This is a genomic window from Paraburkholderia sp. SUR17 (assembly GCF_029536165.1).
GTDB lineage: Bacteria > Pseudomonadota > Gammaproteobacteria > Burkholderiales > Burkholderiaceae > Paraburkholderia > Paraburkholderia kururiensis.
In genome coordinates this window covers 2,006,134-2,235,049 of record NZ_CP120508.1, presented here as the reverse complement: position 1 = coordinate 2,235,049, position 228,916 = coordinate 2,006,134, and the positions used below count along the sequence as shown (strand labels likewise).

Below are 228,916 nucleotides of genomic sequence, written 5' to 3'. Positions count from 1 at the left end.
GCGACTCGGCTGGATCGTCGCGCCGCGCGCGTTGATGGACGACCTCGGCAAGCTGGTGGAGTACAACACGTCGTGCGCGCCCGAATTCGTGCAGCGTGCCGGGATCGCGGCGATCGAGCAGGGCGCGGACTTCACGCTCGAACTCGTCGCCAGCCTGCGTGCCTCGCGCGATCACCTGGCGCGCCTCCTTCGCGAGCGTGCCGGTATCGAGGTGAAAGTGCCGGCCGGCGCCATGTATCTGTTCTTTCCGTTACCGGGCGGCCAGAACAGTCTAGATCTGTGCAAGGCGCTGGTGCGCGAGGCTCATCTCGGGCTCGCGCCGGGCAGTGCGTTCGGCCCTGAGGGCGAGGGATTCGTGCGGTGGTGCTATGCGTGCGATCCGGCGCGGCTCGATGTCGGCGTCGAGCGACTGGCGCGGTTTCTCGCGGAACACGGTCTGCGCTGAACGCGGCGCGACGCGCGGATCAGCCGCGCGATAGCGCGGCGGGCCGTGGCGCGTGTACCGGGTCCGGCGCCTGAAATGGCCTGCCCGCATGGCCTGCATGCTGCGCGCATAGGTCTCGACTCATCCGTGCCGATGCGGCCGCGGCGCCTTTCTGAACGCGGCTGAACACCATTGCGGTGCGCCAGGGATTTCGTCTTTACGCACCAGAGGTTTTTGCGTAATATGGCGCTCAGTCACGCGATTCCTGCCTAAGGAATTTCGCTGCTCCGTCCGGCTGGGTCTGGCTACAATGCCCGCTTCATGGCCCCCCGGCGCGTGCTCCCATCAATATGACCGATCAGAAATCGGGCGAGCGCGTCTCCAGTTCCATTTCGTCTGTCTGATCCGGTTTCCTGAACCTGACATAAGGTCTGACCTGGCTGCATGAATACCCAAGAGGCGAAGATCGTCCTCGAGACTGCTTTGATTTGCGCGCAGGAGCCGCTCAAGCTCGGTGATTTGCGCAAGCTGTTTGCCGACGGCGTTTCTGCCGACGCGGTACGCACATTGCTCGAAGATCTCAGGAGTGACTGGTCGGGACGCGGCGTCGAACTGGTCGGGCTCGCTTCGGGCTGGCGCTTTCAGAGCAAGCCGGCGATGCGCACGTATCTCGATCGGCTGCATCCGGAGAAGCCGCCCAAATACTCGCGTGCCGTGCTGGAAACGCTCGCGATCATTGCTTACCGGCAGCCGGTCACGCGGGGCGATATCGAGGAAATTCGCGGCGTCACGGTCAATACGCAGGTCGTGAAGCAACTCGAAGACCGTGGCTGGATCGAGGTGATCGGGCATCGCGACGTGCCGGGCCGTCCGGCGTTGTACGCCACGACGCGCCAATTTCTCGACGACCTCGGATTGAAGTCGCTCGACGAATTGCCGCCGCTCGACGACCCGTCCGCGCAGCTCAATGTCGAGATGCTCGGCCAGAGTGCGATCGACTTTGCCGATGAGGCGGAAGCGGCGGCTCAGTCTGGCGGCGAGCACGAAGCGCAGAACGATAGCGGCGTTGAGACCGCGCACGAGACGAACGAGGAGTCGCAGGTTCTGTCCGCAGCCCACAACGGCTTCGACAACGCGGTCGCTGAGCATCAAGCGGACGACGGAAGTCGGGCAGTGTCCGGAAACGAAGATGAAGCGCCGGCGGCGAGTGGGTCCGGATACGACGGCAGCGAAAGAGACGAAAGCGTCGTGGCTGGGGGCGCGAGCCAACTGGCGCAAGCCGACGAGATTCCGTCCGCAGATGCGGCTAGCACGCCGTTGCAAGCGCCGCAGGCCGGGAACGGCAGCAGTACCGAAACACAAGAATCGATCGCCGGCAGCGCGTCTGCCGGGGATGAACCGCCTCTGGCCGGCAACGGGCCGGCGGACGGCGAGAACGTTGACGCTGCGCAGGGCGAACCCGCCATGCGCGAGGCCAACGGCGAACACGGCGAGGCGACTGTGTCCGGACACCGTCCGGAGCAGAACGCCGACGAAGCGCCGGAAGACGGCCGCGACGCGGAGCAGGACCGGGAAATGCCGGCCAGCCCCGAAGCCGCGTCCCGTAACGCCTGACCTGAACAAACACCTGTGCCGCGCCCGCAAGGGGCGCGCGCGACCTGACATTTCGAGGTTGTTTTGACACATACCCATGACACCGATTCGACCGGGGCGTCCGAGTCCGGGCATGCCGCACAACCGGCGCAGGCCGGTGAGCCGAACGTGACGACCGGCGCCGCCGACGGCGCGCAGCCGGGCGCTCAAGGCCAGGGCGGGCAGGCAGAGGATCGTCCCCGCCGGGGACTGCGCCGCGGTCCGCGCAGTCTGATTGCTCGCCGCCGCGCGGGTTCGAAGACAAAGAACGCCGAAGGCTCGACCGAGCAGGCCGCGCCTGCGCCCGCCGTTACGGAAGCGCCGCCCGACGGCGTGGTGGTCGCGCAGGTACGCACCCCGCGCAAGGAGAAGGGGCCGAAGCCCGAAGGCGGGCGTCGCAATGCGGCGGGCGGCAAGCGCCAGAAAGGTCAAGGAGGTCAGGGCCGCAGCCAGGGTGACGCCCCGCAAGGCCGGCAGGGCCAGGCAGGCGCGAGCACGGAGGGTGCAGCCCAGGACGACCTGTTCCTTTACGTGACCTCCCCGGCCTTCGACGCCGACAACAGCGCTCCGGGCTCGGGCGTGCGCGCGCCGATGTTGCGCCGCGGCCGTCCTCAGGCGCCCAAGCGCGTGCTTTCGCCGGACGACGACGCACCCAAGCTCCATAAGGTTCTCGCCGAGGCCGGCATGGGTTCGCGCCGCGAGATGGAAGAGCTGATCGTCGCCGGCCGCGTGTCTGTGAACGGCGAGCCCGCACACATCGGTCAGCGCATCCTGCCCACCGATCAGGTTCGCATCAACGGCAAGCCCGTCAAGCGCAAGCTGCAGAGCAAGCCGCCGCGCGTGCTGCTCTATCACAAGCCCACGGGCGAGATCGTGAGTCATGCCGATCCCGAGGGGCGTCCGTCCGTGTTCGACAAGCTGCCGCCCATGAAGACGGCCAAATGGCTCGCGGTGGGGCGCCTCGACTTCAACACCGAAGGCCTGCTGATGCTGACGACGTCCGGCGACCTCGCCAACCGGTTCATGCATCCGCGCTATAGCGTGGAGCGCGAGTACGCGGTGCGGGTAGTGGGAGAGCTGACCGAAGGCTCGCGCCAGAAGCTGCTGCGCGGCGTCGAACTCGACGACGGTCCCGCGAACTTCCTGCGCATTCGCGACGGCGGCGGCGAAGGCACGAATCACTGGTATCACGTTGCGCTTGCCGAAGGCCGTAACCGCGAGGTGCGGCGCATGTTCGAGGCGGTCGGCCTGATGGTGAGCCGCCTCATCCGCACGCGGCACGGTCCGATCTCGTTGCCGCGCGGCCTGAAGCGCGGCCGCTGGGAAGAGCTCGAGGACAACCAGGTGCGCAGCTTGATGTCGTCGGTCGGCCTCAAGGCGCCTGTCGAGGAGAAGGGCGGTCGCAACGGTGCACCGGAGCGCCGCCAGCCGGACCCGATGGAGACATCGATGGGCTTCATCCACAAGGAGCCCGTATTGACCGCGCACGGCAACTTCAACCAGCCGCGTCAAGGCCGTCGAGGCGGCGCGGGCGGGATGGGTGGCGGTATGGGCGGCTTCGGCAATAACGCCGGCTCGGGTTATGGCGGCCGCGGTGGCCAGGCGGGCGGTCACACGGGTGGCCGGGGCGGCGTGGGCGGTCAGGGTGGCCGCGGCGGACGCGACGTCGACGGCAACCGGGCGCCGGCTCCTGCCAAGCGTGGCTCGGGCAAGGCCAATCCCAATCCGAACGCCAATGCCAACGGCAATGGCAACGGCAATGGCAACCGCCGTTCGGGCAACAACAACGGTACGGGCGGGCAGCGCGGTGGCCAGCGCGGGCCGCAGCGCAACCGCTCCCGCGGTCACTGAAGCCCGAGGGCGGCGCGAAACCCGAGGTGAAAAGCCTTGAGAATCAAGGCGCGCCGCCCCATATGACAAAGCATCGGGAAGCCTTGCCGGTTTGCGTTCATATCGGAAAAAGGCTACAATTGCGAAGTCGCTGGGCGCGCGGTTTCACAATGTGCGGCTCAGATGCGACCACCGGTTAGAAGAAGATGGGCGTTCAGCCCATTTTTTTTTGGTCGAAACGGTTGCGCATCTCGGGTCGGGCGGGAACGGAACGGGCACGCCCACCTGGTGCGCAGCCCGCGCGAGATGTTCGCAGGCTTGTCGCGCGAACATCTGGAGTGGGCATTGTGCAACTGACGGAACTGATAGAAACCACGGTCTCGGGCCTCGGCTACGAACTGGTCGATCTCGAACGCACCGGGCGCGGCATGTTGACCGTGTATATCGACCAGCCCCAGGGCATTGCGATCGAAGATTGCGAGAAGGTCACGCGTCAGTTGCAGCACGTCCTGACGGTCGAGAACATCGACTACGAACGGCTCGAGGTGTCGTCGCCGGGCCTCGATCGCCCGCTCAAGAAGCTGGCGGACTTCGAACGCTTCGCGGGAAGCGAAGTGGTGATCACGCTGAAAAAGCCATTGGACGGACGGAAATCGTACCGGGGCATCCTGCATGCTCCCGAGGGCGAAACGATCGGTCTGGAATTCGAAGGGAAACAAGGCGCTGCAATGCTCGATTTCACGCTCGCGGACATCGATCGCGCGCGCCTTGTGCCCAAAGTTGACTTTAGGAGCCGCAAATAATGAGTCGCGAAGTGTTGATGCTGGTGGATGCGCTGGCACGCGAGAAGAATGTCGACAAGGACGTGGTCTTTGCCGCCCTTGAAGCGGCGCTTGCATCGGCATCGAAGAAACTCTTCGACGAAAACGCGGACATCCGCGTCCATATCGACCGGGAAAGCGGCGAGCACGAAACGTATCGCCGCTGGCGTGTCGTGCCGGACGAGGCGGGCCTCCAGGAGCCGGATCAGGAAATCCTGCTGTTCGAAGCGCGCGAGCAGAAGCCCGATGCGCAGGTGGACGACTACATCGAGGAACCGGTGCCGTCCATCGAGTTCGGCCGCATCGGCGCGCAGGCCGCCAAGCAGGTGATCTTGCAGAAGGTGCGCGACGCGGAGCGCGAGCAGATTCTGAACGACTTCCTCGAACGCGGCGAAAGCATCATGACGGGATCCGTCAAGCGTCTCGACAAGGGCAACTTCATCGTCGAATCGGGTCGTGTGGAAGCGCTGCTGCGCCGCGATCAGCTGATTCCGAAGGAGAACCTGCGCGTGGGCGACCGCGTGCGCGCGTGGATCGCGAAGGTCGACCGCACGGCGCGTGGTCCGCAGATCGAGCTTTCGCGCACCGCGCCCGAATTCCTCGTGAAGCTCTTCGAAATGGAAGTGCCGGAAATCGAACAGGGCCTGCTGGAAATCAAGGCTGCCGCACGCGATCCGGGCGTTCGCGCGAAAATCGGCGTGGTGGCGTACGACAAGCGTATCGATCCGATCGGCACCTGCGTCGGCATTCGCGGCTCGCGCGTGCAGGCCGTGCGCAATGAGCTCGGTGGCGAAAACGTCGACATCGTGCTATGGTCGGAAGATCCCGCCCAGTTCGTTATCGGCGCGCTCGCGCCGGCTGCTGTCCAGTCGATCGTCGTCGACGAGGAAAAGCATTCGATGGACGTCGTCGTCGACGAAAGCGAACTGGCTGTCGCGATTGGCCGCAGCGGCCAGAACGTGCGGCTTGCCAGCGAGCTCACCGGCTGGCAGATCAACATCATGACGCCGGACGAATCTGCGCAGAAGCAGAACCAGGAACGTACGGTCCTGCGCGATCTGTTCATGGCGCGGCTCGATGTGGACGAGGAAGTCGCCGACATCCTGATCGACGAAGGCTTTACGAGCCTCGAAGAGATCGCCTACGTGCCGCTCAACGAGATGCTCGAAATCGAGGCGTTCGACGAGGACACGGTGCACGAGCTGCGCAACCGCGCACGCGACGCGCTGCTCACGATGGCGATCGCCAACGAGGAGAAGGTGGAGAGCGCCGTGCTCGACCTGAAGAGCCTTGACGGCATGGACGCGGACCTTCTCGCGAAGCTTGCCGAGCAACAGATCCATACGCGCGACGATCTCGCGGAGCTGGCAGTCGACGAACTGGTCGAGATGACAGGAATGGAAGAGGACGCCGCCAAGGCGTTGATCATGAAAGCACGTGAACACTGGTTCCAGTGAAAGATGACCAGGACCTGAACGGGACCCGACCATGAAGCACTGAACCTGACGCGGCCGGATGTCGAAGGGCCGCACGATCCGATGTCAACCGCAAGGAATGGATCCTTGCATCAAGAGGAATGAATGGCGAGTAACAACGTAGCCCAATTTGCCGCGGAACTGAAAATGCCTGCTGGCGTGCTGCTCGAGCAGTTGCAGGCGGCAGGCGTCCAGAAAGCGAGCGAAGACGATGCCCTGTCCGAGACGGACAAAGCGCGTCTGCTCGACCACTTGCGCAAGTCCCACGGTTCCACCGACGGCGACAAGCGCAAGATCACGCTGACGCGCCGGCATACGTCGGAGATCAAGCAGTCCGACGCGACGGGTAAGGCTCGTACCATTCAGGTCGAAGTGCGCAAGAAGCGCACGTTCGTTCGCCGCGACGAGTCGGCCGAACAGGCCGAGGCATCGAATCATGCGACCGCCGACGACGAGCTCGAGCTTCAGCGCCGCGAGGAGCAGGCACGCCGTGAGGCGGAACTGCTCGAGAAGCAGGCGCAGGAGCTGAGGGAACGCCAGGAACGGCTCGAACGCGAAGAAGCGGAGCGCCGCGCACGCGAAGAAGCGGCTGAAGCCGAGCGTCGCCGTGCCGAAGAGGACGCGGCGAAGAAGCGCGCGGCGGCCGAAGCCGCGGCACGCGAGCTGGCTGCCCAGACGGTCGAGGCCGAACGTACGGCCACAACCGAGCAGGACGAAGCACGCGCAGCAGCCGAGCGAGCGGCTCAGCGTGAAGCGGCGAAGAAAGCCGAAGACGCCGCCCGCGAAGCATCCGAAAAGGCACGCGCCGAGCAGGAAGAGATCGCTCGCCGCCGCGCTGCTGCGGAAGCCGAAGCACGCGCCATCCGCGAAATGATGAACACGCCGCGCAAGGCCCAGGTGAAGGCGCCCGAACCAGCGAAGCCGGTCGAGGCACCGAAGGCCGCCGAGGCGAAGGGTACGCTGCACAAGCCCGCGCGTCCGGCCGGCGAAGTCGCTCGCCCGGCAGTCAAGAAGGCCGGCGCGCCGGCACCGGCCGCAACGCCCGCTTCGCCGGCGGCGCCGGCAGGCGATCGCGCCAAGAAGCCCGGCGGCAAGGGTGGCTGGCAGGACGACGCCGCGAAGCGTCGCGGCATCAAGACGCGCGGCGACACGAGCGGCGGTGTGGATCGCGGCTGGCGCGGCGGCCCGAAGGGCCGGGGCAAGCATCAGGATGCGGGTTCAGCGTTCCAGGCACCTACCGAGCCGATCGTGCGCGAAGTGCACGTGCCGGAAACCATCACGGTGGCCGACCTGGCTCACAAGATGTCGGTGAAGGCATCCGAGGTCATCAAGGTCATGATGAAGCTCGGCCAGATGGTCACGATCAACCAGATGCTCGACCAGGAAACGGCGATGATCGTCGTCGAAGAACTGGGCCACCGTGCGGTTGCGGCCAAGCTCGACGACCCGGAAGCGTTGCTCGTGGAAGGCGAGGCCTCCGACGCGGAAATGCTGCCGCGTCCGCCGGTCGTCACGGTGATGGGTCACGTGGACCACGGCAAGACCTCGCTGCTCGACTACATCCGCCGCGCGAAGGTGGCGGCGGGCGAAGCGGGCGGCATTACGCAGCACATCGGCGCTTACCACGTCGAAACGCCGCGCGGCGTGATCACGTTCCTCGACACGCCGGGTCACGAGGCCTTCACGGCCATGCGTGCCCGCGGCGCGAAGGCGACGGACATCGTGATTCTCGTGGTGGCGGCCGACGACGGCGTGATGCCGCAGACGAAGGAAGCCATCGCGCACGCGAAGGCAGCGGGCGTGCCACTCGTCGTGGCGATCAACAAGATCGACAAGCCGGACGCGAATCCCGAGCGTGTGAAGCAGGAGCTCGTCGCCGAAGGCGTCGTGCCGGAAGAATACGGTGGCGATTCGCCGTTCGTGCCGGTGTCCGCGAAGACGGGTGCCGGCATCGACGACCTGCTCGAAAACGTGTTGCTGCAGGCCGAAGTGCTGGAACTTACGGCACCGGTCGATGCGCCGGCCAAGGGCCTCGTGATCGAAGCGAAGCTCGACAAGGGCAAGGGTCCGGTTGCAACGGTGCTCGTGCAGTCGGGCACGCTGAGCCGCGGCGACGTTGTGCTCGCAGGCAGCGCCTACGGCCGCGTGCGCGCGATGCTCGACGAAACCGGCAAGCCGGCGAAGGAAGCCGGCCCGTCGATTCCGGTCGAAATTCAGGGTCTTTCGGAAGTGCCGGCTGCGGGCGAGGAAGTCATCGTGCTGCCGGACGAGCGCAAGGCCCGCGAAATCGCGCTGTTCCGTCAAGGCAAGTTCCGCGACGTGAAGCTGGCGAAGCAGCAGGCCGCGAAGCTCGAAAGCATGCTGGAGCAGATGGGCGAAGGCGAAGTCCAGAACCTGCCGCTCATCGTCAAGGCGGACGTGCAGGGCTCGCAGGAAGCGCTGGTGCACGCGCTGCTCAAGCTCTCCACCGACGAGGTGCGCGTACAGATCGTGCATGGCGCAGTGGGTGGCATCACCGAAAGCGACGTCAACCTGGCCACGGCTTCGAAGGCGGTCATCATCGGCTTCAACACGCGCGCGGATGCTCAGGCGCGCAAGCTGGCCGAAACCAACGGCGTGGATATCCGCTACTACAACATCATCTACGACGCTGTGGATGAGGTGAAGGCGGCGATGTCCGGCATGTTGGCACCGGAGAAGCGCGAGATCGTTACCGGCATGGTCGAAGTCCGTCAGGTCTTCAAGGTGCCGAAGGTCGGCACGGTGGCGGGCTGTATGGTCACGGACGGCGTGGTCAAGCGTACGTCGTCGGTGCGCGTGCTGCGCAACAACGTGGTCATCCACACCGGCGAGCTCGATTCGCTCAAGCGCTTCAAGGACGACGTCAAGGAAGTGAAGCAGGGCTTCGAGTGCGGTATGTCGATCAAGAACTTCAACGACATCGTCGAAGGCGATCAGTTCGAAGTCTTCGAGATTACCGAAGTGGCGCGTACGCTGTAATACCCGGCGCTACGCATCCGGGCGGGGCGGGCGCAAGCCGGCTCCGCCCTTTGTTTTTGGGCGCCGCGCGCCGTGCCTCAGCGGCATGGCGCGCCGGCCCCTCAGCCGATGAACGGCTTACGGATTCACCATGGCGAAGAAACGCACTTCCCCCAATCGCAACGTGCAGATTGCTGACCAGATTCAGCGCGACCTTTCCGAACTCGTGAGTCGCGAGGTCAAGGACCCGCGCATCGGTCTCGTCACGATCCAGAGCGTGGAGCTCACGCCCGACTACGCGCACGCGAAGGTCTATTTCACGACGCTCACGGGCGACCCCGAGCAAACGCGGCAGGCGCTCAACCACGCGGCGGGTCACCTGCACAACCTGCTTTTCAAGCGCCTGCACATCCATACCGTGCCCACGCTGCACTTCTTCTACGACAAGACGATCGAGCAGGCCGTCGAAATGTCGCGTCTCATCGACGAGGCGAACGCGACGCGCGCGAAGGACGACTGAGCCGCGCCCGCATGACTGCATCTTCCGGAACTCCGCGGCCGAAGCTGCCGCGCCGCGCGCTCGATGGCGTGTTGCTGCTCGACAAGCCCGTGGGTCTGTCCAGCAACGACGCGCTGATTCGCGCCAAACGTCTTTTCCTCGCGAAGAAGGCGGGGCACACGGGCACGCTGGATCCGCTCGCATCGGGCCTGCTGCCGCTGTGCTTCGGCGAGGCCACCAAGTTTTCGCAAGACCTGCTCGATGCGGACAAGACCTATGAGGCCACGATGCGCCTTGGCATTCGCACGGCGACGGGCGATGCCGAAGGCGAGGTGATTGCCACGCGCGAAGTCCATTGCGACGAGGCCGCCGTGCGGCGCGCGCTCGACGGCTTTCGTGGCGAGATCGTCCAGGTGCCGCCCATGTATTCGGCGCTCAAGCGCGACGGCAAGCCACTCTACGAATACGCGCGGGCAGGGCAGGTCGTGGAGCGCGAAGGCCGGCGCGTGACGATTCATGCGCTCGACCTGATCGCCTGCGCGCTGCCCGACGTCACGTTTCGCGTGACATGCAGCAAGGGCACCTACGTGCGCACGCTGGCTGAGGATATCGGCGAAGCGCTCGGTTGCGGAGCACATCTGGTCGCGTTGCGCCGCACAGGTGTCGGCGCGTTGACACTGAAGCATGCGATCACATTGGACGCGCTCTCCGATGCACCCGAAGCTACGCGCGACGCCTGGCTGCAGCCCGTGGACGCCCTGCTCAGCACGTTCCCGGCAGTGCATCTCGATGCCGTGGCAACGAAGCGCTTTCTGCATGGCCAGCGTTTGCGCCTGGACGAACTGACGATCGACGCTGCGCTTACCGAAGCTCCCGAGACCCCGCGCGTGCGCGTATATGGCGACGACGGCCGGCTGTTGGGTGTCGCGAAGGCGCGCGACGGCGTGCTGGCGCCGGAGCGCCTCGTCGTGACGGCGGCGTCATAGGAATCGACAAAGCGAGGCGCGCAGAGCAGGAGCAAAACAAAAGGCGTTGCTGCCCACAGACCAAAGGGCAGCAACGCCTTTTTTGTTTGCCTGCGCCGCGGCGCTCAATGCGCTGCCGAAGCCGCCGCACCCGCATCGCCGCCGCCTGCACGTTCGGGCCGCGTGATCCAGATCAGCGCGATCAGCGCTACGAAAATGCCCGCCGACACGTAAAACAGATCGTTGACGCCGAGCTGCGCGGCCTGCTGCGTCACCATGTTGTTGAAGAGGCCATGCGCCTGCGGTTCGGTGAAGCCCGCGCCCTGCATTTGCCGCATCGACTGGTCGAAGACGGGATTGAACGCGTTGGCCTGCTCGGTGAGCTGGGCGTGGTGAAGGATCGTGCGATGGTCCCACGCCGTCTGGAAGATCGATGTGCCGATGCCGCCGCACATGATCCGCACGAAGTTGGAGAGGCCCGACGCCGCCGGAATGCGGTGGCCTGGCAGCCCCGACAACGTGATCGAGACGAGCGGAATGAAGAAGCCGGCCATGCCGATGCCCTGGATCAGCGTCGGCAGCGTGAGCGACCACGTGTCCACACCGGTCGTGTAGAGCGAGCGCATCCAGAAGATCAACGCGAAGATCAGGAACGACGCGGTCGCGATGTAACGCGGGTCCGTGCGCGGCAGGATCTTGCCGGTCACCGGCGAGAGCAGGATCGCGAACAGCCCCACGGGCGCCATCACGAGGCCGGCGTCCGTCGCGGTGTAGCCGATGTCCGTTTGCAGCCACAGCGGCAGCAGCACGAGGTTGCCGAAGTAGAGCCCGTAGCCCACCGAGAGCGCCACCGTGCCGCCCGTGAAATTGCGCAGGCTGAAGAGCGAGAGGTCCACCACGGGGTGATCGGCGGTCAGTTCCCACACCACGAAGAACGCGAACGCGATCACGGCGACGAGCGCAAGCACGACGATGGTCGCCGACGAAAACCAGTCGAGGTCCTTGCCCTTATCCAGCATGACCTGCAGCGAGCCCACCCACGTGACGAGCAGCGCGAGGCCGACCATGTCGATGGGCGCTTTCTTCACGATCGAATCGCGGTTGCGGAAGATCGCCCACGTCGCGAGCGCCGCCACCGTGCCCACGGGAATATTCACGTAGAAGATCCACGGCCACGAGATGTTGTCGGAGATCCAGCCGCCGAGAATCGGACCGGCCACGGGCGCGATCAGCGTCGTCATGGCCCACATCGAGAGCGCCATCGGTGCTTTCGCGCGCGGGTAGCTGGCGAGCAGGAGCGTTTGCGAGAGCGGGATCATCGGACCGGCCACGGCGCCCTGGAGCACGCGCGAAGCGAGCAGGAACGGCAGCGTGGGCGCGAGGCCGCACATCCACGACGAGATCACGAACAGCACGATCGACGCCATGAAAAGGCGCACCTGGCCGATGCGGTCCGTGAGCCAGCCCGTGAGCGGCACCGAAATGGCGTTCGCCACGGCGAAGGAGGTGATAACCCACGTGCCCTGGTCGGAGGACACGCCGAGGTCGCCGGAAATAGACGGAATCGAGACGTTCGCGATCGACGTGTCGAGCACGTTCATGAACACCGCGAGCGAGACCGCGATCGTACCGATCACGAGTTGCGCGCCGGAAAGCGGCGGGTGGGCAGCTTGTGGCTGGGACATGAGAGCATGAAGGGGCGCTTGCGCGCCCCTTTCCGATGTATGCGGGTAGGAAGTTGCCGTGCGGGCGGCTTGCCCTTACATCAGCTTCGCGGTGCGCGAGGCCATCGCCTTTTGCGCCGTGCTGGCCGTCTTGCTGTTCGCGTTCGAGCCTGCGTTTTCGGCGATGATCCGTGCGATCTCGGCATCGGCATCCGCACCGTAGTGATCGAACACGTTGGTCTGGTAGACCGTGTTCTGCGCGTTGCCGAGCTGGCCGCCGCTCTCGTCCTTGACCGTCACGTCGACCTGCATCGAGAGACCGATGCGCAGCGGATGCTTCGCGAGGTCGGCCGGATCGATTTCCACGCGCACCGGCAGGCGTTGAACCACCTTGATCCAGTTGCCCGTGGCGTTCTGCGCCGGCAGCAGCGAGAAGGCCGAGCCGGTGCCGGCCGAGAAACCCACCACCTTGCCGTGATACACCACCGACGAACCGTAGACGTCAGCCGTCATTTCCACGGGCTGGCCGATGCGCATGTGGTTCAGCTGCACTTCCTTGAAGTTCGCATCGACCCACACTGCGTTCAGCGGCACCACGGACATCAGCGGCGTGCCCGGCGACACGCGCTGGCCCACCTGCACCGAGCGCTTCGCGACGTAGCCGTCCACCGGCGCGGGCAGCACGTTGCGCGCGTTGGCGAGATACGCGTCGCGGACCTTCGCGGCCGCGGACATCACGTTCGGATGCGTCGAGATCGTGGTGTTCGCAGTGAGCGCGCGGTTCGCGGCGAGCTGCTGCTCGGCTGCGTTCAGCGCGGCCTGGGCGCTCGCGACGGCATCGCGTGCGTGCGAGATTTCTTCCTGCGAGACAGCGCCCGTCTGCGCCACCTGCATGCGGCGGTGCAGGTCGTCCTGGGCGCGCTTCAGGTCCGATTCGCGCTGCGCCACCTGGGCTTCGTACTGGCTGTCGTCGGCGAAGAGGCCGCGCACCTGGCGCACGGTCTGCGCGAGATTGGCTTCGGCCTGTTCCAGCGCGACGCGCGCATCGGCGGGGTCGAGCACGACGAGCGGGTCGCCGGCCTTCACGGTCTGCGTGTCGTCGGCCTTCACCGCGACTACGGTACCGGTCACCTGCGGCGTGATCTGCACGACGTTGCCGTTCACGTAGGCGTCGTCGGTGCTTTCGTGAAAGCGCGCGTCGAGGAAGTAGTAAAGACCGTAGGCAACTGCCGCGATCAGAATCACGACGACGAGCAGCGCCATCAGGCGCTTGCGTTTGCCGTTGGCATTGGCGGGCTGCGGGTTGGCCGCCGGTTGTTGCGGGGTGCTCATGACAGGGCTCTCCAGTGCTTTCGTGCTGTTCGTTCGATTGTTCTTTGTGGCTGTTCTTTAATTCGAGGCGGTCGCGGTTGTGCTCGCGGTGACCTTCGCTGCTGATGTTGCTGCGGGGCTTGCTGCCAATGTTGCCGGCGTTGCCGTCGCGCCTTGCTGGCCAGCCGCGGGTGTGACGGGTGGCGCGGGCGGTGCGGGCTCGGGGCTCCACGGTGCGCCGTTCGTGTTCACCGCGACGGGCGGTACGAGCCCGGCGTCCTTCGCATCGAAGCCGCCGCCCAGCGCCGTAATGAGCGCCATCTGCATGTCGCGGCGGCGCATGTTGAGGTTCGTCACCGTCTGCTCCGCGGCGAGGCGGTTCTGGTCGGCGCTCAGCACCTGCAACTGCGGCGACAACCCGGCGCGGTAGCGCACGACCGCAAGCTGCCACGCCTTCGTCGAGGCATCCAGCGCGTGCTGCGCGTCGACGAGCTGCTGGTCGGCCGAACGGATCGACGCGACCTGCGTGGCGACGTCGTTGAGCGCGTTGATGAGCGTCTGGTCGTAGTTGGCGACGTCCAGATCGAAGTCGGCATAGCGGCCTTTCAGCTGGGCACGCAGGGCGCCCGCGTCGAAGATCGGCAGATGGATCGCCGGGCCCGCCTGGATCTGGCGGCTCGAAGCGTGCAGAAAGCGGCCCCAGCCGAACGCATCGAAGCCGAAGCCGGCAGCGAGGTTGATGTCCGGGAAGAACTCGGCCTTCGCTTCCTTCACGTCGTGCGTGGCGGCTTCCACTTGCCAGCGCGCGGCGACGATGTCGGGCCGGCGCGCGATCAGATCGGCGGGCAGGTTGTCGGGCAGCGTGATGTTGGCGAGCGGATTCAGCGTGGGCTGCGCGATCTGCAGGCCGCGGTCCGGCCCCTTGCCGAGCAGGGCGCCCAACTGGTAGCGCACGGCCTGGATCTGGCCGTCGAGGTCGCTCAGGTTGGCCCGACTCGTCGCGATATTGCCGTTCGCCGTCTCGCGCTCCACGTTGGTGTCGAGCCCGGCCGTCACGCGCTGGTTCGTGATCGTGCCGATGGTCTTGCGGTTGTCGATCTCGCGTGCCGCGATGTCGCGCAACGCGTAGAGCTGGGCAAGCTGGTTGTAGGTGCGCGCGACGGAGGAGGCGAGCGTGATGCGCGTCTGCTGCATATCGGCTTCAGCCGCCTTTTCCTGCGAGACGGCCTGACCGAGCCGCTGGCGGTTCTTGCCCCAGACGTCGAGTTCCCACGAGGCGCTGGCGAGCACGTTGTTCTCGCTATACCAGTTGCCGCCGTACGGAGGCGGGTAGAGCCCGTTGCCGGAAAGCAGCTCGCGCGTCCACGAATAGCTGCCTTCCACCTTGGGGTAGAGATTCGACTTCGAGCTTTCGATGTACGACTGCGCCTTCGCGAGCCGCGCCTGCGCCTGCGCGATGGTGGGGTTGCCCGCCAGCGCTTCGTCGATCAGCGCAGACAGTTGCGGGTCGCCGAACTGCCTCGCCCAGTCGAGCGTGGGCCATTGCCCGCCCTGAGCCGGGATGCTTTGCGAGGACTCGTACTGCGTGGAATCGGCGATCGCCTTGTCGCTCTTGATGCCGAAGTAGTTCGCGCAGCCGGAGAAGGCGAGCGCCGTCGCCGCGGCCGCCACGGCAAGGGCGATGCGCCGGTACGACGGCGTGGGCGCAGACAGGGATGAGGGTTTCATTGCGCGTCTCGTTGCCTGAAAGGTGTCGGTGTGTGTGTCCGTAATGCTGGACGGTGCAGCTAATTTGATCAGCTGTTCTTCTTCAACTGCTTGCCAGGTCACGCATTGTCGGCGGCGTTGCAACTGCAGGCATTGCCGAGAATGCGCCGCAACATGCTCTTCAGAAAACCGATTTCCTCCGGCGAGAGGCCGGCGGTAAGCCGGTCGATCACACCCGAGAAGATGGCCGGCATGCGCCGCGCGAGCGCGAGACCTTCCGGCGTGAGCGCGAGCCGCACGGCACGCCGGTCTTCGGAGCTGCGCACCCGCTCGAGCAGCCCGCGCTTCTCCAGCCGGTCCACGAGGCGCGTGACCGCGCTCGCGTCGATGCCGTACTCGCGTGCGAGTTCAGCCGCCAGCACGCACTTGCCGCTTGCCACCATGAACAGCACGCTCGCCTGCTGGCTCGTGATACCCAGCTCCGCCATGGTGCGCTGATTGACCAGGTTCGACATGCTCGATTTCACCCGGGCGAGCAGATAGCCGACGCTCTCGCCGAACTGGTAGTTGAGCAGGTCCGATGAAGCGGCGGCGGCCTGCGGCGGCTGTGAAGCTGGAGTGGGATCGGCCATGATTCTCGTGCGACTGCAATGGTTGACCAGGCAGGCATTATAGGGGCGGTTAATTGACGCGGCAAGTGTTTTCTCAGCTTAGGCAGGGAATCGATGGATTGCTAGCGGATTACTCCCTGCGGGCTTGCCGTGTCGTCCGTCCGTAGTCGTTGAATTGCCTGTGGAATTGCGGCTTGCGCGTCGTTCGAGGCGTTCTCCTTATGACCCTTATCAATTTGTTCACGTGAACGTGCTAGAATTTTGGGTTCCCAAGAGTGCGCTCTGTGCCGGTTCGGATTCGCCGAGCCGGTTTTGCCTCGCCCGTCGCCCCGCGGCCTTCCCGGTCCCGGCTTTTTGCGACAGCAGGCGTCGGTAGTCGGCATTGCCGCAAGGAATCGTCTGGCGCACTCCAACTGTTCCCAGGTTTCTATGTCCCGCGCCCTTCGCAATATCGCCATCATCGCCCACGTCGACCACGGCAAGACCACGCTCGTCGACCAGCTGCTCCGCCAGTCCGGCACGTTCCGCGAAAACCAGCAGATCGCCGAACGCGTGATGGACTCCAATGACATCGAGCGGGAGCGCGGCATCACGATTCTCGCCAAGAACTGCGCCGTCGAATACGAAGGCACGCACATCAACATCGTCGACACGCCGGGCCACGCGGACTTCGGCGGCGAAGTGGAGCGCGTGCTCTCGATGGTGGATTCGGTGCTGCTGCTCGTGGACGCCGTGGAAGGCCCGATGCCGCAGACGCGCTTCGTCACGAAGAAGGCACTCGCGCTGGGCCTCAAGCCCATCGTCGTGGTGAACAAGATCGACCGGCCGGGCGCGCGCATCGACTGGGTGATCAACCAGACTTTCGAACTCTTCGACAAGCTCGGCGCCACCGAAGAGCAGCTCGACTTCCCGGTGGTCTACGCATCGGGCCTGAACGGCTATGCCGGGCTCGATCCGAGCGTGCGCGAAGGCGATATGCGACCGCTCTTCGACGCCATTCTCGAACACGTGCCGGTGCGCCCGGCCGATCCGGATGCGCCGCTGCAGCTCCAGATCACGTCGCTCGACTACTCGACCTACGTTGGCCGTATCGGCGTGGGCCGTATCAGCCGCGGTCGCATCAAGCCGGGCCAGCAGGTCGCGCTGCGCTTCGGCCCGGAAGGCGAGGTGCTCACGCGCAAGATCAACCAGGTGCTGTCGTTCAGCGGCCTCGAGCGCGTGCAGGTGGAGTCGGCCGAAGCCGGCGACATCGTGCTGATCAACGGTATTGAAGACATCGGCATCGGCGCCACGATCTGCGCGCTCGATACGCCCGAAGCGCTGCCCATGATCACCGTGGACGAGCCGACGCTCACCATGAACTTCCTCGTCAATTCCTCGCCGCTCGCGGGCAAGGAAGGCAAGTTCGTGACGAGCCGCCAGATTCGCGACCGCCTGATGAAGGAGCTGAACCACAATGTGGCGCTGCGCGTGAAGGACACCGGCGACGAAACCGTGTTCGAAGTCTCCGGCCGCGGCGAGCTGCACCTCACGATCCTGATCGAAAACATGCGCCGCGAAGGCTACGAGCTGGCCGTTTCGCGCCCGCGCGTGGTGCTGCACGAAGTGGACGGCGTGAAGCACGAGCCGTACGAGCTCCTCACGGTGGACGTGGAAGATTCGCATCAGGGCGGCGTGATGGAAGAGCTGGGCCGCCGCAAGGGTGAAATGCTCGACATGGCGTCGGACGGCCGCGGCCGCACGCGTCTGGAGTACCGCATTCCGGCGCGGGGCCTGATCGGCTTCCAGAGCGAATTCATGACGCTCACGCGCGGCACGGGCCTGATGAGCCACGTGTTCGACGAGTACGCCCCCGTGAAGGAAGGCTCGCTCGGCGAGCGCCGCAACGGCGTGCTGATCTCGCAGGACGACGGCGCGGCCGTCGCCTATGCGCTGTGGAAGCTCCAGGATCGCGGCCGCATGTTCGTGAAGCCCGGCGACGCGCTCTACGAGGGCATGATCATCGGCATCCATAGCCGCGACAACGATCTCGTCGTGAACCCGATCAAGGGCAAGCAGCTCACGAACGTGCGCGCCTCGGGCACGGACGAAGCGGTGCGCCTCGTGCCGCCCATCCAGATGTCGCTCGAGTACGCGGTCGAATTCATCGACGACGATGAACTCGTGGAAGTGACGCCGCAGTCCATCCGCCTGCGCAAGCGCCACCTGAAGGAGCACGAGCGCCGCCGCGCGAGCCGCGAAGCCGCGGTCGACTGAAGCGCCGCACCGCTTTCGGTGATTCGCTGGAAACAAACGGCAAAGCCGCCTTCGGGCGGCTTTTTTTCATGGTTCAGAAAGCGTCGGCCGATGCCGTTAATTGGACGTCGACGAGATGTCGATGGGATGTTGAGGAACATTGCTTTGCATTGCACCACGCGCTGCAAAGCAATGTTGCGAATACCGAAAAGTGCTGATGCGACAGGCGTTTGCGGCGTATCTCGCGGCTATTGGACGCATCCGATCTGTGCTATGCTCCGCGGATGCCAGTTTTAGGTCCTTCCAAGCAAGACTTGATTCGCGCAATCCGCTAAACGGTCAGGCCGTGTCGCGGAAGGTTGAGTAACCCGCTATTTCTCGAGAAACTCGAAGAAAGGTGAGCGTAAAAATGATGAAGCAATTCCAGCTGAACTCGTATCTGTTCGGCGGCAATGCTCCGTACGTCGAAGAATTGTACGAAGCATATCTCGATAATCCGGCGTCAGTGCCCGAGAACTGGCGTGAATACTTCGATGCGCTACAGAACGTTCCCGCATCGGATGGCACATCGGCAAGCGACGTCGCCCACGGTCCCATCGTCGAGTCGTTTGCGCAGCGCGCGAAGGCCAATGCCTTCATCCCGCGCGAAGGCGGCGAAAACCTCGCCACGGCCCGCAAGCAGGTCCACGTCCAGACCCTCATCAGCGCCTATCGCTTCCTCGGCTCGCAATGGGCCAATCTCGATCCCCTGAAGCGTCGCGAGCGTCCCTCCATTCCCGAGCTCGAACCCGCGTTCTACGACTTCACCGAAGCGGACCTCGATCAGACCTACAGCGCAAGCAATCTGTACTTCGGCTTCGAGCAGGCGTCGCTGCGCGAGATCGTCAAGGGTCTGCGCGACACGTACTGCGGCACGATCGGCGCTGAGTTCATGTACATCAGCGACCCGGAACAGAAGCGCTGGTGGCAGGAGCGCCTCGAATCGATCCGCGCTACGCCGAATTTCACCGCCGACAAGAAGAAGCACATCCTGCAGCGCCTGACGGCCGGCGAAGGCCTCGAGCGCTATCTGCACACCAAGTACGTCGGCCAGAAGCGCTTCTCGCTGGAAGGCGGCGAGAGCTTCATCGCCTCGATGGACGAAGTGGTGCGCCACGGGGGCGCCAAGGGCGTGCAGGAAATCGTGATCGGCATGGCCCACCGCGGCCGTCTGAACGTGCTCGTGAACACGCTCGGCAAGATGCCGGCTGACCTCTTCGCCGAATTCGAAGGCAAGCACGTCGACGACCTGCCGGCAGGCGACGTCAAGTACCACAAGGGCTTCTCGTCGGACGTCGCCACCGAAGGCGGCCCGGTCCACCTGTCGCTCGCGTTCAACCCGTCGCACCTCGAAATCGTCAACCCGGTGGTGGAAGGCTCGGCCAAGGCCCGCATGGACCGCCGCGGCGACGACGCCGGCCTCCAGGTGCTGCCGGTGCAGATCCACGGCGACGCGGCCTTCGCGGGCCAGGGCGTCGTGATGGAAACGCTGAACCTCGCGCAAACGCGCGGCTACGGCACGCACGGCACGCTGCACATCGTCATCAACAACCAGATCGGCTTCACGACGTCGGACCCGCGCGATGCGCGCTCCACGCTGTATTGCACCGACGTGGTGAAGATGATCGAGGCGCCGGTGCTCCACGTGAACGGCGACGACCCGGAAGCGGTCGTGCTCGCCACGCAGATCGCCATCGACTACCGCATGCAGTTCCACAAGGATGTCGTGATCGACATCGTGTGCTTCCGCAAGCTGGGTCACAACGAGCAGGACACGCCGGCTGTCACGCAGCCGCTGATGTACAAGAAGATCGCGCAGCACCCGGGCACCCGTGCGCTGTACGCCGAGAAGCTCGTGCAGCAGGGCGTGATTGGCGCCGACGACGCGGACGCCTACGTGAAGGCCTACCGCAAGGCCATGGACGACGGCCACCACACGGTCGACCCCGTGCTCTCGAACTACAAGAGCAAGTACGCGGTGGACTGGGTGCCGTTCCTGAACCGCAAGTGGACCGACGCGGCCGACACGGCTGTGCCGCTCGCCGAACTGAAGCGCCTCGGCGAACGCATCACGACGATTCCGGAGAACTTCAAGGTTCACCCGCTCGTCGAGCGCGTGATCAACGACCGTCGCGCCATGGGCCGCGGCGAAGCAGCGCTCGACTGGGGCATGGGCGAACACCTCGCATACGCGTCGCTCGTCGCTTCGGGCTACGCCGTGCGCCTCACGGGCCAGGACTCGGGCCGCGGCACGTTCACACACCGCCATGCCGTGCTGCATGACCAGAACCGCGAACGCTGGAACGACGGCACGTACATCCCGCTGCAGAACATCGCCGAAGGCCAGGCGAAGTTCACGGTGATCGACTCGGTGCTTTCCGAAGAAGCGGTGCTCGGCTTCGAGTACGGCTATTCGACTGCCGAGCCGAACACGCTCGTGGCATGGGAAGGCCAGTTCGGCGACTTCGCCAACGGCGCGCAGGTCGTGATCGACCAGTTCATCTCGTCGGGCGAAGTGAAGTGGGGCCGCGTGTCGGGTCTCACGATGCTGCTGCCGCACGGCTATGAAGGCCAGGGTCCGGAGCACTCGTCGGCGCGTATCGAGCGCTATCTGCAACTGTGCGCCGAGCACAACATGCAGGTCGTGCAGCCCACCACGCCGGCGCAGATCTTCCACCTGCTGCGCCGCCAGATGATCCGCCTCTTCCGCAAGCCGCTCATCGTCTTCACGCCGAAGTCGCTGCTGCGCCACAAGGAAGCCGTGTCGGACCTGTCCGAACTCGCGAAGGGCACGTTCCAGCCCGTGATCGGCGAAACCGATGCCTCCATCGATGCGAAGAAGGTCAAGCGCGTCGTGGTCTGCTCGGGCCGCGTGTACTACGACCTCGTCGCGCATCGCCGCGAAGCGAAGGCGGGTGACGTCGCGATCGTCCGTATCGAGCAGCTCTATCCGTTCGCGCACAAGCAGTTCGAAGCGGAAATCAAGAAGTACGACAACGCGACGGAAGTGGTGTGGGTGCAGGACGAGCCGCAGAATCAGGGCCCGTGGTTCTACATCGAGCACCACCTCAAGGAAGGCATGAGGGACGGCATGAAGCTCGCGTACAGCGGCCGTCCGGCTTCGGCTTCGCCGGCTGTGGGCTACTACGCGAAGCACTACGAGCAGCAGAAGGCGCTCATCGAAGGCGCCTTCGGCCGGCTCAAGAGCGCGTCCATCGCGAAATAAAGATTGAGCGGACCGGGAAAGCGTGCAGGCGCTTTCCCGCGCTTCGTTGCGCGCTTCATCCCGCGCATTGCCCGCCCGGTCCGCCGTACACGACATACACGTATTCAGGAAAATCACATGGCTATTGTTGAAGTCAAGGTTCCCCAGCTTTCCGAGTCGGTTTCGGAAGCCACCATGCTGCAGTGGAAGAAGAAGCCGGGCGAAGCCGTTGCCCAGGACGAAATCCTCATCGAGCTCGAAACCGACAAGGTCGTGCTCGAAGTGCCGGCGCCCGCTGCCGGCGTGCTCGCGCAGATCGTCAAGAACGACGGCGACACCGTGGTGGCCGATGAAGTCATCGCGAAGATCGACACCGAAGGCAAGGCAGGCGCCGCGGCAGTGGAAGCCGAAGTGAAACCGGCACCGGCCGCTACGGCTGCCGCTCCGGCCGCCGCGCAACCCGCGGCTGCTGCCACGGCATCGTCGAGCGCTGTTGCCTCGCCCGCCGCGGCGAAGTTGATGGCCGAGAAGAGCCTCGCCGCAGGCGACGTGGCCGGTACCGGCCGCGACGGCCGCATCACGAAGGGCGACGTGCTTGGCGCGGGCGCGCCGGCCGCCAAGGCGGCACCGGCTGCCGCACCCGCTGCGCCCGCAGCGCGTCAGGCGAAGCCCTCGCTGCCCGACGTCAAGTCGCCGGCATCGGCCGAAACGTGGCTCAACAACCGTCCGGAGCAGCGCGTGCCGATGTCGCGCCTGCGCGCGCGTATTGCGGAGCGTCTGCTCGAGTCGCAGCAAACCAACGCCATCCTGACCACGTTCAACGAGGTCAACATGGCGCCGGTCATGGACCTGCGCAACAAGTACAAGGACAAGTTCGAGAAGGAACACGGCGTGAAGCTGGGCTTCATGTCGTTCTTCGTGAAGGCGGCTGTGCACGCGCTCAAGAAGTTCCCGCTCGTGAACGCGTCGATCGACGGTAACGACATCGTCTATCACGGCTACTTCGACATCGGTATCGCCGTGGGCTCGCCGCGCGGTCTCGTGGTGCCTATCCTGCGCAACGCCGACCAGATGAGCCTTGCCGACATCGAGAAGAAGATTGCCGAGTTCGGCCAGAAGGCGAAGGACGGCAAGCTCTCCATCGAGGAAATGACGGGCGGTACGTTCTCGATCTCGAACGGCGGCGTGTTCGGTTCGATGCTCTCCACCCCGATCATCAACCCGCCGCAATCGGCGATTCTCGGCGTGCACGCCACCAAGGAACGGGCGGTGGTGGAGAACGGCCAGATCGTGATCCGTCCGATGAACTATCTGGCGCTCTCGTACGACCACCGGATCATCGACGGCCGCGAAGCGGTGCTCTCGCTCGTCGCCATGAAGGATGCGCTGGAAGATCCGGCTCGCCTGCTGCTCGACCTGTAATCGCCTGCATTGACTGCATCGAAGCGCCCGGTGCGCCGCAAGGCGCCGCGGGCGCGTCCATGACGCACCGAACGGACGTGATGGGCGCGCCCCGCGCAAGGCGCTTCATATCGAAAGGATTCTTATGTCCAAGGAATTTGACGTCGTCGTGATCGGTGCCGGTCCCGGCGGCTATATCGCCGCGATTCGCGCCGCCCAGCTCGGCAAGACGGTTGCGTGCATCGAGAAGTGGAAGAACCCCGCCGGCGCGTTGAAGCTCGGCGGTACGTGCCTGAACGTGGGCTGCATTCCGTCGAAGGCGCTGCTCGCGTCGTCGGAAGAATTCGAGAACGCCCAGCATCACCTTGTCGACCACGGCATCAGCGTGTCGGACGTCAAGATCGACGTCACGAAGATGATGGCCCGCAAGGAAGGCATCGTCGAAAAGATGACGAAGGGCATCGAGTTCCTGTTCCGCAAGAACAAGATCACGTGGCTCAAGGGCCACGGCAAGTTCACGGGCCGCACCGACGCCGGCGTGCAGATCGAAGTGAGCGGCGAAGGCGAAACCGAAGTGGTCACGGCGAAGAACGTGATCATCGCCACGGGTTCGAAGGCGCGCCACCTGCCGAACGTGCCGGTGGACAACAAGATCGTGGCCGACAACGAAGGCGCGCTCTCGTTCGAGGCCGTGCCGAAGAAGCTCGCCGTGATCGGCGCGGGCGTGATCGGCCTCGAACTGGGTTCGGTGTGGCGGCGTCTGGGCGCGGAAGTGACTGTGCTCGAAGCGCTGCCCGAATTCCTCGCGGCTGCCGACCAGGCGCTCGCCAAGGAAGCGGCCAAGCAGTTCAAGAAGCAGGGTCTCGACATTCATCTCAGCGTGAAGATCGGCGAAGTGAAGGCGACGGCCAAGGGCGTCACCATCGCCTACGCGGACAAGGACGGCAACGCGCAGACGCTCGAAGCCGACCGCCTGATCGTCTCGATCGGCCGCGTGCCGAACACGGACAACCTCGGTCTCGAAGCCATCGGCCTCAAGACGAACGAGCGCGGCTTCATCGACGTGGATGCGCACTGCGCGACGTCCGTGCCGAACGTGTACGCGATCGGCGACGTGGTGCGCGGCCCGATGCTCGCGCACAAGGCCGAAGACGAAGGCGTGCTGGTGGCCGAAGTGATCGACGGCCAGAAGCCGCACATCGACTACAACTGCATTCCGTGGGTGATCTACACCGAGCCGGAGATCGCGTGGGTCGGCAAGACGGAGCAGCAGCTGAAGGCCGAAGGCCGCGAGATCAAGACGGGCCAGTTCCCGTTCCTCGCCAACGGCCGCGCGCTCGGCATCAACAAGGCGGACGGTTTCGTCAAGATGATCGCCGACGCGAAGACCGACGAGCTGCTCGGCGTGCACATCATCTCGGCCAACGCGTCGGACCTGATCGCCGAAGCCGTGGTCGCGATGGAGTTCAAGGCGGCGTCCGAAGATATCGGCCGCATCTGCCATCCGCACCCGTCGCTCTCCGAAGTGATGCGCGAAGCGGCGCTCGCCGTCGACAAGCGCGCGCTGAACATGTAATGACGCCGGCCGCTTCAAACCGGCTTCAAGCCGGCCGCTTGAAGTCGGCTGCATGAAACCGGTCTCATAAAGCAGGCTACGAAGGCGGGCAGGGTGCGAATCCCTCCCGCCTTCTTTCTTACCGTTGCACGATGAACGTCACCGAGTACTACGAAAACGAACTGCGGACGCGCGGTTACCAGTCGGACGCTGCCCAGCGTGCCGCCGTGGACCGTCTGCAGCGGTGCTATGAAGAGTGGGTCGCCTACAAGGCGCGCCGCTCGAACGCTTTCAAGAAGCTCATCATCCATCCGGACTTGCCGCGCGGCGTGTACATGTGGGGCGGCGTGGGGCGGGGCAAGAGCTTTCTCATGGACAGCTTCTATGCCGTGGTGCCCGTGCAGCGCAAGACGCGTCTGCATTTTCACGAGTTCATGCGCGAAGTGCACCGCGAACTCGAAGAACTGAAGGGCCAGGCCGATCCGCTCGATGAACTCGCGCGTCGTATCGCGCGGCGCTACCGGCTCATCTGCTTCGACGAATTTCACGTCTCCGACATCGCGGACGCGATGATCCTGTACCGTCTGCTCGACCGGCTCTTCACGAACGGCGTGCAGTTCGTGATGACCTCCAACTACGCACCCGATACGCTGTACCCCGACGGATTGCATCGCGACCGCATGCTGCCCGCCATCGAGCTCATCAAGGCGAAGCTCGACGTGATCAACGTGGATGCGGGCGTGGACTACCGGCAGCGCACGCTCGCCCAGGTGCAGGTCTATCACACGCCGCTCGGTGCGGCGGCAGACCGCGCGTTGCGCCACGCTTACGGCGAACTCGCTGCGGTGCCTGACGAAAGCCCGATCCTGCACATCGAAAAGCGCGAGCTCAAGGCGCTGCGCCGCGCGGACGGCGTCGTATGGTTCGACTTCGCGACGCTATGCGGCGGCCCGCGCTCGCAGAACGACTACCTCGAACTGGCGAGCCGCTTTCATGCGGTGATTCTTTCCGACGTGCCGCAGATGACGCCGCGCATGGCCTCCGAAGCACGCCGCTTCACGTGGCTCATCGACGTGTTCTACGACCACAAGGTGAAGCTCTTGATGTCGGCCGCCGTGAGGGCCGAGGAACTCTACATCGAAGGCCCGATGGCCAACGAATTTACGCGCACCGTGTCGCGTATCGTGGAGATGCAATCGAAGGAATATCTCGACACGCCGCGCCGGCTTGTCGATACGTCGCTCACCTGAACGCGTGAACTCGCGAGTTCACGCTGAGCGCAGTCAGGCATTACGCGAAGAAGGTTGCGGGCCTTGCACCCGCAACCTTGCGTGACGCGATCCCTTCCAGCTTATTGCTGCCGGACCCACGTCTGCGAGCGCCCGAGCAGCGACACGCCGATATAGCCGCGCACCACGAGCTTCTGCCCACCGTCCTCGAGGTGCATCTTGCACTTGTAGACTTTGCCGTTCTCGGGGTCCAGGATACGGCCGCCGTCCCACTTGTCACCGTCCTTCTTCAGGTCGTTGAGGATCGTCATGCCGAGAATCAGCTGGTTCTTGCGCGAGTCAGTGCATTCGGTGCAGCGGCGGTCGGGCGAATCGGCGGGGTTGAGTCCCTTGATCACCTTGCCCGACAGCGTGCCGTCGCCGTCCTGCGTAATCTGCACGAGCGCCTTGGGCTGACCCGTGTGATCGTCGATGGTTTGCCAGACACCGACGGGGGTGTCGGTCTGCGCCATGGCGGTGATGGCGCCGGTAAGCAAAACGCCTGCAAGCGCGGCCTGCCGGATGGTGTTGAGCGCGACGGAGCGCGCACGTTGGGTCATGCGGATCATTGTCTTCCTCCTGAGTAAGAGTCGTCGCGAATGCCCGCCATGAGAGGTGTTTGAGGGTGCTTCGGGCGGCGGGTTTCGCGCGGCGTCGTATGCATCGACAGGCGACGCCTTGCCTGTTTCCAGCGACCGGTTATCGATCGTTCGATCGCAAACCGAAAGGGCAGGATACGTGAAAGCGCGCCGCGCGTTTGCGAGTAAAACCTCTAGTCGCAGGCACTCGCGGCGCGCATTCAGTTGAGCTGATAAGAGAACGTCGCGTTGATGCGCGGGCTGCGCGAAGCGCTTTCCACGGGCGCGTCGCCCACGGCTTTCGCGACCGAAAGATCGAGGCTGTAGTACTTCGCGTCGGAGATGCGAAAGCCGAATGCAACCGAGGCAAGCCGCGACGGCTGCGGCGTGCCCGCATGCAGGTAGACGCGCGCCGTGTCGACCGACACGTACGGCGTGATCGTGCGCAGATACGTGAAGCCTGGCGTGAACGCACGATTGATCTCGAACGAAACGGCCCAGCCCGAATCGCCCGATGCCTCGCCCGGTTCATAGCCCTGCGCGAAACGCTGCGCGCCGAACGAGATCTGCTCGGAGGTGGGCAACGTGTCGGGGCTGTACTGTCCCGTCGCGGAAATGGCGGTGCCGATCTTGAACGGCCACTCGTTGGTCTGCGAAAAGCTCGCACCGGTCCGCACGAACTGCAGCGACACGGGGTTCTGCTGCACGAGACCCGGCAGGTTCGTATCGACGGACTTCGACGCGCCCAATATGTCGAACGCCTTCGCCACGTTGATGCTCGCCTTGCGCACCTGGCCCGTCTGCACGCCCGTGTAGTCGGCCTGGAGCTGCAGCACGCGCACCTGCGAGCGCAGCCCGTACTGCGCGCCGTTGAGGGTGTTGTGATAACGGTCTTCGTCGTGCGAGGCGTAGGCGCTTACGGTGCCCACCACGCTGCGCGTATTGCTCAGCAGCAGCGGATACGCAAGCGAGCCGCCCAGCTTTTCGTTGATCACCGTGCGCTCCACATACGACGGCAGCCCCGGATTGTCGACGGGATTGCCGCGATAGTGCGAGGCATCGATCTTCGCGATGAGCCCGTCGCTGCCCACCGGCACCGCACCGTGCGCGGCGATGTAGGTCTGGTGATCGCGGCCCTTGGGCAGCAGCGCGGACACGCTCAACTGCTCGCCGAGCGAAGTGAGCCCGTTCTCCGTGGCCGTGACGAGGCCTTGCACGCCGGGATGATTGAAGTCGATGCCCGTGCTCAGATCGACAGGCTTGCGGTCCACCTTCAATTCGAGCGCCGTGGCGCCATCGGTGTTCTGCGGCGGCGGCACGTTGGCCGCCACCTTCACGCCGGGCAACAGACCGAGCACGTTGATGTAGCGTTCGAAGGTGGCAAGGCGCAGCGGCCGGTCGGCGCGGATGTGCTCCGCGATTGCGCGGATCTTGCCTTCCACGTTGCCAGGCTTGCCCGTGACCTTCACCTCGGACACATAGCCCTCCACGACGGTCACGCGCACCACGCCGTTCTCGAACGTCTGCGCGGGCACGAACGCGAACGAGAGCGCATAGCCGCGTTCCTGATAGAGCTTCGTGACGCCGTTGGCTACCTCGATCAACTCGCCGATCGTGATGTCGTGATTCACGAGCGGCGTGAAGCGCTTTGCCACATCGTCGAATGGAATCGACTTCACGCCTTCCACCTGGAAGCGCGTGGGCGTGAGATGCCGCGCGAGCAGCTGCTGCAATTGCGGCGCCTGCGGCTGAACCTGCACGGTGACGTTGGGCGCCTTCTGCGGTGCATTGATCTGCGGCAGGGCGTCAAGCGGATTGCCGCCAGCAGCGGCGGGGCGGCTCTGCGCGTGGGCGACACTGGTGGCAAGCGCCGTCAGCGCGATCGTCCAGATCGCGTACCGGTTGCAGGGGTTGCAGGGGTTGCAGCGGTTGTATCCGTTGTTCATCGGATTGTCCTCGTAGGCCATTGTTGTTGTGCGCGCGTTGTGTGCAACGCTGCTGTTCGATGTGTGCTGCTTGCTGCGTGATCTGTGAAGCGCTGAAGCATTGCGGCGTGCGATGTTGCCGGGCAGCGCGATCGCCAGGACTCTCGCTCGCCTTGATCGCGTGCCGTGCGGGTTGTCGCTCTAGTCGCTCTGGTCGCTCTAGTCGGTCTGGTCGGTCTGGTCGGTCCGCGCGGCGACATAGGCGTCGACGGACGCCGCATTCACGCGGCGCCGTCACGCACGTTCAGCTCATTGCTTGTGCAGAATGCCGCCGAGCGCCGAGAGGCCGCCCGTCGTGGAGCCCGTGCCCGCACTCGAGCCCGCCGCTGTCCCGAGCGTGCCCGTCACCTGACTCACGATTGCCGTGAGCGGCGCGAGCAACTGAGCGCTGCCGCCCGTGCCGCCTGCGCTACCCACGCTACCCACGCCACCCAGGGCGCCCGTAACCGCGGAAAGCGGGTTCGAAGCGCCGCTCGTCCCGCTGCCGAGCGTCGACGTGAGCCCCGCGAGCGGACTGGCTGCGCCCCTGCCCGTGAGCGACGAGGTCAGCGTGGAAAGCGGATTCGATCCCGCCACGGAACCGAGCGGCGCGAGCGGCGTGCCGGTGAGCAGCGACGTCGCCGAGCCGAGCGGGTTCGTGCCGAGCCCGAGGCTTGCGAGCAGGTTCGAGAGCGGCGTGAGCGGGTTGTAGCCGCCGGCGGGCGGACCATTTGCGACCCCCACGTTGGAGCTGCCCACGAGGCTCGTGATGAGGCCCGGAATGGGCGCCGCACCGTTCGGTCCGTTCGGGTTCACGAGACCGCCCGCATTGGTCACCGTGTTGCCGAGCGAGCCCACGAGGCTGCCCACGTCCGCGCCGAGCGGATTCTGGGTCGTGCCGCCCACCGTCGAGCCCGCTTGCTTCAACGCGCCGCCCACCTGCGCGAGCGCGCCCGAGAGCGGGGCACCGAGGCCCGTCGTCACGCCAGCCGTCTGCGTTACATCGCTTACCGTCTGCAAGAGCGGCGTGATCGCCGTGCTCACGGGCTGCGTGATCTGCTGGACCGGCGCCGAGCCCAGGGCATTGCCGAGCGTCGCGCCTCCCGCGTTGACCGCGTTCGCCGTGTTGGCGAGCAGGCCCGCGACGGGCGTCGTGACCGGCGAGAGCGGGGCGAGGTTGCCCGTGCCCACGCCACCCACGGCCGTGGAAAGTCCCTGCACGACGCCGCTCGTTGTGCTGACAACCGAGCCGAGTCCCGCGACCGTGGTGCCCACCGGATTGGCCGTCGACCCCGTCTGGCCGATGCCGTTGCTCACCGCATCGGAGAGCGCACCCACCACGCCGCCCGTGCTCGATACCGCGTTGCCCAGACCCTGCGTGACCTGTGGGCTCACGCCCGGAATCGTCGTGGAAGCGATCGTGCTGCCCAGGTCGCCCGCCGTCTTCGCGACGGTGGTCAGCGCGCCGGATGTGCCGGTTGACGCCGCGGTCGTCTGGCCGCCGCTGCCGGACCCGCTGGTGCCGCCGCTCGAAGCCGCGGCCGGCGGCGCGTTGACGCTGCTGCCGCCGCAGGCCGCCACGAGGCAGGCCACGGCAAGCGTGATGGCAGGCACGCGCAGCGATGCGACGACCGCCCGTGCGTGGCCCGACGTGAAGGTTGAGTGGTGGGTCATGGTTGCTCCTCAGTCTCTCTCGGTTTCTTTGGGATGCGGGTGGTCTGCCTCGCGTGATGCCCGTGCCCTCACGCGTCTTTTCTTGCCGTCATTCATCGATGTCGTTTCGCGTCGTCGCTTCGCGTCGTCGTTTCACGTCGTCGCTTCACATCATCATTTCGCGCCGTCATTTCTTCGCGATGCCGCCGAGCAGTCCGCCCACGAGCGACGTCACGCCCGAAAGCGGGTTCGACGCGCTGTTGGTGCCGCCGCTCGACGAGGTCAGCGAAATGCCCGGCGTGCCGGACGTGGCCGCCGGTGCCGCGCCCGACGTAGCGCTCGTTGCCGCGCCGGCAAGCGTCGAAACGATGCCGGTGACCGGGGCGAGCGGATTGCTGCTGCCTGTGCCGCCCGCGGCGCCTGTCAATGCGCCGGTGAGCGTGCCGAGCAGTCCCGTGACGGGAGCGAGCGGGTTGCCGCTGCCCGTGCCGCCGGCCGCGCCGCTCAGCGTCCCGGTGACCGTGCTCACGAGGCCGGTCACAGGCGCGAGCGGACTGCTCGCGCCACCGGCCGCGCCGCTGAGCGCGCCCGTCACCGACGAGAGCACGCCCGTGAGCGGCGCGAGTGGTCCGCTGCCGGTGCCGCCCGTCAATCCACCCGTGGCGCCGCTGAGCCCACCCAGGCCGCCAAGTGCCGTGGTGAGCGGCGCAAGCGGATTGCCACCCGTGCCGCCGGTCACGAGACCGCCCACCGACGCCACGGTCTTGCCGGTGTCGGAGACGACGTTGCCGAGGCTCGCTGCCACCGGATTGCCGCCCGCCGACGACGCGACGAGCGCGCCGCCTTTCTCCAGTCCGCCGCCGAGCGTGCCGAGCAGGCCGGCCACGGGCGCCCCGAGGCCCGTCGTCGTGCCAACGGTCTGCGTGGTCGCGGCCACCATCGACGTGATTGGCGTGATGGCGGTGCTGACCTGTTGCGTGATCTGCTGCACGGGGCCCGTGGAGAGGGCGTTGGTGAGCGTGGCGCCGCCGTTCGTCACGGCGCCGCCGAGCGTATCGATTGCGCCGCCGAGCGGCGACGTCACGGCGCCGAGTGGCGCCAGCGGTCCGCTGCCGAGGCTCGTGACGAGATTGCCGGCGCTCGTTACCGCGCCGCCCACGTTGCTCACGGCGCCGCCGACGCTCGCGAGCGTGGTGCCCACGGAATTGCCGCCCGTGCCGAGCTGGCCGAGTCCCTGCGTGACGCCGTTGCCGAGCGTGGAAACCGCCGCGCCCACGTTCTGCACGATGCCGCCTGCGGCCTGGGTGGTCTGCGTGCTTACGCCGGGCAGCGTTTGCGAGCCGATCACGCTGCCGATGCTCGATACCGTCGACCCCACGTCGCTCACGACGTTGCCGGCATTGCCCACCACCTGGCCCGCTGCATTGGCGGTGGGCGTGGTGCCGTTGTTATTGTTGTTGTTATTGTTGTTATCGCCGCCCCCCGGCTTTTGCGTTCCCCCCGAGCCCGTGCCTCCCGTAGAAATCGCTCCGTTGCTGCCGCTCCCCGCGCCGCCCCCGGTGCCCGAACTCAACGTTCCCGAGCCGCCGCAAGCAGCCAGAGAAAGAACGACGACTACAGTGGCCGCAATCGTCGTTGTACGCAGTCCGGTCTCTATTGTTTGAATCTGCATTTCGCCCTCGCATGAGCATGTTGTTGGAAGTCTTGCGCGAAGACTCTCTGCAACAGCTATGCCATTTCAGTCGCGAACGCGGCGCCTGATTCGCCACGCAAGACGCAGAGCGAGAACCCGCGCGGCTTTGCGGCTATTGGCGTGATGTCGTGTATCGATCCGATGGGGGTGAAGAAGCGGCGAATTAATGCGTTTTCAATGGCCGCGTAACGTAACGAGCCCGATCCCCCGTTACGCGTGCATGCGTAACGGGGGTTACACGACGCTTGAAACGTGCGTTCAACGGTGAATTAGTGAAACGCGTCTAACGTATGGTTAGCCCTACCTGTTTCGCATCTGATCTGCCGCTACGCTTCTCTGGCGCTTGAACCGCCGCCTCGACGGTGGGCCGGAAAAAAGAAGTCGCAGGGAAGGGCGAGGCAACAAGCAGACAATAATCAGACCACGGCCAGACCACGGCCAGACAAGACCGCAGCAAAGCGGCACGAAAGCCTTACCTCAAACATTAGGGAAAGGTCGCTGGGAAAAACCGAAAAAAGTCGGAAAAAATTCGGTGGGAAATTGCTTCTTGCCGATTGATCGGTTATAACGCCTGGGAATACGGAGTTTGACGAGGGAGGTGCATTATCGGACCGGATATCCTATCCTCTGTGCGCGGCTGATTTCAGCTGCTAATGTAGCGACGCGCTCCTAGAAGAAGAATCGGCAAACCCGGCTGCAAAGAACAGCCGTGAATGGCCGTCATATGCGCGCGCGTACGAATTTCAATTCGCATACAAAGATCAAACGCAGTTTCGAGGGCTAAAATGAAAAAGTTCGCCGGGCGTTTCCTGAGAGATAACAGGGGTGTAACCGCACTTGAATACGGGCTGATTGCGGGGTTGATTGCATTGCTGATCGTGGGCGGGGTCACGACGATCGGCACAAACCTTAAAACGGTTTTCGATAACATCGCGTCGTCGATCAATACGGCGAAGGGCACCTGACGCGTAGCCGTCAACGATCCTGATTGAAAGCAGCAGCGCAATTCGCGCGGGCCGTCTATTGGCTCGTGCGAAGGGTGCTGTCTGCCGGATCCGACATGAACCCGCTCGTCAGCAGCCTCGTGTTCGCCGCGTGGGCCGCGGTCGTCGCCGTGTGCGACTGCCGCAGCCGGCGTGTGCCGAATGTCCTCGTCGCAGCCGGCCTGATCGCCGCGCTGACGTTCGCGCTCGTCCACGGTAGTCCCTTCGGCATGACGCCTGTGCGCGCGCTGGCAGGCGCCGCGGTGGGGCTCGTGGCGCTGATGCCGTTCTTTGCGCTCGGCGTGATGGGCGCCGCCGACGTCAAGGTCTTCGCCGTGCTGGGCGCCTGGTGCGGGGTCGATGCGCTGCTGGGCCTGTGGGTGGCGGCGAGTCTCGCGGCCGGCGTGCATGCCGTCGTGCTGCTTTTTACGACGCGAGTCGCGATGCGCGGAAGCACGGCTTCATCGGGGTCACACGCGGGGCCACAGGCGGGGCCGCAAGCATCGTCGGACTTTGTTCCGCGCACGCCGCGCGGAACGCCTTACGCCGCGTGTCTCACGGTGCCTGCCATCGCATGGCTTGTGCTGCGCGCGTTGCACCTGTCGGCGGGAGTGGCCGGATGAACGCGCTGCGGCGTACGCGCTCCATCAAACTGCGCTCGACGCGGACCGCCCACTTTCCTGTTCGTTCCACCGAGGCGAGTTCAGACAGCAGCACGCCGCGTCGCGCGCCCCTCGGCACGCGCACACACACGCGTCTGCGCGAGCGAGGCAGCACCGCCGTCGAATTCGCGCTGCTGTTTCCCGTGTTCTTCGCCATCGCGTATGCGGTTGTCTCGTACAGCCTCGTGTTCGTCGCGCAGCAGAGCCTCACGCTTGCCTCCGAGGAAGGCGCGCGCGCCGCGTTGCGCTACCAGAAGGCCACCGATATGACCGCGGCGCTCGCGGCCCGCACGAGTGCCGCTTGTCTTGCCGCCACCAACGCCGCGAGCTGGCTCGGCAGCAGCGCCTTGACCTGTTCCCCGCAGGCGCAGAACTGCAGCTACGACAGCACCATGACCTGCGTTCAGGTTCAGCTCTCGTACGACTACAAGAACCATCCGCTCGTCCCCAGCCTGCCGCTCGTCGATTTCAAGATACCGGACGCCATCGTCACGCAGTCCACCGTGCAGCTCAATCCGGAGAACATCCTGTGAGGAACGCCATGCCTGCCATGAACGACCGCTCCCAGAGGAGGCGCGCATGGCCAACCTGACCCGTATCACCGCAGGCGTGCTGCTCGTGCTCGCGCTGCTGCTCGCCGGGTTCGCCTGGATGCTGGCGCGTCGTCCTGCTACGCCGCCGCAGACGGCGGCTGTGGCGCATGCGACGTTCCCGGTCGTGGTCGCCACGCAGACGCTCGTCGCCGGCAAGCCGGTTTCCGCCGAGGCGCTGCGCGTGCAGATGCTGCCCATTCATCCGGGCGGCGCGTTCAGCGACCCCACGCTCGTCGCCGGCCGCGTGCCCACCGCGGACATCGCCCCGGATGCTCCGGTGCTCGAAACGCAGCTCTCTTCGGGCATGGCCGACAGCATCGCGCCCGGCCAGCGCGCGGTGGCCGTGCGCGTGGACGAATCGAACGCGGTGGGCAACCGGGTGCGCGCCGGCAACGTGGTGGACGTGTTTTTCACGTTGAAGCGCGACGGCGGCATGGGTGCGGGCGGCGAGATCGGCCGTACACAGGCGCGCCTCCTGATGTCGAAGGTGCGCGTGCTCGCGTTCGGCAATCCGGCGCAGAACGCGGGGGGCAGTAACACCAGCTTCGGCGCGGACCCGAATGGCGTTGCACGCACCGCGGTGCTCGCGGTGCCCGTGGCCGACGTCGACAAGCTCACGCTCGCCGAAAGCGCGGGCCGGCTCGTGCTCGCGCTGCGTAATCCGAAGGACGACGAGGTGGCGGACCCGTCCGCGTTCGCGCCTTATGCGGGCGTGGTGAAGACGGTGTCGCGCGAGCCGTTGCAAGGCTCCACGCAGGCCGCCGCGGGCGTCGCGCTCGACGAACTCGCGGGCGGCGCCGGTTCCGGCAGCCGCGCGCCTGCCGCGCCGCGCCCGGCGCCGGTGCTGACAGCCGCCGCACGCGGCGCGGCGGCTACGGGCAGCGGGCGCGGCAGCAGCATCGAAGTCGTTCGGGGAGGGCACGCCGAAACGGTGGCGTGGTAGCAGCGGCATCAGGCAGGGGAGGCAGACAGAAGCCCCGTGGGACGCCTTCGAAGATGAAAAGGGCGCCGGTTGAGCAACAGGGAGCGGATGCGGACGCGCACGTCCACACATCCACGACAACATGACAAAACGCATCGTTAAAGTTGCAATGGCACTCTGCCTCGCGGGCATGGCGCTCGCCACGCAGGCGAACGACGCACGCGCGGCGCCGGCCTCGGGCCTCGCCGCCGCGAGCACGCAGCACCAGACCCTCGATCTCACCGTAGGCGCGCAACAGACGCTCGCAGCCGGTCACGCGCTCACGCGCGTGGCGGTGGGCGATCCATCGGTGGCCGACGTGCTGATCGTGAAGGGTGCGGGCGGCGGCGTGCTGCTCGTCGGCAAGGCTGCGGGCACGACGAGCGTGATGCTCTGGGAGCGCAACCGCGAGGCGCCCGTCACCTACACCGTGAACGTCACGACGAACGCGGCACGCGCGCTGCTTTCGGACGACACGCCGAGCGTCAAGGTGCTGGGCGGCACGGCGCTCATCGGCGGCTCGACACCCACGCTCGAGAAGCACCAGCGCGCCGTGGTGGCGGCCAACGGCTCCATCGGCAAAGACGGCACGGTGTTCGACACGTCGACCATCGCCACGCGCGCCGTCGTGCAGGTGGACGTGCGCGTGGTCGAATTCAGCCGCCAGGTGTTGAAGCAGGTGGGCTTCAACTTCTTCCGCCAGAACAACGGCTTCTCGTTCGGCACGTTTTCGCCGACTTCTTCGACAGCCGTTTCCAACAACCAGCTCTCTGTATTGCAGACGCCGATTTCGTCCGCGTTCAACCTCGTGTTCCAGTCGGCCTCGCACGGCATCTTCTCGGACCTGAGCCTCATGGAGAGCAACAACCTCGCGCGCATCCTCGCCGAGCCCACGCTCGTCGCGCTCTCGGGCCAGAGCGCGAACTTCCTCGCGGGCGGCGAGATTCCGGTGCCGGTGCCGCAGGCGCTCGGCACCACGTCGATCGAATACAAGCCCTATGGCGTGGGCCTCACGCTCACGCCGACCGTGCTTTCGCCGCAGCGCATCGCGCTCAAGGTCGCGCCCGAAGCGAGCCAACTCGATTTCGTGCACGCCGTCACGATCAACGGCATCGCGGTGCCGGCCATCACGACGCGGCGCGCCGACACCACCGTGGAACTGGGCGACGGCGAGAGCTTCGTGATTGGCGGGCTGATCGACCGCGAGACCGCGTCGAACGTGGACAAGGTGCCGGTGCTCGGCGACCTGCCCGTGATCGGCGCGTTCTTCAAGCAGCTCAACTATCAGCAGAACGACAAGGAACTGGTGATCATCGTGACGCCGCATCTCGTTTCGCCGCTCGCAAAAGGCGCGGCCTTGCCCGCGACGCCGGGCGAGCAGGCCGAACAGCGCGATGGTCCCGTGTGGCGCTCATTCATTGGCGGCGCGTTGTCGCGCGATGCCGCGCCGGGGTTCTCGCGATGAACGCCCCGGTACGACGACGGCTCACGACTCAATGGTCATGGTCATGGTCGACACCATGGCCCCAGCAACCGATCACGCCGCGCACGACAACCCGGCCGCAGGGAGAAGTCCAACATGAACGCGAGAACGCAGGCTTTGACTGAGCGCGCCGTCGCCGACTATTTCGTGTTCGCATCGCTGGCCGGCGCGCACGTGGAATGGCTGGCCGGCACGCTCGTGGCAGTAGGCGCCGTGGACGCGGTCACGCTCGACCCGACGCTCCTCACGCAGCGCATCGCGGCGCTCAACCCGTCGCTCGTGTTCGTCGATTTTTCGGGCGGCCACGTGGCCGCGGCCAGTGCCGCCGTGGCCGCCGCGCGCGCCGCGTATCCCGGCTTGCAGATCGTCGCGGTGGGCTCGCTTGCCGAACCCGAAAGCGCGCTCGCCGCGCTGCGCGCCGGCGTGCGCGATTTCGTCGATCTGGCCGCGCCGGCCGACGACGCGCGTCGAATCGCGCGCCAAGTGCTCGACAACCTCGTGGAGCCCGTGAGTCGCCACGGCCGGCTCGCGGTGCTGCTCGGCGCGCGCATCGGCATGGGCGTGAGCACGCTCGCCGCGAACCTCGCCGTCACGCTGGCACGACGCGACGCGGCGCTCGGCCGCCAGGCGGCGCTGCTCGATCTCGGCCTGCCCGCGGGCGACGGCACCTTGCTGCTCAATACGCGCAGCGAATTCCATTTCGTCGAGGCCGTGCGCAACGTGCGCCGCTTCGATCAGACCTTCGTGCACACGGCGCTGTCGCGCCATACGAGCGGCCTTGCGCTCACCACGCTGCCGCCGAACCTCGCGGAGATGCGCGAGGTTTCGTACGCGTCGTCGCTCGCGTTGCTCGCGCGGCTGCGCGCGTTTTTCGACCAGCAGATCGTGGATCTGGGCGGCTTCACCAACAGCGAGTTCATCGCGCAGGTCGTGCAGGCCGCCGACGAAACCTGGCTTGTGTGCGACCAGGGCGTGGCGTCGATCGTCTCGGCGGTGGGCGTGCTCGATGCGTTGCGCGCCGAGGACGTGGATACGAGCGGCGTGCGGCTCGTCGTGAACCGCTTCGAGCCGCAACTCGATCTCACCGCCGCGCAGATCGCAGAGCGTCTCGACGTGGAGCTGCTTGCCGTGCTGCCCGAGCGGCGCGTGGCGCTCGGGCAGGCGGCGAACCGCGGCCAGCTGCTGGCCGACGCGGCGCCGCGCGACCCGTACGTGCGCGCGCTCGAACCGCTGATCGAACGGCTGGGCGGGCCTGCTGCGAGCGCGGGGCTGCCGGCCCGCGCCACGCGCGCATACCCGGCGCTCGCGGCGCTGCGGCGTCTTCTTCCAACCTCAACGAAGCGGTCATAGACGATGGCAAAAGACATCGAGTTCGCCGACGACACGCCGATGTTCGCGCAGAGCCAGCAGTTCCAGGACATCAAGAACGCGGCGCACGAACATCTGCTCACGCGTATCGAAGAGCTGGGCGCGGAGTTCGGCCGCTGGTCGCGCAATGCGATCGGCCAGTTCGTGGATCTGGAGATGGACAGCTTTGTGAGGCTGCGCCGCATTCCGATCAACGAGGCCGAGGTGCGCCAGATTGCCGAAGCGCTCACCAAGGAGCTGGCGGGCTTCGGGCCGATCGAAGACCTGCTCAACGACCCGGCCGTGGAAGACATCCTCGTGAACGGCTACAGCGACGTGTACGTGTCGCGCCACGGCATGCTCACGAAGATTCCGGTGCGCTTCGCCGACAACGCGCATCTTTTGCGCATCGTGCGGCGCATTCTCGCGCCCATCGGGCGGCGTCTGGACGAATCGAACCCGATGGTGGATGCGCGCCTGCCCGACGGCGGGCGCATCAACGTGGTGATCGAACCGCTTTCCATCGACGGCCCCGTCGTCTCCATCCGCAAGTTCCGCAAAGACCCGCTGCGCCCCGACGACCTGCTCGGCAACGGCACCTACAACGCCGAGATCGGCGCGCTGCTCGAAGCCGCGGTGGCGGCGCGCTGCAACGTGCTCGTGTCGGGCGGCACGAGTTCGGGCAAGACGTCGCTGCTCAACGCGCTCGCGTTCCACATTCCCGAGCCGGAGCGCGTGGTGACGATTGAAGACACGGCCGAGCTGTCGCTCAACCATCCCCACGTGGTGCGGCTGGAAAGCCGGCCCGGCGGTTTCGACGGCACGGGCGTGGTCTCGATTCGCGACCTGCTGCGCAACACGCTGCGCATGCGGCCGGACCGCATCATCGTGGGCGAAGTGCGCGGCGGCGAAGTGCTGGAGATGCTCCAGGCCATGAACACGGGCCACGACGGATCGATGGGCACCGTGCACGCCAGTTCGCCGCGCGAGTGCCTGTACCGCCTCGAAATGCTGGCGGGTTTCGCGGGCTTCCAGGGCACCGAGTCGAGCCTGCGCCGCCAGATCGCGAATGCCATCGACTTCATCGTGCAGATCGGGCGGCTTTCCAATGGACGCCGCCGCATTCTCTCGGTGACGGAGGTCACCGGGCTCGCGGACAACATCATCGCGACGCAGGAGCTTTATCGCTACGAGCCGCTCACGACGCCCGAGGGCGAAGAGGTGGACCAGTGGACGTCGCTCGGCATCCATCCGCATTCGCCGAAACTCGCGCGCTTCCGCCAGACGCTGGGGGCGGGTGGTGGGTACGGTGGCAACTATGGTGGCCACTACGGCGGTGAGCCTGGCGGCTTCGGTAGCGACTTCGGCGGCGGGGCGGGTGGCGGCTTTGGCGGAGGGTTCGGCGGGGGACGCGGCGGAGGCTCGCGTGGCTAGCGCCGTCGCGCTATTGATCGCGGCCTTCGCGTTGCTCTGCGCGGCGGCTGCGCTGTTGCTTTGGCGCAGCGGCGCGCAGCGCAGCGACCGCGCGGCGGCCGCGCGTTTCGTGGAAAGCCGTGTGGCGTCGGCGGCGCAGGGGGCGGCGCTTGCCGGGCAGGGGGTGCACGCCGCACAGGCTGGGCTCGCGGCACAGGCGGCTCCCTACTCGGCCCATGCCGCCCATGCAAACCAGGCGACCCGCCTGGCGCCGAGATCTATGGCGGCAGCCCAGACGCTCATGAGCGCAACCCCTGGCCGCGGCGCGCCGCTCGTCGCGCACGTCCAGTACTGGAAGGCGCGTGTCATCACCATGATCGACAACACGTTGCGCCGCGCCGGCATCGGCAATGCGCGCATGCCGTTGCTCTGCGTGTCGCTCGGCACGCTGGCGCTCGCGATATGGGCGTTTGCGCGCGGCGGCGTGTGGGGCGTGCTGGCCACGCTCGCATTCGTTTCGGCCGGGCTCGGCTTCGTCGTGTCGCGGCGGGCGTACCGGCGGCGCGAAAAAATCGTGCGGCAGCTGCCGTCGTTTCTGGATGGCATCGTGCGGCTCATCGTGCTCGGCAACAGCGTGCCGGCCGCGTTCCAGGCTGCGCTGCAAACCACCGAGGCACCGCTGCGCGAGTGCCTCGACCACGTCTCGCGCCTCTTGCGCAGCGGCGTGGAGATAGACCGCGCGCTCTATCACGTGGCCGGCGTGTACGGCACGCGCGAACTGGAACTGGTGGGCGCCGTGCTGCGCCTCTCGGTCAAATACGGCGGACGCGCGGACGTCATGCTCGATCGCATGGCGACCTTCATGCGCGACCTCGAACAGGCGGGCCGCGAGCTTGCCGCGATGTCGGCGGAGACGCGGCTTTCGGCCTGCGTGCTGGCGCTGCTGCCGCTGGCCATCGGCAGCTTTCTCGTGCTCACGAACCCGAAGTACTTCGGCACGATGTGGTACGACGAGGCGGGGCGGCGGCTCGTGTTCGTCGCGTTCGGGCTGCAGGCCTTCGGCGCGTGGATGCTGTACCGGCTCACGCGCCTGCGGAGCGGCACATGAGGAGCGGCACATGAGCGCCGGGTCGCTGTTCACCGCCGCGCTGGTGCTGGGCGCGCTTGGCTGCGCGCTGCTCGCGGCGCATGCGCTGGTGCGGCTCGCGGGCACGAGGCGCAGCGCGCGCACGCTCGCAATGGCGCTCGAGGCGCGGGCCGCGGCTGCGGCGATGGCGTCTTCTTCTGTTGCTGCCCAGGCGGCGGCGCGTATGGGCGTAGCTGGCACGGTGGGTACCGCGGCGAGTTCGGCTGCAGGTGCCAGTCCGGGCGCAGCGGCGCGCGCAAGCGCCGCTGCAGCCGCGGGCGTGAACGGCATGGCGGGCATGACAGGTTCTGCCGCGCAGGCCGCAAGTCGAACGGCGGGCGGCGCCGGCAAACGCCCACAGCCGCGCGGCCTCGCTGCATGGGTGGACCGCATGGCCGACGCGGGCGTGCGCTGGCTCGATACGCCGTTCGGCCGCCAGGCCGTGGCCGACGAAGAGCGGCGTCTGCTCGAACAATGCGGCTTCGTGGACGCCCGCTCGCGCGGGCTTTTCCTGATGGCGCGCCTGGCGTCGGCGATTGCAGTTGCGACGTTCGCCGTCTGGTTCATGCACGGCGGCGTGGCCGCGTTCGACTGGATGGGCAGCGGCGTGATGCGGCTCTTCGTGCCGGCGGCGGGGCTCGTGCTCGGCTTCATGGTGCCGAAGGTCTACGTGCAGCGGCGTGCAGCCGGGCGCCGGCGCGCCGTGGTGGACGAACTGCCCATGCTGGTCGATCTGTTGCGCCTGCTGCAGGGCGTGGGCCTTTCACTCGACCAGAGCCTCCAGGTGCTCGTCAACGAATTTCGCGGCGTGCTGCCGGTGCTCGCGGGCGAACTCGAAATCGCGCAGCGTCAGTTCACGGCGGGCCGCACGCGCGAGCAGTCGCTGCAGCGGCTCGCATCGAGCTACGACAACGAGGACCTGCGCGCCGTCGTGCGGCTTCTGATCCAGGTGGACCGGCACGGCGGCGCCGTGCAGGAACCGCTCCGGCAGTTCGGCGACCGCCTGCGCGAAGTGCGACGCGCGATGCTGCGCGAGCGCATCGGCCGGCTCACCGTGAAGATGACCGCGGTGATGATCCTCACCCTGCTGCCCGCGCTGCTGATCGTCACCGCAGGGCCGGGTGTGCTCTCCGTCACGCACTCGCTGGCGTCAGTGCACCCGCACCGGTAGCACTGCGCACGAGGGCACGGGGATCGCACATGGAAATGAACGGGAAGGAACAAGGGGAACCGCGCCATGAAGGAAGCGTCATGAACCACGTCAGCGAGACGCTGCGCCGTACGCTCGCGCTGGCCGCCGTTGCATTGCTGGGCGCCTGCGCGTTCAAGGAGCAGGGCTACGGCGTGGGCGCGCAGGCCGAGCGTGAGGCGAAGCTGCAGCAGGCGAGCCAGGCCGCGTCCGATAAGCCCGATACGCCCGGCATGTACCTGGGCCTCATCGACCGGATGCAGGCGCAGGGGCTCTATTACGCGTCGCTCGCGCACATCGACGCCTACGAGAAGCAGTACGGCGCGTCGCCCGAGTCGATCCTGCTGCGCGCCGATGCGTTGCGCGCCACGGGTCAGCCGGCGGCAAGCGCAGACGCCTACCGGCAACTGCTCGCCACGCCGCTTGCGGCGCGCGGGCATCGTGGACTGGGTTTGCTGGCGGGCGGGGCGGACGACTTCACGCGTGCGGCCACGGAGCTCCAGGAGGCGGTGCGCCTTGCGCCCACGGATGCGTCCACGCTCTCCGATCTCGGCTATGCGCTGCTGCGCAGCGGCGACGTAACGGGCGCGCGCGTGCCGTTGATGAAGGCCGCGGAACTCGATCAGCACAATCCGAAGATCGTGAGCAACGTGGTGCTGTTTCTCGTCGCGGATGGACAGAACGCCGAAGCGCAGGCCGTGATGAAGCAGCAGAACATCGCGCCCGAGGTGCGCGCGGCGATCCGCAGCGACGCCGCGAAGGTCGCGCAGGCGAGCCGGCTGCGCCAGCGCGCCGCGGCACGTGCGCATCTGTCGGAGACGGGCAGCGCGGGCAGTGCAGGTCGTGCGGACGCGGGCAGTATCGAACGACCGGCTGTTGGCGAGAGCATGCCGATGGCGAACATGCAGATGGGTCAGTCGGGCCAGTCGGGCCAGTCGGACATCGACGTATCGCCGCGGCTCTTGCAGCGCTTCTCGCAATAGCGAAGGCATGCGGCGGGGAAAGAACGAAGGCAGGGAGGAAAACATGAAGACCACTGATCGGCGCGCGCATGGGGCGGCTGGTGTGCCGCGCGCCTGGGCGTCGGCGCTTTGTGCGTCTGCGTTCGCTTTTGCGTTCGCGCCGTGGCTCGTCGTCGGTACGGCTCACGCCCAGGAGAGCCCCCGTGTTGCCGAGGCGCAGGCGCCGGCCGCCATCAAAGCGAGCGAAATCGGCCACGCCGCCGCGGCCTGGCTCGCACTCCAGCGCAGCAACGCCGCGGCCGCGCCCGCGCAACCCACGCTCGGCGCCGAAGCGACGCTGGCTTACCAGCGCTATCTCGAATCGTTCAAGTCGAAGATACCGGAACGCTTCGACTCGTCGATGGGCCAGGGCGGCAACGGCGCAGGCGTGCTCGTGGGGTACGGCGGCACGCCGCCGTCGAACTGACATGCTCACTGGCTGCATTCGTCGTCGTGTCCCTTCCGGCGTCCGTCGTCGGGCCGCTCTGCGCGCGCTTCGCCGCGGGCCGCGGAAACAACGCGGCTCGGTCGCGATCCTCGGCCTTGCGTGGATGCTCGTGGCGGTAGCGGCGCTCGGCGCCATCGACGTGGGCAACGTCTACTTCGCCCGACGCACGTTGCAGCGCGTCGCGGACATGGCCGCCATCGCGGGCGCGCAGACGGTGTCGGGCGCAACGGGATGCGCGGGCGCCACGGCTTCGGCGCAAGCGAACGCCACCCAGGTGAACGGCCTGCCGTCCACGGGCACCGTCACGGTGACCTGCGGGCGCTGGGATCCGTCGTCGAACACGTTGCAGCCGTACTTCGGCACCACGGGCGCACCGCTCAACGCCGTGCAGGTGACGGTGGCGCGCCAGGTGCCGTACTTCTTCGTCGGGCCTGCGCGCGAGGTGCAGGCCACGGCCATCGCGCAATCCACCAACATCGGCACGTTCTCGCTCACCACCACGCTCGCGACGCTCCAGGGCGGCCTGCTGAACAGCTTGCTGGGCGCCTTGCTCGGCACGAGCCTCAATCTCGACGTTGCCTCGTACCAGGCGCTCGCCTCCGCGCAGATCAAGCTGGGCGATCTCGCAGCCGCCGTGGGCGCCGCTTCGGTGAGCGAGCTGCTCGCCACGCAGATCCAGGTGCGCGATCTCGCCCGCGCCATGGTGACTGCGCTCGCGGCCAGCAACGTGGCGAGCGCCAGTGCCACGAGCGCGCTTGGCTCGCTCGCTGCGTCGATTCCTTCGGGACCGTCGATCAACATCGGCAGCAGCGCGGGCGCGGGCAATCCGCTGCTGGCCGTGGGGCTCGCGGATGCGCAGTCCGCCGCGTCGGCCACCGTCAATCCGCTCGACATGCTGCTCGTGGCCGCCGAGATCGCCAACGGCCAATCCACCATCAATCTGGGCGCGGCACTGAACCTTGGGCCGCTCGCCAACGTCACGGCGCAGGCCCGCATCCTGGAGCCGCCCGTGATCGCGGTGGGCGAGGCGGGACAGGACGCCGCCGGCAACTGGCGCACCACGGCGCATTCGGCCGAGGTGCGGCTTTATCTCGACGTGAGCCTGCTCAACGTCGATCTCGGGCTCGTCAATCTGACGGCGCTGAATTTGCCCGTCTACCTCGAAACCGGCGGCACCGGCAACGCGCGGCTGGAAAGTACGCGCTGCACGGCGTCGCGGGCCACGAGCCAGAGCACGATCGGCGTGCAGCCCGGCGTGCTGGGCGTGTGCGTGGGCGGCAACGCCGCCGCGAACTTCACGAACTACAGCCAGCCGTCCAGCTGCACGCAGCCTGCCGCCGTGACGACGCTGACGGTGGGCATCCCGCCCGCGGCTCTGAGCGTGACCGTCAACGTCGGCGACCCGACCAACAAGACGGGGCTGCAGCTTCAGCTTGCCCCATCGACCACGGGTTACACCTCGCTCAACTTCAACGGCGTGGCCGGCGACAGCGACGACTACCAGTCCGTCAATTCGAACGCACTGGGCAGCGCGGCGGGCGGCCTGCTGACGCAACTGGCCACGCAGTTGCCGAACTCGATCTACGCGACGCTCAACGGCGTGAACGTCACGTCCGTGGTCGGCGTCGTGCTCGCGCCGCTGCTCGACCTGCTTCTCAAGGCGCTCGCGCCTGTTCTGGATTCGCTCGACGTGCTGCTCGTGCCGCTGCTGCAACTGCTCGGCGTGCAGCTCGGCGTCGCCACCGTGCACGACAGCGGTCTGTCGTGCGGCGAGGCTCAACTGGTTTATTGACACCCACCCATGAGAACCCCCACCAAAATCGAGGAACTCGACGTCTACGTCTGGGAAGGCAAGGCGGACATCGTCGACCGGGTTGCCCGCTGCATGGCCAGCTTCGACGTCGAAGTGATCCGCGCCGACGACATCGCCATCTCGCCGGAGCGCTCGGCGCTGCGTCCGTCGCTCGCCATCATCAGCGTGAGCGTGATCGACTCGGGCGCGCTCGTGCTGCGCGACTGGCAGGCGGCGCACGGCATGCCCGTGGTGTGGGTCGGCCAGGCGCCGCGCGACCACGATCCCGCCATGTACCCGGCCGAGTATTCGCACATCCTGCCGCTCGATTTCACCTGCGCCGAACTGCGCGGCATGATCTCGAAGCTCGCGCTGCAACTGCGCGCGCATTCGGCGCAGACGGCGGCATCGGACGCGCTCGTGGCCAGCTCCGAATGCATGCAGGCGCTGCTGCACGAAGTGGATACCTTCGCGGATTGCGAAACGAGCGTGCTCGTGCACGGCGAAACCGGCGTGGGCAAGGAGCGCATCGCGCAGTTGTTGCACGAGAAGCACACGCGCTACGGCAAGGGGCCGTTCATCGCCGTGAACTGCGGGGCCATTCCCGACGGCCTCTTCGAGTCGCTGTTCTTCGGCCACGCAAAAGGCTCGTTCACGGGCGCGGTGGTGGCGCACAAGGGCTATTTCGAGCAGGCCGACGGCGGCACGCTTTTTCTCGACGAGATCGGCGACCTGCCGCTCTACCAGCAGGTGAAGCTGCTGCGCGTGCTCGAGGACGGCGCGGTGACGCGCATCGGCTCTCCGGCGGCGGTCAAGGTGGACTTCCGGCTGGTCGCGGCGACCAACAAGAACCTGCCGCAACTCGTGAAAGACGGCGCCTTCCGCGCCGATCTTTACTACCGGCTCGCCGTGATCGAACTCAAGGTGCCCTCGCTGGAGGAGCGCGGCGCGGTGGACAAGATCGCGCTCTTCAAGGCGTTCATCGCGACGGTGGTGGGCGCCGAGCGGCTCGCGGCGCTGCCCGACCTGCCTTACTGGCTCGCAGACGCCATCGCGGACATGTACTTCCCCGGCAACGTGCGGGAGCTGCGCAACCTGGCCGAACGGATCGGCGTGACGGTGCGCCAGGTGGGCTCATGGGACGCCGCGCGCCTGCAGCGGTTGCTCGCGCTCGTGCGCAGCACCCAGCCCGTGCCCGCCGAAAGCGTCGCCGAGGTGCTGGTGGACCGCAGCAAGTGGGACATGGCCGAACGCAACCGGGTGCTCGCGGCCCTTGACGCGAACGGCTGGCGCCGCCAGGACACGGCGCAGCACCTCGGCATCAGCCGCAAGGTGTTGTGGGAAAAGATGCGGAAGTACCAAATTTTCGAGGAGGAGCCCGAAAGCCGGGAAACTGAGTAATAATGACCCCCGAATTGTTAAAACTAAAACTGTTCGAGCAGGGGTTACATGGACCAGAAGTCAAAACTTCGACAGATCGCGCTCGTCGCGATGTTGACAATCGGGGGAGTGCAAGCCGGCTGCGCGCAAACCGCACCGGCTGAGAGCGGGGCAACGGGGAGTGCGGGGACGGCAGGGGCAGTAGAGTCCCAGCCGGCAGTACCGGCGCCCTTGCCGGCGGTCACGCCGGCCGCTGCGTCTTCCACTGCGGCTGCCAGCGCAAACGATTCCGCGACGGACGGCGGCAATGTGGCGGAACTGCAACGCATGATCCACGGCCCTGACCTGGCCGAACTGCGCACCACCTACAACGGCAGCTACGGCGCGAGCCTCCTGTTCTACGCCAAAGAGATGACGTACTACGTCGCGCTGTTCCAGCAGAAGACGTTCTGGCGCGTCATCAAGACCACCGACGAAACCCGCGCCGAAGCCATCTACCGCGATTTCGCGCGGCAGACGGTACAGCTGTCGGACGTCGAGATTCGCCGCACGCGGCTCGAAGCGCAGAAGGCGTTCACCGAGCGCCTGATTGCCTTGCAGCAGGTGCGCGCAAACCGCCTCGAGGCCGACCTTTCGGTGGCGCGCCAGCAGCAGGCTGCTGTGGCGACCCAGCAGAAGGAAACCCGCCAGCAGGCGAGTGCGCTGCAGAACCAGAAGGCCGCGGCGCAGGACCAGCTGCGTGCGACCCAGCACCAGGTGCGCGAGCTCCAGCGTCAGCTGGAAAGCGGCTTGCCGACGCACTGATTCGCGGCGTTTGCGACGAGCATGACGGCTGCGGCGGTGCGCCGCAGCCAGATTCCGTATATATGCCGGCTTCCGGCGCGCCGTTCGGTGCGCCTTTGTGCCTGCTTCAGGCGCGTGTGGGCGAGCGTGCTCGCAGTGTCGTTGCGCGATTCGCGCCGTGCCGCTTGCCTACGTCTTGTTCTTCCCCTTGTCCTCCGGTTCCGTGGGGTCGACCGCAATCGGGTCGCTGGCAGGGAAGGTTTCTTCGAGCGCCTCGTCGAGCCGCTCGTCCGCCGACTCGACGGGATGTGCCGCGTCGGGTTGCGGCCTGCCAGGCTGCGGCGTGAAGGGAGCGGGCTTCGTCATGGCGTTCTCCGGGGCATCGGCTGATCCTGAGAAGGATAGTTCAACCGTGCGCGGGTGCGAGCCGCTCCGACCAGGCTCGTCGCGCTAAAGCCCGGCATCTATCGACGCAGCCTCGACGCAGCCTCGACGCGCCCTGCATTGAACCGTCCGATGAAAGCCAAACGCAAATGTCACGCTGCACGTTTATCGTGGGCAGCGAGCGGCACTTGCGATCTCTTTTCGCAATTTGTCCAGACGCAAAAGTGGCCGCCAGTTCTTACGTTAAGGTTACGACTGTACTAGCCTTGTAGAGGCTGCCACAGGTCGCCACATTTCTACAATTTCCCGCTACGACATTCGTCTTCGGAGTGTCGCGGATGCGGCACGCATCGTGCTCTTTCTCCGCACACAAACAAGGTGCACGTACATGGAAACAGCCCGAAGGGAAAGGATGCGGCGCATCCACGCCTCGCATCTGGTCGAGGCCGAGCTGGAACATCTGGAATGGGCCACGCGCCAGCCTATGCGCCGGCCGCTGAGCGCCGGCTACTGGCGCCGCCGGGTGCTGGCCGTCAAGACCGACTTCGAACTCACGCAGCAACAGGACAGACGGCTCGAAATGCTGCTCGCGCGGCTCGACAACGTGCCCGCTTAGCGCCGCGGGCGCCGCGCCTTGCCCGGCGCGCGTCGGGGTCGGTGGCGGTGGTGTACAAGACAATCCGCGCCGCCGGCCGCATTGGGCCCGCTGTAGAACCATCATCGTTTGGAGAGCGCAGGGCGTCGCGCCCATGTGCGCAAAGGGCGCCGCATTCGGGCGCCCTTGGGCGATGTACGTCGTGCCGCGCAACACGACACGACAGCTCACAACGAAGCGTCGGGTGCTCAGCCGGTCTTGATTACTCGTGGCCGCCGGAGTTGCCGCCACCGTCCCCGTGGCCGCCGTTGCCCGTATCGCCATGACCGCCGTTGCCGGCGTTGCCGTAGAGCCGCCGGCGGCGCGTCACGACCACCGGTCCTTCGGACGACGACGTGCGCTCGCCGCCGGGCGAGGGCGTGCCGCCCGTGCCTTGCGCGTCGCGTGGTTCGCGCGATTCACGCGGACCATGCATGCCGTGCGGGCCACGGGTGCTGCCATGCTCGCCGTGCGACGGGCGGCCCGTGCGCGGCCCGGGGCGCGTGCCCGTATCGAGCTGGATGGTGGAAATGGCGCGCTTGTAAATGCCTTGCAGGCCGACGGGCGTGCGCAGCATCACCAGGTACTGATCGAACGACTCGATGCAACCCGTCAAGCGAATGCCGTTGACGAGGTAAATCTCCACGCGCTTGCGTTCCTTGCGCGCGGCGTTCATGAAGTCGTTTTGCGGATGCGATTCTGCGGAAGGCATGGATGTTCGAGGCGGGCGGCGCAACGCCGCAGTAATGGGAAAACGATTGCTCGCCGCGATTCTACCCTGTGTAGGGCGAGCGCGCGCTGACTGGACAAAACACGCCCACTATAGACGCTTGCGCCGGCCTGCGCACTACGAGAGCGTCATGTTACGTCTCGTTACGAACCGGGCGCCTCTGGACCGCCTGCCGACCGGCGCGAGTGGCGTGTCTTGTCGCTTGCGCTTGCCTGTGTCCGCGGCATCGGTTTAGGTCGTGCCCGCGATGCGCGTCCGCGCATGCCATCCGGCCGTGCGCCGCCGGAAGAAAAACGGCTGGCCTGGAATAAATGTGTTTGCCCGCGCGTTCAGGTGACAGGTAGCGCATCTGCGGCTGCCTCCCTTGCCCACCGCCATCGTGGCGTGCGGCTTTGCCGCCGCCTGCCGCGAGACGTCTTTCGGAGACGACACATGAAATCGCCACGCCTTTTCTCTCTTCTCGTGATGCTCTGCGCGCTCGCGCTGTCCTCGCTTGCCACGGCGTGCTCGACCGGCAGCGACATGAACTCCAGCAGCAGCGGCCAGTCGAGCGGCAGCAGCGGCGGTTATTGACGAGCCGCGATGTGCTTCGCCGTCCGCCGCAGGATTTCGAATCTGAAGTCGTCAGCTGGTTGCCGCAGGTGCGCCGCTACGCACGTGCCCTGACAGGGGACTCGGCATGGGCCGACGACCTCGTGCAGGACACCGCCGAGCGTGCGCTTTCGCGTTGGTCCGCGTTTCGTCCGCATAGCAATCTGCGCGCGTGGCTGTTCACGATTCTGCGCAACCTCTATGTGGATCAGCTGCGCGGCCGCCGCGAGTTCGCCGTCGATGACGAAGGCGCGCCCTGGCGCAACCTGGAAGCGCCGCGCAGCGAGGTGGATGGACTCGTGCTGCGCGATGTGGAGCGCGCGCTGTACTGCCTGACCGTCGAGCAGCGCGAGGTGTTGCTGCTCGTCGGCGTGGAGGAACTCAGCTATAGCGAGGCGGCCGCCGTGCTCGGCGTGCCGGCCGGCACGGTGATGTCGCGGCTCTCTCGCGCACGCGAGCATCTGCGCATGCTGCTCGCCGCCGGGCCCGCGGCGCGGCCCTGTACGTTGACCGTAGTGAGCAATTCGCGATGAACAACGACGACCACAGCCAGGGCCGGGGCCACACCAACCACGCCGATCCGCCCGCCGACGCGCTCGATGCCCGCACCTTGCAGGCGTTGTCCGCGTTCGTCGATGCGGAACTGCCGGAGCGCGCGCGCACGGAGATCGAGACGCGACTGGCCGCCGATCCCGCCGCCGCGAGCCGCGTAGCCGCCTACCGCGCGCAGAGAAACGCGTTGCGCGCGCTGTGTGCGGCGCAGTCGGGTGAAGCGGCATACGAATCGGGCAGTGAAACGGCCTATGTCGTGCTGCACGCACGCGCGCCGTGGTGGCAGCGCGCGGGGCTGGCGGCGTGCTGGCTCGTCGCGGGCGCGGGACTTGCCATGACGCTCGCCGCGCTCGTTCCGCCGCTCTTCGAACATCACGACGGCTACGGCAAGCCCGCCGCGTTCGCGCAGCGCGCCGACGTGGCCTACGCAGTCTATTCGCCGGAGCGCCGTCACCCCGTGGAAGTGGGGGCGGACGATCAGGCGCAGCTCGTCGCCTGGCTTTCGAAGCGGCTCGACCGGCCGCTCTCCGTCCCGTCGCTCGGCGATTACGGCTACACGCTCGTGGGTGGCCGTCTGCTGCCGGGCGACACCGGCCCGGCTGCGCAGTTCATGTACGAGAACGCCGCCGGCACGCGTCTCACGCTTTACGTCACGGGCGCCGCGAACCAGGCGGCCGCGCTGCGCACGTTGCGCGAAGGCGAGCGGCGCACCATCTACTGGATCACCGACCGCACCGGCTATGCGCTCTCCGGCCAGCTTCCCGAAGGCCGCCTGCATGCCATCGCCGTGGACGTCTGCACCGCGCTCGGCGGCAAGCCCGAACAGTGGTGAGCCGCGAAACATCGCGTAATAGGGCCCGCAACGGCCGCGCTGCGCTGCCGGAATAGCGTGGCCCCGGCGAGGCGTTTACAACGTGCAGACCCCGCCTCACGGCGCACGACCGTTCCGACGCGAAGGTGCCTTCGCGACGTTGCTTCAGGCAGGCAGCGCAGCCGAAGCCACGCCGAAGCCCAGCTCGCCAGCCGTGCGCCGACGACAGGCGCGGGCCGTTGCAAGACTCAACCGTCGACGGCGTTGCATGGCCTGCGCATGCAGACGCGTGCCCGTTGGCGGTCCTGTTTGCAGGACGAACGTCATGCCGAATACCTTTGCTCGTACTCTGGGATTCGCTCTCGCCGCGACGCTGTACGGCTGCGCCGTGCCGCCGCCGAGCGAGACCCTGCCACCCGTGGCAGCCGTGCCGCTGAACGACACGCTGTGCCGCACCATCACGACGACAGCCGAGATAGACGGCCAGCCGCAAACCGTGCGCGGCACCGCCTGCCGCCAGCCGGACGGCACGTGGCGCACGGACGCCAGTCCGCAAGCCACGGTCGTCTATCCGGGCCCCTATGCGGACTACGCCGACTACTATGATGACGGGTGGTACGGCGCCGCGCCCGTCACGGTGGTGGGCGGCGGATTCGTATTCTTCGACGGCTTTCATCACCACCCTCACGGGTTCCATGGCGGCGGTTTTCACGACCACGGCTTTCACGACCATGGCGGCTTTCATGGCGGTGGATTCCACAGCGGCGGCATGCACGCCTGGGCCGGCGGCGGCATGCATGGCGGCATGGGCGGCGGGAGGCGTTGAAGGACGCCGAGGCGCGCCGACGGGGGCACCGATGGGGGTGCCGATGAAGGCGCCGCCGATGCGCCCCGCACTCAGGACCCCATACCCAGTCGGCCCGAGCGTGAATGACGAAACCCGACGAGACCCGACGAGACTCAACCGCTGCCGCGCAACATGACGCCCACCTTGCCACCCCATGTTTCCGCCGCGCGCTTTGCGCAGGCCCTTGCCGCGTTCGGCGCCATCGTCGGTGCGAACCAGGTGTCGACCACGGCCGCCGAACTCGCGCGCTACGCCGACCCGTTCGCGCCGGGCGATGGCGAGCGCGCGTTCACCGCGTCGGCCGTGCTCACGCCGGCGTCCGTCGATGAAGTGCGCGCCGTTCTGCGCGTCGCCAACGAATATGGCGTGCCGCTGTGGACCGTCTCGACGGGCCGCAACTACGGCTACGGCGGCGCGGCGCCGCGTCTGGCCGGCTCCGTGGTGCTCGATCTGCAGCGGATGAACCGTATTCTCGAAGTCAACGAGCCGCTCGGCTATGCGCTCGTGGAGCCGGGCGTCAGCTACTTCGACCTGTACCAGCATCTGCGCACGCACGGCTACCGGCTCTGGACCGACCCGCCCGCCGCGGGTTGGGGCAGCGTGATGGGCAACACGCTCGAACGCGGCTTCGGCTACACGCCTTACGGCGATCACGCGGCCACGCAGTGCGGCATGGAAGTGGTGCTCGCGAACGGCGACGTGGTGCGCACCGGCATGGGCGGCATCGATACCGGCACGGCCTGGCAGCTCTATCGATACGGCTACGGTCCGCAGTTCGATCCGCTCTTCATGCAGTCGAACTACGGCATCGTGACGAAGCTCGGCGTGTGGCTGATGCCGGCGCCGCCCGCGTACTGGATCGTCGAAGTGCAGTTTCCGCGCGAGGACGATCTCGCGCCGCTCGTCGAGACGCTGCGGCCGTTGCAACTCGCGGGCACGATCGGCCAGCATGCCGTGATAGAAGGCGCGATTCGCCGCGCCGCGGGGCTCTCGCCGCGCGAGCACTGGTACGACGGGCCCGGCGCCATGCCGGAGAGCGTCGTGGCGTCGATGACGAAGCAACTCGGCGTGGGCCGCTGGAACCTGCATTTCGGGCTCTACGGCGAACCGGAAGTGATGGCCGCGCAGTACCGCATCGTCGAGCGCGCGTTCGCGTCCGTGCGCGACGCGCGGTTCATCGTGACGAAGTACAGCGGCGACGAACAGCCCACGGCGGGCGGCGCCCGCAACCGCGCGGGCATTCCTGCGATGAGCGCCTTTCGCATGCTCGACTGGCGCGGCGGCACGGGTGCGCACGTGGATTTTTCGCCGCTCTGTCCCGCAACAGGCGGCGACGCCATGCGCCAGTACACGCTCGTGAAGACGCGCGCCGCCGAATACGGCTTCGACTACTACGGCGGCTTCACCGCGGGCGGGCGGCACCTGCATCACATTTTTTCGGCGATCTTCCCGTCCGGCGATGCGCTCCTCACGCAACAGGCAAGCGACCTCATGCGCGCGTTGATGAGCGACGCGCGCGCCGCGGGCTACGGCGTGTATCGCTCGCATCTCGCGTGGATGGACTTCGCCGCCGCGCAGTACAGCTTCAACGACGGGGCGCTGCTGCGCCTTGCCGAAACGATCAAGGACGCACTCGATCCGCAAGGCGTGCTTTCGCCGGGCAAGCAGGGCGTGTGGCCGCGCGCGTGGCGCAGCGCACGCGGCTATACATGAACGTGCAGAGAGCAGGCAAACGCAGGGACAAAAGAAGGGGCGACGTGGACAGACGCAGGTTCGTGATGACAGGAGGAGGGCTTGCTGCCGGCCTGTGCCTGCCGCCGTGGACGGTGCGGGCGGCGGGCAAGGCCCGCGCCATGGTCCTGTTCGACGAGGCGCTGGTGGCGAAACACGGGTTCGCGCGCTATGTGCGCGACGCGGGGTCGACGGGTTACGCCGCGCTGGACCGGCTGTCTTGCGTGCCGGTCGGCGAGGACATCGCCGAGGCGTGGTACGGCGTGTTGTTGCCCGACTTGATGCGCGACTTGCTGCCCGACTTGATGCGCACGCAGAGCCTGCCGCGCGAGCCGTGGACGTTGGTCGGCTTCACGCGGCCTGCGGATTTCTTCGTGCTCTCGCGGCTCGCGCACATGCAGCGCAGCTTCAGATGGCATGTGCACAGCGAGACCCTGGGCGGCGTACGACGCGACGATCTGCGCGGTGGGCTCGATGAACACGTGTGGTTCACGATCGTGGCTTCATAAGCGTTATTAAGCTTTATTGCGCGCAGCGAGCCGCGTGGCCGTGGTGTCTTCTGTCACGACACGTCGGTACTGTTGCCTTCACTCAAAACCGGTACTCCGGATTTTTCGGATCGAACGTGAGGTCGTCGAAGGTCTTCGGCGAAATGTGTTCGAACACGATGCGCTCGAAAATCCTGCCGTCGTTGTCGTAGGACTCGATGGTGCGAAACCACGGATGCCGCAGGTCGAGCCCCAGCACTTCCTTCTTCGCGTAGAACGCGGGCCGGCCCGTCGGCGTCTCCCACGTGAACGCGACCACGCGCACGCCGTTCATCGTCTTCACTTCGATCTGGCTCGGGTGCGTGATGCCCGCCTCGGCGAACTTCCTGCCTTCTGTGAGGTACTGATGAACGATGAACGCCGTGCCCAGATCGGTCACGCGATGGTTCGACTGCGCACGCGCGAGCACGCCATCGAGCGAGGCCCATAGCGGCATCACGTTGAGCAGGCCGCCCAGGTGGCCGTACATTTCGTCGCGGCGCTTCGACGCGTCGTAAAGCACCTCCTGGCCTGCGTGTGCGCCGTCGGGCAGCCACTTCGCGTAGATGCGCAGCGGATCGTGCGTGAGGCGCACCAGCATGTGATCGGGCTTGCCCGGCCAGATGCCGCGCACGCGTTCGCTGCGCCACATCGTGAATTCGCAGGAAGGGTAGCCGCCCGAACCGGTGGCGAGATAGCGCGGCAGCGTGAGCGGATCGAGCGATTCGAACAGCGAGACGAGCTGGCCGTCGTCGAGCTTTTCGAGCAGACCGCTCTTCGCGGCGTGCACGAGCCAGGCGACCTGCGCGTCGGGCGCGAGCTTGCCGGCCTCGCCGGGCGGCACGTTGGCGATACGGGGCGAGGTGGGGGAGGTAGGCGGCAGTGCCGTGGCGGCCACTTCGGTGGTGGCGTTCGCCGGGGCATCGGCGGGAGCGTTCGCGCTGCCTGCGTCTGCTTCTGTGTTTGCTTCTGCGTTTGAGTCGGCGTCGCTTGCGGTTTGAGCAGCGACTGCATGCTCGCCGGCCGACTCGGCAGCCAGGGCTGCGGGCACCGGCGCCAACGCGGCGGGCACTGCCATGGTCACCGCCAACGCCACCGCGGTAGCGAACGCGGCGACACGCGCGCCGATATGCCGGGTCAGTGCAGCAACGCCACTGCGCGACGAACCCCTGGTTGCTTCAGCGGCAACCCCGTCAACTCCGGCAGCGGCCCCAACATCACCACGTCCCCACAACCCCTGCAAGACAAACGCAAGCAAGGCGTGGCCACGCCCTGCCGCCGGTGGATGCTTCATCGTTCACTCTCCATGTTGGGCGAAAGGAGCCGCCACAGGCTCCTCGGCGCCGGCAAATGGAAGAGTAAACGGTTCAGCCGCGCGTTTGCTTCCGCAATTCCTCGTCGCGCAATTCGCGGCGCAGGATCTTGCCCACGTTGGTCTGCGGCAGCGACTCGCGGAACTCCACTTCCTTCGGCACCTTGTAGCCGGTCAGGTGCTTGCGGCTGAACTGGATTACCGCCTCGGCCGTGAGCGACGGGTCGCGCCGCACCACGAACACCTTCACGTGTTCGCCGTGTGCGGGGTCGGGCACGCCGATGGCCGCCACTTCGCGCACGTCGGGATGCATCGCGATCACGTCCTCCACTTCGTTCGGATACACGTTGAAGCCGGAGACGAGAATCATGTCCTTCTTGCGGTCGATGAGCCGGATGAAGCCGCGCGCATCCATCACGCCGATGTCGCCCGTTGCGAGCCAGCCGTCTTCGTCGAACACCTTCGCGGTTTCGTCGGGGCGGTTCCAGTAGCCCTTCATGACCTGCGGACCCTTCACGCACAACTCGCCCGGCTCGCCGATGTTGGCCCAGCTGCCGTCGTCCTTCCTGAAACGCACCTGGGTGGAGGGCGCCGGCACGCCGATCGAGCCTTCGAAGTCGTGCAGGTTCGACAGATCCACGGGGTTCATCGCGACGATGGGCGAGCATTCCGTGAGCCCGTAGCCTTCGATGATCGGCTTGCCCGTCACGGCCTTGAAGCGCTCGGCCACGGCCTTCTGCGTGGCCATGCCGCCCGCCATGGCGAGCTTGAGCCCGGAGAAGTCGCGCTTGCGGAATTCCTCGTTGTCGAGGAACGCGTTGTAGAGCGTATTGACTGCCGTGATGCCCGTGAACTTCTCATGGCGGATGATCTTCATCACGCGCGCTGTGTCGCGTGGATTCGCAATCAGGATGTTGCGCCCGCCGAGTCCCATGAAGATGAGTGCGTTCACCGTGAGCGAGTAGATGTGATAGAGCGGCAGCGGCGTGAGCACCGTTTCCACTTCGCCCGTGAGCTGACCCGCGGACCACGCCTTCGCCTGCAGCAGATTGGCGATGATGTTGCGATGCGTGAGCATCGCGCCCTTCGCCACGCCCGTGGTGCCGCCCGTGTATTGCAGGAACGCGATGTCGTCGTGGCCTGCCTGCACGGGCGTGTGCGGGCGGCTGTAGCCGAGCGCGAGCGCATCGAGCAGCCGCACCGCGCCGGGCAGCCGGTACTCGGGCACCATCTTTTTCACGCGCTTTAACACGAAGTTGATGAGCCGACCCTTCAGGTTGAGTCCGTCCGCGAGCAGGTCGCCCAGCGCCGTCACGATCACGTTGCGCACCTGCGTGCCGGGCAGGGCGTCCTGCACGGTCTTCGCGAAATTCTCGAACACGATGATGGTCTGCGCGCCGCTGTCCTTCAGTTGATGCGCAAGCTCGCGCACCGTGTAGAGCGGATTCACGTTGACGACGATGCCGCCCGCCTTGAGCACGCCGAAGAGCGACACGGGGTACTGAAACGTGTTGGGCAGCATGATGGCCACGCGGTCGCCGGGCTTCACGCCGATGGACTGCAGATACGCCGCGAGCGCCGTCGCCTTGCGCGCAAGTTCGCCGTAGGTCATGTCCTCGCCCACGCTCACGTAGGCCACGCGCTCGCGAAACTGCGCGATGCATTCGTCGAAGAACTGGACGATGGACGCGTACTGGTTGACGTCGATCTCGTGCGGCACGTCGGATGGATACGAGGCATACCAGATGCCGTCGGTGTTGGGCGCGGGCCTCATCGAGCCGGCGCCCGCAGCGGGCACGGTGGGCGCTGTCGGCACGGCAGGTGCCGTTGGGATAGGTTGGTTCATCGCTTCGTCTCCTGACTATTCTTGTAGGGAAATCGTGTGCACGCGTGCTTGCCTTGCCTGAAGGGCGAGCCTAGCGCTCCAGTATCGCGACCACGCCCTGGCCTCCCGCCGCGCAGATCGAGATCAGGCCGCGTGCCGTGCCTTCGGGTTTGCCGAGCTGGGTGAGCATCTTGGCGAGGCTCGCCACGAGCCGGCCGCCCGTGGCCGCGAACGGATGCCCCGTCGCGAGCGACCCGCCGTTCACGTTGAGCTTCGCCGCATCGATGGGACCGAGCGGCGCGTCCAGTTGCAACTGCGTGAGGCAGTACTCCTTGTCCTGCCAGGCGGCGAGCGTGCAGAGCACCTGCGCTGCGAAGGCCTCGTGGATCTCGTAGAGGTCGAAGTCCTGCAGCATGAGGCCGACGCGTGCGAGCATGCGCGGCACGGCGTAGGCGGGCGCCATCAGAAGGCCTTCCTTCTTCTCGAAGAAATCCACCGCGGCAGTCTCGTAGGCCGTCAGATAAGCGAGTACCGGCAACCCGCGCGCCGCGGCCCAGGCCTCGCTTGCGAGCAGCACGGCCGAGGCGCCATCCGTGAGCGGCGTCGAGTTGCCGGCCGTCATCGTGCCGGCGTCGCGGTCGAACGCGGGTGTAAGCGAGGCGAGCTTTTCGGCGCTCAGGTCGGGACGCAGATTGTTGTCGCGCGTGAGGCCGCGGTAGGGCGTCATGAGGTCGTTGAAGAAGCCGCGCTCGTAAGCGGCGGCCAGCTTGCGATGGCTGTCCAGCGCGAGCGCGTCTTGCGCCTCGCGCGCGATGTTCCAGCGCTTGGCCATCAGTTCGCAATGCTCGCCCATCGAAAGCCCCGTGCGCGGCTCGACGTTGCGCGGCAGCTGCGGCTTCACGAGCATGCCGGGCCGCAGCTTCGCGAGCGCGCCCACGCGCGCGGCGGTGCTTCGGCCGCGATTCGCTTCGAGCAGGATCTTGCGCATCTTCTCGTTCACGCCGATGGGCGCATCCGAGGTCGTATCCACGCCGCCCGCGATACCGGCCTCGATCTGCCCGAGCGCGATCTTGCCGGCCACGAGCAGCGCGGCTTCGAGGCCCGTGCCGCAGGCCTGCTGCACGTCGTAGGCGGGCGTTTCCTTCGCGAGCGTGGTGGAGAGCACGGACTCGCGCGTGAGGTTGAAGTCGCGCGAATGCTTGATGACCGCGCCCGCGGCCACCTCGCCCAGGCGCTCGCCATGCAGGTTGAAGCGATCGACAAGCCCCTGCAGCGCGAACGTGAGCATGTCCTGATTCGACGCGGTAGCGTAGGCGGTGTTCGAACGGGCAAACGGAATGCGATTGCCGCCGACAATCGCGACACGGCGCACGGCGGGAAGCGGCAGAGTCATGCGGGGCTCCTGGTCGTGGTTTTACAGCCAATCGTTGTACGGGCTTTGCGGCGGCGCGCGGCATTCATCGCAGCACCCATTGGAACCGGCCGCGCAGATGCGGCTTCTCGCCTGCGGCGTCGCGCACCTCGAACTCGCGTTCCACGAGCGAAGTGGCCGCGCTCCAGAGCGATGCTTCGCCCGGCAGCGCGAGCGGCAGCTTGAATTCGGCGCTGGCACTCGCGCTGGCGAGCGGCTTCGGCGGCTGCAGCGCGGCGCACGCGCGCCCGAGCGTCCACATGCCGTGCGCGATGGCACGCGGGAAACCGAATACTTTCGCGGAGAGCGCGGTGAGGTGGATCGGGTTGTAGTCGCCGGAGACGCTCGCATAGTCGCGGCCCAATTGACGCGGCAATTGCCAGCGCGCGAGCCGCGCGAGCGCGTCGCGCTCGAACGCCATGCTGTCGAGCGGGTCGCCCGTTGCGGCGATGCCGCGCTTCAGGTACACGCTCTCGCCGTCCCAGACCGCTTCGCCGCGCCGGTACACGCGCGAATTGAGCACGAATGCCTGGCCTTTTTCGTGGCGCAGCAGCGCGCCGAACTCGGCCTCCACGCGCAGCACGTCGCCTTCGGCAAGCGGTTTGCGCAGGTGCACGTGATTGGCGAGATGCACGATGCCGGGCGCGGACCACGGAAACGCCGGGTCGGTGAGCAACATGAGATGCAGCGGGAACGCGAGCACGTGAATGAACGTGAGCGGCACGCCGTGCTCGGGAATGAAGCCGCACACGCGCGCGTAGCGCTCCATCGCGAGCGGGTCGAGCGTGACGGCAGGGCGTACCAGCCGCAGTGCCGGCAACACGTTCACGCGATGGCGTCGCGTGAGCCCCGCGAGTGCGCGCGCGTAGAGCACCGCAGGAGCGGGGACGCGCTCAACGACGACGGTCTTCGGACGCCGCGTTGCGGAGGGCTCGCCATGTTGCGATCCATTTCCGCCTGCGTGTCCTGGTCCGCTGCCGAATGGCTGCCCGCTGCTCACGGCTATGCTCCAATCAGGCTCTGGCCGCATACGCGCACCACCTGGCCCGTCACGCCCGCGCTGCCCGGATGCGCGAGCCATGCGATGGTCTGCGCCACGTCCACGGGCTGGCCGCCCTGGCTCATCGCGTTCATGCGCCGGCCGGCTTCGCGAATCGCGAGCGGCATCTTCGCGGTCATCTGCGTTTCGATGAAGCCGGGCGCCACCGCGTTAATCGTGATGCCGCGCGCACGCAGCGGCGCGGCCATGCTTTCCACGCGACCGATCACGCCGGCCTTCGAGGCCGCGTAGTTGGTCTGCCCCACGTTGCCCGCAATGCCGCCAATCGACGACACGCACACGATGCGTCCGCCGTCGCGCAGCGTGCCGGCGTCGAGCAGCGCGTCGTCGATGCGCTCCTGCGCGCTCAGGTTGATGTCGATCACACTGCGCCATGCCTCGACGCTCATCTTTGCCACGGTCTTGTCTTTGGTGATGCCCGCGTTGTGCACGACGATGTCGATGCCGTTTTCGTCGAGCGCCGCGGCAATGTCCGCCGGGGCTTCGGGCGCGGTGATATCGAAGGCGAGGGCGGTGCCGGCGATCTGGCGCATCGTCGAGTCGAGCGCGTCGCGGGCCGCGGGAATGTCGACGCCCATCACGTGCGCGCCCTGGGCGGCGAGTTCGTGCGCAATCGCCGCGCCGATGCCGCGCGCGGCACCCGTCACCATCGCGCGGCGGCCGGCAAGCGGGCGCTGCCAGTCGAATGTGTCGGGCAGTTCCGGCATAACGGGTGCATGTTCGATGCGCACGACCTGGCCCGACACATACGCCGAGCGCGGCGAGAGCAGAAAGCGCAGCGTCGATTCGATGCCGTGCGCGGCGTCCGGCGCCACGTAGACGAGATTCGCGGTGATGCCGCGCCGCGCTTCCTTGCCGAGCGAGCGCACGAAGCCTTCGAGCGCTCGCTGCGCGGTCCACTGCCGCGCGCTCGCGCAGTGCTGCGGCGTGCGGCCCAGCACGACGAGACGCCCGCAGCGCGCCACCGAGCGCAGCGCGTCGTGAAAGAACGTGTAGAGCGGTTCGAGATGCCGGCTGTCGTCGATGCCCGATGCGTCGAAGATCAGCGCGCTCACGCGCGCGGGCGAGCCGGCGTCCACGGGCTCGAAGCGACCCGTCATGAGACCGTGCCGTGCCGCGAGCGGCATCCACAGCGCGGCGCTCTCGTGCGCCACGCTCGTCATGCCGAGCTGCGCGATCATGCCGGCGAGCGCATCGAGCCATTGCGGCTCGCGGCCCGCGCCGATCGCGACGAGCCCGTCGAACTCGGGCTGGTCCGCGCGATAGCGGCGCAGCACTTCCGGCTTCGGCAGCCCGAGCGAGCGCACGAGCTTGCCGCCGAGCGGCGAGTTCACGAAGTTCAGGTAAGCGTCGTTCATCTTCGTGGTGGTCCTCGTAAGGGGCGCGCGTTGCGTTGGATTCTCGTTGGATGTCGTGGTGGCGGTGACGCTAGCGGGCGTTCGTAGTCTCGTGTCTTCACGCGCGTGCCTGCGCGCTTGTCCTCGTGCCCGTCCGCGTGTTGTGCCCGCTCATGCGGCCAGATCCATCGCCTTTTCCAGTGCCTCGCGGCGTTTTTGCAGGCCCGTGAGCATATCGAAGTCCGGCGCGAAATCGTCCACCTTGACGGCCTCGGCCGCGTAGCGCGCGTAGTCGTCGAGCGTTTGCCGTTCATCTGCATCGATCAAGCCTTGCTGCTGGGCGCTCGCGGTCCAGGCGGCGAGCGCGGCCATGCTTTGCGGCATTGGCGCGAGCCTGCCCGCGTGCACGGCGTCGCGCAGCCTGCGCTCGATGGCGGCCACGCGCGGGCTCAGCGCGAAGACCAGTTCGCCGTAGCCGATCGCGTCCACCTCGACAGGCGGCACGTACGAATCCGCGACGAGGCGCTCGCGTGCGGCGCCGGGCGTCTGCATCAGATCGGCAATCTGCGTGCCGAGTGCATCGGACGACGCGCGATGCGGCAGGCCGAACGGGAACGCCAGCACCCGCACGAGCCACGCGACGGCGCGGTTCGGGTAATTCGCGAGCACGCCGTCAATGGCCTGCTGCGCCGTGAAGAGCGCATCTTCCACGCCCCAGTGCACGAGCGGCAGGTCGTCCTGTTGGCGGCCTTCGTCCTCGTAGCGCTTGAGCGTCGCCGAGATCAGGTAGAGCTGGGCGAGCACGTCGCCAAGTCGCCCCGAGATGCGCTCGCGCCGCTTGAGGTCGCCGCCCAGTACGAACATCGAAACGTCCGCGAGCAGCGCGAACACCACGGATAAGCGTGTGGCCGCGCGATAGAACGGCGCGAGCGCGGCGTCCGCGCGCTGTGGCGCGCGAATGAAGCGGCCGCCTGTCAGTCCGTAGACGAGGCTGCGCACGGCGTTCGAGAGCGTGAAATTGAGGTGCCCGAAGAACGCCGCATCGAACTCGCGCAGCGCGCGTGGATAGTCCGCTTCGCTATGGCTCTCGCGCGTTGCGGTCATTTCCTTGAGCACGTAGGGATGGCAGCGTATCGCCCCCTGGCCGAAGATGATGAGGCAGCGCGTGAGGATATTCGCGCCTTCCACGGTGATCGCGATGGGCACCTGCTGATAGGCGCGCGCGAGGAAGTTCGACGGTCCCATGCAGATGCCTTTGCCGGCGACGACGTCCATGCCGTCGTTGATCACTTTGCGGGCGCGCTCGGTGATGTGATATTTCGCGATCGCCGAGATCACCGACGGCTTCTCGCCCAGATCCACGGCCTGCGCGGAGAGCCGGCGCGCCGCGTCCATCACGTAGAGATGACCACCCATGCGACCGAGCGCTTCCTGCACGCCCTCGAAGCGGCCAATCGCCGTGCGGAACTGGCGGCGCACGGCGGCGTAGGCGCCGGTGCCGCGCACCGCGAGCTTCGCCATGCCGACGTTCGATGAAGGCAGCGAGATGGCGCGTCCTGCGGCGAGGCACTCCATCAGCATGCGCCAGCCGTTGCCCACCTGAGCACGGCCGCCGATCACCCAGTCGAGCGGAATGAAGACGTCCTTGCCCCAGTTCGGGCCGTTCTGGAACACGGCGTTGAGCGGCCAGTGGCGCCGGCCGATCTGCACGCCGGGGTGCGTCGTGGGAATCAGCGCGCAGGTGATGCCGGGTTCGTCGTCGGGGCCGAGCAGATGATCGGGATCGAGCGCGCGAAACGCGAGGCCGAGTACGGTGGCGATCGGGCCGAGCGTGATGTAGCGCTTCTCCCAGGTCACGCGAAAGCCGAGCGTCTCGCGGCCTTCGAACAGGCCCTTGCAGACAATGCCGACATCGGGAATGGCGGCCGCGTCGGACCCGGCATAGGGGCTCGTGAGCGCGAAACACGGAATTTCTTCGCCGCGTGCGAGGCGCGGCAAGTAGTGATTCTTCTGTTCTTCGGTGCCGTAGTGCATGAGCAGTTCGGCGGGGCCGAGCGAATTGGGCACCATCACCGAAACAGCCGCCGCCGAGCAGCGCGTGGCGAGCTTCATGATGACCTGCGAATGCGCGTACGCGGAGAATTCCTTCCCGCCGTAGCGCTTCGGAATGATCATGCCGAGAAAGCCCTGCTCCTTGATGTAGCGCCACGCTTGCGGCGAGAGGTCTTGCCAGACGGCCGTGGTGTCCCAGTCGTTCGCGAGATGGCACAGTTCCTCGCATTCGTGGTCGAGGAACGCCTGCTCTTCGGCGGTGAGCGTGGCGGGGCCGTGTGCGAGCAGGGCGTCCCAATGCGGGCGTCCGGCGAAGAGTTCGGCATCCCACCACACGGTGCCGGCTTCGATGGCATCGCGCTCCGTGGGCGACATCTCCGGCAGGATGCGGCGGAACGTATCGAGCACGGGCCTTGCGAGCCATGTGCGGCGCAGCGGCTTGAGCGCGAGCACCAGCGCGGGCAGCACGACGACAACAGCGAGCAGCACTGTGCCCAACGTGCCCGCAACGCCCGCAAGGTGCGCGGCGGCAACCCACACGATCGATGCGGTGAGCCACCACCCCGCATGGGCCTCGACGTAAAGCAGCGCGGCCGCGCCGATGACGAACGCAACGATGAACCACGACATGGCGTTTTCCTCCCTGATTAGCCTGTCTGCGACCTGTTCACGTCGATGCCGGCGGGCGAGTGCAAGCCCGTGACTGGCGTGAAGCGGTTTTGTTGTTGTCGGTGTGGGCCGCTCAGCCGGTCTTATAGCCGTCTTGTTAGCGGACCGTGTTTGTTTATTGTGTTTCGGCGGTCATGTTGCCGGTGCGGGAGGCGTGGCCACATCCGCGCCTCGCACACCGACGCCCGCTTGTCCTCCCACTCAGGTGCCTTTCCAGGTGATGCCGCGGGTGACCTCGCGGGTGCGGTGCAGGTGCAAAGCAGTCCCCTGCTAAGCGCCTGCTTTGCCCGCGATCACATCGCGCCGCTTGCGGCCCGATGCAGTGTCGATCCCGAGGCCACGCCGCCGCCCGGACGCTCCGCTTCACGCGCCGCCGAACCAGGCGGCGCCGCGGACGAGGTGGTCGATGCGTCGCCGGACGGCGCAGGTGGTGTGCTGCCTTCCGCCTTCAGCGCCGGCGCCGACGTCGTGGCTGCGGCTGCCGTGCTGCACGCCATCACCTCCACACCATCGCCCGCGTCGCCCAGCACGGCCGCGAACATCGCGAGCTGTGCCGAGTCGGGCAGCGGGGCTTTCAGCGCGGACACCATCAGCGAGGCGAGTCGCGCGATCAGTTGCAGGTCGTTCATCGACTTGCCCTGCGAGAACTCGGAGATGAGGCGGTCCGTATCCGCGCCCGCGAGCACGCCGGAGAGCGCGCCGATGGCGAAGTGCAGGCGCCAGCCCAGTTCCTCGCGCGGCAGGTGGGGCAGCGCACGCTGAAACGCGGCGAAGAACCGCTCGGCAACCGACGCGTAATGCGCATTCAGAAAGTCGCGAATGAACGACGACGGGTCCGTATAGGCGCGGCCCAGGAGCCGCAGGAACGCACGTCCGCCCACGAGCGGATCGCGCGAAAGGCGCAGCGCGGGAATGAACATCGCGCCCAGCACGTGCTCGCAGGTGAGCCGCTCGCCGAGCAGCGCGTCGAAGCGGTCGAGCAGTTGAAGCCGTGCTTCGTTGAGACGGTCGAGCCGGCGCGAGAGCATTGCGTGGATCAGCGCTTCCTTGCTGCCGAAGTGATAGTTGACCGCGGCCAGATTGACCTCGGCGCGCGACGTGATCTGCCGCAGCGACATCGCTTCGTAGCCGAACTCGACGAACAGGGTCTCGGCGGCATCGAGGATGCGGGTTTTCGTGTCGCCGGTGGCCCGGCTCGTGTTGCGGACTGCCATGTTGCGCCTCCATTGCCGGTGGCCCGGCACGCAAACAAGCGATTCAAATTTTTAATTGAAACAGGCGTTTTACCGAGAATACGAGACAGCTTGGTCGAGCGTGAAGAGGTGAGCGTGGACGGACTCCTCTAAAAAGGCGGCCCTATGACGTGCCGCAATGCAGGTGCACTGCACAATGTGCTGGCCGAACCACGTCGGGCGGGCTCAACGCGTTCTGCACGGCACAAACGAAAAAAGCCGTCCCGATTCGTCATCGGGACGGCCTCGTAAGGACTGCTGTGGCCGGCGGACCGTAGCCCGCCTTATTGGATGTTTGTCGTGTTGCGATGGTGTTGCTGCGGCGCTGCTGCGCGCGCGATGAACCTGCTAGTCGATCGACGCCACCTGTTTCGCGGATTGTGTCATATCTATGCCGCGCCGTTCACGGCTGAAAAGAATCAGCGCGGCGATGACGACCGCCACGGTGCCGGCGACGGCCGCGAGCGCAAACGAGTAGTCGTTGCCCCGGCTCACGGCAATGGATGCCTGCATCGTGGCATTGACCGAAGCCAGCAGGTTGCCCAGCTGATAGACGAGCCCCGGGAACGTCGCGCGAATTTCGTCGGGCGAAATTTCGTTCAGGTGCACGGGAATCACGCCCCATGCGCCTTGCACGGAGATCTGCATCAGGAAGGCGCCAGCCGCGAGCGCGACTGCACCGCTCGAAAACGCCCACAGCGGCAGCACGGGCAGTGCGATCAGGGCCGCGATGAAGATAGCCCAGCGACGACCGATCTTTTCGGAGAGCGAGCCAAAGAACAGGCCGCCCACGATCGCCCCGACGTTCAGCACAATCGCGATGAGCGAAACCGTATGCGCGTCGAAGTGATGCTGTTCACGCAGGAAGGTCGGGTACAGGTCCTGGCTACCGTGCGAGAAGAAGTTGAAGCAGGTCATCAGCACGATGGCGTAGAGCGAGAGGCCCCAGTTGCGCTTGAGCGTCTCGACGAGACCGGGCCGATGCTTCTTTTCCATGGCCTTCCACGCCGGCGATTCGGGCACGCTTGCACGAATGTAGAGCACGAGCAGCGCGGGCGCTACGCCCACGAAGAACATGCCGCGCCAGCCGATGTACTGATAGAGCACGCCGAACACCACGCTTGCCAGCAGATAGCCGCTCGGGTAGCCCGCTTGCAGGAGACCTGAAACGAAGCCGCGCGCGTGCGCGGGCACGGTCTCCATGGTGAGTGCCGAGCCCACGCCCCATTCGCCGCCCATCGCGATGCCGAAGAGCGAGCGCATGACGAGCAGCGTGGTGAGATTGGGCGAGAAGCCCGAGAGCAGTTCGAGCAGCGAGTAGCACGCGATGTTGACCATCAGCGTGGGACGACGTCCGAACTTGTCCGCAAGCCGCCCGAAGATCAGGGCGCCGATCGGCCGCATGGCAAGCGTAAGGGTGATGGCAAAGGCAACGGCGGGAATTTTCGTATTGAATTCCGCAGCGATATCTTTCAATACGAAAACCATGAGAAAGAAATCGAATGCGTCGAGCGTCCAGCCCAGATAGGCGGCGATCGTTACGTTTCTCTGTTCTCGCGTCCAGCTCATTTGATTTTTCTCCTGTGTCTGCGGTGCTCCGCGCAGTTGGGCGAAAGCAGCGAGGCGCCCGGCACGCCCCGTGGTGCGGGCTTGCGGCGAGTGTACGCCGACGTTTAAACGTCTGCATGAAACTCGCTGCCAAATCGGTACTAATCCCTGGTTAATTCGAGTCGGAATGAAAGCTTGATGTATTTAATGTATTGATAATGTAAATATCAGGGACTCGTATCAGGTATTTCCCGTGCATATTGCAATGCAATAGATTCGGCAAAAATTTGCGGCGGCCGCTGCGAATGAACGCGCATATGAACGCCCCACGAACGCTTGCATGAACCCGGAAGCCGTGCCATCCGTGCGCGTGGCGCTTCCTTGCGCCGATTAAGCGCGCTTTAAGCCTCGCCCCCTACCTTCAAGCGCGACGCGTGGGATGTTTGCGTCCTATGCGCCTCCATCGACGTGACCAGCAAGGAGGTCGATATGAACAAGCGTGCCATTCTGTGGTTGCCCGCGGGCGTGCTCGCGGCGGCGTGCGGTTTGCAGTTCGCGTATGGCGCCGAACCGGGCTTGCCGCCCATGCAGCGCGCGGGCGCGATCAGCTATCTGTCGGGTGGTGTCGGGAGCGACCAGTCCAGCGCGATCAAGAGCGTCATGCACCGTTATCCGCTCGTGCTCGAGTTCGTCGGCAAGACCGGCGCCGACAACGAATATCTGGCGGACGTGCCGGTGCATATCGCGGACGCGCACGGCAACAGCTTGCTGACCACGAAGGCCAACGGGCCTTTCATGTTGCTCTCGCTACCGCACGGGCGCTACGTGGTCAGCGCGAACTACAACGGCAAGACTGAGCGGCGCGAGGTCGATATCGAAGCCGCCACGCGCGCACATGAAATGTTCGTGTGGCAGATGTAGCGGGTGGCGCGCCGCGTGCAGGCGAAGCGGCGTGCCGCCCTGCGAGCGTGCCGATGCGCGGATTGCCCGGGACGTGTCGCGCAAAAAGCCGCGCGCCCGGCTGCTTCGCATGAGCAGGCGGGCGCGCGGATGAAGCGGCGGAAAGGGTGGCGCGATCAGTAGCGCGGAGGCGGACGGTGGTCGTCGCGATGATCGTCGTGCATGCGGTGCGGCGGACCCGGATCACGCGGATGGTGACGCATCCACTCGTCGTGCGCCCAGTAGCGGCGGCCGTCCCAGTAACGGTCGCCATGCCAGCCTATCGAGACGTGCAGGTCGACCGGCATCAGATGGGCCGCGGGAGCCTCGGCCGCCATGTAGCCCGGGGCATAGCCCGGCGCGTAGCCGGGTGCATAGCCGGGTGCGTGCTGAGCCATGGCCGCGCCTGCGGCAAACAGCGTGCAGCCGCCGGCGAGTGCGGCGACGAAAGGCTTGAGTTTTGATCGCATGAGCGTGTTCTCCGTTGAAATGGCGGCATGGCGATTGAGCGGCCCTTGCCGCGTCGCGTGGTTTTACCGGTTGCAGTGCGTCCCATGGTACGGATGCGTGCTTGCGCAAACGTAATGGGTTGTAAATGAGTGTTCCGCAATATTCGGGGCGCGGGATGCCGCCGCTGCGTGAGCGATCACAGGCTCGCTGCAGCGTGCGGCGAAACACGCGTGCTTCGCCGCGGGGCAAGCGGTTTCGAGCGCGCGGCGTTCACGACGGCTGGACAATCTGCCGTTACAACGCTCACAGCGCGGAAATCGTGAGTGCTTCGTGCGTGCGGGCCGTCCGTCGTGCCACGGCCCAACTTCGATGCAGACGTCTGCGATTGGAGAGCGCGCCGGCACCGCGCTATACGGTTTGCCGCGTCGCGATTGCGCGGCGCATGGCGCGCTCGGGCTGACCATTGTTGCCGTAGCGTCCGACGAGACACAGCGTGCCGATCACGAACGCGTCGCACACCAGGCCCGCGAGCCAGGGAAAGGGTTGCGCGATGGCCGCGTGCGTGGCCGTGTCCACTGCCACGGAAAGCACGCTGCCCAACACGAAGCACACGAGCCCGCGTCGGCCCACCGAGACGATCCACGGCGCCCGGACGGCGAGCTGCCTGACCCAGCCCGCGTGCGTCGCGCGCGCGGCGAGCCATGCGATGGCCACGAAGTTGCCCACGCGCACGAAGGCGAGGTTCTGCTTGAGTTCGCCCGCAAGCGGATGCGCTTCGTGCAGGTGGGCCGCTGCAAGAGCGAGCACGAGCGCAAGCGCCGCCACACTGCAGAGCGCCGCAAGCGGCGAGGCATGGATGCGCGTGTCGATGGGCTGTGCGCGCGCGAGCATGCCGAGCACGAACATCAACTGCCACGCAAACGGATTGAACGACCAGGTATCCGAGGCGGTGGCCGGCAACAGCGCGAGCGCCTCCGGCGCCAGCCACCATAACGCGATGCTGCTGGCCAGCAGCATCGCGGGGCGGCGTGCCGCGGCCGGCACGGCGAGCGGTACGGCGAGGGCGAACAGCACGTACATCGGCAGCACCGCGGAGAGATACGGCTGACGCCGGAACGATGCGACCTCCAGCAAGAGGCCTGCGGGCCGCGCGAGGAAGTCTGTCCAGTCTGTGTAGCGCACGAGCGGCGAGTCGAGGTGCAGGCCGAGCAGCAAGGCGCCGCTCGCGAGCATCAGCGCCGCCGTGAGCAGATACGCGCCGTAGATCTGGCCGCTGCGTTTCACGAACCGCTTGCGGGCGGCCGATTCGCCGCGCCGCATGCAGACCGCGGCCCATGCCGCCGCCGATGCGTAGCCGCCGAGGAAGACGAACACCTCCGACGAGTCGCAGTACGCGAAGTTGTGCAGCGTGAACTTCGCAAGGACGCTGCCGGAGTTGTGGTCCACGGCAATGACGAGGAGGACGAGACCCCGGAAGAAGTCCACTTCGAGCGACCGCCGTACGTCCGTCTGCATCGTCTGTTGCTCGCAAGGAAGCCGGCCTCGGCATGCGTGGGCACGCGTCCACGCCATGACGGCGCCACGCGCCGCGGGAGGCGCGGCGCGCATGCGTGCCCGGCGTCAGCCGGCGTTTCAGAGTGAGCGTTCAGGATACGGGGGCGAAGATGGCGCCAGGCTGACAGCGTCCCGGCAGGGCTGACACGTCTGACACGTCGCGGTGGCGAATGACGGCATTGCGGACGGCGCCACGCTCGCGAAGGGACGGACGATAACGAAGGGAACGGGACAGAGCAGGCCGGCTCAGTACGCAGCCGAGGAAGAGATGAACCAAAGAAAAACGTGGACCAAAGAAAAAGGCCAGCATGCGCTGGCCTTTGAATCTGGTGCCCAGGAGAGGACTCGAACCTCCACGGAGTTACCCGCTAGTACCTGAAACTAGTGCGTCTACCAATTCCGCCACCTGGGCAGGTGCTCTGCTTTCGCTTGATTCCGTCGCTGGTTCAGCGAGGTGCCGCGAAGCAAAGACCGGCATTATAGCCGAGCGTTTCAGCTTGTCAATCGCGACGCTAGTTCAACGAACTCCCGCCGCAGACCATGATCTGCTGTCCCGTGACAGCGCCCGCGTCTTCGCCCAACAGCCAGGCGACGAGCGACGCCACTTCTTCCACCTTCACGTACCGGCCAATGGGTGGCAGCACCGGCGCGCTGGAGGTACGTTGCGGATCGTTCAGCATCGGCGTTTCCGTTGCGGCGGGCGACACCACGTTGACCGTAATGCCGCGTGGTGCCAGCTCGATCGCCCATGAGCGCGCCATGCCCACCATCGCGGCTTTGGCCGCCGCGTACTGGCTGCGGCCCGCCGCGCCGCCCGACACGCGGCTGCCGATCAGCACGATGCGCCCGCCATCGCGCATCGAAGGGGCGAGTGCATCGGCAAGCGCCGCTGCCGCGCCGACATGCAGGCGCCACATCGCCTCGCCACCGGGCAGATCGAGGCCGCCGAGTCTCGCCGTCTTCATGAAGCCCGCAGCGTGAACCAGGCCGTCCACTGCGCCTAGCTCGCGGGCCAGCGGCGCAATGGCGTCGATGTCGCCGAGGTCCACGGGCACGTATTGGAAACGCGGGAAGCGCGGGAAGTGCGCTTCGCAGAAATCGGGCTGGGTGCGGCTCATGCCGATCACCTCGCAGCCGTCCTTCAGCAGCCGCGCCGCAACCGCGTGGCCGATGCCCGAACTCGCGCCTGTTACTACGATGCGTCTCGTCATGTGTTGTCCTGCATGCGGGCTCGATTCATTTCGATTCATTCGTGCTTCAGTGCCCGCCCGCGCGAGGCGCGCTCACCGATTCGATCGTGATGCCCGCTACGTTCTCGAACGCGTGCAGGCCGGCGTGCGGCGGCGTGGCATCCGTAATGAGCGTCCACGGTTTTTCGATGGGCGCCCAGTGTTGCTGGCTGTCGCGATTGAGCTTGTCCGAGGTCGCGAGCACGAAGATGCTGGCCGCCTGACGCATGAGGCATTCCTTCAGATACGCCTGGTCCGCGGTGGCTTCGCACAGGCCGCGCCCAGGTACGACGCCGTCCGCGCCCAGGAAGGCTTTGTCGACGGTGATGCGCGTCAACGCGAGCTGCGCTATGGCGCCAAGCGTGCACATGCTGGATTCGCGCACTTCGCCGCCTATCAGCGTCAGGTGGACCTTGCTTGCCGCGAGTATCTGCACGACGAGCAGGTTGTTGGTGACCACCTGGATGTTCTCGCGGCCGGCGAGTGCGCGCGCGAGCGCCGCTGTCGTCGTGCCGCTGTCGAGAAAGACGGTGTCGCCCTCGGCCACATGGGCGGCGGCGGCCTGGCCGATAGCGTCCTTCTCCGCCCGGAAGGTTTGCCGCCGCTGTTCGAGGGACTCTTCGCGCGCATGCATGCTGACCGACGCCGCCCCGCCGTAAGTGCGCAGAATGAGCCTTTCGTCGGCCAGCGCCCGCAGGTCGCGGCGCACAGTGGCTTCGGACATGCCGAAGTGTTCGCACAGTTCGGCCACTTCCGTCATGCCTGACAGGACAGCCTTGAGCATCGCCTCGCGGCGGCGGGCAACTTTCATATTTCGGTCGGTGACGGGTTCGATGCGCCGCCTGCGGACATGGCGGGCGGCGGGGCGCACGGTTCGGCGCGACGGTAGTTTATCCATTTCCCGTTTTCCGTGTCTCTTTCAGCCTGTCTTTGCGCCGCCTTGCGGCACCGGTCGAGCGTGCCCGTGCTCCTTGCTTTATGCCTGCGCAGGGCCTGCCGACGCGACCCAGTCTTCCGTCACGCACACGTATTTGATGCGCTGGCGAAAGTAGGTGTAAGCGATGTGCAGGCGTCCGTCGGCGGACTGCACGATGGACGGATATGAAAATTCGCGGTTCAGCTTGTCGGTCGAATTGTTCGTCATGCAGTAGCCGTCGCCCGTTTCGAGGTTGCGCGCGATAGGCCAGGTGCGGCCGCCGTCCGTCGACACGGCGAGCGTCATCGGCGCGCGTGGCGCACCCCAGAACGCGGTGTCGCGCGCCGACGCGGCCTGCGTAACCAGCGTGCCGCTGTCTTCGGCGTCTTCGATGTCGTCATAGAGCGACGCGCGGCGTTGCGTGCTTTGCGCGGCGCTGCTGTGGTTGAACACGAGACCCAGATGGCCGTTGGCGAGCACCACGAACTGGAGCGACGAATTGTTGTTGGGCAGATCGAGCGGCTGCGGCTCGCTCCACGTGCGGCCGTCGGCGGAGCGGCTGAGATAGATGTGGTCGGCCCAGCGGCTGCGAAAGAGAGCGACGAGCGATCCGTCGTGCAGCACCTGGATGTTCATATGCACGCACCCGGTGCTGCCCGGTACGTCGTGCTCGCTCCAGCTCGTGCCGTTGTCGGTTGAGCGCATCACGACGCTGATGTCGTCGTTGCCCGACCATCGCTCGCCCGCTTCGACGCGGCACAGGAACACGGGGCACAGCCATGCGCCGTCGGGCGCGACGACGATGGGTTGCCGCACGAAGGTGCCGGGTTTGTCGAACAGCGTGTCGATCGGCCCCCAGGTGTGGCCGTTGTCGGCGGAAATGCGCCGGCGCACGATCGACGTGTTCTGATGCCCCGACAACTGCGCCGTGTAGATGAGCCACAGTTTGCCGTCGGGCGCGGCGAACAGCACCGGGTTCTGTTCGGAGCGCGTCGGGTCTTCGGAAAGGCGCACGGGTTCGGTCCATGTCGAACTGCCTTGGGGCAGTCTCGAGAGATAGATCGAGATGTCGGGCACGCCTTCCTGGGTGCCGCCGAACCACGCGCAAAGCAGGTCGCCGTTGTCGAGCGCGAGCAGATTCGCGGCGTGATTCTGCACCGTTGCGGCAGGCAGATAGGCATCGACGCGTGCATCGTCGCCAGGCGCGGGATGCAATTGGCCCGGCATCGCGGTGGCCTGTGCGGGCAGAGTGGAGTGGCTCGTCATGATCGAATCCTGAAACGGTAGGGCGTGTGTTGCGTACGAAGTGTCGCGGTGGGTGCGAGGCCTCACGAATCCGTGCGCGCAATGCGGCCTTGTTCGACTGGCGCGCCGTGGTTAGACGAACGGAACAGCAGCCTTTCGATGACCATCACGACAGCCGGCGTGAGAAGCGCCACATACATGTTGTCGACGCCGAACGGATTGCCCAGCAGGAACCAGGCAGTGGTGGCAATGGTGGCGAGCGCGAGCGCCCAGATCGCGCCGCGGTTGCTGTTGAAGAAGGGCAGATAGATGCCCATCAAGGCGACCACGGTCACGGTGAGCCGCAAGGCGCGGGTGAAGAACGACAGCGCGAGAATCTGCGGCACGAACAGCACGAAGACGAGCGGCAGGAAGCCCACCACGAGCGAGATGAGGCGCGTGGTGCGCAGTTCGCGTTCCGGCGAAGGGCGGTAACGCGGCACGTAGAAATCCTTGACGATCAGCGAGGCGATGGCGAGCGCCACTGTGCTGACGCTCACGAAGATCGACGCCACGAGCGAGACCGTCACGATGCCCGAGAGCAGCGGATGCATGTGCTGCAGGAAGATAGGCAGCGCATAGAGGCTCTTGATGCCGGGGAACAAAAACTTCGCCGCCACGCCGAGAAAGCCGAGCGCAATCGCAATGGGCACGCAGAGCACGCCGGCCATCAGCGTCGCGTTACGCGCTTCGTTTGCGGACTTCGCGCCGGAAATGGCCTGAATGATGAACTGCGTGGAGAAGATGGCGCCTGCCGTGCCGATGATCCACGCGCCGATCGTGCCGCCGCTCAGCATGCCGTTCCACGTGAAGTATTGAGCCGGCATGCTCTGCATCATGGGCGCAATGCCACCCGTCATCGAGAGCGCCACCCACACCAGAATCGCGATGCCGAGCAGCTTCATGGCGCTGTGCAGGATCGTCACGTAGGCCACGCTTTTCAGGCCGCCCCACGCGAAGTAGATCGTGCTCACGACCGCGGTGATGAACGCCGCTGTCGGCAGATTGACGCGCATGACCGTGGATATCGCAGCCGCGCCGCTCACATAGTTGCCCACGTTCACGATGAAGAGCGCGTAGATCATGATGGCCGACACGACGAGCCTGGCCGACTTGCCGTACTTCTGCGCAATGAAGCCCGAGATGGTGAATTCGCCGGACCGGTAGAGCCGCCGCGCCATGAAAAGCCCGAAGAACACGAAGCCGATGGAGGCGGAGATCACCGACCACGATGCCGCGATGCCCACGTTGAAGGCTTCCTGCGAGGTGCCGATGGTCGACTTGGCGCCGATGTACTCCGACATGAGCAGAATGGCGATCACGATGGCGGGCGTGGAGCGCCCCGCCACCATGAACTGCTCGGTGGTCTTGCTGCGCAGCCGGATGCTGATCCACGCCGTGATGACGATGTACACGACGACCATCGCGACGATGACGGCCGTGTCCCATGCGGTGAAGTGATTCATTGCTGTCTCCGATTGTTGTTGGCTGCGGGCGCGCCTCGCTACGGCGCCCGTCTGGGTCATGCACGGCGCGAGCCGCGCATGACGGCAATAGCGTTACGCGGGTTGTACCGCGCAGCGCGTCGCCAGGTCTCGTGCCTGCTTGAGCGCTTCCAGCATGCTGCGTTCGTCGGCAATGCCCTTGCCGGCGATATCGAATGCGGTGCCGTGATCCACCGACGTACGAATCACGGGCAAGCCGACCGTGACGTTGACGCCTGCTTCCAGACCCATCACCTTCACCGGGCCGTGTCCCTGATCGTGGTACATCGCCACGACCACGTCGAAGTCGCCGCGCCCCGCGCGGAAGAACAGCGTGTCGGCGGGCAGCGGACCTTCGACATCCCAGCCGCGTTCGCGCAGCACGTTGACGGCGGGGATGATCTTCTCCTCTTCCTCGCCGTAACCGAACAGGCCGTTTTCGCCCGCGTGCGGGTTGATGCCGCACACACCGATGCGCGGCGATTCGATGCCCGCGCGCACGAGCGTGTCGTGAGCGCGTTCGATCGTGCGCTGCACGAGCCCCGGCTCGATGCGGCGAATCGCGTCGAGCAGGCCGATGTGCGTGGTGACGTGAATGACGCGCAGCTTCGGCGCGACCAGCATCATCGAGACTTCGGGAATGCCCGTGAGATGCGCGAGCATTTCGGTATGCCCAGGAAAGATGTGGCCGCCCGCGTGCAGGGCTTCCTTGTTCAGCGGCGCGGTGCAGATCGCATCCAGTTCGCCCGCCGAGGTGAGTTCCACGGTGCGCGCGATGTATTGATAGGCCGCATCGCCCGCGACGGGGGAGAGCTTGCCGTAGGGCAGGTCGGCGGGAATCAGGCCCAGGTCGATGCAATCGACTTCGCCGTGGCTGAAATGCGCCTCGGCCGGCGTGGCAATGGAGCGGACCGTCAGCGTCACGCCGGCACGGCGCGCCGCATCGACTAACCGCCGCGAGTCGCCGATCACGAGCGGACGGCAACTGTCGTAGACCGACGCGTGCGCGAGGCTCTTCATGATGATTTCCGGTCCCACGCCGGCGGCATCGCCCATCGTGATGCCGATTACGGGACGATATGTCATAGCTTCCTCTTTGCTGGATGCACTGGATGCGCTCGATGCGCTGGATGGATGCGGCGCCTGCCCGTGCGCCTGTTGCGCGACGGCGAGCCGCCGCCACGCGCGATACAGAGTGTCGGGCCGGCCGAAGCCGCCAGCCTTGGTGACCACCGGCAACGTTCTGCCGGCATGCGCGGCGACGAGCAACGGCACGCCGCTTTCGATTTCTTCGGCCACGTGCAACGTCGCCACGCCCATCTGCGAGAGCAGCGCACGCGCCGTTTCGCCGCCCGTGGCGATGAGCGCGGCGGCATGTTCGGCGGCGGGCGCGAGCCGCGCGGCCAGCTGCCGTGCGAGCCGCGCACCGTCGGCCACGTCAAGGCGGCCGCTCTGACTCAATGCGACGACGACATGACGGCCCTGCGTCAATGCCTCTGCGACCTGCGGGGTCAACGCGAGCGTGTCGGTATCGCCGGGGGCGAGCAGCGCCTGCGCGTCGACTTCGACGAGGTCGATGGCTTCGCCTGCGTCTCTCACCGTGGCGCACAACGTTGCGGCTTGCCCATGCGAGACGCTGGACATGCTGCCCACTACGGTCAGCACGCCACACAAGCGCGAATTGCCCGCCACGAATGCGCCTGTACGTGCCTCTTTGCTCACACCGCTTGCACCGCTCACACCGCTCACACTGTTCGCCCGCATCGACGCCGCATGCATGTCAACCAGCGGAGCGGCGAGCCCGGCGGACCCGACCCAGAACACGTCGTCGAGCGTGATGGACGCGTTCGCGATCGCGGCAAGGTCTTCTTCGGTCTCGCTGTCGCAGACCACGGCCTGCCGTCGGTCATGCTGGCAGACGGCAAGCCGCGCGTGCAGCGACGCGGTGCCCTGGCGTACCTCGTCGAGCCCGATGTGGGCCACGCGCAAGCCCGCATCGCGCAGCATTTCGCACAGATCGGCCGTGCCGGCGAGGTGCTCGTTGCGCCAGACCTCGGACGCTTCCACGGGTTCGCCGAACAGGTACTGCCGGCCGTTGTGCGTCGTCCTGCCCGCAGCCGGAAAGGCCGGCGCGACGATGGCCATGCCCGCGAGCGGAACGAGGGCCGCGATTTCGGCGGCCACGTTGCCGCGCAGCGTCGAGTCGATCTTCTTGTACACACGGCGGCCGTGCGCATGGGCTCGCCATGCCTCTACGTTCGCGCGCGCCGCCTCTGCGGCAGCGTGGCGGCGCGTATCGGTGTCGATGGCGAGCACGTCGGCGTCACGGGCTTCGCTGGTCTCGCCGATGTCGAGGCTCACGATCGCGCTCAACCCCGCGCTTAACCCCGCGCTCAACCTCGCGTTTAGTCCCGCGTTTAGCCCATAACGTGCGCATGCCGCGACGCAGTCGGCGGTACCCGACAGGTCGTCGCCGATGAACAGCAAGCGTGCAGGGCTAATGGATGGCGCGTTCATGGCAGCAGCCGACGATAGATCGCCTTGATGTCGTCAAGGCTCAACGGCTTCGGATTGTTGCCGAGCAGGCGCTTGACCTTCGAGGCGGCCACCGCGAGCGCATCGAGATGGTCTTCGCTGACGCCGAAGCGGCGCAGGTCCTGCGGAATGGCCAGCGCTGCGGTCCATTCGCGAATGCGCGCGAGCAGCTTTTCCGCCGCTTGCGCGTCGCTGTCGTCGTGATGCGCAATAGCGAGCGCGTGCGCCACGTTAGCAAGACGCGCTTCGATCGCGTCGAGATTGAATTGCATGACGTGCGGCAGCAGCATCGAGTTCGCCACGCCGTGCGTGACGTTGAACATGCCGCCGAGCGGGTAGGCGAGCGCATGCACGGCGGCCGTGCCGGCCGCGGTCAACGCGAGGCCGCCGTACATGGAACCGAGCAGCATGGCTTCGCGCGCCTTCAGTGACTGCCCGTTGTCGTACGCTTCGAGCAGGTTGGCGCCGATCAGGCGCATCGACTCCATCGCGTACATGTCGCTGACGGGATTGGCCTTTGTCGAGATATACGATTCGAGCGCGTGAATGAAGGCGTCCATGCCCGTTGCCGCGGTGATCGGCTTCGGCAGATCGAGCGTGAGCGTGGCATCGAGTATCACCAGTTGCGGCAACAGATGGCGGCTCACGATGCCGACCTTCAGCGCTTCGTCGGGCAGCGTGACGATGGCGTTCGGCGTGACTTCGGAGCCGGTTCCCGCGGTGGTGGGCACCAGAATTAGCGGCACGCCGGGCGAGGCGATCAGGTCGATGCCGAGCCACTCGCGCAGCGGCTGCGCATTCGTGAGCCGCACGGCGAACAGCTTGGCGGCGTCCAGCACGCTGCCGCCGCCGATCGAAAGCACCGCGTCGGGCGCAAACGGCGCGATCTGCTCGCGGTAGACGGACTCGACGTTTTCGATGCTCGGCTCGGGCTCGACGTCGCGCACGATCAGCACCTGAATGTCCTTCTGTTCGAGCGCGGCGACAACGCGACCCGCCACGCCGTTGGCTTCCATGACGGGCTGCGTGATGAACGCCAGGCGGCGCACCGGCCGGTCGAGCAGCGTGAGCCGCTCGGGCAGCTGCGCGAGGCTGTTGGGGCCGTGCACGATGTGCGGGACGGTCTGGAAGTGATAGACGGCGGTCATGTCGAAAATCTCTGGGTCTGGCGATCGTGGGAGCGTGGCAAAAGGCCGTAGCAAAAGGTCGCGGCAAAAGGCTGTAGCAAAAGGTTGTGGCAAATACGGATTGGCGAATGCGGGTGGCAAAGATGTCCTGCGTTCAACCCACGCGCGGGTAATGCGCGAGTGCTTTGGCAAGACGCTCGCGCGCGGCGGCATCGAGCGGCTGCGCGGGCGAGCGTGCCGGGCCGGCAGGCATGCCGAGCATGGCTGCCGCGGTTTTCAGCACGACGGGCATCGTGCCGAGCGCGAACGCATCGCGCAGGGCGCGCAGCGATTCCTGCGCGCGCCGTGCCGTGTCGATGTCGCCGGACTGGAAGCTGTTCCAGATCGACATGACAACACTGGGCACGGCGTTCGTGGTGGCGGCAACCGCGCCGTCGCCGCCCGCGATGAGCGTCCACAGGATCATCGAATCCGTACCGGTGAACACGGCGAAATCGTCGCGGCGCAGATTGATGAGTTGCAGCAGGCGATCGAAATCGCCACCGCTGTCTTTGATGCCGCGAATGTTGGGAATCTCGGCGAGGCGCCGCACGGTGTCCACGTTCAGCGTGACGCCGGCCTTGGCCGGAATCGTGTAGAGCATCACGGGCAGCGACGTGCCGCGCGCAATGCGCTCGTAGTGCGTGAAGAGTTCCTGCTGCGTCGCGCCGTTGAAGTACGGCGTGATGACCGAAACGGCATCGACGCCGACGTCCTCCATCTTGCCGTTCAGCTCGATCACGTCGCGGGTCGCATACGCGCCGGTGCCCGCAATGACGGGCACGCGCGAGCGGGCCTGATCGACGGCGATGCGCGCCACGCGCAGTTTCTCCGCCTCCGAAAGCGCGATGAACTCGCCGTTCGTGCCGAGCACGAAGAGGCCGTGCACGCCGGCGTCGATCAGACGATCGACAAGCGTGCGCAAGCCGGCTTCGTCCACTTCCTCGTTTTCGCTCATCGGTGTGATGAGGGCAGGGACGATGCCCTTGAACGTGATTGACATGCTGTTCTCCACAATGCCTGCTGACTGCTTGCTGCGTGGGCCTCAGAACTTGTGGCGCAAGCCCAGCGCCGCGGCGATCTGATGCGAATTGCTGGACGCCGCGACCGGCCACAATGCCGCGACGGCCGCCTTGCCGGTCGAGTCGATGCCGCTTGCGCGCTGCCAGGCGGTGGTCAGATAGACGTCGGTGCGCTTCGAGAGGAAGTAATCCGCGCCGAGGTTCACCTGGTTGTAGTGCGCGTCGCCCGCGCCGTGGGTGCGCGTGTACTCATACGCTACGCCCATCAGGAGCGTCGGCGTGAACTGATAGTTGAAGTTGATTTCGGCGTTGTCGAACACGGCCGTTGCGCCCTTGTAGCGTGCAATCGGCGCGGACGCGGCGCCGGAGCCGAGATCCTCGAAGCGCGAGTTCGAATAGACGAGGCCGAGCCTGGCGGCGCCGAACGTGTAGTTGCCCGCGACCGACGTGACACGCTGCGTGCGTGCCGACGTGTAGCCCGAGAAGATGGGCGTGTTGTTCGGCGAGATGGCGGCGGCGCCCGCTGTGCCGTCCCACAACGCGGTGTTGGGCCGCGACGTGTCGATGTACGAGACGCCCAGCGCGAGCGGGCCGCGGTTGTAGCCCGCCGCGAGGCTCCAGATGCGGTTGTTGCTGAAGTTGCCGGCCGTGCCGCCGAAGCTGAACAGGGCGCCTGCGCGCAAGCCGCCGTAGTCCTGCGAGAGGAACTTCACGCTGTTGCTGATGCGGGAATTGACATACAGGTTGTCGGTGTCGCCGGGGTGCGCGCCGATGCCGCCCGCCCACTGGTTCGCGGCAACGAGCGGCCCGACGAAATCGGCCGACGGTTCGTTCTGGCGCCCCAGCGTCACGGTGCCGTACGGCGTGCCGAGGCCCACCCATGCCGCGCGCCCAAACATGCGGCCGTTCTGCCCCAGCGTACCGGTCGTGCCGCTGAAGCCGTTTTCCAGCGTGAAGATCGCCTTCAGGCCGCCGCCCAGGTCTTCCGATCCCTTGAGGCCCCAGCGGCTGCCCGACTCGACGCCGCTCGACATCTGATAGTTCGTGCCGCCTTTCTGATTGTTCGTGTACATCAACGACGTGTCGATCAGACCATAAAGCGTGACGCTGCTTTGCGCCTGCGCCGACATCGCGACGCCCAGCATGCCGAACAGTGCGAGGGACCTTCTCATTGGTTTCGTCTCCATAGTGTCAGTCAGTTTTTTTGATTGAATCGATCGTTTCTGCCGGGGCGTCTGACCGAAATATTGGCATCCGATACCGCGTGATTGATCGACTCGGTCAGTTTATGTGATCGATTTGGTCGAATCAACTACAGGTAAACCCGGTTTGTGATTGAAACGAGCATTTTGAGCGCGCGGATGCGGATCGAGCGCAAAACCGGCGTCGCGGCCAGAGGAGGGCGAGGAAGGCACGAGCGCAGAAGGCAGCGTCTTGTGTGCCGACGGATGGGGGACGAGGGACCGGTGGGTAGTCGTGCGGAGCCCGGCGGCGGAAGAAAAAGCGCCCCGCGAATCGGACAATTCGCGAGGCGTTCTGAGCCGGCCGTGTGGCGGGGCTATGTGCTGCTCGGCGTGGGAGGGCTATGCGTTACTGCGGACGCAGCCGGAAAAGAAAAAGGCCAGCGTGTGCTGGCCTTTGAATCTGGTGCCCAGGAGAGGACTCGAACCTCCACGGAGTTACCCGCTAGTACCTGAAACTAGTGCGTCTACCAATTCCGCCACCTGGGCAGGTGCTCTGCTTTCGCTTGATCCCGTCGCTGGTTCAGCTAGGTGCCGCGAAGCAAAGATCGCCATTATAGCGGCTCGTCGAACGCTGTCAAGCAATTCGAGCGGTCGGTCAGTACGGCGCGCGCGCGGCATCGGAGTGCCCGTTTCACCGTGCCGCAAGGCGGACGGCGCGTCATGCACGGGTGTTAGAATGGCCCGCAGCAAGCCGCCCGGCGCGCTTGCCGCGTCTCATCGACCGACGTCCCACGCAACGAGAAAAACCATCGACAAGCCCTTGAGCAAATATCCGTACCCGATTCCGAGCCGTGAAGAAATCCTCGGCGTGCTGCGCACGAGCGATTCCCCGCTCACGGCGAACGACATCGCCGAAGCGCTCGCCATCAAGCGCCAGGAGCGCGAAGGTTTCTTCCGGCGGATCGCCGCCATGGAGCGCGACGGCCAGATCCGGCTCGATGCGCGCGGGCACTACCAGCTGACTCATCCGTCCAGTTTCGTGGCGGGCCGCGTGCAGGGGCACCGCGACGGCTACGGCTTTCTGGTGCGCGACGACGGCCAGGACGATCTGTTCCTGCCGCAGCCCGAGATGCAGAAGGTCATGCACAACGACCGCGTGCTTGCGCGCATCGTGGGCTTCGACCGGCGCGGGCGTCCTGAAGGGCACATCGTCGAGGTCACGGACCGCGCGAACCGCCGCGTGATCGGGCGCCTGCTCAACGAGAACGGCGCGCTGATCGTGGCGCCCGAAGACAAGCGCATCGGCCACGACATTCTCGTCACGCAGAACGCCAAGAAGGCCAAGGTGGGCCAGGTCGTGGTGGTCGAGTTGACCGACTTCCCGAGCCGCCATTCGCAGCCGCTCGGCCGCGTGGTGGAAGTGCTGGGCGACATCGACGACCCCGGCATGGAAATCGAAATCGCGGTGCGCAAGTACGGCGTGCCGCATGCATTCAGCGACGCCGCGCTCGAAGAAGCCGCGAAGCTGCCCGACGAGGTGCGTCCTGTCGACGTGCGCCATCGCGTGGACCTGCGCGACGTGCCGCTCGTCACGATCGACGGCGAAGACGCGCGCGACTTCGACGACGCCGTCTACTGCGAACCCGTCAAGGTAGGCCGCGGCGACGGCTTTCGCCTGATCGTCGCGATCGCGGACGTCTCGCACTACGTGCGCCCCGCGAGCGATCTCGACGTGGACGCGCTCGAGCGCAGCACCTCGGTGTACTTCCCGCGCCGCGTGATTCCCATGCTGCCCGAGAAGCTCTCGAACGGGCTCTGCTCGCTCAATCCGCACGTGGACCGCTGCGTGCTGGTGTGCGACATGGTCATCACCACGCGCGGCGAGATCAAGGCGTACCAGTTCTATCCGGGCGTCATGCATTCGGCCGCGCGGCTCACGTACACCGAAGTGGCCGCGGTGCTGAAGAACACCAAGGGGCCGGAAGCCGCGCGGCGCGCGGGCCTTCTCGATCATCTGCAGAACCTGTACGGCGTCTACAAGTCGCTGTTCGCGGCGCGCCAGAAGCGCGGCGCGATCGACTTCGACACCACCGAGACCTACATCGTCTGCAATGCGCAGGGCAAGATCGAGCAGATCGTGCCGCGCCAGCGCAACGACGCGCACAAGCTCATCGAAGAATGCATGCTGGCCGCGAACGTCTGCGCGGCCGACTTCATGAAGCGCAACCGGCATTCGGGCCTGTACCGCGTGCACGCCGGCCCCACGGCCGAGAAGCTCGAAAACCTGCGCACGTTCCTGCGCGGCATGGGCCTCTCGCTCGGCGGCGGCGAGACGCCCCACGCGAGCGACTACGCGGCGCTGATGGCGCACATCCGCGACCGGCCCGACGCGCAGATGCTGCAGACCATGCTGCTGCGCTCCATGCAGCAGGCGGTCTACAGCCCCGACAACATCGGCCACTTCGGCCTTGCCTACGAGGCGTACGCACACTTCACGAGCCCGATTCGCCGCTATCCCGACCTGCTCACGCACCGCGCCATCTACGCAGTCCTGCAGGGCAAGAAGTACCAGCCCGAAACGCCCGCAGGCGTCGCGCTCAACACGGCGCTGTCGCCGCGTGCCCGCGCGATGCAACAGGAAGACGAGGAAAAGCACGGCCGGCGCGGCCGTCCGAACACGGCGATCTGGGAAGAGCTGGGCCTGCACTGCTCGGCCAACGAGCGGCGTGCGGACGAAGCCTCGCGCGACGTCGAAGCATGGCTCAAGTGCTACTTCATGCGCGACAAGCTGGGCGAGGAGTACGGCGGCATGGTGAGCGGCGTGACGTCGTTCGGCATCTTCGTGCAGCTGGATGCGCTTTTCATCGAAGGCCTCGTGCACGTCACGGAACTCGGCTCCGACTACTTCCAGTACGACGAGATCAAGAACGAACTGCGCGGCGAGCGCACGGGCATTCGCTACCGTCTTTCGGACCGCGTGCGCGTGCAGGTGAGCCGCGTGGACCTCGACGCACGCAAGATCGACTTCCGCCTTGTGCGCGACACGCTCAAGAAGCCGCTGGCGGGTCGCGGCGCGCCGGCCGAGAAGGCAACGGCCGAATCGGCCGGGCCGCGCGTGCGGGCGCTGTCGCCGCGAGACGTGCGCGAGGCGCGCGAAGGCCAGGACGGCCCGCGCGGCAAGAAGGCCGCGCCCGCTCCGAATGCCGCCGTGAAGGCGGCCCGCGCCGCGCGCGGGGCGACCAAGACGGCGAAGAAGCACGCCGCACCCAAGGCCGCCGCGAAGGGCAAGGGCACGTCGCGCAAGAAGCGCTAATACCGCCAAAAGTATTCAAAGGTTTGTCTCATCCATGTCACGTCTCAAGGTTCTATACGGGTTCCACGCGGTTACCGCGCGGCTGCGCCACGATGCATCGACGGTCGAAGATGTCTATTACGACGCCACGCGGCGCGACCGCCGCATGCAGGACTTCCTGCATTTCGCCAAGGAGGCGGGCGTCCGGCTGATTGCCGCCGACGAAACGCGCCTCTGGGGCCTTGCGCGCACCGAGCGCCATCAAGGCGTGGTGGCGCGCGCGGGCGACCTGCCGCTCGCGCAGAACCTGGCCGAGCTGCTCGACGGCATTCAGGGCACGGCGCTCCTGCTCGTGCTGGACGGCGTCACCGACCCGCACAATCTGGGCGCCTGCCTGCGCGTGGCCGACGCGGCCGGCGCGCACGCCATCATCGCGCCGCGCGACCGCTCGGCGGGCCTCAATGCGACAGCCGCCAAGGTCGCAAGCGGCGCCGCGGATACCGTGCCGTACATCACCGTCACGAACCTCGCGCGCGCCCTGCGTGAACTGAAGGAAGCCGGCGTCTGGGTGATAGGCACCGCAGGCGATGCGCAGGCAAGTCTCTACGACACGAAGCTGGACGGCCCCGTGGCAATCGTGATGGGCGCCGAAGGCGAAGGCATGCGCCGCCTCACGCGCGACACCTGCGACGAAGTCATGCAGATTCCGATGGCGGGCACGGTGGAAAGCCTCAACGTGTCCGTGGCTTCCGGCGTGTGTCTCTTCGAGGCCGTCCGGCAACGGCACGCGAAGGCAGGCGCCTGAGCGGACGCCTGAGCTGCCGGTTGAGCAGACGCCTTAGCGCGGCAGAGGGCAGAGAACAGAGAGCGGCGAGGACAGGGAGCGCGGACCATCCAGGGCGCTTCGGTCCGACTCCGGTAAACTTGCGTGTTTTCCGCGCCTCACGCGGGCTGGTTTCTCCGCTTCCTCCTTAAAGCCGCCTCATCCCATGACTCAAGACGAACTCAAGCAACTGGTCGGCCAGGCCGCCGCCGACTACGTGAACGCCAACGTGCCGGAAGGCACCGTGATCGGCGTGGGCACCGGCTCCACCGCGAACTGCTTCATCGACGCGCTCGCCGCCACGAAGCACCGCTATCGCGGCGCGGTGTCCAGCTCGGTGGCCACCACCGCGCGGCTGCAGCAGCACGGCATCCAGGTGTTCGATCTCAACGAGATCGAGTCGCTGCCCGTGTACGTGGACGGCGCCGACGAAATCGATCACCGCGGCGCCATGATCAAGGGCGGCGGCGGGGCGCTCACGCGCGAGAAGATCGTGGCGTCCGTAGCCGACGTGTTCGTCTGCATCGCGGACGCCTCCAAGCGCGTGGACGTGCTGGGCCAGTTCCCGCTGCCCATCGAGGTCATGCCGATGGCGCGCACCGCGATCGGCCGCCGTGTTGCGGCGATCGGCGGCGTGCCCGTGCTGCGCGTCGCGAAAGACGGCACGCCGTTCATCACCGACAACGGCAAGGAAATTCTCGACGTGAAGGGTCTCGCCATCAGCGACCCGTGCGGCCTTGAAGCCGTCATCAATGCATGGCCGGGCGTCGTTACCGTGGGCCTGTTCGCGCAGCGCGGCGCGGACCTGTGCCTGCTCGGCACCGAAACCGGTGTCGAAACCATCACCTACGCGAAGCGCTGAGCGCGTCACGGCATCACGCGAGGTCTCGCCCTTCGAAGGACGCGGCCTCGCCCATCAAGGCCTCGTGTCTCAAGGACTCCTGTATCAAGGCCTCAGTCTCAAGGACTGACACAGCCGATCGCACGGGTCATCTGCTCGACATAGACGTCGAGCGAGAAATAGCGCTGCGTGTCGATGAGCGCCTGTTCGGCGAGGCGCTGCGCGAGTTCGGGCGCCGCGCGCAGCGTCTCGATCGCATCCACCAGCGAGTTCAGGTCGCCAGGCGCCACGAGCCAGCCGTTGCGGCGATGCCGCACGATCTCCTTCACGCCGCCCGCGCCCGCCGCAATCACGGGCCTGCCCGCCGCCATTCCTTCGATGATCACGCGCCCGAACGGCTCGGGTTCCGTCGAGGTATGCAGGATCACGTCCATCGCCTTCATCCACGCCGCCATGTCGTCGCGAAAGCCTGCGAAGTGCACGCGGTCGGCCACGCCGAGCCGTAGCGCCTGGCGGCGTAGCCGCTGCGCGTAATCGTCCTCGCCGAAGAGCGCCGCGCCCACCAGCACCAGGTGCACGTCCGGCAGCCGCGGTAGCGCTGCGATAGCGATGTGCTGGCCTTTCCACGGCGCAAGCCGTCCGAAGAGCCCGGCGAGCCACGCGTGCTCGGGCAGGCCGAGGCGGCGGCGCAGCGCGGCGAGATCGGCGCCGTCCACATTCGCGAACGCGTGCGTATCGATCCCGTTGTGCACGACCGGAATCGCCGCGAGCGGAATGCCCGTGAGCGACGCGAGCGATTGCGCGGAGGCCCGCGAATTGGCCACCACGTGATCGACGAGATGGCGCGCGATGAACTTCACCGCGAGCAGTTGCATGGACCCGAAGTGATCGGCCGACATGATGTCGTGCAGATGCCAGATGACGGGCCGCCTGTGCAGCGGCTTGCCGAGCGCACCGAGCACGAGCGCCTTCTGCGTGTTGAGGAACAGCACGTCGTAGCGCTTCGCGGCCTCGGCGATGGCGCGCACCTGGCGCACGATGGCCGGCAGCGCGAAGAGCCAGCGAAAGCGCAGCGCTTCCTTGCTGATGCCCGACACGCGCGCCTCGCTCGCTACGCTCACGTTCACGCCGAGCGACGCCAGCCGCTCGCGAAACGGCCCGTCCGAGAGCAGCAGCACGGCGCCGCGCGCGGCGAACGCCTGGGCGAGCGGCAGCAGCGAGAATTCGGCGCCGCCCAGTTGCCCGCTCTGATCGACGAAGAGCACGGTGGATTTCGCCTTGAGGCCGGACACAAGCGCGCCATTGGGCGAGCCGGCCACGGCGCCCACTGCAGACCCCACCGCCGACGGCTGCGCCTGCGACAAGCCATGAGCCGCGCCACGGAGTTCGGATGCATTCATCGGCGCTTACCTCGCGAAGGCGTGAAGAGAGTGGCGAGAGGTCTCGCATCTGGCCGCCATTATTCTCGTTACGTTCCCTGAATTGTGTGGTCGCGCGCACGCACGGCAACGCATAAGCCGTCTTACACTCGTTCGCGAGATACGAGACTAGGGGGCGGGGAAGATGAAAGTCGCGATCGTGCACGACTGGCTCGTGCAGCCAGGCGGCGCGGAGAAGGTGCTGGAGCAGATCATCCGGTGTTTTCCCGACGCGGACCTGTTCAGCCTCGTCGACTTTCTCGAGGACCGCACGCCCGTGTGCGGCAAGCCGGTCACCACGTCCTTCATCCAGCATCTGCCGTTCGCGCAGCGCCGCTATCGCGGGTATCTGCCGCTCATGCCGCTCGCCGTCGAGCAGTTCGATCTCTCGCCGTACGACCTCGTCATCACGAGTTCCTATGCGGTGGCCAAGGGCGTGCTGGTGGGCCCGGACCAGACCCACGTGAGCTACGTGCATTCGCCCATGCGCTACGCGTGGGACCTGCAGCACGCGTATCTGCGCGAGGCTCATCTCGAACGCGGCCCGAAGTCGTGGGCGGCGCGCGCGTTGCTGCATTACCTGCGCGGCTGGGATGCGCGTTCGGCCAACGGCGTGGACCGCCTGATCGCGAATTCGCATTTCGTGGCCCGCCGCGTGATGAAGACGTACCGGCGCGAGGCCGCGGTCATCGCACCGCCCGTGGACGTCGATCGCTTTGAGCCGTGCAGCGCAAAGGAAGACTTCTATCTGACCGCCTCGCGCATGGTGCCGTACAAGCGCATCGACCTCATCGTCGAAGCGTTTTCGCTCGTGCCCGAACGCCGGCTCGTCGTGATCGGCGACGGCCCGGGCTTTGCCGCGATACGCGAGAAAGCCGGACCCAACGTGACGGTGCTCGGCTACCAGCCGTTCGAGGTGCTCAAGGACCACATGCAGCGCGCGAAGGCGTTCGTGTTCGCCGCCGAAGAGGACTTCGGCATCGTGGTCGTCGAGGCTCAGGCGTGCGGCACGCCCGTGATCGCCTATGGCAAGGGCGGGGCGCTGGAAACGGTCGTCCCGCTCGGCGAGCCGCAACCCACGGGCATGCATTTCGGCACGCAGAGCGTGGCGTCGCTGCTCGAAGCCGTGGACCGCTTCGAGCGCGAGCAGTCGAAGATCAGCGCCGCGGCGTGCCGCGCGAATGCCGAGCGGTTCAGCGCAGCGGCCTTCAGGCGCGCTTTCATGGTGGAAGTGACGCGCACCATCGCGGCCGCGAGAACCGGGCTGCACGGCAGCCATGCGAACCATGAACGCTACGAGCGTGTACCGGGTTACGAGGGCTACGAGGGCCACGAGGGCCACGCGGGCTACGAGGGCTACGCGGATCACGAGGCCCGCGAACCCGCTACGGATTCCGAATTGAGTTTCGACGTGAGGCAGGCGCCGGCCATGCCTCGCGATGCAGTGGGCGGCAGCATGGCAGGTCGCATGTGGGGCCGCTGAAAGACCCGCTTCAAGAGAAGACAGATCGATGCCTCCGTAGCGGGGCACACACCACAGAAGGGGCCATACGACAATGAACGCAGAACCTTTTAACGGGGGCTTCCCCGACATCGCGAGTGCGTGGATGCTGCTGCAACGGCAGATCCTGCTCAAGCCGATCCGCAGCGAAGCCGACTATCAGCGCATGCTGCGGCTCGCCAGCCAGCTCACCGCGCAGATCAACGGCAACGCCGACAGTCCGCTCGCGGACCTCGTCGGCGTGGTGAAGGACCTGATCCAGGTATGGGAGACCCATCGCGTCTCGCTGCCCAAGGCTGCGCCGCGCGAAGTGCTGCGCGAGCTGCTGCGCACGCATGGGCTCAAGCAGAAGGACCTCGCCGACATCGCGTCGCCCACGGTCATTAGCGATATCCTCGCGGGCCGCCGCGCCATCAGCAAGAACGTCGCGAAGGCGCTTGCCGAGCGCTTTCATACGGACGTCGGGATCTTTATCTGATTCCGGCCGGGGTGGCAGCGCGGTGATGCGTTGCCGCCCGTCGCCACCATCGCCGCTTATCGCCGCCGCAGCAACGCTTTCCCGCCGCATCAAACCGAGAAGCATCAAACCCAGGCATCACAAACAAAACGCGGTGGCGTTCCTTCGTCGCAAAGGAACGCCACCGCCGTGATCGCTTCTTGTCATTCCCTCTGAAGTCTCACACCGGATCGGAGCCCACCCGCGCTCCGATCCGTCCTGCCTCACTCAATGCGTCTTCCCGTCCATCGGGCCGCCCGCCGTATAGGTGTACGCATACGCGTAATCGTAGGTGCCGTAGCGGCCGCCGTGCTTGAGCGGCATCGCGTTCATCACGCCGCCGATCACGCGCGCGTGGGCGCGCCGCAGCTTCTTGAGCGACTCCGCGATGTTGCGTTCCGTGTGCGCGCCGGCCCGCATCACGAGCACCGTCGATCCCGCGATGTTCGCCACGATCGCCGCATCGGCCACGGCGAGGAGCGGCGGGGTATCCACGATGACGAGGTCGAACTGCTGCTCGAAGCGCGAGAGGATGTCGACGAAGCGCGCCGAGGTCAGGATCTCCGACGGGTTCGGCGGATAGGCGCCCGCCGCGATGAAGTGCAGCCCGTCCACGCCTGTGGCGCGCGCGGCTTCTTCGAGGTCCATCTGGCCCGTGAGCAGTTCCGTGAGGCCGCCGTTGGGCGAGCGGCCCAGGTACTGCGCGAGTCGCCCGCGTCGCAGGTCCGCGTCGATCAACAGCACGCGTTTGCCGGATTCCGCGAGCAGCGCCGCGAGGTTCGCGCAGAGGAAGCTCTTGCCGTCCGAGGGCGCCGGGCTCGTCACCGCGACGACGCGGTTCGGCGCATCGATGAGACCGAACTGGAGCGTCGCGCGCAGCCCGCGCAGGCCTTCCACCGAGGTATCGAACGGGTGCGTCTTCACGAGCAGCGGACGCAGCGCGGGCCGCGCCGCCGGCATCACCGTTTGCGTGCCGGTGGGCAGCGACACCTGCACGGGCGCAGTCGCGGCTCCCGCGGCGCCGGCCATGTGCGGCGGGCGAATCAGCCGCGCGAGGCCGGCCGGCAGCGCCGGCAGACCGTGCCTCGGCGTTGCGCCCCGGGGCTGCGCCGCCCCTTTAGGCAGCGCCGCCCGGCTCGAGCTCAGGGCGATGCGGTCGCTGCGCGCCTGTTCGAGCGACAGCGGAATCGCGCCGAAGATGGGCAGCTGATAGCGCCGCTCCACGAACTCGGGGTCGCTCACGCCCGTGAAGAAGGTGCGGCGGCAGTACGCGAACACGATGCCGGCAATCACGCCCAGCACGGTGCCCGCCGAGATGATGAGCGCCGCCTTCGGCCGCACGGGCGAGGAGGGCAGCAGCGCTTCATCGACGATATGCACGTTGCCGATCGTGCCCGCGCGCGAGATGGAAAGCTCCTGGATCTTGTTGAGCAGCGCCACGTAGATCTCTTCGGCCACCTTCGCGTCGCGTTGCAGCGACATGGCTTCGCGCTCGGAGCCCGGCAGCGTCTTGAAGTGGTCTTCGAAGCGGGCCTTTTCGCGCGAGAGCGCTTCGAGTTGCGCATCGAGCGTGCGCACTTCGGGGCTGTCGTTCGTGAAGCGTTGCAGCAGCTGGGCCCGTGCAATGCGCAGCTCGGCGATGTGCTTCTCGTATTCGAGCCCGCCGGACAGGTACATGCCCGCTTCCTGGGTCGGCTGGAACGAGCCTACGCGCTGCTGGTATCCCGAGAGCGCCGTTTCCGCGCGATGCACTTCGTCGCGTACGCGCGGCAGTTCGCTGTTGAGGAACGCGAGCATGCGGCTCGCTTCTTCCTGCGCGCGTTCGGTGCGCTCCTTCAGGTACGACGCGGCCACGGCGTTGGTGATCGCGGTGATGGCGTGCGGGTCGGTACCCATGTACGAAAGCTGCACCACGCCGGTTTCGCGGCCTTTCTCCATCACCTGGAGCCCCGAGGCGAGCCCGGCCACGGCGTCGAGCTGGTTCGCGCGCGTCACGTAGAACTCGGTGCCGGGGCGCGCCACGAGCGTGCTCACGAGAATGGAGATGCCGTTTTCCGTCGCGCGTTCGCCGGCTACGCCCGCAAGCAGCGCCTTTCCGTAGGGGTCGACGAGCGTGTAGCGTCCGTCGCCGAGCGCGCGCAGCGTGAGTCGCACGCCTTCCAGCGACTTCGGCACCGTGATCGAATCCACGGCGAACTGCTCGCCGCCCCATGCGTAGGAATCCATGCCGAACCATGCCGGCAGGGGCTCGCCGGGATGTGCGAAGAACGCCGTGAGCTTGCCGAGGAATGGCATCGTCTTCGGCGCCGCGCTGAAGTTGAGCTTGAACTGCTCGACCACGGGCTCCACCACCGCGCGGCTCTTGATGATCTCGATCTCGGCGTCCGTGCGCATCGCGCCCGCGGACGGCACGAGCGAGGCGAGCGCCTGCGAGGTGCTGTTCGCGTTGTTGGCGGCGGGCTCCACCTGGATCAGCGCGTCGGCCGAATAGATGCGCGTGGCGAGATGCGCGTAGATCACGGCCGCGAGAATCACGCAGCCCGCAATGCCGATCACCCAGCCGATCTGTTCGCCGATGATGCGCAGGAGGTCGCGCATCACGGCATCTTCGTCGCTTCCCGCCGGGGCGTGCTCCAGTGTTTCGTAAGTGCTCATGTTGATGACTCCGTTGGGTCTTAGCGCGTGAGCTGGCGGGTGAAGAACAGCGTTTCGAGCGTCGGCGTGATCTGCTGGAGCGCACGGTTAAAGCGCGCCGAGTTCGCCACCTGCACGTACACCACGTCCTTCGGCTGCAAGTCGAACTTCGTCATCAGCAGCAGCGCGTCCACCTGGGTCATGTCGAGCCGGAATACCGTGGGCGTGAGCGTGCGCGAGTTGATGACCGTGTCGCGCGTCACCGGGTTCAGCAGTTTGTCCGCGCCGCGAATCACGTAGATGAAGTGCGGGTCGCCCGTCTTCACGTCGAGGCTGCCGGCGCCTGTGAGCGCGTCGGCGAGCGTGAGCTTGCCGCGGTTCATCGGCAGCGAAGTGGGCTTGGCCACTTCGCCCAGCACGAATACGCGGCTGTTCGCGCGGTCGGGCACGTCGACGATGTCGCCGTCTTTCAACAGCACGTTCTGTTGCGGGTCGCCCGTGTCGAGCAGCGCCGCGACGTCGATGGTGTAGCGCTTGCCGTTGCGTGTCACGCCCACGTTCTGCAGATCCGCATCGGCCTGGGCGCCGCCTGCGCGGTTGATCGCGTCGATCACCGAAAGCGGCAGGTCCGTGATCGACTCGGCCACAGGCGCCCGCACGCTGCCCGTCACCTGCACGATCTGGCTGTTGAAGCCCGACACGCGCACGTCGATCTGCGGGTCGCGAATGGTCTTCGCGAGGCCCTTGGTGAGGTCGCGCTGGATCTCCGCGGCGGTCTTGCCGCGCGCCTGCACGCGGCCTACGCGCGGGAAAAAGAACGTACCGTCTGCGGCAATGCGTACCGTGAGCCCGGCCTCGCCGCCACCGCCGCCCACGGTGGGCGCCGTGCCGTTGGCGATGGCGCTGCCCGCGCCTTCGCCGCCTGCGGCCGCCGCCGGGCCGCCCGCGCCGTAACCGGCATAGCCCTGCGGCAGCGGCGGCGAGCCCGCCGCGCTGCCGAAGCCTGCGCCCGTGAGTTCCGGGTGATCCCAGACGATGATGGTGAGCTGGTCGTTGATGCCCACGCGGTACTGATACTGGCCACGCGTGGCAGGCGTCACGCAACTGAGCGGACACGTCGATTCGTTGACCGCCGCCGTCTCCTTCTTCGCGAGATCGCGGAACCACGCGACGTCGATGGGCTGCACCGGGAAGCGGTCGGCTTCCTGCTGCGCCTGCGCACTTTCGTCGAGCCGTTTGCTGTCCAGATACGGTCCGGGCGCGAGTGAGCAGGCACAAAGCGCTATGGCCGCGCTGCCCGCGGCGAGTGTTTTGATCTTCATGTGGATGGTCCCTCTTTTTTGCAACCCCGAGCTTCTTTTCAGCTTCTTGTGTGTACGGCCTCATGCCACGCAACGCGCATGGCACACAGGCCGACCCACCACTTGCGCAAGGCGAGCGCAACCCCGTCGCGCCCCAACGCAAGTGACAACGCGCGCGCAAGCCCCGGATCCGCGCGGTTGCCTATTAGTGACGAGTAAGCGACGAACGCCCAGCGGCCAGGCGGCGACAGGTGTTCGCACATGATGAGTCTGAGATTGAAGGACGCGTTGTAGAACGCCGCGTCGCTGAACGTGAAACGCTGGTCTTCGTCGCTGCGCGGCGCCGGGTAGTGTTCCACCACGAGCGCCGGGTCGTAGACGAGCTTCGCGCCGCGCCGGCGCACGTCGAGACTGAACGCCATCTCGCAGTGCACCTGTGCGCCGCTGCCGCGCAGGCGCGGATCGAAGCGCAACGCGCCGATCGCCACCCGCCGGAACGCCATGTTCACGCCCTTCAACACATGCACTTCGCGCGGCTCGCCATGCCCCAGATGGTGGTTGCCGATCGCACGCCCATACCAGCGCACGAGGCCCACCGCCGCTTTATGTCCCTGCAGCACGCCGCCGCGCTCGTGCACGACGTCGCGTCCGCCCAGACCGCCCAACGCCGCATCCGCCGCAAACGCGGCTTCGATGCGAGCGAGCCAGTCGTCATGCGGGGCGGCGTCGTCGTCGGTGAAACACAACACGTCGCCCGTTGCCGTGTCGAGCCCGCGGTTGTACGCGGCCACGACGCCCGGCTCCCGAACCCACACCACGCGCAACGGTAAGGTGGTCTCCTGCGCGCGCAAGAAAGCATGCGTGTCGTGATCGTCCGGGCGTGCCACCACCAGCACTTCGTCGGCGGTGCGGCGCTGCGCGGCGAGTGCGGCGAGGCAGCGCGCCAGATCGGCAGTGCGGCGCCAAGTCGGTACGATCACGGTCAGTTTCACGGCTTTTCCCCGGTGTGCTCTATGCGATGCTGTCTGCTGCCTATGCGTGGTAATGCATTGCTGCCGCGTGCCACTGCGTGGCGTAGCCTTGCGGCGACTGCTGCTGCGTGGTCTCTCTCTCTGCTGTGTTCTTTCAGTACGCGTTGCGGCCCGTGAAGCCCTTGAGAATCGTGACCAGCACGATCTTCATGTCGAACCAGAACGACCAGTTGTGGATATAGAAGAGGTCGAACTTCACGCGCGTTTCCATCTTCTCGACCTTGCGCGTCGCGCCGCGGTAGCCGTTCACCTGGGCCCAGCCCGTGATGCCCGGCTTGATGCGGTAGCGATGCATGTAGCCGTAGACGAGATCCTTGTAGAGGTCGTCGTGCTCGAGCGCGTGCGGGCGCGGGCCTACCACCGACATTTGTCCGAGCAGTACGTTGAAGAACTGCGGCAGCTCGTCGAGGCTCGTGCGGCGCAGGAACGCGCCGATGCGCGTCACGCGCGCGTCGCCGCGCGTGGCCTGGGTGACCTGCCCGGGCGTCTCGCGGTGCACGCTCATGGAGCGGAACTTGTAGATGCTGAACGGCTGACCGTCCACGCCCTTGCGCGTCTGCTTGAAGATCACGGGGCCAGGCGAGGTGAGCTTGATCGCGACAGCAATCGCGGCGAGCAACGGCGAAAGCGCGATGAGCGCGGCGAGCGCGAAGAGACGGTCGAACACCATCTTCGGCCACAGCTGCGGCGGCGACACCGCCGGGGCCGTGAGATTGATGGTGGGCAGGCCCACGATGTCCACCACGCCGTGATCGAACAGCGATATCGAGCGCACGTCCGGTATGAAGCGCAGGTTCACGAAGTCGTCGCGAAACGCGCGCATGAAGCGATAGAGCGTGTGCTCTTCGGACAGCGGCAGCGCGAGCCAGACTTCGTCGACGTGTTCGCGCCGCACCTTCGCCGCAAACGCGTCGGCATCCGTGAGCACGGGCAGCTTGCCGATGCGCTCCGCGCCGCGCTCTTCCAGCGCGTACGGGTCGGGCACGGCGCCGGCCGTGGTTGCGTCGAACACGCACACGGGCCTGAAGCCCCCTTGCGGCATGCCTTGCAGGTGTGCGACGAGCGAGCGTGCAAAACCGGGCGCGCCGACGATCGCCACCGTGCGGCAGTTGATGCCGCGGCTGCGCGCACGGCGCAGCGCGAGGTGCGCAACGAGCTTGATCGCGACGATGAGCGCGCCGGAGATCAGCGTGGAATAGCCGAACCACAGCCGCGACACCGCGTTCATCTGATGCAGCGTGAAGACCAGCATGAGGCCCGCCACCACCACGATGAGCCACGCGCACACCACGCGCATGAGCATGGCGACGAGCGGCTTGCCGCGCCACGTCTCGTACACGCCGAACGCGGGAAAGAGCAGCATGGCGAGCGTGCAGTTGAAGGCGATGAGCAGGGACTGCGTATCGGTGAGCACGATCGGCGCGGGGTAGCGCAGCAGGTACGCGAGGAGCGCGCCTGCAATGACGGCGAGCGCATCGAGACACCGGGCGACGTTGGCGAACATCATGGCGCGTTCCTCGTCCTGTTCCTGTCGTGGAGTCTCGTTCCCGTTTCCGTTCGCGCGGCCGTCAACTGACGGTTTCCGCGTGGCTGGCTTCATGCAGGCGCGGCAGCAGCCGGTCGAACTCGCGCTTCACGAGCCCGTAGCATTCGCAGGCGCGCGCTTCGAGACCCTTGCGGTCCAGCACCTTGATGTGGCCGCGGCTATGGTGAATCAGCCCCTGGTCATGCAGCCGGCCCGCGGCTTCGGTGATGCCTTCGCGGCGCACGCCGAGCATGTCGGCGATGAGCTGCTGCGTGACGGTGAGTTCGTCGGAGGCCACGCGGTCCACTTCGATCAGGAGCCACCGGCACAGCTGCTTGCTGAGCGAGTGATGCCGGTTGCAGGCCGCCGTCTGCGCGACCTGCGTGAGGAGGGCGTGCATGTAGAGCAGCATCAGGCGGCGCAGGAAGTCGGAGCGCGCGAACTGCTGGCGCAGCGCCTGCGCGCTCATGCGATACGCGAAGCCCGAGCATTGCACCTGCACGCGGTTCGGCATGGTTTCGCCGCCCGTGAGCACGGGCACGCCCGTCATGCCTTCGCGTCCCACCGCGGCAATTTCCACGGAGCTGCCGTCTTCCATCGTCGAGAGCATCGAGATGATGGCGGTGGTCGGGAAATACACGTGGTGAATGCGCTGGCCGGAATCGCACAGCAGCTGTTCAGTGCGCAGGTGAACCAGTTCGAGATGCGGTGCCAGTGCCTGCCATTCGTGTGACGGCAGTGCGCCCAGCAGATGGTTACCGTGCAGGTCGGATTGAAGGGTCAACATGATCGGTCCTCGTTTGAAGCCGCGCAGCGTGCAGCTTCGCTTCTTCTTCATCCGGCGCGACTTGCACGTGTCGTGTTGCCTGCCGTCGATCGACAGGCTTTCCGTGTTCATATCGCGCCGGCCCCGTTTGGCCTCCTGTGCATGCGCCGTGGGCCCTCGGTTGCCCGGCGTATGCACCGTGTTGCGGACCACATTTAGCGAAGACCGTGCCAGACACGTCAGACCATGGCTTGATGCGGCGCAGCGACATAGGGCGACCCACCCTGCGAGGCGGACTGCGGCAAAGCGTGCGTTTTTGTTTCAAATCTGCACAACGCCGCAGGGCTGGAAACTCTTAAGTAGCTGGTTTATTCCGCGCACATCAACCCGTTGATAAATAGGCTTTTTTTGTTTTTGATCAAAGATGGCGGCGCGCCCCTGGCACGCCGCAAACACGCCCTGGATGCGTCTCGCCCGTGCACGGTTCGCGCGAACCGAAATGATTCAGTTGTGTTCTATGGGTTGCGTGGGCTCCCGCACGGAACGGCTTTTTGACAGTTCCATGTCATTAGCCTGACGCAGACGCGCGCGATGCAAGCCTCGCGTATCGCAAGGCTTCATGCGCTTCTTGAGCGGGTTGGACGTGGCCGGAGGGTTCAGCCGTAGAAAACAGGCGCGGGCGCGTTGATGGCGCGCACCTCGCCCGCGGGCGCCGTGGCTGTATCTTTCGTGCACAACGGCGTGGGTGAGGTGGGATCGATGCTCGCGCAAGCGCTGAGAGCAACCAGGTCGACCACGCGCCGGCTGCCCGGCGCCAGGTGGAACCAGTCGCACGCGGCGCGGTAGTGTGCGTCCGTCACGTGGACGAAGCGTGCGAAGCGCTGCGTTTCGATCACGAGCTGCCAGCCGTCGGGACCCTGCATGGGCGTGACCGTGAGGCCCGGGTCGTAGCGCGGCACGGGCGAGCGGTCGGGCAGATGGAACGCTTCGGCCAGCACCTCGCCGCTTGCGGCATCGGTGAGCGTGGCGATGGTGACGTCGTGCGAAGGCGGCCCGAAGCGGTAGGCGTGGGTGAAATCGAAGAACTGGCCGAGGCACGCCGCGGCTTCCACGCGCACCGTGCCGCGCGCGGGAACCTCGAGCATCTGCTCGCCTGCGGCGACGCGCACGCTGCCGTCGCGCAGACACACCAGCGCGAGCCGCGCGTGCAGCGGCCGCTCCGTTTCGTTGACGACGTGCAGGTCCAGACCGTTGAGGCCCTCGTCCGTGATGGCGATCTGCACCGGGCGCAGGGCTGCCGCGAGTGCGTGCCACGCGCTCTTGGGGCGGCCCGTCGAATCGATCACGCCCCAGCCCGCGCCCGGCTGCAGGTCCTGGAACTGCCACACCAGCGCGCCGCCGCAGGGCGAGCCGTGACGGCGCCATTCGGCGAACACGTCCGTCATCAGTTCGGCCACCACGGCGCGCGAGAGTTCGAGATAGCGCGCGGCGTCCTCATAGCGCAGCCGCGCCGGATCCACGCCATAGAGCGTGCGCAGGTAGTGCTCGCGCACGTCGTCGAAGTCCCAGCCCGCGCCTGCATCGCGCGGCACCGCGGCCTTCCAGCGCGCGTCGTAGGGCTGCATGCCGCCCGCTGCGTGAAGCGTGGCGTCGTCGGGCACGTTGGCGAAGGCGAGGCATTCGGCGGCGAAGCGTACGTGTGCGCGCCGCACGTCGTCGAGCGGGCGCTGATACGCGCCCACGCCGTAGTAATGGGTGATGCCCGTGCGCGTCGAGAACGGCCAGGTGCTGCCCGTCGGCGAATTGGGCACGTAGGGCACGTCCGGCCGCAGCGCGGCCGCGAGCGCAGGCAGATGCTCCGTGAACAGAGCCTGTTCGCGCATCGCAGGCGGCAAGCCGAACATCGCGGCCTGCTGGTCCACCTCGCTGCCGCCGCACAGCACGGCGAGCGACGCGAAGCGCTGCGTGCGTTCGAGGAACTGCGTGGCCTCGCGCTGCACGGAAGCGAGAAAGGCGTCGTCGCGCGGGTAATCGAAGTTGGCGAACGCGAAGTCCTGCCAGATCAGGATGCCGTGCTCGTCGGCAAGGCGATAGAACGCGTCGGATTCGTAGACCATCGTGCCGCCCACGCGCAGCATGTTCATGCCCGCGTCGCGCGCGAGTGCGAACGCGTGCGCGAGTTGCGCCGGCGTGCCCGCGAGCGTGGCGAGGTCGGCGCTCGTCCAGCACGCGCCGCGGCAGAACACCGGCGTGCCGTTCACGCGCAAGGCGAAGCCTTCGCTGTCGGCGCCGCGGTCCACCTCGATGGCGCGAAAGCCCACGCGGCCCAGCGCGACGGGCGTGCCGTCCAGATGCAGCGTGACCTCGTGAAGCGCGGGCGTGCCATGTGTATGCGGCCACCAGCGTTCGACGCCCGGCACGCGCAGCGTGCCCTCCAGTGTGTGCGGGTCGCGCCAGGCGAGCGCGGCCTGTGCACCGGCGCAGGCGAGCGTCGCCTCGCTCGAGGCGGGCTGCGGCTTCACGAAGGTCAGCGTGAGCGCGAGCACGCCGTCGTCGCTTTCGAGGCGCGGCGCGAGTTGCACGGTATCGAAGGCGCGCGGCGTGGCCGCGAGGCGTTCCACGGGCCGCCACGGGCCGACTGCCTGCACGCTCGGACACCAGCCGGGCATATGGCCCAGCAGCGTGGTGCGCACGTTGCGCAAGGTGGCGGGCGAGACGAGCCGCGGCCGCCAGCGCGCGCGTGTACGGCGCGCGTCGAGCAGCGGCGTCAAGGCGCGAAAGCAGAGTGCGAGCGTGGCGTGGCCGTCGAGCGTCACGTCGAGATCGTGGCGCTCGAACATCGAATCGGAGGTGAGCAGGAGCGCGCCGTCGAGCCAGACTTCGGTGAGCGTGGCCAGGCCGTGCAGGCGCAGGCGTTCCGTGCCGTGGCCGGTGAGCGTGAGGCGATACCAGTGGTCGTCGAAGGCGAAGGGAGGCGGTGCGGGGCCGTGATGCGGGCCGCGAAGAGCGCTATCGATCTGGCCATGAAGCGCGGCGACACCAAAGACGGCACCCAGGTTTGCATCGAGCCGGCCCGCCGCGCGCCAGGCGCTTGCCACGGTGCCGGGCACGGGCGCGTCGAGCCAGCCCTCGTGCGGCAGGTCGGCAGGCGTGGCGCAGGCGCCCGCCGGCGTGCTCACGCATTGCCAGCCTTCGCTGAGCGGGACAGGCCAGACGCAGAGGTCCGGTGCTTCGGGCGTCACTCGATGAGCCGCGGCCACAGCGCCCGCGCGAGGCGTTTCGCCTGCTTCAGCCGCTGTCCGCGCGCTTGCATCCATCGCCACATCCATCGCCACGTCAATCGCCACATCAACCGCATGCGCCGCGGCCTCGTCGCCGCATCCTGCGGCCTCAGGCGACGACGGCCTGGACGGCAATGCGGGCCGCACCGTCGTCCTCACAGCACATGCGCGGCGAGCGTCGTGACGGTCTTCTCGTACGCGCTTTCCAGCACGTCGAAGCAGTCGTCGCACAGGTCGCGGCGCCCGCGCGTGATGGCGCGCACGAGGCGGAACTGCATCACCATCGCTTCGGACGCGATGCTCTGCGCCGACACCGCGATCTCGGGCGGCAGGTCCACGCCCTGCGCGCCGAGCCATTGCAGGTACTTCGATAGGAATTCGAAGTTCGCGCCCAGCTGCCGCATCAGGTTGAACGAGTACGGATGGAAGAACGCTTCGCCGCGCGCGAGCAGCAGGTCCATGTGCTGCGGGAACACGGCGCGCCATGCGGTGACCGGGTTCGAGAGCGGGCGCCGCTCGAGGTGCGCGCACAGCAGCTCCGCGGAGGCATCCACGAGTTCCGCGCCCTGCAGCGCGGGCCGCACCTGTTTTGCGAACTCCACGTAGGGAAACAGCACGTCGGGCTGATTTTCGAAACGCGGCAGCTTGCGGAAGATGCCGTCGTAGTCCTCGCCGTCCAGGTGGTGGTAGCCCGTGTTGTGGAAGTAGCCGAGCCGCTGTTCCGCGGGCGAGATGAAGTCGACGCCGATGGTCGTCTTCGGATGCTCGCGCCGGTACGAGGTGGCGCGCGTGTTGGGCAGGTAATAGCCGTCCACTTCGACGAGCACCGTGTGGCCGCGCTGCGTCTGCGCGAACACGCGGTCTTCGAGCGAGTCGTAGATGGCCAATTCCTGCACCTGCGTGCCGTAGAGCAGGTCGAGGTCTTCCAGCGGAAACTTGAAGAACGTGAACTGGTCGCCCTCGAAGTCCTGCGTCACCGTGAAGGCGAGCGCCGCGCGCGGGTCGAGCCCGTAGCCGTGCAGCAGCTCGATCCACAGATCCACGTAGCAGTTCGTCTCCTGCCACACGCGCTCGCCCTGGTGCAGCGCGTGCGCCGTATGCACGCGCGGCGGCCTCGCCTGGGCCGGCCACATGGCGGGTGTTTCGCCGGCTGCCAGGTGGACGGTTTTCCTCACGGTGGTCAGTGGCGGATTCATGCCGTGCCTCCCCGGTTCGCGTCGAGTGCGTTTTCCACCACGCGTTGCGTGTCGCCCCACAGCAGCGCGCGCACGTCCGCGGGCCAGGTCTTCACGTCGAGGCCGTGATGGCGGAACAGGGCGAGCGTGATGCGTTCCATGCCGAAGCCCACGCAGCCCGTGTGGGCTACGGACCCGTCGGCGCATTGCAGTTTCCAGATCACGCCGAAGTGGTCCATGTGGTAGTTGAACGAGAGGCACGCGGTCTTGCTCTCGGGGTTCGCTACCGGAATCAGTAGTTCGAACTTGAGCGCCTGCTGGCGCTGGCTATCCGCGATGATCTTGCCGCCGCGGCCGAAGAACGGGTCGTTGGCGAGGTCCACGTCCACCGGCAGCGCAAGCAGCGAAACGAGCAGCGAGCCGCGCTCGATCCACATCTGCCGGAACGCCATCACTTCGTCGGGGGAGCCCAGCCGCACGTACTCGCGCTGGCGGAACATCTGCATGCGCGCGGGGTCGAGCGAGGGCTCGTGGCGAAAGCAGTACGAGAGCACGTCGATGGTCGCGCCGCCCTGCGGCAGCGGGCCGCGCCGCGAGATCACGGGGTACACCGGGTAGCACGCGGCGGGCGTCATCACCACGCGCGTGGGCTGCTGCTGCTCCATCCAGGCGGGGTCGCGGTCGTCGTCGCGCTCGGCCATCGCGTCGTCGAGGCAGCGCAAGAGGCGCTGGTGGCCCGCGTCGCTGCCGCAGAACGAGTGGATGGTGCCCGCGAGGTTCGGGAAGCTCTTCAGGTACTCGCTGTCTTCGAAGTCGGTGCGGCGCATGGCGGGTGGAAAGCGCAGCACTTCAGGGTTCTGGTCCGCGCCCAGATGCGTGATGGCGACGTTGAGGCGGTCCACCACGTCTTCGAACACCTGGCTGCGGCCGTAGAGCCCGTTTTCGCCCGTGTCGATCAGGATGCCCTTTGCCAGCAGTTCGTCGCGGAAGGTGGGTGCCGCGCGGGCGTCGGTCTTTGCCGCAGCAGGTTCGGTTGAATCCACGGCAGCCAGTTGGGCCGCTTCAGTCATCGTGTTCATCTCAGGCCCTCCCGGGCGCGGCCGGCCGCTGCGCAAGCAGCAGATTGGCCGTGTTCTGGGCGATACGGTCGTTGTTGATCATCAGCGGCGCGGAATGCAGGTCGCGCAGATGACGGCCCACGCTGTACTCCGTGCCGTTCTTGTAGCCGGCAAGGCCGCAGATCATGAGCACTTCCTGTACCACCTGGAGCGCCGTGGCCGAGATGCTGGTCTTGAGCGTGTTCATGTCGGAGGCGAAACCGAGCATGGCCGCGAGCGGCGCGTCGAACTGGCATTGGTCGCCCGCGCGCTGGCGTGCCGCATGCGCGGCGCGGTCGGCGTCGAGCGCCACCGCAAGGCGTGCCTGCATCATCTGCAACAGACCCACGGCCTGCGCCAGACGCAGCCCCGCGGGCGGCACCGAGCCCGGCTTCGCGCGCGCCTGGGCGCGGAAGAAGGCCTTCGCGCGGTTCACGGCGTCGGTGGCCACACCCGTCCATACCGACGACCACAGCATGTGCGAGATGGGCAGCATGGTCTGGTCGGAGATGTCGGCGAACGGCGTGGGCAGGATCTGCGCGGCGGTGCCGTGCGAGACGATGCGAAACGGCTCCGTGCAGGTGCCGCGCATGCCGAGCGAGTCCCACGTGCCGCGCTTTTCGAGCGTCGTGTTGGACGGCAGCGTGACGATCAGCACCTGGTCCGACGCAGCCGCTTCGGCGTTGCGGCGTGCCGTCATGAGGACGCTGTCGGCATAAGCGCCGTACGAGACCGCCGTGGCGAGCTTTTCGATGCGCAGGGCCGCGCCGGCGTCGTCGCCGTCCAGTTCCACGGCACAGGCGCTCGTGCGCGTGTTGCCGCCAATGGTCTCTTCGGACGTGGCCGAGGCGAGCAGCCACTGCTTGTCGGCCAGCTGCGCGAGGAAGTCGCGATGCCAGGCGGAGCCGTGCCGATGCTCGTCGATGCAGGCCACCTGGATCTGGTGCATGGCGTAGATCATGCCGGTGGACGCGCAGGCTTCGGCGAGGATGCCGCAGATGGTCGCGATGTCGGCCACAGGCAGGCCCATGCCGCCCAGCTCCGGCGCGAGCATGGCCGACAGCAGCCGTTCGCGGCGCAGCGCGTCGAAGGCTTCGTGCGGAAAGCGCGCGTCGCGGTCCACCGCGTCGGCATGTTGCGCCGCAACCTGGGCCGCGCGGCGCGCGGCGGCGCGCCAGCCCGGTTCCGTTTCCACGGCGGCGAGCGGGGCGGCCGATGCGCCGGCCGCGTCCTGTGCGTCTTGCGCCGCTTCGTTCGCGCCAGGCGCGGCGGGGGTATGGAGGAGCGGGGCGTTCATGCTGCCGCCTTTGCCTGTTGCAGCTCGGTCACGGCCGCGGCAAGCGAATCGATGCTGGAGAACAGGCGTCGCGTGAGCATCCGGTCCGGAATCTCGATGCCGAACTCGTCTTCGATGGCAAGCATCAGGTGCACGGTCGCAAGCGAGGAAAGGCCGGCTGCGTACAGATCGGCGTCGTCGGCGAGCGTATCCGGTGAAACAGACAGGCGAGCCGACTCGGAAAGAATTCGTCGCAGTACGTTTTTCATGTAAGAGGCCCTCACGTTTTGGTCATGTCGATCGTCGCAGCCTGTGTGCCTGCGGCGCACGCGTTTGGTATGCATGTCCGGCGAGAGAGCCGGCAGTGCGTATTTAACGGACCGCGATCAGGGGCGGTCGGTGCGATTCCGCACGGAAACCGCATAGCTACGTCACGTAACGTGTCCCCATACAACGAAGCGGGCCGCACAGAAGGCGCGGGACTTCGAGAAACGCGGCGTGAATGGGGCGACAACGCGGCGAAAAGCCGCTACGCACACCGCGACGAAGCGTGCGCAAAGCACGCGGCCCGGGACGAAAACGAATAGCCGAGGAAAGACCAGATGAACTGGAAGACGCTTGAGTTCGAGCAACTCACGGCGCGCGAGATGTATTTGATCCTGCGCGCGAGGAGTGCGGTGTTCGTCGTCGAACAGTCGCACGTATGCCTCGATCCCGATGGACACGACGAAGCGGCGCTGCACGTATTCGGTGCCGAGGACATCACGCGGCCCATGCCGATCGTCGCCTATGCGCGGGTGAAACCGGGCGACGCGGAAGACCCCGATATCGTGATCGACAAGGTGCTCACGAGCCCGTCGCGGCGCGGCGACGGCACCGCCGAGCAGTTGATCGAACGCGTGCTGAACGCCATTGCGCAGCGCTGGCCGGGCCGCGTGGTGCGGGTGAGCGCGCCGCTCGGACTGCGGCAGTTTTACGAACAGTTCGGGTTCCGAAAAACCGAAGGGCCGTTTCTCGAATACGGCGTGCCGTTCATCGGTCTCACACGCAGCTCGCGCGCGGCGCAGGCGGTCGTGAACGGGACGCGCCGAGAGCGCAGCGGTTTCACGCTCGGCAGCATCTTCGAGCTGTGAGTACCGCCATGGCGCCCATGCCGGGTCCGGGCCCCGGCTTGCGGCCGGTATTGCAGCCCGCCGGGGGGCCGCTTTCCGGCTTGTCCGCAGGCGCGCGTGCGGGCGAGCCGGAGGGCGCCCGACCGCAGGCGAGCGCCACGAGCCCGGCCGGCGCAGCCCGCGCCGTATCACACACCGCGCGCACCGCGCGCGAGCGGCATCCGCTGCGCCTGCCGCTCGCGCTCTTCGGGCTCACGCTGCTGCTCATCGTGCTGCACCAGGGGCGGCTCGTCGAACTCGTCTATCCGGTTGGCGCGTTCGCCATCGCGCTGCGCTTCTACCGGCGCTCGCCGGCCCACTACCTGGGCTTCGTGTGCTGGCTGTTCTTCCTCTCGCCCGAAGTGCGGCGCCTTGCCGACTTCGTGAACGGCTCGTTCAATCCGAAGAGCCCCGTGATGATTGCGCCGATGCTGGCCGTCGCGCTCTCGGGCTTCTCGCTGCTCTCGAACCTGCGTGTGCTTGGCGAGCGCCGCGCCATGCCGCTCGTGCTCGTGGTGCTCGGGCTCTTCTACGCCTACATCGTGGGCGTGGTGAGGGCCGGACCCGCCGCGGCCACCTTCACGGTGGTCAACTGGGCGTTCCCGGTGCTCGTTGCGTTTCGTCTGCTCGTGACGTGGCGCGACTATCCGCTCTATCGCGACGTGCTGCTCAAGACCTTCACGTGGGGCGGCTTTGCCATTGGCCTCTACGGCGTGATCCAGTTCATCTCGCCGCCGCCGTGGGACGCGTTCTGGTTGCTCGCCTCGCAGATGGAGTCCGAAGGGCACCCCGTGCCGTTCGGCATGCGCGTATCGAGCACGATGAATTCGTCGGGGCCCTACGCGCAGACCATCATGTCGATCCTGTTGATGTCGCTCGCCGCGCGCGGCCGGCTGAAGGTGGCCACGGCGCTCGTGGGCGTGCCGTCGCTGATGTTCACGGCGGTGCGCAGCGCGTGGGGCGGCTTTGCGCTCGGGCTCGTCTATCCGCTTGCGATGCTCGATGGCAAAAGCCGGCTGCGTCTTTTGGGCGCGTTGCTCGGCTTTGCGCTGCTCGGCGCGCCCGCGTTGATGATCGACGAAATCTCGGCGCCGATCATGCAGCGTTTCGACTCCATGCAGAACCTCGGCGAAGACAACAGCTACCGCATTCGCGCGGAGTTCTACCGCAGCTTTCTTTCCGTCGCGCTCACCGACATTTCAGGGCAAGGGCTCGGCACCACGGGTCTGGGTACCAAGCTGGCCGCCGACGACAACGACGGCACCCAGGCCAACGTGGTGTTCGACAGCGGCCTCATGGAAGTGCCCTACGTGATGGGCTGGCCCGGCACGCTGCTCTATGTGACGGGCGTGGTGATGCTGCTGTGGCGCGCATTCTGGGCGAGTCTTGCGCGCGGGCGCGACCGCTTCGCGATTTCGGCGGTGGGCGTGGCGCTCGCGATGCTCGGCATGATGGTGTTCGTCAACACGCTCACGGGCTTGCCGGGGTTGTTCTTCTTCGTCGGCGTGCTGCTGCCCGCCATTGCGCAGCGCCATGCGCGCGAAATGCAGTGGCTGCGGCGACGCCGCGCGCTGGCCGCTGCGTGCAGTGGCGCAGGGACGGCGCCGCCGGAGGCTCGCGCGGGCACCGCCGTTGCCGTGCCCACGAGCGCGGCGCGCCCGGGCGCAACGGGAGCCTTGCGCACCGATGCGAGCGGCGGCCGGCCCGGCGTTTTCCGTGGCGGCCCCGGACCGCTCAACCCGAGGGGGCAACCATGAGCGGGCCGCCGATGCGCATTCTCATCGTCACGCACGTGGTCACGAAAAACGACGGCCAGGGGCGCGTCAACTACGAGATCGCGCGCGCCGCGCTGGAAGCGGGCCACGAGGTCACGCTGCTGGCTTCCGCGGCGGACAGCGCGCTCGCGGCGCATCCGCGTGCGTGCTTCGTCAAGATCGCGCCCTCGAAGCTGCCTTCGCGCCTCGTGCAATACCAGCTCTTCGCGTGGCGCACGGCGATGTGGATCGCCGCGCATCGCGACGCGTTCGACGTGATTCACGTGAACGGCTTCATCACGTGGGCGCGTGCGCACGTGAACGCCGTGCACTTCGTTCACGACGGCTGGTACCGCTGCGGCTTCTATCCGTTTCGTGCCACGCGCGGCGCCTATCACGCGTATCAGGTGCTCTATACGCGGCTCAACGCCTGGTGCGAACGCTGGGCGTTCCGGCGTGCCGAGGCCATCGTGCCGGTCTCCGCGAAAGTCGCGCAGGAGGTGGCCGCGCTCGGCATTGCCGACGCGCGGCTGCACGTCATTCACAACGGCGTGGATTTCGACGAATTCGCGCCAGGCGAAAGCGAGCGCGAACGCTTCGGCTTGCCGCGCGAGCCGTTCATGGCACTTTTCGCGGGCGACCTGCGCATGTCGCGCAAGAACCTGGATACGGTGCTGCGCGCCCTGCGGGAGACGCCGCCGCACGTGCATCTGGCGGTGGCCGGCATTCTGCGCAACAGCCCGTATCCGGCGCTTGCGCGCTCGCTCGGCGTGGCCGACCGCGTGCATTTTCTCGATCTGGTGAAAGACATGCCGGCGCTCATGCGTTCCGTCGATGCCTTCGTGTTTCCCTCGCGCTACGAGCCGCTCGGGCTCGTGCTGCTCGAAGCAATGGCCGCGGCGCTGCCCGTCGTGACCGCGCGCACCGCGGGCGGCGCGGAGATGATCGAAGCTGGCGCGCCGGGTAACGCGAAAGACGAAGAGAAGGGCGAAGGGAAGGACGGCGGGATGGACAACGCATGCCGCATGGAAGGCGCGCCGTACGCCGAGCCCGCCGCCGGCATCGTGCTCGACGATCCCGACGACGCCGCCGCGCTCGCCGCCGCGCTCGCGCGGCTCGCGTCGGACCGCGGGGCCGCGCGGCACATGGGCGAGGCCGCCCGGCAGCGTGCTGGCTCGCTCGGCTGGCCGCGCATGGCCGAACGTTACCTCGCGCTCTACGAAGAGGTGCGCGCGCACGCGCCCCACGCGGCGCGCGCGCAGCATGCCATCGCGGCGGCGCGGCCATGACCGGGCCCATCGATTCGTTGCAGATCGGCATGCACTGGTTCGGCGAGCGGCCGGGCGGGCTCGACCGCATGTTCATGTCGCTTGTCGAGGCGCTGCCCGGCGAGGGCGTGAACGTGCGCGGGCTCGTGGCGGGCAGCGGCGCGGTGCGCGAAGCGTCGGCGGGGCGGGTGGAAGCGTTCGCCGACGCCCACGCGCCGCTCGGCGTGCGGCTCTGGCGCGCGCGCAGGCACTCGCGGCGGCTCGTGGGCACGAAGCGGCCCGACGTGGTGGCCACCCATTTCGCGCTCTACGCGGCGCCGCTGGCGGGCGTGTTCGGCGGCGTGCCGCGCGTCGTGCATTTTCACGGACCGTGGGCCGACGAGTCGTTTCCCGAAGGCGGGGGCGGACTGTCGATCGCGGCGCGCCGGGCGCTGGAGCGCTTCGTCTATCGCAGTGGAACGCGGCACATCGTGCTTTCGCGCGCGTTCGGCGACATTCTCGAGCGCACCTATGGCGTGCGGGACGAGTCCATTCGCGTGGTGCCGGGCTGCGTGGACGTGGATCGTTTCGATATCGCCACCACGAAGGCCGAGGCGCGTGAGCGGCTCGGCGTGGCCAACGACCGTCCGCTCGTGTTCTGCGTGCGGCGGCTCGTGACGCGCATGGGGCTGGAAAACCTGATCGACGCCATGTTCTTCGTGCGCCAGGCCGTGCCCGACGTGCTGCTCGTGATCGCAGGCAAAGGGCCGCTCGCCGAGCAACTGCAGGGGCGTATCGAGGCGCGCGGTCTCGCGTCCGCGGTGCATCTCGCGGGTTTCGTCGAGGACGCCGCACTGCCGCTCTGGTATCGCGCCGCGGACCTTTCGGTGGTGCCCACGGTGTCGCTCGAAGGCTTCGGACTCACAACGATCGAATCGCTCGCCGCGGGCACGCCCGTGCTCGTCACGCCCGTGGGCGGATTGCCCGAGGCCGTGGCGCCGCTCTCGCCGGACCTCGTGCTGCCCGCGGGCGGCTTTCACGCGATTGCCTCCGGCGTGGCCGACGCGCTGCGCGGGCGCCTCGCGCTGCCCGACGCCGACGTGTGCCTTGCCTACGCGCGGGGCCGCTTCGATCTGCCCGTGGTCGCGCGCGGCGTGGCGCGCGTCTATCGCGAAGCAATCGAGGCGCACTGAAGCGCGCTGGCGATGAAACGCGTCGCTCTTCGCGCGGCCGCCCTTGCTGCGACCTTCGCTGCTGCCTTTGCCGTCTTCGCTGGTACCGCTGTCGCCGTCTCTGCTGCCGCTGTTTCCACCGCTTTTTCCGCTGAACCGCCGCTCTCGTACCGCACCTCGTGGGTGGGCAACACGTGGGGCTTCGGCGATGGTCGCTGGGTGCAGTCCGACGTGCAGGCGCTCGCCGTCGCGCCGAACGGCGATCTCTTCACCAACGCGCCTTGGGACGAGGGCGGCGGCGAGATCGGCCATTACCGCGACGGCGCGCTGCTGGGCTACGGCGGCGGCTCGCACGGCTGGGGCATGCTGGGCGGCGACGCCATCGCGGTGAACGACGACTACGTGTTCGCCGCGCAGATCGTGGTGAGCATCGGCAACGCGATGGCGGCCGAAAAACATCTGCCGCGCGAAGGCATGCGTTGGTTCGGCGTCTCGCGGCGCAGCCGCGCGGACGTGCGCCGCGGCGTGCCGTTCGCCGGCGAAGCCGACTGGCCCGGCAGCGGACTCGCGTTTCGCGTGGTCTCGCAAGCGCCGGAGCCGAAAGACGACGCCATCCGCGGGCTTGCCGCCGACAACACGCGCCTCTTCGTTTCGAATCTTCACGACAACCGCATCGACATCTTCGATGCGCAGACCATGCAGCCCGCCGGCGGTTTTTCCGTGCCTGAGCCTGGCCGCCTTGCGCTCGCGAAGGACGGGACTTTGTGGGTGATCGAGCGCAGCCGCACAGACAGCGCAAAACGCGTCGTCCACCATGCACGCGAGGGCACCGTGCTCGGCACGCTCGCGCTGCCGCGCGGCACGGTGCCGGTGGACCTCGCCGTGGATGCGCGCGGGCGGCTCCTTGTCGCGGACAACGGTGTGCGCCAGCAGGTGCTGATCTTCGCGCCAGCCGCAAGCGGCGGCGCGCCCACGCACAAGAACAACGCGGCGGCTGCGGATGGCCGCATCACGAATCAAGAGGCTTCCATGCAACTGTCGGGGACGTTGGGCGTGGCGGGCGGCATCTATGCCGGCAGGGCGGGCACGCCCGGGCCGCAGCGCTTCAACGGTCTCACGGCAGTGGCCGCGGACGCGGCGGGCAACATCTACGTGGCGATGAACGGCACGGGCCCGCGCGGTTTCGCAGGCGGCTCGGGCGACACCGAAGGCGCGGTGATAGAAGGCTACGCACCCGACGGCACGCGCCGCTTCAGCGTGCAGGGGCTGCTTTTCGTGGACGGCGCGCAGTTTGTCGAAGGCACGCCGCCCTCGGTCTATACGGGCAGCAAGCGCTTTGCGCTCGACCTCTCGCGTGGAAGCGGCGCGGAGTGGTCGTATGCGGGCTTCACGGCGGACCGTTTCCGCTATCGCTACGACCCGTTTCTGCATCTCGGCCAGGGCATGCGCGGGCTGCCGCTCGTGCGCGACGTGCACGGGCACCGGTTGCTCTACACGACGGACATGACCTCGTCGTTCCTGCGCGTCTACCGCTTCGAAGCGGGCAGCGAGACCGCGATTCCGTCGGGACTCTTTTCGCCTTCGCATATCGACAAGCCGTGGCCGCCGAACCAGCCCCCAAGCGGCGAATGGATCTGGCGCGACACCGCAGGCAAGGGGCGTTTCGCCGTGACGGACTTCGATCAGCCGCAGTGGGGCCAGGGCGCGCCGCGCGTTACGGCCTGGTGGGTGGACGACGCGGGCAACGTCTGGCAAGGGCTGGGCGCAGCGGGTATCCGGCGCTTTGCGCTCGTCGGCTTCGATGCCGTTGGCAATCCTGTCTATCGCTACAGCGCGGTCAGCGTGTGGCCGCTGCCGGCGCCGTTCACGCGCATTGCGCGCGTCGCGTATTTCCCCGCCGACGACACGCTCTATCTCTCGGGCTCCACGCCCGCGCATCCGTTCCTCGAATACAACTGGAACGGCACGGGCTCGCGGCTCGCGCGCTACGACCACTGGCTGCGCGGCAAGCCGGTGCTGCGCTATGCCATCGATCTGCCCGACCGCGGGCCGCCCGACCCGGCTTCGATGAACGGCTGGACCGTGGCGGGCGATTACCTCTTCACCGTGGAGACGCACGCGGGCGTGGTGCACGTGCGCGAGCGCGACACCGGGCGCGAAGTGGGGCGCCTCGCTCCGGGGCCTGAAGTGGGCGAGCGAAGCGGAATCGTCGATGTGCCGATGCCCGTTACGGCCCACCGCATCGACTCGGGGCCGTATGCCGGCGAGTACCTCGTGTTCGTCGAGGAAGACAGCCACGGCAAGGTGCTCATGTATCGCTTCAGGCCGCCGGCATTGCCATCTGATTCTGCCCGCGCGGCGCGTGCCGCGCTTCATCCGGGGTCGTCATGAAAATCGTCCATCTCGCCAATCATGCGCAGAACGTGGGCAACGGCATCGTCAACATGATGGTGGACCTTGCGTGCATGCAGGCGCGCGCAGGCCACGAGGTGACGGTGGCCACCTCGGGCGGCGGCTTCGAGCCGCTCTTCGCGCGCTATGGCGTGCGTCACGTCGAGCTTCGGCAATCGAAGACACCCTGGCGCGTGCCGGCCATGCTCGCGGGCATGCGGCGGCTCGTGGCGCAGACGCAGCCCGACGTCGTGCATGCGCACATGATGACGGGCGCGCTGATGGCGCGGCTTTGCACGGCGCGGCGCCGCTTTGCGCTCGTGACCACGGTGCACAACGAGTTTCAGAAGAGCGCGACGGTGATGGGCGTGGGCGACTGCGTGGTGGCCGTGAGCGACGCGGTGGCCGCGTCGATGGCGGCGCGCGGCATATCGGCCGCGAAGCTCGCGGTGGTGCGTAACGGGACGATCGGCACGCCGCGGTTTGCCGTTGATAGCGGTGGCCGACCGGATGTGGCCGAAGGCGATTCGAGCGCAGAGGCACAGCCCGCTAGCGTGCTGCCGGCGGTCATGCGGCCGAGCATCGTCACCGTAGCGGGCATGTACGAGCGCAAAGGCATTGCCGATCTGCTGCGTGCGTTCGCGATGCTGTGCGGGCAGACGCATCGGGCGGTGCAGCCCACGTTGTATCTCGTCGGCGACGGTCCCGATCGCGCTCGCATGGAAGCGCTGGCGCAAGCGCTCGGCGTGGCGGACCGCGCGCACTTCACGGGCTTCATGGCGAACCCGCGCGCGTGGCTCGCGCAGGCCGACGTGTTCGTGCTTGCCTCGCATCGCGAGCCCGGTGGCCTCGTGCTCTCCGAGGCGCGCGAAGCGGGCTGCGCCATCGTCGCGACGAACGTGGACGGCAACCCCGAAATGCTGGACCGCGGCGAAGCGGGGCGGCTCGTGCCGGCGTCTGACCCAGCGGCGCTGGCCGTTGCGATTGGCGGCCTCATCGACGATACGGCTGCGCGACATGCCCTGGCTGCGCGGGCGCGCGAATACCTCGACGTGTTCAGCGTGACGCGCGTGTGCACCGATTACCTTGCGCTCTACGAACGCACGCTCGAAGCGCGCCGCGCCGGCCGCGCCCGCGGTGCGGGGGCGCGAGCGACGACGGCAGCGTCGGACGGCGCCGCGCGAGGCACGGCGTCGGCGCGTGGAGTGGTGCGATGAACGCGCGGAATCTGTTGAGCGAGTCGAGTGCGCCGAGTGCGCCGAACCCCTCGTGGCCCGAGACCGGCCCGTGTGCCGCGCAGAGCGGATCGGATGCGACAGACGCTGTGTCCGATGGCGCCGGTGCGGTCTCCGTCCCGGGCACCCAGCGCACCGAGAGCACCAAGAGCACCGGCAGCAACACCGGAAGCCGCGGCCCTTTCGCGGCTCGCAACGTGTTCTCCGAGATCCGCTTCGCCGTCTGCATTACGACGATGAACCGCACGGCGACGCTCGACGCGTGTCTTGCGAACCTCGCGCGCTGCGTGCCGCCGCCCGCGTGGGTGGTGGTCAGCGACGACTCGCCGGCGCCCGACACGCGCGCGGCGAACGCTGCCGTGGTGGCGCGCTATCCGGGCGTGACGTGGCTCGCCGGCCCGCGCCGCGGCGTATGCGCGAATCGCAACAACGCGGTCATGCAGTGCCTCGCGCAGGCGCCGCAATGCACGCACGTTTCGTTCATCGACGACGACGTGCAGCCCGCGCCCGACTTCTTCGCCGTGGCGAAGACATGGCTCACGGCGCTGCCTGCGGCACGGCGCACGCAGACGGTGCTCACGGGTGGACCGTCCGCCACGTCGGCGGATTTCGCCGAGGCGTGCGCCGGCCACGCGACTTCATGTTCCGCCGTGCGCCTTTCGTTCGCCGGTTATTTCACGGCATCGGAGCGGCCCGAGTGCGTGAATATCCACGCCGCTGTGTTTCCGCTCGCGCTCTTTCGCACCGAACGCTGGGACGAAAACATCTACTTTGGCAGCGAGGACGCAGAACTCTCGCTCAGGGCCGTGAAGCGCGGCTATCCGATCGAACTCGTGCCCGCGCTGCGTTCGCGCGACACCCAGGCCGGCAAGGGCGTGCTCGCCACGCCCGCGGACGATGCGCCCCGCGCGCTCTCGCGCTACGAACTCTGCTGCGAGGCGGCGCGGCTCTACATCGGTGTGAAGCGCTACCGCAGCATCGAGCCCGATGCGCTCAAGCTCGCAGCGTTCGCGTCGTACTGGCTCGCGCATATGACGGTGTATCTCGCGCGGCGTGGCGCGTTGCGCTCGCTGCCGGAGATCGTGCGGCGCTCCAACGTGTGGCGCGCGTGGCGGCGGTCGGTGCCCGCCTGTGCGCGTTGCGGCTAGCGGGGCGCGACAGGCGCACGGGGCGAACAGGACGAACGGCGGGCATAGCGCACACGGCAAACCAAAACGCAGAAAACCTACGCACTGCAAAAAGCGAACATCAAACAAGCGCACGAGCGCGCGATCCGATTCACTCCACCACTGCGAACCCATGAACATCCTGTTCACGATCCACCACACCCTGAGCCGCAGCGCCGGCGCGCCCGGCGTCACCGTGAAGCTTGCCGAGGCGCTGCGTCAGCGCGGCCATGATGTGCGCATCTTTTCGCACGACGACGTGAAAGGGGTGACAGGCATGTTGCGCACGATGCTCTTCCCCTGGTTCGTGCTCGCGCACGTGCTGATGCACCCGGAGTACGACGTGCTCGATATGTCCTCCGGCGACGGCTGGCTCATCAACTTCGCGCGCCGTGCGTTCGGCTGGCGTCCCAAGCAGTTGTCCGTCACGCGCAGTCACGGCATGGAGCCGGTCGTGCACGAACTCTTTCTGGAACGCTGCCGCAACGGCGAGGAAGACCGCTCGTGGCGCTATCCCCTTTATCACGGCGGCTTGCGGCTCTGGGAGTGCACGAAGTCGTTCGCCTGGGCCGATGTCGCGATGCTGCTCAACGATACGGAATGCGAATTTGCCGTAACGAAGCTCGGCTTTCCGGGCGACCACGTGGTGCAGATCGACAACGGCATCGACGAGACCTTTGCCTCGGTGGCGCGCGCAGCGCTGAGCGCCCAGAGCGAGCCGGCGCTCGCGCAGGAACACAGCATCGAGCCGATGCCCGCTGCGCCCACGAAGCTCGCCTTCATGGGCCGCGCGAACTACTGGAAGGGGATCGAGACGATGACGAAGGCGGTGCCCGCGCTCTTTGCGCGCAATCCGCAGCTCACGCTCACGCTGTTCGGCACGGGCGAGGGCGCCGAGGCGACGCTCGCGCGCTTTCCCGAGTCGATTCGCGAACGCATCACCGCAGTGCCCGCATTCGACAACGCGCAGTTGCCTGCGCTGCTCGCGTCGCATCACATCCTGATGTTTCCCTCGATGTACGAAGGCTTTCCGCTTTCGCCGCTCGAAGCCATGGCGTGCGGACTCGTGCCGGTGGGCTCGAACATCGGCGGATTGCGTGCGTTCCTGCGCCACGGCGACAACGGCCTCATCGTGCCGCCCGGTCATGCGGAGGCGCTGGCGAGCGCGGTGCAGTCGCTCGTCGACGATCCCGCGTACTGGGCGCGTCTACAACGCCGTGCACGGGAAACGTCGCTCGACTACGCGTGGGAGAAGGTCGCGCATCGCTTCGAGCGGCTCTATGCGGCGCGCCGGCAGCGGCGGCTGGATACGGTGGCCGCGTGAAGGGTGGAGCTTCGCGGGGCTTCGTTGGGCCGAGCCGGGGGCTTCGCGGGGCCGCTTCGTTGGACTGTTTCGTTGGACTGTTTCGTCGGCGCACGAAGCGCTGGAAATGTGCGCTCGGGCCTGTTGCTGCGCGACGTGCCGTAAGCCTTCTCGAAGCCGCCTGAAAGCATACGGGGCCGCCTGAAACCGCAGCAAGTCCGAGGTGCCCGCCAGCGTGGCGCAGACCACAGACTCGAAGCGTTTGTGCCGTGCAGTATCGGCTCTGACATTCGGTTCTGGCACGCGGTTCTGGCACTTCTCATCGGCATCGGTCATGAAAGACGCCCCCAAGGCTCCGGGCTTCGCCCGCAACGCGCTGTTCAATCTGCTCGGCAGCGTGCTGCCGCTCGCGGTGGCGCTCGTCACGGTGCCCATCTATCTGCACCGTATCGGCGACGCGCGCTACGGCGTGCTCGTCACCGTGTGGATGTTGCAGGGCTATTTCGGCTTCTTCGATCTGGGGCTTACGCGCGCCACGTCGAACCAGGTTGCGCGCATGGGCGGCGCGCCGCATGCGGAGCGCGAGTCGCTGCTGTGGACCGCGGTCGTGCTCAACGCGGCGTTCGGCGTGCTGGGCGGATTCGTGCTCTACGGCGTAGCGGGGCTTGCGCTCGGCCACGTGTTTCACATGGACGCATCGATTCGCGCCGAAGTCATTCCCGCGCTGCCGTTCATCGCCTGCGCGGTGCCGATGGCCACGCTCACTGGCGTGTTCTCGGGCGCGCTCGAAGGCATCGAACGGTTCGGGCCGCTCAACGCGGTGCAGTTCGTCGGCATGCTGCTCTACCAGACGCTGCCGCTCGCCGCGGCGCTGCTGTTCGGCCCGCAACTGGAGCACCTGATTCTGGCCGCGATGGTGGGCAGCACGCTCACGCTGCTGCTGCTCGCCGCGACCGTTGCGCGCGTGTTTCCGCTGCGCGGCGCGGGTGGTCCCGCGCGCCGCCACGTGCGGCCGCTCTTCGGTTTCGGTATGTGGGTGACGCTCACGAATCTCGTGAGCCCGCTGCTGGAAGCCGCGGACCGCTTTCTGATCGGCAGCGTCATCAGTGCCAACGCCGTGGCGTACTACACGGTGCCGTTCAATCTCGCCACGCGGCTGCGGCTCATTCCGGCCGTGCTTTGCCGCACGCTGTTTCCGCGCCTCTCCGCGCTCGCCACGGAACATTCGAGCGCGCTTGCCGAACGCGCGATCACGGGGCTCGCCGCGCTCATCACGCCCGTCGTGGTCGTGGGCATGCTCGCGATGCAGCCGTTCCTGCGGCTCTGGGTGGGCGCGGCGTTCGCCGCGCATGCGTCGCTCGTGGGCGAAGTGCTGCTCGCGGGCGTGTGGATCAACAGCCTCGCGCACGTCGCGTTCGACAAGCTCCAGGCACAGGGACGCCCCGACGTGGTCGCGCGCCTGCACGTGGTGGAACTGGTGCCGTTCATCGCGCTGCTGTGGGGCGCGATGCACGCCTTCGGTCTGGTGGGCGCGGCGTTCGCGTGGAGTGTGCGATGCGCGGTCGATGGCGTCGTGCTGATGTGGCTGGCGGGCTATCGCGGCGCGTTCTGGCGCCGGCTCGTGGCGCCGGTGCTTACGCTCGTCGCCACTTTCGCGCTGATCGCCGCGGGCGGCTGGCCCACGTGGACCGCGACACCGGCGGCGTTGCTGCTCGTGGCGGTGGCCTGCGTCTGGGCATGGCGCACGGAACCGCTCATCGCGGACGGCGTGCGGCGCTTCGCGACGCGCCTCTCGAGGCGCACGGCGCTCAGGAGGACCTCATGACACGAGACACGAAAACAGCAGGCCGGGCTCGCAGGCTGCCCGCCATTTCGATTGCGCTCGCCACCTGCAACGGCGCGCGTTATCTGCCGGAGCAACTGGCGAGCCTCGTGTCGCAGCGCTGGCTGCCGTACGAACTCGTGGTCACCGACGACGGTTCCACAGACGGCACACCCGAACTCGTCGAGATCTTCGCGCAGCACGCGCCGTTTCCCGTGCGGCTGTATCGCAATGCCGCGCGGCTCGGTTATGCCGAGAACTTTCTGCTGGCGGCCTCGCATTGCCGCGGCGACTGGATCGCCTTCTGCGACCAGGACGACGTGTGGCGTGCAGACAAGCTTGAACGCGTGGCCGCCGCGGCGGCGGAACCGGGCGTGACGCTCGTGGCGCACCGCGTATGCACGGTCGACGAAAACCTGCAACCGCTCGCGGGCGACACGCTGCACACGTGGGTGCGCAAGCGCGGATCGGGGCCGGGAAGGGTGGCGCCGTTCGGCTTCTTCGCGGGCATGAAGATCTGCTTCGACGCGGCGCTGCTGCCGCTGCTGCTCGAACGTCCGCGGTTGCCGAATTTTCCGGGCGAGCACACCGAGGTGGCGCACGACGAGTGGGCGTCGCTGCTCGGTGACGTGACAGGCACGGTGCGCGTGGTGGAGGCGCCGCTCGTCGCGTATCGGCAGCATGGCAAGAACGCGTGCGGCGCGCCGCAGGCGGGGCTGCGTCACGCGCGTGCCCGGGTGGCTGCGAGCGGGGCCGCGGCGTACCGCGAACGCGCGGCGATTGCCGCGCAGTATCGCGACGGCCTCGCGCAACTCGCGCAGCGCACACCGACGCGCTTCGCGCCGCAACTGCTCGATGCGTCGCGGCGTTACGAAGCGGTGGGCGAGTATCTGCTCGCGCGCGCGGCGCTCTACGAATCGCGCAGCGCGTGGCGGCTCACGGCGCAGTTCGTTTCGATGTGCGTGCATTGGCGGTATCGGTACAACCCGTTGCGGCCGGGCGTGCAGGCGTGCGTGAAAGACCTCGTGCGGGTGGCGCGCGCGTGGCTGCGCAGGCGGCCGGCGCCCACGGTGCCCGTGGCCGGCACCGCGGATGGACCGCGCGGATGAGGTGAAACGGGGCTGCGTGTGGTTTCGGGGGCCTCGTGCGGGCCGTGGGGCAAGCCGTTGTGCGGAGACTTAGTCGCCGCCAGGCAAGGCCCCTGAGCGGGCCCTTAAGCAAGCCCCCCCTAAGCTGCCCCTAAGCGAGCCTTTATGCGGTTTTTGCAGGCGCACAACGTCCTCCGGGAGTGTGTGCGCACCCGAACAGAATGTGCGAGAAGCACGTTGCTTAAATGACCGTCGACCGGTAAGCCGGGCCGGCGCAAAGGGATGGATCCCATGAGACCTGTCGTGTTCGATGGCTGCTTCGGCTGGCTCCATGAGGCGGATGGGGAACGCGGCGTCGTACTCTGCAACCCGTTCGGCTACGACGCGCTGTGCACCCATCGCGGCTGGCGCGCGCTCGCGGAGGGCATCGCGGCGGCGGGCATGCCTGTGCTGCGCTTCGATTACCCCGGCGCGGGCGATTCGGACGGCGCAGAGGACGACCCCGAGCGCCTCGCCGCCTGGCTGGGCAGTATCGAAGCGGCCATGGCGCGGCTGCGCGAATGGACCAGCGTGAAGCAGGTGTCGCTCGTCGGCTTGCGGCTGGGTGCGACGCTCGCCGCGCTCGCCGCACAACGCAATGTCGGTAGCGTCGATTCGCTGGTGCTGCTCGCGCCCGCGGTGCTCGGGCGCAACTACGTGCGCGAACTGCGCGCTCACCGGCAGAGCTGGCTCAGCACGCCGGCCGGCATGAACGCGGACCCCATCGCGAACCCCGACGCCTATGTGGAGGCGTTCGGCTTCGGCATTCACGGCGAGGACATTGCGCGCCTTGCAGCCGTCGACCTGTGCAAGGACACCCACGCGCCGGCCGCGCGCGTCCTGCTGTTCGATTCGAGCAACCGCACGCGTACGGAAGCGCTGGCCGCCCATTACGCCGCGCATGGCGTGGAGGTGCAGCACGGCCCGCTCGACGAACTCGACCGCTTTCTCGTGGAAGCGCTGTACAGCGAAGCACCCGCGAGCGCGTTCGAACGCGTGACGACGTGGCTCGCGGCAGGCGCGTGCGAGCGTTCCACCGCTGCGCCGGCAGGCGGGCAAAGCGTGGCTGCATCGGACGACGAAGCTCCGGCGCTGCGCCTTGCCGGCACGCGCGCCACGGAGCGCCCGGTCGTGTTCGGCGCGTACTTCGGCATCTACTGCGAGCCCGACGTGCCGCGCGCAGGCGCGCCCGCCATGCTGTTTCTCAACACCGGCGCGAGTCACCACATCGGCGACGGCCGCATCTTCGTGCTGTTCGCGCGGCGGCTCGCGGCGCTCGGCATCGCGTCGCTGCGCATGGATCTGGGTGGCATCGGCGATGCCACGCCCGTTGCGCCCGAGGTCACGCTCGACACCATCTACTCCGACGATGCCTGCCGCGACGCCGCGGCCGGCGCCGACTGGCTCGTCGCGCACGGGCATCGTCGCGTAGCCGTATTCGGCGTGTGCGGCGGCGCCTTTGCCGGTCTGCACGCGAGTGCACGGCATGCCGCCGTGGAGGGCGCGTTCTGTGTGAACCTGCAGAAGTTCATCTGGGACGGCGACGCGCGCGCGCCCGGGGCGCATCAGTTCGCGTCCTCGAAGGTGTACTGGCGCGCCGCGCTCAACCCCGAGAAGTGGGCACGCGCCCTGCGTGGGCAGAGCCATCCGCTGCGGATCGCCCGCGTAGTGGGCGCGCGGCTCGCGCGGCGCGGCTGGCTTACGGCCGCGGGCTGGATCGAGCGCTGCACCGGCTGGGCGCTCGCGGCCAACGAGGCGCGCGACCTCGTGCGCGCGATTCATCGCAAGGGCGTGCGCCTGCGGCTCGTATATGGCGATTACGACGTGGGGCTCGACGAAGCGCGCATCCAGTTCGGCACGCGGCTCGCCGCGCTGCACTGTCACGAAGGCGTGCGCGCGGCGACGCTGCCGAAGCTCGACCATGCGTTGTTTACACGGCCCGCGCGCGAGGCCGTGATGGCCGATGCCGAGCGCTGGCTGTTTACGGAGCTGATTCAGGCTGCGCCCCACACGGGCGGCCAGTCAGCGCGACCTGCGGCGGCGCGCGCGAGCGCCACGCCGCCGTACCTCGATGGAGCCAGGCTGTGAACCCGACTTCCGATCTCGACCGCATCAACCAGAACGCGTGGAATTCCCACGATGCCGAGCGCGAGTTCACGCTCGAAAAGACATGGACCGACGCCGGCGAAGCGGCCGCGTTCGCGTGGATCACGCCGCGCTGCGCGGGCACGCCGCTGCTCGACATCGGCGTGGGCGCGGGCCGCACGATCCCGCTCATGCGCGCCATCTCCACGGACTACACGGGCATCGACTACACGGAGAAGCTGCTCGAACTCGCGCGCGGCCGCCATCCCGGCGTGGACCTGCGCCACATGGACGCGCGCGACATGCACACGCTGCCCTCGGATCACTACGGGCTCGTGGAATTCAGCTGGAACGGCATCGACTGCGTGGACTACGAAGACCGCATGCGCATTCTGCGCGAGATGTTTCGCGTGACGCGTCCCGGCGGCTACGTGCTGGTCTCGTCGCACAACCGCGATGGCCCGGGCTACGGCGAGACGCCGCTCAAGCTGCTGCCGCGCTTCACGCCGAACCCGGTGCGACTCGGCTGGCGCGTGCTGCGCTCGCTCGTCAGGCTGCCGGTCGCGACCGCCAACTACCTGCGGCATATGAACCTGAACCGTGACTATCCGGGCTATTCAGTCCGCGCGGCGGCGGCGCACTACTTCGGCATTGTGATCATCTACACGACGGTGGCGGAGCAGCGGCGGCAACTGACGGAAACGGGCTTCGTGAACGACGCGGCGTTCGGCAGCGATCAGGGCGACCGCATTGCTGACGACGCGGGCACGAGCAACGCCTGGTGGGTGCATTACGTGGCGCATAAGCCCGCATGAACGCACATGAGCGGACATGCGCGGATATGAGTGGCTCATAGGCCGTTGGCGAAATGAAGCATCGCTAAAGATTGCAATGAAGACTTGAGCAATCGACTGACGGCCCGGCGCCTCGTCCGCTGCGGACGAGGCGCCGGGCGTAGCGATTGGGGGAGCAACGACAATGAACCGGATCGCCGAACCTTGCGTCTCGATGCGTGAGACCTCGCTTGCATCGGTGCCTGCGCCTGCGGCTCCAACGATGGAGCCCGACGTGCAGCGTGTGGCCGAGCTGCCTGTCGATGCGGGCGAGCGCTTGTTGCGGCGCGCGTTCGGCCGCTTCGCGACCGGCGTCGTGGTGGTCTCCACCGGCTGCGGCGAGACGCTTCACGCCATGACGGCCAACGCGTTCATGTCGGGCTCGCTCAGGCCGCCGCTCATCGTGGTCTCCGTGGGGCAGCGCGCGCGCATGCACGAGCGGCTCATGACGCACGAACTCTTCGCCGTGAGCGTGCTCACTGACGAGCAGGAAGCGCACAGCCGGCACTACGCGGGCGAACATCAAACCTGGCTCGCGCCGCATTTCAGCGAGGCGCAGGGCGTGCCGGGTATCGCATGGCTCGACCGCGCCGTGGCGCGGTTCGCAGCGCGCGTAGTGGACCGGCATCCGTGCGGCGACCATACGCTCTTCATCGGCGAGGTACAGGCCTTCTCGCTCGAAGACCACGCACCGTTGCTGTTCTTCGGCGGTCACTATGCGAACGTCAGGCATCGTTGAGTTCGGGACTGTGTGGACGTTCTATCCGTGCAACACGTGAGCTACATGCGAGCCGCACCTGACGATACCTGGGAGTCTGGAATAATTTCGCGCTCGTTTGACAACGAGGCTTGACGGGCGTGGCTGACGAGGCTACGAACCCCTTCGATCATTGCAAGCTTTGCCGGTTTTTTGCACGTTACGCGAGGCCTGCCGGCGCCCATTGCTAACCGCGTTGCAGAGTTGAAACAATTCTTCAGAGGGATAACCCTGTCAGGACGTTTCCCACTGGCGCAGTGCCCACGAAGCAAGCAATTTATTGTTAGATGAGAAGAAGAACACAGACGCGAGGGCGCTTCTTCATCAGTCTTCATAGACAGGCGAAAGCCATATCGGGGAGAGTGCCATGGAAACGGCCAACAAGGATCGTTCGCTCGTCAGCAAGGTGATGGATGGCCTGGTGTCGGGCATCGTCGAGGAAAAGTACGGAGCCATCCTGCCGCCGCAGGATGTGCTCTCGAAGGAGTTCAACGTCAGCCGTACGGTGATGCGCGAGGCGCTGTCGATGCTGCTCGCGCGGCACATGCTCGACGTGCGGCCCAAGATCGGCACGCGCATACGACCCATGCGCGACTGGCGCATGCTGGACGAGGACGTGGTCAGCTGGCGTTTTCGAGCCAAGCCCGATTCGCAGTTCCTGCGCGACGTGATCGAGTTTCGCGTGCTGATCGAGCCGAGGGCATCGGCGCTCGCGGCCATGCGCGCCACGCCTGCCGAGGTCGCCGGCATTCGGGAAGCGTTCGACGCGTTCCGCTCCATCGCTCCCAACGACCCCGCTTATCAGGATGCCGACGAGCTGTTGCATACGCGCATCGTGGCCGCGAGCGGCAACCAGTTCTTCCAGCAGATGGCCGCTATCGTGCGCGGTGCACTGTCCGCGGTGAATCCGATCATCATGCGCAAGGAAAGCGCTTGGGAGACGGTTGTGCGTACGCACGGACGGGTGGTTGAAGCGATCGAGCGACACGATCCGAAGGAGGCCGAAGCAGCTTCGCTCGCGCTGATCGACTTCACCTCCGACGAAGTGGAGCAGGCATTCGCGGTCTCGCATGCGGAGCGCGTCTGAGCCATTGAACGAGGACGCGCGGCAGGGCGTCTGGCTGGCGATTGCTTGATCGCCGGTTGTGCGGGTTGCGCCGGTTGTGCGGGTTGCGTCGATGCCCGGCTGCGGGTGGCCGCTGTTGCTGCGACAATGGCGGCTCCCTCACCACAGCCGCACTCCCGAATCGATGAGAGACGACGCCGTCATCCGCTGGGGCATCGTCGGCGCGGGCCGCATTGCGCGCCGCTTTGCCGAGAGCCTGAGACACGTACCGCACACCCAGCTTGCCGCCGTCTGGTCGCGGCGTGCCGAGACCACGACTGCGTTTGCGCGCGACACCGATTGCGCCGCTGCCTCGAACCTTGATGCCCTCTTGTCCGCGGGCATCGACGCCATCTATATCGCCACGCTGCAAGATACTCACGCGCAGTACGCCATCGCGGCGCTCGACGCCGGACTCCATGTGTTGTGCGAGAAGCCGGCCACCATCAACGGCGCGCAACTGGAGCGCGTGATCGATGCCTCGCATCGCGCCGGACGGCTTTTCATGGAGGCCATGAAGCCCCCGTTCTATCCGCTCTACCGGAAGTTGCGCGCGCATCTGACGGTGGACCCCATCGGCGAAATCGGCCTCGTGCGCGCGGGTTGCGCGGTCTCCACCGTGCCTGCCGACCATCCGTCCTTCTCGTTCGAGCATGCGGGTGGTGCGCTGCTCGACATCGGGATCTACGAGATGTTTCTCGCCGTCGACTGGTTGGGTGCGCCGCTCGAGATTCAAACCACGGGGCGGCTCGGCCCCACCGGCGTGGACACCTTCGCCGCGCTGAACTGCCGCCACGAGCGCGGCATCGCGCAGCTCTTCTGCGGGCTGGACCTGTACGGCAAAGGCGACGCCTTGCTGGCGGGGCCTGCAGGCCACGTCACGATTCAGGAGAACTGGTGGAACCCGGTGCGCGCCACCGTGCGTTATGCCGACGGACGCAGCGTGGAGCTGGAGGCGCCGTTCGAAGGCGGCGGTCTCAACTACGAAACCGCGCATTTCTGCGAGCTGATTCGGGCGGGCCGGCTGGAAAGCCCCGTGATGACGCACGACACGTCGCGCCACATGATTGCGATGGCCGACGCGTCGCGCGCGGCGCTTGGCTTGCGCTTCGCGGGCGAATGAGTGGGCGGATGAATGGACGAATGAGGGCGCGAAGCGCGAATCGATCGATGGCCGATCGATCTGTCGCGCGTGGCCCCGTGTCCGCCGATTGCAGGCAACGGGGCAGGCCGTGAGTCGCTGAGCGGCTCGGGCAGGCGCCTCGATCGGTCTCTACGACGCCAATGCCCGCACGCACTCGCCGACGAGCGCCGGGCCGCGATAGATGAAGCCGGTATAGAGCTGCACGAGCGAGGCGCCCGCGGCCAGCTTTGCGCGCGCGTCTTCGCCCGAGAAGATGCCGCCGACGCCGATGATCGGCACAGTGTCGCCCACTTCGGCGCGCAGCTTGCGGATCACCTGGTTGGACAGGTCGAATACCGGTTTGCCCGAGAGGCCACCGGCTTCGTCCGCGTGCGGCAGGCCCGCGACAGCGGTGCGCGAGAGCGTGGTGTTGGTCGCGATCACGCCTTCGATGCCATGGCGCAGCAGCGTGCCCGCAATCGCCTTGACCTGCTCGTCGTCGAGATCGGGCGCGATCTTGAGCACGAGCGGCACGAGCTTGCCGTGCAGGTCGGCGAGCCGCTGCTGTTTGTCCTTGAGCGCGGCGAGCAGCGCGTCGAGTTCGCCCGCGCCCTGCAACTGGCGCAGATTCTTCGTGTTCGGCGACGAGATGTTGATCGTCACGTAGCTCGCGAACGGATAGACGCGCTCGAGGCAATAGAGATAATCGTCGGCAGCGCGCTCGATGGGCGTGTCCGCGTTCTTGCCGATGTTGAGGCCCAGCACGCCGCGATAGCGCGCGGCCTGCACGTTCTTCACGAACTGGTCGACGCCTGCGTTGTTGAAGCCCATCCGGTTGATGATGGCGCTGGCCTCGGGCAGCCGGAACATGCGTGGCCGCGGATTGCCCGGCTGCGCACGCGGCGTGACCGTGCCGACCTCGATGAAGCCGAAGCCGAGCGAGGCGAGACCGTCGATGGCCGCGCCGTCCTTGTCGAGCCCGGCCGCGAGCCCCACCGGATTGCGGAACGTGAGGCCCATCACCGTGCGCGGCGCATCGGCCACGTGCGGTGCGACGAGGCCCGCGATGCCGGTACGGCCGGCTGCGCCGATCGCGCGCAGGGTGATATGGTGGGCGTTTTCCGCGTCCATGCGGAAGAGCTGGGCGCGCAAGAGCGGGTAGAGGGAACTGAACACAGCGGACGGGCCGTGGCGGCCGGAAAATGGGAACCCGGTATTTTACCGGCAATCGAAGCGGTTCCCGGTTCCCGGTTCCCGGTTCCCGGTTCCCGGTTCCCGGCGCGTCCGTTCGTTCGAGCGGCGCTCAGTGCGGCTCAGCGGGGTTCAGCGAGATTCAGTGGGCTCAACCAGATTCAGCCGCCGCGCGTATCCTTCATTGCCGCGTCCACCGGCGGCAAACCGACGTGATGCGGATTGATGACTTTCCAGGCGCCATCGAAGAGCCCTTCGAGCGGCCGGAAGTTCGACTTGTACGCCATCTTCGGGCTTTCGCGAATCCAGTAGCCAAGGTAGACGTACGGCAGTTGCAGACTGCGCGCCTGCTCGATCTGCCAGAGGATGTTGTAGGTGCCGTAGCTCGCGTGGGGCGCGTCGGGCTCGAAGAACGTGTAGACCGACGAAAGCCCGTCGCCGAGGATGTCGATCATGCTCACCATGCGCAGCACGCCCGGCGCGTTCGGATGGTGCGGGTCGGGCTCGCGGAACTCCACGAGGCGCGAGTTGATCCGGCTTTGCAACAGGAACTGCTCGTACTGGTCGCGGCTGTCGCGGTCCATGCCGCCGCCCGCGTGCCGCGCGGACTGGTAGCGCATGTAGAGCGCGTAGTGTTCCTCGTCGTAGTGAAGCGGCGAGACGGTGGCGACGAGATCGCTGTGCCGCTTCCAGGCACGGCGCTGCGTGCGGCTCGGCGTGAATCGCGCGGCTGGCACACGCACCGGCACACAGGCGCGGCAGCCGTCGCAGTACGGGCGATAGGTGAATACGCCCGAGCGTCGAAAGCCGGCCTTTACGAGATCGGTGTAGACATCGGAGTTGATGAGATGGCTGGGCGTAGCCACCTGGGAGCGCGCGATGCGTCCCTCCAGATAACTGCAGGGGTAGGGCGCTGTGGCATAAAACTGCAGCGCGGAAAGCGGTGAAAGCGGCAGCTCGTTAGGATGAGTCACTTGGCAGCTCTCGATGCGTTCTGTGGGGCGGAACCCGCCGCGCCAGCCCCGCCACCCCCATTTGGCGCCCCCTTGACGACCGCTTTGCAACCGCCGCGACGAAGCCGCGAATGTGCGGCAGACCGCGGCGTGCGCTATCGAGCCATCGGGGCCGTCAGGTTATGCGGACCGAGCGATCAGATCGGCGAGGACGCTCTTGTCGAACCGCCAGGGAATGGATGCGGCGTCGACGGACACGCGCACATGCTGCACGAACGCTTTGCGCGCGATTTCGCGGCCGCCGAGCGACGCCAGATGGGACGTGTTTTGCTGGCAGTCTATCATTTCTACTTCGTGACAGCGCAAGTGCGCGACCAGCGCGGCGAGGGCGATTTTCGAAGCGTCGGTGACCTCGGCGAACATCGATTCGCCGAAGAACATGCGGCCGAACGAGACGCCGTAGAGGCCGCCCACACGCCTGCCGTCGAGCCAGGTCTCCACGCTGTGCGCGTCGCCCCGGCGGTGCAGCGACGTATAGGCATCGATCACGTCGGCCGTGATCCATGTGCCGCGCTGGCCGTGCCGCGGCACGGTTGCGCAGGCGCGCATGACGGCGGGGAAATCGGCGTCGACGCGTACTTCCCACGCGTCGTCGCGCAGCACTTTCTTGAGCGTCTTCCTGAACGACGGCGACACCTTGAATTCGCGCGGACGCAGGATCATGCGCGGGTCCGGGCTCCACCAGAGCACGGGCTGGCCGTCCGAGTACCACGGGAAAATGCCATGACGATAGGCGTCGATGAGGCGCGAGGGGAGCAGGTCGGCGCTTGCCGCGAGCAGCCCGGGCGCGCCGCTCGACGCGCCGAGCGCGCGTTCCACGGGCGGGAACGGATCGTCGGGTCCGAGCCAGGGCACCATGCTCGTGGGGCTCAGCCTTCCCGCAGCGAGCGGAGGATGTCGCCCGTGTGCAGCCCGTAGCTGCCCGAGGCGCGGTCGGCGAAGAAGAAGCGCAGCGTCTGTCCCACGGTGGGGAAGGCGATGTCGTCCCAGGGAATCTCATGCTCGTCGAAGAGGCGCACTTCGAGGCTTTCCTCGCCTGCTTCCACGTCGATATCGAGCAGACGCGCCATGTAGAAGAGATGCACCTGGTGCACGTGCGGAACGTTGAGCAGCGAGAACAGGCTCTGCACTTCCACGCGCGCGCCGGCTTCCTCGAGCGTTTCGCGCGCGGCCGCTTCCGACGTGGTTTCCCCCATCTCCATGAAGCCGGCCGGCAGGGTCCAGTAGCCGTAGCGCGGTTCGATGGCGCGGCGGCACAGCAATACCTTGTCGTCCCAGACGGGAATCGTACCGACCACGTTGCGTGGATTCTGATAATGCACGGTGCCGCAATGCGCGCAGACGTGGCGCTCGCGGTTGTCGCCGGGCGGAATGCGCAGGCTGACGGCGTGGCCGCAGATCGAGCAGAATTTCATGGGATGGGGACGGTGAACGGTGATGCGAGTGTATCACCGTGCGCGTGCCCGCACGGAGGCTGGGCGGGGGCTGGAATACAGCACGGAAGGCATGCCACAAAAAGGGCGGCGTGCTTTCCGTCCTGCATGCCAAAAACAAAAAAGCCCACCGAGTGGTGAGCTTTCTGGTTTTCGCGCATTTTCGTAATGCCGCACCTTGCTGGTGAATACGGCAAACGGATCTGGTTGCGGGGGTAGGATTTGAACCTACGACCTTCGGGTTATGAGCCCGACGAGCTGCCAGACTGCTCCACCCCGCGTCCGTCGAAAGATGAAATTATAGGGCAAAGCCGACATGCGCGCAACACATTCTCTGAGAGCGGTGGAGAAACTGCTCACCGATGCGTCGTGTGGCCCGCGTCGTCATACGCCCGTGATCGCACATGTGACGACGTAGATGCCGCGGCGCGCATGGTCGGATGCGTGTCGCCTGCGAGCACGTGCCCGCGTAGGCAGGGCATGGGCGCTGGGCTAGAATCGGGGACCATCCGTTGTCTGCCACGCTTTTTCACCATCACGCCGGGTCGAGGAATATGGACATCGCACACGATTTGCAATCGATCACGCACCAGGAAAAGACGCTCGTGTTTCCGCGTTTCGATGCGGACCGCGCGTGGGAAGTCGGCGCGTGGCTTCACGAGATCGCGAAGGCGCGCGCGCTCGCCGTCGTCATCGACGTGCGCACGTTCGGGCAGCCGCTCTTTTTCGCCGCGCTCGACGGCACTACGCCCGACAACGTCGATTGGGCGCGACGCAAGGGCAACGTCGTGGAGCACTTCCGGCGCAGCTCGTACGCCATCGGTCTGCGCATGCAACAGGCGGGCACCTCGCTCGCCGAAAAGCATGGATTGCCGGTCTCCGGCTACGCATCGCACGGCGGCGCCTTTCCGCTGACCGTGGCTGGTGCCGGCGTCATCGGTTCGGTCACTGTTTCCGGCCTGCCGCAACGCTCGGACCACGAACTCGTGGTCGAGGCGCTGTGCGCGCTGCTCGACGAGGACTACAGCAAGCTCGCGCTCGCAAAGGCCTGAGCCGATGCGACTGCCTGCCTACGCGTGGCTTGCCATCGCCATTCTGGCCGAGGTCGTTGCCACGTCCGCGTTGCGCGCGTCCGACGGTTTTACGCGGTTCGTGCCGTCCGTAATCGTGGTGCTCGGGTACAGCATCGCGTTCTACGGGCTTTCGCTCACGTTGAAAAGCATTCCGGTCGGCATCGTCTACGCGATCTGGTCCGGTGCGGGCATTGTGCTGATTACGCTCGTCGCGCTCGCGCTGTATCGGCAGGTGCCCGATACGGCCGCCGTCGTGGGGCTCGGGCTCATCGTGGCCGGTGTGGTGGTGCTCAACGTGTTTTCGAAGATGGAAGCGCACTGAAGGCCTGGCCGGCACAGCGCGACGTCCGCATCGTGCGGCGAATGCCGCTTCTTCACGCCGTGCCGCGTTGTTCGTGGCATTGCACGCATCGCCCCGCCGCCGTTCAGCGTTTTGCCGCCAGATTCACGCGAATGCCTGCGTCGCCCAGTGCACGGCGGCTTTCTTCTCCATCGCGCGAGAGTGCGTCTTCCCAGATGCTGATGGCGCGCGAAATATCGATGTCGTGATCTTTCGCGTAGGCGAACCAGTGATTGGCCGCATCCGGTTCCTGCACCTCGCGGTCCTGAAAAAAGTACTTTCCCATGCGTGCTCCACGTCGCGATTCTCCCGATCGATGTGCAGCGCATCATTCGTGCCCGGCGCGCCGCGCGCTGTAGTGCCCGAAACGACCCGACACGCGCCTTTCTTCGTCCGCAAGGAAACTTCTTGCGCGCGGCGCCGACTCATCACTCAGATAACGACGACCTGGAGCCGCGCGTGTTCGTCAATCGCGAGCAAAAGCCGGGGCGCGAGGGCTCGATCGAACGCAACGGAGAATCCATCATGGCTGAACGTGTCAGTGGCCCGTATCGCGGCTATTACATCAGCGCGGCGGCGCGTCTCGTTACGCCGCCTCCCGCAGCCGAGTCGCACGATGCGGGGCGAGGGCCGGTTCGCCCGTTCCAGGCGCGAACCGATGAACCGGGCGACCTCCAGCAGCGTGGCGGCAGCGAGCCGCACGATCCGCGTGGCGGCGTCTATGTCGGCTCAGTGAGCCTTTCGCTGGGCGGTCTCGACACGCCGCGCCGCATCGAAACGCTGCTCGAACTGGGCGACGGCCGGCGCTTCGCCTGCGAGGACGACGCACTCGACCAGGTGGAACAAGCCGCACGCGAGTACATCGACCGGCTTTACGGCGAGCCCTGAACGAGCGTGCTCAGCGTGCCGCCACTGGACGGCGGCGCGATGTGCCGGGTACGATAAATCTCTTGCCGTGCTGTAGCCGGTGCTGACCGGCGCGTCATTTCCCGAGCATTTTCTGTCGAGGCAAGCATGGACATTCAATTCTCCCCGGATGCGCCTCTCTACCGGGACGCCAACCTCACGGTCGTATTCGCCGCATTCGTGGATGGCGAGTGCGTGCCGTGCGCCATTTCTGTCGAAGCACTGGAAGATCACTTCGGCGCACGCGCGGCCGACCGCGACGCGTGGATCCGCGCATTCGACTCAGGCCGTTCGCGCATCGAGGCCGTGGCACGCGAACATCTGCGCATCAGTAACGGCACGCCCGTGCTGCTCAAGAGCGGACACTTTCCGCCCGACAGGGTCTAGCCCGAACCAAACGCGTGCCCGCCAGCGCTGCGGCTCGCGCCACGTCTCATGCGACGGCGTTTTCCGATGCGGGCACTGCGCTACGGGCAGCCTCAAATGCCAGACGAATGCCGTCTTCGTACGGCGTTTTCCTGACAGGTCCGATCAGTGCGCGCAACGCGCTGTCGTCGAGCACGACAGGATCGGTCTGCAGATAGTGCATTTCCACCACCTCGCGCAGGATCGGATTGAAGAGTCCGAGTACGCGCAGTGTCGTTTTGCCCGCCACCATCAATTTCGGCTCACGTCCCGCGAGCGCGTAGGCCTGCGTTGCCACTTCACGCTGCGTAATCGTGCCCGCGCCCGCGAGGTGCAGCACGCGTCCGAAGGCGCCTTCTGTACGCGCGAGCGTCTCTATTACGGGGCCGACGTCGGGCACGAACACGTATTCGTGAGGCACGTCGATCGGTCCGATCATCTGGGCTCGCGTGCCGCGCGCAGCGCCCGTGAATACGCCGTCGAGGAAGCTGTTCGTCACCCGCGGCCCGTAGAAGTCCGGTAGTCGCAGCACGAGCGTCGAAAGGCCATTGCGGCCGTGCGCGTCGAGCACGAGGTTCTCCTGCGCGAGCCGCATGCGTCCCTTGAACGTGTGCGGTTCGCGCGGATGCGCTTCCGTGACCGGCATGGTCTGCGCGCGTCCGTACGGATATACCGTGCCGACCAGAATCAACCGTTCGACCCCGGCGGCGGCGAGCCCCGCGAGCGTCGTTTCCATGAGCCGGGGATGCAGTTCGAACCGGTTGTAGGGCACGCCGACGAGATACACGGCTGTTTGCAGACCGGTGGCGGCTGCAGCGACCGAGTTTGCGTCTTCGGGATTCCACGTCGCGATCTCGGCGAGCGGATCGTTGCCGAATGCCGTTTCGAGCGCCTTGCGCGAGCGTCCGATCGCGCGCCACGGTCGGCCAGCGGCGCGCAGTGCGGCTACAACGCTCGCACCGATGGCGCCTGTGGCCCCCAGCAATCCGACTCTGCCTGCGTTTTCCATGACTGTTGCGCTCCTGGGCAAGTTCTATTTTGGACTGAACACTGTTCACTGAACGGTGTTCAGTTTAATTTGACTTTTCAGGATGTCAACCGGAGAATCACCCGCATGGGAATCGCCGAACGAAAGACACGTGAAAAACAGGCGCTGCGCGAGCGCGTTCTCGACGCCGCGCGTCGCATCGTCATGCGCGACGGTTTTGCCGCGCTCTCCATGCGCAAGATCGCGGACGCCATCGAATATTCGCCCGCCACGCTGTACCTGTACTTCAAGAACCGCGACGAGATTGCGCATGCGCTGTGCGCCGAGGGCTACGCCCAGTTGCTGGAGACCTTCGCCCCACTCGCCGCCATCGAGGACCCGCGCGAGCGCCTGCATGCGCTAGGCCGCGCGTACGTCGCGTTCGGTCTCGCGCATCCGCAGACCTATCGGCTCATCTTCATGGAAGACCCGAGCTACACGAGCGCGACGCTCGCGGGCAACCGCTCGGACGACAGCGGCGACGCCGCATTCCAGATGATGATCGACGCGTTCGATGCGCTGCGCGACGCGGGCAGGCTGCCGTTGCCGTCCACGGCAAGCGCCGTGTGGGCCGAGACGCTGTGGTCCACTTTGCACGGCATCGTGGCGCTGCAGCTGACGTGTCCTGCGTTTCCGCATGCGGCGCCTGAACTGCTGGTCGACGTGGCATTGGGAGCCTGGTTTGCCGAGCCGGGCAGGGCGGCGAAGATGCGCGGCAAGGCGGCCACGAAGCCGCGTGCCCGGTTGGCGGCGAAAGCCGGCGGGAACGTGGCGAAGAAGGCGCAAGCGCTGTCGGACACGGACCCGGACACGGACCCGGTCGCGGGCTCGGACGTGAGGCGCAAAGCGGCGTTGCCGGCAAAGGCCAGTGCAAAGCTGGCCCCGAACGCAGGCAGCGAAGTCGCTGCAGATTCCGCGGCACCCGCAAGCCCCACCGTGCCCGCTATGCGCCGCAAAGCGGCCCGTGCGTGATACCGTAGCTCCTCACGTCTGCCTGCTGCTTTCACGCCATGAATCAAACACTCTCTTCCGGCGCTGCGCCGTCGTCGCAAGGCGACGTCGTTACGCGCGTTGCGAACCGCGTCGGCTTTATCGAACTCGAGCGCCCGCAGGCGCTCAATGCGCTTTCGACGGACATGATCCGCGCCATGCATGCGGCGCTCGAGCGTTGGCGCGAGGACCCCGACGTGCTCGCAGTGGTGGTTCGCTCGCCGCACGCGCGCGCGTTCTGCGCGGGCGGCGACATCCGCTTTCTTTATGAGGCGGCCCGCCGCGGCGACCAGGACGCGCTCGATACGTTCTTCACCGAGGAATACCGGCTCGATCACGCCATCTTCACGTATCCGAAGCCCTACATCGCGCTCATGAACGGCGTCGTGATGGGCGGCGGCATGGGGATCTCGCAGGGTGCGCATCGCACGGGCGGCCTGCGTGTGGCGACATCGTCGACGCGCATGGCGATGCCCGAGACGCGCATCGGCCTTTTTCCCGACGTCGGCGCGGGCTGGTTCCTTGCGCGCACACCCGGCGCGATCGGCCGCTATCTCGCGGTGACGGGCGAAACGATCGGCGCGGCAGACGCGCTCTATGCAGGCCTTGCCGATACCTACATGGACGAGGCGGCGTTGCCCGCGCTGGTTGAGGCGCTGCAGACGGAGCCGTTCGAACGCGGCGCCGACGTGGTCGCGCTCGTGGAACGCGAAGCCGCCCGGCACAAGGTCGTACCGACGCCCGACACCTCCACGCTGGCCGACACGCGCACGCTCATCGACCGGCATTTTTCGCACGCGGACGTGCCGGCTATCCTCGCGTCGCTCGAATCGGAACAGGATTGCGCCGCAGCCGAATGGGCCGAGCGCACGGTGGCTGTGCTGCGCGAACGCTCGCCGCTTTCGATGGCGGTGTCGCTCGAAGTGGTGACGCGTTCGGAAGATTCGATGGCGTGCGCGCTGCGCCGCGATCTCGATCTCACGCGCTCCACGTTCGCGCATGGCGATGTGATGGAGGGCATTCGCGCCCGGATCATCGACAAGGACAATCGCCCGGCATGGCGCATTGCGCGCATCGAGGACGTGACGCCCGAAGACGTTGCGCGCATGTTCGAAAGCCCGTGGACGCCGCAGACGCATCCGCTGCGGGAACTGCTGGGTTAATGCCGCGTTAGCTGCGATCTTCGGACGGGTACGGCCGCGACCGGCCTATTCGAATCAGACGCTATTCGTCGCCGCCCGCGTCGCTCATGAAAGCGCGCATGAACACCAGCGCGCCCCAGCCCCACATCGCATTGGCCGCGAAGCCCATGGCAAGGCGCGGCAGCATGTTGCCGCTCGGCCAGATGCCGCGAATGGGATCGACCACGAAGACGGCGGCGGCCGTGAGCACGATGCCGCCGAACATGAATGCCGGCACCCAGGGCGCGGGGCGGGCGGGCGACACGCGCAAAAGCCAGGCCATCAGCACGGCCCACACGGCGCTCCAGATGGCATTGGCAAGAAAGTCGGGCAGTCCGAGCGGCACGAAGGGCGCCGTGGAAAAGCCTGTGGCGTCGATCAGTCCCGCTGCGTGCAACAGTGCGAGCGTCGACTCGTGAAAGAACAGCGAAGCCAGAAAGCCGGACATGAACGGCAGAATGAATTTTTGCATGCGCGAGCTGCCTGAAAGGGTGCGGCGCGCCTTGGACGCTACAGGCGCGAACCCGAATGTGCGCCATTATATCGGCGCACTGCTTTTGCCCTGTGCGCCCGGATACGCCGCTTCGTAGCCGCGGAACGTTCCGCGCGCCGCAGGTCTCGCAATATGCCGCGTTGTATGCCCGGGCATCAGGCTAATCACGAAAGCGGAAAACCTAAGCTCAAAAAAATCGTTCAAAAGGAGAGACCGCGTCCATAGACTGCTTTCCCATGCAGGCGGCAACGCCGCCACCGGCAAGCCGCCGTTCCACGGCGCTTGCGCACGTTTTTCGGGGAAGCTGTCGCGATGACCTTGCTGTTGCCGATCCTGCCTGCCTCGTCCCCTTCGTTTCGAACAAGCAGGAGCAACGCATGAATGTGTTCTGGTTCATTCCCACGCACGGCGACACGCGCTATCTGGGCACCTCCGAAGGCGCACGCGCCGCGGACCTGCCGTACTTCCAGCAGATTGCGGCGGCCGCCGACACGCTCGGCTACGAAGGCGTGCTGCTGCCCACGGGACGCTCGTGCGAAGACGCGTGGGTCGTTGCATCGAGCCTCATTGCCGCAACGAAGCGGCTCAAGTTTCTCGTGGCGATTCGTCCCGGCATTTCGTCGCCGGGGCTCGCCGCACGCATGGCCGCGACCTTCGACCGTCTCTCGAACGGGCGTCTCATCATCAACGTGGTGACGGGCGGCGATGCGGTGGAACTGGAAGGCGACGGCGTGTTCGTCGATCACGACACGCGCTACGAAATCACCGACGAGTTTCTGCACATCTGGCGCGGGCTGCTCGAAGCCTCGCATCGTGGCGAGTCCATCGACTTCATCGGCACGCATCTGCGCTCGAAGGGCGGCAAGCTGCTGTATCCGCCAGTGCAGCAGCCGCATCCGCAGCTGTGGTTCGGCGGTTCGTCGCCGGCCGCGCACGAGATGGCCGGCGCGCACATCGATACCTACCTCACGTGGGGCGAGCCGCCCGAGGCCGTCGCGAAAAAGATCGCGGACATTCGCGCGCGCGCCGCGGCACATGGGCGCGAGATTCGCTTCGGCATCCGGCTGCATGTGATCGTGCGCGAGACCGAAGACGAAGCGTGGGCCGCCGCAGACCGTCTCATCAGCCGTCTCGACGACGAGACCGTGGCGCGTGCGCAGGCCGCGTTCGCGAAGATGGATTCGGAAGGGCAGCGGCGCATGGCGGCGCTGCATGGCGGCAAGCGCGGCAGCCGCGAGGATCTCGAGATCTATCCGAACCTGTGGGCGGGCGTCGGGCTCGTGCGCGGCGGCGCGGGAACGGCACTCGTCGGGAGTCCGGAGCAAGTGGCTGCGCGCATGCGCGAGTACGCGGACCTCGGTATCGAGACGTTCATCCTCTCCGGTTATCCGCATCTCGAAGAGTCGTATCGCTTCGCGGAGCTCGTCTTTCCGCTCTTGCCGGGGCGCGCGCGTGCGAAGACGGGCGGCCCGCTGTCGGGACCGTTCGGCGAGGTGGTGGGCAACCACTATCCGCCGCGCGCGAGCCAGAGTTGAGCCGCGCGGCTGAGTTGGCTCGCTTGTTGGGCGCATTGCACGAAGCAAGGAGGACGTTCACATGACGCAGTCCGCAGTCACAAGTGGGCCGCCGCGCCACCATCGAGCCGCTGGCGGCATCCAGTCCGGGTACGCCGTGCGGGCAGCGCTCACGAAGGCCGGCGCGCATCTCGCGCCGTGGATCGTGCCGTTCGCCGTGCTGCTGGCGTGGGAGTTGGCGGCGCGCAGCGGCGTGCTTTCCACGCGCGTGCTGCCGGAGCCGCTCGCGGTAGTGAAGGCGGCGTGGTCGCTCATTCAGTCGGGCGAAATGTGGGCCGACGTCAAGGTGAGCACGTGGCGCGCGCTGTCGGGCTTCGCCATCGGCGGCGGCATTGGCCTCGCGCTCGGTCTTGCGACAGGGCTCTTCAAGCCCGTGGAAGTCGCGCTCGACTCCACCGTGCAGATGATCCGCAACATTCCCGCGCTCGCAATGATTCCACTCGTGATCCTCTGGTTCGGCATCGAGGAAGAGGCGAAGGTGTTTCTGGTTGCGCTCGGGGTGTTCTTCCCCGTGTACGTGAACACGTTTCATGGCATCCGGTCGGTGGACGCGAATCTCGTGGAGATGGCGCGCAGCTACGGCGTGAAGGGTTTCGCGCTGTACCGCGACGTGATCCTGCCGGGCGCGTTGCCGTCGATCCTCGTGGGTGTGCGCTTCGCGTTCGGGCTCATGTGGGTCACGCTCATCGTCGCGGAAACGATTTCGGCCCAATCGGGCATCGGGTATATGACGATGAACGCACGCGAGTTTCTGCAAACCGATGTGGTGGTGGTCGGCATCCTGCTTTATGCCGGGCTCGGCAAGCTGGCGGATCTGCTCGCGAAGGGCATCGAACGCGTGGCGCTGCGCTGGCATCCGGCTTACCAGGGAGGCAGCAAGACATGAACGCCACGACATTAGCGGCGAACTTCGGCGGCATTACGGGCAGCGACCTGGAAGCGGAGTTGGCGCAGCCGCGCGAGCAGGATGGCGAGGTATCGCGTGCTGTGGCGTTAGAGCGCGAGGGCTTGCGTGCGCAGAGGCAGCATCAGGATGGCGCTCGTGAGACGTTACAGCGAAGCTGGGTTGCGCGCGACAGCGTGGCGACGCCCGACGTAGCGACGCCCGACGCCCCCGCCGACTACTCCGTCGAACTGCGCGGTGTGATGAAGCGCTACGGCGAGCGCACCGTGCTCGACGGCTTCGATCTTTCCATCGAGCGCGGCAGCTTCGTGGCGATCGTCGGTCGCAGCGGCTGCGGGAAATCGACATTGCTGCGGCTCGTCGCGGAACTCGAAACGCCGCAGGGCGGCTCGCTCGTGAAGCGCGCGGCACACGGCGCGTCGCTCGACACGCGGATCATGTTCCAGGATGCGCGGCTTTTGCCCTGGAAAACCGTGCTGCAGAACGTGATGCTGGGTCTGCCGCGCAGTGCTCGCGAGAATGCGCGCGCAGTGCTGGCGGAGGTAGGGCTGCTTGCGCGTGCCGACGACTGGCCCGCGCAACTCTCGGGCGGCCAGCGTCAGCGTGTGGCGCTTGCGCGTGCGCTCGTGCATCGGCCGAGTCTGCTGTTGCTCGACGAACCGCTCGGCGCGCTCGACGCGCTCACCCGCATCGAGATGCACGCACTGATCGAACGGCTGTGGCGCGAGCACCGTTTCACGGCGCTGCTCGTCACGCACGACGTGCACGAAGCCGTTGCGCTGGGCGACCGGATTCTGCTCGTCGAAGACGGCCGTATCGCGCTCGATCAGCCGGTGTCGCTCGAACGACCGCGCGTGCGAGCCTCGGCGCGTTTCGCGGAGCTCGAAGATTACGTGCTGCAGCGTGTGCTGAAGACGCAGCCGGGCGATTCGGAGCCAACAGGGCCGCACAGCGCATCCGGCTTGCGGGCGAGTGTGCGGCCTCATGAAGTGCGGTGGGCTGTCTGAAACCGGAATACGAAGTCTGAATAGTCAGGATGCCGAATATCGGCACGGCACACACCCTCTCTCCACGGAGCCATCCCACATGAGCATTTCCGCCATCAACGTGCGCAACCAGTTCAGAGGCAAGATTCGCGAGATCATTCGCGGACCGGTTGTCTCCGAAGTCGACGTCGATACGCCCTTCGGCATCGTGACGTCCGTCATCACGACGCGCTCCGTCGACGAACTCGACCTGAAGGTGGGCACCGAAGTGGTGGCGCTCGTCAAGTCCACCGAAGTTTCTCTCGCGCGCCTCTGAGCGCCAGCTCCGCCGCTACTTTGGGGTTCCGCCGCTCGCGGGCGGCTCGCGAGCCATACCCTCGTTGACCGGTTTGCGCGGACGCTTGACCGGCATGTTGTCGGGGTTATCGGCGTTCACGGCGTCGGAGGCCGCCTGCGGCGGCTTCACCATCGACGCCGAGCGATCGACGGCTGGCGGGTGCACCGGCGCTTGGGGTGTCGCCTGGGTATGTGCCGTTGCCGGCAGGGTCCCGGTCATCGCCATCGCTGCGACGGCGAGCAGCCGTCGTTCTCCTGAAAGCGCTTTCCTGTCCATCTCGCGTGTCTCCGTTTCGGCATCGGACGCTTCGCGTGCATTCTGCGGTCGAACCGGCCGTTTGAATCGGCGGGCGTCCATTCTTCCGGCATGCCGCACGTAGCGTGCCGCTGCCTTCGCGCGTTTGTGGGCGTTGGCACGTCTCCCCTTGTCCCCTGGTGCTTGCACGAATTAAAGGTTCCAGGTCGCGTGCCGTAAATTCGCGGACGGGTCAATAAAGGGCAAAACCGGAGCGATCCGGCGACGCAAAGCTAGAGGGACTTCCATTCCTGGAAGTCAGCCAGTTGCCCGCCGGCTGCCGTCGGCGGCGGGCCGAACGATGGGCGCGTTCCGGCAACCGCTGGAGCCGCCGTTATCAGGAGGCACGACATGAATGCATCTTTGGGACGCCGCGCAACCAGCAGGGCCACGGCAGCCAACTGGCTCTGGACAGCGGTGATGGCTGCCGCTGCGCTGGCGGCGCCCGTTGCGGCACGCGCTGAAGCGCTCCTCGTGCCCGCGTACTTCGCTACGTACGGCTCCGGTCTCACCGGCTGGCACACGCTGGCCACCACCGCCCGCACGGTACCGACCACCGTGATCCTCAATCCCGACAGCGGGCCAGGAAAGTCGGTGGACACCGGGTACACGACGGCGATTGCCAACGTGCACGCGGCGGGCGGCAAGGTGATCGGCTACGTATCGACCGTGTACGGCAAACGGTCGCTCTCGGCGGTCGTGAAGGACATCAATGCCTACGTGTCGTTCTACAAGCTGGACGGCTTCTTCATCGACGAGATGACGGCCGACAGCGTGATGTCGCACATTCAGTACTACCAGTCGGTCTACAACTACATCAAGGGCCTCTCGGCTGCATACGCCGTGACCGGCAACCCGGGCACCAACGTGCCGGAAATCTACGCGAGCCTGCCTGTGGCCGATCAACTCGTCGTATTCGAAGACAGCGCGAAGCGGTATGTCCGATACACACCGCAGGCGTGGCAGACCGGCTATCCGAAGGCGCGGTTCGCGCACATCGTGTACGCCGTCAATGCGGGGCAGGTCGCGGCGTTTACCGCGCAGGCGTCGGCACGGGGCGCGGGTTCGGTCTATCTGACGTCGAAGACGCTGCCTGATCCGTACAACGGGTTGCCCAGGTACTGGAGCGAGGAAACGCAGGACGCGCTCGCGGCCCATTGAATTTGTACAGAGCGGTCGAACACCAGGCGTCGTCGCCGCTCCATAGGCCGCCACACGTCGTGGGAAGTGCTAGCATGAATTTCGGCACCACGACGGAGACGGCCATGTCGAAGTCACTGAGTCTCGAAGCGATCGAAGCCCTGCGGCAGTTGAACGATACAGCCAGCGAGCAGGCGCCGCCTGTGCTGTCCCCGGATCTGACCCAGGAACTGGTGGGCGCCGGCCTTGCGACAGGCGCCGGCGCCGATCGCGTCCACATCACCTGCGACGGCCGCAAGTACCTGTCCGGCGACTGCGACTGACGGTCGTTCGTCATCGAGGCGTGTATGCGGTGCGCCTCACGGCGTGTTCGAACGTCGTGCGGGCGATTTCGTGCCTGCGCGGCGAGTAGGGGGACGCCAGCCCTGCGCCACGCCGCGCCTTCGTCACGAAGGAGGCGAACATGGAGCCCAAGGGCATCGACATGGGCGATTACGCGGAGCGCTACCGGAATCACGACATCGAGGTAGCGGTCGAGCAGGTCATGACAGGCGTAAAAGCCCATTTTCGCGTGCTGAAAGACGGTGCCGTCGCGCTCGACTGGCGGCTCGTACACATCGACCGGCTGTGGCCGACCGAACGCGCGGCCGCCGAGGCCGGGCTCGAGGCGGCGCGCACCGTGATCGACCGGGAACTCGTTAAGGATTGAGAGGTGGGCGCGGGGTGTACGGAAAGAAAGGGATTGCGCGCTTGCGATAACGTCAGGAAGGGAAAAGGGCTGCCGCGCGATCTGCGCGAGCAGCCCTTTTCGTGTGTCCGCGGATCGGGCGCTTATGGCGCCCGGTTCGCGGGTAGCTCGATCAAGATGGGGACGCTTTGAGCGGTGGCCCGACGGCGATTAGTGCGCGCCGAAGTAGACCGATTGCGGACCGCGTTCCAGCGAGCGGGCGCTACCGGCTTGCGACGAAGTGCTCGATACGCCGCCGTAGGCGGTTTCGTTCGAGCGGGCTTGCGCGGCTTCCGCTGCCAGCGTCTGGCTGTTCTGGCCTTGCTGCGAAGCCGGCGCGCCGACGGCCGGGCTGTAGTACGGGGCGGGGCCGTAACCGCTGGCGAAAGCCGGAGCGGCGATGGAGGCGGAGGCTGCAACGAGCAGGGCGGCGAGGGTCTTGGTCTTCATGGTGTCAACTCCAATGAGGTTCAACTGCATTTCGGAATGACGCGGCGCCGAGGGTGGTGCGGTAGTGCCCGTGAGCTACGTCAGTGATGCTCAGTGTAAACACCTACTATTGGAAAATAATCACGATAATCCGAATTTACTGTTCTAGACCGGGAAACAATGCTGGAGACCAATGCCAGCATGCGTTTCCGGTGATTCAACCCCAAAAACTGCATTTTTCGACGCAGGCAGATTACATACTGGGAGAGGGGTTTTGCAGTGCGGCAATCCGTGTCGAGTGCCGTTGTGCGGCGAAAGTGACAGATCTTGGCGCCGGGAAGTCGCCTGCGCGGCTTGCGGTAGAATTACGGGCTGATTAGTGTCGTGCGGTCCGGTTTGCAGCCCGGTTGTGCAGCCGGGTTGTGCGGCCCGCCGGTTTACCCGCTGTCCATCTGCTTTTTCCATGTCTCTTTCCCGTTCCCCCAGTCCTCGCCGCGTCAGCGTGGCGCCGATGATGGATTGGACCGATCGCCATTGCCGCGCCTTCCACCGTTTCGTGTCGCGCCACACGTGGCTCTATACCGAGATGGTGACGACGGGCGCACTGATCCATGGCGACGTTGCTCGCCATCTGGCCTTTACGCCCGAGGAGGCGCCCGTCGCGTTGCAACTGGGCGGCAGCGAACCGGACGACCTCGCGCGCGCGGCGCGGCTTGGCGAGCAGTGGGGCTACGACGAGATCAACCTCAACTGCGGCTGCCCGTCCGAGCGGGTGCAGCGCGGCGCGTTCGGCGCGTGCCTGATGAACGAGCCGCAGCTCGTCGCGGACTGCGTGAAGGCGATGCGCGACGTAGTGTCGGTGCCCGTCACGGTGAAGCATCGGATCGGCGTGGACGCCGTCGAGGAATATGGCTTCGTACGCGATTTCGTGGGCACGGTGGCCGAGGCCGGCTGCAACGTTTTCATCGTGCACGCGCGCAACGCGATCCTTAAAGGATTGAGCCCAAAGGAGAATCGCGAGATTCCGCCGCTGAAGTACGAGTACGCGTACCAGTTGAAGCGCGACTTTCCGCAACTCGAGATCGTCATCAACGGTGGGATCAAGACGCTCGACGAAGTGGCGATGCACCTGGAGCACGTAGACGGCGTGATGCTCGGGCGCGAGGCGTATCACAACCCGTATGTGCTCGCGGACGTCGATGCGCGCTTCTACGGCTCGACTGCCGCAGCGCCGAGCCGCGCGGAGGTGGAGGCGAGGCTCGTCGAGTACTGTGCAACCGAACTCGCGCGCGGTACCTATCTCGGCGCGATGACGCGCCACGCGCTTGGCCTGTACCGCGGCGTGGCAGGCGCACGAGGCTGGCGTCGCGTGCTGTCGGACAGCCGCAAGCTGGCCGCCCGCGATCTCGCGATCTTCGACGAGGCGCGACAGTATCTGCGAGAAGACGCCGAAATGTTTGAATAAGGGCTAGGCAAACGCAGAAGGTGTTTGTATAATCTCGCTTCTTCATCGGCGAGCTATTCAAGGCAAGCCAAAAGTTGTAGCAGTGGTGGCTGTAGCTCAGTTGGTAGAGTCCAGGATTGTGATTCCTGTTGTCGTGGGTTCGAGTCCCATCAGCCACCCCAAAACACCGCCAAGGCTTTCACGCCTGCCCTCGTAAGTCCCCTCCAGCAGCACCCACATCAGCCGGTCACCGAATAGCCGTAGCCACCCAAACATGTGCGGCGGCGTACTCCGTCGAGGCGTACCGTACGACGTTCCAGCCGGTGCGCCGCAAGATTTCGCGGAAGTAGGTTTCCTGGAATCCAAGCTCCAGCCACCCGTGTTGCCGGATTGCCCAGAGCGATTCGCCGTCAAGGCGAACGCCCCATGGCACCGGTAGCCTGTCTTCAATAGGCTCCCCGACGAAATACACGCGCCCCTCGGGTCGGACGATTCGATGGAGCGCGCGCAGAAGCCGCGGATGATCCGCGCAATGGTGGAAGCACTCGAAGAAGACGACGGCGTCGAAGCGCTCCGCGGCAGTTTCCGCCCACATGAAGTCGGCGTTGATCGTTTGGACCGGAAGGTCCATCTGCGTCGCGCGTCGCCGGATCAGGTCCGTGAAACCTTTCTCGATGTCGACTGCTGTCACCTCGTATCCGGACTGCGCGAGAGCGAGCGCCATGTTGCCCCATCCCGCGCCGAACTCGACGATGCGAGCCGGCGCGCTGACATGAAGACGCCGGATAAGCGAGCCGATCGCCAGATACTGGCCGCCAATGACTTCGGGCGCGCCGGTGCTGTAGGGAAATGGCTTGTCGAGCTGGGCGATATCGTGCGGGTATGCCTCGTTCTGCAACCGATACGGCTTGCCCGCGATGCCCTCGTAAAGGGCCATCTGCTGCTTTGCGTACTCCTTGCCGAACGGGTCGAGATCGGTTCCGGTGGGCGCCATCCTGAAGGTCGTAAAGGCACGGCGCATGGCAGCGTCGGAAATGGCTGCGGCAGCATGGCACTCGGCCATCTTCCGGTCGAGTTCCTCGATCGTGAAGATCATGCCGGTCTCTTCTTTCCCGACGGGCTCCGGAACGGTGACGACTTCTTCGCGATGGGCGAAACGATTCATCAGGCTCTTGAGGCGATCCTTCACGTGACGCTCCTCTCGGCTGGCGGTGCGCCAATAATAAGCCGTGATTTCGTGAATCTTTCCAGAAGTTACCTATTTATGCTGTTTGAATCGGTCGAATTTGATCGGCTCCATGCCCCACGCTTGAGTGCATGGAGATTCAAGCTTTTCGTGATGAGATAAAGACCCGTGAGGCCTTCTGTGCAGACGAAAAAACAAAACCCCACATAGGGTCGGCACCCCTGATCTGCATCAATTGCGCCGCTCCGACGCCGCCTATATTGAATTTCAGCAAGCACAAAAAAAAAGCGCTGCACGGGCACACAAAAACACGCACTCGCGCACCCGCAGCCACCACACCGCAAACAGGGGAGACACCATGATCAATCGGCCATTCGCGGCGCTTGCCGCGCTGCTTGTTGCGCACACAGCGTTCACAGCCGCTCACGCGCAAACCCTGGACAAGATCGCTCGATCGAACGAGATCGTCGTTTCCTCACGCGAATCCGCAGTGCCCTTCAGCTATCTGCTCACGCCGCATAAAGCGGTCGGTTTCTCGGTGGACATCACCGAGGCGATCGTTGACGACGTTCGCCGCACGCTCAAGCGTCCGGATCTTCGTACCCGATACATTCCCGTCACTGGCCAAAACCGGATTCCGCTGCTCGTCAACGGCACCTACGACCTCGAATGCGGATCGACCACCAACACGGCGGCGCGTGGCAAAGACGTCGCTTTCTCCATCAACTTTTTCTACGCGGGAACGCGTCTGATGGCGAAGCGCGCCTCGCATATTGGTGGCTACGCCGATCTTGCGCGCAAGACGGTCGTCACGGTCGCGGGGAGTACCAACGAGAAGGTGCTGCGTCGCCAGCTCGATACGCAGCACATCGACGCCGAGGTCGTGCTTGCAAAAGATTACGGCGAAGCGCTGAAAACCGTTGCGGACGGCCGCGCGGCCGCGCTCGCGCTGGACGACGTTCTGCTTTACGGCATGCGTGCGAACACGGGCGAGCCGGATACCTGGGTGGTTGCCGGAGAAGCGTTGCAGGTGGAACCGTACGCCTGCATGGTGCGCAAGGATGACCCCGCGTTCAAACGGCTCGTTGACGGCACGCTCACGCGCTTGATGAAAAGCGGCGAGTTCGCGCGGCTCTATACGAAGTGGTTCGAGTCCCCGATCCCGCCGCGCGGCGCCAATCTCGACATGCCGATGAGCGCAGCGCTAAAGCGCAACCTCACGGTCCGCAGCGACCAGCCGGTGCAATAGACGGTGCAATACACGGTGCAATAGCCAGGGTGCCCGCGTCCTACCGCTTTGCGTGTCCGCTTACCTCGGCGCCCGCATGTCGCGCCAATCCGAACACGTCGTAGAGCGCGGCAAATCCCACCAGCGAAACGAGCACGAACGCGAGACTGAAGTCCGCGGGCGTGACCGACTGCGCGGGATGTCCATGCAGCCACGCAGCAACGCGCATGGCAATGGCGCCCACGGCCACGCCCATGCCCATCGTCATCTGGCTGAGCGTGCTGGCGAAGGTGGAGGCGGCGCTCATCTGCGTTTTCGGCACGTCGGCGAAACTCAGTGTGTTGATCGCCGTGAATTGCAGCGAGCGCGCAAGACCCGAGAAAAACAGCAGCGTGACGACCCACACATACGGCGTGGTCGGCGTCAAAAGGCTCATGGCGGCGAGCGAGAGCGCGGCGAGCGCGCCGTTCACGAGCAGCACCGAACGAAAGCCGTAGCGCCGCATCACGGGCGTGGTGACCAACTTCATCGACAGATTGCCGGCGAACACCGCAAGCGTCAGCAGTCCGGATTCGAAGGCGTTGAGCCCGAAGCCGAGCTGGAACATCAGCGGCAGCAGAAACGGCACCGTGCTGATCGAGATGCGAAAGAGCGAGCCGCCGCCCATCGCCACCGCGAAGGTGCGCACGCGCAATGCGCTCAGATCGACGACGGGATGCGGGCAGCGCCGCAAGTGGAAGAACGCCGCGACACCGGTCGCCACGCTCGCGGCAAAGAACGCGAGCGCTTCGCGCCACGGTGCATCGCTGCGGCCAATCAGCTCCATCGCGTACATGAGCGCCGTGCAGCAGACACCGGACAGTACGAAGCCGAGGCTATCGAAGGGGCGACGCTCGGTATCGTCGTCGCGACCGTCGATGAAACGCCACGCGAGCACCATGCCGATCAAACCGAGCGGCAGGTTCAGGTAAAAGATCCAGCGCCACGACGAATACGTGGTGATGAGCCCGCCCAGCGGCGGCCCGATCACGGGTGCGACGAGCCCCGGCCACGTGATGATGGAGATGGCGCGCATGAGGTCGTCCTTCGGCGTGGCGCGCAGCACCGCGAGCCGACCGACGGGCACCATCATCGCGCCGCCTATGCCTTGCACGATGCGCGCCGCCGTGAAGCTGACGAGGCCATCGGTCATGCCGCACACCACGGAGGCCGCGGTGAACACCGCAAGCGCGGCCGTGAAGACGCGGCGCACGCCGAAGCGGTCGGCGGTCCACCCGCTGATCGGAATGAACACGGCGAGCGTGAGCAGATACGAGGTGATGCCGATGGAAAGATCGACGGGATGCACGCCGAACGAGCGCGCCATCTGCGGAAGGGCGGTCGCGATGATGGTGCCGTCGAGGTTCTCCATGAAGAACGCGCCTGCGACGAGGAACACGATCAATGGCGATTCCGGTGCGCGAAGGGCGGTAGACGAGGAACCTGACATGGGTGGCAAGCGAGGAACGCAGCGCGAGGCTAAATGGATTGACTGTGGAAAACCGGCCTGCTTGAGACTGCTTGAGACCGCTTGAGACTGATTGAAACTGAATTGCGACGTAATCGAAAAGCGTCTGAAATCCGTTTGAAAAAACGTCGCGCGTCGCGAATGACACAGTACCGAGCGAGCGACATGCCGCGCCGGATCGCCATTGTAGCCACGCTGAAGAAATCGCGTCGCTATGGTACGTTTTGCGTTTTTGCCGCCCGCAGCCGCTGCACGGTCAATCTGCGGATCCGGCACACGGTCCACCCATAAATCAACGCACAATCAACCCACAGGACACTGCAATGGAATACCGCAAACTCGGCGATTCGGATGTAAAGGTGAGCCTGATCGGCCTCGGCACGATGACATGGGGCCAGCAGAACACGGAAAGCGAGGCGCATGCCCAGATCGATTACGCGCTCGATCACGGCGTGACGTTGATCGATACAGCCGAAATGTATCCGGTGCCGCCGCGCGCCGAGACGCAGGGTCTTACGGAGCGCTATATCGGCACGTGGCTCGAGAAACATCCGGCCGCGCGCGAGCGCATCGTGCTTGCCACCAAGATGGCCGGTCCCGCGCGCCAGCCGCACAACCCGCGCTACATTCGCGGCGAAACCAACCAGTTCGACCGCAAGAACCTGACCGAGGCGCTGGACGGCAGCCTCGCGCGACTGAAGACCGATTACGTCGATCTCTACCAGCTGCACTGGCCGGATCGCAGCACGATGACTTTCGGGCGTGCCGCCTATCCGTGGATCGACGACGCCTACACGGTGCCCATCGAAGAAACGCTCGCCGTGCTCGCGGACTTCGTGAAGGTGGGCAAGGTGCGCCACATCGGGGTGTCGAACGAAACGCCGTGGGGCATCGCCCAGTTTCTGCGCGCGGCCGAAAAGCTGGGGCTGCCGCGCATCGTGAGCATTCAGAACCCGTACAGCCTGCTCAACCGCACCTTCGAAGCGGGGCTTTCGGAGTTCAGTCATCGCGAGGGCGTGGGCCTACTCGCATACTCGCCGCTCGCGTTCGGCTGGCTCTCGGGCAAATACGAAGGCGGCGCGCGGCCCGCGGGCGCGCGCATCACGCTGTTCGAGCGTTTTCAGCGCTACAGCAAGCCGCAGGCCGTGGAGGCGACGAGCCGCTACGTTGCGCTCGCGAGGCGCCATGGTCTTTCGCCGGCTCAACTGGCACTGGCCTTCGTCAACAGCCGGCCGTTCGTGACGAGCAACCTGATCGGCGCAACGTCGCTCGAGCAGTTGAAGGAAAACATTGCAAGCGCGGACGTGCGGCTCTCGCCGGAGGTGCTCGCCGAAATCGACGCGCTGCACGAAGCGCAGCCGAATCCCGCGCCGTAAGCCCGAGGGCAGGGCCGCCGGGGAGGGCCAGGCCGCTGCCGGGTCGCGTGCGATAATTCGAGGCTTGCGCCCCCGGCGCCGGGCGTCGTCGCACGCCGACGGTGGCCGGCACGGGCGGCGCCCCGTTTCCGGTAAGGCCAAATTGAAGAACCTGCTTGCGACCCTGGACCAGCTCGGCGACTTCGACGAGATCGTCGACGTACGCACGCCGCTCGAATTCGCCGAGGACCACATTCCCGGTGCCACGAACGCGCCCGTGCTCAGCAACGAGGAGCGGGTGATCGTCGGCACGATGTACAAGCAGGTCTCGCCGTTCGACGCCACGCGCGTCGGCGCCGCGATGGTCGCGCGCAACATCGCCATGCATCTGGACACGATCTTCGCGGACCGGCCGCGCAACTGGCGCCCGCTCATCTACTGCTGGCGCGGCGGCAAGCGTTCGGGTTCCATGACGACGTGGTTCAACATGATCGGCTGGAAGGCGCGTCAGCTCGAAGGCGGCTACAAGACGTGGCGACGCCACGTGCTGGAGCAGCTCGAAGCGCTGCCGGGCCGCTACCGGTACGTGGCGCTCACGGGCCACACGGGCAGCGGCAAGACGCGCCTGCTGCAGGCGTTGCGGCTCGCGGGCGCGCAGGTGCTGGATCTCGAGCAGCTCGCGTGTCACCGGGGTTCGCTGCTCGGCGCGCTGCCGGGCCAGCCCCAGCCGTCGCAGAAGGCTTTCGAGACCTCGCTTGCCGGTACGCTCGAGCGCTTCGATGCGAGCCAGCCCGTGTTCGTCGAAGCCGAGAGCCGGCGCATCGGCACCGTCTCGCTGCCCGAGAACCTGCTGCGCGGTATCCACGGCGGCACCTGCATCGAAGTGCAGGCAACGCGCGAGGACCGCGTCGCGTTCCTGTTGCAAGACTACGCGCACCTGTTCGACGCGCCGGAGCAGTTCAAGGCGCAGCTCGGCAAGCTCGTGGGGCTGCATAGCCACGAGCAGGTGCGGCACTGGCACGAACTGATCGACAGCGGCGCGCGCGCCGAGTTGTTCGGCGAGCTGATCGAACGGCACTACGATCCGGCGTACCGGCGCAGCAGCCAGCAGCATTTCGGCAACCTCGCGCACGCGCTCTGTTTCGAGTTCCGGCCCAATGCCGCCGACAGCGTCGCGCAGGCGAGGGCGTTGCTCGACCGGCTGGGCGGCCATGAAGGTGCTGCGTCCGATGATGCCTCGCAGGAGCGCGCGCATCATCCGGCTGCGCAGCCCTGAAGTACGGGCAGGCCGCGTAGCTTGTCCATGGAATTGCGAGGCGCGCGCGGTACAAGGCAACACAAGCAGCGCAAGTAGTACAGGCAATTGAAGCGCCCCGAGTTTTCAATCCGAATCACCCAACGACGATACCGATGAACACCACACGCCACACGCCAGCGCCACCCGCAATGGGATGGATGCTCTTTTTGCTGATTGCCGTCGCGGGCCTTTTCTACGTGAAGTGGTTCCCGTACTACCACCGCGCGTTCACAGCGGCGGAGACGCATTCCATCGGCAAGTCGATCCTGATGGGCACGGCTGCGAGCCCGCCCGCGCCGACGCTGCAGGCTGCGCTCGACTACGCCTGGGCATACGGCAAGGCCATCTGGCAAGCCATGGTGCTCGGTCTGCTGCTTGGCTCCGCCGTGCAGGCACTCGTGCCGGCGCAGTGGGTGGCGCGCATGCTGGGCCGCAACGGCTTCGGCAGCGTGGCGGCGGGCGGCTTGCTCGCTATCCCCGGCATGATGTGCACCTGCTGTGCCGCGCCCGTGGTGGCCGGTCTGCGCGCGCGTCAGGCGTCGCCGGGCGGCGCTATCGCGTTCTGGCTCGGCAATTCGGTGCTCAATCCGGCGACGCTGGTTTTCATGGGCTTCGTGCTGGGCTGGCACTGGACGGCACTGCGCCTCGTGCTCGGCGTGGCGCTCGTATTCGGACTCGGCTGGTTCCTGAACCGGCTCGTGACGCCGCAGGAATCGCGCTCAGCCGACGAACAACTGGCCCGGCTCGTGATGCAGCAGGCCGAAGGCAATATGTTTGCGCGATGGCTGCGCGTGCTCGGCCGCATGGCCGTGCGCCTCGTGCCCGAATACATCGTGCTGGTGCTGGTGCTGGGCGCCGTGCGTGCATGGCTCTTTCCGCACATCGGTCCGGAGATCGGCAACGGCCTCGGCTGGATCGTCGCTTTCGCAGTGGCCGGCATGCTGTTCGTGATTCCGACGGCGGGTGAGGTACCGATCATTCAGGCCATGCTGTCGCTCGGCATGGGTGTGGGGCCGGCGGGCGCGCTCCTGATGACGCTGCCGCCCGTGAGCGTGCCGTCGCTCGCGATGCTGGCGCGTTCGTTCCGCCCCCGAGTGCTCGCAATCGTCGCGCTGACCGTGGTGCTGTTCGGCGTCGCGGCTGGCCTCATCGCAACAGGGCTCGGCTTCTAACCGCGGCCGACGTGCCGGCCACCGGGCCGGTGAAGCGGTGTAGCATGCAACAACGGTGGGATATGCGGCGTACATGACTGGCTGCATGCGCGCCACCCGCCGCGCGCCGCGAGGGCGCGTGGCAGAAGCAAAGGAACCGGGGGCTCAGAATGGCGCAACAGAAAACGAATCCGAAACTCGAACAGGCGCTCACGCGCGGCGACCTGGCGATCCGCCAGGCCAATTCGGCACGCGCGACAGCGGTGCTGCGCGCGCTCGGCAAGATGATCGTGGAGGCATCGGCGACGATCGGCGTGGAAGCGCACACGTCGGTGCCGGACGGCGATCGCATTTACGATCCCGCGAACGGTTTGTGGCCGCAGCAACTGTTGGTATCGCTCGACGGTCCGGTCGAGGAAACGGATCCTGAGGAACTGCGTGCGGTGCGTCTGCTCGCCGATACGGCGGCCACCGTGTTTCGCGTGGAATGGCATCGCGCGGATGGCAAGATGGGCCGTCAGGACGGCGGACCGTTCGCGACGGTCGCCTTCATTACCGACGTCGAGATTCCCTGGAGCGACGACGAGGACTGAATGTCTTGCTGAAAAGAGAGACGCCGCTACGGTAGCGGCGTCTCTGCTTCGATCGACGGCTCTTGACCGATGGCATTACGCGCACGCGGTAACGCCCATCACATCGTCTAGCGCATCATGCGCCGGCGGAACAACACCGCCGATATCGCAAACGTCACCACCACGTAAGCGGCCAGCACACCCACGTGCAACGCCGCGTTTTCCACCGGCCGGCCGAGCATGGCAGGCCGCACCAGCGCGACTGCGTGCGCGAGCGGCAGCAGCAGCGTCACCTGCTGCGCCGCTGCGGGCAACTGCGTGATGGGGAAGAACACGCCGGAAAGCAGCAGCATCGGCGTGAGCACCAGCGTCTGATAGAACATGAAGAAGTCGTACGAAGGCGCGAGGGCCGTCACGATCATCGCGAGGCTTGCAAACGCAAGGCCGGCGAGGGCAATGACAGGCAGCGCGAGCAGCATCGACGGAAAGCTCGCGTAGCCGAGCGCCGCGGCCACGATCATGATGGCCGTGCCGGAGAGCAGCGCCTTGCTCGCGGCCCACACAATCTCGCCGAGCACGACGTCGCCGAGCGTGAGCGGCGTGTGCATGATCGCTTCCCACGTGCGCTGCACGTGCATGCGCGAGAAGCTCGAGTACATCGACTCGAAGCTCGCCGACATCATCACGCTCGATCCCACCGTGCCGGCTGCGAGGAACGCGATGTACGAGACGCCGTCCACGTGCCCCACCATCAGGCCGAGCCCGAAGCCCAGCCCGAACAGATAGATCATCGGATCGGCCAGGTTGCCGAACATCGAGGCCAGCGCAAGCTTCTGCCAGACGAGGTAATTGCGCCGCCACACGGCGATCCAGTTCGTGGCGTTGGAGGGCAGCGCTGCAATGCGTTCTCGCATGGGGGCGGGCTGGCCGGGTGTGTCGTAGGTGCGTGCGTCCATGTCGTGCCGTTGGTTGGTCGCGTTCGTTCAGTCCTGCATCTCGCGCCCCGTGAGGCGCAGGAACACGTCTTCGAGATTGGCCGGCCGGTGCAGATAACGCAACTGCGGCCGGTTCTTGATCCGCTCGAGCGCGGCTTGTGGGTCGGTCACATAGCAGAAGAGCGTCTCGCCGCTGATTTCCGTGCGCGTGGCGAGCGGCGCGAGTTCGTCGCGCAGGGCAGCCGGGTCGGGACCATAAATCTCGATCACGTCGCAGCCGATCTCTGACTGGATCAGATCGTTGGGCGCGCCCTCGGCGATCTTGCGGCCTTCCTCGATCACGCACAGGCGGTCGCAGAGTCGCTCGGCTTCTTCCATGAAGTGCGTGGTGAGCAGAATCGTCTTGCCGCGTGCGAGCAACGAGCGCAGCCGCTCCCAGATCAGATGACGCGCCTGTGGGTCGAGGCCGGTGGTGGGCTCGTCCATGATGAGCACGTCGGGATCGTTGACGAGCGCCCGCGCGAGGGTAAGCCGCCGGCGCATGCCGCCCGAGAGTTCGTTCACGCGGGCGTCGGCCTTGCTTTCGAGCCGCGCGAATTCGAGCAGCATGGGCACGAGCGCACGCGTGTGTGCGGCCGACAAACCGAAATAGCGGCCAAACACGAGCAGATTCTCGCGCACGGTGAAGTCGGGATCGAGATTGTCGAACTGCGGCACCACGCCGACCCGCGCGCGGGCAAAGCGTGCGCGCGAGGGTACCGGCTCTCCGCACAGGCGAATCGCGCCGGCGTTGGGCGACGAGATGCCGAGCAGCATCTTCAACGTAGTGGTCTTGCCCGCGCCGTTGGGGCCGAGCAGCCCGAAGCACTCGCCGGGACGGACATGAAACGACAGACCGTCGACTACCTTCTTCTCGCCGTAGCGTTTTTCTACCTGTTCGAATTCGATGGCGGCGGACATGGCGACTCGTGTTCGTGTACCAGGAAACCGCACCGGTCACGCAATGCACGGCGCGGTCCGGATGCGGGCAGGAGGGAGGCAAGGCGGCCTATTCTAGTGCATCGCTGCATTTGCGTTTGACCCGCAACGCCTGTCGCGGCAAGCATTTCCGCGCTGCGGCATCGCGCTGAAAATGGCCACGGGCAGGCTGCGGAGGGTTGCGCACACCTGGCGTTTTCCAGCCCTTGCAACCGGAATTGCGGCGCACCATGATGAAAGTACGTTCAAACCGCAGGGAAGGCGGATCGGAGAAACATCATGGCGAGCTACAAGAAAATCCTGCTGTGCTACGACGGCTCGCGCGAAGGCCGCAAGGCGCTGCGATGCGGCGCCGAACTGGCACTGGACCTGAAAGCGGAGACCCATCTGCTTTCGGTGGTCGACATGCGTTCCAGCATTGCACAGAGCGCGGGACTCTTGACCGACGTGGCCTGCGGCCGCTTCGAAGAGACCGCGCGGCAAATACTCCAGGAGGGCGTGGACTGGCTGACCGAGCACGGCGTGAAGGCACAGGGCCATTTCGCTTTTGGGCACCCCATCGACGAGATCGCGAATCTGGCCAATGAATTGCAGGCCGACCTGGTCGTAGTGGGGCACCGGTGCCGCACGGGCCTGTCGCGTTGGTGGATGGGAGCTGGCAATACCCAACTGCTGGATCGTGTGTCGTGCAGCATCCTCGTTGCCTGTTCGTCTTCTGCCGAGGAGAAGCAGGAGGCTGCGGCCGCCTAGCCGGGGCGCAGGGCGGGAGCCGTTGATCGCGCGGAGCCAGACGGTTTACCCATTCAGATCCACGGCGGACAGCTTCCACGAGAAAAGGCCATCGCGACGCAGGATGGCGGCATACCGGGTGTCGCCGACGCCGTGCTGGTAGGTCACAACGAACTCGTTGAGGCTGCGGTATCCGGCGGTGGTCTGCGGTGGCTGAGGAGGGGGCGTTTGCGCCTGGGTAGGTGCCTGGGCGGGTGCCTGGTTAGGCGCTTGGGGAGTGGCAGGCACCGCGGGCGTCTGGCCAGTAGAGGGTGCGGTTGATGCGGTGCTGCCGGCCTCAGGGTTCGGCGTGCCGCCCGATGTACCCGCCGGCGGTGGCCGCTCGCCAGGCTGCCCGCGCGGCGGCATGCCATTGAGAATGGCCGCGACGCCATCGGGTGTGGCGTACGCATCCACCAGCGGACCGATCAGCGCAGCACCGATCATCGCGCCGATCACGGCGAACGGGTTGCCGTGCTTTTGCGCGTCGATGCGCCGCATCAGCAGTTCGGTGACCTGCTGTTTGAGACTCACGCGCAGGGCGGGATAGTCGACATAGGCGTTGACCGTCTCGGCGTCGCGCGCGTCCGCGGCACGTTTGAGCCGATCGAGCACGATGTAGGGCGACGCATAGGCGTAACCCAGCACTGCCACCATGAGCAACACGACGGCCGCGACGACGAGTCGCCGCGTAGCGTGCTTTGCCGGCTCGTTCACGCGCCCGCGCCCTGTTCGGCGATGCAATGGTCGATCATGCGGCACACGGCCTCGAACGTTCCCACCATGATGAGCCGCGAAGGTCCGTGATAGACGCGCACAGGGGCACGGCGCGCGGGCTCACTGTGTACACCGGCGTTGAGCGAGACACGGGCGAATGCCGGTTGTGCCGAGGGCAAGGCCGGCAGCGACTCCGCTTCGTTGCCGAAGAGGGGCGCGGTACGCGGTACCGACGCCGCTTCGATAGCGGAAGCAGCGGAAGCGACCGGAATGCAGGGTACCAGCGTGCGCAGGTGACGAAGGCGGCCGAACTGGCGGAAGGGCAGCAGGCGGGCAAGACGTTCCATGAATCTCTCCAGGCGGCGTTCAGATGTTCAGAATTCGGTCGGGCGGATCAGGCCGACCGCAATGCCTTCCAGTGCGAAATCTGCACTGCCGGCTTCCACAAAGATGTTTTCGTAGTCCGGGTTCTCGGCGACCAGCTCGATGCCGTTCGGCCGGCGCTTCAGGCGCTTTACCGTAACGTCGTCGCCCAGCCGCGCCACGATGATCTGGCCGTCTTTTGCCTCGGTGCGTTTTTGCACAGCGAGCAGATCGCCATCGAAGATGCCCGCGTCGCGCATGGAAAGCCCCCGCACTTTCAACAGGTAGTCCGGCTTGCTCGAAAAGAGTGCGGGATCGCAGGCGTAGTGCTGCGAAATATGTTCCTGCGCGAGGATCGGGCTGCCCGCCGCCACACGCCCGATGAGCGGTAGCGAAAGCTGCATGAGGCTGGAGTGCGGCAACGTGAACTGATGCGGCATGTCGTCGACGCCCGGCAGCAGGCGAATGCCGCGCGACGCACCCGCCGCCAGTTCGATCACCCCTTTGCGCGCCAGTGCCCGCAGATGCTCCTCCGCCGAGTTGGCCGAGCTGAACCCGAGTTCTGCGGCGATTTCAGCGCGCGTGGGCGGGAACCCCGTGCGCTCGATGGCCCGGCGAATCAGATCGAAAACCTGCTGCTGTCGTGCGGTGAGTTTGGTCATGGCGCCACTGTATGGATAGACAGGTGACTGTATTTTTATACAGTATCCGGCACTTTTCAAGCGTTACTTGAAGTTCGCGCGGCGAGCCTTCGCCGTAACGCCGGATTACGCCGTTATCGCAGCCGAAAAAACGCCGGAGCGCCCCATCCCGCCGTCGTTACCACTTTTCCGTATTAAAAAATGAAGAAGGATTATTTTTAATCATGAAGGGGTCTCATTAGACTGGTTCGCATCACTTCGAGGCGCGGCCACGCAACGCACGGGCCGCCACGCCACGACACGACACAAGCGCAGACGCAAGGCACAAGCGCAAAGCCAACACGACACAAAACGGAGCAGGCAGATGCAAAACCACACAACGGGGTTCGCCAGGGCAAGCGGTTCCGGGCCCGCGGCGGCACAGGTGGCACAGGTGGCAAAGCGCCAGGTAAAACACTGGATCGCCGCCCTCGGCCTCGGACTTGCCGCAGCGCTGGGCGCGCCGGGGGCTGTCACGACGGCGCACGCGGACACCACGCTGCTCAACGTCTCCTACGACCCCACGCGCGAGTTGTACCAGGACGTCAATCAGGCGTTCGCGAAGGAGTGGAAGGCGAAGACCGGCGAGACGGTGACCTTCAGGCAGTCGCACGGTGGGTCGGGTGCACAGGCGCGTTCGGTGATCGACGGGCTTCAGGCCGACGTCGTGACTCTCGCGCTCGCCTACGACATCGACGCGATTGCGAACAAGGGGTTCATCGACAAGGGCTGGCAGAAGCGCCTGCCCGACAACGCCTCGCCGTACACCTCGACCATCGTGTTCCTCGTGCGCAAGGGCAATCCGAAGCACATCAAGGACTGGGACGATCTCGTGAAGCCGGGCGTGTCGATCGTCACGCCGAACCCGAAGACCTCGGGCGGGGCGCGCTGGAACTATCTGGCGGCGTGGGCCTACGCGCTGCACCAGCCGGGCGGCAACGAGCAGAAGGCGAAGGACTTCATCGCGAAGCTGTATCACAACGCAGGCGTGCTCGATTCCGGCGCCCGCGGCGCGACGACGAGCTTCGTGCAGCGCGGCATCGGCGACGTCCTGATCGCCTGGGAAAACGAAGCATTCCTGTCGCTCAAGGAATTCGGCCCGGAGAAGTTCGAGATCGTGGTGCCTTCGGTGAGCATCCTCGCCGAGCCGCCCGTCGCGGTGGTGGACAAGGTCGTGGATCGGCACGGTACGCGCAAGGTCGCCGAGGCTTACCTGAACTTCCTCTATAGCGAAGAGGGCCAGGAAATTGCGGCGCGCAACTTCTACCGACCGCGTTCGACGAAGGTGCCCGCCGAACTCACGCAGAAGTTTCCGAAGCTGAAGCTCTATACCGTGGACGACACCTTCGGCGGCTGGACGAACGCGCAGAAGACGCACTTTGCCGATGGCGGCGTATTCGATTCGATCTATCAGCCCCAGTAACGGCGGTGGCTGGAGCAGCACGGCGGGAGCAACACAGCAGCACAGCAGCGCGGCACCGAAGAGCAGTCCCGCGGCATCACCAACGCGTATCACGATAAGAGCGACCGGCAGATCGCAGCGACGGGAACGGCAGCAGGGCGCGGGCATCATCGTCCGCGTGCGCGGCCGGCCTCGTCGGCTGCATGACCGGACGTCGATGTAACCCTGAAGCAACCCTGACAGAGCATTGGCATGACGACGTTCACCTTCCGCAAACCGGCGGCGTTGCCCGGTTTTGGCGTGACGCTCGGTATTACGGTGGCGTATCTGAGCCTCGTGGTGCTGATCCCGCTCGCCGCCACGTTTCTCAAGACGGCCACGCTCGACTGGGCGCAGTTCGTGCGCGCGGTCACCTCGCCGCGTGTGCTCGCCTCGTACCGGCTCACGTTCTTCGCCGCGCTGGGCGGGGCCATGATCAACGCCGTGTTCGGGTTTCTCGTCGCATGGGTGCTCGTGCGCTACACGTTCCCGGCGAAGCGCGTCGTCGATGCGGTGGTCGATCTGCCGTTTGCGCTGCCCACCTCGGTGGCGGGCATTTCGCTTGCCGCCATTTACGCGGGCAATGGCTGGATCGGCCAGTTCCTCGCGCCGCTCGGCATCAAGATCGCGTTCACGCCGCTCGGCGTGCTGGTCGCGCTCACGTTCATCGGGCTGCCGTTCGTCGTGCGCACCGTGCAGCCGGTGCTCGAAGACTTCGAGCGCGAGCAGGAGGAAGCGGCGGCGTGCCTCGGTGCCTCGCGCTGGCTTACCTTCCGGCGCGTGGTGTTGCCCGCGGTGCTCCCCGCGCTGTTGACGGGCTTTGCGCTTGCGTTCGCACGCGCGCTCGGCGAGTACGGCTCGGTGATTTTCATTGCGGGCAACGTGCCGATGAAGTCCGAGATCACGTCGCTGCTCATCATCACCAAGCTCGAGCAGTACGACTATGCCGGCGCGACGGCGCTCGCGGTCGTGATGCTCGTGGTGTCGTTCCTCATGCTGCTGCTCATCAATTCGCTGCAGTGGTATCTGCAGCGGCGCACGAGTCGCAGTGCGTCGGCTGCATCGGCGGGGCCGGGCGCGATACCGGCGCTGGGCACTGCATCGCCCGCGACGGGAGGTGCGCAATGAGCGGCAACCGTAGAGCGGCGTCCGCCGTGAGCGCCGCCGGCGGCGCCGCAACCGAGGTGGGCGGCACGACCGGCGTGGGCGCGCGTCGGCCAGACCCCGTCACCGAATCGCGCTTCGTGCGCTGGACCCTCACCGCAGTCGCGCTCGCTTTTCTCGCGCTCTTTCTCGCCGTGCCGCTCGCGGCGGTTTTCTACGAGGCGCTGCGCAAGGGCGTAGGTGTCTACTTCGAATCGCTCGCCGACCCGGACGCGCTTGCCGCCATCCGCCTCACGCTCACCACGGCCGTCATCGCAGTGCCGCTCAATCTCGCGTTCGGACTGGCGGCGTCGTGGGCCATCGCGAAATTCGAATTCAAGGGCAAGGCGCTGCTCACTACGCTGATCGACCTGCCGTTCTCGGTTTCGCCCGTCATTTCCGGGCTCATCTATGTGCTGATGTTCGGCGCGCAAGGCTGGTTCGGTCCGTGGCTGCAAGCCCACGACGTGCAGATCATTTTCGCGGTGCCGGGCATCGTGCTCGCCACGATCTTCGTGACGTTCCCGTTCGTCGCGCGCGAGCTGATTCCGCTCATGCAGGCGCAAGGCAACGACGAGGAAGAAGCCGCGCACGTGCTGGGCGCCTCGGGCTGGCAGATCTTTCGCCGCGTCACGCTGCCGAACATCCGCTGGGGGCTTCTGTATGGCGTGATTCTGTGCAACGCGCGGGCGATGGGCGAGTTCGGCGCCGTCTCCGTGGTGTCGGGACACATTCGCGGACAGACCGACACCATGCCGCTGCACGTGGAAATTCTCTACAACGAGTACAACTTCGCGGCGGCGTTCGCAGTGGCTTCGCTGCTGGCGTTGCTCGCGCTCGTCACGCTCGGCCTCAAGCTGCTTGCGGAGCGGCACATGTCGGCCGAGCAGGAGACGGCGCGCGGCGCGGTGCATGCCGGCGCCGCTGCGCTCGCCAGCGCCAACGCACCCGTATCGAAAGAAACCGCAGCCGCGCCGCGCGTGGCGCTGGCGCGCCCGGTTCATCATGGAGAGCAGTAAATGGGCATCATCGTTCGCAACCTGCAAAAGCGTTTCGGCGACTTCACCGCGCTCGACAACGTCTCCCTCGACTTTCCGCCCGGCGAACTCGTCGCGCTGCTCGGGCCCTCCGGTTGCGGCAAGACGACGTTGCTGCGGGTGATTGCCGGCCTCGAATTCGCCGACGCGGGGCAAGTCGTGTTGCAAGGCCAGGACGTGGCGGCTGTGGGCGCGCGCGAGCGGCAAGTCGGCTTCGTGTTTCAGCACTACGCGCTCTTTCGGCACATGACGGTGTTCGAGAACGTCGCGTTCGGTCTGCGCGTGAAGCCGCGCAAGGAACGGCCTGCGGAAGCCGTGATCCGCGAGAAGGTGCACGAACTGCTGAAGCTCGTGCAGCTAGACTGGCTGGCGCAGCGCTATCCGTCGGAGCTGTCGGGTGGTCAGCGGCAGCGCATCGCGCTGGCGCGGGCGCTTGCGGTGGAGCCCAAGGTGCTGCTGCTCGACGAGCCGTTCGGCGCGCTCGATGCGAAAGTGCGCAAGGAACTGCGCAGCTGGCTGCGGCGGCTGCACGACGATCTGCACATCTCGACGCTCTTCGTCACGCACGACCAGGAGGAGGCGCTCGAAGTGGCAGACCGCATCGTCGTGCTCAATCACGGCCGTGTTGAGCAGGTGGGCAGCCCGCAGGAGGTGTACGACCATCCGCGCACGCCGTTCGTCTACGAGTTCCTGGGGGCCGCGAACCGGCTGCGCGGCAGCGTGGACGGCGGCGGTTTCGTGGCGGAAGGGGCGGTGCAGCCGATCGGCATCGACGCCGCGTTCGAAGGCCCCGCGTATGCGTACGTGCGTCCGCACGATCTCGTGCTTTATCCGCAAGGGGCCGCGCGCGCCGACGGCATCGTCGTGGATGTGAGGCGCGTCGTGCCGCTCGGCGGGTCGGTGCGGGTGGAACTCGCCGCACGCGAAGGCAGCGTGCTCGAAGCCGAACTCGACCGCGAAACGTGGCGCGAGCTGCACCTTGCCGTGGGCGACGGCGCGACCGTCGTGCCGCGCGCGTTGCGCGTGTTTCCGGCTGTTTGAGCCGGTCCGGGTCCGTCCGAACCCATTACTATTTCACTCTGGCAGAACCGGAGACACAGATGAATTTTCAGCAATTGCGCTTCGTGCGCGAGGCCGTACGCCAGAACATGAATCTCACCGAGGTGGCCAATGTGCTGTACACCTCGCAGTCGGGCGTCTCGAAGCAGATCAAGGATCTGGAAGACGAACTCGGCGTGGACATCTTCATTCGCCGCGGCAAGCGGCTCACGGGCCTCACGGAGCCCGGCAAGGCGGTGCACCAGCTGATCGAGCGCATGCTGCTCGACGCCGAGAACCTGCGCCGCGTTGCACGCCAGTTCGCCGACCAGGACAGCGGCCACCTGGTCGTCGCCACCACGCACACGCAGGCGCGCTATGCGCTGCCGAAGGTCGTGCATCGCTTCCGCGAAGTGTTCCCGAAGGTGCATCTCGCGCTGCGCCAGGGCAGTCCGCAGCAGATCGCGCAGATGATCATCAGCGGCGAGGCAGATCTCGGCATTTCCACCGAGGCGCTGGACCGCTTTCCCGACATCGTGACGTTCCCGTGCTACTCGTGGCATCACGTCGTCGTGGTGCCGAAGGATCACCCGCTCGTGGGCCGGCCGAACCTCTCGCTCGAAGAGGTGGCGGAGTATCCGATCATCACCTACGACCAGGACTTCACGGGCCGCTCGCACATCGACCAGGCCTTCGCGAAGGCGGGCGCGCTGCCCGACGTGGTGCTCACCGCCATCGACGCAGACGTGATCAAGACCTACGTCGAGCTTGGCATGGGGATCGGCGTGGTGGCGGCGATGGCGTACGACCCGAAGCGCGATACCGGGCTCGTTGCGCTCGACAGCGAGCACCTGTTCGAGGCGAGCACGACGCGCGTGGGCCTGCGCAAGGGCGCGTTCCTGCGCCAGTACGCGTACCGGCTTATCGAGATGTTCGCGCCGCATCTGACCGAAGCGCAGATCGCGAGCCAGTTGCGCGAGGCGGGCTGATGCGGGCGGATTGACGGGCGTGCAATGGCGGCGGCGCGGTTCGCTTGCCGCACCTGTCGGGCCTGCCGCGCCTGGCGTTACGCGCGAGGCGGTTGCAGTGACTCGATTGCTGGACCGCTGCACCGCTGCACCGCCTATGGCCGCGAATCGCCCGCTCGCGTTCGCTTACAATCGCGGCCATGAATACACCTCTCACTTCCCCATCCGCGGCCGCTCGCGCGCTGCCGCGCATCGCGGTGCTCGCCACGGGCGGCACCATCGCCGGGGCCGCGCCGGACGCGGCCAATACCGCGGGCTATCAGGCCGGCGTGGTCGGCGTCGATCAATTGCTCGCGGCGGTGCCGGCGCTCTCGTCGGTGGCGCGCATTCAGGCCGAACAGCTCGCGAGCATCGACAGCAAAGACATGGCGCCCGCGCTCTGGACCACGCTCGCCGAACGCGTGAACGCGCTCCTTGCCAGCGCCGACGTGGACGGCATCGTGATCACGCACGGCACCGATACGCTCGAAGAAACGGCCTACCTGCTGCATCTCACCGTGAAGAGTGCGAAGCCCGTGGTGCTGACCGCGGCGATGCGTCCGTCGTCGGCGCTGTCGGCCGACGGTCCGCTGAATCTGCTCAACGCCGTGACCGTGGCGGCGAGCGCGAAGGCGCACGGGCAGGGCGTGTTGCTCGCCTTCAACAACCGCATTCACAGCGCGCGCGACGTGGTGAAGACGAGCACCTACGCCGTGGACGCGTTCCAGTCGCCCGAGATCGGCGCGCTCGGCTGGGTGCAGGACGGGCGTGTGGAGTTCCAGCGCAGCGTGGTGCGCGCGCATACGATGGCGACGCCGTTTGCCGTCGGCGCGCCATGGCCGCAGGTGGAAATTCTGGCGAGCTATGCAGGCGTCTCGCGCCTGGCCGTCGACGCACTGGTTGTCGCGGGCGTGCGCGGCCTTGTCGTGGCGGGAACGGGCAATGGCTCGATCCACGCCACCTTGCAGCAGGCGTTAGCCGAAGCGGCGGCGCGCGGCGTGGCCGTGGTGCGTTCGTCGCGCGTGGGTTCCGGGCACGTCATGCGCAACGGCGCCGCGCCCGACGACGCAATGGGTTTCGTGAGCGCAGGCACGCTCAATCCCTACAAGGCGCGCGTGCTGCTGATGCTGGCGCTTGCCTCGGGCGCGACTGACAGCGCGGCGCTACAGCGCGTGTTCGATACGTACTGATTGCCGCCCGATTGCGGCCCGATTACCGCCCGATTACCGCTTGATTGCCGCTTGATCACCCGGGCGTTGACGGTATCCGCGCCGGCGGGCGGCTTCGCTTCTTCACTTCGATACGACAAGAATCCGACAGCCGGACACCCGGCGACGACGTCTGACCGACCAAGGCTTCCCCGCCTTCGCCGGGCGCCGCTGCGGACCCCACTGGCCGCCCTCAGCCCAGGGCGGCCCCGATGGCTCCTTCCCGTGCACTTCTATGCACGAGCCGGAGCGCCCCACCTGCAACCGCGGCCGCGTGAGGCGACGGTCGTCTGTCGATGGACGGGCGACGTACGAGACGCCGCCGCCCGCGCAACACATGCAGCCTTGCTCAGGCGGCCTTGGCCTGCTCATCGGGCGCTTGCGCGACCTCGAAGTTGGCCATGATTTCGAGCGCGCGCACCATCGCCGAATGGTCCCAGCCCTTGCCGCCGTTCGCGGCGCACACGCTGAAAAGCTGCTGCGCGCTCGCGGTGTGCGGCAGCGCGATGCCGAGCTTGCGCGCCCCGTCGAGCGCGAGGTTCAGATCCTTCTGGTGCAGTTCGATGCGAAAGCCCGGGTTGAAGGTGCGCTTCGTCATGCGCTCGCCATGCACTTCGAGAATGCGCGACGACGCAAAGCCGCCCATCAGCGCACGACGCACGCGCTCAGGGTCTGCGCCCGAGCGCGCCGCGAACAATAGCGCTTCGGCCACGGCCTCGATGTTGAGCGCCACGATGATCTGGTTGGCCACCTTGCAGGTCTGCCCCGCGCCGTTGTCGCCGATGAGCGAGACGTTCTTGCCCATCAGGTCGAAAAGCGGCTTTGCTTGATCGAAGGCTTTTTGCGGGCCGCCCACCATGATCGTGAGCGTCGCTTCGCGTGCGCCGATCTCGCCGCCTGACACCGGGGCATCGAGATAGTCGCAGCCCAACGCGTTGATGCGCTTCGCGAAGGCCTGCGTTTCTAGCGGCGAAATGGAGCTCATGTCGATCACGAGCTTGCCGGCCGTGAGGCCCTTCGCGACGCCGTCGTCGGCGAAGAGCACGTTCGCCACGTCCGGCGTGTCGGGCACCATGGCAATCACGATGTCCGAGGCCTGCGCGACGGTGGTCGAGTTCTCGACCACGGTCGTTTTCGCGCGCAGATCGTCGGGCACGGGATAAGCGCCGTTCACGAACAGCGTATGCCCGCCCTTGATGAGATTGCGTGCCATGTGCGCGCCCATGATGCCGAGTCCGATGAATCCGATCTTTGCCATGTGTGTCGTTCTCCGATGAATGAATGTCGGTATGGGTTCGTTGAGGTGCGTGCGAAGGCCGCCTCAGGCGGCCACGCGCGTTTGACCGGCGCGCTGCAGCCAGCCGAGGCCTTCCACCGTGGTGGTGCGTGGCTTGTACTCGCAGCCCACATAGCCGGTGTAGCCGAGCGAATCGAGCAGGTCGAACAGGAACGGGTAGTGGATCTCGCCCGTGCCCGGCTCGTGGCGACCGGGGTTATCGGCTAGCTGAATGTGCGCGATCTGCGGCAGGTGTTTCGTGATGGTCGCGGCGAGTTCGCCTTCCATGCGCTGCATGTGATAGATGTCGTATTGCAGAAACAGGTTGTCCGAGCCGACCGCGCGAATCACGTCGAGCGCTTCGGCTGAGCGGTTGAGCGCGAAGCCCGGAATGTCGTAGCTGTTGCATGGTTCCACCAGCAGCTTGATGCCCGCCTTCTTGAGTTCGCCCGCGGCATAGCGGAGGTTTTCGACGATCGTTGCCCGCGCGGTGTCGCGATCCACGTCGGGCGTCGGAATGCCCACGAGGCAGTTCAGCTGCGGCACGCGCAACGCCTTTGCGTATTCGACCGCGCGGCCCACGCCTTCCTGGAACTCGGCGACGCGATGCGGCAGGCACGCGATGCCGCGCTCGCCGGCTTCCCAATTGCCGGCCGGCAGGTTGTGCAGCACGAGACGCAGGCCGTGCTGCTCGAGCCGCGCGGCGAGATCGGCCGCGCTGTACGGGTAAGGGAACAGGAATTCGACGGCATCGAAGCCCGCTTGCGCGGCCGCGGCAAAGCGGTCGAGGAACGGCACTTCGTTGAACAGCATCGTGAGATTGGCTGCGAATTTGGGCATGGTGCGTGGGTCCAGTGGTCGGTCAGAAAGCAGGAGGAAAGCGGATCAGGACAGCACGCCGATCGACGTCGGCGCGTCTTCGGGCTTTTCGGCAAGCGCTTCGAACTCGTTGATCGCATCGATTTCGGTACCCATCGAGATGTTCGTCACGCGCTCCAGCATCACCTCGACGATCACGGGCACGTTGAACTCGCCGAGCATCGACTGCGCACGACGCAGGGCCGGCGCGATGTCTTCGGGCTTGAAGACGCGCAGCGCCTTGCAGCCGAGCCCTTCGGCGACGGCAACGTGATCCACGCCGTAGCCGTTCATCTCGGGCGCGTTGATGTTCTCGAAGCCGAGCTGCACGCAGTAGTCCATGTCGAACGCGCGCTGCGCCTGGCGAATCAGGCCCAGATACGAGTTGTTCACCACGACGTGCACGTACGGCAGCTTGAACTGCGCGCCCACCGCGAGTTCTTCGATCAGGAACTGGAAGTCGTAGTCGCCGGAAAGCGCGACGATGGGCCGGGCCGGGTCTGCCGCGCGCACGCCGAGCGCGGCGGGAATCGTCCAGCCGAGCGGGCCGGCCTGGCCGCAATTGATCCAGTTGCGCGCCTTGAAGACGTGCAGGAATTGCGCGGCCGCAATCTGCGAGAGGCCGATCGTGCTCACGTAGCAGGTGTCGCGGCCGAACACGCGGTTCATTTCCTCGTAGACGCGCTGCGGCTTCACCGGCGTGTTCTCGAAATGCGTGCGACGCAGCAGCGTGCGCTTGCGTTCGAGACATTCGGCGGCCCACGCGCTGCGGTCCTTGAGCTTGCCCGCCGCCTTCCATTCTTTCGCCACGTCGACGAAGAGTTCGAGTGCGGCCAACGCGTCCGACACGATGCCGAGGTCCGGCCCGAACACGCGGCCAATCTGCGTGGGTTCGATATCGACGTGCACGAATTTGCGGCCCTTCGTATAGACCTCGACGCTGCCGGTGTGGCGGTTCGCCCAGCGGTTGCCGATGCCGAGCACGAAGTCCGAGGCGAGCAGCGTCGCGTTGCCGTAGCGGTGCGAGGTCTGCAGACCGACCATGCCGGCCATGAGCGGATGGTCATCGGGAATCGCGCCCCACGACATCAGCGTGGGGATCACCGGTACGCCCAGCGTTTCGGCGAACGCGACGAGCAGGTCTTCGGCGGCCGCGTTGATGACGCCGCCGCCCGAGACGATCAGCGGACGCTCAGCGTCGTTGAGCATCGTGAGCGCGGCTTCGATCTGATGGCGCGTCGCACGCGGCTTGTAGACGGGCAGCGGTTCGTAGGTGTCGATGTCGAACTCGATTTCGGCCAGTTGCACGTCGATCGGCAGGTCGACCAGCACCGGGCCGGGGCGGCCTGAGCGCATCAGGTGAAAAGCCTGCTGGAACACCCGCGGCACGAGCGCCGGTTCGCGCACCGTAACCGCCCATTTGGTGACGGGCTTGGCGATGGATTCGATGTCGACGGCCTGGAAGTCTTCCTTGTAGAGCCGCGCGCGCGGCGCCTGGCCCGTGATGGCGAGAATCGGGATCGAATCCGCCGAGGCCGAATAGAGGCCCGTGATCATGTCCGTGCCCGCGGGGCCCGACGTGCCGATGCACACGCCGATGTTGCCGGGCGCCGCGCGCGTGTAGCCCTCGGCCATGTGGGAAGCGCCTTCCACATGGCGCGCGAGCACGTGGCTGATGCCGCCCGCCTTCTTCATCGCGGAGTAGAGCGGGTTGATGGCGGCGCCGGGCACGCCGAACGCAGTGTCGATGCCTTCCTTTTCGAGCACCAGAACGGCGGCGTCGATGGCTCTCATCCTAGTCATGCGTGTCTCCTGGAGTTCTCAAGATCTGCGAAAGCGGATGGCGCGAATCGCGCGATGGATCACGGGAAGCGCCTGTCGAGAGTCACTTTAGGGGTGCATCAAAGGTTTGATAAGATCAGTGCCGGTCGTTTAATACGAAACAAAAAGTATCGAATGGTGGCGGCTGGTCGAGCCGGCCGCCGCTCAGGAGACGAACATGGACCGCTTCAAGCAGATCGAGACGTTCGTGCGCGTGGCCGAGGCCGGGAGCCTTGCGGCAGCGGCGCTCGAGGAAGGCGTGTCGCCGGTGATCCTCGGGCGGCGTATCGACGCGCTCGAAAAGCGCCTCGGCGTGAAGCTGATGTATCGCTCCACGCGGCGGCTCGTGGTGAGCGAGGAGGGCGCCGCGTTCCTCGAACGCTGCCGCGGGTTGCTCGCCGAATGGGAGCAGGCGGAAAACGAACTGGCGGCCGGCCGGCGCGCGGTGAACGGCCATCTGATCGTCTCGGCGCCCGCGGCTTTCGGGCGCAAGCATGTGGCGCCGCTCGCGCCGGCGTTTCTCGCCGACAAGCCCGGACTGCAGATTTCCTTCAACCTGACCGACCGCGTGGTGGACCTCGTGCGCGAGGGCTACGACCTCTCGATTCGCATCGGCGGCTCGGTGGATCCGAATTTCGTTGCCGTGAAGCTGGCGTCGAACCGGCGCGTGGTTTGCGGCACGCCGGGATACTTCAGCCGCCATGGCCGGCCGAAGACGCTCGAAGACCTGCCGCGCCACAACTGCCTCGCGTTCAACCTGCAGGGCGGCCAGAACCGCGGCTGGTATTTCCGCCGCAACGGCAAGCTCGTCACCGTGCGGGTGGGCGGCACGCTCGACTGCAACGACGGGGAGCTGCTGCATCGCTGGGTGTCCGAGGGGCTTGGCCTCGGCTGGCGGTCCACCTGGGAAGTCGAGGAACAGCTCGCAAGCGGTCAGCTGGAGACCGTGCTCGACGAGTTCGCGCTGCCCGACTACGACATCCTCGCGGTGTACCCGCAGCAGCGTTACGTGCCTGCCCGGGTGCGCTATTTCATCGATTACCTGAAGGACGTCTACGCCCAGCCAGGGTATTGGCGGGGGGCCGCAGCCGCCGGGCCCGGGAATAAACTCGCGGTGTGACCGGTATTGCCGGGTGAAGCGTGGTGCGGATCAGGAGCGACGGGGTGAGGCCGGCGCCGTGAGCCGCGCACGCACGGCGAAACGATGAGCGACCGGAGGGCCGGGGTGGCGCAAACCTTGGACGAGGACAGGCAAGGCGGCGACGTGCACGGCACGGCGGGCGAGGCAGCGCGCGGCGCAGACGTCGGCGGTGACGGCGCTGGCGGTAGTGCGGGCGGTAGTGCGGGCGGTAGTGCGGGTGATACCGGCGCGGCATATGGCGAGGCTGAGCCGACCGCGTCGCACCGTATGGACCGCTCGCCGGACGACGCCTGCTCTGGCGCCCAGGCCGCCGCACGCAGCTTGCGCTTTCAGCAGCTCGCGCTGCCGCATCTGGACGCGGCCTACAACCTTGCGCGCTGGCTCTGCGGCAATCCGAGCGATGCCGAAGACGTCGTCCAGGAAGCCTGCGTGCGCGCGTTCCGCTTCTTCGACACCTTTCATGGCGACAGCGCGCGGCCGTGGCTGCTCACCATCGTGCGCCGCACCTGGTACACCGAGTGGCGGCGCCGCGCCAACACACACGAAGTCGCGCCCTTCGACGACAACGACGGTAACGACGGCGAGATCGCCCTCGACGGCTGGAGCGTGGGTGGTCTCGATCCCGAGGCGTTGCTGATTCGCGAGGAAGACGCCCGGCGCGTGCACGCGGCCCTCGAACAGTTGCCGCCCGAATTTCGCGAGGTGCTGGTGCTGCGCGAAATGGAGGATCTGAGTTACCGCGAGATCGCGGCGATTGCCGATCTGCCGGTCGGCACCGTGATGTCGCGCCTTGCCCGCGCCCGGCGCAAGCTCGCCGCGCTGCTCAGCGGCGCGCCGGGACGGCCGCCGCAGGGGAAGCAAGCGCCGCAGGCAGGCGGCCTCGTAGCGAAGCCCGCCCGTCCGGGCGGCGACGCCGCGCGGCGGGCCCATCCAGACAACACCGCATCGGAGGCCTTCGATGGAATGTAAGGAAGTGCGTCCGCTGCTCGATGCGGATCTCGATCGTGAACTGCCGGCGCTCGAAGCGCTGCGTGTGCAGCAACACGTCGATGGCTGTGCGGCGTGCCGTGAAGCACGCGATGCGCTCGCGGCGCTGGCCAGTACGGTGAGGCGTGGAGGGCACTATTACCGGGCGCCCGAGGCGCTGAGGGCGCGAATCGTCGCGATGCTGCCGGGGGAGGCTCACGCGCAGACACGCGTCCCCATGCCTGCCGCCGTGGCGGGAGCGGACGAGCAGCGCGAACGGCGTGTCGAGCGCGACGGACGGCCCGCATCGGGCGGGCATGAGGACGACGGTGCGAGGGTGGGCGGCGAAGCGGGCTACGGGGACGCGGGCGTCGGTGGCGGAGCAAGCCACGGTGCGAACGACGGTGTGAACGACGGTGTAAACAACGGCGCTAGCCAGGATGGCAGCGGCGTGGGCGCTGCCGTGGTGGGCGGAGCCGGCAATGGCGCACGCGCTCGCCCGCCTTCGCGCGGCCCATTGTCATGGCTCGCTGACGCATTCCGACCCTCCGACGCCGCGGGCGCACGAGCCGGACGGGGAGGTGTGGCCGCCGGAGCAGGCGCGGCAGGCTGGTCGAGCGCCGGGGCCGCGGCCGCTGTGTCGCGCGGGAGCCTGCTCGTCGGCGTGGGCCTCCTGCTCGTGGCCGCGGTCGCGACGACGGTGCTGCTGGTGCGCCGGCCGGCCGAGAGCGGCCTTTTCGTGAACGAACTCGTCGCGAGCCACGTGCGGGCGGAGCTTTCCGGACGGGACATCGACGTGGTCTCCACGGACCAGCACACCGTCAAACCCTGGTTCAACGGGCGGCTCGACTATGCCCCGCCGGTGGAAGATCTTGCGGCCAGCGGTTTCGCGCTCACGGGCGGACGGCTCGACTACGTGGGGCATCGGCGTGTCGCAGTGCTGATCTATCGCTACCGCAAGCATGTAATCGACGTCTACGTGCTGCCCACGTCCGAGGCGGCGAAGCGCGGCGAGAGCGCGCCGCTCGCGACGCAGTCGGACGGCTATGCCGTGCGCCGCTGGCAGGCGGCCGGCATGACGTGGTGGGCGGTGAGCGACGCCGAATCGTCCGTGCTGGCCGGCTTCCAGGCGGTGCTCGCTGCGCGGCTGGGCGGCGGCGCGTGAGGTGGCCCCGCGTGTGAGGTAGCCCCGCGTGTGAGGTAGCCCCGCGTGAGGTGGCCGCGGGCCGCGTAGTGGCCGTGCGACGACCGCTCGGGGCGGCTGAAATCACATCACCATGGCTGCGTTTGAGCCCAACTCGTCCTGCTCGCCCTGTCCGCCCCTCAAGTCCTTGAAAACACGGCTGAATCTCGCGCCCGATTCACCGCAATCCTTGCGTGTTCCAGCCATTCGGGTTACACTCTCCGGCTTCTCACTTGCCACACCGGTTCCGACGCCCGGGTGGCTTCTATCCACAAGGAGTGTGTATGCGTCATTACGAAATCGTCTTCATCGTGCACCCGGACCAGAGCGAACAGGTGCCCGCGATGATCGAGCGGTACAAGTCCATGGTCACGTCGCACAGCGGCCAGGTCCATCGTATCGAAGACTGGGGCCGTCGCCAGCTGGCCTACATGATCGAGAAACTCGCGAAGGCTCACTACGTCTGCATGAACATCGAATGCGACCAGCCCACGCTGGACGAGCTGGAACACGCGTTCAAGTTCAACGACGCCGTGCTGCGCCACCTCATCGTCAAGATGAAGAAGGCTGAAACCGGCCCGTCGCCGATGATGAAGGAAGTGCAGCGCGAAGAAGCCCGCAAGGCGGCTGCCCAGCCTTCCGAAGCGCAGGCTTAAGAGAGCACAAGCCATCAGGGAAGCGTTTCGCTCACGCTCACGGCCCACGTGAACCGGCTGCAGCTCACGGCAACCATCGTTGAACGCGAACCGGTGCGGTACACCCCGGCCGGCGTTCCGATCGCAAGCTGTACGTTGCAGCACCACGCCGAAGTCGTCGAAGCCGGGGTCTCCCGGCAGATCGAGCTGACGATGCCGGCCGTTGCGGCCGGCGAAGCGAGCGGCAAGCTGGAAAGCTGCGAGATGGGCGTCGAAGCGCTCTTCACCGGTTTTCTGGCGAAGAAAAGCCGCAACGCGCGAACCCTGGTGTTTCACATCACAGAACTGCAGTACACAGGAAAGGACTGAACATGGCCCGCCCGACTGGCAAGAAATTCGACAAGCGTCGTCAGCAACAAAACCCGCTCTTCAAGCGCAAGAAGTTCTGCCGTTTCACGGCAGCTGGCGTCGAGCAGATCGACTACAAGGACATCGAAACGCTGAAGGACTTCATCGGCGAAAACGGCAAGATCACGCCGGCGCGTCTCACGGGTACCAAGGCGCACTACCAGCGCCAGCTCGATACGGCGATCAAGCGCGCGCGTTTCCTCGCGCTGATGCCGTACACCGACCAGCACAAGGCTTAACCCGAACGACGACGCAACAAGGAGCATCCGAATGCAAATCATTCTTCTGGAAAAGGTCGTCAATCTGGGTAACCTGGGCGACATCGTTAAGGTCAAGGACGGTTACGCACGTAACTTCCTGATCCCGCAAAAGCAGGCTCGTCGTGCCACGAAGGAAGCGATCGCCGAATTCGAAGTGCGTCGCGCCGAACTCGAGAAGGTCGCCGCTGAAAAGCTGGCAGCCGCTCAGGCACAAGGCGAGAAGCTGGCTGGCCTGACCGTGCAGATCGCGCAGAAGGCAGGCGTGGACGGCCGTCTGTTCGGCTCGGTCACGAATGCCGATATCGCCGAGGCGCTCAAGAAGCAAGGCTTCGAAGTCGAGAAGGCGCAGGTTCGCCTGCCGGAAGGTCCGCTGAAGATGGTCGGCGACCACCCGGTGCAAGTCGCGCTGCACACGGACGTCGTAGTCGACGTCACCGTGTCGGTGCTCGGCGAGCACGTCTAAAGACGGCGGCGGCCGGCCGCGGGCGTTTTGCTTCGCAGACCGGTCGTCAGCATCGCAGCACACGAAGGCAGGAGCCGTTATTCGGCTCCTGCCTTTTTTCTTCTCCGCTTTTTTTCGTTTATCTTCGGCCGCTGCCGGGCTCTGCCCGCCGCTGTCGCACTTCGCTGGGACGGCGCTCGCACAGATTCCCGCCGCCTCTGATTTCGCCGATAATTGCCGACCATGAACGCACCGAAAGATCCCCAAATCGAGTCGCTGAAAGTCCCGCCGCATTCGATCGAGGCCGAGCAGTCGGTGCTCGGCGGTCTGCTGCTCGACAATGGCGCCTGGGACCGGATCGCCGACTTTCTCTCCCAGAGCGACTTCTACCGCTACGACCACCGGATCATCTTCGAGCACATCGGCAGGCTCATTGCCGGCTCACGCCCAGCCGACGTGGTCACGGTGTACGAGGCGCTCGGCACCTCGGGCAAGGCGGATGAGGTCGGCGGCCTCGCCTATCTGAATGCGCTGGCGCAGAACACGCCGAGCGCAGCCAACATCCGCCGCTACGCGGAAATCGTGCGCGATCGTGCGGTGCTGCGCCGGCTTGTGTCGGTGGCCGACGAAATTTCGGCCGACGCGTTTAATCCGCAGGGCAAGGAGGTTCGTCAGCTGCTCGACGAGGCTGAAGCCAAGGTGTTCTCGATTGCCGAAGACGGAGCGCGCGGCACCCAGGGCTTTCTCGAGATCGGGCCGCTGCTCACGCAGGTGGTGGAGCGCATCGACACGCTGTACCACACGGCCAATCCGAGCGATGTGACCGGCACGCCCACCGGCTTCGTCGACCTCGACCGCATGACTTCCGGCATGCACGGCGGCGAACTGATCATCGTGGCGGGCCGCCCCTCGATGGGTAAGACCGCGTTTTCGATGAACGTCGGCGAATACGTGGCGGTGGAGTATGGCTTGCCGGTCGCCGTGTTCTCGATGGAAATGCCGGGCACGCAGCTCATCATGCGGATGCTCGGTTCCGTAGGCCGGCTCGACCAGCACCGCATGCGCACCGGGCGTCTCACCGACGAAGACTGGCCGAAGCTCACGCACGCGGTGCAGAAGATGAGCGAGGCGCAGATCTTCATCGACGAAACCGGTGGCCTCAACCCGATGGAACTGCGCTCGCGTGCGCGGCGTCTGTCGCGGCAATGCGGCAAGCTCGGGCTCATCATCGTCGACTATCTCCAGCTCATGAGCGGTTCGTCGCAGGGCGAGAACCGCGCGACCGAAATCTCCGAAATTTCGCGTTCGCTCAAGAGTCTTGCCAAGGAACTCGACGTGCCCGTCATCGCGCTTTCGCAGCTCAATCGGGGTTTGGAGCAGCGGCCCAACAAGCGTCCGGTGATGTCGGACCTGCGCGAATCGGGTGCTATCGAACAGGACGCCGACGTGATTCTCTTCATCTACCGCGATGAGGTGTACAACCCGGACAGCCAGGACAAGGGCACCGCGGAAATCATCATCGGCAAGCAGCGTAACGGTCCGATCGGCCCGGTGCGCCTGACGTTCCATGGTCAGTTCACCAAGTTCGACAACTTCGCGGGCCCGCAGAATTTCTACGGCGGGGAATGAGGCCGCTTTAGGGTGTTTTTGCGCCACGCCGTGGCAAGAACGCCGCGATACGACATGGGACGGGTGCGTGCCCAAGGCTGCAACGGTACAATATTGCACTTTTGTGTCAGCACCCTGATTCCACTACAGGACTCCCATGTTCGGTCGATTTATGCCCACCGAGGGCAAGTTCTTTGAAATTTTCAACGCCCACGCAGAGCACATCGTTTCCGCAAGTCGGGAGCTCGAGCTTCTGATCGACAACCTCGGGGAAGCCGAGGTCCACAAGCAGAACATCCAGGTTTCGGAAAAGGCCGCCGACAGGCTCACGCACGAAGCAATCGACCTGCTGCACAAGACCTTCATTACGCCGCTCGACCGCGACGAGATCCACAAGCTCATCACCACGATGGACGACATCCTCGACTTGATGGAGGACGTCGCCACGGCAATCTGGCTCTACGACGTGCAGTCGGTCACGTCCGAAGCGAGCCAGCTTGCGCACATCTGCTCGGCCACGAGCGCACAGGTGAAAAACGCGGTCGCGTTGCTCTCGGACATGAAGCAGGCGCGCCAGATTCTCAAGGCGTGCGAGGAAATCGACCGCCTCGAATCCGAAGCGGACGCCGTGCTGCGTACCGCGATGTCGAAGCTCTTCCGCGAGGAAGACGACGTCAAGACGCTGATCAAGCTCAAGGCGATCTACGAGTTGCTCGAGTCGATCACCGACAAGTGCGAGGACCTCGCGAACATTATCGAAGGCATCGTGCTGGAAAACGCCTGAGCGGACTAGACGATGCATTCGATACAACTCGCAATCTGGGCGGTGGCCATGCTCGTCATGATCTCGCTCGTGTTCGACTTCATGAACGGCTTTCACGACGCGGCGAACTCCATCGCCACGGTCGTTTCGACGGGCGTGCTCAAGCCGCAGCAAGCCGTGGCGTTTGCCGCGCTCTTCAACGTCATCGCCTATTTCATCTTTCACCTGAAGGTCGCGCAGACCGTGGGCAAGGGCACCATCGACCCCGGCATCGTGGACCACTACGTGGTGTTCGGTGCGCTGGTAGGCGCGATCGGCTGGAACCTCGTCACGTGGTACTACGGCATTCCGTCGAGCTCGTCGCATGCGCTGATCGGCGGCCTCGTGGGCGCCGCGCTCGCGAAGTCGGGGTGGGGTGCGCTGAACGTCGACGGCATTCTGAAGACCGTGGCGTTCATCTTCATTTCGCCGCTGCTCGGCTTCGTGCTGGGCTCGTTCTTCATGCTCACGGTGTCGTGGATCTATTTCCGCACGCCACCCAGCAAGGTGGACCGGCGTTTTCGCCGTCTGCAGCTGATTTCGGCGGGGCTCTATAGCCTGGGCCACGGCGGCAACGACGCGCAGAAGACCATCGGCATCATCTGGATGCTGCTGATCGCCACGGGCTATGCCTCCGCCACGGCGGATGCGCCGCCCATCTGGGTGATCGGGCTCTGCTATCTCTCGATGGGGCTCGGCACGCTCTTCGGCGGTTGGCGCATCGTGCGCACCATGGGCCAGAAGATCACGAAGCTCAAGCCCGTGGGCGGCTTTTGCGCCGAGACGGGCGGGGCGCTGACACTCTTCATCGCCTCGTCGATGGGTGTTCCTGTCTCGACGACGCACACTATTACCGGCGCCATTGTCGGTGTGGGCGCTACCCAGAAGCTCAGCGCGGTGCGCTGGGGCGTGGCCGGCAATATCGTCTGGGCCTGGGTGCTCACCATTCCGGCGTCCGCGGTGCTCGCTGCCGCGGGATGGTGGCTGGGGCATCGTTTCCTGTAGCCCGCGGCGGGCGGTGGTTGCCGCCCGTTCAGATGAGGGGCGCGGAACCCCCATCCATGGGGATGATTGCGCCCGTTACGTAGCTTGCGCGCCGGCTCGCCAGGAAGAGCGCTACCTCGGCAATTTCCTCCGGCTTCGCGAAGCGCCCGAGCGGGACTTTGCGCTGACCTTGCTCCAGCACCTGGGCCGCGTCCAGGCCTTGCTGTGCGGCTTCGAGCTGAAGCGCCTCCTGTAGCCGCTCGGTGAGCGTAGCGCCGGGGTTGATCGCGTTGATGCGGATGCCGTAGCGGGCGTGATAGTGCGCGAGTCCCACGGTCGCGAGCATCAGCGCCGCATTGGCCGCGCCGCCCGCAATATGGATGTCGCTCGCGATCTTTCCGCCCATCCCGATGATGTTCACGATCGAGCCCGCGTCTTCGGTGCCGGCCGATTTCGCTCGTTCCACCATGCGCCGTAGCACCTCCTGCTGCGTGTAGACGTAGGGGAAATATTTGGCCTCCATGGTCGCCTTGAACGCGGCGGCGTCGAGCGTTTCGGGGTCGTAGCGGCGGGCGGCGCCGGCGCTGTTGACAAGCACGTCGATGGGCCCGACGGAGGTCGTCACGTCTTCCACCAGATCCGCCACGGCGTGCGGCTCGTGTAGATCGGCGCGGGTCAGATGGACGTGCAGACCTTCGGAGGCAAGCTGCTCACGCGCCCGCGCCAGATTCGCGGGATCGCGCGAGACGATCGCGACCTTGGCGCCTTCGCGCCCGAACGCGCGAGCACAGGCGAGGCCGATGCCTTTGCTCCCGCCCGTGACCAGTACCACCTTGTTACGAAGCTCGAGATCCATCGTGTTGACCCTCCGCGCCAGGAACGCTACGGCGCAACGATAGCAGAGGCTGCGGGCAGCCGCGTGCGAGACGGGCGGCGCGTGTCGCTCAGAAGTTGCCGTTGGCGAAGCGCGCGATGGGATCGTCGCTGGATTGCGTGGGCGCAGGCGTGCCGCGCGACGCCGTGGAGGCGCGCATGACCTGGACGTCTGTTGCTTCGCCTGTGGGTCGGGTTTGCTGGGCCTGCTGGGCTTGCCGGACCGCGACGGTGGCCGGCGGAGGCGGCTCGAATGCGTCGGCGGCGGCGTCGATGGGGTCGGCGGCGCGCGCCGCAGTGGCTTGCGCAGGGCGATTACCCGACGGCTCGAAGGCGGTGCCGGCCGCAGGCGCAGCTTGCGGTGCCGACACGGACGGCGCCGCGGCGACGGTCGGCGTGCCCGACGTAGCGGACGAGGGCGACGTGACGGACGCCGAGGGCGCCATCGCGCCTGCCGCCTGAGCTTGTCGCTGCGCGGCGCTCATCTGGGGCGGAGGCGGTTCGAACGCATCAGCTGGCATCGTGGCAGCGGAGGCGGCAGTCACGCTCGTACGACCTGCGTCCTGCGGATACGGTGGATAGGTTTGCGCCGAAGCGGGCGACGGCGCCACGTTTGCCGCGACGCGAGGCTCAGGCGGCGCAACCGCTGCCACGCGAGCTGGTGCGGGCGACGGCGCACCCGCCGCGGCAGCCACCCGCGGCGCCAGACCACGCTGAGGCGGTGTCGTCGAGGCTTCGTAAGCCGGCGCATCGAATGGTGTGGGCGCCGTCTTCGGCGGCGCGACGCGGCGAATGCCGTCGAAGCGCTTTGCCCAATAGGGGTTCGTCAGGTAATCGAGGCGCACCGTGCCGCCCGTGGACGGCGCATTCACGAACCTCAACTTGCCGACGTAGATGCCGACGTGCGAGTGCGGCCGCCCCGTCGTGTTGAAGAAAATGAGGTCCCCCGGGGCGATCTCGTCGGGGTCGACGGATTCACCGCGCCCGCTCATTTCCGCCGTCGTGCGCGGCAGATTCACCGACGCGGCACGGGCGATCACGTAGTGCACGAGTCCGCTGCAATCGAAGCCGCTCTCCGGCGTATTGCCGCCCCAGCGGTAGGGCACACCGACAAGGCTCATCGCCTGGATCGAAATTTCTTCGCGTCCCACGCTGTGATCGACGAAATTCGGCAGACCCGGCGGCCTCGTGCGAAACGCTTCGCCGGATGTACCCGAGCCGCCTGCCGCGCGCGACACGCGCTGCGGAGGGCTCGAACACGCCGCCAGCAGCAATGCGATCAGCAGGACAGTCCAGAGACGGAGCATGGCGGAAGCGGGCGCCTGAGCGGCGCGCGCCGGATACGGGAATGTGCCGATGGTAGCCCGTGCGACGCGGCTCCGGCAAGAAATCCTCATAAGTTACGTGAAGTTTACGCGCTAAGTGTTGTATTGCCGTTCAGTTGGCGGGAGGCGCCGGCGTCGATCCGGCGCCATTCCGGGACGGGCAAAAAAAGAACCGCATCCGGTAACCGGATGCGGTTCCTGGTGAGACTTGCGTTGCCGGGGCAACCGGCAGCGGCAGGGTACGCGCGGCCTACAGAATGTCCGAGGCGTAGTCTGCGAGCCGCGAGCGTTCGCCACGCGCCAGCGTGACGTGGCCGCTGTGCGCCCAACCCTTGAAGCGGTCTACGACGTATGTCAGGCCCGAGCTGCCCTCCGTGAGGTACGGCGTATCGATCTGCGCGATGTTGCCAAGGCAGATGATCTTCGTGCCGGGACCCGCGCGCGTGACGAGCGTCTTCATCTGCTTGGGCGTGAGGTTCTGCGCCTCGTCGATGATCAGGTACTTGTCCACGAAAGTGCGGCCGCGCATGAAGTTCATGCTCTTCACCTTGAGCCGCGAGCGGATCAATTCCTGCGTCGCCGCGCGACCCCATTCGCCGGCGGCGTCGTCGGTCTTCTGAAGCACTTCGAGGTTGTCGTCGAATGCACCCATCCACGGCTGCATTTTTTCCTCTTCGGTACCGGGCAGAAAGCCGATGTCCTCGCCGACAGGCACGGTCGCGCGCGTCACGATGATCTCGTTGTAGCGCTTGTCGTCGAGCACCTGCGCGAGGCCCGCCGCGAGCGCGACGAGCGTCTTGCCCGTGCCGGCCTGACCGAGCAGCGTGACGAAGTCGATTTCCGGATCCATCAACAGGTTCAGCGCGAAGTTCTGCTCGCGATTGCGCGCCGTAATACCCCACACGTTGTTCTTGTGGTGCCCGTAGTCGCGCAAGGTTTGCAGCAGCGCCGTCTTGCCGTTGAGTTCGCGCACGATGGCATGGAACGCCGGCTCGCCGTTCTGCGGCTCCAGGTACACGAACTCGTTGACGAGCATCGACGCGACGAGCGGCCCGGTCACGCGGTAATACGTGGTGCCGGTCTTGGTGTCCTGCCAGCTTTCCATGCCCTTCGCGTGCTTCGTCCAGAAGTCCTGGGGCAGGGCGCGGATGCCGGTATAGAGCAGGTCTTTGTCTTCGAGAACCTGGTCGTTGAAATAGTCTTCCGCGGGCAGGCCGAGCGCGTGCGCCTTGATGCGCATGTTGATGTCTTTCGACACCAGCACGACAAGCTGATCCTGCCGGTCGCGCTGCAGCGCGCGGACCACGCCGAGAATCTGGTTGTCGGCCTTGCCTTGCGGCAGGCCCTCGACGGGTTCGATCTCCGTGAGCTGTGTCTGGAAATACAGGCGGCCCAGCGCTTCGAGGCTGCCCAGGCGCGACAGCGGAATGCCTTCCGTAATCGGCCCTGCGTTCGCGACGAGCGAGTCGAGTGTGCGGCTCACCTGACGCGCGTTGCGTGCGACCTCCGACATCCCCTTCTTGTGGTTGTCGAGCTCTTCGAGCGTCATCATCGGCAGATAGACGTCGTGTTCCTCGAAGCGGAAGAGGCAGGTAGGGTCGTGCATGAGCACGTTGGTGTCGAGCACGAAGAGCTTGCGGACTTCCGTCACCTCTTCGGGGTGAACGCGTTTTTTGCGTGAACCCTGGGCGCGCGGCGCAGCGCCGGCACGTGCCTCGGTCGGCGCGGATTTGCCATCGCGCGCAACCGGTGCGACCGGTCTGCTGGGCGCGAGCGGTACGGCAGGCGCTTCGAGTTCGTCCTCGGCGGCGCGGGTTTGCAGCAACGCGGCCGTCTGTTTCTTGCGGGCACGCGGTGCGGGCGCCACGGGCTCGAGCGCGGCGGCCATGGCGGGCGCCGAAGGCAGGGGCACCTGCCGCAAGGTGGTGGCGGCGTTCGCCGCTTCGGTCATCGGCGTGGCAACGCTGGCCGCGCCGTACTCAGCCGTATCGGTGAATTCCCCTTCGGCTGCCTGCTTCTTCACCGGTTTTGCGGGGCGGGCTTTGGCCTTGTACTCGTCAGGCGACAGCAGGTTGCCGAGTTTGCTGGGTGGGGTAGGCAAAGGCATGGTGTCCCTCGAAAAAATCGGGTCGAGTATCGTGCGCCGTCTGCGGCTTCATGCGAACGCCGGGTTGGCGTTTCATGAAGGCGTATCGCGGCGCGCTCAGGTCTGAAAATGCCGGTTCGCCTGGTTTTCGATGGGCTCCTTGGGAAAAACGCGTGACCGGAGGGGACTCCGGCGGGGCGCAAACAAAAAAGCCGCTGCCCCGGTAAGCGAGGCAAGCGGCTCGACTACTACCATTGTCGCGTCGTACCTCGCGGCATCAGCGTCGGCGGACTGAACGGCCGGACGGCGGCGGGCACGACTGCGAAAAGAATGGGGTGGACAGGCACTCATTGCAACCCAATATAACGCGCCTCAAAGCGCTTGTACAGCCTCCAGGATTTCCTCGACATGGCCCGGCACACGCACGCCGCGCCACGCCTGGCGAAGCACGCCTTGCCCGTCGATGAGGAAAGTGGAGCGCTCGATTCCACGTACCTCTTTGCCATACATTTTCTTCATTTTGATGACGTCGAAGAGCGAGCAGAGCGCTTCGTCGGCATCCGATACCAAGGTAAACGGCAGTTCCAGCTTGGCCTTGAAGTTGTCGTGCGAACGTACACTGTCGCGCGATACGCCCACGATCTCGGCGCCGGCCTTCTTGAACTTCGGATACAGGTCGCGGAACTGCAGGCCTTCGGTTGTGCAGCCCGGCGTGTTGTCCTTGGGATAGAAATACAGCACCACCTTCTTGCCCCGAAGACTGGAAAGCGTGAAATCGCCGCCAGTCGCCTGAGCGGTGAAGTCGGGGACGGGTTGGTCGACTGCGATGGGCACGTGTTTCTCCGGTTGTTGGTTTTATGACGGACATGACGGACGATGTGCGCCGCACGACGGTATCGCGCAGGCCGCACGTCGGGAGCGGGAACGGCCGGCAGGCACGGCGCGTTGCACCTCGATGCGACGCGCGCGTGCTGCGGGGAAACGGGCTTGCTGAAGCGGCGGGATCGACCGGAGATCGATCGGGAATCGATCGACAGTCAATCGGGCTGAACGATCAACTCGCCGGAGCGGCCGGGAATCTCGCCCCACGTGACAGGGTACGATGGCAGCGCGTTGTGGTCCAGCGTCGCGTAGTAGTCGCCCATGGTGGCGAACGTGTGGCCCTGCGCGCGCCAGCCTGCCAGCAGCGCTTCGAACACGGGCGCAAGCTTCTGGCCTTCGAGCTCGGCGTGCAGCGTGAACACCTGGTCGCAGGGATTGTTCTCGGTGCGCTTGAGCATCCAGTCGGCGACGTTGCCCTCGTCGATGCCGTCCACGCCCAGCACTTCGTCGAGCGTGGGCAGCGTAGTGGGCAGCTGCACGTGCGCGAGCGTGCGGCCGTTGACCACCGGCCGGTACGGTGTATGTCCGCGTCCGTCGGACGCGTAGTGCATGCCCCACGCGTCGATCTGCTCGAATGCCGCGTCGTTCATCTGCCAGCCGGCCGCGCCGTGCGTGACGGGCGGCGTGCCGAACACGTCGACGAAGCGCGCGTGGCTCTGCTGCATCTGGGTGACGGTCCACTCGCGCGAGCGGCTGCGCACGTTGTCCTGCCAGTAGACGTGGTCCCACGTATGGATGCCGCATTCGAAGCCGGCTTCGTGGATGGCGCGCATCTCCGCCGCGGCGCGCACGCCGATGTCAGGACCTGGCAGCAGCACGCCGTACATCAACTGCCTGACACCGTAGTGCTCCACTACGGACGTGCGCGACACCTTCTTGAGAAACCCCGGCCGCAGCACGCGGCGCAGCGCCCAGCCCGTGTGATCCGGGCCGAGGCTGAACAGGAACGTGGCACGGGCCTTGAAGCGGTCGAAGATGCGCGCGAGATTCGGCACGCCTTCGCGCGTGCCGCGCAGCGTGTCGACGTCGATCTTCAGGACGATACGGGCCAAGGCGCGTCCCGCTTACTGCTGCTCGACGAGCGCGCGCGCCTCGGCGACGTGGCCGCGATACGCTTCGAAGATCTTGCGCAGCGCGTCGTCGAAGGTGGACTTCGGCGCCCAGCCGAGTTCGTGCATCGTGTTGTCGATCTTCGGCACGCGGTTCTGCACGTCCTGGTAGCCGGCGCCGTAGTAAGCACCCGACGACGTTTCCACGAGCTGCACCTGCTTGGCCGTATCCGCGTATTCCGCGTACTCGCCAGCGAGTGCAAGCATCTTGTTCGCGAGCTCGCGCACCGAGTAGTTGTTCGACGGATTGCCGATGTTGTAGATCTTGCCCGACGCCACACCGCCCTTGTTTTCGATGATCTTCATGAGCGCGTCGATGCCGTCGTCGATGTCGGTGAAAGCGCGCTTCTGGGCGCCGCCGTCCACGAGGCTGATGTTCTCGCCGCGCACGATGTGGCCGAGGAACTGCGTGACGACGCGCGAGCTGCCTTCCTTCGGCGTGTAGATCGAGTCGAGGCCCGGCCCGATCCAGTTGAACGGACGGAACAGCGTGAAGTTGAGCCCTTCCTGCATGCCATAGCCCCAGATCACGCGGTCCATCAACTGCTTCGAGCACGCGTAGATCCAGCGCGGTTTGTTGATCGGGCCGTAGATGAGCGGCGAGGCGTCCGGGTCGAACTGCTCGTCGGTGCACATGCCGTAGACCTCGGAGGTCGACGGGAACACCAGATGTTTGCCGTACTTCACGGCCGAGCGCACGATGGGCAGGTTCGCCTCGAAGTCGAGCTCGAACACGCGCAGCGGCTGCTTCACATAGGTGGCAGGCGTGGCGATCGCGACGAGCGGCAGGATCACGTCGCACTTCTTCACGTGATACTCGACCCACTCCTTGTTGATCGTGATGTCGCCTTCGAAGAAGTGCATCCGCTCATGATTCACGAGGTCGCCGAGGCGCTCGGTCTGCATGTCCATCCCGAAGACTTCCCAGTCGGTGGTTTCGAGAATGCGTTTGGACAGGTGATGGCCGATGAAGCCGTTGACACCCAGAATCAGGACTTTTTTGGCGAAACCTTCGGTTTTCATGAATGACGGGAAGAATGAATGAGCTGGGCGAATCCGGCCGGCGTGACGACGGTCTCGATGCCGTCGTGCTGGTGCCGCAATTCATGAATGGCGATCGCACGGCCGTCGCCGCAGATCGCGAGGAGGGCATTATCGCTTACCGCGAGGCCCGGCGGCAAATCTGCGGGGACCGCGCCCGGCGGCGCGAGCCGCGCGCGGGCAATCACGAAACGCTGGCCGTCGACGTCGGTGAAAGCGCCCGGGTAGGGCGGCGCCACGGCGCGAATCAGGTTGTAGACCTCGCGGGCGGGCTTCGCGAAGTCGATGCGGCCGTCTTCGGGCTTGCGGCCGCCGAAATAGCTGCCGTGCGCGAGGTCGTTGGGCAGATGCGGCGCCTCGCCCGCGAGCAGCGCGGGCAGCACGCGCCACAGCGTCTGCTCGGCCGCGACCGTCACCTTGTCGAACACCTGTGCGGCCGTGTCGTCGGGCAGGATCGGCACCGGCGTCTGGGCAACGATCGCGCCCGCGTCGGGCTTCGCCGCCATCTCGTGCAGCGTCGCGCCGGTTTCAGTCTCGCCGTTGAGCACCGCCCAGTTGACCGGCACGCGGCCGCGGTACTTCGGCAGCAGCGAGCCGTGCATGTTGTACGCGCCGCGCGCGGCGAGCGCGAGCAGGTCGGCGGGCAGCATGTGGCGGTAATAGAACGAGAAGATGAAGTCGGGCCGCGCGGCGCTCACGGCTGCACGCAACTCCGCGCTCTTCGGATCAGCGGGCGTGATGGTGGGAATGCCGTGTTCGGCCGCCACCGAAGCGACGCTGCCGAACCAGATGTTCTCGGCGGGGTTGTCCTCGTGGGTGACCACGAGCGCGACGTCCACGCCGCGCGCGAGCAGCACCTGCAGGCAGCGCACGCCGACGTTGTGATAGGCGAATACGACAGCACGCGGTTTCATGGATTCGCCCCCGGATCGGCGAAAGAAGCGGTGGAAGCGGTGGAAACGATGGACGGGCCGGCCGCGCTGGTTGCGCGCAAGGCCTGCGCGTCGCGGTCCTCGAGAATGGTCTGGATCAGATAACGCGGACGTGCCCGCACTTGCTGGTAGATGCGTCCGATGTATTCGCCGAGCAGCCCCAGCGCGAAGATGATCACGCCGAGCAGGAAGAACGTGATGGCGAACAGCGTGAACACGCCTTGCACTTCCGCGCCGATGATGAAGCGGCGAATCAGCAGCAGCACGAAGAGGGCGGCTGAGCCGAGCGAGAGGATCACGCCGATGAACGAGAGCCACTGCAGCGGCACCACCGAAAAGCCCGTGACGAGGTCGAAGTTCAACCGGATCAGGCTGTAGAGCGAGTACTTCGACTCGCCCGCGAAGCGCTCCTCGTGACCCACCTCGATTTCCACGGGGTTCTGCGCGAAGGTGTAGGCGAGCGCGGGAATGAAGGTGTTGATTTCGCCGCAGCGGTTGATCGTATCGACGATGTGCCGGCTGTAGGCGCGCAGCATGCAGCCCTGGTCGGTCATCTTGATGCGCGTGATGCGCTCGCGCAGCCGGTTCATGGCGCGCGACGCCTTGCGCCGCCACAGCGAGTCCTGGCGCTGCCGGCGGATGGTGCCCACGTAGTCGAAGCCATCGCGCATCTTCGCGACGAGGTTGCCGATTTCTTCGGGCGGGTTCTGCAGGTCGGCGTCGAGCGTGATGACGATGTCGCCGCGCGCGTGCTCGAAGCCCGCGAGAATCGCCATGTGCTGGCCGTAGTTGCCGTTGAGCAGGATGGCGCGCGTGGTGTCGGGGCGCACGCGGAACTGCTCGGCGAGCATCGCGGCCGAGCGGTCGCGGCTGCCGTCGTTGACGAAGATCACTTCGTAGCCGGTGCCGAGCGCATCGAGCGCTGGGTAAAGACGCGCGAACAGGGCCGCGAGGCCGGCTTCCTCGTTGTAGACGGGGATGACGACCGAGACCTCGGGCCGTTCGGTCCGGTCCAGCAGCGAGGAGCGATGTTCGGTTTGACTCATGTGTCGTTGTTTTCCGTTTCGAGGGGTTGCGCTTCCATCCGTCTCCGTTCGGCTCTCCGCTCAGGTTCGGCTCACGGAGGGCGGCTCCCAGGTCTTGCGCCTGGTTCAGCGCGTCGGGCTGCCGCGGCGGCCCGACGTACTTCGGTTGCGCGCGCGTGCGTTCATTGCGCGCTCGTTTCGTACTTCTTTCCTGCTTGTTTCGTCGTCCTTTTGCGCCCGTTTCGTACTCAGTGCGTACTCATTTCGCGCAGGTTTCGCAGATTTCGTTCACGGCGCGGCACACGCGCGTCACGTCGTCCGCGGTCATCTGCGTGAAGAGCGGCAGCGTGACCGTGCTCGCGCCGAAGCGCTCCGCGTGCGGGAACATGCCTTCCTTGAAGCCGCGCGCGCGGTACAGCGTGAAAAGGTGAATGGCCGGGTAGTGCACGCCCGAGCCGATGCCGCGCGCCTTCAACTGCTCCATGAATTCGCCGCGGCTGATCGAGAGCCGTTCGAGCGGCAGCGTGATCTGGAACATGTGCCAGTTGCTGTTCTCGAAATCCGCGACCGGCAGTCCGACGCCGAGGCGCACCGCGGCGCTGCCTTCGAAGCCGGCGAAATAGGCCCGCGCGAGTGCCTTGCGCTGCGCGGTGAAGCGCGCGAGATGCGGCATCTGGCCGAGCCCGACGCGCGCCGCGACGTCGGTGAGGTTGTACTTGCCGCCCAGCACGTCGCAATCCATGCCGTCGAGCCCCGTGCGCGTGATGCCCTGCAGCCGGTACTTCTGCGCGAGCACGGCTTCGTCCTCGTTGTTGAGCACGAGCGCGCCGCCCTCGATCGAGGTCAGGTTCTTGTTCGGATGGAAGCTGAACGACACGATGTCGCCCAGCTTGCCGATGCGCTCGCCGTGCCACGTGGAGCCCAAGGCCTGGGCTGCGTCTTCGATCACGCGCAGTTGGTGGCGGCGCGCGATCTCGTAGAGACGGTCCATGTCCACAGGCAGCCCCGCGAGGTAGACGGGGATGATCGCCTTCGTGCGCGGCGTGATGGCGGCTTCGATGCGCTCGAGGTCGATGTTGCGCGTGCGCGGATCGATGTCCACGAACACGGGCGTTGCGCCCACCTCCAGGATCACGTTGCTCGTGGCGACCCACGACGCGGGCGTGGTGATGACCTCGTCGCCCGGACCCACGCCGGCAATGCGCAGACCGATTTCGAGCGTGGCGGTGCCGGAGTTGAAGGTCCGCACTGGCCGGCCGCCGCAGAATTCCGAGAGCGCGGCTTCGAAGGCGGTGTTCTGCGGGCCTGTCGTGATCCAGCCCGAGCGCAATACGTCGGCTACGCCCGCGATGGTGGCTTCGTCGATTTCGGGGCGCACGAACGGCAGGAACGGCAAGGACGAGTCGGTTGGCTGGGTCATGAGTGGCTGGAATCGAAGAAAAAGGGTGCGACCTGCAAGGATGACGGCCTGCTGCTTACGAAAAGCTTAAGCGGCGCGTCAGCTGCGCGCCAGGATGAACACGCCGATCAGAATGATGCCGATGCCGACGAGCCGCTGGACCGTCAGCGCTTCGCCGAATAAATACCACGCGGCGAACGCGTTGACGACGTAGCCGAGCGAGAGCATGGGGTAGGCAACGGACACGTCCACGCGCGACAGGCCCAGAATCCACACGACGACGCTCACCACATAGCACGCAAGGCCGCCGATGATGGGCAGTTGCATGGCGAGCTTGAGCCCGACCGGAAGGATGTTCGCACGGGTGAATTCGAAGTGTCCAACGGCGCTGACGCCGGCTTTGAGCAGCAGTTGCGCGCAGGCGTTGAGGGCAACGCCGGCGAGGATGCAGATGAGCGAGACGGGATTCATCGGAGGGTATCCATTTCCTCGGTTCTTGAGGGTTCTTTCGCAGGGTTTCAGAGCGTTTGCCCGCGGGCCGCGCCGGCGCGTGCCGGTGCCGGCCCATCGGTCTGCATCAATACGGCTTCTCGACCACCACGCGGCGCAGATCACGCGCCACCACGCGCATCGGCAGGCCTTGCGTGGCGAACTGCTCGTAGCGCTGCGGCGACATGAGCGCAAGCGCGTAACGGTCGGCCTTCCAGCGCCGCAGCCATTCGTCGATGGTCGGTACCCATTTTTGCGGCTCGACGCTCACGCCGAACGCGAGTTCATCCGGATGCTCGACCATGATCATCGTGTGGTTCACATAGAACGGCAGTGTGTGATCGAGTACGCCCACCGAATAGAAGGGCGTATCGGGCGGCAGTTTCGCGAGTTCGGCCTTCACGGCCGGCGCGAGCGGCGCACCCGAACTCAGGCGGCCGAACACGTCGTGGCCCGTGCCGGCAATCGTGCCGAGCAAGAGCCAGGCGGCGCCGAAGGCGACCGCAGCCGCACCGATGCCGGCGCCGCGGTTGCCATCCGCCGCGCTGCCACGGCGGCGGCCTCGGACCAGCCAGAGCGCCGCAAGCGTGAGCACGAACGCGACCGCGATGGCCGCCTCCACCCACACCTGGAACGCGCGGTACAACGCGTTGGGATTGCGCGCATCGCCGAGCCGCGACAGCCACAGCGCGCCAATCGCCGCGACAACGAGAAACACCGCATAGCCCAGCAGATGGCGCCGGAACGACTCGCGCGGCACGAGCGGCAGGTACAGGCCGATCACGAGCGCGATGGGCGGCGCGATGGGCAGCGTGTACGAGAGCAGCTTGGAATGCGACGCGCTGAAGAAGAGGAAGATGAAGGCGGTCCAGACCACCATCATGAGCACCGGCGAAAAGCCGTTCGGCTGGCGCGGCAGCCGCAGCGCATGGCGCAGGCTTTGCCCCGCGACAGAAAGCCACGGCAGGAAGCCGACGAGCAGCACGGGCACGAAGTAGTAGAACGCTCCGGGCCGGTTCTGCTCCGGGGTCAGATAACGGCGGAACTGCTGGACGATGAAGAAGAAATTGAAGAACTCGGGGTTGCGATCCTGCACCAGCACGAACCAGGGCAGCACGATGGCGAGAAATACCACGAGGCCGCTCACGATGTAGAGCCGGCGCCAGAGCGCCCAGTCGCGCGAGACGAGCGTGTAGAGCACGAGCACGGCGCCCGGCAGGATCAGGCCGACCAGGCCCTTCGAGAGTACGGCGAGCCCCATCGCGGCCCAGCACAGCCCCATCCAGAGCCGCGCCTGATTCTTGGGCAGACCGGGGCGCTGGGCGAGCAGCAGCGCGCAGAGCGTGAGTTCCATCCACAGCGACAGGCCCATGTCGAGCGTGTTGAAGTGGCCCATGAGGTTCCAGTACGGCGACGTGGCAAGCACGAGGGCGCCGAACACGCCGGCCGCCGCATTGAACACGCGCGCGCCCGTAAAGCCGATCAGCAGGACGCCCGCGAAGCCGGCGAGCGCCGTGTAGAGCCGCGCCTGCCATTCGCCGATGCCGAACGCCGCGAACGTGAGCGCGTTGGCCCAGGTTTGCAGCGGCGGTTTTTCGAAGTACTTATAGCCGTTGTAGCGCGGCGTAATCCAGTCGCCGGTGAGGAACATTTCGCGCGCCATTTCGGCGTAGCGGCCTTCGTCGCTCGGCAGCAAATGGCGCCAGCCGAGCGGCACGAACCAGATGACGGCGAGCGCCACGACAAGCAGGAGGATGGTGGTTCGATTGAGCGGTAGCCGGGACGGCGTATCGTTCATGGGTGATATGACCTGTTGTTGTTCGGGAATGACAGGGGGCCGGGCGGTCCGGGGAAAGCGGCATGGGGCGGCGTTTCGCTTCACTGCCTCGCCCGGAGCACGGAAGGCTGCGGCATAGCATCGCCATACCGATGGCCCGAAGTTCGGCCGAAACTCGCACGCGCGGATGTTGCCCGACCCTACGGCGGAACGACCCTACGGCGAAGCCGGCCGGCCGCGAATTGCCGCGCAGTTTACGCCATCGCGGCGCGAGGACGGAAAAATGGACGGCTGCAGGCGGGCGGGCGGCCCGTTCGGGCCGATTGCCGCAGCCCGTGTTCGAGCCTCGCCGGGACGTTGCTCAGGCTTCGATCAGCAACGCCGCCGCGACCTTGCGGCCTTCGGCCATGAGGATGTTGTAGGTCCGGCAGGCGGCCTTGAAGTCCATGGTCTCGACGCCGATGCCGCGGCCCGTCAACACGGCCGTGAGCCGCGGGTGGGGAAAGCGCAGCCGCTCGCCGCTGCCGAACACGACCACCTCGGGCGCGAGGGAAAGCAACTGTTCGAAGAGTTCGGGGGTGAGGGCGTCGAACGAGGAGACGGGCCAGGCGGCAACCGGTGCGTCGGGCTGCACGATCACGCTGCCGGTGTGACGTTGGAGATTGATGTCGACGTAGTCGGGGCCGTATCCCGTGACGGTGTTGAGCGCGCCGCTCGAGTCCTGATGTAATTTCAAAATCGGTGTTCCGGGTTGTGGCAATGCGGGGCCGCAATGGGTGTGCCGCCATGGTGCGCCCACGTGGCAAGCGGGGTGATCGAGACCATCCAGGCTGATCCAGACCGACCTCGAGGCCCGCCGCCGCGGTTCTTGCATTGCGGAAGTCCGACAAAATCCGCTAAATTATAGCTTTTTAGCCGCCCCCGCGGCGCTTCCCGCCTCGCGCGCCGCCCGCCACAAGCCACGGACCGCGAATGCCCAAGCCAAGGCACCCATCGCGCGCCATTGCACCGCTTCACGCTTGCCATCCCATCCATCGTGGGCGCGGGTCGTGAGACCGGGTCTGGTTACGGGGACAGCCTGCCGCGCCACCCGAGCCATTGCCCTGACGAAACTCCTGGCTTCCTATTGCTTCATCTGCCCGCCGTGAAACCGATTCTCAAATCCAACAAGCTGTTGAACGTCTGCTATGACATCCGCGGGCCCGTGCTCGAGCACGCGAAACGCCTCGAAGAGGAAGGTCATCGCATCATCAAGCTGAACATCGGCAACCTGGCCTCGTTCGGCTTCGATGCGCCGGACGAGATCATTCAGGACATGATCCTGAACCTGCCCGATTCGTCAGGCTATTCGGATTCGAAGGGCGTGTTCTCGGCGCGCAAGGCGATCATGCATTACGCGCAGCAGAAGGGCGTGCGCGGCGTCGAACTGGACGACATCTACATCGGCAACGGCGCGTCCGAGCTAATTGTGATGGCGATGCAGGCGCTTCTCAATGACGGTGACGAAGTGCTGCTGCCCGCGCCCGACTACCCGCTGTGGACGGCCGGCGTGAGCCTCTCGGGTGGCACGCCCGTCCACTACATCTGCGACGAGGCGAACGGCTGGCTGCCCGACCTCGACGACATCCGCGCGAAGATCACGCCGAACACGCGTGCGATCGTCGTGATCAACCCGAACAATCCCACCGGTGCGCTCTATCCGGACGACCTGCTGCTCGGCCTGATCGAGATTGCGCGCCAGCACGGCCTCATCATCTTTGCCGACGAGGTCTACGACAAGATCGTCTACGACGGCCGCGAGCACACGTCGATCGGCGCACTTTCGGAAGACGTGCTCACGGTTACGTTCAACAGCCTCTCGAAGAGCTACCGCTCGTGCGGCTACCGCGCCGGCTGGATGTTCCTCTCGGGCCTCGGCGGCGAGAACCGCCGGCGTGCGAAGGACTATTGCGAAGGGCTCGGCATTCTCGCCTCCATGCGGCTGTGCCCGAACGTGCCGGGCCAGTACGCGATCCAGACGGCGCTTGGCGGCTACCAGAGCATCAACGAGCTGATTGCACCCGGCGGGCGCCTTTATCGTCAGCGCGAACTTGCGCACGAAATGCTCACGGCGATTCCGGGCGTGAGCTGCGTGAAGCCGCAGGCCGCGCTCTACATGTTCCCGCGTCTGGACCCGAAGCTGTATCCGGTCGAAAACGACCAGCAGTTCATTCTCGACCTGCTGCTCGCCGAACGCGTACTGCTCGTGCAGGGCACCGGCTTCAACTGGAAGTCGCCCGATCATTTCCGCGTGGTGTTCCTGCCGAACGTCGACGACCTCGCCGATTCGATCAACCGCATCGCGCGCTTCCTCGACGGTTACCGCAAGCGTCACGCAACCTGAGCCGGAGCCCGGGCCGGCGCAGGTGAGCACCGCACGTGCGGCATCTGTTTTGTCCCGGCCTGTTCCTTTTCATATCAACCCGCACCTTAGAAACACACGCTGCATGGAACCGATCAAAGTTGGACTGCTGGGCTTCGGCACGGTGGGCAGCGGCACCTTCACGGTACTGCGCCGCAATCAGGAAGAAATCAAACGCCGTGCGGGACGCGGCATCGAAATCACGCGCATTGCGGTGCGCAATCCCGCCAAGGCGACGGCCGCGCTCGCCACGATGGGCGGTGCGGGAGAGGTCGATATCACGAGCGACTTCAACGCCGTGGTCGACGATCCGTCGATCTCGATCATCGCGGAAATGATCGGCGGCACGGGCATTGCGCGCGAACTCGTGCTGCGCGCGATCGCCAACGGCAAGCATGTGGTGACGGCCAACAAGGCGCTGCTCGCCGTGCACGGTACGGAAATCTTCGAAGCCGCGCACGCGAAGGGCGTCATGGTCGCGTTCGAAGCGGCGGTGGCGGGCGGCATTCCCATCATCAAGGCGCTGCGCGAAGGGCTCACGGCGAACCGCATCCAGTACATCGCCGGCATCATCAACGGCACGACGAACTACATTCTTTCCGAGATGCGCGAGCGCGGCCTCGACTTCGCCACCGCGCTCAAGGGCGCGCAGGCGCTGGGCTACGCGGAAGCCGATCCGACCTTCGACATCGAAGGTGTGGACGCCGCGCACAAGGCCACGATCATGAGCGCAATCGCGTTCGGCGTGCCCGTGCAGTTCGACAAGGCCTACGTGGAAGGCATCAGCAAGCTCTCGGCCACGGATATTCGCTATGCCGAGGAACTCGGCTACCGCATCAAGCTGCTCGGCATCGCGCGCCGCACGGATCGCGGCATCGAGCTGCGCGTGCACCCCACGCTGATTCCGGCACGGCGTCTGCTCGCCAACGTGGAAGGCGCGATGAACGCGGTGGTGGTGCACGGCGACGCCGTGGGCACCACGCTCTATTACGGCAAGGGCGCGGGCGCGGAGCCGACGGCCTCGGCCGTGGTCGCCGACCTGGTCGACGTGACGCGCCTGCATACGGCGGACCCGGAGCATCGCGTGCCGCATCTGGCGTTCCAGCCGGACAGCCTCGCGAACACGCCGATCCTGCCCATCGACGAAGTGACGAGCGGCTACTACCTGCGCCTGCGCGTGGCCGATGTGACGGGCGTGCTGGCCAACATCACGCGCATTCTCGCGGACACGGGCATTTCCATCGACGCGCTCCTGCAGAAGGAGTCCGAACAGGTGGACGAACGCGGCCGCGGCGAGACCGACATCATCCTGATCACGCACGAGACGCTCGAAAAGAACATCAACGCCGCGATTGCGCAAATCGAGGCGCTTACGACCGTCGTGTCGAAGGTCACGAAGCTGCGCATGGAATCGCTCGATTGAGCGCAAGCCAGTGACCGCACCCGAAACTCACGCAGGAAAGCGCACATGAATTACGTTTCCACACGCGGCGCCGGAGCCGGCGAGCGTCACTCCTTCTCCGACATCCTGCTTGGCGGCCTCGCGAAAGACGGCGGGCTGTATCTGCCGCGTGAGTATCCGCGCGTCACGGCCGAGGAACTCGCGCGCTGGCGCACGCTGTCTTACGCGGACCTCGCATTCGAAGTGCTCGCGAAGTTCGCGGACGACATCGCCCACGACGACCTGCGCGCGCTCACGCGGCGCACCTACACGGCGCAGACGTACTGCAACGTGCGCGCCGGCGAAGACGCCGCACAGATCACGCCGCTGCACCGGCTCGGCGTGGAAAACGGCACGCCGCTCGCGCTGCTCGAACTGTCGAACGGTCCCACGCTCGCCTTCAAGGACATGGCGATGCAACTGCTCGGCAATCTGTTCGAGTACACGCTGGCGCGCACGGGCGAGACGCTGAACATCCTTGGCGCCACCTCGGGCGACACCGGCAGCGCCGCCGAATACGCGATGCGCGGCAAGGCCGGCGTGCGCGTCTTCATGCTCTCGCCGCACCGCAAGATGAGCGCGTTCCAGACGGCGCAGATGTACAGCCTGCAGGACCCGAACATCTTCAACCTCGCGGTGGAAGGCGTGTTCGACGACTGCCAGGACATCGTGAAGGCGGTGTCGAACGACCACGCGTTCAAGGCGAAGCACAAGATCGGCACGGTGAATTCGATCAACTGGGCGCGCGTGGTGGCTCAGGTCGTCTACTACTTCGCGGGCTATTTCGCGGCCACGAAGTCGAACGACGAACGCGTGTCGTTCACGGTGCCCTCGGGCAACTTCGGTAACGTCTGCGCGGGCCACATCGCGCGCATGATGGGCCTGCCTATCGAGAAGCTCGTCGTGGCGACCAACGAGAACGACGTGCTCGACGAGTTCTTCCGCACGGGCGTCTACCGCGTGCGCAAGGCTGCCGAAACGTGGCACACGAGCAGCCCGAGCATGGATATTTCGAAGGCGTCGAACTTCGAGCGCTTCGTCTATGACCTGCTGGGCCGCGAGCCGGCCCGTGTGGTCCAGTTGTTCCGCGACGTGGAAGAGAAGGGCGGCTTCGATCTCGCGGCGAGCGGCGACTTCGCACGCGTGCACGAGTTCGGCTTCGTGTCGGGCCGCAGCACGCACGCCGACCGCATCGCGACGATCCGCGACGTGTTTTCGCGCTACGAGACGATGATCGACACGCACACGGCCGACGGTGTCAAAGTCGCGCGCGAGCATCTGCAACCGGGCGTGCCGATGGTCGTGCTGGAGACGGCGCAGCCGGTCAAGTTCGGCGAGACCATTCGCGAGGCGCTGCAGCGCGAGCCGCAGCGTCCGGCCGCGTTCGAGGGGCTCGAAGCGCTGCCGCAACGGTTCGACGTGCTGCCGGCCGACGCGCAGCGCGTGAAGGACTTCATCGCCACGCATACGGGCGAATGAGGCACGCCGAGAGGCCGCTAGAGGTCCGCTGAACGTTGTGGTTCCACCGCGCGGCGGCCAACGGGCAGAAGAGGGCCCGGACGCCCGCCGCGCACGCGGCAGGGCGCGCCGCTACAATGACTTGATCTGTCGTCCGAGCCCATTCGAACCCGCACGATGTCCACGCCCGCTTCTCCGTCCTCCACGCCGTCCACACCGACTTCACCGGGCGCGCGTCCTCCCATGCTGTCGACCGCCGACGCGCTCGCCACGCTGCTTGCCGCGGCCCGGCCGCTCGCCGGCGTCGAAATGCTGCCCACGCTCGATGCGCTCAATCGCGTATTGGCAACTGACGTGGTGTCGCCGCTCGACGTGCCACCCATGAACACCAGCGCCATGGACGGCTACGCCGTGCGGGTGGCCGACCTCGCGCACGGCACGGCCCGTCTGCGCGTGTCGCAGCGCATTCCCGCGGGCCACGCGCCGCAACCGCTCGAGCCCGGCACGGTGGCGCGCATTTTCACCGGCGCGACCGTGCCGCCCGGCGCCGACGCGATCGTGATGCAGGAGCAGGCCGAGCCGACCGGCGATGAAGTCGCGCTGCTGCACACGCCCAAGGCAGGCGAATGGATCACGGCCCAGGGCGCCGACATCCGGCGCGGCTCGGTCATCCTGCCCGCCGGCACGCGGCTCACGCCTCAGTCACTGGGACTCGCGGCCTCGGTCGGATATGCCGAGCTTGCCGTGGTGCGGCGGCTCAAGGTGGCCGTGTTCTTCACTGGCGACGAACTGACGATGCCCGGCGAGCCGCTGCGGCCCGGCGCGATCTACAACTCGAATCGCTTCACGCTGCGCGGGCTGCTCGAGAACCTGGGCTGCGAGGTGTCGGACTTCGGCATCGTGCCCGACCGGCTCGACGCCACGCGCGCCACGCTGCGCGACGCCGCGCGCGGGCACGATCTGATTCTCACGTGCGGAGGCGTGTCGGTGGGCGAGGAGGATCACGTGAAGCCCGCCGTGGAAGCCGAAGGGCGGGTCTCGATGTGGCAGATCGCGATGAAGCCGGGCAAGCCGCTGGCCTTTGGCGCCGTGCGGCGTGGCGAGCGCACTGGGGCGCACGATGAAGCCGGCCACGACGAGGCGTTCTTCATCGGCCTGCCGGGCAATCCTGTCTCGAGCTTCGTCACGTTCCTGTTGTTCGTGCGGCCGTTCGTGCTGCGCCTTGCGGGCGTGAAGCAGGTCGCGCCGCGCGCGCTGTCGCTGCGCGCCGACTTCACGCAGCCGAAGGCCGATCGCCGCAACGAGTTCTTGCGCGCGCGCGTCAATCCGGCGGGCGGTCTCGACCTCTTTGCGAACCAGAGCTCGGCCGTGCTGACGTCGACAGTGTGGGGCGACGGGCTCATCGACAATCCGCCGAATCACGCGATCAGCGCAGGCGAGACGGTGCGCTTCCTGCCATTTTCCGAACTGCTCTACTGATGCGGGCGCCCGGCTTTGTCATGCAGGGCCGGCGCCGCTTGATTACATGAAGATCCAGCTGAAATTTTTCGCGAGCGTGCGTGAGGCGTTGGGCGTCGCGCATGAATCCGTCGAGGTGCCGGACGGCATCGCGACCATCGGCGACGTGCGCGGCTGGCTGCGCGCGCGCGGCGGCGTCTGGGCCGACACGCTCGCCGAAGGGCGCGCGCTACGCATGGCCTGCAACCACGTGATGACGGACGCCGGCACGCGCATTACCGAGGGTTGCGAAGTGGCGTTCTTCCCGCCCGTCACGGGCGGCTGAGCGCGTTGCGCACACTCAGGAGGTACGCCATGACCGTGCGCGTCCAGACCGAAGACTTCGACCTTTCCGCCGAGGTGGCGGCGCTGCGCGCGCAGAATCCGCGCATCGGCGCCGTGGCCTGTTTTGTCGGCACCGTGCGCGACCTCAACGAAGGCAGCGGCGTCGAAGCAATGGAGCTCGAGCACTATCCGGGCATGACCGAAAAAGCGCTCGCCGACATTGTCGATGCGGCTCGTGATCGCTGGCCGGGTGTGGACGTGCTGATCGTTCATCGCGTGGGCAAGCTTTATCCGCTCGACCAGATCGTGCTCGTGGCGACCACTTCCGCGCATCGTGGTGACGCGTTCGCCTCGTGCGAGTTCGTGATGGATTACCTGAAGACCCAGGCGCCGTTCTGGAAGAAGGAAAAGACCGCGGCCGGCGAGCGCTGGGTGGATGCGCGCGAGTCCGACGACGCGGCGCTGGCGCGCTGGGGCATCAAGTCGGGTAACGCGGCGAAGTAGCCGCTGCCGTGCTGCACCATTGAAGCTGTCGCCGCGCGGCGACGTCGTTACGACGCGTCCGCTCCACGTCCAATGATCTTTGCCGGGAAGGGTTCGCCGACTGGGCTATCGCGCCCGGCATCGTGCCCGGCGTGACTGTCGCCGTGAGCCGACCGGCGCGGCGCAACCCGCTCGAGCAGCGCCTGCTGCTCCGGCGGAATCGCGTAGTCCCAGCCGAAGCGGCTCAACTGGAGGCTTTGTGCGATACGCAGTGCGGGCTCCATGAAGCGGACCGCGGCAGCCGGTTCGTAGCGCGCTTCCACGGTATCGAGAAACAGGTAGAGCCACTGGCTGAAGTGCTTCGGCTCGACGCCGGGCAGCGGCTCGTGCGCCTGCTGGACATTGCCGCGATAACCCTTCTCGCCGAGCACGAGACTCGCCCAGAACGTACACATTTTCGGCAAATGGGTGTCCCAGCGGCCGGCGAGCGCGGTGTCGAACACGGGGCCGAGGAGCGGGTCGGCGCGCACGCGGTCGTAGAACGCGTAGACCAGCGCTCGAATATTTTCGGTGGTCGGTTCGGGGTGGCGCGTGGCCGGGGCGGCAGCGCTGGAAAGTGAAGCGGACGGCGTCATGAAGCGTGGTAGTGGTGAGACAGAGGCGCGGTAGCGGCCTTTGTCCGGTCATCGGGAGATATGCCCCATGAATGAGCACAGGCTCCGCAAACAGCGAAACTGAAGGACAATAGCTGACATTGCCCTCAAAAACGAGCATCAACGGCGCATGTTATGGCGCGCCGTCGATTGCCGCAACCCCGAAACGGACAGGGTCTTTTACGCGAAACGCGCGTCGAAGGCCGACTCGTTGCCATGAGACTGACTGACTATACCGACTACTCGCTCCGCGTGATCCTGTACCTGGCGGCCCGCGACGAAGGACTTTCGACCATCCAGGAAATTTCCGACGCCTACGGCGTTTCGAAAAATCATCTGATGAAGGTGGTGCAGCAACTCGGCGAACTGGGCTGGGTGGAGACGGTGCGCGGCCGCAATGGCGGGCTGCGGCTCGCTCCCGCCTCGCGCGCACTCACGGTGGGCGAGATCATCCGCGCCACGGAAACCGACTTTGCGCTGGTGGGCTGCTTTCCGGACAGTAAAGGCGTGCGGCGCGGCTGTGTGATCGATCCTCAATGCCGACTCAAGCACGTGCTCGAAGCCGCGCGTGCCGCGTTCTTCGCCGAGCTCGATCGCCACACGGTGGCCGAACTCATCGAGCCGCCGGGCCAGCTTGCGGCGCTGCTCGGTATTCCGGTTGCCGTACCGATCGTGCAGGCTCCCGCCGGTTCGATCTGAGACGTACCGGCTTCAGACGCTCCCATCGACGTTCCGATTAGCCGGTCCGCCCGGATGCCCGGTTCCGGCACCGTTTGACGCTCGTCAACACCCTCGCGCGCCGCGAGTGCACTGTGTTGCAGACCTTCGGCGCAGGACGGTTCCGCGCGCATCGTTTTTCGCAAAAACGTGCCGCCGCGTGCGAAAGCATGCAAAAAGTGCCTTGAAACCGCCCTGAAGCGCCTCATTTTGGTGACAGTCAGAATTGGAGCGCTCATCAATGAGAATCGACAAACTCACCACCAAGTTCCAGGAAGCCCTGTCGGACGCGCAGAGTCTCGCGGTCGGCCACGACAACCAGTACATCGAACCCGTGCACCTGCTGGCGGCGCTCGTCGCGCAGGAAGACGGTTCGGCGCGCTCGCTGCTCTCGCGTGCGGGCGTGCATGTGCAGGCGCTGCAGACCGCGCTTAACGACGCGATCACGCGGCTGCCGCAGGTGCAGGGCACCGACGGCAACGTGCAGATCGGCCGCGAACTGCTCGGCCTGCTCAATCAGGCCGACAAGGAAGCGCAGAAGCTCAACGACACCTACATCGCGAGCGAGATGTTCCTGCTCGCCGTGGCCGACGACAAGGGCGAGGCGGGCCGCATCGCGCGCCAGCACGGTCTCACGCGCAAGGCGCTCGAAGCCGCGATTGCGGCCGTGCGCGGCGGTGCTCAAGTGCACAGCCAGGATGCCGAGAGCCAGCGTGAAGCCCTGAAGAAGTACACCGTCGACCTGACCGAACGCGCCCGCGCCGGCAAGCTCGATCCCGTGATTGGCCGCGACGACGAGATCCGCCGCTCCATCCAGATCCTGCAGCGCCGCACGAAGAACAATCCGGTGCTGATCGGCGAGCCGGGCGTCGGCAAGACCGCGATCGTGGAAGGGCTCGCCCAGCGCATCGTCAACGGCGAAGTGCCCGAGACGCTCAAGGGCAAGCGCGTGCTCTCGCTCGACATGGCGGCGCTGCTCGCGGGCGCGAAGTACCGCGGCGAGTTCGAAGAGCGCCTGAAGGCCGTGCTCAACGACATCGCGAAAGACGAAGGCCAGACCATCGTCTTCATCGACGAGATCCACACCATGGTGGGCGCGGGCAAAGCCGAAGGCGCGATGGACGCCGGCAACATGCTGAAGCCGGCGCTTTCGCGCGGCGAACTGCACTGCATCGGCGCCACGACGCTCGACGAGTACCGCAAGTACATCGAGAAGGACGCCGCGCTCGAACGCCGCTTCCAGAAGGTGCTCGTCGACGAGCCGACGGTCGAGGCCACCATTGCGATCCTGCGCGGTCTGCAGGAGAAGTACGAGCTGCACCACGGCGTCGAGATTACCGACCCGGCGATCGTCGCGGCCGCGGAGCTTTCGCATCGCTACATCACGGACCGCTTCCTGCCGGACAAGGCGATCGACCTGATCGACGAAGCGGCTTCGAAGATCAAGATGGAAATCGACTCGAAGCCCGAGGAGATGGACCGTCTGGACCGGCGCCTGATCCAGTTGAAGATCGAGCGCGAAGCCGTCAAGAAGGAGAAGGACGAGGCCTCGCAAAAGCGCCTGCAACTGATCGAAGAGGAAATCGAGCGGCTCAACCGCGAATATTCGGACCTCGAAGAAATCTGGACCGCCGAGAAGGCCGCGGTACAGGGCAGCGCGCAACTGAAGGAAGAGATCGAGCGCACGCGTGCCGACATCGCGCGTCTGCAGCGTGAGGGCAAGCTCGAGAAGGTTGCCGAATTGCAGTACGGCAAACTGCCGCAACTCGAGGCGCAACTGAAGCAGGTCACGCAGGCCGAAGCGAAAGAGCAGCAAAACCCGAGCCGCCCGCGTCTGTTGCGCACCCAGGTGGGCGCGGAGGAAATCGCCGAAGTCGTGTCGCGCGCCACGGGCATTCCCGTTTCGCGGATGATGCAGGGCGAGCGCGAAAAGCTGTTGCAGATCGAGGCGAAGCTGCATGAGCGCGTGGTCGGGCAGGACGAGGCGATCACCGCAGTGGCCGATGCCATTCGCCGCTCGCGCGCGGGTCTCGCGGACCCGAACCGGCCGTACGGCTCGTTCCTGTTCCTCGGCCCGACCGGCGTGGGCAAGACCGAGTTGTGCAAGGCGCTGGCTTCGTTCCTGTTCGATTCGGAAGAACATCTCATCCGCATCGACATGAGCGAGTTCATGGAAAAGCACAGCGTCGCACGGCTGATCGGCGCGCCGCCGGGCTATGTGGGCTACGAGGAGGGCGGCTACCTCACGGAAGCGGTGCGCCGCAAACCGTACAGCGTGATCCTGCTCGACGAAATCGAGAAGGCGCATCCGGACGTGTTCAATGTGCTGCTGCAGGTGCTGGACGACGGGCGCATGACCGATGGCCAGGGCCGTACCGTCGACTTCAAGAACACGGTGATCGTGATGACGTCGAACCTCGGCTCGCACCTGATCCAGGCGATGTCGGGCGAACCGCAGGAAGCGGTGAAAGACGCCGTGTGGGGCGAGGTCAAGCAGCATTTCCGGCCCGAGTTCTTGAACCGCATCGACGAAGTCGTGGTGTTCCACGCGCTCGACCGGTCGAACATCCAGTCGATTGCGAAGATCCAGCTGGAGCGGTTGCACGAGCGGCTCGCGAAGCTCGACATGCAACTCGTGGTATCCGAGGAAGCGCTCGATCAGATCGGCAAGGTCGGCTACGACCCGCTGTTCGGCGCGCGGCCGCTCAAGCGCGCGATCCAGCAGGAGATCGAGAATCCGGTCGCGAAGCTCATCCTCGCGGGCAAGTTCGGTCCGAAGGACGTGATTCCGGTCGACGTGGAAAACGGCAAGTTCGTATTCGAACGGGTCGTCCACTGACGGGGGCTGGAGGGCCGAGCCGGCCATGACTGTCGCCGGCCGGGCAGGAAAAAAGGGCAACGAAGCGATTCGTTGCCCTTTTTCATGTGTGCGTTATCTGCGGCTGAGCGCGGGTCGGCGCGCCGCGGACGCAGACTGCCTTACGCCTTGCCGAACAACGACGCGAGGCCGCCCAGCGTGCCAAGCACCGTGTCGGCGTTGAGCTTGCCTTCGGCCGGCACCTCACCTTCGGGCGTCGCCGCGTTGACTACGTGGGGCAGCACTTGCGCGAGCAGGCCGCTGATCTGATCCGGCTGCATGCCGACTTTTTGCGCGAGACCCGATACCGCGTCCGAGCCCAGCACGTTCTGCAACTGGCTGGAGGAGATCGGCTGGTTCTCACCGTTGCTGATCCACGACTGGATGATGCCGCCTGCGCCGCCCTGTTCAAACTTCTGGACGAGGCCCATCAGGCCGCCGGGCTGGCTGTTGACGTACTCGAGCGCGGCCGCGATGAGCGCCTGTTGAGCACCGCCGCCGCCCGAAGACGACTGGCCGAGGAGGGAACCGAGGGAATCGAGTAGGCTCATGGCAATTTCTCTTGAAAAAGGCACGACGTCGTCGCGCCGACAGGGGGAAGACGCCGCGCATTCGCGCGGCGCCATGTTGAGGAGTTTTACTGCGAACCGTTGCCCGCTTTCGACGGCGAGCTTCTGTGGCCGGTTTCTGTGACCGATTTCTGTCGTGCCGCAGGACGTTTGGTAGCGGCGCGCGCCGGGCTCTGGCGCAACGCCGGTCAGGCGCCTGAAGCGGCCGATGCCGCCTTGCTCTTCCTGGCCTTCTTCGCCTTGCCGGCTTTCGTGCCCGAGGCTTCAGCCGGCGCGCTGGCTGAAGCCGTGCCGGGCGCCGCAGCGGCGGATGCCTGTTCGGCAGCCGCAGCCTTCTTGCTCTTCTTCGATTTCGTTGCCTTGGCGCCCGATGCCGTGCCGGCCGCGGCTGCGCTGGCCGTCGGCGTGGGGGTTGCAGCAGCGGCTGCGGCAGTCCTGGCAGGCGCAGTACCGGTCGACGTTGCCGGCTTTGCCGGGACGGTCGACATGGACGGGGCGGCCGGCGTCATGGATGGGGCCGCCTTGTTAGGTGCCGTCGCCGTGGACGGAGCCGCCGGTACGGTCGAGGGGGCCGCGGACGCAGCCGTGGTTGCGGGCGCCGCCGGTGCGGTTGTCTTCGCAGCGGCTTCCGTGCTCTTCTTCGGCATGGCCTTGCCGGTGGGCGGCACCGACGAGCCGTTGATCGTCAGTCCTGCCGCCTCGAGATTGACCACCGACTTCTGGCCGATGCCCTTCACCCGTGCGGCCAGATCGTCGGCGTCCTTGAACGGACCGTTCTTCGTCCGTTCGTCGATGATCGCCTTGGCATGAACGGGGCCGATGCCCTTCACCGATTCGAGGGCGGCTTCGTCGGCGGTGTTGACCTCGACTGCAGCGGCAAGCGCTACGGACAGCGACAGCCCGAGGGCGAGACACAGCATGAACAGCTTCTTCAGCATGGCAATCACTCCATTGATGGCAAAACGGGAAGCCGGAACGGACGACGCTCTGTGACGAGCCGCTGTGCTTCCAGCATAGGACAATTGGCCAGTCCTATTCGGTGGGAAGGCACGATTTATACCGATCCGCCCCAGCGAAGTAAATGTCGCCTCACATTCTTTAACCTTTTGCGTCAGGCCATTACGATCTCCGCAATGTCGTCGACGTGTTTTCCAGCCGGCGTCACGCGACGCTTGACCTGGAGTGCACTCGAAGTCCTAACCTGAGTTCCGTCATGTCGAAACCGCTGAACATTGGGGAAGTCGCCGCTCAGCTCGGCGTCTCCACGCACACGCTGCGTTACTACGAGCAGGCTGGCCTGTTGCGTCCCGTGGGGCGTACGGCAGCCGGGCATCGTCTGTATTCGCCGGCCGATCTCGACTGGCTGCAGTTCGTGATGCGCCTGAAGGCGACGGGCATGTCCATTGCCGGCATGCAGGCGTTTGCGGCGCTGCGCAGCCAGGGCGACGTCTCGATCGGGGCGCGCCGCGACATGCTGGAAGCGCATCGCGAGGCCGTGCTTGCACGCATCGCGGAACTGCAGACGAGTCTCGAAACGATCACGGCCAAGATCGAGTTTTACGACGAGGCACAGCGGCGTGCCCAGCAAGCCGGAACATCGAAGCGCAATGACAAGCGCAATGAGAAGCGCAACGACCAGCGCAATGAGAAGCGGAAAGTCGCATGACGAAGGACCTCGAACGGACGGCAGGCCGGCGCCATGCCGCAGGCGTCCGGGACGAGGACGCCGTCGTCACGACGGCAAGCCAGTCAGGCAACTGACCGCTGACCCGCAATGACAGGAAAAGGACACACCATGCAATACGCACAGGACGACCGCTACACGCGGGGCTGGAACAAGCTGAAGGAAATCGACGGCGAGGCGGGAGAGCGCGTGATCGAAGCGCTCGCGCCGGTCGCGCCGGACTTCGGGCGGCTATTGATCGAATTCGGCTTCGGCGACATCTACAGCCGGCCGCAGCTCGATCTGAAATCGCGCGAGATCGCGACGATCGCCGCGCTGGCGGCCATCGGTCATGCCCAGCCCCAGCTCAAGGTGCATATCGAGGCGGCGCTGAACGTGGGCTGTACACGCGACGAAATCGTGGAGGTGTTCATGCAGATGGCGCTCTATGCCGGCTTTCCCGCAGCGCTCAATGCGCTTTTCGCCGCGCACGAGGTTTTCACGCGACGCGAGCGTGAAGGGAAGACTGCCGCTGAAGCGGCGCAGGCGGCGTGATGGCCCGGCGGTTTGCGTAACCACGCACCGTTATTGCGCGCCGCTCAACCTTCCGCGCGCAAATATCGTCTGCTGACGCCACGCAGATAAACGAGCAGTCCGGCGCCAGCCACCATCAGGCTCGCCATGTTCGCGAACCAGAAGCCGCGAGCGCCCGTGAGCCACGCGGGCGCTGCGCCGCTCACATTGAAGCCGAGCGCATAGCCGCCGCCCAGGCCCACGCCCCACAGCGCGACGGCGTAGATCACCGTCGGAATCACCACGACCTTGTAGGCGCGCAGCACGAAGGCGGTCGTCACCTGGATGGCGTCGAAGAAGTGATAGCACGTCACGATCAGCACGAGCGGCATGGCCGCGGCCGCGACGGCCGGGTCCGGCGTATATCCGCCGATGATGAACGGCCGCAGCGCGAGCACGACGGCGCCGTAACACAGCGCGATGGCAGCGGCCATCGCGATGCCGTGGCGCGCAAGCGTGCGGGCGTCCGCGTGGCGCTGGCCGCCCAGAGCCTGAGCCACAAGCGTGGACGTCGCAATGCCGATGGAAAGCGGCGTCATGTAGAGCACCGCGCCGACGTTGCCTGCGATCTGGTGGCCCGCCAGCGTCGTCGTACCGAAGCGCGCGATGAAAAGCGCCATGAACGTGTACGACGTCACTTCGATCAGGTACGAGAGTCCCATTGGAATGCCGAGCTTGAGCAACTCGGCCTGGCGCCACCATACCGGCCAGCAGAACCGCTTGAAGATGCCGAAGGGCGAAAACACGTCGAGCCGCGTCATCAGCAGCATGCCGACCATGGCCAGTGTCCAGTTGATGAGCGTGCTCGCGAGCGCGCAGCCGGGGCCGCCCAGCGCGGGTACGCCGAGTCCGCCGAAGATGAACCACATGTTGAGCGGCACCTTCAGGATCAGCGCGCCGACCTGGAGGATCATCACGAGACGCGGCTGGCCCACCGCGTTCGTGAGCGAGCTGTAGACGCGAAACACGAGGCTCGCCGGCAGTCCGAACGAGAGGATCTTGAGGTAGCCCTCGGTGCGCTCGCGCAGCGCGTCGGGGGCGTGGGCGAGATCGAGCAGCGGGCCCGGAAAGTACAGAATTGCGAAGCCCGCGATGGTCAGTGCGAGCGCGAGCCATAGCGCCTGGCGCACTTCCTCGCCTATTTCCGCTTCGCGCCGTGCGCCGTAGAGCTGCGCTGCGACGGGCTGCAGCGCGGTCAGAATGCCCGTGAGGCCGATAAAGACCGAAATGTAGATCGACGACCCGAGCCCGAGCGCGGCGAGGTCGGTGGCCGAGTAGCGGCCTACCATCGCCGTGTCGATCACGCCGAACGCGATGATCGCAAGCTGGCCGATCAGCACGGGCCAGGCGAGCGCCGCGATGCGGCGCGCATCGGCGCGCAGGCTGTGCAGCGGGATCGTCGAGCTCATCCTATTTGTGGCGGTTGCGCCAGACGCGGCGCGTGACGGGCGGCTTCGGACGGTCGATGCGGACATAGAGCCGGAAGCGCTCGTCGCGGTCCGCCGCACGCCGTCCTTCCCAGACGAGCTTCCAGACGAAGTCCGACATCGAGCTCGGCGCGCCGAAGTCCTGCGAGTCCTGACGCAGAATCACGTCGCAGTCTTCGTCGAACGAAAAATGCATATCGCCGAAATAGGCGAAGGTGGCGATCTGCGCATCGCCAAGACGCGCGGGCGAGATGCAGTTGTAGTCGGCGGGAAGATGGGCGGCGATCTGCTCCGCGACGTCCTTGTAGGTCCGGCTGTAGTTGACGACCGGCAGCCACAGCGTCATGAGCAGCACCCACATGAGCGTGGTGCCGCCGCTCGTCAGCACGACGCTGCGCCACAACACCTTGGGATGCCGCGCCACGCGCCACTGCACGAGCACGAACCAGCACAGCGTGACGGCCACGGCACAGACGAACGAGAGAATCTTGAACTCGGGCGTGAAGCCCGGCGCATAGCGGGCGAGGTTGCGCGCGAGCGGCGCCGGAAAGCCCGTCAACGCGGCGATCCAGACGAGCCAGACCATCGTGCCGACGATCGTGAAGCTCAAGACAGCGAACCAGTCGATGGCGTTGATCGCACCGCGCTTGAGCGTGGGCAGCGCGAACGCCGCGAACACCGCGAGCGCCGGCAGCAGCAGCATGTAGAGCCGGTTCGATTGATGGCTCTGCAGCACCACGAGCACGATAAGCGGCGCGATCACGGAGAGCGGGATCGCCACGTGCGGCGCGCGGCGCAGGCCTGCCCAGCTAAACCAGGCCCAGACGGCGAGCGGCCACGCCGGCCACGTGAACAGCGGCAGGTTCTTGGCCGCATAGCGCAGCGCGGAGCCCGGCGGGCCGGCGAACGCGTTGACGCTGCCGCGCACCCACTGGTTCAGGAACCAGACGGCGTCGTCGGGAAAGCGCTGCAGTGCGGCGATGGGCCACGAAAATCCAATCACGAGCGCGACGGGCAGGCCCGCCAGCAGCAACCAGCGCGTGCGCACCTCCGGCGCGATGACGGCCATCGCGAAGGTGCCAATGAGGAGCGCGCCCACCAGCACGGGGTTGCTCGTCACGGCAACGAGGCCCATCGCGACTCCCCACCACAGCGAACCCTGGATGGGCTTGTCGATGGCACGCACGAGGCCGTACACGAGCATCGCCACGCAGACGAACTGGGCGATCTGCGGCGTGGTTTCGTGGCCGCGTTCGGCAAGGCCGAAGCAGCCCAGCAGGATCAACAGTGCGCCGTCGGCCAGCGTACGGCCGTAGTCGCGCGGTTCGGGTTCGCCGCCGAACGCGTACTTGAACGGTTGAACCTCGGCGCGACGGCCAAGCAGATACGCGGCGTACCAGACGAACGCACAGGCCGCGCAGAAAAGCAGGCCGGTGAAGACGCGCGAGGCGTTGCTCGCATCGACCCAGGGCGCGAGCGCGCGGATGGCCGCGGCGCCCAGCCAGTAGCCCACGGGGCCTTCCGAGGTGATGTACTTGCCGACGAGGTTGGGCAGCAGCCAGTCGTGCGTGGTGCCGTTCGCCATCGTCCACATCACGCCGAAGCCCGCCGCGTCCTCGTTCTTCCACGGATCGCGGCCGAAGAGCCCGAACGACGCATAGACGATGCAGATGGTGAGCAGCAGCCAGCGCGGCAGGGCGCTTGTGGCGGAGGCGGTGAGACGGACGACAGGCTTCATGCAGTGTGCGGTGATTGGATGGACGCTCGGGCCGATGGCGAGCGAGCCGGCCCGCCAGGAAGAGACGAATACGCCAAAGAAGGCGGACCGGACTGCCAGGACAGGCTCGATGAAGGCTGGCCTGCGAGCCGGCCGGGCTGGAGCATCCGGCATTGTAGTCGGGGCTGCCGGGGCGCGTCACGGTGGTGCGGGTCGTGCGGACGGTGCGCCAGGCCGTCGGTCAACAGACGGTAAGGCAACCGGTAAGACAGGGATGACAACCGCGGTGAAACAAAATCGCCCGGCGACAAAAAAGGGCAGCGTGCGCTGCCCTTTTGCGGTTCGGACCCGGCGGTAAGAGCCGGCATCGCAGGCGATCCTGCTTCGCTTACTTCGCGACCTTGCCCGTGGCGCGCGAACCGAACTTCTTGTTGAACTTCTCGACGCGGCCGGCCGTGTCCATGATCTTTTGCTGGCCCGTGTAGAACGGGTGCGATTCCGACGACACTTCGATCTTCGCGAGCGGGTAGGTCTTGCCGTTGAACTCGGCGGTTTCGCGCGTCTGGATGGTGGAGCGCGTCACGAAACGGAAGTCGTTCGACACGTCGATGAACAGGACTTCGCGGTAATCCGGATGAATGCCTTTCTTCATGGTCTTTCCTTTAGTCTGGCGGTAGCCAACCCGCGTGCCGCGACGAGGCGCCGTGCTTTCCGGCATTCCCGAGCGCTGGCAGTTCGGCGCGAGCCACTTGCCTAAGGTCGAAAAGCGGCGATTATGCCAGAAAATCAGACGGTTGGCGACTTTTTTGGCGGTCGGTCACGCCTCGCTGAGGCATTCCGGCGGCTCACTGCGCCTCCAGCGCGCCGACCTTCGCCGGGTCCTGGCGGTAATAGCGCGCGAGCAGCCGGTAAAGCTCGGGATATTCGACCTCGAACGCCTTCGGTTTGACGAAGAGGGCCTCGCTGCAGACGGCGAAAAACTCCGACGGGTGGTCCGACGCGTAAGGGTCAATCAGCGAATCGCGCTCGAAGCGCGCCCAGCGGCGCTCCGGCACCGCGTCCACCTTCGCGCAGAACTGGTCGTAGGCGTGGTCGAAGACATCGGACCATGCTTCGGTATCGAGCGGCGCGTGCCAGCGCCTGAAAAGCGGCGGATGGCCATCCGCTTCGCCTGTCAGCATGTCGATCTTGTGCGCGAACTCGTGGATCACGACGTTGTAGGCGTCGGCGCCGTCCGTCATCTGGGCGTCTTCCCAGGAAAGAATCACGGGACCGCCTTCCCAGGCCTCGCCGCTGGCGTCGTGCTCGACCTCGTGGACGATGCCGGCTTCGTCCTCCACCGTCTTGCGGATCACGAATTCGCCTGGATACACGATCACGCCGACCCAGCCGCGATACAGGTCGAGGCTCAGGTTCAGCACCGGCAGCGATGCCTGGGCCGCGATGGCGACCGTCATCTCGTCGGTGAGCGCGAGGTCGTGCGCCGTGGAGAACTCCTTCTGGGCGAGGAACAGGCTCGTCAGTTCGCGCAGCCGCTCGAGGTCCGTCGCGTCGAGATGCGAGAGAAACGGCAAGCCGTCGAGTGTCTTGCGCCACAGCGCGTCGGAAATCGCATGCGTGCGCAGCGCGCGGTCGCGGCGGCGCGTATCCAGCCATTGCGTGAGTTTCGAAAGCATCGGGGTGGGCTTGTCCGGTCGGTGCTGTAACGGTTGCGTTAGTCGATCTGCTGTTGCCACGCCGCGAAGAGCGCGCTGCACACGGCCACGCCGATCAGGAAGTAGAAGCCGTCGAGCGAGGTCAGGAAGCTCGCCTGCCGCGCAACAAGCCGGCTCATCTCCGCCGTGGCGAGCGCGTGCGCTTCGCCCGTGGTGCGGCCGGCCGCTTCGAAGCCCTGGGTCAGCGCGGCGAGCGCGTCGCGAAACAGCGGGTTGAACGGGGTGGCGACTTCCACGAGCCGGGTGCGATGCAGCGTGTCGCGATGCCGCTCGACCACGATGACCGACGTGGTGGCGAATGAAATCGTCAGTTGCCTCACGATGTTCTTCAGCCGGTAGCCGTGCGTGAACGCGTCGATCGCGAATATTCTAAACGTGAGATTGGCGACCGGCAGCACGATGAAGAGCAGCAGGCCGCGCAGCAGCAACGGCACGACAAGTGTCGCTTCGCTTGCGTCGGGCGTCATGCGGGTCATCGAAAACGCGGCGAGTGCGGCGACGGCGAAGCCCGAGACGATCAGCCATTTCTTGCGTGGCAGCAGCTTCGCGTAGCGCAGATACACGAACAATGTACTGGCGGAAATCAGCGACGTTACGTCGACGAGCCGGCCCGCGTTCTCGACGGAGTAGCGAGGCCGCTTTCGAGAAAGCGTGAGATCAGATAACTGAAGCCGGTCGACTCGTAGTAGTAGGGAACGTAAAGCGCGAGTCCCATCTGAAAGGTCTTTTCGCGCAACGCATGCAGACGCATGAGCGTCGTCGGATGGTGCCACTGATGCCGGGCAAACCGGCCGAGGGCCCCGGTGCCGGCCACGCTGAGCGCGATGAGCGCGGGCGCCATTGCTGCCATCGTACGGTCGGCACACATACAAACGCCCGCGCAAGGCGGGCGTTCAAAACATGCGATATGTGCGATCTGCGGTGATTAGCCGCCGCGTCGCATCATCTCGAAGAATTCGGAATTGCTCTTCGTCTGGCGGATCTTGTCGAGCAGGAATTCCATCGCCTCGACTTCGTCCATGTCGTGGATGAACTTGCGCAGCACCCAGATCTTCTGAAGGATGTCCGGCTTGATCAGCAGCTCTTCGCGGCGCGTACCGGACTTGTTGAGGTTGATGGACGGATAGACGCGCTTTTCTGCCAGGCGCCGCTCGAGGTGCACTTCCATATTGCCGGTGCCCTTGAACTCTTCGTAGATCACGTCGTCCATGCGGCTGCCGGTTTCGATGAGCGCGGTGCCGATGATGGTGAGCGAGCCACCTTCCTCGATGTTGCGCGCCGCGCCGAAGAAGCGCTTCGGACGCTGCAGCGCATTGGCGTCGACACCACCCGTGAGCACCTTGCCCGACGCCGGCACCACGGTGTTGTAAGCGCGCGCAAGGCGCGTGATGGAGTCGAGCAGAATTACCACGTCATGCTTCATCTCGACGAGGCGCTTGGCCTTCTCGATCACCATTTCGGCGACCTGCACGTGGCGCGCGGCCGGTTCGTCGAACGTGGAGGCGATCACTTCACCCGCCACCGAACGCTGCATTTCCGTCACTTCCTCGGGGCGTTCGTCGATCAGCAGCACGAACAGCACGACGTCCGGATGGTTCTGCTTGATCGCGTGCGCGATGTGCTGAAGCATCACCGTCTTGCCCGACTTCGGCGAGGCGACCAGCAGGCCTCGCTGGCCCTTGCCGATGGGCGCGATCATGTCGATGATGCGGCCCGTCACGTTCTCCTCGCCGCGCATTTCGCGTTCGAGCAGCAGCACCTTGTTCGGGTGCAGCGGCGTGAGGTTCTCGAACATGATCTTGTGCTTCGAGGCCTCGGGCGGCTGGCCGTTGACCTTGTCCACCTTCACGAGCGCAAAGTAACGTTCGCCGTCTTTTGGCGTACGCACTTCGCCTTCGATGGTGTCCCCGGTATGCAGGTTGAAGCGGCGGATTTGCGACGGGCTGATATAGATGTCGTCCGTGCTCGCAAGATACGAGGTTTCCGGCGAACGCAGGAAGCCGAAGCCGTCAGGCAGCACCTCGAGCGTGCCGTCGCCGAAAATCGTTTCACCCGTTTTGGCGCGCTTCTTGAGAATCGCGAACATGAGTTCCTGCTTGCGCAGGCGGTTCGCCGCTTCGATCTCGAGGCCATTGGCCATCTCGATCAGTTCGGACACGTGCAGGGACTTGAGCTCGGATAAATGCATACGGAGAACCCGTCGGGGAGGAATGCGACGAAATGAAATATGGGAGGAGGGTGAGCGGAACCGCTCAAGGACTTAGGCGCCTGTCCGACGCCTTATTGATTCTAGCATAGCACACGCGAAAATCTGCCTGCGCGGCAGACGGGCATGTTGTCATTGCGCGTGTTGCCGGCTGACAACAACGCGCAATGACTCGCGCAACGCGCGTATCAGGCGCTTAGAGATGGCTGTCGAGGAAGGCGGTGAGCTGTGACTTCGACAGCGCGCCCACCTTCTGTGCCGCAACGGCACCATTCTTGAAGAGGATCAACGTCGGAATGCCGCGCACGCCGAACTTGACCGGCGTCGATTGATGTTCGTCGACGTTGATCTTCGCGATCTGCAGGCGGTCGCCGTAATCTTTCGCGACCTCGTCGAGAATCGGCGCAATCATCTTGCAGGGACCACACCACTCGGCCCAGAAGTCGAGCAGCACCGGCTTGTCGGACTTGACGACGTCCTGCTCGAACGATGCGTCGGTAATGTGCTTGATTTGTTCGCTCATTGTGTGAATACCTCTTTCGGATCGAGGCTTGCCAAAAGTGTTCGCCACGATACACCAAAACTGAAAAAACGTCCGTTCGCACCGCTGCTGCGATCAGGCCGAAAGCGTCTGCGATATTCAAAAGACACCGACGTCGGATTCGCGAGAAAACCTTGAATTGCAGCGGCTTTGCCGGTATTTGCAGCGCAAGTGTAGCCTAAATTGCTATGTGCTGCCGGTGGTGATAGTACTCATGCCGGCGGCAGGGTTACCGATGATTCGATCTCGCTACGAGGCCTATCTGGTGGCACCGGGAGCGGATACAAGAGCTCGCGAGCGAGCTCCATGAAACGTGTTTCGACGCAAGAGCAGTCGCGTTGCACGGCGAGCGATGCTAGAATGCGACGTGACGGGCCTCCTCGCATGGAGGGGCGGTCAACCTGGTCAGGTCGGGAACGAAGCAGCCACAGCCGTTTTCCACCAGTGCCGAGGGTCAGGCTCGTCACCTTCCTCTTCTGTCCTTCCTTTGTTTTGCGCGGTTTTGGTTCGCGCCTTCCTACGCCTTTTCGCGGCACTTCTCGCGTTTCCCTCGTTGGCGTTTTTTCGCTTCTTTCCTGCAATTGCCTTCGTGCGATTTCACGGCGTTGCTTTGCCCGCTCTGCGTTTCGTTTCGCGCGGCTCTCGCAAGCCACGGCGTTCGCCCTGTATCATCCGCGGCAGCTGCGTCTGCGCGCGCTCCGACAGGCCGGCGTCACGTCGCGCCGCCGGGCGCGGACAGGTCTTTGCGCACCTGGGTTGCTGATACAATTTCCTGATGACCTATCAAGTTCTCGCACGCAAGTGGCGGCCGAAGGATTTCGCTTCGCTCGTCGGACAGGAGCACGTGGTGCGCGCGCTCACGCACGCGCTCGACGGCGGACGGCTGCATCACGCTTATCTGTTTACCGGAACGCGTGGTGTGGGCAAGACCACGCTCTCGCGGATTTTCGCGAAGGCGCTCAATTGCGAAACCGGCGTGACCGCGACGCCGTGCGGCGTGTGCCGCGCGTGCCGGGAAATTGACGAAGGGCGCTTCGTCGATTACGTGGAAATGGACGCGGCGAGTAATCGCGGCGTGGACGAAATGGCGGCGCTGCTCGAGCGCGCCGTCTATGCGCCGGTGGATGCGCGCTTCAAGGTCTACATGATCGACGAAGTGCACATGCTCACGAACCACGCCTTCAACGCAATGTTGAAGACGCTTGAAGAGCCGCCGCCGCACGTCAAATTCATCCTCGCCACCACCGACCCGCAGAAGATTCCCGTGACAGTGCTTTCGCGCTGTCTGCAGTTCAACCTCAAACAGATGCCGGCCGGCCATATCGTGTCGCATCTGGAGCGCATTCTCGGCGAGGAGCAGGTGGCGTTCGAACCGCAGGCGCTGCGTTTGCTCGCGCGCGCCGCGGACGGCTCGATGCGCGATGCGCTTTCGCTTACTGATCAGGCCATCGCGTATTCGGCGAACCAGGTGACCGAAGAAGCCGTGCGCGGGATGCTCGGCGCGCTCGATCAGAGCTATCTCATTCGCCTCATCGATGCGCTGATCGCAGGCGACGGCGCGGCCGTGCTCGCGATCGCTGACGAAATGTCCACGCGCAGCCTCTCGTTCTCCACCGCGCTGCAGGATCTCGCCGGCCTGTTGCATCGCGTGGCCTGGGCGCAGTTCGCGCCGTCGTCGGTGCTCGACGAATGGCCCGAAGCCGCGGACCTGCGCCGCTTCGCTGACGCGCTGAGTCCCGAGGCCGTGCAGCTCTTCTACCAGATCGCGACGATCGGCCGAAGCGAACTGGGGCTCGCGCCCGACGAATACGCCGGTTTCACCATGACGCTGCTGCGCATGCTGGCCTTCGAGCCCGCTGCGAACGGAGCAGCGGGTGGTGCAGGTGGTGGTGGCAGTGGCGGTGCGCGCGCGGCGAAACCCGCATCGGGCGGCGCAATTGGCTCGCGTTCGACTACCCCCGCCATGGCGACGGCCGCGCAAGCCGTGGCGCCGCTCGCCACGCAACCATCGTCGGCACCCGCGCCTTTGTCCGAGGACACGTCTTCCGTAACCGCAGCGCCCGCAACCGCCGACGTTGCGCCGCCAGCGACGCCTTCGCCTGCCCAGTCGCCGGCCGTTGTTCCGCCTTGGGAAACCGGGGCGGACGTAACGACAAAAAGCGCGGCCCATGGGGACGCGCAAGAAACTCAGGCGGCAAGTAACGACACACCTGTCGATGCTGCATCTCCTGTGCCCGAGGCCATGTCGGATAGCGCGTCGGACGGTGCGCCGACTCTCGACGCGCCGGCTGCATCGACAGATCGCTCAGCGCAGCCGCCCGCGGCAGCCGTATCGGCAGCGGCAACGGCAGCAGCCGATACGGCATCCACTGCGCCGCGCCGCGGCGGTGCGAGTGCGGCGCTCGACGTGCTGCGCAACGCCGGCATGAAGGTATCGTCGGATCGCAGCCGTTCCGCTGCTGCATCGGCTGGGCCGGCTGCAACGGCCACGTCAAAGTCCGCTGCACAGTCTTCCAGCCAACCGGCCCCGGAACGCAAGACCGTTGCGCCTCGCGTGAACGTCCCGGTTTCCGCGCCGGCTGTACCGCGGCGCGCGGAAGAGGCGTCGCCGCCCGGCGCCCGTCCGCAGGCTCGCCAGGCAGCCGATGCCGCTACGTCGATGCCACCTTGGGACGACATTCCGCCGGACGACTACCTGCCCGCCGGGGCCGAGGACGCGTACTTCGCGTCCCCCGGCGACCACGACGACCACGACGACCGGTTCATGCCCGTATTCGACAGCGAGCCGGGTTTCCCGCCGTCCGCCGACGCAAGGCCGGCTTCTGCCGGGCCGGCCCCCACGCCTGTGATCGACGTGAGCCAGTTGTCGCCCGGCATCGCACTCGACGCCATCGGTTTTGCCGGCGATTGGCCCGCGCTCGCCGTCGGTCTCGCGCTCAAAGGCATCTCGTATCAACTGGCGTTCAACAGCGAACTGACGGCGCTCGACGGCACCACGCTCAAGCTCAGTGTTCCGGTGCCGCAATACGCCGAGGCCACGCAGGTCGCGAAATTGAAGTCGGCGCTCGCCGAGCGGCTCGGCAAACCCGTCGAGGTGCAGGTCGAGGTGGGGCCCGCCCGGCGCACAGCGGCTGCGCTCGATGCCGCCGCGCGCGCGCAGCGCCAGCGCGACGCCGAGCGCGAGATCGGCGCCGCGCCATTCGTGCAGCAATTGATCCGCGAGTTCGGCGCGAGCATCGTGCAGGGCTCCATCCGGCCCATCGTGCCGGACGCAGGCACGAGCGCCGGCGGCGCGCCAGCCGGCCACTAACCCGCATACGCCTCGTCGCGCGCGAGGCGTTCCGTTTTCGAATCCACAGAATCCACAAGGAGCAGTGACCATGATGAAAGGCCAACTCGCCGGGCTCATGAAGCAGGCCCAGCAGATGCAGGAAAACATGAAGAAGATGCAGGAGCAGCTCGCGCAGATCGAGGTGGAAGGGCAGTCCGGCGCGGGTCTCGTGAAGGTGACCATGACTTGCCGCAACGACGTGCGCCGCGTCTCGATCGACCCGAGCCTGCTCGCCGACGACAAGGACATGCTGGAAGACCTCGTCGCCGCCGCCTTCAACGACGCCGTGCGCAAGGCCGAAGCCACCACGCAGGAAAAGATGGGCGGCATGACGTCCGGTCTGCCGCTGCCGCCGGGTTTCAAGTTGCCGTTCTGAGGCGCAGGCCAAGCGGAACCGATTTCGCATGAAGCAACCATCCGCCCTCGCAGCGCTCGTCGAAGCGCTGCGTGCGCTGCCCGGCGTCGGGCCGAAGTCCGCGCAGCGCATGGCGTACCACCTGATGCAGCACGACCTCGAAGGCGCGCAGAAGCTCGGCCGCGCGCTGCTGTTCGCAACGGAGCATCTGCAGCACTGCGAGAAATGCAATACCTTCACCGAGGCGCGCATCTGCGAAGTCTGCAGCGACACCGAGCGCGACCCGACGCTGTTGTGCGTCGTCGAGACGCCGGCCGACCAGATCATGCTCGAACAGACCCTGACCTATCGCGGCCTGTATTTCGTGCTGATGGGGCGGCTCAGTCCGCTCGACGGCATCGGTCCGAAGGAAATCCATTTCGACCGGCTCGTGAAGCGCGCGTCGGACGGCATCGTCAAGGAAGTGGTGCTCGCCACCAACTTCACGAACGAAGGCGAGGCAACCGCACACTACCTCGGCCAGACGCTCAAGGCACGCGGCCTTACGGTGACGCGACTCGCGCGCGGCGTGCCCGTGGGCGGCGAACTCGAGTACGTGGACGCCGGCACGATCGCGCGCGCGATGCTCGACAGACGCTCGCTTTAGCGGCGCCGCGGGATGGCGCGAGGTCGCCACGCGGCGCCAGGTCCGACCAGCGCGGGCGGCAACGAACGTCGCGAGAAAACGCAGCCGGAAATGGGCGTCCGCAGCGAGCGTTTGCAATCGTCACGAGAACTTCGCGCCGGACATCACCGAGAGACACGAGACAGATGAGCGCAGCTTCCCCCCAATCTCCGCACCATCCTGCCGCACAGGACGACGGCGCCGCACAGCAAGCCACGCCAGCCACCGACAAGCCGCGCGGTCCGCTTGCCGGCGTCAAGGTGCTCGAACTCGGCACGTTGATCGCGGGCCCCTTCGCGGCGCGGCTGCTCGGTGAGTTCGGCGCGGACGTCGTGAAGATCGAAGATCCGAAGGGCGGCGACCCGCTGCGCAAGTGGCGCAAGCTTTATCCCGAGGTGGGCGGCACTTCGCTGTGGTGGGCGGTGCAGGCGCGCAACAAGAAGTCGGTGACGGTGAATCTCAAGGCCGAAGAGGGCAAGGAGATCGTGCGTCGTCTCGCGCGCGAAGCCGACATCGTGGTCGAAAACTTCCGGCCAGGGCTGCTCGAAAAGCTGGGCCTCGGCTACGACGTGCTCTCCGAAGGCAACCCCGGTCTCGTGATGGTACGTCTTTCCGGTTACGGGCAGAGCGGCCCGTATCGCGACCGGCCAGGCTTCGGCGCGATCGCCGAATCGATGGGCGGGCTGCGTCACATCACGGGCTATCCCGATCTGCCGCCGCCGCGCATCGGCATCTCCATCGGCGATTCGATCGCGGCGCTGCACGGCGTGATCGGCGCGCTGATGGCGCTGCATCATCGCCAGGTCAACGGCGGCAAGGGGCAGGTGGTCGACGTTGCACTCTACGAAGCCGTCTTCAACATGATGGAAAGCGTGGTGCCCGAATACGGGCTTTACGGCATGGTGCGCGAACGCACCGGCGCATCCCTGCCGGGCATCGTGCCGTCCAACACGTATCCGTGCCGTGACGGCAGCATCGTGATCGGCGGCAACAGCGATCCGATCTTTCGCCGCCTCATGCTCGCCATCGGCCGCGACGACCTGGCCAACGACCCGGCGCTCGCGCACAACGACGGCCGCGTGCCGCGCACGGTGGAAATCGACGGCGCGATCGCGGCATGGCTCGCGAGCCGCACCATCGACGAGGCGCTCGCGGTGCTCAACGCGGCCGACGTGCCGGCGGGCCGCATCTACAGCGTCGCCGACATGTTCACGGACCCGCAGTACATCGCGCGCCAGATGATCCAGCGCTTCAAGTGGCAGGACGGTGTGGAGGTGGCGCTGCCCGCGGTGACACCCAGATTCTCCGAGACGCCGGGCGAGACGCGCTGGCTCGGCCCGCAGCTCGGCGAACATACGGACGAAGTGCTGGGCGCACTGGGTTACGACGCTCACAGCATCGCGCAGCTGCGAGAGCGGCAGATCATCTAATCAATGCACGAAGGCGGGTGCTGGGCAGAACCGAGACGCAACCCGTCGCGCGCGCACCAAAGAAAAGCACCCGGCGCGCACGCTCACATCTCGATGACGATCTTCCCGGTTACGCGCCGCGACGCCATGTCGGCCAGTGCGCGCGGCGTATCGGCGAGGGCATGGCGCGCCGAAATATGCGGCCGCAGCTTGCCGGCCTTCATCCAGTCGAACATCTGCGCGAACGCCGCGGCATTGCGTTGCGGCTCACGCTTGGCGAATTCACCCCACGCGACACCGACCACGCTCGCGCCTTTGAGCAGCGCGAGATTGAGCGGCAGCTTCGGAATCTCGCCGTTCGCGAAGCCGACCACGAGATGCCGACCACGCCACGCAATGCTGCGAAAGGCGGGCTCCGTATAAATACCGCCCACGGGATCGTAGATCACGTCGGGTCCCTTGCCGTCGGTCAACTCGCGAATTCGCGCGCGCAGGTCGTCGCGCGCGTAGTTCAGCGTGGCGTTTGCACCGTGTGCGGTGCAAACGGCGAGCTTCTCGTCCGTGGAGGCAGCGGCGATCACGCGCGCGCCGATCGCCTTGCCGATCTCCACCGCCGCAAGCCCGACGCCACCCGCCGCACCCAGCACGAGCATCGTTTCGCCGGGCTGCAGCGCGCCACGGTCCACCACGGCGTGATGCGAGGTGCCGTATGCGAGTGTGAAAGCTGCGGCCGTCGCGAAATCGGCGTCGTCGGGCAAGGGCATACAGGCCGAAACAGGCGCTGCCACCTGCTCGGCAAATCCGCCGTAACCCACGAATGCGACCACGCGCGTGCCGGGCGCGAGCGTGACACCGTCTCCCGCTGCGCGCACCACGCCCGCCACTTCTGCGCCGGGCGTGAACGGCAGCGGCGGCTTGACCTGATATTTGTTCTCGATGATCAGTACGTCGGGGAAGTTGACGCTCGCGGCTTTCACGTCGATCACGACATGGCCCGGCGGCGGCACCAGATCGGGCAAAACCTCGAGCGTGAGCGTTGCAGGTGGGCCGTACTGGTTGCAGCGTATTGCGCGCATGACGTCTCCTCACAGTGCAGGCGAATGCCGGACGTGCAGTGTACGGCATGGCGAACGGACGTGCGCTTTTGCGCCTGCGTCGCCCGCTGGAAAACTGCGCACTCGCGCGGTGATGCGTAGACGGCGGCGCGGCAAGCTGTGTCGTTCGCGTGCCTTCTTTCCTCGGTTACAATCGGCCGATGCGAATACTCCTCAGCAACGACGACGGCTATCTGGCACCCGGACTCGCCGCGCTTTACGCGGCGCTCAAGCCGCTTGCCGATGTCACGGTGATGGCACCCGAGCAAAACTGCAGCGGCGCGTCGAACTCGCTCACGCTCTCGCGGCCGCTTTCGGTGCTGCGCTCGGCGAACGGCTTCTACTACGTGAACGGCACGCCCACGGATTCGGTCCACATCGCGCTCACGGGCATGCTGGATCACAAGCCCGACCTCGTCGTATCCGGCATCAACAACGGCCAGAACATGGGCGAGGACACGCTGTACTCAGGCACGGTTGCCGCCGCTACGGAAGGCATCATGTTCGGCATGCCGGCCATTGCGTTTTCGCTGGTCGACAAGGACTGGGTGCATCTCGAAGATGCGACCCGCGTGGCGGTCGAAATCGTCGCGCACTTTCTCGAGCATCCGCTGCCGGGGCATCCGCTCCTCAACGTCAATATTCCGAACCGGCCTTACGACGAACTCGGCGACTGGCGCGTCACGCGCCTCGGCAAGCGCCATCCGTCGCAGCCCGTGATCCGCCAGACCAATCCGCGCGGCGAGCCGATCTACTGGATCGGTCCGTCGGGCAGCGCGCGCGATGCGAGCGAGGGCACCGACTTTCACGCGGTCGCAACGGGCCACGTGTCCATCACGCCGCTGCAACTCGACCTTACCCACACGCAGATGCTTCCCGTTGCGCGCGACTGGCTTCGCGCAGGCCGCAGGGCTTCATGACAGGCGAGCGCGCAAAGCGTTTTCCGCTGGGGCTCGCCGACCTCGTGCGCGAGCCGCGCAAGCGCGACGCCGGTCCGCTCGATGCGCGCGCCGCTAAGTCGACGAGCGCGGCGGGCGCGGTGAAGCCGGTGGGCGTCGCCAGGTCGCCGGCCCTATCACCGAAGCCGCTTGCTGCGGCAAAGCCCGGCGTTGTAGCGAAACCCGCGGCGGCCACGTCGCCACGTGCAGCGCGGCCTGCCACGGCGAAGTCAGCGCAGCCCATCGCGATCAAGACGCGTGACGCCGGCACGCCGCAAGGCACGGTGTCGACGAAGCCCCAGAGCGCGGCGCGGCCGCGAGGCGCGTCTGTCGCTTCGCTTGCCGGCGCACCGAAGAAGGCGGCTGGCGCCGCGTCGTTATTGTCGAATCCGGTCCGGGCAGTCGGCGTTGGCGGCGCTCGCGCGACGCTGGCCGGCGCGCCCAATGTCGCCTTGAACGGCGCGCTCGCGCTGACCTCGGAACGGGTGCGCGAGCGTATGGTCGAACGGCTGCGGGCGAACGGCATTGCCGATTCACGCGTGCTCAATGCGATGTCGGTCGTGCCGCGCCACATGTTCGTCGACCCGGGCCTCGCGACCCAGGCCTACGAAGATGCGGCGCTGCCGATCGGCCATCACCAGACGATCTCGAAGCCTTCGGTCGTGGCCCGCATGATCGAGCTTGCTGCCGCGGGCCGGCCGCTGGCGAGCGTGCTCGAAATCGGCACGGGTTGCGGGTATCAGGCCGCGGTGCTGAGCCAGGTGGCACGCGAGGTGTATTCGATCGAACGGATCAAGCCGCTCTACGAGCGCGCCAAGACGAATCTGCGTCCGCTGCGCATTCCGAACATCCGCCTGCATTACGGCGACGGGAGACTGGGCCTGCCGGCAGCGGCGCCGTTCGACGCCATCGTGATCGCCGCGGCTGGGCTCGACGTGCCGCAGGCACTTCTCGATCAGCTCGCCATCGGCGGCCGGCTCGTGGCGCCGGTGGCGGAGCAGGGCGCTGCGGGCGCAGTGGGCGCGCAAGGCGAGAGCGCCCAGGTGCTCACGCTGGTGGAGCGCACGGGGCCTGCGCAATGGCGCGAGGTGCGGCTTGATCGCGTTTTCTTTGTCCCCTTAAAATCCGGAGTGATTTGAAAACGATGAGTATGTTGCGCGCGATGCAAAGAAACAAAATGAATGTAGATCTGACGGTTTTTCAACGTAGCGCATGCGTGCTCGCGATTTCTCTGCTGACGGCGTGCGCCACGCGGCTCGACAACGCGCCGGTGGTCGATCGCTCCAGTGCGCTCAACACGGCCGCTGCCACGGCGCAGCCCGCCGTGCCGCTCGGACCACCCCCGCCGGGCTATTACCGGGTGAAGCCGGGCGACACGCTTTATCGCATTGCGCTTGAGAACGGTCAGAACTATCGCGACATCGCCACGTGGAACAACCTGGCGAACCCCAACCAGATCGAGGTCGATCAGCTGTTGCGCGTGGCGCCGCCGGGCGCGAACGTTGCCGGTGCAACGCCTGGCGTGGCCACGTCACCCATCGTGGGCGGCGGCGTGCAAAGCGCACCGCTTGGCGGCTCGACTGCCGCGGGGGCTGCGTCGACGAGCTCGGCAACTGCGCCCTCCACGAACGGTTCAGCCTCCACGGCAACCACGATTCCTCCGCAGCCCGCCGCGAGCGACACGAGCGCGGCAAGCGGCGGCACCATCGCGTTCTCGTGGCCGGTGCGCGGCCCGATCCTCAATACCTTCGACGATTCGAAGAACAAGGGCGTCAACATCGGCGGCTCGCAGGGCCAGGCCGTGAAGGCCGCAGCGGACGGACGCGTGGTCTATGCCGGAAATGGGCTGCGCGGATACGGCAATCTCATTATCATCAAGCATGATGCGACGTACCTCACGGCGTATGCACATAACAGCGCTTTGATGGTAAAAGAGGGGGATGCGGTCACGAAGGGGCAGAAGATCGCCGAAATGGGGAATACCGATTCGGACCGCGTCATGCTGCATTTCGAAGTTCGCCGTCAGGGTAAACCTGTCGACCCGCTGAAGTATTTGCCGCCGCAATAAGCGAGCTGACCATGCCGAAACCGAAGCGCCGCCAGCAGCAAACCGGGAGCGAGTCCGTGAACCGAGCCGCCGAGGCTTCGGTGGACGAGGGCGGCGCATCGGCGAACGAAGACGAATCGCTCGACAGCAACGACGGCGGTCGCGATTTCGACGAGCGGGAAGCCGGTGGGGACGAAGCCGAAGAGCAGGAGGGCAGCCGGGAGGCGGCACCCGACGCCGACGACTTTCGCGCGCTCCTGCAGGCCGAACTCACGGCCGACACCATCCAGCATTATCTGAATCGCATCAGCGTGAAACCGCTCCTCACCGTGGAGGAGGAGCAGCGCTACTCGCGGCTCGCGAAGGCCGGCGAGTTCGAGGCGCGGCAGGTCATGATCGAGCGCAATCTGCGGCTCGTCGTGAGCATCGCGAAGGGTTACCTGAATCGCGGCGTGCCGCTGCTCGATCTGATCGAGGAGGGCAACCTGGGCCTCATGCACGCCATCGAGAAATTCGATCCGGCACGCGGGTTCCGCTTCTCGACGTATGCCACCTGGTGGATCCGCCAGAGCATCGAGCGCGCCATCATGAACCAGGCGCGCACCGTGCGGCTGCCCGTGCACGTGATCCGCGAGCTGAACCAGGTGCTGCGCGCGAAGCGCCACCTCGAAAAGAATTCGCTCAATTCGGGCGAAGCCGCCGAGCGGCGCGACGCCAGCATCGACGACATCGCTTATCTCACCGGCAAGACCACCGAGGAAGTCACGGACATCCTCGCGCTCAACGAGCATACGGCCTCGCTCGACGCGCCGCTCGACCTCGACCCGGCAAGCAGCCTGCTTGACCTTTTGTCCGACGACCAGAGCCAGTCGCCCGATGCCGAAGTCCAGCACCGCGAACTCGAAACGCTCACGCGCGCCTGGCTTGCGCGCCTCTCGGACAAGCACCGCCACGTGATCGAGCGCCGTTTCGGCCTCAACCACATCGAACCGGCCACCCTCGAAGAACTCGCCGACGAAATGGGCCTCACGCGCGAACGCGTGCGGCAGATCCAGCAGGAGGCACTCGTGCGGCTCAAACGTTTCTTCGCCTCCAATGGCGTGCGCAAGGACGCCGTTCTGTAACTGATGACACCCATCCTCGTATTCGACATCGAGACGATTCCCGATGTCGCCGGCATTCGACGCCTCGACGATCTTCCCGCCACGCTGACCGACGCCGAAGTGGCGGAGCACGCCTTCGCGGCTCGCCGCGAAAAGACCGGCAGCGATTTCCTGCCGCACCATCTGCAGCGCGTCGCCGCGATCTCGTGCGTGTTTCGCGACAGCAGCGGATTTCGCGTGCGCTCGCTCGGCACGCTCGCGGACGGCGAGGGCGCACTGATCCAGTCGTTCTACCGCACCATCGAAAAGTACACGCCGCAGCTCGTGTCCTGGAACGGCGGCGGCTTCGACCTGCCGGTCCTCCACTATCGGGCACTCGTGCACGGCATCCGCGCGTCGCGCTACTGGGACCTCGGCGAGGACGATCGCGACTTCAAGTGGAACAACTACATCAGCCGCTACCACTCGCGCCACACCGACCTGATGGACCTGCTCGCGATGTACCAGGCGCGCGCGAATGCGCCGCTCGACGCACTCGCGAAGCTGTGCGGTTTTCCCGGCAAGCTCGGTATGGACGGCGGCCAGGTATGGCAGGCGTTCCAGGAGGGGCGGATCGAGGAAATCCGCAATTACTGCGAGACGGACGTCGTCAATACCTACCTGCTGTATTGCCGCTTCCAGTTGATGCGCGGCGGCCTCTCCGCCGACGAATACGCGGACGAGATCGCGCTCGTGAAGAATTCGCTCGCGCAGGAACCGGCCGCGCACTGGGCCGAATACCTCGCGGCGTTCGACCAGTGATGCGCCATCGGTGAACGGTCCGCTGCGCTTTGCGCCGTCCCCTTAAGCGAACCTGCTTCAGTCCCGTCAATCCATTTCCAGCACGACCGGCTGATGGTCGGACGCGCGCGTCGCGCCGTCGATTTCGCAGCGCCTCAGCCGGTCACGCAGATCTTCCGTGACGAATACGAAGTCGCAGGCAATCGGCCCATCGCTCCACTGCGCCTTGTCGTAAACGCCGGCCGTGGGCGGCGGCGTCAAGCCCGGGTGCAGCGTGGTCCACGCGTCGATGAAGGAAGGGCTGCCCGCCAGCGGCGCGAGCATGCGCTGATACGCCTCGCTGCCGAAATCGCTGTTGAAGTCGCCGCAGATAACTGCGCTCGCGGGCCGGCTGGTGGGCGCGAACGGTCCCTCGGCATTTTCGGCGGGAGCGGGATGGGCCGCGTGGCCCGCGGCTTCCAGTTGCAGCCTCCGCAGCTCGTCGACCTGCGCCACGCGCTGCTGCATCGAATAGAACTCGAGATGCGTGACGAGCACGCGCACCGGGCCGAGATCCGGCGTGCGGATGATGGCCTCCAGCGCGACGCGCTGCATGGACGGCGCAGCTGGGTCGGGAGGCCAGGGCAGCGAATGGCGGATCACGTGCTCGACCGGCAGCCGCGTGGCAATGGCGTTGCCGAATTGCCGCCGGCGCGGGTGGGCCGCGGCGGAGCCCAGGTCAGCGACAGAACCCGAACTGCCGGAGCCGGCCGGCAACGCCGGAAGATCGGCGCCGATCGCATCGAGCACCGTGAAGCCCGGGAGCAACGCAGCGAGTTCGGCGAACTGGTCGTCGCCGGGATGGCCGGGCAGCGCGCCGAAGCCGCGCGTCACCTCCTGCATGCAGAACACGTCGAAGTCCACGAGGCGCCGTGCCTCGGCCACGGTCCGCGCGAGGTCGACCTTGCCGTCGGCGTCGCGTCCCCATTGGACATTCCAGCTGATCAGTCGCATCGTCATCTCCCGGTACGGTTGGTTGCGGTGCCGCGCTGCCGACGGATCGGGACTGCGCGGGCGCGCGGTCCACATCGTCTACAATCTCGCCTTTGCCGCGCTGTTGTCCGTTTTTCACCGGCTGGCGTGCCAGCCATTGTCTGCCAGGAATTCGCAGGTGTCCCAAGCTGCTTCCACCCGTCGCTCCAGAAAAGAAAAGACCGCCGCCGGTGGCGCCCAGGGCGCGTCGCCGCAAACCGCGTTTCAGGCGCCGACCCTCGAAATCGAGTCGCTCGACATGGAGGCGCGCGGCGTGGGCCGCACCGTGACCGACGACGGCCAGCCCGGCAAGGTGATCTTCGTCGAAGGCGCGCTGCCGGGCGAGCGCGTCACGTACTCCAGTTATCGCAAGAAGCCGAGCTTCGAGCAGGCCCAGGTGGTCGACGTGCTGCGCGAAAGCGTGACGCGCACCGTGCCGCAGTGCAAATTCTTCGGCACCTGCGGCGGCTGTTCGATGCAGCATCTCGACGTGCGGGCACAGATTGCCGTGAAGCAGCGGGTGCTCGAAGACAACCTTCAGCATCTCGCGAAGCTGCGCGCCGAAACCATGTTCCGGCCCATCCACGGCCCGTCGTGGGGCTACCGCTATCGCGCGCGGCTCACCGTGCGCAACGTGCCGAAGAAGGGCGGCGTGCTGGTGGGTTTTCACGAGCGCAAGAGCAGCTATGTCGCCGACATGACGAGCTGCGAAGTGCTGCCGCCTCACGTTTCAGCAATGCTCGTGCCGCTGCGGCATCTTGTGGAGGGGCTGTCGATCAAGGAACGCATGCCGCAGATCGAACTCGCGGTGGGCTCCAGCGTGACGGCGCTGGTGCTGCGCATTCTCGAGCCGATCAACGCCGCCGACGAGGCGCTGCTGCGCGCGTTTGCCGACGAGCACAACGTACAGTTCTGGCTGCAGCCGAAGGGACCGGACACCGTTTTCCCGTTCTATCCGCTCGATGCGCAGCTCGATTACACGCTGCCGGAGTTCGGCATCCGCATGCCGTTCAAGCCGACCGATTTCACGCAGGTGAATCACCAGATCAACCGTGTGCTGGTGGGCCGTGCGTTGCGGCTGCTGGCGCCCGCTGCAAGCGACCGGGTGCTCGATCTCTTCTGCGGCATCGGCAACTTCACGCTGCCGCTCGCGCGACTCGCGCGCGAGGTGGTGGGTATCGAAGGCAGCGAGGCGCTGACCACGCGTGCGCTTGCCAACGCGAAAGAGAACGGTGTGGACGGGCACACGTCGTTCGCGTGCCGCAACCTGTTCGAGGTGAGCGCCGACGACATGCGCGCGCTGGGACATTTCGACAAGTTCCTCGTCGATCCGCCGCGCGAAGGGGCGCTTGCGGTGTCCAAGGCACTCGCGGAGATCGCGCAGTCGGGCGACGGTCCGCTGCCGTCGCGCATCGTCTACGTGTCGTGCAATCCCGCCACGCTCGCGCGCGACGCGGGTCTGCTCGTGCACGAAGCCGGCTACCGGCTCAAGGGCGCGGGCGTGGTGAACATGTTCCCGCATACCTCGCACGTCGAGTCGATCGCGCTGTTCGAGCGGGACTGAAGGGGATTAAGCGGGCGGTCGTGCTTGCGGTCCGCCGCAAGCGCAACCCGGGCTGTAAAGAAAAACGCCACGGCGCAATGCCGTGGCGTTTTTGTTTTGAGAACAGCGATGCGGTCAGATCAGAACTGCCACCAGGATTTCGCCTTGGTGGGCCGCGCGTGTCCGGTGACGTACGGGCTGTCCGGGAACGTGGAGGCCAGCACGCGCTTCGTATCGTCCGCAAGCTGCGGCTCGTTGAGCTTCTGATACGACAGCATCATGATGTGCAGCGCGTCTTCGATAGCGGGCGCATTGCGATACTCCTTGATCGCCAGCTGCGCGCGGTTGATGGCGGCCACATAGGCGCCGCGCCGATAGTAGTAGTCGGCGGCGTGCACTTCGTGCGAGGCGAGCGCGTTCACGATGTAGCGCATGCGCTGCGCCGCATCCGGTGCGTACTTGCTGTTAGGGTAGCGGTCCACCACGGTCTTGAACGCGTCATACGACTCGCGCAGCGACTTCGGATCGCGCTCGCTCATGTCCTGGCCGGAGAAGCGGCCGAACAGACCGAGGTCGTCGTTGAAGTGGATCATGCCCTTCAGGTAGTACGCGTAGGCGATGTCGGGGTGATCCGGATGCAGCCGGATGAAGCGGTCGACGGCGTCGTCGGCGGCGGCCGTTTCGCCGTCCTTCCAGTTGCAGTACGCCACATTGATCTGCGCCTGCTGGGCGAAGTGGCCGAACGGGTCGCGACCTTCAAGCAGTTCGAAGTACTTCGCGCACTTGCCCCAGTCGCTGCCGGAGAGCGCGTCCTGGGCCTCCGTATATAATTTGTTGTTCGGCCAGGCCGCTGTCTCGTCGGTTTTTTCCGGCAGACCATGGCAGGCTGCCACGATGGCCAGCGCCGCGGCGCAAACCGCGTACTTCACGATGCCGCGAGCCGTGCGCGAGCCCGACCGGATCGTTCCTTCGGCCGCTTCCTGCGCTTCATGTTGGGCCCCGCAATGTGCCGCGAGTCGCGCCGCTTGCTGGTCAGTGACCCGTGCGGCGCGTGGGCCGGATGGAGTAGTGGTGTTCAAGGCTCGCATTTTCCAGTTCAGCTTCAGGTCCAGTCGACCCAACTCAATGACCCGTTCAGATCCTCGGGACGCCGCAGCAGCCGGCGCCAAAAACAGCAGCGATTATAGCCTGGGCGGCTCGCCCGACGACGCAGTTGCAGGCGAGCCGCTCGACGACGAACTGGAGAGCGACGAACTCGCGCTTTCCGGCCGCGGAGCGGACGTCGGCGCCGAGGTCCCACAACGCGACGCGGCCGCGCCGCGCGTGGCCGAGGTGCCGCCTCAACTGGCCGGTGAGCGACTCGACAAGGTGGTCGCCAAAGTCTTCCCGGAATTTTCGCGCAGCCGCCTGCAGGCGTGGATCGAGGCGCAGCGTGTGCGCGTGAACGGAGCGCCCGCAAAGATCCGCCAGCCGGTGCCGCTTGGCGCGACGATCGAACTCGTGCCCGACCTCTTGCCCGAGCAACTGGCGTTCACGCCGGAGCCGGTGCCGCTCGAGATTGTCTATGAGGACGACACGCTCGTCGTGATCGACAAGCCGGCCGGGCTCGTCGTGCATCCCGCCGCGGGCAACTGGAGCGGCACCGTGCTCAACGGCCTGCTGCATCGCTATGGCGAGGCGGCGGCGGGGCTGCCACGAGCGGGCATCGTGCACCGGCTCGACAAGGAAACATCGGGCCTGATGGTCGTGGCGCGCACGCTCGAGGCGCAGACCGATCTCGTGCGCCAGTTGCAGGCGCGCACAGTGAAGCGCCGTTATCTCGCGCTCGTGTGGGGCAACATGCCCGAGGAAGGCACCATCGACGCGCCCATTGGACGCGATCCGCGCGAACGCACGCGCATGGCGGTCGTGGCGGGGGCTTCGGGCAAGCCGGCGCGCACGCATTTTCGGCTGGTCGACTCGACGGTCTGGCAGGGTCAGCCCGTCAGCGCGATTCACTGCGATCTGGAGACGGGCCGCACGCACCAGATTCGCGTGCATTGCGCGCACGTCGGTCATCCGCTGCTGGGCGACCCCGTGTACGGACGCGCGCGCGGCAAGCGTTCCGTCACGCCGTTGCCTGGTGGTTTCGCTCGTCAGGCGCTGCACGCGTGGCAGCTCGGCCTCGTGCATCCGCGTACCGGCCGACCCATGCGCTGGCGCGCCGAGGTGCCGCAAGACATGCAGGAACTGATCGCAGCGCTCGGCTTCGGCGCCGAGGACGCAGCTCACGGTTTTGCGGAAGAAGACCTGTACGAAGACGATTCGTACGAACAAGACGCAGACGAAGACACGTACGCAGACGAACCCTATGACGATACCGACGAAGGCGGCTACGATCCGTCTTCCGACGAAGACAAGGACCCTCGCGCATGACCGTGCCTGATCTGACACTCGCCGACGTGCTCCAACCCGGCTGGACCGTCTCGCCGCGCGTGCGCGCATGCGTGACGACACGCAACGGCGGTGTGAGCGAGCCGCCCTACGGCCGCTGGCGCGATGGCGCCGACGGGCCCGGCGGCCTGAACCTCGGCACACATACCGGCGACGATCTCGCGCACGTCGAGGTCAACCGCGCGCGTCTCGTCGCGCTCGCTGGCGCGCGGCCCGCATGGCTCGAACAGGTACACGGCAGCGAGGTGGTGCAGGCGGAAGACGCGCTCTCCGCGCTGGACACGGACGGTACGCCGCTGCGCGCCGATGCGAGCGTGACCGCCAGGGCAGGCGTGGCCTGCGTAGTGATGGTTGCCGATTGCATGCCGGTGCTGATCTGCGATCCGGCAGGACGTGCCGTGGGTGCCGCGCATGCGGGCTGGCGCGGGCTTGCTGCGGGCGTGATCGAAAAGACCGCTGCACGCGTGGCCGCGCAGGCCGGTTGTGCGGTCGAGTCGCTTCAGGTTTATCTCGGCCCCGCCATTGGTCCGGCCGCGTTCGAAGTCGGCGCAGACGTGCGTGACGTCTTCATGAACAGCTTGCCCGATGTGGACGAGTCGCGACAGGCGAGAACGTCGTCTGCCATCGCGGCCGGAACGGCGAGTGCGTTCGTCGCGCATCCGCATACGCGCGACAAATATCTGGCCAACCTGCCGGCGCTTGCGCGTTTGCGCCTGAATGCAATCGGCATTGAATCGATTGCAGGCGGCGACCACTGCACAGTCACCGATCGCGAGCACTTCTATTCTTACCGGCGCGATCGCGTAACGGGACGCATGGCGGCCATGATCTGGCTCAACGATTGAAGGGTGACATGCGGGGTGACGTGCGGCATGACCGTGCGATCAATTCGCCGCCGCGCGAGCAAATGCGGGACGCGCGGATGAATGGATACTGCGCGAGTCATTGACGTATCGCGGCTGCAATCACGTATGGCGGCTGCAATCGCACGACGAATGCACGAGGCGCGAGCGAACCGGTTACGCAGATGCCGCATGTCGAATGCAGCATCTGCGCAGAAGCCGTCGCACGCCATGTTCTGCGCGGCACCGCACATATCGGCATGTTCGCGACATCCTGTCTCAGCGCGGCAGTCGCAAGAGGCCGCCCCGCATGGCTTCGCCGTCCCTTTGCCGTCCCATTACGCATCGTGCGCGTGCGCGAATTGCTGCGCAGCATAACGGATGGGGGAAAACGATAATAAAAAAAATATCGCACTGCGGCAAAATCGGGACCAAGCATTGACATGGCTTTTGGTGGGGAGCAAGAATGTTTCCCATCCACGGGACAGGGCGTCGAGGTCGCGAGCAATCGGCCCGTGCGCATGCAACCTGCCTCTCAACCCGTCCTTCGGGGCACACCGGTCAACAGCAGGTATGGCTGCATCACGAGATTCCTCCGCTTCCTCGCGTAACAACGCTTCGGCGCACAGCACGCAGCAAACCTCGCCGGACGCTGCCGGCATGCAGCAGATGTTCGATGCCTGGCTCAATGCCTGGCGTTCGCTCGCGAATGCTGCCACTCAACAGGTGCAGGAAGGCGCCGCGGTTGCGGCGAATGCGGCACGCCATGGCGCCGCCGGTGCCCATGGTGCAAATGGTGCCGGTAAGAACGAAAGCGCAGGTGCGGCGTCCGCGTGGCCTTGGTGGCCGCTCGGCGCACCGGGCGCGGCTGGGGCATTCAACGCGGGCGCTATGCCTTCGATGCCGGCCATGCCGCCGATGCCCGACTTCACCAAGGCTGCCGCATCGTTCGCGTCTTCGCCGTTCTCCGCATTGCAGGCGTTGAAACTGCCCACGGCATCCATTGCGCCCGAGCGTTTGCAGTCGCTCCAATCCGACTATTCGCGCGAGGCGATGCAACTGCTGCAACAGGCAGCCGACACGGCCCAGACCCCGCCCGAACTCAAAGATCGCCGCTTCTCGGCCGACGCATGGAAGACAACGCCGGCCTATGCATTCACGGCCGCGTGGTATCTGCTCAACGCACGCTATCTGCATGAGCTGGTCGATGCGCTTCAGACCGACGCGAAGACGCGCGAGCGCATTCGCTTCGCCGTGCAGCAATGGACCGCCGCCGCTTCGCCCAGCAACTTCCTCGCACTCAACCCCGAAGCGCAAAAGACGCTGCTCGAGAGTCACGGCGAGAGCTTGCGTCAGGGCGTGATGAATCTGCTCGCCGACCTGCAGCGCGGCAAGATTTCGCAGACCGACGAGTCGCGCTTCGTGGTCGGCAAGAATCTTGCGAATACGGAAGGCTCGGTCGTATTCGAGAACGACCTGATGCAGCTGATCCAATACAAGCCGCGTACGTCGTCGGTGCGCGAGCGGCCGCTGCTCATCGTGCCGCCGTGTATCAACAAGTTCTACATTCTCGATCTGCAGCCCGAGAATTCGCTCGTCGCGTACGCGCTGGAGTCGGGCCACCAGGTCTATCTGGTTTCGTGGCGCAATGCGGACGCGTCGATTGCGCACAAGAGCTGGGACCACTACGTGGAAGAGGGGGTGCTCACCGCGATCGAAACGGTGCGCAGCATCAGCGGGCGCGAGCAGATCAATACGCTCGGCTTCTGCGTGGGCGGCACGTTGCTCGCTGCGGCGCTCGCCGTGGCCGCTGCGCGCGGCGAACATCCGGCCGCCTCGATGACGCTGCTCACCGCGATGCTCGACTTCTCGGACACCGGCGTGCTCGACGTGTTCGTCGACGAGGCGCACGTGCAGATGCGCGAGCAGACCATCGGCGGCAAGGACGGCGCGATGCCGGGCCTGATGCGCGGCGTCGAATTCGCGAACACGTTCTCGTTCCTGCGTCCGAACGATCTCGTATGGAACTACGTGGTCGACAACTATCTCAAAGGGCGCACCCCGGCACCGTTCGACCTGCTGTACTGGAACAGCGATTCGACGAACCTGCCGGGCCCGATGTACGTGTGGTACCTGCGCAATACGTATCTCGAGAACCGGCTACGCGAGCCGGGCGCGCTCACCGTCTGCGGCGAGCCGGTCGACCTCTCGCGCATCGACGTGCCCACTTTCATCTACGGTTCGCGCGAAGATCACATCGTGCCCTGGCGCACGGCGTACGCCTCGGTGCCGCTCCTTACGGGGCCGCTGCGATTCGTGCTCGGTGCGTCGGGCCACATTGCGGGCGTGATCAATCCGCCTTCGAAAAACAAGCGCAGTTATTGGACTGTGCGCGGGACTGTGCGCGGCGACGGCAAGCATCTGCCGGAAGACGCCGACGCATGGTTCGAGGCGGCGGAGGAAGTGCCCGGCAGCTGGTGGCCCGAATGGGTGAGTTGGCTCGACCAGTACGCGGGACGCAAGATCAAGGCGCGCACGCAGCCCGGCTCGGCGGAGTTTCCCGAGATCGAGCCGGCGCCAGGACGCTACGTGCTGCAGCGCGACTGAAGCGCACGGCGTATCGGCCATTCGCCTGGCCGGACGGATTTTTAACTCGAAGGGCTCGCGCCGCCCGGCGCACTGATGCCCGAAGGAACCTGAAATGACTGATGTCGTGATCGTATCGGCCGCCCGCACGGCGGTGGGCAAATTCGGTGGCTCGCTCGCGAAGATCGCAGCGCCGGAACTGGGCTCGAAGGTGATCGTCGCCGCGCTCGAGCGCGCGGGCGTGAAGCCCGAGCAGGTAAGCGAAGTGATCATGGGCCAGGTGCTCGCAGCGGGCAGCGGCCAGAACCCGGCTCGCCAGTCGTCGATCAAGGCGGGCCTGCCCACGGCCGTGCCGGCCATGACCATCAACAAGGTGTGCGGCTCGGGCCTGAAGGCCGTGATGCTCGCGGCCAACGCGATCATCGCGGGCGACGCCGAGATCGTGGTCGCGGGCGGCCAGGAGAACATGAGCGCGGCGCCCCACGTGCTGCCGGGCTCGCGCGACGGCTTTCGCATGGGCGACGCGAAGCTCGTCGACACCATGATCGTGGACGGCCTGTGGGACGTCTACAACCAGTACCACATGGGTGTGACGGCCGAAAACGTCGCGAAGGAATACAACATCACGCGCGAAGAGCAGGACGCGTTCGCGGCGCTCTCGCAGAACAAGGCCGAAGCCGCGCAAAAGGCCGGCCGCTTCGACGACGAGATCGTGCCCGTCGAGATCCCGCAACGCAAGGGCGAACCGCTGCGCTTTGCCACCGACGAGTTCGTGCGGCACGGCGTGACCGCCGAATCGCTGGCAGGTCTCAAGCCCGCATTCAGCAAGGAAGGCACGGTGACGGCCGCGAACGCCTCAGGCATCAACGACGGCGCCGCGGCGGTCGTGGTGATGTCGGCGAAGAAGGCCGAAGCGCTGGGCCTCACGCCGCTCGCACGCATCAAGGCGTACGCGAATGCGGGCGTCGACCCGAAGGTGATGGGCATGGGCCCGGTGCCGGCCTCGCGCCGCTGTCTCGAACGCGCAGGCTGGTCGGTGCAGGACCTCGACCTCATGGAGATCAACGAAGCGTTCGCTGCGCAGGCGCTCGCCGTGCACAAGCAAATGGGCTGGGATACGTCGAAGGTGAACGTGAACGGCGGCGCCATCGCGATCGGTCACCCGATCGGCGCGTCGGGCTGCCGGATTCTCGTCACGTTGCTGCACGAAATGCAGAAGCGCGACGCGAAGCGCGGCCTGGCCTCGCTGTGCATCGGCGGCGGCATGGGCGTCGCGCTGGCTGTCGAGCGCGTGTAATGCCGCATTGATTCACCGGCGCTACGCCGCCGCGCACGGTGCGGCG

At 66.2% G+C, this 228,916-nt stretch carries 196 protein-coding genes, 4 tRNA genes, 1 other RNA gene, 2 pseudogenes and 1 riboswitch (1 of these 204 cut by a window edge); of the genes and pseudogenes, 117 read left to right on the top strand and 86 right to left on the bottom strand.

All coding sequences use genetic code 11. The annotated features are described in order from the left end of the window. From P2869_RS09840 to truB, 8 genes are all read left to right on the top strand, one after another. Positions 1-445 carry the end of a pyridoxal phosphate-dependent aminotransferase gene (locus P2869_RS09840; RefSeq protein ID WP_277596335.1) on the top strand. It extends 806 nt beyond the left edge of the window, so only the last 445 of its 1,251 coding nucleotides appear in the window; its start codon lies off the left edge, out of view; it ends in the stop codon at positions 443-445. A gap of 423 nt (positions 446-868) precedes the next feature. After that, complete coding sequence (scpB, locus tag P2869_RS09835; RefSeq protein ID WP_277596334.1) at positions 869-2,038, top strand: SMC-Scp complex subunit ScpB; 1,170 nt, start codon at positions 869-871, stop codon at positions 2,036-2,038. Between the two features lie 63 nt (positions 2,039-2,101). Beyond that, positions 2,102-3,907 carry a 23S rRNA pseudouridine(2605) synthase RluB gene (gene rluB, locus P2869_RS09830; protein WP_277596333.1) on the top strand — a complete coding sequence of 602 codons (1,806 nt, stop codon included), beginning with the start codon at positions 2,102-2,104 and terminating at the stop codon, positions 3,905-3,907. Positions 3,908-4,233: 326 nt separating this feature from the next. Continuing rightward, positions 4,234-4,689, top strand: coding sequence for a ribosome maturation factor RimP (rimP, locus tag P2869_RS09825; protein ID WP_026121806.1), 456 nt, complete (start codon positions 4,234-4,236; stop codon positions 4,687-4,689). After that, positions 4,689-6,164 (top strand): transcription termination factor NusA, encoded by a 1,476-nt coding sequence (nusA, locus tag P2869_RS09820; RefSeq protein WP_017776545.1) that lies wholly within the window; start codon positions 4,689-4,691, stop codon positions 6,162-6,164. The genes rimP and nusA overlap by 1 nt, the downstream gene beginning before the upstream one ends. Before the next feature lie 123 nt (positions 6,165-6,287). Further along, on the top strand, positions 6,288-9,182 hold the full coding sequence (gene infB, locus P2869_RS09815) for a translation initiation factor IF-2 (protein ID WP_017776546.1): 2,895 nt from the start codon (positions 6,288-6,290) through the stop codon (positions 9,180-9,182). A gap of 130 nt (positions 9,183-9,312) precedes the next feature. Continuing rightward, positions 9,313-9,681: a 30S ribosome-binding factor RbfA gene (rbfA, locus tag P2869_RS09810; protein ID WP_042299160.1), complete on the top strand. Its 369-nt coding sequence runs from the start codon at positions 9,313-9,315 to the stop codon at positions 9,679-9,681. Between the two features lie 11 nt (positions 9,682-9,692). After that, entirely contained in the window at positions 9,693-10,646 is a 954-nt protein-coding gene (gene truB / locus P2869_RS09805; protein ID WP_277596332.1) for a tRNA pseudouridine(55) synthase TruB, read from the top strand. 104 nt (positions 10,647-10,750) lie between these two features. On the opposite strand, the gene P2869_RS09800 is transcribed toward truB, so the two are convergent. The 4 genes from P2869_RS09800 to P2869_RS09785 form a co-directional block, all read right to left on the bottom strand. Further along, positions 10,751-12,310 carry a DHA2 family efflux MFS transporter permease subunit gene (locus tag P2869_RS09800; protein WP_126876257.1) on the bottom strand — a complete coding sequence of 520 codons (1,560 nt, stop codon included), beginning with the start codon at positions 12,308-12,310 and terminating at the stop codon, positions 10,751-10,753. Between the two features lie 75 nt (positions 12,311-12,385). Continuing rightward, on the bottom strand, positions 12,386-13,621 hold the full coding sequence (locus P2869_RS09795; protein ID WP_017776550.1) for an EmrA/EmrK family multidrug efflux transporter periplasmic adaptor subunit: 1,236 nt from the start codon (positions 13,619-13,621) through the stop codon (positions 12,386-12,388). Positions 13,622-13,678: 57 nt separating this feature from the next. After that, positions 13,679-15,328, bottom strand: coding sequence for an efflux transporter outer membrane subunit (locus tag P2869_RS09790; RefSeq protein ID WP_277596331.1), 1,650 nt, complete (start codon positions 15,326-15,328; stop codon positions 13,679-13,681). Between the two features lie 98 nt (positions 15,329-15,426). Further along, positions 15,427-15,939, bottom strand: a complete 513-nt coding sequence (locus P2869_RS09785) for a MarR family winged helix-turn-helix transcriptional regulator (protein ID WP_017776552.1) — start codon at positions 15,937-15,939, stop codon at positions 15,427-15,429. Between the two features lie 408 nt (positions 15,940-16,347). Here P2869_RS09785 and typA point away from each other — a divergent pair, with 408 nt between their 5' ends. The 5 genes from typA (at position 16,348) to zapE (ending at position 25,603) form a co-directional block, all read left to right on the top strand. Beyond that, positions 16,348-18,174, top strand: coding sequence for a translational GTPase TypA (gene typA, locus P2869_RS09780; RefSeq protein WP_017776553.1), 1,827 nt, complete (start codon positions 16,348-16,350; stop codon positions 18,172-18,174). A gap of 388 nt (positions 18,175-18,562) precedes the next feature. After that, positions 18,563-21,418 carry a 2-oxoglutarate dehydrogenase E1 component gene (locus tag P2869_RS09775; protein WP_017776554.1) on the top strand — a complete coding sequence of 952 codons (2,856 nt, stop codon included), beginning with the start codon at positions 18,563-18,565 and terminating at the stop codon, positions 21,416-21,418. A 117-nt stretch (positions 21,419-21,535) separates the two neighbouring features. Beyond that, the gene (gene odhB, locus P2869_RS09770) at positions 21,536-22,819 is read left to right on the top strand and encodes a 2-oxoglutarate dehydrogenase complex dihydrolipoyllysine-residue succinyltransferase (RefSeq protein ID WP_126876260.1); all 1,284 of its coding nucleotides are present in this window, start codon (positions 21,536-21,538) and stop codon (positions 22,817-22,819) included. Between the two features lie 124 nt (positions 22,820-22,943). Then, the gene (gene lpdA, locus P2869_RS09765) at positions 22,944-24,374 is read left to right on the top strand and encodes a dihydrolipoyl dehydrogenase (RefSeq protein WP_199539875.1); all 1,431 of its coding nucleotides are present in this window, start codon (positions 22,944-22,946) and stop codon (positions 24,372-24,374) included. A 131-nt stretch (positions 24,375-24,505) separates the two neighbouring features. Further along, positions 24,506-25,603, top strand: coding sequence for a cell division protein ZapE (gene zapE / locus P2869_RS09760; RefSeq protein WP_017776557.1), 1,098 nt, complete (start codon positions 24,506-24,508; stop codon positions 25,601-25,603). A 101-nt stretch (positions 25,604-25,704) separates the two neighbouring features. Here zapE and P2869_RS09755 read toward each other — a convergent pair whose 3' ends face one another. The 4 genes from P2869_RS09755 to P2869_RS09740 form a co-directional block, all read right to left on the bottom strand. Continuing rightward, the gene (locus P2869_RS09755; protein WP_199539876.1) at positions 25,705-26,190 is read right to left on the bottom strand and encodes a DUF2147 domain-containing protein; all 486 of its coding nucleotides are present in this window, start codon (positions 26,188-26,190) and stop codon (positions 25,705-25,707) included. A gap of 230 nt (positions 26,191-26,420) precedes the next feature. Then, positions 26,421-28,145, bottom strand: coding sequence for a POTRA domain-containing protein (locus P2869_RS09750; protein ID WP_277596330.1), 1,725 nt, complete (start codon positions 28,143-28,145; stop codon positions 26,421-26,423). A 288-nt stretch (positions 28,146-28,433) separates the two neighbouring features. Continuing rightward, a complete protein-coding gene (locus P2869_RS09745; protein ID WP_277596329.1) occupies positions 28,434-29,837 on the bottom strand; it encodes a collagen-like triple helix repeat-containing protein in 1,404 nt (467 codons plus the stop codon). Between the two features lie 166 nt (positions 29,838-30,003). Continuing rightward, positions 30,004-31,488 (bottom strand): collagen-like triple helix repeat-containing protein, encoded by a 1,485-nt coding sequence (locus tag P2869_RS09740; protein ID WP_277596328.1) that lies wholly within the window; start codon positions 31,486-31,488, stop codon positions 30,004-30,006. Positions 31,489-32,294: 806 nt separating this feature from the next. Between P2869_RS09740 and P2869_RS09735 the strand changes: the two genes are divergently transcribed. The 14 genes from P2869_RS09735 (at position 32,295) to P2869_RS09670 (ending at position 46,691) form a co-directional block, all read left to right on the top strand. Further along, positions 32,295-32,474: a Flp family type IVb pilin gene (locus P2869_RS09735; RefSeq protein WP_126876265.1), complete on the top strand. Its 180-nt coding sequence runs from the start codon at positions 32,295-32,297 to the stop codon at positions 32,472-32,474. A gap of 95 nt (positions 32,475-32,569) precedes the next feature. Then, positions 32,570-33,115, top strand: a complete 546-nt coding sequence (locus tag P2869_RS09730) for a prepilin peptidase (protein ID WP_277596327.1) — start codon at positions 32,570-32,572, stop codon at positions 33,113-33,115. Beyond that, positions 33,112-33,687 carry a TadE family protein gene (locus tag P2869_RS09725; RefSeq protein WP_233411217.1) on the top strand — a complete coding sequence of 192 codons (576 nt, stop codon included), beginning with the start codon at positions 33,112-33,114 and terminating at the stop codon, positions 33,685-33,687. The genes P2869_RS09730 and P2869_RS09725 overlap by 4 nt, the downstream gene beginning before the upstream one ends. Before the next feature lie 46 nt (positions 33,688-33,733). Continuing rightward, entirely contained in the window at positions 33,734-34,690 is a 957-nt protein-coding gene (gene cpaB / locus P2869_RS09720; RefSeq protein ID WP_277596326.1) for a Flp pilus assembly protein CpaB, read from the top strand. A gap of 121 nt (positions 34,691-34,811) precedes the next feature. Next, positions 34,812-36,173, top strand: coding sequence for a type II and III secretion system protein family protein (locus P2869_RS09715; protein ID WP_277596325.1), 1,362 nt, complete (start codon positions 34,812-34,814; stop codon positions 36,171-36,173). Positions 36,174-36,287: 114 nt separating this feature from the next. Then, positions 36,288-37,541 carry a fimbrial protein gene (locus P2869_RS09710; RefSeq protein ID WP_277596324.1) on the top strand — a complete coding sequence of 418 codons (1,254 nt, stop codon included), beginning with the start codon at positions 36,288-36,290 and terminating at the stop codon, positions 37,539-37,541. 3 nt (positions 37,542-37,544) lie between these two features. Continuing rightward, entirely contained in the window at positions 37,545-38,972 is a 1,428-nt protein-coding gene (locus P2869_RS09705) for a CpaF family protein (protein WP_277596323.1), read from the top strand. After that, positions 38,917-40,059, top strand: a complete 1,143-nt coding sequence (locus P2869_RS09700; protein ID WP_277596322.1) for a type II secretion system F family protein — start codon at positions 38,917-38,919, stop codon at positions 40,057-40,059. Before P2869_RS09705 ends, P2869_RS09700 begins: the two co-directional genes overlap by 56 nt. Positions 40,060-40,069: 10 nt before the next feature. Beyond that, positions 40,070-41,248 (top strand): type II secretion system F family protein, encoded by a 1,179-nt coding sequence (locus P2869_RS09695; protein ID WP_277596321.1) that lies wholly within the window; start codon positions 40,070-40,072, stop codon positions 41,246-41,248. 80 nt (positions 41,249-41,328) lie between these two features. Beyond that, the gene (locus tag P2869_RS09690; RefSeq protein ID WP_277596320.1) at positions 41,329-42,249 is read left to right on the top strand and encodes a tetratricopeptide repeat protein; all 921 of its coding nucleotides are present in this window, start codon (positions 41,329-41,331) and stop codon (positions 42,247-42,249) included. 43 nt (positions 42,250-42,292) lie between these two features. Further along, on the top strand, positions 42,293-42,694 hold the full coding sequence (locus P2869_RS09685; RefSeq protein ID WP_277596319.1) for a DUF3613 domain-containing protein: 402 nt from the start codon (positions 42,293-42,295) through the stop codon (positions 42,692-42,694). A 124-nt stretch (positions 42,695-42,818) separates the two neighbouring features. Beyond that, positions 42,819-44,507: a TadG family pilus assembly protein gene (locus tag P2869_RS09680; protein WP_277596318.1), complete on the top strand. Its 1,689-nt coding sequence runs from the start codon at positions 42,819-42,821 to the stop codon at positions 44,505-44,507. A 9-nt stretch (positions 44,508-44,516) separates the two neighbouring features. Further along, the gene (locus P2869_RS09675; protein WP_277596317.1) at positions 44,517-45,908 is read left to right on the top strand and encodes a sigma-54 dependent transcriptional regulator; all 1,392 of its coding nucleotides are present in this window, start codon (positions 44,517-44,519) and stop codon (positions 45,906-45,908) included. A 48-nt stretch (positions 45,909-45,956) separates the two neighbouring features. Beyond that, positions 45,957-46,691, top strand: a complete 735-nt coding sequence (locus tag P2869_RS09670) for a DUF2968 domain-containing protein (protein WP_026121814.1) — start codon at positions 45,957-45,959, stop codon at positions 46,689-46,691. Between the two features lie 168 nt (positions 46,692-46,859). Here P2869_RS09670 and P2869_RS09665 read toward each other — a convergent pair whose 3' ends face one another. Next, a complete protein-coding gene (locus tag P2869_RS09665; protein WP_277596316.1) occupies positions 46,860-47,036 on the bottom strand; it encodes a hypothetical protein in 177 nt (58 codons plus the stop codon). A 406-nt stretch (positions 47,037-47,442) separates the two neighbouring features. Here P2869_RS09665 and P2869_RS09660 point away from each other — a divergent pair, with 406 nt between their 5' ends. Continuing rightward, positions 47,443-47,670: a hypothetical protein gene (locus P2869_RS09660; protein WP_168724534.1), complete on the top strand. Its 228-nt coding sequence runs from the start codon at positions 47,443-47,445 to the stop codon at positions 47,668-47,670. 241 nt (positions 47,671-47,911) lie between these two features. Here the strand turns inward: P2869_RS09660 and hfq are convergent, their stop codons facing one another. Next, positions 47,912-48,400, bottom strand: a complete 489-nt coding sequence (hfq, locus tag P2869_RS09655; RefSeq protein ID WP_017776577.1) for an RNA chaperone Hfq — start codon at positions 48,398-48,400, stop codon at positions 47,912-47,914. 450 nt (positions 48,401-48,850) lie between these two features. On the opposite strand from hfq, the gene P2869_RS09650 reads away from it, so the two are divergent. The 6 genes from P2869_RS09650 (at position 48,851) to P2869_RS09625 (ending at position 53,459) form a co-directional block, all read left to right on the top strand. Further along, entirely contained in the window at positions 48,851-48,991 is a 141-nt protein-coding gene (locus P2869_RS09650) for a hypothetical protein (RefSeq protein WP_168724535.1), read from the top strand. An 11-nt stretch (positions 48,992-49,002) separates the two neighbouring features. After that, positions 49,003-49,542, top strand: coding sequence for an RNA polymerase sigma factor (locus tag P2869_RS09645; RefSeq protein ID WP_277596315.1), 540 nt, complete (start codon positions 49,003-49,005; stop codon positions 49,540-49,542). Next, on the top strand, positions 49,539-50,393 hold the full coding sequence (locus tag P2869_RS09640) for an anti-sigma factor (RefSeq protein WP_277596314.1): 855 nt from the start codon (positions 49,539-49,541) through the stop codon (positions 50,391-50,393). Before P2869_RS09645 ends, P2869_RS09640 begins: the two co-directional genes overlap by 4 nt. Before the next feature lie 304 nt (positions 50,394-50,697). Next, a complete protein-coding gene (locus P2869_RS09635) occupies positions 50,698-51,198 on the top strand; it encodes a hypothetical protein (protein WP_277596313.1) in 501 nt (166 codons plus the stop codon). Positions 51,199-51,351: 153 nt separating this feature from the next. Next, positions 51,352-52,932, top strand: a complete 1,581-nt coding sequence (locus tag P2869_RS09630) for an FAD-binding oxidoreductase (protein WP_277596312.1) — start codon at positions 51,352-51,354, stop codon at positions 52,930-52,932. Positions 52,933-52,976: 44 nt separating this feature from the next. Then, positions 52,977-53,459 (top strand): hypothetical protein, encoded by a 483-nt coding sequence (locus tag P2869_RS09625; protein ID WP_277596311.1) that lies wholly within the window; start codon positions 52,977-52,979, stop codon positions 53,457-53,459. Between the two features lie 82 nt (positions 53,460-53,541). Here P2869_RS09625 and P2869_RS09620 read toward each other — a convergent pair whose 3' ends face one another. The 8 genes and pseudogenes from P2869_RS09620 to P2869_RS09585 form a co-directional block, all read right to left on the bottom strand. Continuing rightward, positions 53,542-54,555 (bottom strand): DUF1571 domain-containing protein, encoded by a 1,014-nt coding sequence (locus P2869_RS09620; protein WP_277596310.1) that lies wholly within the window; start codon positions 54,553-54,555, stop codon positions 53,542-53,544. Positions 54,556-54,844: 289 nt separating this feature from the next. After that, a complete protein-coding gene (locus P2869_RS09615) occupies positions 54,845-56,563 on the bottom strand; it encodes an AMP-binding protein (protein ID WP_277598098.1) in 1,719 nt (572 codons plus the stop codon). 142 nt (positions 56,564-56,705) lie between these two features. After that, a complete protein-coding gene (locus tag P2869_RS09610; protein WP_277596309.1) occupies positions 56,706-58,007 on the bottom strand; it encodes an acetyl-CoA C-acetyltransferase in 1,302 nt (433 codons plus the stop codon). A gap of 64 nt (positions 58,008-58,071) precedes the next feature. Then, positions 58,072-58,941, bottom strand: a pseudogene (locus tag P2869_RS09605) (MaoC/PaaZ C-terminal domain-containing protein); the annotation flags it as partial. A gap of 86 nt (positions 58,942-59,027) precedes the next feature. Beyond that, complete coding sequence (locus P2869_RS09600; protein WP_277596308.1) at positions 59,028-60,443, bottom strand: 3-oxoacyl-ACP reductase; 1,416 nt, start codon at positions 60,441-60,443, stop codon at positions 59,028-59,030. Between the two features lie 150 nt (positions 60,444-60,593). Continuing rightward, complete coding sequence (locus P2869_RS09595; protein WP_277596307.1) at positions 60,594-63,104, bottom strand: acyl-CoA dehydrogenase; 2,511 nt, start codon at positions 63,102-63,104, stop codon at positions 60,594-60,596. A 332-nt stretch (positions 63,105-63,436) separates the two neighbouring features. Next, complete coding sequence (locus P2869_RS09590) at positions 63,437-64,357, bottom strand: TetR/AcrR family transcriptional regulator (RefSeq protein WP_277596306.1); 921 nt, start codon at positions 64,355-64,357, stop codon at positions 63,437-63,439. A gap of 366 nt (positions 64,358-64,723) precedes the next feature. Next, positions 64,724-65,944: an MFS transporter gene (locus tag P2869_RS09585; RefSeq protein ID WP_277596305.1), complete on the bottom strand. Its 1,221-nt coding sequence runs from the start codon at positions 65,942-65,944 to the stop codon at positions 64,724-64,726. 468 nt (positions 65,945-66,412) lie between these two features. Here P2869_RS09585 and P2869_RS09580 point away from each other — a divergent pair, with 468 nt between their 5' ends. Beyond that, positions 66,413-66,844 (top strand): carboxypeptidase-like regulatory domain-containing protein, encoded by a 432-nt coding sequence (locus tag P2869_RS09580; protein ID WP_199539900.1) that lies wholly within the window; start codon positions 66,413-66,415, stop codon positions 66,842-66,844. A 155-nt stretch (positions 66,845-66,999) separates the two neighbouring features. Here P2869_RS09580 and P2869_RS09575 read toward each other — a convergent pair whose 3' ends face one another. The 12 genes from P2869_RS09575 to P2869_RS09520 form a co-directional block, all read right to left on the bottom strand. Continuing rightward, complete coding sequence (locus P2869_RS09575) at positions 67,000-67,332, bottom strand: hypothetical protein (RefSeq protein WP_199539901.1); 333 nt, start codon at positions 67,330-67,332, stop codon at positions 67,000-67,002. A gap of 388 nt (positions 67,333-67,720) precedes the next feature. Further along, positions 67,721-68,827, bottom strand: a complete 1,107-nt coding sequence (opgC, locus tag P2869_RS09570; protein ID WP_277596304.1) for an OpgC domain-containing protein — start codon at positions 68,825-68,827, stop codon at positions 67,721-67,723. Between the two features lie 366 nt (positions 68,828-69,193). Then, positions 69,194-69,278 (bottom strand) — tRNA-Leu (locus tag P2869_RS09565). A 100-nt stretch (positions 69,279-69,378) separates the two neighbouring features. Continuing rightward, the gene (locus P2869_RS09560; protein WP_199539903.1) at positions 69,379-70,077 is read right to left on the bottom strand and encodes an SDR family oxidoreductase; all 699 of its coding nucleotides are present in this window, start codon (positions 70,075-70,077) and stop codon (positions 69,379-69,381) included. 46 nt (positions 70,078-70,123) lie between these two features. Then, positions 70,124-70,906 (bottom strand): DeoR/GlpR family DNA-binding transcription regulator, encoded by a 783-nt coding sequence (locus P2869_RS09555; RefSeq protein WP_017776596.1) that lies wholly within the window; start codon positions 70,904-70,906, stop codon positions 70,124-70,126. A gap of 165 nt (positions 70,907-71,071) precedes the next feature. Then, positions 71,072-72,277, bottom strand: coding sequence for an exo-alpha-sialidase (locus tag P2869_RS09550; protein ID WP_277596303.1), 1,206 nt, complete (start codon positions 72,275-72,277; stop codon positions 71,072-71,074). 62 nt (positions 72,278-72,339) lie between these two features. Continuing rightward, on the bottom strand, positions 72,340-73,761 hold the full coding sequence (locus P2869_RS09545) for a sodium:solute symporter family protein (protein WP_277596302.1): 1,422 nt from the start codon (positions 73,759-73,761) through the stop codon (positions 72,340-72,342). A gap of 93 nt (positions 73,762-73,854) precedes the next feature. Continuing rightward, positions 73,855-76,296: a 4-hydroxythreonine-4-phosphate dehydrogenase PdxA gene (pdxA, locus tag P2869_RS09540; RefSeq protein WP_277596301.1), complete on the bottom strand. Its 2,442-nt coding sequence runs from the start codon at positions 76,294-76,296 to the stop codon at positions 73,855-73,857. After that, a complete protein-coding gene (locus tag P2869_RS09535) occupies positions 76,293-77,462 on the bottom strand; it encodes an iron-containing alcohol dehydrogenase (protein ID WP_277596300.1) in 1,170 nt (389 codons plus the stop codon). Before P2869_RS09535 ends, pdxA begins: the two co-directional genes overlap by 4 nt. Before the next feature lie 133 nt (positions 77,463-77,595). Further along, on the bottom strand, positions 77,596-78,483 hold the full coding sequence (dapA, locus tag P2869_RS09530; protein WP_277596299.1) for a 4-hydroxy-tetrahydrodipicolinate synthase: 888 nt from the start codon (positions 78,481-78,483) through the stop codon (positions 77,596-77,598). Positions 78,484-78,525: 42 nt separating this feature from the next. Beyond that, the gene (locus P2869_RS09525) at positions 78,526-79,674 is read right to left on the bottom strand and encodes a porin (protein ID WP_026121817.1); all 1,149 of its coding nucleotides are present in this window, start codon (positions 79,672-79,674) and stop codon (positions 78,526-78,528) included. A gap of 473 nt (positions 79,675-80,147) precedes the next feature. Then, positions 80,148-80,232, bottom strand: a tRNA-Leu gene (locus P2869_RS09520). Positions 80,233-80,506: 274 nt separating this feature from the next. Here P2869_RS09520 and rnr point away from each other — a divergent pair. The 3 genes from rnr (at position 80,507) to rpiA (ending at position 84,663) form a co-directional block, all read left to right on the top strand. After that, positions 80,507-82,999 (top strand): ribonuclease R, encoded by a 2,493-nt coding sequence (gene rnr / locus P2869_RS09515; RefSeq protein WP_277596298.1) that lies wholly within the window; start codon positions 80,507-80,509, stop codon positions 82,997-82,999. Between the two features lie 34 nt (positions 83,000-83,033). Then, complete coding sequence (gene rlmB, locus P2869_RS09510) at positions 83,034-83,783, top strand: 23S rRNA (guanosine(2251)-2'-O)-methyltransferase RlmB (protein ID WP_017776605.1); 750 nt, start codon at positions 83,034-83,036, stop codon at positions 83,781-83,783. A 184-nt stretch (positions 83,784-83,967) separates the two neighbouring features. After that, entirely contained in the window at positions 83,968-84,663 is a 696-nt protein-coding gene (gene rpiA / locus P2869_RS09505; RefSeq protein ID WP_017776606.1) for a ribose-5-phosphate isomerase RpiA, read from the top strand. Between the two features lie 98 nt (positions 84,664-84,761). Here the strand turns inward: rpiA and P2869_RS09500 are convergent, their stop codons facing one another. Further along, complete coding sequence (locus P2869_RS09500) at positions 84,762-86,042, bottom strand: glycosyltransferase family 4 protein (protein WP_277596297.1); 1,281 nt, start codon at positions 86,040-86,042, stop codon at positions 84,762-84,764. A gap of 163 nt (positions 86,043-86,205) precedes the next feature. On the opposite strand from P2869_RS09500, the gene P2869_RS09495 reads away from it, so the two are divergent. After that, complete coding sequence (locus tag P2869_RS09495) at positions 86,206-87,543, top strand: glycosyltransferase family 4 protein (RefSeq protein WP_277596296.1); 1,338 nt, start codon at positions 86,206-86,208, stop codon at positions 87,541-87,543. A gap of 73 nt (positions 87,544-87,616) precedes the next feature. Beyond that, positions 87,617-88,039: a helix-turn-helix domain-containing protein gene (locus tag P2869_RS09490; protein ID WP_026121818.1), complete on the top strand. Its 423-nt coding sequence runs from the start codon at positions 87,617-87,619 to the stop codon at positions 88,037-88,039. Positions 88,040-88,285: 246 nt separating this feature from the next. Here P2869_RS09490 and P2869_RS09485 read toward each other — a convergent pair whose 3' ends face one another. The 10 genes from P2869_RS09485 to P2869_RS09440 all read right to left on the bottom strand — a co-directional run bounded on the left by P2869_RS09485 (position 88,286) and on the right by P2869_RS09440 (position 102,412). After that, positions 88,286-90,712 (bottom strand): polysaccharide biosynthesis tyrosine autokinase, encoded by a 2,427-nt coding sequence (locus tag P2869_RS09485; protein ID WP_277596295.1) that lies wholly within the window; start codon positions 90,710-90,712, stop codon positions 88,286-88,288. 20 nt (positions 90,713-90,732) lie between these two features. Then, the gene (locus P2869_RS09480) at positions 90,733-92,013 is read right to left on the bottom strand and encodes a polysaccharide biosynthesis/export family protein (protein WP_277596294.1); all 1,281 of its coding nucleotides are present in this window, start codon (positions 92,011-92,013) and stop codon (positions 90,733-90,735) included. A 38-nt stretch (positions 92,014-92,051) separates the two neighbouring features. After that, positions 92,052-92,984 carry a glycosyltransferase gene (locus P2869_RS09475; protein WP_346833723.1) on the bottom strand — a complete coding sequence of 311 codons (933 nt, stop codon included), beginning with the start codon at positions 92,982-92,984 and terminating at the stop codon, positions 92,052-92,054. 133 nt (positions 92,985-93,117) lie between these two features. Continuing rightward, positions 93,118-94,527, bottom strand: a complete 1,410-nt coding sequence (locus tag P2869_RS09470; protein WP_277598097.1) for an undecaprenyl-phosphate glucose phosphotransferase — start codon at positions 94,525-94,527, stop codon at positions 93,118-93,120. 64 nt (positions 94,528-94,591) lie between these two features. Next, positions 94,592-95,335: a Crp/Fnr family transcriptional regulator gene (locus P2869_RS09465; RefSeq protein WP_026121820.1), complete on the bottom strand. Its 744-nt coding sequence runs from the start codon at positions 95,333-95,335 to the stop codon at positions 94,592-94,594. 635 nt (positions 95,336-95,970) lie between these two features. After that, the gene (locus tag P2869_RS09460; protein ID WP_277598096.1) at positions 95,971-98,643 is read right to left on the bottom strand and encodes a glycoside hydrolase family 2 protein; all 2,673 of its coding nucleotides are present in this window, start codon (positions 98,641-98,643) and stop codon (positions 95,971-95,973) included. Between the two features lie 107 nt (positions 98,644-98,750). Beyond that, on the bottom strand, positions 98,751-99,728 hold the full coding sequence (locus tag P2869_RS09455; RefSeq protein WP_017776614.1) for a DUF1839 family protein: 978 nt from the start codon (positions 99,726-99,728) through the stop codon (positions 98,751-98,753). A 59-nt stretch (positions 99,729-99,787) separates the two neighbouring features. After that, a complete protein-coding gene (locus tag P2869_RS09450; RefSeq protein ID WP_277596292.1) occupies positions 99,788-100,849 on the bottom strand; it encodes an amino acid--[acyl-carrier-protein] ligase in 1,062 nt (353 codons plus the stop codon). Position 100,850: 1 nt separating this feature from the next. After that, a complete protein-coding gene (locus P2869_RS09445) occupies positions 100,851-102,164 on the bottom strand; it encodes an acyl-CoA dehydrogenase family protein (RefSeq protein ID WP_277596291.1) in 1,314 nt (437 codons plus the stop codon). Then, entirely contained in the window at positions 102,161-102,412 is a 252-nt protein-coding gene (locus tag P2869_RS09440; protein WP_017776617.1) for an acyl carrier protein, read from the bottom strand. The genes P2869_RS09445 and P2869_RS09440 overlap by 4 nt, the downstream gene beginning before the upstream one ends. Positions 102,413-102,745: 333 nt before the next feature. On the opposite strand from P2869_RS09440, the gene P2869_RS09435 reads away from it, so the two are divergent. From P2869_RS09435 to P2869_RS09365, 15 genes are all read left to right on the top strand, one after another. Beyond that, complete coding sequence (locus tag P2869_RS09435) at positions 102,746-103,276, top strand: GNAT family N-acetyltransferase (protein ID WP_017776618.1); 531 nt, start codon at positions 102,746-102,748, stop codon at positions 103,274-103,276. Then, on the top strand, positions 103,273-105,051 hold the full coding sequence (locus P2869_RS09430) for a hypothetical protein (protein WP_277596290.1): 1,779 nt from the start codon (positions 103,273-103,275) through the stop codon (positions 105,049-105,051). The genes P2869_RS09435 and P2869_RS09430 overlap by 4 nt, the downstream gene beginning before the upstream one ends. An 11-nt stretch (positions 105,052-105,062) precedes the next feature. Next, the gene (locus tag P2869_RS09425; RefSeq protein WP_277598095.1) at positions 105,063-106,337 is read left to right on the top strand and encodes a glycosyltransferase family 4 protein; all 1,275 of its coding nucleotides are present in this window, start codon (positions 105,063-105,065) and stop codon (positions 106,335-106,337) included. Continuing rightward, the gene (locus P2869_RS09420) at positions 106,334-107,488 is read left to right on the top strand and encodes a glycosyltransferase family 4 protein (protein WP_277596289.1); all 1,155 of its coding nucleotides are present in this window, start codon (positions 106,334-106,336) and stop codon (positions 107,486-107,488) included. Before P2869_RS09425 ends, P2869_RS09420 begins: the two co-directional genes overlap by 4 nt. 12 nt (positions 107,489-107,500) lie before the next feature. Continuing rightward, a complete protein-coding gene (locus P2869_RS09415) occupies positions 107,501-109,858 on the top strand; it encodes a hypothetical protein (protein ID WP_277596288.1) in 2,358 nt (785 codons plus the stop codon). Then, positions 109,855-111,075, top strand: coding sequence for a glycosyltransferase family 4 protein (locus P2869_RS09410; protein ID WP_277596287.1), 1,221 nt, complete (start codon positions 109,855-109,857; stop codon positions 111,073-111,075). The genes P2869_RS09415 and P2869_RS09410 overlap by 4 nt, the downstream gene beginning before the upstream one ends. Continuing rightward, positions 111,072-112,241 carry a glycosyltransferase gene (locus P2869_RS09405; RefSeq protein WP_277596286.1) on the top strand — a complete coding sequence of 390 codons (1,170 nt, stop codon included), beginning with the start codon at positions 111,072-111,074 and terminating at the stop codon, positions 112,239-112,241. The genes P2869_RS09410 and P2869_RS09405 overlap by 4 nt, the downstream gene beginning before the upstream one ends. A gap of 151 nt (positions 112,242-112,392) precedes the next feature. Beyond that, positions 112,393-113,583 (top strand): glycosyltransferase family 4 protein, encoded by a 1,191-nt coding sequence (locus tag P2869_RS09400; protein WP_277596285.1) that lies wholly within the window; start codon positions 112,393-112,395, stop codon positions 113,581-113,583. Positions 113,584-113,896: 313 nt separating this feature from the next. After that, positions 113,897-115,387 (top strand): flippase, encoded by a 1,491-nt coding sequence (locus P2869_RS09395; RefSeq protein ID WP_277596284.1) that lies wholly within the window; start codon positions 113,897-113,899, stop codon positions 115,385-115,387. Beyond that, positions 115,384-116,493: a glycosyltransferase gene (locus P2869_RS09390; protein WP_277596283.1), complete on the top strand. Its 1,110-nt coding sequence runs from the start codon at positions 115,384-115,386 to the stop codon at positions 116,491-116,493. Before P2869_RS09395 ends, P2869_RS09390 begins: the two co-directional genes overlap by 4 nt. A gap of 270 nt (positions 116,494-116,763) precedes the next feature. Then, on the top strand, positions 116,764-118,599 hold the full coding sequence (locus P2869_RS09385; RefSeq protein WP_277596282.1) for an alpha/beta fold hydrolase: 1,836 nt from the start codon (positions 116,764-116,766) through the stop codon (positions 118,597-118,599). Continuing rightward, positions 118,596-119,411: a class I SAM-dependent methyltransferase gene (locus tag P2869_RS09380; protein ID WP_277596281.1), complete on the top strand. Its 816-nt coding sequence runs from the start codon at positions 118,596-118,598 to the stop codon at positions 119,409-119,411. The genes P2869_RS09385 and P2869_RS09380 overlap by 4 nt, the downstream gene beginning before the upstream one ends. A 241-nt stretch (positions 119,412-119,652) precedes the next feature. Beyond that, positions 119,653-120,168, top strand: a complete 516-nt coding sequence (locus P2869_RS09375; RefSeq protein ID WP_277598094.1) for a flavin reductase family protein — start codon at positions 119,653-119,655, stop codon at positions 120,166-120,168. Positions 120,169-120,553: 385 nt separating this feature from the next. Further along, complete coding sequence (locus P2869_RS09370) at positions 120,554-121,273, top strand: FadR/GntR family transcriptional regulator (RefSeq protein WP_017776634.1); 720 nt, start codon at positions 120,554-120,556, stop codon at positions 121,271-121,273. 163 nt (positions 121,274-121,436) lie between these two features. Continuing rightward, entirely contained in the window at positions 121,437-122,414 is a 978-nt protein-coding gene (locus P2869_RS09365) for a Gfo/Idh/MocA family oxidoreductase (protein ID WP_277596280.1), read from the top strand. A 150-nt stretch (positions 122,415-122,564) separates the two neighbouring features. Here P2869_RS09365 and P2869_RS09360 read toward each other — a convergent pair whose 3' ends face one another. The 5 genes from P2869_RS09360 to P2869_RS09340 form a co-directional block, all read right to left on the bottom strand. Further along, positions 122,565-123,590, bottom strand: coding sequence for a quinone-dependent dihydroorotate dehydrogenase (locus tag P2869_RS09360; protein ID WP_277596279.1), 1,026 nt, complete (start codon positions 123,588-123,590; stop codon positions 122,565-122,567). A 176-nt stretch (positions 123,591-123,766) separates the two neighbouring features. Further along, positions 123,767-124,579, bottom strand: coding sequence for an arginyltransferase (locus P2869_RS09355; RefSeq protein ID WP_126876317.1), 813 nt, complete (start codon positions 124,577-124,579; stop codon positions 123,767-123,769). A 159-nt stretch (positions 124,580-124,738) separates the two neighbouring features. Next, positions 124,739-125,476: a leucyl/phenylalanyl-tRNA--protein transferase gene (gene aat / locus P2869_RS09350; RefSeq protein WP_161978081.1), complete on the bottom strand. Its 738-nt coding sequence runs from the start codon at positions 125,474-125,476 to the stop codon at positions 124,739-124,741. Between the two features lie 11 nt (positions 125,477-125,487). Then, the gene (locus P2869_RS09345; RefSeq protein WP_017776639.1) at positions 125,488-126,033 is read right to left on the bottom strand and encodes an NUDIX hydrolase; all 546 of its coding nucleotides are present in this window, start codon (positions 126,031-126,033) and stop codon (positions 125,488-125,490) included. Between the two features lie 222 nt (positions 126,034-126,255). Beyond that, positions 126,256-126,332, bottom strand: a tRNA-Met gene (locus P2869_RS09340). A gap of 273 nt (positions 126,333-126,605) precedes the next feature. On the opposite strand from P2869_RS09340, the gene P2869_RS09335 reads away from it, so the two are divergent. Together P2869_RS09335 and P2869_RS09330 are read left to right on the top strand one after the other, a co-directional pair. Continuing rightward, positions 126,606-127,103, top strand: coding sequence for a heme-degrading domain-containing protein (locus tag P2869_RS09335; RefSeq protein WP_042299027.1), 498 nt, complete (start codon positions 126,606-126,608; stop codon positions 127,101-127,103). Positions 127,104-127,107: 4 nt separating this feature from the next. Further along, complete coding sequence (locus P2869_RS09330; RefSeq protein WP_017776641.1) at positions 127,108-127,446, top strand: multidrug efflux SMR transporter; 339 nt, start codon at positions 127,108-127,110, stop codon at positions 127,444-127,446. A 103-nt stretch (positions 127,447-127,549) separates the two neighbouring features. On the opposite strand, the gene P2869_RS09325 is transcribed toward P2869_RS09330, so the two are convergent. Further along, positions 127,550-127,750 (bottom strand): hypothetical protein, encoded by a 201-nt coding sequence (locus P2869_RS09325; RefSeq protein ID WP_017776642.1) that lies wholly within the window; start codon positions 127,748-127,750, stop codon positions 127,550-127,552. Between the two features lie 239 nt (positions 127,751-127,989). On the opposite strand from P2869_RS09325, the gene P2869_RS09320 reads away from it, so the two are divergent. Together P2869_RS09320 and P2869_RS09315 are read left to right on the top strand one after the other, a co-directional pair. Beyond that, a complete protein-coding gene (locus P2869_RS09320; RefSeq protein ID WP_277596278.1) occupies positions 127,990-128,352 on the top strand; it encodes a hypothetical protein in 363 nt (120 codons plus the stop codon). 126 nt (positions 128,353-128,478) lie between these two features. Continuing rightward, positions 128,479-128,757, top strand: a complete 279-nt coding sequence (locus P2869_RS09315) for a DUF1488 domain-containing protein (RefSeq protein WP_017776644.1) — start codon at positions 128,479-128,481, stop codon at positions 128,755-128,757. Between the two features lie 46 nt (positions 128,758-128,803). On the opposite strand, the gene P2869_RS09310 is transcribed toward P2869_RS09315, so the two are convergent. After that, positions 128,804-129,784: an NAD-dependent epimerase/dehydratase family protein gene (locus tag P2869_RS09310; protein WP_277596277.1), complete on the bottom strand. Its 981-nt coding sequence runs from the start codon at positions 129,782-129,784 to the stop codon at positions 128,804-128,806. A gap of 105 nt (positions 129,785-129,889) precedes the next feature. Here P2869_RS09310 and P2869_RS09305 point away from each other — a divergent pair, with 105 nt between their 5' ends. Both P2869_RS09305 and P2869_RS09300 read left to right on the top strand, forming a co-directional pair. Next, the gene (locus P2869_RS09305; RefSeq protein WP_277596276.1) at positions 129,890-130,774 is read left to right on the top strand and encodes a TetR/AcrR family transcriptional regulator; all 885 of its coding nucleotides are present in this window, start codon (positions 129,890-129,892) and stop codon (positions 130,772-130,774) included. Positions 130,775-130,812: 38 nt separating this feature from the next. Beyond that, positions 130,813-131,955: an enoyl-CoA hydratase/isomerase family protein gene (locus P2869_RS09300; protein WP_277596275.1), complete on the top strand. Its 1,143-nt coding sequence runs from the start codon at positions 130,813-130,815 to the stop codon at positions 131,953-131,955. Positions 131,956-132,016: 61 nt separating this feature from the next. On the opposite strand, the gene P2869_RS09295 is transcribed toward P2869_RS09300, so the two are convergent. After that, positions 132,017-132,445 (bottom strand): hypothetical protein, encoded by a 429-nt coding sequence (locus P2869_RS09295; protein ID WP_017776648.1) that lies wholly within the window; start codon positions 132,443-132,445, stop codon positions 132,017-132,019. 398 nt (positions 132,446-132,843) lie between these two features. Between P2869_RS09295 and ssuD the strand changes: the two genes are divergently transcribed. The 4 genes from ssuD to P2869_RS09275 all read left to right on the top strand — a co-directional run bounded on the left by ssuD (position 132,844) and on the right by P2869_RS09275 (position 136,246). Continuing rightward, positions 132,844-134,001, top strand: coding sequence for an FMNH2-dependent alkanesulfonate monooxygenase (gene ssuD, locus P2869_RS09290; protein WP_017776649.1), 1,158 nt, complete (start codon positions 132,844-132,846; stop codon positions 133,999-134,001). Between the two features lie 61 nt (positions 134,002-134,062). After that, positions 134,063-134,926, top strand: coding sequence for an aliphatic sulfonate ABC transporter permease SsuC (ssuC, locus tag P2869_RS09285; protein WP_017776650.1), 864 nt, complete (start codon positions 134,063-134,065; stop codon positions 134,924-134,926). After that, positions 134,923-135,951 (top strand): ATP-binding cassette domain-containing protein, encoded by a 1,029-nt coding sequence (locus P2869_RS09280; protein ID WP_277596274.1) that lies wholly within the window; start codon positions 134,923-134,925, stop codon positions 135,949-135,951. Before ssuC ends, P2869_RS09280 begins: the two co-directional genes overlap by 4 nt. Positions 135,952-136,030: 79 nt before the next feature. After that, positions 136,031-136,246, top strand: a complete 216-nt coding sequence (locus P2869_RS09275; RefSeq protein WP_277596273.1) for a molybdopterin-binding protein — start codon at positions 136,031-136,033, stop codon at positions 136,244-136,246. A 15-nt stretch (positions 136,247-136,261) separates the two neighbouring features. Here the strand turns inward: P2869_RS09275 and P2869_RS09270 are convergent, their stop codons facing one another. Further along, positions 136,262-136,543, bottom strand: coding sequence for a hypothetical protein (locus P2869_RS09270; RefSeq protein ID WP_277596272.1), 282 nt, complete (start codon positions 136,541-136,543; stop codon positions 136,262-136,264). 210 nt (positions 136,544-136,753) lie between these two features. Further along, a riboswitch (cyclic di-GMP riboswitch) is annotated at positions 136,754-136,835 on the top strand. A 146-nt stretch (positions 136,836-136,981) separates the two neighbouring features. Between P2869_RS09270 and P2869_RS09265 the strand changes: the two genes are divergently transcribed. The 3 genes from P2869_RS09265 to P2869_RS09255 all read left to right on the top strand — a co-directional run bounded on the left by P2869_RS09265 (position 136,982) and on the right by P2869_RS09255 (position 138,410). After that, the gene (locus P2869_RS09265; RefSeq protein ID WP_277598093.1) at positions 136,982-137,722 is read left to right on the top strand and encodes a spherulation-specific family 4 protein; all 741 of its coding nucleotides are present in this window, start codon (positions 136,982-136,984) and stop codon (positions 137,720-137,722) included. 104 nt (positions 137,723-137,826) lie between these two features. Continuing rightward, a complete protein-coding gene (locus P2869_RS09260) occupies positions 137,827-138,024 on the top strand; it encodes a hypothetical protein (protein WP_126877387.1) in 198 nt (65 codons plus the stop codon). Between the two features lie 140 nt (positions 138,025-138,164). Then, positions 138,165-138,410, top strand: a complete 246-nt coding sequence (locus P2869_RS09255; RefSeq protein ID WP_199539936.1) for a DUF6566 family protein — start codon at positions 138,165-138,167, stop codon at positions 138,408-138,410. A 189-nt stretch (positions 138,411-138,599) separates the two neighbouring features. Here the strand turns inward: P2869_RS09255 and P2869_RS09250 are convergent, their stop codons facing one another. Then, complete coding sequence (locus P2869_RS09250; protein ID WP_017776657.1) at positions 138,600-138,878, bottom strand: hypothetical protein; 279 nt, start codon at positions 138,876-138,878, stop codon at positions 138,600-138,602. A gap of 490 nt (positions 138,879-139,368) precedes the next feature. Here P2869_RS09250 and dusA point away from each other — a divergent pair, with 490 nt between their 5' ends. After that, positions 139,369-140,322, top strand: a complete 954-nt coding sequence (gene dusA, locus P2869_RS09245; RefSeq protein ID WP_240659005.1) for a tRNA dihydrouridine(20/20a) synthase DusA — start codon at positions 139,369-139,371, stop codon at positions 140,320-140,322. An 85-nt stretch (positions 140,323-140,407) separates the two neighbouring features. After that, positions 140,408-140,483, top strand: a tRNA-His gene (locus P2869_RS09240). A gap of 65 nt (positions 140,484-140,548) precedes the next feature. On the opposite strand, the gene P2869_RS09235 is transcribed toward P2869_RS09240, so the two are convergent. After that, a complete protein-coding gene (locus tag P2869_RS09235) occupies positions 140,549-141,490 on the bottom strand; it encodes a class I SAM-dependent methyltransferase (protein WP_277596271.1) in 942 nt (313 codons plus the stop codon). Positions 141,491-141,845: 355 nt separating this feature from the next. Between P2869_RS09235 and P2869_RS09230 the strand changes: the two genes are divergently transcribed. Then, the gene (locus P2869_RS09230) at positions 141,846-142,736 is read left to right on the top strand and encodes an amino acid ABC transporter substrate-binding protein (RefSeq protein WP_277598092.1); all 891 of its coding nucleotides are present in this window, start codon (positions 141,846-141,848) and stop codon (positions 142,734-142,736) included. A gap of 40 nt (positions 142,737-142,776) precedes the next feature. Here the strand turns inward: P2869_RS09230 and P2869_RS09225 are convergent, their stop codons facing one another. Continuing rightward, a complete protein-coding gene (locus tag P2869_RS09225) occupies positions 142,777-144,204 on the bottom strand; it encodes an MFS transporter (protein WP_277596270.1) in 1,428 nt (475 codons plus the stop codon). A 341-nt stretch (positions 144,205-144,545) separates the two neighbouring features. On the opposite strand from P2869_RS09225, the gene P2869_RS09220 reads away from it, so the two are divergent. From P2869_RS09220 to P2869_RS09205, 4 genes are all read left to right on the top strand, one after another. Beyond that, positions 144,546-145,598, top strand: a complete 1,053-nt coding sequence (locus tag P2869_RS09220; protein ID WP_277596269.1) for an NADP(H)-dependent aldo-keto reductase — start codon at positions 144,546-144,548, stop codon at positions 145,596-145,598. 142 nt (positions 145,599-145,740) lie between these two features. After that, positions 145,741-146,853, top strand: coding sequence for a tRNA 2-selenouridine(34) synthase MnmH (gene mnmH / locus P2869_RS09215; protein WP_277596268.1), 1,113 nt, complete (start codon positions 145,741-145,743; stop codon positions 146,851-146,853). A 134-nt stretch (positions 146,854-146,987) separates the two neighbouring features. Then, a complete protein-coding gene (locus P2869_RS09210; RefSeq protein WP_026121833.1) occupies positions 146,988-148,046 on the top strand; it encodes a permease in 1,059 nt (352 codons plus the stop codon). A gap of 149 nt (positions 148,047-148,195) precedes the next feature. Further along, entirely contained in the window at positions 148,196-148,618 is a 423-nt protein-coding gene (locus P2869_RS09205) for a hypothetical protein (RefSeq protein WP_017776717.1), read from the top strand. A 107-nt stretch (positions 148,619-148,725) separates the two neighbouring features. Here the strand turns inward: P2869_RS09205 and P2869_RS09200 are convergent, their stop codons facing one another. Further along, on the bottom strand, positions 148,726-149,553 hold the full coding sequence (locus tag P2869_RS09200) for an ABC transporter permease (protein WP_017776718.1): 828 nt from the start codon (positions 149,551-149,553) through the stop codon (positions 148,726-148,728). A 27-nt stretch (positions 149,554-149,580) separates the two neighbouring features. Further along, a complete protein-coding gene (gene nodI / locus P2869_RS09195; RefSeq protein WP_199539944.1) occupies positions 149,581-150,492 on the bottom strand; it encodes a nodulation factor ABC transporter ATP-binding protein NodI in 912 nt (303 codons plus the stop codon). 297 nt (positions 150,493-150,789) lie between these two features. On the opposite strand from nodI, the gene P2869_RS09190 reads away from it, so the two are divergent. Next, the gene (locus P2869_RS09190) at positions 150,790-151,260 is read left to right on the top strand and encodes a universal stress protein (protein ID WP_126877379.1); all 471 of its coding nucleotides are present in this window, start codon (positions 150,790-150,792) and stop codon (positions 151,258-151,260) included. Between the two features lie 45 nt (positions 151,261-151,305). Here P2869_RS09190 and P2869_RS09185 read toward each other — a convergent pair whose 3' ends face one another. The 3 genes from P2869_RS09185 to lexA are packed head-to-tail and all read right to left on the bottom strand — an operon-like array spanning position 151,306 to position 153,020. After that, on the bottom strand, positions 151,306-151,935 hold the full coding sequence (locus P2869_RS09185; RefSeq protein ID WP_277598091.1) for a DUF2939 domain-containing protein: 630 nt from the start codon (positions 151,933-151,935) through the stop codon (positions 151,306-151,308). Positions 151,936-151,991: 56 nt separating this feature from the next. Beyond that, positions 151,992-152,342, bottom strand: coding sequence for a hypothetical protein (locus P2869_RS09180; protein WP_277596267.1), 351 nt, complete (start codon positions 152,340-152,342; stop codon positions 151,992-151,994). A gap of 27 nt (positions 152,343-152,369) precedes the next feature. Beyond that, on the bottom strand, positions 152,370-153,020 hold the full coding sequence (gene lexA, locus P2869_RS09175) for a transcriptional repressor LexA (RefSeq protein ID WP_277598090.1): 651 nt from the start codon (positions 153,018-153,020) through the stop codon (positions 152,370-152,372). Positions 153,021-153,363: 343 nt separating this feature from the next. Between lexA and P2869_RS09170 the strand changes: the two genes are divergently transcribed. The 6 genes from P2869_RS09170 (at position 153,364) to P2869_RS09145 (ending at position 159,894) form a co-directional block, all read left to right on the top strand. Further along, positions 153,364-154,461, top strand: coding sequence for a sulfate ABC transporter substrate-binding protein (locus P2869_RS09170; RefSeq protein ID WP_277596266.1), 1,098 nt, complete (start codon positions 153,364-153,366; stop codon positions 154,459-154,461). A gap of 231 nt (positions 154,462-154,692) precedes the next feature. Beyond that, the gene (gene cysT / locus P2869_RS09165; RefSeq protein WP_277596265.1) at positions 154,693-155,607 is read left to right on the top strand and encodes a sulfate ABC transporter permease subunit CysT; all 915 of its coding nucleotides are present in this window, start codon (positions 154,693-154,695) and stop codon (positions 155,605-155,607) included. Next, positions 155,604-156,641, top strand: a complete 1,038-nt coding sequence (gene cysW / locus P2869_RS09160) for a sulfate ABC transporter permease subunit CysW (protein ID WP_277596264.1) — start codon at positions 155,604-155,606, stop codon at positions 156,639-156,641. The genes cysT and cysW overlap by 4 nt, the downstream gene beginning before the upstream one ends. Beyond that, positions 156,642-157,700, top strand: a complete 1,059-nt coding sequence (locus P2869_RS09155) for a sulfate ABC transporter ATP-binding protein (protein WP_017776726.1) — start codon at positions 156,642-156,644, stop codon at positions 157,698-157,700. Between the two features lie 59 nt (positions 157,701-157,759). Beyond that, positions 157,760-158,686 (top strand): CysB family HTH-type transcriptional regulator, encoded by a 927-nt coding sequence (locus P2869_RS09150; RefSeq protein ID WP_017776727.1) that lies wholly within the window; start codon positions 157,760-157,762, stop codon positions 158,684-158,686. A gap of 179 nt (positions 158,687-158,865) precedes the next feature. Next, positions 158,866-159,894 (top strand): asparaginase, encoded by a 1,029-nt coding sequence (locus P2869_RS09145; RefSeq protein WP_277596263.1) that lies wholly within the window; start codon positions 158,866-158,868, stop codon positions 159,892-159,894. Positions 159,895-160,261: 367 nt separating this feature from the next. Here P2869_RS09145 and P2869_RS09140 read toward each other — a convergent pair whose 3' ends face one another. The 3 genes from P2869_RS09140 to gcl form a co-directional block, all read right to left on the bottom strand. Continuing rightward, the gene (locus P2869_RS09140; RefSeq protein WP_017776729.1) at positions 160,262-161,170 is read right to left on the bottom strand and encodes a 2-hydroxy-3-oxopropionate reductase; all 909 of its coding nucleotides are present in this window, start codon (positions 161,168-161,170) and stop codon (positions 160,262-160,264) included. Between the two features lie 63 nt (positions 161,171-161,233). After that, positions 161,234-162,028 (bottom strand): hydroxypyruvate isomerase, encoded by a 795-nt coding sequence (gene hyi / locus P2869_RS09135; RefSeq protein WP_277596262.1) that lies wholly within the window; start codon positions 162,026-162,028, stop codon positions 161,234-161,236. Positions 162,029-162,073: 45 nt separating this feature from the next. Then, positions 162,074-163,849: a glyoxylate carboligase gene (gene gcl / locus P2869_RS09130; RefSeq protein ID WP_026121836.1), complete on the bottom strand. Its 1,776-nt coding sequence runs from the start codon at positions 163,847-163,849 to the stop codon at positions 162,074-162,076. A 196-nt stretch (positions 163,850-164,045) separates the two neighbouring features. On the opposite strand from gcl, the gene P2869_RS09125 reads away from it, so the two are divergent. The 10 genes from P2869_RS09125 to P2869_RS09080 all read left to right on the top strand — a co-directional run bounded on the left by P2869_RS09125 (position 164,046) and on the right by P2869_RS09080 (position 172,317). After that, complete coding sequence (locus P2869_RS09125) at positions 164,046-164,987, top strand: LysR family transcriptional regulator (protein WP_277596261.1); 942 nt, start codon at positions 164,046-164,048, stop codon at positions 164,985-164,987. Positions 164,988-165,275: 288 nt separating this feature from the next. Then, the gene (locus tag P2869_RS09120) at positions 165,276-165,977 is read left to right on the top strand and encodes an RNA polymerase sigma factor (protein WP_277598089.1); all 702 of its coding nucleotides are present in this window, start codon (positions 165,276-165,278) and stop codon (positions 165,975-165,977) included. Then, positions 165,967-167,139, top strand: coding sequence for a zf-HC2 domain-containing protein (locus tag P2869_RS09115; protein ID WP_277596260.1), 1,173 nt, complete (start codon positions 165,967-165,969; stop codon positions 167,137-167,139). Before P2869_RS09120 ends, P2869_RS09115 begins: the two co-directional genes overlap by 11 nt. Positions 167,140-167,441: 302 nt before the next feature. Then, the gene (rpsF, locus tag P2869_RS09110; protein WP_017776736.1) at positions 167,442-167,813 is read left to right on the top strand and encodes a 30S ribosomal protein S6; all 372 of its coding nucleotides are present in this window, start codon (positions 167,442-167,444) and stop codon (positions 167,811-167,813) included. 48 nt (positions 167,814-167,861) lie between these two features. Further along, on the top strand, positions 167,862-168,161 hold the full coding sequence (gene priB / locus P2869_RS09105) for a primosomal replication protein N (RefSeq protein ID WP_017776737.1): 300 nt from the start codon (positions 167,862-167,864) through the stop codon (positions 168,159-168,161). Between the two features lie 2 nt (positions 168,162-168,163). Continuing rightward, positions 168,164-168,439: a 30S ribosomal protein S18 gene (gene rpsR, locus P2869_RS09100; protein WP_017776738.1), complete on the top strand. Its 276-nt coding sequence runs from the start codon at positions 168,164-168,166 to the stop codon at positions 168,437-168,439. A gap of 31 nt (positions 168,440-168,470) precedes the next feature. Next, on the top strand, positions 168,471-168,923 hold the full coding sequence (gene rplI / locus P2869_RS09095; RefSeq protein ID WP_017776739.1) for a 50S ribosomal protein L9: 453 nt from the start codon (positions 168,471-168,473) through the stop codon (positions 168,921-168,923). Between the two features lie 222 nt (positions 168,924-169,145). Next, a complete protein-coding gene (locus tag P2869_RS09090; RefSeq protein ID WP_017776740.1) occupies positions 169,146-170,531 on the top strand; it encodes a replicative DNA helicase in 1,386 nt (461 codons plus the stop codon). 136 nt (positions 170,532-170,667) lie between these two features. Continuing rightward, a complete protein-coding gene (locus tag P2869_RS09085; RefSeq protein ID WP_026121837.1) occupies positions 170,668-171,294 on the top strand; it encodes a DUF47 domain-containing protein in 627 nt (208 codons plus the stop codon). A 12-nt stretch (positions 171,295-171,306) separates the two neighbouring features. Continuing rightward, entirely contained in the window at positions 171,307-172,317 is a 1,011-nt protein-coding gene (locus tag P2869_RS09080; RefSeq protein ID WP_017776742.1) for an inorganic phosphate transporter, read from the top strand. Positions 172,318-172,345: 28 nt separating this feature from the next. Here the strand turns inward: P2869_RS09080 and P2869_RS09075 are convergent, their stop codons facing one another. From P2869_RS09075 to P2869_RS09020, 12 genes are all read right to left on the bottom strand, one after another. Continuing rightward, complete coding sequence (locus tag P2869_RS09075; protein ID WP_017776743.1) at positions 172,346-173,152, bottom strand: SDR family oxidoreductase; 807 nt, start codon at positions 173,150-173,152, stop codon at positions 172,346-172,348. 88 nt (positions 173,153-173,240) lie between these two features. Beyond that, complete coding sequence (locus P2869_RS09070) at positions 173,241-174,476, bottom strand: NlpC/P60 family protein (protein ID WP_277596259.1); 1,236 nt, start codon at positions 174,474-174,476, stop codon at positions 173,241-173,243. Between the two features lie 268 nt (positions 174,477-174,744). After that, positions 174,745-176,601: a PhoH family protein gene (locus tag P2869_RS09065; RefSeq protein ID WP_026121838.1), complete on the bottom strand. Its 1,857-nt coding sequence runs from the start codon at positions 176,599-176,601 to the stop codon at positions 174,745-174,747. Positions 176,602-176,952: 351 nt separating this feature from the next. Next, a complete protein-coding gene (locus P2869_RS09060; protein ID WP_017776746.1) occupies positions 176,953-177,414 on the bottom strand; it encodes a peroxiredoxin in 462 nt (153 codons plus the stop codon). Positions 177,415-177,617: 203 nt separating this feature from the next. After that, the gene (locus P2869_RS09055; RefSeq protein ID WP_277596258.1) at positions 177,618-178,514 is read right to left on the bottom strand and encodes a polysaccharide deacetylase family protein; all 897 of its coding nucleotides are present in this window, start codon (positions 178,512-178,514) and stop codon (positions 177,618-177,620) included. Between the two features lie 12 nt (positions 178,515-178,526). Continuing rightward, complete coding sequence (locus P2869_RS09050; RefSeq protein ID WP_277596257.1) at positions 178,527-179,594, bottom strand: bifunctional UDP-4-keto-pentose/UDP-xylose synthase; 1,068 nt, start codon at positions 179,592-179,594, stop codon at positions 178,527-178,529. After that, entirely contained in the window at positions 179,591-180,526 is a 936-nt protein-coding gene (locus P2869_RS09045) for a formyltransferase (RefSeq protein ID WP_042298901.1), read from the bottom strand. The genes P2869_RS09050 and P2869_RS09045 overlap by 4 nt, the downstream gene beginning before the upstream one ends. Next, entirely contained in the window at positions 180,523-181,590 is a 1,068-nt protein-coding gene (locus tag P2869_RS09040; RefSeq protein ID WP_277596256.1) for a glycosyltransferase, read from the bottom strand. Before P2869_RS09040 ends, P2869_RS09045 begins: the two co-directional genes overlap by 4 nt. 238 nt (positions 181,591-181,828) lie before the next feature. Beyond that, a complete protein-coding gene (locus P2869_RS09035; protein ID WP_277596254.1) occupies positions 181,829-182,989 on the bottom strand; it encodes a DegT/DnrJ/EryC1/StrS aminotransferase family protein in 1,161 nt (386 codons plus the stop codon). Between the two features lie 78 nt (positions 182,990-183,067). Next, the gene (locus P2869_RS09030; protein WP_017776752.1) at positions 183,068-183,439 is read right to left on the bottom strand and encodes an SMR family transporter; all 372 of its coding nucleotides are present in this window, start codon (positions 183,437-183,439) and stop codon (positions 183,068-183,070) included. Positions 183,440-183,545: 106 nt separating this feature from the next. Further along, the gene (locus tag P2869_RS09025) at positions 183,546-185,255 is read right to left on the bottom strand and encodes a glycosyltransferase family 39 protein (RefSeq protein WP_277596253.1); all 1,710 of its coding nucleotides are present in this window, start codon (positions 185,253-185,255) and stop codon (positions 183,546-183,548) included. Between the two features lie 340 nt (positions 185,256-185,595). Further along, entirely contained in the window at positions 185,596-185,970 is a 375-nt protein-coding gene (locus P2869_RS09020; RefSeq protein WP_042298897.1) for an Mth938-like domain-containing protein, read from the bottom strand. A gap of 399 nt (positions 185,971-186,369) precedes the next feature. Here P2869_RS09020 and P2869_RS09015 point away from each other — a divergent pair, with 399 nt between their 5' ends. From P2869_RS09015 to moaE, 6 genes are all read left to right on the top strand, one after another. After that, positions 186,370-187,617 carry a pyridoxal phosphate-dependent aminotransferase gene (locus P2869_RS09015; protein WP_026121840.1) on the top strand — a complete coding sequence of 416 codons (1,248 nt, stop codon included), beginning with the start codon at positions 186,370-186,372 and terminating at the stop codon, positions 187,615-187,617. Between the two features lie 103 nt (positions 187,618-187,720). Then, positions 187,721-189,058: a homoserine dehydrogenase gene (locus tag P2869_RS09010; RefSeq protein ID WP_199539960.1), complete on the top strand. Its 1,338-nt coding sequence runs from the start codon at positions 187,721-187,723 to the stop codon at positions 189,056-189,058. 45 nt (positions 189,059-189,103) lie between these two features. After that, on the top strand, positions 189,104-190,555 hold the full coding sequence (thrC, locus tag P2869_RS09005) for a threonine synthase (RefSeq protein WP_277596252.1): 1,452 nt from the start codon (positions 189,104-189,106) through the stop codon (positions 190,553-190,555). A gap of 222 nt (positions 190,556-190,777) precedes the next feature. After that, entirely contained in the window at positions 190,778-192,013 is a 1,236-nt protein-coding gene (gene glp / locus P2869_RS09000; RefSeq protein WP_277596251.1) for a gephyrin-like molybdotransferase Glp, read from the top strand. A gap of 46 nt (positions 192,014-192,059) precedes the next feature. Further along, positions 192,060-192,317, top strand: coding sequence for a molybdopterin converting factor subunit 1 (gene moaD, locus P2869_RS08995; protein ID WP_017776759.1), 258 nt, complete (start codon positions 192,060-192,062; stop codon positions 192,315-192,317). 29 nt (positions 192,318-192,346) lie between these two features. Beyond that, positions 192,347-192,820, top strand: coding sequence for a molybdopterin synthase catalytic subunit MoaE (gene moaE / locus P2869_RS08990; protein WP_126877362.1), 474 nt, complete (start codon positions 192,347-192,349; stop codon positions 192,818-192,820). 47 nt (positions 192,821-192,867) lie between these two features. On the opposite strand, the gene P2869_RS08985 is transcribed toward moaE, so the two are convergent. After that, positions 192,868-193,434, bottom strand: coding sequence for a group III truncated hemoglobin (locus tag P2869_RS08985; RefSeq protein WP_277596250.1), 567 nt, complete (start codon positions 193,432-193,434; stop codon positions 192,868-192,870). Between the two features lie 234 nt (positions 193,435-193,668). On the opposite strand from P2869_RS08985, the gene P2869_RS08980 reads away from it, so the two are divergent. Both P2869_RS08980 and clpB read left to right on the top strand, forming a co-directional pair. Continuing rightward, positions 193,669-194,151, top strand: a complete 483-nt coding sequence (locus P2869_RS08980) for an Rrf2 family transcriptional regulator (RefSeq protein WP_017776762.1) — start codon at positions 193,669-193,671, stop codon at positions 194,149-194,151. 259 nt (positions 194,152-194,410) lie between these two features. Next, positions 194,411-197,008: an ATP-dependent chaperone ClpB gene (clpB, locus tag P2869_RS08975; protein ID WP_017776763.1), complete on the top strand. Its 2,598-nt coding sequence runs from the start codon at positions 194,411-194,413 to the stop codon at positions 197,006-197,008. Between the two features lie 140 nt (positions 197,009-197,148). Here clpB and P2869_RS08970 read toward each other — a convergent pair whose 3' ends face one another. Both P2869_RS08970 and P2869_RS08965 read right to left on the bottom strand, forming a co-directional pair. After that, a complete protein-coding gene (locus P2869_RS08970) occupies positions 197,149-197,577 on the bottom strand; it encodes a YidB family protein (RefSeq protein ID WP_017776764.1) in 429 nt (142 codons plus the stop codon). Between the two features lie 206 nt (positions 197,578-197,783). Next, entirely contained in the window at positions 197,784-198,533 is a 750-nt protein-coding gene (locus P2869_RS08965) for a helix-hairpin-helix domain-containing protein (protein ID WP_277596249.1), read from the bottom strand. A 275-nt stretch (positions 198,534-198,808) separates the two neighbouring features. Here P2869_RS08965 and P2869_RS08960 point away from each other — a divergent pair, with 275 nt between their 5' ends. Both P2869_RS08960 and P2869_RS08955 read left to right on the top strand, forming a co-directional pair. Continuing rightward, positions 198,809-199,261, top strand: a complete 453-nt coding sequence (locus tag P2869_RS08960) for a MerR family transcriptional regulator (protein WP_277596248.1) — start codon at positions 198,809-198,811, stop codon at positions 199,259-199,261. A gap of 129 nt (positions 199,262-199,390) precedes the next feature. After that, positions 199,391-199,813 (top strand): carboxymuconolactone decarboxylase family protein, encoded by a 423-nt coding sequence (locus P2869_RS08955; protein WP_017776768.1) that lies wholly within the window; start codon positions 199,391-199,393, stop codon positions 199,811-199,813. Positions 199,814-199,857: 44 nt separating this feature from the next. On the opposite strand, the gene P2869_RS08950 is transcribed toward P2869_RS08955, so the two are convergent. From P2869_RS08950 to trxA, 7 genes and pseudogenes are all read right to left on the bottom strand, one after another. Next, positions 199,858-201,213 (bottom strand): MATE family efflux transporter, encoded by a 1,356-nt coding sequence (locus tag P2869_RS08950; RefSeq protein ID WP_277598088.1) that lies wholly within the window; start codon positions 201,211-201,213, stop codon positions 199,858-199,860. 28 nt (positions 201,214-201,241) lie between these two features. Then, complete coding sequence (locus P2869_RS08945; protein WP_277596247.1) at positions 201,242-202,996, bottom strand: glycosyltransferase family 39 protein; 1,755 nt, start codon at positions 202,994-202,996, stop codon at positions 201,242-201,244. Between the two features lie 367 nt (positions 202,997-203,363). Then, the gene (locus tag P2869_RS08940; protein ID WP_017773745.1) at positions 203,364-203,627 is read right to left on the bottom strand and encodes a type B 50S ribosomal protein L31; all 264 of its coding nucleotides are present in this window, start codon (positions 203,625-203,627) and stop codon (positions 203,364-203,366) included. A gap of 193 nt (positions 203,628-203,820) precedes the next feature. Next, positions 203,821-204,651, bottom strand: coding sequence for a M90 family metallopeptidase (locus P2869_RS08935; RefSeq protein ID WP_277596246.1), 831 nt, complete (start codon positions 204,649-204,651; stop codon positions 203,821-203,823). Between the two features lie 38 nt (positions 204,652-204,689). Next, a pseudogene (locus P2869_RS08930) lies at positions 204,690-205,540 on the bottom strand (MFS transporter); the annotation flags it as partial. Between the two features lie 75 nt (positions 205,541-205,615). After that, a complete protein-coding gene (gene rho / locus P2869_RS08925; protein ID WP_017773748.1) occupies positions 205,616-206,878 on the bottom strand; it encodes a transcription termination factor Rho in 1,263 nt (420 codons plus the stop codon). Positions 206,879-207,092: 214 nt separating this feature from the next. Beyond that, positions 207,093-207,419: a thioredoxin TrxA gene (gene trxA / locus P2869_RS08920; protein ID WP_017773749.1), complete on the bottom strand. Its 327-nt coding sequence runs from the start codon at positions 207,417-207,419 to the stop codon at positions 207,093-207,095. A gap of 387 nt (positions 207,420-207,806) precedes the next feature. On the opposite strand from trxA, the gene ffs reads away from it, so the two are divergent. The 5 genes from ffs (at position 207,807) to P2869_RS08895 (ending at position 213,217) form a co-directional block, all read left to right on the top strand. Continuing rightward, positions 207,807-207,905, top strand: an RNA gene (gene ffs / locus P2869_RS08915) — signal recognition particle sRNA small type. Positions 207,906-208,212: 307 nt separating this feature from the next. Further along, entirely contained in the window at positions 208,213-210,747 is a 2,535-nt protein-coding gene (locus P2869_RS08910) for a DNA polymerase III subunit gamma/tau (protein WP_277596244.1), read from the top strand. Between the two features lie 70 nt (positions 210,748-210,817). Then, entirely contained in the window at positions 210,818-211,144 is a 327-nt protein-coding gene (locus P2869_RS08905; RefSeq protein ID WP_017773751.1) for a YbaB/EbfC family nucleoid-associated protein, read from the top strand. A gap of 28 nt (positions 211,145-211,172) precedes the next feature. Then, entirely contained in the window at positions 211,173-211,769 is a 597-nt protein-coding gene (recR, locus tag P2869_RS08900; RefSeq protein WP_126877354.1) for a recombination mediator RecR, read from the top strand. Between the two features lie 164 nt (positions 211,770-211,933). Continuing rightward, positions 211,934-213,217 (top strand): CaiB/BaiF CoA-transferase family protein, encoded by a 1,284-nt coding sequence (locus tag P2869_RS08895; RefSeq protein ID WP_126877353.1) that lies wholly within the window; start codon positions 211,934-211,936, stop codon positions 213,215-213,217. Positions 213,218-213,300: 83 nt separating this feature from the next. Here the strand turns inward: P2869_RS08895 and P2869_RS08890 are convergent, their stop codons facing one another. Beyond that, positions 213,301-214,272, bottom strand: coding sequence for an NADPH:quinone oxidoreductase family protein (locus P2869_RS08890; protein WP_277596243.1), 972 nt, complete (start codon positions 214,270-214,272; stop codon positions 213,301-213,303). Between the two features lie 179 nt (positions 214,273-214,451). On the opposite strand from P2869_RS08890, the gene surE reads away from it, so the two are divergent. From surE to P2869_RS08865, 5 genes are read left to right on the top strand one after another with little or no spacing between them, the layout of a single operon-like run. Next, on the top strand, positions 214,452-215,210 hold the full coding sequence (gene surE / locus P2869_RS08885; RefSeq protein WP_277596242.1) for a 5'/3'-nucleotidase SurE: 759 nt from the start codon (positions 214,452-214,454) through the stop codon (positions 215,208-215,210). Then, a complete protein-coding gene (locus P2869_RS08880) occupies positions 215,207-216,367 on the top strand; it encodes a protein-L-isoaspartate(D-aspartate) O-methyltransferase (RefSeq protein ID WP_277596241.1) in 1,161 nt (386 codons plus the stop codon). The genes surE and P2869_RS08880 overlap by 4 nt, the downstream gene beginning before the upstream one ends. A gap of 5 nt (positions 216,368-216,372) precedes the next feature. Next, complete coding sequence (locus P2869_RS08875; protein ID WP_026121235.1) at positions 216,373-217,296, top strand: peptidoglycan DD-metalloendopeptidase family protein; 924 nt, start codon at positions 216,373-216,375, stop codon at positions 217,294-217,296. An 11-nt stretch (positions 217,297-217,307) separates the two neighbouring features. Continuing rightward, positions 217,308-218,399, top strand: coding sequence for an RNA polymerase sigma factor RpoS (gene rpoS / locus P2869_RS08870; RefSeq protein WP_017773758.1), 1,092 nt, complete (start codon positions 217,308-217,310; stop codon positions 218,397-218,399). A 3-nt stretch (positions 218,400-218,402) separates the two neighbouring features. Beyond that, positions 218,403-219,179, top strand: coding sequence for a 3'-5' exonuclease (locus P2869_RS08865; protein ID WP_277596240.1), 777 nt, complete (start codon positions 218,403-218,405; stop codon positions 219,177-219,179). A gap of 66 nt (positions 219,180-219,245) precedes the next feature. On the opposite strand, the gene P2869_RS08860 is transcribed toward P2869_RS08865, so the two are convergent. After that, positions 219,246-220,151, bottom strand: coding sequence for an endonuclease/exonuclease/phosphatase family protein (locus P2869_RS08860; RefSeq protein ID WP_026121236.1), 906 nt, complete (start codon positions 220,149-220,151; stop codon positions 219,246-219,248). A gap of 277 nt (positions 220,152-220,428) precedes the next feature. Here P2869_RS08860 and rlmD point away from each other — a divergent pair, with 277 nt between their 5' ends. Further along, positions 220,429-221,733, top strand: coding sequence for a 23S rRNA (uracil(1939)-C(5))-methyltransferase RlmD (gene rlmD / locus P2869_RS08855; protein ID WP_277598087.1), 1,305 nt, complete (start codon positions 220,429-220,431; stop codon positions 221,731-221,733). A 119-nt stretch (positions 221,734-221,852) separates the two neighbouring features. Here rlmD and P2869_RS08850 read toward each other — a convergent pair whose 3' ends face one another. Beyond that, positions 221,853-222,674 carry an outer membrane protein assembly factor BamD gene (locus P2869_RS08850; protein ID WP_199540176.1) on the bottom strand — a complete coding sequence of 274 codons (822 nt, stop codon included), beginning with the start codon at positions 222,672-222,674 and terminating at the stop codon, positions 221,853-221,855. Positions 222,675-222,837: 163 nt separating this feature from the next. On the opposite strand from P2869_RS08850, the gene P2869_RS08845 reads away from it, so the two are divergent. The 4 genes from P2869_RS08845 to P2869_RS08830 all read left to right on the top strand — a co-directional run bounded on the left by P2869_RS08845 (position 222,838) and on the right by P2869_RS08830 (position 228,870). Next, positions 222,838-224,127: an RluA family pseudouridine synthase gene (locus P2869_RS08845; RefSeq protein WP_017773763.1), complete on the top strand. Its 1,290-nt coding sequence runs from the start codon at positions 222,838-222,840 to the stop codon at positions 224,125-224,127. Beyond that, a complete protein-coding gene (pgeF, locus tag P2869_RS08840; protein ID WP_277596238.1) occupies positions 224,124-224,990 on the top strand; it encodes a peptidoglycan editing factor PgeF in 867 nt (288 codons plus the stop codon). The genes P2869_RS08845 and pgeF overlap by 4 nt, the downstream gene beginning before the upstream one ends. Before the next feature lie 657 nt (positions 224,991-225,647). Then, positions 225,648-227,594 carry a class I poly(R)-hydroxyalkanoic acid synthase gene (gene phaC / locus P2869_RS08835; protein ID WP_277598086.1) on the top strand — a complete coding sequence of 649 codons (1,947 nt, stop codon included), beginning with the start codon at positions 225,648-225,650 and terminating at the stop codon, positions 227,592-227,594. A gap of 94 nt (positions 227,595-227,688) precedes the next feature. Next, positions 227,689-228,870 (top strand): acetyl-CoA C-acetyltransferase, encoded by a 1,182-nt coding sequence (locus P2869_RS08830; RefSeq protein WP_199539980.1) that lies wholly within the window; start codon positions 227,689-227,691, stop codon positions 228,868-228,870. Positions 228,871-228,916 lie beyond the last annotated feature (46 nt).

What these genes read in the sequence shown, in the direction of transcription:
- scpB (WP_277596334.1), top strand. Translation starts at nt 869, where the DNA reads ATGAATACCCAAGAGGCGAAGATCGTCCTCGAGACTGCTTTGATTTGC.
- nusA (WP_017776545.1), top strand. Translation starts at nt 4,689, where the DNA reads ATGAGTCGCGAAGTGTTGATGCTGGTGGATGCGCTGGCACGCGAGAAG.
- infB (WP_017776546.1), top strand. Translation starts at nt 6,288, where the DNA reads ATGGCGAGTAACAACGTAGCCCAATTTGCCGCGGAACTGAAAATGCCT.
- rbfA (WP_042299160.1), top strand. Translation starts at nt 9,313, where the DNA reads ATGGCGAAGAAACGCACTTCCCCCAATCGCAACGTGCAGATTGCTGAC.
- truB (WP_277596332.1), top strand. Translation starts at nt 9,693, where the DNA reads ATGACTGCATCTTCCGGAACTCCGCGGCCGAAGCTGCCGCGCCGCGCG.
- P2869_RS09800 (WP_126876257.1), bottom strand. Translation starts at nt 12,310, where the DNA reads ATGTCCCAGCCACAAGCTGCCCACCCGCCGCTTTCCGGCGCGCAACTC.
- P2869_RS09795 (WP_017776550.1), bottom strand. Translation starts at nt 13,621, where the DNA reads ATGAGCACCCCGCAACAACCGGCGGCCAACCCGCAGCCCGCCAATGCC.
- P2869_RS09790 (WP_277596331.1), bottom strand. Translation starts at nt 15,328, where the DNA reads ATGAAACCCTCATCCCTGTCTGCGCCCACGCCGTCGTACCGGCGCATC.
- P2869_RS09785 (WP_017776552.1), bottom strand. Translation starts at nt 15,939, where the DNA reads ATGGCCGATCCCACTCCAGCTTCACAGCCGCCGCAGGCCGCCGCCGCT.
- typA (WP_017776553.1), top strand. Translation starts at nt 16,348, where the DNA reads ATGTCCCGCGCCCTTCGCAATATCGCCATCATCGCCCACGTCGACCAC.
- P2869_RS09775 (WP_017776554.1), top strand. Translation starts at nt 18,563, where the DNA reads ATGATGAAGCAATTCCAGCTGAACTCGTATCTGTTCGGCGGCAATGCT.
- odhB (WP_126876260.1), top strand. Translation starts at nt 21,536, where the DNA reads ATGGCTATTGTTGAAGTCAAGGTTCCCCAGCTTTCCGAGTCGGTTTCG.
- lpdA (WP_199539875.1), top strand. Translation starts at nt 22,944, where the DNA reads ATGTCCAAGGAATTTGACGTCGTCGTGATCGGTGCCGGTCCCGGCGGC.
- zapE (WP_017776557.1), top strand. Translation starts at nt 24,506, where the DNA reads ATGAACGTCACCGAGTACTACGAAAACGAACTGCGGACGCGCGGTTAC.
- P2869_RS09755 (WP_199539876.1), bottom strand. Translation starts at nt 26,190, where the DNA reads ATGATCCGCATGACCCAACGTGCGCGCTCCGTCGCGCTCAACACCATC.
- P2869_RS09750 (WP_277596330.1), bottom strand. Translation starts at nt 28,145, where the DNA reads ATGAACAACGGATACAACCGCTGCAACCCCTGCAACCCCTGCAACCGG.
- P2869_RS09745 (WP_277596329.1), bottom strand. Translation starts at nt 29,837, where the DNA reads ATGACCCACCACTCAACCTTCACGTCGGGCCACGCACGGGCGGTCGTC.
- P2869_RS09740 (WP_277596328.1), bottom strand. Translation starts at nt 31,488, where the DNA reads ATGCAGATTCAAACAATAGAGACCGGACTGCGTACAACGACGATTGCG.
- P2869_RS09735 (WP_126876265.1), top strand. Translation starts at nt 32,295, where the DNA reads ATGAAAAAGTTCGCCGGGCGTTTCCTGAGAGATAACAGGGGTGTAACC.
- P2869_RS09730 (WP_277596327.1), top strand. Translation starts at nt 32,570, where the DNA reads ATGAACCCGCTCGTCAGCAGCCTCGTGTTCGCCGCGTGGGCCGCGGTC.
- P2869_RS09725 (WP_233411217.1), top strand. Translation starts at nt 33,112, where the DNA reads ATGAACGCGCTGCGGCGTACGCGCTCCATCAAACTGCGCTCGACGCGG.
- cpaB (WP_277596326.1), top strand. Translation starts at nt 33,734, where the DNA reads ATGGCCAACCTGACCCGTATCACCGCAGGCGTGCTGCTCGTGCTCGCG.
- P2869_RS09715 (WP_277596325.1), top strand. Translation starts at nt 34,812, where the DNA reads ATGACAAAACGCATCGTTAAAGTTGCAATGGCACTCTGCCTCGCGGGC.
- P2869_RS09710 (WP_277596324.1), top strand. Translation starts at nt 36,288, where the DNA reads ATGAACGCGAGAACGCAGGCTTTGACTGAGCGCGCCGTCGCCGACTAT.
- P2869_RS09705 (WP_277596323.1), top strand. Translation starts at nt 37,545, where the DNA reads ATGGCAAAAGACATCGAGTTCGCCGACGACACGCCGATGTTCGCGCAG.
- P2869_RS09695 (WP_277596321.1), top strand. Translation starts at nt 40,070, where the DNA reads ATGAGCGCCGGGTCGCTGTTCACCGCCGCGCTGGTGCTGGGCGCGCTT.
- P2869_RS09690 (WP_277596320.1), top strand. Translation starts at nt 41,329, where the DNA reads ATGAACCACGTCAGCGAGACGCTGCGCCGTACGCTCGCGCTGGCCGCC.
- P2869_RS09685 (WP_277596319.1), top strand. Translation starts at nt 42,293, where the DNA reads ATGAAGACCACTGATCGGCGCGCGCATGGGGCGGCTGGTGTGCCGCGC.
- P2869_RS09680 (WP_277596318.1), top strand. Translation starts at nt 42,819, where the DNA reads ATGCTCGTGGCGGTAGCGGCGCTCGGCGCCATCGACGTGGGCAACGTC.
- P2869_RS09675 (WP_277596317.1), top strand. Translation starts at nt 44,517, where the DNA reads ATGAGAACCCCCACCAAAATCGAGGAACTCGACGTCTACGTCTGGGAA.
- P2869_RS09670 (WP_026121814.1), top strand. Translation starts at nt 45,957, where the DNA reads ATGGACCAGAAGTCAAAACTTCGACAGATCGCGCTCGTCGCGATGTTG.
- P2869_RS09665 (WP_277596316.1), bottom strand. Translation starts at nt 47,036, where the DNA reads ATGACGAAGCCCGCTCCCTTCACGCCGCAGCCTGGCAGGCCGCAACCC.
- P2869_RS09660 (WP_168724534.1), top strand. Translation starts at nt 47,443, where the DNA reads ATGGAAACAGCCCGAAGGGAAAGGATGCGGCGCATCCACGCCTCGCAT.
- hfq (WP_017776577.1), bottom strand. Translation starts at nt 48,400, where the DNA reads ATGCCTTCCGCAGAATCGCATCCGCAAAACGACTTCATGAACGCCGCG.
- P2869_RS09650 (WP_168724535.1), top strand. Translation starts at nt 48,851, where the DNA reads ATGAAATCGCCACGCCTTTTCTCTCTTCTCGTGATGCTCTGCGCGCTC.
- P2869_RS09640 (WP_277596314.1), top strand. Translation starts at nt 49,539, where the DNA reads ATGAACAACGACGACCACAGCCAGGGCCGGGGCCACACCAACCACGCC.
- P2869_RS09635 (WP_277596313.1), top strand. Translation starts at nt 50,698, where the DNA reads ATGCCGAATACCTTTGCTCGTACTCTGGGATTCGCTCTCGCCGCGACG.
- P2869_RS09630 (WP_277596312.1), top strand. Translation starts at nt 51,352, where the DNA reads ATGACGCCCACCTTGCCACCCCATGTTTCCGCCGCGCGCTTTGCGCAG.
- P2869_RS09620 (WP_277596310.1), bottom strand. Translation starts at nt 54,555, where the DNA reads ATGGCAGTGCCCGCCGCGTTGGCGCCGGTGCCCGCAGCCCTGGCTGCC.
- P2869_RS09615 (WP_277598098.1), bottom strand. Translation starts at nt 56,563, where the DNA reads ATGAGGCCCGCGCCCAACACCGACGGCATCTGGTATGCCTCGTATCCA.
- P2869_RS09610 (WP_277596309.1), bottom strand. Translation starts at nt 58,007, where the DNA reads ATGACTCTGCCGCTTCCCGCCGTGCGCCGTGTCGCGATTGTCGGCGGC.
- P2869_RS09600 (WP_277596308.1), bottom strand. Translation starts at nt 60,443, where the DNA reads ATGAACGACGCTTACCTGAACTTCGTGAACTCGCCGCTCGGCGGCAAG.
- P2869_RS09595 (WP_277596307.1), bottom strand. Translation starts at nt 63,104, where the DNA reads ATGTCGTGGTTCATCGTTGCGTTCGTCATCGGCGCGGCCGCGCTGCTT.
- P2869_RS09590 (WP_277596306.1), bottom strand. Translation starts at nt 64,357, where the DNA reads ATGGCAGTCCGCAACACGAGCCGGGCCACCGGCGACACGAAAACCCGC.
- P2869_RS09585 (WP_277596305.1), bottom strand. Translation starts at nt 65,944, where the DNA reads ATGAGCTGGACGCGAGAACAGAGAAACGTAACGATCGCCGCCTATCTG.
- P2869_RS09580 (WP_199539900.1), top strand. Translation starts at nt 66,413, where the DNA reads ATGAACAAGCGTGCCATTCTGTGGTTGCCCGCGGGCGTGCTCGCGGCG.
- P2869_RS09575 (WP_199539901.1), bottom strand. Translation starts at nt 67,332, where the DNA reads ATGCGATCAAAACTCAAGCCTTTCGTCGCCGCACTCGCCGGCGGCTGC.
- opgC (WP_277596304.1), bottom strand. Translation starts at nt 68,827, where the DNA reads ATGCAGACGGACGTACGGCGGTCGCTCGAAGTGGACTTCTTCCGGGGT.
- P2869_RS09560 (WP_199539903.1), bottom strand. Translation starts at nt 70,077, where the DNA reads ATGACGAGACGCATCGTAGTAACAGGCGCGAGTTCGGGCATCGGCCAC.
- P2869_RS09555 (WP_017776596.1), bottom strand. Translation starts at nt 70,906, where the DNA reads ATGAAAGTTGCCCGCCGCCGCGAGGCGATGCTCAAGGCTGTCCTGTCA.
- P2869_RS09550 (WP_277596303.1), bottom strand. Translation starts at nt 72,277, where the DNA reads ATGACGAGCCACTCCACTCTGCCCGCACAGGCCACCGCGATGCCGGGC.
- P2869_RS09545 (WP_277596302.1), bottom strand. Translation starts at nt 73,761, where the DNA reads ATGAATCACTTCACCGCATGGGACACGGCCGTCATCGTCGCGATGGTC.
- pdxA (WP_277596301.1), bottom strand. Translation starts at nt 76,296, where the DNA reads ATGAACGCGCCATCCATTAGCCCTGCACGCTTGCTGTTCATCGGCGAC.
- P2869_RS09535 (WP_277596300.1), bottom strand. Translation starts at nt 77,462, where the DNA reads ATGACCGCCGTCTATCACTTCCAGACCGTCCCGCACATCGTGCACGGC.
- dapA (WP_277596299.1), bottom strand. Translation starts at nt 78,483, where the DNA reads ATGTCAATCACGTTCAAGGGCATCGTCCCTGCCCTCATCACACCGATG.
- P2869_RS09525 (WP_026121817.1), bottom strand. Translation starts at nt 79,674, where the DNA reads ATGAGAAGGTCCCTCGCACTGTTCGGCATGCTGGGCGTCGCGATGTCG.
- rlmB (WP_017776605.1), top strand. Translation starts at nt 83,034, where the DNA reads ATGTCACGTCTCAAGGTTCTATACGGGTTCCACGCGGTTACCGCGCGG.
- rpiA (WP_017776606.1), top strand. Translation starts at nt 83,968, where the DNA reads ATGACTCAAGACGAACTCAAGCAACTGGTCGGCCAGGCCGCCGCCGAC.
- P2869_RS09500 (WP_277596297.1), bottom strand. Translation starts at nt 86,042, where the DNA reads ATGAATGCATCCGAACTCCGTGGCGCGGCTCATGGCTTGTCGCAGGCG.
- P2869_RS09495 (WP_277596296.1), top strand. Translation starts at nt 86,206, where the DNA reads ATGAAAGTCGCGATCGTGCACGACTGGCTCGTGCAGCCAGGCGGCGCG.
- P2869_RS09490 (WP_026121818.1), top strand. Translation starts at nt 87,617, where the DNA reads ATGAACGCAGAACCTTTTAACGGGGGCTTCCCCGACATCGCGAGTGCG.
- P2869_RS09485 (WP_277596295.1), bottom strand. Translation starts at nt 90,712, where the DNA reads ATGAGCACTTACGAAACACTGGAGCACGCCCCGGCGGGAAGCGACGAA.
- P2869_RS09480 (WP_277596294.1), bottom strand. Translation starts at nt 92,013, where the DNA reads ATGAAGATCAAAACACTCGCCGCGGGCAGCGCGGCCATAGCGCTTTGT.
- P2869_RS09470 (WP_277598097.1), bottom strand. Translation starts at nt 94,527, where the DNA reads ATGTTCGCCAACGTCGCCCGGTGTCTCGATGCGCTCGCCGTCATTGCA.
- P2869_RS09465 (WP_026121820.1), bottom strand. Translation starts at nt 95,335, where the DNA reads ATGTTGACCCTTCAATCCGACCTGCACGGTAACCATCTGCTGGGCGCA.
- P2869_RS09460 (WP_277598096.1), bottom strand. Translation starts at nt 98,643, where the DNA reads ATGGATGTGGCGATGGATGCAAGCGCGCGGACAGCGGCTGAAGCAGGC.
- P2869_RS09455 (WP_017776614.1), bottom strand. Translation starts at nt 99,728, where the DNA reads ATGTGGCCGGCCCAGGCGAGGCCGCCGCGCGTGCATACGGCGCACGCG.
- P2869_RS09450 (WP_277596292.1), bottom strand. Translation starts at nt 100,849, where the DNA reads ATGAACACGATGACTGAAGCGGCCCAACTGGCTGCCGTGGATTCAACC.
- P2869_RS09445 (WP_277596291.1), bottom strand. Translation starts at nt 102,164, where the DNA reads ATGAACGCCCCGCTCCTCCATACCCCCGCCGCGCCTGGCGCGAACGAA.
- P2869_RS09440 (WP_017776617.1), bottom strand. Translation starts at nt 102,412, where the DNA reads ATGAAAAACGTACTGCGACGAATTCTTTCCGAGTCGGCTCGCCTGTCT.
- P2869_RS09435 (WP_017776618.1), top strand. Translation starts at nt 102,746, where the DNA reads ATGAACTGGAAGACGCTTGAGTTCGAGCAACTCACGGCGCGCGAGATG.
- P2869_RS09425 (WP_277598095.1), top strand. Translation starts at nt 105,063, where the DNA reads ATGCGCATTCTCATCGTCACGCACGTGGTCACGAAAAACGACGGCCAG.
- P2869_RS09420 (WP_277596289.1), top strand. Translation starts at nt 106,334, where the DNA reads ATGACCGGGCCCATCGATTCGTTGCAGATCGGCATGCACTGGTTCGGC.
- P2869_RS09415 (WP_277596288.1), top strand. Translation starts at nt 107,501, where the DNA reads ATGAAACGCGTCGCTCTTCGCGCGGCCGCCCTTGCTGCGACCTTCGCT.
- P2869_RS09410 (WP_277596287.1), top strand. Translation starts at nt 109,855, where the DNA reads ATGAAAATCGTCCATCTCGCCAATCATGCGCAGAACGTGGGCAACGGC.
- P2869_RS09405 (WP_277596286.1), top strand. Translation starts at nt 111,072, where the DNA reads ATGAACGCGCGGAATCTGTTGAGCGAGTCGAGTGCGCCGAGTGCGCCG.
- P2869_RS09400 (WP_277596285.1), top strand. Translation starts at nt 112,393, where the DNA reads ATGAACATCCTGTTCACGATCCACCACACCCTGAGCCGCAGCGCCGGC.
- P2869_RS09395 (WP_277596284.1), top strand. Translation starts at nt 113,897, where the DNA reads ATGAAAGACGCCCCCAAGGCTCCGGGCTTCGCCCGCAACGCGCTGTTC.
- P2869_RS09390 (WP_277596283.1), top strand. Translation starts at nt 115,384, where the DNA reads ATGACACGAGACACGAAAACAGCAGGCCGGGCTCGCAGGCTGCCCGCC.
- P2869_RS09385 (WP_277596282.1), top strand. Translation starts at nt 116,764, where the DNA reads ATGAGACCTGTCGTGTTCGATGGCTGCTTCGGCTGGCTCCATGAGGCG.
- P2869_RS09375 (WP_277598094.1), top strand. Translation starts at nt 119,653, where the DNA reads ATGGAGCCCGACGTGCAGCGTGTGGCCGAGCTGCCTGTCGATGCGGGC.
- P2869_RS09370 (WP_017776634.1), top strand. Translation starts at nt 120,554, where the DNA reads ATGGAAACGGCCAACAAGGATCGTTCGCTCGTCAGCAAGGTGATGGAT.
- P2869_RS09365 (WP_277596280.1), top strand. Translation starts at nt 121,437, where the DNA reads ATGAGAGACGACGCCGTCATCCGCTGGGGCATCGTCGGCGCGGGCCGC.
- aat (WP_161978081.1), bottom strand. Translation starts at nt 125,476, where the DNA reads ATGGTGCCCTGGCTCGGACCCGACGATCCGTTCCCGCCCGTGGAACGC.
- P2869_RS09345 (WP_017776639.1), bottom strand. Translation starts at nt 126,033, where the DNA reads ATGAAATTCTGCTCGATCTGCGGCCACGCCGTCAGCCTGCGCATTCCG.
- P2869_RS09335 (WP_042299027.1), top strand. Translation starts at nt 126,606, where the DNA reads ATGGACATCGCACACGATTTGCAATCGATCACGCACCAGGAAAAGACG.
- P2869_RS09330 (WP_017776641.1), top strand. Translation starts at nt 127,108, where the DNA reads ATGCGACTGCCTGCCTACGCGTGGCTTGCCATCGCCATTCTGGCCGAG.
- P2869_RS09325 (WP_017776642.1), bottom strand. Translation starts at nt 127,750, where the DNA reads ATGGGAAAGTACTTTTTTCAGGACCGCGAGGTGCAGGAACCGGATGCG.
- P2869_RS09320 (WP_277596278.1), top strand. Translation starts at nt 127,990, where the DNA reads ATGGCTGAACGTGTCAGTGGCCCGTATCGCGGCTATTACATCAGCGCG.
- P2869_RS09315 (WP_017776644.1), top strand. Translation starts at nt 128,479, where the DNA reads ATGGACATTCAATTCTCCCCGGATGCGCCTCTCTACCGGGACGCCAAC.
- P2869_RS09310 (WP_277596277.1), bottom strand. Translation starts at nt 129,784, where the DNA reads ATGGAAAACGCAGGCAGAGTCGGATTGCTGGGGGCCACAGGCGCCATC.
- P2869_RS09305 (WP_277596276.1), top strand. Translation starts at nt 129,890, where the DNA reads ATGGGAATCGCCGAACGAAAGACACGTGAAAAACAGGCGCTGCGCGAG.
- P2869_RS09300 (WP_277596275.1), top strand. Translation starts at nt 130,813, where the DNA reads ATGAATCAAACACTCTCTTCCGGCGCTGCGCCGTCGTCGCAAGGCGAC.
- P2869_RS09295 (WP_017776648.1), bottom strand. Translation starts at nt 132,445, where the DNA reads ATGCAAAAATTCATTCTGCCGTTCATGTCCGGCTTTCTGGCTTCGCTG.
- ssuD (WP_017776649.1), top strand. Translation starts at nt 132,844, where the DNA reads ATGAATGTGTTCTGGTTCATTCCCACGCACGGCGACACGCGCTATCTG.
- ssuC (WP_017776650.1), top strand. Translation starts at nt 134,063, where the DNA reads ATGACGCAGTCCGCAGTCACAAGTGGGCCGCCGCGCCACCATCGAGCC.
- P2869_RS09280 (WP_277596274.1), top strand. Translation starts at nt 134,923, where the DNA reads ATGAACGCCACGACATTAGCGGCGAACTTCGGCGGCATTACGGGCAGC.
- P2869_RS09275 (WP_277596273.1), top strand. Translation starts at nt 136,031, where the DNA reads ATGAGCATTTCCGCCATCAACGTGCGCAACCAGTTCAGAGGCAAGATT.
- P2869_RS09270 (WP_277596272.1), bottom strand. Translation starts at nt 136,543, where the DNA reads ATGGACAGGAAAGCGCTTTCAGGAGAACGACGGCTGCTCGCCGTCGCA.
- P2869_RS09265 (WP_277598093.1), top strand. Translation starts at nt 136,982, where the DNA reads ATGGCTGCCGCTGCGCTGGCGGCGCCCGTTGCGGCACGCGCTGAAGCG.
- P2869_RS09260 (WP_126877387.1), top strand. Translation starts at nt 137,827, where the DNA reads ATGTCGAAGTCACTGAGTCTCGAAGCGATCGAAGCCCTGCGGCAGTTG.
- P2869_RS09255 (WP_199539936.1), top strand. Translation starts at nt 138,165, where the DNA reads ATGGAGCCCAAGGGCATCGACATGGGCGATTACGCGGAGCGCTACCGG.
- P2869_RS09250 (WP_017776657.1), bottom strand. Translation starts at nt 138,878, where the DNA reads ATGAAGACCAAGACCCTCGCCGCCCTGCTCGTTGCAGCCTCCGCCTCC.
- dusA (WP_240659005.1), top strand. Translation starts at nt 139,369, where the DNA reads ATGATGGATTGGACCGATCGCCATTGCCGCGCCTTCCACCGTTTCGTG.
- P2869_RS09230 (WP_277598092.1), top strand. Translation starts at nt 141,846, where the DNA reads ATGATCAATCGGCCATTCGCGGCGCTTGCCGCGCTGCTTGTTGCGCAC.
- P2869_RS09225 (WP_277596270.1), bottom strand. Translation starts at nt 144,204, where the DNA reads ATGTCAGGTTCCTCGTCTACCGCCCTTCGCGCACCGGAATCGCCATTG.
- P2869_RS09220 (WP_277596269.1), top strand. Translation starts at nt 144,546, where the DNA reads ATGGAATACCGCAAACTCGGCGATTCGGATGTAAAGGTGAGCCTGATC.
- P2869_RS09210 (WP_026121833.1), top strand. Translation starts at nt 146,988, where the DNA reads ATGAACACCACACGCCACACGCCAGCGCCACCCGCAATGGGATGGATG.
- P2869_RS09205 (WP_017776717.1), top strand. Translation starts at nt 148,196, where the DNA reads ATGGCGCAACAGAAAACGAATCCGAAACTCGAACAGGCGCTCACGCGC.
- P2869_RS09200 (WP_017776718.1), bottom strand. Translation starts at nt 149,553, where the DNA reads ATGGACGCACGCACCTACGACACACCCGGCCAGCCCGCCCCCATGCGA.
- nodI (WP_199539944.1), bottom strand. Translation starts at nt 150,492, where the DNA reads ATGTCCGCCGCCATCGAATTCGAACAGGTAGAAAAACGCTACGGCGAG.
- P2869_RS09190 (WP_126877379.1), top strand. Translation starts at nt 150,790, where the DNA reads ATGGCGAGCTACAAGAAAATCCTGCTGTGCTACGACGGCTCGCGCGAA.
- P2869_RS09185 (WP_277598091.1), bottom strand. Translation starts at nt 151,935, where the DNA reads ATGGTGGCAGTGCTGGGTTACGCCTATGCGTCGCCCTACATCGTGCTC.
- P2869_RS09180 (WP_277596267.1), bottom strand. Translation starts at nt 152,342, where the DNA reads ATGGAACGTCTTGCCCGCCTGCTGCCCTTCCGCCAGTTCGGCCGCCTT.
- lexA (WP_277598090.1), bottom strand. Translation starts at nt 153,020, where the DNA reads ATGACCAAACTCACCGCACGACAGCAGCAGGTTTTCGATCTGATTCGC.
- P2869_RS09170 (WP_277596266.1), top strand. Translation starts at nt 153,364, where the DNA reads ATGCAAAACCACACAACGGGGTTCGCCAGGGCAAGCGGTTCCGGGCCC.
- cysT (WP_277596265.1), top strand. Translation starts at nt 154,693, where the DNA reads ATGACGACGTTCACCTTCCGCAAACCGGCGGCGTTGCCCGGTTTTGGC.
- cysW (WP_277596264.1), top strand. Translation starts at nt 155,604, where the DNA reads ATGAGCGGCAACCGTAGAGCGGCGTCCGCCGTGAGCGCCGCCGGCGGC.
- P2869_RS09155 (WP_017776726.1), top strand. Translation starts at nt 156,642, where the DNA reads ATGGGCATCATCGTTCGCAACCTGCAAAAGCGTTTCGGCGACTTCACC.
- P2869_RS09150 (WP_017776727.1), top strand. Translation starts at nt 157,760, where the DNA reads ATGAATTTTCAGCAATTGCGCTTCGTGCGCGAGGCCGTACGCCAGAAC.
- P2869_RS09145 (WP_277596263.1), top strand. Translation starts at nt 158,866, where the DNA reads ATGAATACACCTCTCACTTCCCCATCCGCGGCCGCTCGCGCGCTGCCG.
- P2869_RS09140 (WP_017776729.1), bottom strand. Translation starts at nt 161,170, where the DNA reads ATGGCAAAGATCGGATTCATCGGACTCGGCATCATGGGCGCGCACATG.
- hyi (WP_277596262.1), bottom strand. Translation starts at nt 162,028, where the DNA reads ATGCCCAAATTCGCAGCCAATCTCACGATGCTGTTCAACGAAGTGCCG.
- gcl (WP_026121836.1), bottom strand. Translation starts at nt 163,849, where the DNA reads ATGACTAGGATGAGAGCCATCGACGCCGCCGTTCTGGTGCTCGAAAAG.
- P2869_RS09125 (WP_277596261.1), top strand. Translation starts at nt 164,046, where the DNA reads ATGGACCGCTTCAAGCAGATCGAGACGTTCGTGCGCGTGGCCGAGGCC.
- P2869_RS09120 (WP_277598089.1), top strand. Translation starts at nt 165,276, where the DNA reads ATGGACCGCTCGCCGGACGACGCCTGCTCTGGCGCCCAGGCCGCCGCA.
- P2869_RS09115 (WP_277596260.1), top strand. Translation starts at nt 165,967, where the DNA reads ATGGAATGTAAGGAAGTGCGTCCGCTGCTCGATGCGGATCTCGATCGT.
- rpsF (WP_017776736.1), top strand. Translation starts at nt 167,442, where the DNA reads ATGCGTCATTACGAAATCGTCTTCATCGTGCACCCGGACCAGAGCGAA.
- rpsR (WP_017776738.1), top strand. Translation starts at nt 168,164, where the DNA reads ATGGCCCGCCCGACTGGCAAGAAATTCGACAAGCGTCGTCAGCAACAA.
- rplI (WP_017776739.1), top strand. Translation starts at nt 168,471, where the DNA reads ATGCAAATCATTCTTCTGGAAAAGGTCGTCAATCTGGGTAACCTGGGC.
- P2869_RS09090 (WP_017776740.1), top strand. Translation starts at nt 169,146, where the DNA reads ATGAACGCACCGAAAGATCCCCAAATCGAGTCGCTGAAAGTCCCGCCG.
- P2869_RS09085 (WP_026121837.1), top strand. Translation starts at nt 170,668, where the DNA reads ATGTTCGGTCGATTTATGCCCACCGAGGGCAAGTTCTTTGAAATTTTC.
- P2869_RS09080 (WP_017776742.1), top strand. Translation starts at nt 171,307, where the DNA reads ATGCATTCGATACAACTCGCAATCTGGGCGGTGGCCATGCTCGTCATG.
- P2869_RS09075 (WP_017776743.1), bottom strand. Translation starts at nt 173,152, where the DNA reads ATGGATCTCGAGCTTCGTAACAAGGTGGTACTGGTCACGGGCGGGAGC.
- P2869_RS09070 (WP_277596259.1), bottom strand. Translation starts at nt 174,476, where the DNA reads ATGCTCCGTCTCTGGACTGTCCTGCTGATCGCATTGCTGCTGGCGGCG.
- P2869_RS09065 (WP_026121838.1), bottom strand. Translation starts at nt 176,601, where the DNA reads ATGCCTTTGCCTACCCCACCCAGCAAACTCGGCAACCTGCTGTCGCCT.
- P2869_RS09050 (WP_277596257.1), bottom strand. Translation starts at nt 179,594, where the DNA reads ATGAAAACCGAAGGTTTCGCCAAAAAAGTCCTGATTCTGGGTGTCAAC.
- P2869_RS09045 (WP_042298901.1), bottom strand. Translation starts at nt 180,526, where the DNA reads ATGAAACCGCGTGCTGTCGTATTCGCCTATCACAACGTCGGCGTGCGC.
- P2869_RS09040 (WP_277596256.1), bottom strand. Translation starts at nt 181,590, where the DNA reads ATGAGTCAAACCGAACATCGCTCCTCGCTGCTGGACCGGACCGAACGG.
- P2869_RS09035 (WP_277596254.1), bottom strand. Translation starts at nt 182,989, where the DNA reads ATGACCCAGCCAACCGACTCGTCCTTGCCGTTCCTGCCGTTCGTGCGC.
- P2869_RS09030 (WP_017776752.1), bottom strand. Translation starts at nt 183,439, where the DNA reads ATGAATCCCGTCTCGCTCATCTGCATCCTCGCCGGCGTTGCCCTCAAC.
- P2869_RS09025 (WP_277596253.1), bottom strand. Translation starts at nt 185,255, where the DNA reads ATGAACGATACGCCGTCCCGGCTACCGCTCAATCGAACCACCATCCTC.
- P2869_RS09010 (WP_199539960.1), top strand. Translation starts at nt 187,721, where the DNA reads ATGGAACCGATCAAAGTTGGACTGCTGGGCTTCGGCACGGTGGGCAGC.
- thrC (WP_277596252.1), top strand. Translation starts at nt 189,104, where the DNA reads ATGAATTACGTTTCCACACGCGGCGCCGGAGCCGGCGAGCGTCACTCC.
- glp (WP_277596251.1), top strand. Translation starts at nt 190,778, where the DNA reads ATGCTGTCGACCGCCGACGCGCTCGCCACGCTGCTTGCCGCGGCCCGG.
- moaD (WP_017776759.1), top strand. Translation starts at nt 192,060, where the DNA reads ATGAAGATCCAGCTGAAATTTTTCGCGAGCGTGCGTGAGGCGTTGGGC.
- moaE (WP_126877362.1), top strand. Translation starts at nt 192,347, where the DNA reads ATGACCGTGCGCGTCCAGACCGAAGACTTCGACCTTTCCGCCGAGGTG.
- P2869_RS08985 (WP_277596250.1), bottom strand. Translation starts at nt 193,434, where the DNA reads ATGACGCCGTCCGCTTCACTTTCCAGCGCTGCCGCCCCGGCCACGCGC.
- P2869_RS08980 (WP_017776762.1), top strand. Translation starts at nt 193,669, where the DNA reads ATGAGACTGACTGACTATACCGACTACTCGCTCCGCGTGATCCTGTAC.
- clpB (WP_017776763.1), top strand. Translation starts at nt 194,411, where the DNA reads ATGAGAATCGACAAACTCACCACCAAGTTCCAGGAAGCCCTGTCGGAC.
- P2869_RS08970 (WP_017776764.1), bottom strand. Translation starts at nt 197,577, where the DNA reads ATGAGCCTACTCGATTCCCTCGGTTCCCTCCTCGGCCAGTCGTCTTCG.
- P2869_RS08965 (WP_277596249.1), bottom strand. Translation starts at nt 198,533, where the DNA reads ATGCTGAAGAAGCTGTTCATGCTGTGTCTCGCCCTCGGGCTGTCGCTG.
- P2869_RS08960 (WP_277596248.1), top strand. Translation starts at nt 198,809, where the DNA reads ATGTCGAAACCGCTGAACATTGGGGAAGTCGCCGCTCAGCTCGGCGTC.
- P2869_RS08955 (WP_017776768.1), top strand. Translation starts at nt 199,391, where the DNA reads ATGCAATACGCACAGGACGACCGCTACACGCGGGGCTGGAACAAGCTG.
- P2869_RS08945 (WP_277596247.1), bottom strand. Translation starts at nt 202,996, where the DNA reads ATGAAGCCTGTCGTCCGTCTCACCGCCTCCGCCACAAGCGCCCTGCCG.
- P2869_RS08940 (WP_017773745.1), bottom strand. Translation starts at nt 203,627, where the DNA reads ATGAAGAAAGGCATTCATCCGGATTACCGCGAAGTCCTGTTCATCGAC.
- P2869_RS08935 (WP_277596246.1), bottom strand. Translation starts at nt 204,651, where the DNA reads ATGCTTTCGAAACTCACGCAATGGCTGGATACGCGCCGCCGCGACCGC.
- rho (WP_017773748.1), bottom strand. Translation starts at nt 206,878, where the DNA reads ATGCATTTATCCGAGCTCAAGTCCCTGCACGTGTCCGAACTGATCGAG.
- trxA (WP_017773749.1), bottom strand. Translation starts at nt 207,419, where the DNA reads ATGAGCGAACAAATCAAGCACATTACCGACGCATCGTTCGAGCAGGAC.
- P2869_RS08910 (WP_277596244.1), top strand. Translation starts at nt 208,213, where the DNA reads ATGACCTATCAAGTTCTCGCACGCAAGTGGCGGCCGAAGGATTTCGCT.
- P2869_RS08905 (WP_017773751.1), top strand. Translation starts at nt 210,818, where the DNA reads ATGATGAAAGGCCAACTCGCCGGGCTCATGAAGCAGGCCCAGCAGATG.
- recR (WP_126877354.1), top strand. Translation starts at nt 211,173, where the DNA reads ATGAAGCAACCATCCGCCCTCGCAGCGCTCGTCGAAGCGCTGCGTGCG.
- P2869_RS08895 (WP_126877353.1), top strand. Translation starts at nt 211,934, where the DNA reads ATGAGCGCAGCTTCCCCCCAATCTCCGCACCATCCTGCCGCACAGGAC.
- P2869_RS08890 (WP_277596243.1), bottom strand. Translation starts at nt 214,272, where the DNA reads ATGCGCGCAATACGCTGCAACCAGTACGGCCCACCTGCAACGCTCACG.
- surE (WP_277596242.1), top strand. Translation starts at nt 214,452, where the DNA reads ATGCGAATACTCCTCAGCAACGACGACGGCTATCTGGCACCCGGACTC.
- P2869_RS08880 (WP_277596241.1), top strand. Translation starts at nt 215,207, where the DNA reads ATGACAGGCGAGCGCGCAAAGCGTTTTCCGCTGGGGCTCGCCGACCTC.
- P2869_RS08875 (WP_026121235.1), top strand. Translation starts at nt 216,373, where the DNA reads ATGAGTATGTTGCGCGCGATGCAAAGAAACAAAATGAATGTAGATCTG.
- rpoS (WP_017773758.1), top strand. Translation starts at nt 217,308, where the DNA reads ATGCCGAAACCGAAGCGCCGCCAGCAGCAAACCGGGAGCGAGTCCGTG.
- P2869_RS08865 (WP_277596240.1), top strand. Translation starts at nt 218,403, where the DNA reads ATGACACCCATCCTCGTATTCGACATCGAGACGATTCCCGATGTCGCC.
- P2869_RS08860 (WP_026121236.1), bottom strand. Translation starts at nt 220,151, where the DNA reads ATGCGACTGATCAGCTGGAATGTCCAATGGGGACGCGACGCCGACGGC.
- rlmD (WP_277598087.1), top strand. Translation starts at nt 220,429, where the DNA reads ATGGAGGCGCGCGGCGTGGGCCGCACCGTGACCGACGACGGCCAGCCC.
- P2869_RS08845 (WP_017773763.1), top strand. Translation starts at nt 222,838, where the DNA reads ATGACCCGTTCAGATCCTCGGGACGCCGCAGCAGCCGGCGCCAAAAAC.
- pgeF (WP_277596238.1), top strand. Translation starts at nt 224,124, where the DNA reads ATGACCGTGCCTGATCTGACACTCGCCGACGTGCTCCAACCCGGCTGG.
- phaC (WP_277598086.1), top strand. Translation starts at nt 225,648, where the DNA reads ATGCAGCAGATGTTCGATGCCTGGCTCAATGCCTGGCGTTCGCTCGCG.
- P2869_RS08830 (WP_199539980.1), top strand. Translation starts at nt 227,689, where the DNA reads ATGACTGATGTCGTGATCGTATCGGCCGCCCGCACGGCGGTGGGCAAA.